This is a genomic window from Janthinobacterium sp. GW822-FHT07H11 (assembly GCF_058798615.1).
Map to the genome: position 1 here is coordinate 5,460,606 of NZ_CM179507.1, position 230,686 is coordinate 5,691,291.

Here is a 230,686-nt window from a genome sequence, read left to right on the forward strand (position 1 = left end):
AGGCTGGCCTTGGTGGCGCCCTGCGGATAGAAATTGCCCGCTTCCGGCTTGTGCGCGGGAATGGCGATGCCCGCATAGCTGGCCGGCATGAACGAGGCGTGCGCGTCGAGCACCGACCATGGGCCCTTGTTGATCCAGAAATAGTTCAGGCGGGCCTGGCCCAGCTTGGATTTGTCCTTCTTCAAGGCCGCCCACAGCGCTTCATTGCCGGACCAGCGCTGGCGCAGCTGCAGCACGTCGACCAGCTTGGCCGCTTCGACCAGCTTGGCGATGGCCTGGCGGTCGCCCTTGGACAGGTGGGTGACATCGGCCGTCAGCGCGACGGGCGCGTAGCGGGCGCTCATGGCCGTCAGTTGCTGCGCGGTGGCCGGGGTGGCTGGCGCGGCGGCTGGCGTTGTGGCGCAGGCGCTGCCGACGGCGGCGGCCATCAGCAGGGGAATCAAGAGTTTTTTCATGGAGGTCTCGGTTGGATTTTTCTCAGACGCGGCGGGCGCGGATGGCGCGCTACCGCTTTCTTGCTCAGCCTGCGATTGTCCCACCTGCCCCCATGGCATGGCAAGCGGCTTACCAGACCTTGTACACCTGCCCCGTCTGCGCCCCTTCCACGCTGCGGCTGTAGGCCAGGGCCACGCGGCTGGCGGCGGCCGGCTCGAAGCCGTAGAAGAAGGGGCCGTACGATTCCAGCGATTCGGCCAGCACCGTCGGGCTGACGACATTGATGCGCACGCCGCGCGCCAGCTCGATGGCGGCGCCCCTGACAAAACCTTCCACGGCCGCGTTGGTCATGCTGGCGGCCGCGCCGAAGCGGATAGGCTGCTCGGCCACGATGCCGCTGGTGAGGGTGATCGAACCGCCGTCGTTCAGGTATTCCTGTGCCACCAGCGCCACATTGACCTGGCCCATCAGCTTGCTTTCCAGGCCCAGTTGGAATTGCTCGGGGGTAAATTCGGCCAGGGGGCCGAAATGCAGCTTGCCGGCCGTCACGACGACGGCATCGACCTTGCCGATGCGCTTGAACAGGGCGCGCACTTGCGCGATGTCGCCCATGTCGGCCTGGTGCGTGCCGCTGCGGCTGCCCACTGCGATGATTTCATGGCGCTGCGCCAGTTGGGCGGCGACGGCCGTGCCGATGGTGCCGCTGGCGCCGATGATGACGATTTTCATGCTGCTTCCTTGTGTGGGTTGAACGATGGAGCCAGTATGCGCCGCTTACGAAAAGGAATAAATACGCTAGAATTTACAAGATTACTAATCTGTAGTTTGCAATCGGGATGCCATGGATAAATTGCGCAGCATGGAGATTTTCGTCGCCGTCGTCGATGCGGGCAGTTTCACGGCCGCCGCCGAGGCGTTCCAGATTTCGCCCGTGATGGTGGGCAAGCACATCAAATACCTGGAAGAGCGGCTGGGCGCGCGGCTGCTGGCGCGCACCACGCGGCGGCAAAGCCTGACGGAAATCGGCCAGCAGTATGCGGAACAGTGCCGCCAGATCCTGGCCAGCATCCATGCGGCGGAACGGGGCGCGGAAGCCATGCGCGCGGCGCCGCGCGGCAAGCTGAAGATCACGGCGCCCGTGTCCTTCGGCAGCGAGTGCATCGCGCCGCTGATGGCCGATTACCTCGATGCGTATCCGGAAGTGAGCCTGGAACTGAACCTGAACGACAGGACGGTGGACCTGGTGGAGGAAGGGTTCGATGCGGCCATCCGCATCGGCAAGCTGGAAGATTCCGCCATGGTGGCGCGCGTGCTGCGGCCGTATGCGATGGTGATCTGCGCCGCGCCCGCCTATTTGGCCAGGCACGGCACGCCGCGCACGCCGGCCGACCTGGCGCGCCACGAATGCCTGGACTTCATGCAATGGACGCGCCACGTGCGCTGGCGCCTGGCCAGGAGCGGCGACGACGACGGCAGCCCCGTGCGCGAGAGCCGCTTCCGCTCGAACAACGGGCAGGCGCTGCGCGTGGCGGCCCTGCACGGCTTCGGCATCGTCATGCAGGCGGAGATCCTGATGGCCGGCGACATCGCCGCCGGCAGGCTGGTGCCGCTGCTGGCCGACTACGTACCGGCGCCGCGCCCCATGCACCTCGTGTACGCGCGCGACCGCCAGCCCACGCCGAAGCTGACGACCTTCATCGACTTTCTGCTGGAACGCTACGGGCCGGCGGCGACACCGCCACCGGCCACGCTCACGTAACTAGTTGGATAGCCTTGTCATTTGTTGCTCATGGTTGACCTTGCGACACCGGAGAAAACCGTAGCGAGCGGCAGTGATTTGTGGCCGAGAAGCGCAACCGTACTTTAGTACGGTGAGCATCGCCGGCCGCAAAGCGCGACGCGCAGTAGGTTTTATCTGGTGTCCTTCAATGCTGCCAGCCGGCGCCGAGAGACCTCGCTACGGCGACCGTCGCCAGCAGGCGCTGGGTCTTGATCTGCGCGGCGGCGCGGTCCGCCGCCAGCGAACTGCGCTGGGCATCGGTGACGTCCAGGTAGGTCGAGATGCCGCGCTCGTAGCGCGTGCGCGCCACCAGGTAGGCGCGCGCCGCCGCTGCCTGCGACAAGGCCTGGGCATCGCCCTGCAACTGGCGCTGCTCCACGTCGGACAAGGCATCTTCCACTTCGCGCAAGGCCGTCAGCAGCTTCGTTTCGTGGTTCGCCACGGCTTCCGCATAGCGCGCCTTGCTCAAATCCAGGTTGGCCTGGTTGCGGCCGCCGTCGAAGATGGGCAGGGACAGGGCCAGCGGGCCAAAGCTGAACTGGCGCGAACCGCCCTGCGCCAGGTCGCGCAGCTTTTCGGAGGCATAGCCGAAATTGCCCGTCAATTGCAGCGACGGGTAAAACGCGCCTTCGGCCACGCCCACTTGCGCGTTCGCCGCGCGCAGGCCCGCCACGCTGGACACGAGATCCGGGCGGTGCGCCAGCAGGCTGGCCGGCAGGCCGACGGGAATGGCGGGCGGCAGCGGCAAGATCGACGGATCGGCGGCCACCGGCAATGGCAGCGCCGACGGCGGCTTGCCCGTCAGGGTGGCCAGGCTGTTTTCCAGCTGGTTGCGCTGGCGCTTGACTTCATGCAGGTCGGCCTGGGCGTTCGACAGTTCAACTTTCGCGCGCGCCAGGTCCAGCTCATTCGTCAAGCCCGCATTGAAGCGCGCCTCGACCAGCTGCGCCGACTCGCGGCGCGTGTCCAGGGCGCCATTCAGGATGGCCATTTCCGCGTCCAGCCCGCGCAGCTGCCAGTAATTGCTGGCCACTTGCGCCGACAGCATCAGCAGCACGCCGTCGCGGTCCGCCTGCGCCGCCAGCGCCTGCGCGTCGGCCGCTTCGACCAGGCGTTTCACGCGGCCCAGCAGATCGACTTCATACGACAGCGAGCCGCCGACGGAGAAGTTATTCCCGCTGATCGAGCGGTTGCCCAGGGCCAGGCCCTGCGAAGTGTTGGCCGAGGTGCGCGAGTTCGAGATGCCCGTGCTGACGTTCACGCTCGGGCCCTGGTTGGCGCGCGCCGTGCCGCTTTGCGCCAGCGCCTGCAGCAATCGCTCGCCGGCCGCCTTGACGCTCGGATTGTCCTGCAATGCGCTCTGTTCGAGGCGGTTCAGGGTCGCGTCGCCGTAGATGCTCCACCACTCTTTGGGCAGCTGCGCGGCGTCCGCCGCGGCCGCGCCGTGGCGGAAGGTGTCAATGCCGGCCACGTTTGCCGGGGCGGTGAAATCCTGGCCCACGGTGCCGCAGGCGGTCAGCGCCACGGCAAGGGAAGCGGCCAGCGCGATTTTCGTCATTACTGTTTGCATGATGATTACCTTCTTGTTCTTGAGGGGCTGCTGTGCGCGGTCAATGACCGCCGCCACCGCCACCGGGAGCTTTGAGTTTGTCGGCCAGCCACAGGGGCACGATGCAGGCCAGCAGGATGGCGCCGACGAGGAAAAAGCCGTCGTTGTAAGCCATCACGTAGGCTTCGCGGCGCACGATGCCGTCGATCGCCTGCAAGGCCTGGTTGCCGGCCGTGACGGCGTCATAGCCCTTGGCCATGAACGAGGACGTCAGCTGGTCAATGCGCAGCTGCGTGGCGCTCGAATACGCGTTGATCGCCTCGCCCAGGCGCTGCGAGTGGAAATGCTCGCGCGTGCTCAGGGCCGTGGCCAGCAGGGCGATGCCGATCGAGCCGCCCAGGTTGCGCGTCATGTTGAACAGGCTCGAGGCGGACGCCATGTCCTTCGGCGCGATGCCCTTCATGGCGAAGTTCGACAGGGTCAGCATGACGAAGGGCTGGCCCAGCGCGCGCACCACCTGCGACCACAGCAGCTGGTCATAGCCGGTGGAGGCGTCCATGTAGGCATTCATCATGCACGAGCCGCCAAACAGCAAGAGGCCGAACGAGCACAGGATGCGGTTGTCCACCTTCGATGACAACTTGGCAACGAAAGGCATGATGAACAGCTGCGGCAAGCCCACCCACATGATGACTTCGCCGATCTGCATCGGCGAATAGCCGGCGATCTGGCCCAGGAACAGGGGCAGCAAAAAGGCCGAGCCATACAGGCCCATGCCCGTCACGGCCGACAGCACGGTAGCCACTAAAAAGTTGCGCTGGCCGTACAGAGCCAGGTTGACGAACGGCTCGGCGCGCGTGGCGCTGGTGACGACCCAGCCCAGGATGCCCGTCAGGGCCAGCGCGGCGAAGGCGATGATGAAGCCGGAGTCGAACCAGTCCTTCGAATTGCCCTCTTCCAGGAAGATGGTCAGGCAGCCCAGGCCCAGGGCCATGAAGAAGATGCCCAGCCAGTCGGCCTTCCAGAACAATTTGAGCTGCATCGGCTCCTTGTCCAGGCCATAGATCATGCCGGCGATCAGCAGCACGCCGGGCACCCAGTTGATGTAGAAGATCGAAGGCCAGCCATACAGCTCGGAGAGATAGCCGCCGAGGGTCGGGCCCATGGCCGGCGCCAGGGTCGCCGTCAGGCCGAAAATCGCCATGCCGACGGCGCGCTTCGAGGCGGGCAGCTTGAGCATCACCAGCGTGAACGCCATCGGTATCAGCGCGCCGCCCGTAAACCCCTGCAGCATGCGGAAGACGATCATGCTTTCCAGGTTCCAGGCCGCCCCGCACAGGGTGGAGAACAGCAGGAAGAAAGCGGTGGTGCCTATCATGTAGGCGCGCAGTCCGAACACGCGCGCCAGCAGCGCGGTGAGGGGAATGACGATGATTTCCGCCACCAGGTAGGCCGTGGAAATCCACGAGCCCTCTTCCTGGGTGGCCGACAGCGAGCCAAGGATGTCCCTGAGCGAGGAATTGGTGATCTGGATGTCGAGCACAGCCATGAAGGCGCCCAGCATGCCGGCGCCGACCGCCAGCCAGGTGCGTCCGGAGACTTTCTCGTCGATCACGGGAAACGCCGGCGGCTTCGCCAGCGTGGTGGAAGGGCTGCTCATGGAAGCTTAGCGGGCGGCGGTCTGGGCGGCAGGAGCGGCTGGCGCGGCGGCGTGGCGCGGAGCCTCGGCCTTGTCCGACGCTGGCTGGTTCACTTCCACTTCGGCGATCACCGACATGCCCGGCACCAGGCGGCCATTCATGGCCTTGATGTCTTCCGGCTGGAAGACGATTTTGACCGGTACGCGCTGCACGATCTTGGTGAAGTTGCCGGTGGCGTTATCGGCCGGCAGCAGGGCGAACTGCGCGCCCGAAGCCGGGGCGAAGCTGTCCACCGTGCCCACGAGCTTCTTGCCCGGCATGGCGTCGATGCTCACGTGCACGCTCTGGCCGCGGTGCAGGTCGACCAGCTGCGTTTCCTTGAAGTTGGCGGTGACCCAGACGTTGTCCTGCACGATGGCCGTCAGTTGCTGGCCAGGCTGCACGCGCATGCCCGTTTCCACGTTGCGCTTGCCGATGCGGCCGGCGACGGGCGCCAGGATGCGGTTGTATTGCAGCTGCTGTTCCGCGTCCTTCAGTTGCACGCGCAGCACGGCCACTTGCGCCTTGGCCACGTCGCGCGCAGCTTGCGCCGCGCCGATCTGCGCCTTCGCGGCCGCAGCGCTGTCGCGGCGGGCGGCCAGGTCGGCCACGGCGCTCGAGCGGGCCGCATTGGCGGCGTCGAGCTCCGCTTTCGACACGGCTTTCATCTGGCTCGTGTACAGCTGGCCATAACGCTCCGCATCCTGTTTGGCGCGCAGCAGCTGCGCATCGGCTTGCGCCACTTGCGCCTGGGCCGAGCTCGCTTGCGCCTGCACTTGCGCGATCTGCGCGTCGGCTTGCAGCACTTGCTGCTCGGCGCTGGCGATCTGCGCGGCGATCTGCTCGGTTTTCACGCGCTGGTCGAAGGGATCGAGTTCGGCAATCACGTCGCCCTCTTTCACGATTTGATTGTCGTCAATAAAAACCTTGGTGACGACACCGGAAATACGCGCCGACACGGGATGCACATGGCCGGCCACGTAGGCGTTTTCCGTTTCCACGAAATAGTGGCTGCGGTACCACATGCGCGCGCCGGCGCCCAGCGCGACGAGGACGATCAGGCCGGCGATGATTTTGACGCGCTTGTTCGGTGGTGCGGAGCTGGCGGAAGCGGCGGGCGTGGAAGGCGCGGCGGGGGCTGCGGGTGGGACGGCGCTCAGCACCTTGTGCTCTGCCTGGCCTGGCTGGTTGGACATACTCGCTCCGAAAATGAAATGATATAGGTTCATTATTGGGCAAAGAAAAGCCAAAGTCAAGAAATGAAACGATTGCATTTCATTTTAATTTGCACTACAGTGTGAGCCATCACTTACCCTCCAACTTATAAAGAGACCCCGAGCATGTCCGATCCCGGCCTCAGCGATACCTTGCCTACCGATAAAGAATCCGACAACACCACCGTCGAGCTGACGTGCTGCGGCAAGTCCGCCGGCCGCCCGCGCGCGGCCGACATGGAAGCGCGCATGGAAAACCTGCTGCACGCGGCCGGCTGCCTGTTCCTGGAAAAAGGCTATGGCAAAGTCAGTCTGGAAATGATTGCGCGCGAGGCGCATGTGGCCGTGCGTACGATCTACGTGAAGTTTGGCGGCAAGTCGGGCTTGTTCAACGCCGTGGTGGAACAGCGCCGCGCCGCGTATTTCTCGACCATGCCGGCGCTGGAAACGGATATGCGGCCCCTGCCCGCCATCCTCGGCGAATTCGGCCTGCTGTTCCTGCAACTGGTGACGATGCCGGCGGCGATCCGCCTCAATCGCATGGTGGTGGCCGAAGCGGCCACGCACCCGGAACTGGCGGAAACCTTCTACAAGGTGGGACCGGGACGCACGCGCGACATGCTGATGCGCTTCTTCAGCCGCCCCGACATCGCGCCGCTGTTTCGCGCCGAATTGCTGCCCGAGCAGTTGGCCATGCATTTGCTGATATGCCTGCTGGGCGACCAGATGTCGCGCCTGCTGTTCCCGCCACAGGCCCAACCCGACGTGGAGCGCTTGCGCGCCAGGGTGGCGCTCAGCCTCGACCTGTTCTTGCGCGGCACCTTGCGCGCGCCACTACCGGCCTGATCCGGTATCAGCCAGGGCGGCTGCAGTCTTCGGACACGCTGGACGGCGGCGCGGCTGCCTCGATGGGTTCGCCGTTCAGGCCCAGCGCGCGCAGGAAAGGCTGGGCCGCCGAAACACCATCAAGGCTGAGCGAAGGCTCGCTGCCGTCATGCCGTTCCGGACCGTAGCGCATCAGGTCGAACGAGGTTTCGAAGCGCAGTGCCAGGAAGTAGGTGCGGAAATAATCGAAAGCAAACGCCACCTGGCCATCGGCGCGCAACAGCAAGCCATGGCCGAACAGCGACGCCAGCCAGGTGCCGGCCGGCACGCCCCAGCCCTTCACGCCACAATAATCATTGGCAAAGCGTTCCAGCTCCGCCTCGTCCAGGAACAGGGTCTTGGCCTCGAACATCACGAAGGCCAGTTCGACGAGGAATTCGCGCACGTCCACGGCATCGTCCGCCGCCCCCTGCTGCGGCAGGCCCGTCTTGCCCAGCAAGCCATCGAGGTAGGCACGCTTGCCTGCCAATTGCGGCAGCAAGGTGCTAAACACGTACTCGGCATCCATCTGGCCCATTTCCTGGCCAGTCGGCGTATACAGCACCGACAGGGCAAAACCCTTGCTCACCTCATCGAATTCGCGCAGGGACACCGTCCACTGCGTGCCCGGCTCTCCCGTATCGACCGTTTCCGCGCCAAATTCCAGCACGGCGTAGGCTGCCATCTGGCCCTGCGGGCCGTACAGGCTGCCAGGATTGCTTTTGAACAAAATTCCCAGCGACTTCATCAGTGAACTGGCATCGCCCGTGTGCTGGTGGCCGTGGAACACGGCATGAATATTCTTGTAGCGCGCGCGCTGTTCCGCACTGGCATGCTCGTCGGCAGAGAAGAAGCTGAAACCGGCGCTGCCCAGCGCCGCCGCGGCGACACCCTGCTGGCGGCTGCCCGGTACCAGGTAAAAGCGCGCGCCAGGCTGGCTGGCCGCTTGCAGCAGGGGGCGCAGGAAATACTCGTACACATAGATGGGCGTCGTCTCGGCGCAGGCGTCCGGCGCCACCAGCTGGCCCGTGAAGAAAATGGCATCGATCTGCTTGCCCACCGCCAAAATGGCGGCCACATCCTGATACAAGGCATGCAGCATCACGGCTTGCTCTTGCTCATCAGCTCGGCGCAATCGGACGTCGGCAATATGGAGGGCGATAAATTTTTTCATTGTTGCAAAACTTTCTCAGTACAGCGGAACTTGACCGAACCCTACGCTGGCAACGTTCATGGAAAAATCACACGACCCTGGTCAAGCTTGAGCGAAACATAGTTACAGACCTCCATTCTGCCATTTTTTCCCTACGGCAATACTCACCAATTTTCACATGGCATGCATCCGCCACAGACAAACACGTTTTATCATACAGAGATCAACAGAACCACAAAAAGCCGGAAACTGATTCCGGTTTTTTTGTACTGAAAGTTAATTTCCTAATAAAAACCCGCAATCGCTTGCGGGTTTTTGATGGCCTGGCCGATGTCGCTGCCGTCGCGGCCCGTGTCGATGGCCAGGGCGATGTCGCCGCTTCCTCCACCTGTCGCCCGCATGCGTAATCGTATCTGGGCAATAAAAAACCCCGCAATCGCTTGCGGGGTTTTTAGTGTTACGGCATGGCGCTACAACATCAGCGCTTGCGCGGTGGCGGCAAGTCCGTGCACACGCCTTCGTACACTTCGGCCGCCATGCCGATCGACTCGCCCAGGGTCGGGTGCGGGTGGATGGTCTTGCCGATGTCGGTGCCGTCGCAGCCCATTTCGATGGCCAGCGCGATTTCGCCTATCATGTCGCCCGCATGCGTGCCGACGATGGTGCCGCCGATGATACGGTGCGTTTCCGCGTCGAACAGCAGCTTGGTGAAGCCTTCGGCGCGGCCGTTGGCCACGGCGCGGCCCGAGGCGGCCCACGGGAAGTGGCCCTTCTCGACCTTGATGCCCTTGGCTTTCGCTTCGTCTTCCGTGATGCCGGCCCATGCCACTTCCGGGTCCGTGTAGGCGACCGACGGGATCACCTTGACGTCGAAGTGCGACTTCTGGCCGGCAGCCGCTTCGGCGGCCACGTGGGCTTCATGCACGGCCTTGTGCGCCAGCATCGGCTGGCCCACCAGGTCGCCGATGGCGAAGATGTTCGGCACGTTGGTGCGCATCTGGCTGTCGACGTTGATGAAACCGCGGTCCGTCACCTGCACGCCGGCCTTGTCGGCCGCCAGCTTCTTGCCGTTCGGGCTGCGGCCCACGGCGACGAGCACCAGGTCGTAGACTTGCGGCGCTGGCGCCGTGGCACCCGCTTCGGCCGCTTCGAACGTGACCTTGATGCCTTCCGGCAACGCCTCGACGGCCACCGTCTTGGTCTTGGTCATGATGTTGTCGAAGCGCTTTTCGTTGAACTTCTGCCACACCTTGACGGCGTCGCGGTCCGCGCCCTGCATCAGGCCATCCATCATTTCGACCACGTCGATGCGCGCGCCAAACGTGGAATAGACGGTCGCCATTTCCAGGCCGATGATGCCGCCGCCGATGACCAGCATGCGTTTCGGGATCTGGCGCAGTTCCAGCGCACCCGTCGAATCGACGATGCGCGGGTCTTCCGGCACGAAAGGCAGTTTCACCACGGACGAACCGGCAGCGATGATGGCCTGCTTGAACTGCACGACTTTTTTCGAACCGTCGCCGGCCGTCACTTCGATGTGGTTCGCCGAGAGGAACTGGCCCACGCCCGTGACCACTTGCGTCTTGCGCGCCTTGGCCATGCCGGCCAGGCCGCCCGTCATGTTCGAAATGACACCTTCCTTGTACTTGCGTACCTGGTCGATGTCGATCGTCGGCTTGGCGAACGTCACGCCCGTGTTCGACATGTGCGCCGTTTCGTCGATGACGGAAGCGACGTGCAGCAGCGCCTTGGACGGGATGCAGCCCACGTTCAGGCACACGCCGCCCAGGGTGGCATAGCGCTCGACGATGACCGTCGACATGCCCAGGTCGGCCGCGCGGAACGCCGCCGAATAACCGCCAGGACCGCCGCCCAAGACCATCATGTCGACGTCGATGTCGACCTGGCCGCTGTAATTGCCGGCCGGGATGGCGGCAACGGCAGCAGGGGCCGCAGCGGCTGCCGGAGCGGCTGCAGCAGGCGCAGGAGCGGCCGCTGGCGCAGCGGCAGCCGCGCCTTCAGCAGCTTCCACCACCAGCAGCGCGCTGCCTTCGGCGATCTTGTCGCCGACCTTGACCTTGACTTCCTTGACGACGCCCGCGTGGGTCGATGGAATCTCCATGCTGGCCTTGTCCGATTCGACCGTGATCAGGGACTGGTCCACCTTGATGGTGTCGCCCACCTTGACCATCAGTTCGATGACTTCGACTTCCTTGAAGTCGCCGATATTCGGTACTTTTACCTCTACTGTGCTCATCAATCGCTCCTTACAGCAGAATTTTGCGCATGTCGGCCAGGACTTCGCCGAGGTACACGGAGAATCGCGCGCCCATCGCGCCATCGACCACGCGGTGGTCGTAGGACAGCGAGGTGCCCATCATCAAACGCGGCTGGAAGGCCTTGCCATCCCATACCGGCTTGATCGAGGCTTTCGACAGACCCAGGATCGCCACTTCCGGCGCATTGACGATAGGCGTGAAGTGCGTGCCGCCGATGCCGCCCAGGGACGAGATCGTGAAGCTGGCGCCCTGCATGTCGGCCGGTTTCAGCTTGCCTTCGCGCGCCTGCAGCGACAATTCCGTCATTTCGCGGGCAATCTGCGAAACCGACTTCTGGTCCGCGCCCTTGATCACGGGTACCACCAGGCCATTCGGCGTGTCGGCCGCGAAGCCGATGTTGTAGTACTGCTTGAGGATCAGGTTTTCGCCCTTGGCGTCCAGCGAGGCGTTAAACGCGGGGAATTTCTTCAGCGCGGCGACGGACGCCTTGATCACGAATGCCAGCATGGTCAGCTTGGCCGCATCCTTGTTCTTCGCATTGGCGGCGTTGGTATCGACGCGGAACGCTTCCAGGTCCGTCACGTCCGCTTCGTCGAACTGCGTGACGTGCGGGATCATGACCCAGTTGCGGTGCAAATTCGGACCCGAGATTTTCTTGATGCGCGACAGCGGCAGCAATTCGGTCGTGCCGAACTTGCTGAAGTCCAGCGACGGCCATGGCAGCAGGTCCAGGCCCACGCCGGAACCGCCTTTGGCAGCGACTGGCGCATTTGGCGCGGCAACGGCGCCCGACATCACGCCCTTGACGAAGTTCTGCACGTCTTCCTGGGTGATGCGGCCCTTCGGACCGGAGCCGCCGACCAGCGCCAGTTCCACGCCCAGTTCGCGCGCGAACTTGCGGATCGATGGCGACGCGTGCGCCAGCTTGCCATTCGCTGCAGGTGCGGCGGCAGGCGCTGGTGCGGCAGCGGCTGCAACCGGCGCCGAAGCGACGGCGGCGGCTGGCGCGGCGGCAGCTTGCGCCGGTGCCGCAGCAGGAGCGGCTGCAGGAGCGGCAGCGCCACCGGTCGTTTCCACAACCAGCACCAGACTACCCTTGGCGACCTTGTCGCCGACCTTGACTTTCAATTCCTTGACGACACCGGCGTGGCTCGATGGGATTTCCATGCTGGCCTTGTCCGATTCGACCGTCAGCAGCGACTGGTCGACGGCGATCGTGTCGCCGACCTTGACCATCAGTTCGATGACTTCGACTTCCTTGAAGTCGCCGATATCGGGCACGGTCACGTCGACCAGGGCCGGCGCGCCGGCTGGGGCGGCAGGCGCTGGCGCGGCCGCAGGAGCGGCGGCGGGGGCGGCGTCGGCGGCCGGTGCGGGTGCGGCAGCAGCGGCGGCAGGCGCAGGGGCCGAGGCGTCGTCCGCCACTTCCAGCAGCAGGACCAGCGAACCTTCGGCGATCTTGTCGCCCACGTTGACTTTCAATTCCTTGACGACACCGGCGTGGCTCGATGGGATTTCCATGCTGGCCTTGTCCGATTCGACGGTGATGAGGGACTGGTCGACCTTGACCGTGTCGCCTGGCTTGACCATCAGTTCAATGATCTCGACTTCCTTGAAATCGCCGATATCCGGGACTTTGACTTCCACAATGCTCATAGCTTGCTCCGTTATTTTATTTGTCAGATGGACCCGCACACACGCCAGGGCGGCACTTTCGCACCGCCCTGGCATCATCGGGTCCGCACAACGATTACTGGGTCACCGGATTCGGTTTGTTCGCGTCGATGCCGTACTTGGCGATCGCCTGCTCCACCACCGACACGTCGATCTTGCCTTCGTCAGCCAGCGATTTGAGCGCAGCCACGGTGACATAATAACGGTTCACTTCGAAGAACTCGCGCAGCTTGGCGCGGCTGTCCGAGCGGCCAAAGCCATCGGTGCCGAGCACTTTATAAGTGCGGCCCTTCGGCATGAAGGCGCGGATCTGTTCTGCAAACGCGCGCATGTAGTCGGTCGTGGCGACGATCGGGCCGTCCGTGTCCTGCATCAGCGACGTCACGTACGGCACGCGCTGCTGTTTCGACGGGTTGACCATGTTCCAGCGTTCGGCATCCTGGCCATCGCGGGCCACCAGGGTCAGCGACGGCGCCGACCACACGTCCGCGGCCACGCCCCAGTCGTTTTCCAGCAATTCGGCGGCGAAGATCGATTCGCGCAGGATGGTGCCGCAACCGATCAGCTGTACGCGCAGCTTGGCGTCAGCCTTGCCTTCTTGCAACTTATACATGCCTTTCAGGATGCCTTCTTCCTGGCCCGGCTTGATGCCTGGCTGGGCGTAGTTCTCGTTCATGATCGTGATGTAGTAGAACACATCTTCCTGGTTGGCGATCATGCGGCGCAGGCCGTCCTGGATGATGACGGCGACTTCATGGCTGAAGGTCGGGTCGTACGGCATGCAGGTCGGGATGGTCGCGGCGAAGATATGGCTGTGGCCATCTTCATGCTGCAAGCCTTCGCCGTTCAAGGTCGTGCGGCCAGCCGTGCCGCCCATCAGGAAGCCACGGGCGCGCATGTCGGCCGAAGCCCATACCTGGTCGCCGATGCGCTGGAAGCCGAACATCGAGTAGAAGGTGTAGAACGGGATCATGATGCGGTCGTTGGTCGAGTACGACGTCGCCGCGGCGATCCACGAGCTCATGCCGCCCGCTTCGTTGATGCCCTCTTGCAGGATCTGGCCGGCCTTGTCTTCGCGGTAGTACATGACCTGGTCTTTGTCGACCGGCTCGTACAACTGGCCTTTCGGGTTGTAGATGCCGATCTGGCGGAACAGGCCTTCCATGCCGAAGGTACGCGATTCATCGACCAGGATAGGCACCACGCGCTGGCCCAGGTTCGGGTCTTTCAGCAGGGTCGAAATGACGCGCACGAACGCTTGCGTGGTGGAGATTTCGCGGCCTTCAGGCGTCGCTTCGAGCACGTTCTTGAACGCGTCCAGGCCGGGCACGGGCAGGGTTTCTTCCGACTTCTGGCGGCGCTGCGGCAGGTAGCCGCCCAGGGCCTTGCGGCGCTCGTGCAGGTAGACCATTTCCGGCGCGTCGTCGGCAGGCTTGAAGAACGGGATGTCGGCCAGCTTGTCGTCAGGGATAGGCAGCGAGAAGCGGTCGCGCATTTCGCGGATGGCTTCGTCGTCGAGTTTTTTCGTCTGGTGCGCCGTGTTGCGCGCTTCGCCGGACTTGCCCATGCCGTAGCCCTTGATGGTTTTCACCAGCAGGACGGTCGGCTGGCCCTTGTGTTCCTGGGCGATCTTGAAGGCCGCGTAGATCTTGTGCGGATCGTGGCCGCCACGGGTCAGGCGCCAGATGTCGTCGTCGGTCATGTTGGCAACCATTTCCAGCAGCTTCGGATGCTTGCCGAAGAAGTGCTTGCGCACGTAGGCGCCGTCCTTGGCCTTGTAGTTCTGGTATTCGCCGTCGACGGTTTCCATCATGACGCGCTGCAGGATGCCTTCTTTATCTTGCGCCAGCAGGGCGTCCCAGCCCGGACCCCAGATGACCTTGACGACGTTCCAGCCGGCGCCACGGAATTCGCCTTCCAGTTCCTGGATGATCTTGGTGTTGCCGCGCACAGGGCCGTCCAGGCGCTGCAGGTTGCAGTTGACCACGATGACCAGGTTGTCGAGCATGTCGCGCGCGGCCAGGCCGATCGCGCCCAAGGACTCTGGCTCGTCCATCTCGCCGTCGCCGCAGAAAGCCCAGATCTTGCGGTTATCGGTCTTGGCGATGCCGCGTGCGTGCAGGTACTTCAGGAAGCGCGCCTGGTAGATCGCCATGTGCGGGCCCAGGCCCATCGACACGGTCGGGAACTGCCAGAAGTCCGGCATCAGCTTCGGATGCGGGTACGAGGACAGGCCCTTGCCGTCGACTTCCTTGCGGAAGTTCAACATTTGCTCTTCGCTCAAGCGGCCTTCGAGGAAGGCGCGCGCGTAGACGCCGGGCGAGGAGTGGCCCTGGATGTACAGCAGGTCGCCGCCGTGGTCGGCCGTTGGCGCATGCCAGAAGTGGTTGAAGCCGATGCCCAGCATGTTCGCCAGCGAGGCGAACGAGGACAGGTGGCCGCCCAGGTCGCCGTCGGCGCGGTTGGCCTTGACCACCATGGCCATGGCGTTCCAGCGCATCCACGAGCGCAGGCGCTCTTCGTATTCCAGGTTGCCGGGGCAGTGTGCTTCTTGCTTGGTGGGGATGGTATTGACGTAGGCGGTGGTGCTGGAGAACGGGATCTGGGCGCCGCGGCGGCGGGCCAGGTCGACCATGCGCTCCATCAGGTAATGCGCGCGTTCCGGACCTTCATTTTCCAGCACGGCTTCGAGCGCGTCCAGCCACTCCTTGGTTTCCTGCATATCCGGGTCGGTGCCGATCTGTGTCGTTACCTGGTTCAGTTGAGCTGACATCTGTTGAGTCTCCTTTGTGAGCGCCCCACCCCGATTTTCCGGATCGCTGTCGGACGGTATTTCGCTGATTATTTACTATTAAGTCGGTTTAGTGTGGGGATTCTAACAGCGTATTTGGTATTTTTCAAATTACGATATAGCATTTCATATCATGAAATCACACTATGAAATTTATGCTGCACTGCCGCAAATTCTGTGCGGAAATTAGGATGATCAAAGTGCCAAAAACGGCGCCAAAAGAACCGCAGGCCCTTGCGCTTCCTAGGCCACCAGCCCACCAGCAAAACGCATTAACGCCCCAGTCGTCCGCACAGGCTCCCCGGGCCAAGCGGGCCTGAAAAATGTCGAGGGCAAGGCGCGGCGACGCAGACAGTACGCCAGTACGGCAAGGAGCCGCAACGCCGCCATCGGCATTTTCTCAGGCCCGCGTCTCCGGCCCGCTTTTATGCCGGGCCAAGCGGGACTGAAAAACGTCGAGGGCAAGGCGCGGCGACGCAACAGTACGCCAGTACGGCAAGGAGCTGTAACGCCGCCATCGGCATTTTCTCAGGCCCGCGTCTCTGGCCCGCTGCTGCTACGCCTTTGCATAGCCAAAACCGCCCCTTTGCGCCGCCCGGCTTTATAATCTGTCTTTTCCTTCCCACACAGCCTCCTACCATGCCAGCACAACTGATCGACGGAATCGCCCTCTCCCAAAAACTGCGCAGCGAAATCGCCACGCGCGCCGCCGCCCTCACCGCCAAGGGCACCCAGCCCGGCCTGGCCGTGATCCTCGTCGGCGAAGACCCGGCCAGCCAGGTATATGTACGCAACAAGGTCAAGGCGTGCGGCGACGTGGGTTTCCACTCGGTGCTGGAAAAATATGAAGCGGACCTGTCGGAATCGGACTTGCTGGCACGCATCGCCAGCCTGAACGCCGACCCCGCCATCCACGGCATCCTCGTGCAAATGCCCTTGCCCAAGCACATCAACCCGCACAAGGTCATCGAAGCGATCGCCACCACGAAAGACGTGGACGGCTATTCCGTGCTGAGCGCCGGCGAACTGATGACGGGCTTGCCCGGCTTCCGTCCGTGCACGCCGTATGGCTGCATGAAACTGATCGAAAGCACGGGCGTGGACCTGCGCGGCAAGCACGCCGTCGTCATCGGCCGCAGCAACACGGTCGGCAAGCCGATGGCCCTGCTGCTCTTGCAAGCGAACGCTACCGTCACCATCTGCCATAGTGCGACCCCGGACCTGGGCCTGTACACGCGCCAGGCCGACGTGGTCGTGGCCGCCGTCGGCCGCCGTAACACCCTGACGGCCGACATGATCAAACCGGGCGCCATCGTCATCGACGTGGGCATGAACCGCGACGATGACGGCAAGCTGTGCGGTGACGTGGATTTTGCCGGCGTGAAAGAAATCGCCTCCCACATCACGCCCGTACCCGGCGGCGTGGGTCCGATGACGATCACCATGCTGCTGATGAATACGGTAGAGGCCGCCGAGCGCATTTAAGAGGAGCACCTAAGACAATGCTCATGGCGGCGTTGCCCGGCCTTGAACATTTTTCAGGTGCTCCATATATGAAGACAGAATGGACGAACCGACGATGAACACCAATCCCCTGCTTGATTTTTCCGGCCTGCCACGCTTCGATGCGATCACGCACGAGCATGTCACGCCTGCCATCGATACCCTCCTGGAACAGGCACGCGCCACGGTGGCGCGGCTGGAAGCGCCCATGGAAGAAGTGAGCTGGGAAAACTTCGTCGCGCCCCAGGACCAGATCGCCGAAACCCTGGGCCGCGCCTGGAGCATCGTCAACCATTTAAATAGCGTGATCGATACGCCGGAACTGCGCGCCGCCTACAATGCGAACCTGCCCAAGGTGACGGAGTTCTTGACCGAGTTGGGCCAGAACGAAATCCTCTTTGGTAAATACAAGCAATTGCAGGCCCGCGCCGATTTCGCCGGCCTGTCGCCGGCGCGCCGGCGCATCGTCGAGAATGCCGTGCGCGACTTCCGCCTGGGCGGCGCCGAGTTGCCCGAGGACAAGAAAGAGCGTTTCGGCGCCATCCAGGAAGAACATGCGGCCGTCGGTACGCGTTTTTCCGAAAACGTGCTCGACGCCACGAATGACTACAAGTTGCTGGTCGAGAACGAAAGCGACCTGGCCGGCTTGCCCGACGACGTGAAGGCCGCCGCGCGCGCCGCCGCCGACAAGGCCGGCAAGCAAGGCTATGAATTCTCGCTGCACTTCCCGTCCTATTACCCGATCCTGCAATTTGCCGACAACCGCGCGCTGCGCGAAACCATCTACCGCGCCAACGCCACCAAGGCGTCGGACCAGGGCGAGGTCTTCAGCAAGAAAGAGGACTGGGACAACACGCACAACATCGTCACATTGTTGCGACTGCGCAACGAAGAGGCACAACTGCTCGGCTACGCCAATTTCGCCGAAGTGTCGCTAGTCTCCAAGATGGCCACCTCGCCGGCGCAAGTCGTCACTTTCCTGGAAGACCTGGCCAAGCGCGCGCGTCCGTTCGCCGAGAAGGACTTATCAGAACTGAAACAATTCGCCAAGGAAGAGCTGGGCCTGGACGAGCTGCAGGCATGGGACGTGCCGTACGCTTCCGAAAAACTGCAGGAACGCCGTTACGCGTTCTCGGCCCAGGAAGTCAAACAGTATTTCCCTGAACACAAGGTGATCGACGGCTTGTTCCGCCAGATCCAGAACCTGTTCGCCGTCAAGATCAAACTGGATACGGCGCCCGTCTGGCACCCGGACGTGCGTTTTTACCGCATCGAGCGCGACGGCCAGCTGGTGGGCCAGTTCTACCTGGACCTGTATGCGCGCGCGGGAAAAAGCGGCGGCGCCTGGATGGATGACGCGCGCGGCCGCCGTGCCGACGCACAGCACGTGCAAACGCCGATCGCCTACCTGACCTGCAATTTCACGGAACCGGCCGTGGTCGCTGGCCAGGCCCAGCCAGCGCTGTTCACCCACGATGAAGTGATCACCCTGTTCCACGAGTTCGGCCATGGCCTGCACCATATGCTGACCGTCGTCGACGAGCTGGGCGTGTCGGGCATCGCCGGCGTCGAATGGGATGCCGTGGAACTGCCGTCGCAATTCATGGAAAATTTCTGCTGGGAATGGGAAGTGCTCGAACACATGACGGCGCATGCCGTCACGGGCGAGCCGCTGCCGCGCGCCCTGTACGACAAGATGCTGGCGGCCAAGAATTTCCAGTCCGGCCTGCAAACCCTGCGCCAGGTGGAATTCTCCCTGCTCGACATGCATCTGCACTATGACTACGATGCCAGCACGGGCCAGAGCGTGCAGCAGCTGATCGACGGCGTGCGCGCCAAGTTCGCGCTGATCATCCCGCCCGCCTTCAACCGCTTCCAGAATTCCTTCGGGCATATCTTCTCCGGCGGCTACGCGGCTGGCTACTACAGCTACAAATGGGCCGAGGTGCTGTCCGCCGACGCCTATGCGGCCTTCGAGGAAGCGAAGGCGCTGGGACCGGCCGCCACCACGGCGGCGGGCAAGCGTTATCTGCAGGAAATCCTGTCCGTCGGCGGCTCGCGCCCCGCGCTCGAATCGTTCACGGCCTTCCGCGGCCGCGAACCCTCGATCGACGCCCTGCTGCGCCACAGCGGCATGGCCGCCTGAGGACGACATGACGCGCGTCGATTTTCATACGAATGTGCCCGACAAGCTGGCCTACGCCTGCCGCCTGGCGCGCAAGGCGTATATGGCCGGCAACAAGGTCGTCGTGCTGGCGCAAGATGGCGCCCAGCTCGACGCCCTGAACGGGGCCATGTGGACCATTTCCGCCACGGATTTCCTGCCCCACGTGCTGGCCGGCGACCCGCTGGCCCCGCAAACGCCCATCATCCTGACCGATGACGCGGCGGCCGCGCTGCCGCACCACGACATCCTCGTCAACCTGTCGCCGCTGCCGCCCGCCAATTACGCCGATTTCCAGCGCGTGTTCGAGATCGTCTCCATGGATGAACAGGATGCGCAGGCGGGGCGCCAGCGCTTCCTGCACTACCGCCAGCAGGACGTGCAGCCGACGCACTTTGTGGCGGGCAAGCCATGAATCCGCCCGCATTCGACCAGGGCATTCCCGTGCTGACGGAGGTGCTGCTGGGGCCGGATATGCCGGAGGCGGCGTCCCCCGCACCTGCTGCGCCGGCTGTCGAGGAAGCACCAGCATTGCCGCCCAGCATGCCGCAACCGGACTGGGACGCCATCGAACAGCGGCTAACGCAGCGCATCCTGCATCAAGTGCAAGGCAAGATCGACCATCTGCTGGAAGAGCGCATCGCCCACGTCCTGCAGACGGCCCTGCAAAACGCCCTGATCGGCATGCGCGGCGCCTTGCGCGCAGACTTGCAGCAGTCGCTGGAACAGATCGTCGCGCATGCGGTGAGCCACGAGCTCGGGCATCTGCATCCGCCGGCACAGTAATCAAGCCACTTTTACCCCTGACAGCGAATTGCCGGGGTCGGCCCCTGAGGGTCCGCCCCCAGTCCTTGCCTCCGGGTGATGAGCATGCTGCGCAATGTCGGGTTACGCACTGCGCGCTAACCCGACCTACCCCGACCTGCCCGACCTACCCTATTCCTTCTCCCAACGCCATTCTTTGGTGCACTCGCGCCCATAAAGTCGGTGCATCGCGCCTCACTTTGGTGATTGTTGCGACAAAATGCAAAAAGCCCGAAATGCGGCTTTGCGCGGCCTGTTTTTTGTTGTACCTTTCCTCACACGTACCGCCATTCGAAGCGGTTTCACGAGACGCCGCCGTATCTTTATCCATTGGAGAATGTTTATGCTGCTCAAGACCAAAATCCTTCCACTCGCCATCGCCCTCGCCTTTGCCGGCCATGCGGGCGCGCAGGAAATCATCAAGATAGGCCACGTCGCCCCGGTCTCTGGCGCCAGCTCCCACCTGGGCAAGGATAATGAAAACGCGGCCAAGATGGCGATCGAGGATTTGAACGCCAAAGGCTTCAAGATCGACGGCAAAGTCGTGAAATTCGTGCTGGTGCCCGAAGATGACGCGGCCGACCCCAAGCAGGGCACGGCCGTGGCGCAAAAGCTGGTCGATGCCAAGGTCAACGGCGTGGTCGGCCACCTGAACTCGGGCACGACGATACCCGCCTCGCGCATTTACTTCAATGCCGGCATCCCGCAGATTTCGCCTGCCGCCACCAACCCGACCTACACCCAGCAAAAATTCAACACGGCCTTCCGCGTCGTCGCCAATGACAACAAGCTGGGGGGAACGTTGGGCGCGTATGCCGTCGGCAAGCTGCAGGCGAAGAAAATTGCCGTCATCGACGACCGCACGGCCTACGGCCAGGGCGTGGCGGAACAGTTCGTCAAGGGCGCCAAGAAGGCGGCACCCGGCGTGCAAATCGTCGGCAAGGAATTTACCAATGCCAACGCCACCGACTTCAATGCCATCCTGACCAGCATCAAGTCGAAAAATCCCGACCTGATCTTCTTTGGCGGCATGGATTCCGTGGGCGGCCCCATGCTGCGCCAGATGAAGGCGCTGGGCATCAAGGCCAAGTTCATGGGCGGCGACGGCCTGTGCACGGAACCGCTGGGCAAGCTGGCGGGCGACGCCGTGGGCGAAGACATGGTCACCTGCGCGGAAGCGGGCGGCGTGACGGGCGCCCAGCAAAAAGGCATGGACGATTTCCGCGCCCGCTACAAGCAGAAATACAATATGGAAGTGCAGCTGTACGCGCCCTACGTCTACGATGCCGTGATGACCATGGCCACCGCCATGCAGGATGCCAAATCGTCGAAACCGTCCGTCTACCTGCCGTATCTGGCCAAGGTGCACTACCAGGGCGTGACGGGGCCGATCTCGTTCGACGCCAACGGCGACATCAAGGATGGCGCGCTGACCCTGTTCACGTATCGGGATGGCAAGAAAACCAAGATGGAAGTGGTCAAGTAGGCGCTTGGCTGGCCACGTAATCGCGTAAACCTTCGACCAGCGCGTCGAAGGTGGCGCGGCAGCGCAGGCTGCCGCGCAAGTCTTCATGCATGGTGACCCAGGTTTCCATCGGCAGCGAAAACGCCTGCGGCAGCACGCGGCGCAGGGCCGGATCGCGCGCCGCCAGCCCGGCTTGGCACACGCCGATGCCGGCGCCCGCGCGTATCCATGCCAGTTGCGCCAGGTCGCTGTCGCTGCGCCAGGCAAAGTTTTCCCGCGTAAATCCCTGGAAGGCCGCGCCCGCGTTGCGCACGAAGGGACTCGCCTCGTCGTAGCCGATGATGGCGTGTTGCGCCAGGTCAAGCAACCCCGCCGGCGTACCATGGCGCGCCAGGTAATCCGCATGCGCATGCAGGCCCAGCTCGATCTCACCCACCTTGCGCGCCACCAGTTGCTCCTGGCGCGGACGCAGCATGCGCACGGCGATGTCCGCCTCGCGGCGCAGCAAATCCTGCACCTTGTTGCTCAATACCAATTCAATGACCAGGCCCGGATGGCGTGCGCGCAAGCGGGCCAGGATGGGCGGCAGCACTTCCACGCCCACCACTTCGCTGGCCGCGATGCGCACGACGCCGGCCACGCCCTGCCCCTGGCTGCTGGCGGCGCGCTGCATCAAGGCGGCAGTGTGCTCCATGGTTTCCGCATGGGGCCGCAGCGCCAGCGCCACTTCCGTGGGCAGCAAGCCCTGCTGCGAGCGCGTAAACAGGGTCGCGCCCAGCGCCTGCTCCAGGGCGGCGATGTGCCGGCCGACGGTGGGTTGCGTGATGGCCAGCGCGCGGGCGGCGCCGGACAGCGAGCCGTGCTTCAGCACGGCCAGTAGCGAACGGTAATATTCCCAGGGAATGGATGGGTTCATGGTGTCAACTTGGTCATACATAAATGTATAGCTTGTATTCGGTGTTCGTCAATTCCCAATTAGCCTTGCGCGGCAGATACTGGTGCCATCAAGCACACGGAGGCCATGATGGAAAACACGAAAACGGTTTTGGTACTGGGCGCGACGGGCGGCATTGGCGGCGAGATGCTGCGCCAGCTATTGGCGGCGGGCTGGCAGGTGCGCGCCCTGACGCGGGGAGCCGCGCCATCGCCACGCGGCGACGGCATTGAATGGCTGCGCGGTGACGCGCTGTCGCGCGCGGACGTGCTGGCGGCCGCCAAAGGCTGCGCCGTCATCGTGCACGCCGTCAATCCGCCCGGCTACCGCCACTGGGGCCGGCTGGTGCTGCCCATGCTCGACAATACCATCGCCGCGGCGATCGCCGAAGGCGCCACCATCGTGCTGCCCGGCACCGTCTACAACTTCGGCCCCGATGCCTTCCCCTTGCTGGCGGAAGACGCGCCGCAACGTCCGCTCACGCGCAAGGGCGCCATCCGCGTGGAACTGGAAGCACGGCTGGAACGGGCCAGCACGCAGGGCGCCAAGGTCATCATCGTGCGCGCGGGCGACTTCTTCGGCCCCCGCGCCGGCAACAACTGGTTCTCGCAGGGGCTCGTCAAGCCGGGCCAACCCGTGCGCAGCGTGCTGTATCCGGGTGCGCCCGGCGTCGGCCACCAGTGGTCCTACCTGCCCGACGTGGCGCGCACGATGCTGCAGTTGCTGGCCGTACGCTCCACCTTGCCCGCGTTTGCGCGCTTTCACATGGCCGGCCACTGGGACCACGACGGCCGGCAAATGACGGCGGCGATTGTCCGCGTGGTGGCACAGGCGACAGGAGCTGCGCCCGCCATCCGGCGCTTTCCGTGGTGGCTGGTGGCGCTGGCGTCGCCGTTCGTGGCGACCCTGCGCGAAATGCGCGAGATGCGCTATCTGTGGCAAACGCCCTTGTCCATGGACAATGCACGGCTGCTGGCCGTGCTGGGCCAGGAGCCGCATACGCCGCTCGACGAGGCCGTGCGGGCGACCTTGGCGGGCATGGGGAAGGTGCAGGCGGCGGGCAAAAAAAACGCGCCGGGATTGCCGGCGCGCTGATTACGGGGTACAGGGCACAGATTATTTCTGTGCCAGCACCCATTTGACCAGGGTGTGGGCTTCCGCCTCGCTCACTTGCGGGTTGGCTGGCATCGGGATCGCGCCCCAGGTGCCGGAACCGCCCTTCATGACTTTCGCCACGAGCTTGGCTTCCGCGTCTTTTTGACCGGCATACTTGGCCGCCACGTCTTTATACGCGGGACCCACCAGTTTCGTGCTCACCGCATGGCAAGCCATGCAGTTTTTTGCTTTCGCCAGGTCCGGATTGGCCAACGCCGCTTGCGATGCCAGAGCCGATACGGCCAATACACTCACCAACATAAAACGTTTCATTGTCTTTTCTCCAAAGTTACTTCCTGCGGCATTTTACTGTGTTTCCGCAGATGCACCACGAGCCCAGATCAAGCGTTTCAATGTAGTAACGCAATGTAGTAGCGATTAGGCACTCATATTCTGCCCCATCTGCGCGCGCCTGACCATGTTGTTTGTAAGGCGATGTAACGACAAGCGGCCCCGCACGGTCAAACGGAGCCGGCCGTCGCACTTATGCAACAAATCAACGCTTTTTCAGCTGCGACAGATCGCGCACGGCGCCGCGGTCAGCCGACGTCGTCAGCGCCGCATACGCCTGCAGCGCCTGCGACACGTAGCGCTCGCGGTTGACGGGCAGCCAGGCCGCGTCGCCCTTCGCTTCCATGGCGGCGCGGCGCGCGGCCAGATCAAAGTCCGTGATGCGCAGGTTGATGCGGCGCTCGGGGATGTCGATGTCGATGAAGTCGCCCTCTTCCACCAGGCCGATGGCGCCGCCTTCGGCCGCTTCCGGCGAGGCGTGGCCGATCACCAGGCCCGAGGAGCCGCCCGAGAAGCGCCCGTCCGTGAACAGCGCGCACGCCTTGCCCAGGCCCTTCGATTTGATGTACGAAGTCGGATACAGCATTTCCTGCATGCCGGGACCGCCTTTCGGGCCTTCGTAGCGGATGATGACGACGTCGCCTTCGTGCACGGTGTCTTCCAGGATGGCAGCGACGGCCGCATCCTGACTTTCGAACACGCGCGCCTTGCCCGAGAATTTCAAGATGCTTTCATCCACGCCCGCCGTCTTGACGATGCAGCCCTTCTCGGCCAGGTTGCCGTACAAGACGGCCAGGCCGCCATCCTGCGAATACGCGTGAGCCTTGTCGCGGATGCAGCCCGTGCTGCGGTCCGTGTCGACGGCAGCGAAGCGCTCCGACTGCGAAAACGCCGTCTGCGTCGGCACGCCGCCCGGCGCGGCACGGAACAGCTGGTGCACGGCCGGATCGTCCGTGCACTTGATGTCGTTTTGCGCGATGGCGTCGGCCATCGTGGGCGCGTGGATGGTCGGCAGGGTCGTGTCGAGCAGGCCGGCGCGCGCCAGTTCGCCCAGGATGCCCACGATGCCGCCGGCGCGGTGCACGTCTTCGATATGGTATTTGTCCGTCATCGGCGCGACCTTGCACAGGCACGGCACCTTGCGCGAAATGCGGTCGATGTCGGCCATCGTGAATTCCACTTCCGCCTCGTGCGCGGCGGCCAGCAGGTGCAGCACGGTGTTGGTCGAGCCGCCCATGGAGACGTCGAGCGCCATGGCGTTTTCAAACGCGGCCTTGGTGGCAATCGAGCGTGGCAGCACGGTGTAATCGTCCTGCTCGTAGTGGCGCTTGGCCAGTTCGACGATCAGGCGGCCCGCGCGCAGGAACAGCTGCTGGCGGTCCGAGTGCGTGGCCAGAATCGTGCCGTTGCCGGGCAGGGCCAGGCCCAGCGCCTCGGTCAGGCAGTTCATCGAGTTGGCCGTAAACATGCCGGAGCAGGAACCGCAGGTGGGGCAGGCCGAACGTTCGATTTCCGCCACGTCGGCGTCGGACACCGTGCTGTCGCCGGCCTTGATCATGGCGTCGACCAGGTCCAGCTTGATGATCTTTTGCGTGCCGTTGACCACCTTGACGACCTTGCCCGCTTCCATCGGCCCGCCGGAAATAAACACGACGGGGATATTGATGCGCATGGCGGCCATCAGCATGCCCGGCGTGATCTTGTCGCAGTTCGAGATGCAGACCATGGCGTCGGCGCAGTGGGCGTTGACCATGTATTCGACGGAGTCGGCGATCAGGTCGCGCGAGGGCAGCGAATACAGCATGCCGCCGTGGCCCATGGCGATGCCGTCATCGACGGCGATGGTGTTGAATTCCTTGGCCACGCCGCCGGCCGCCTCGATCTCGCGCGCCACCATCTGTCCCAGGTCTTTCAGGTGCACGTGGCCGGGCACGAACTGGGTGAACGAGTTGACGACGGCGATGATCGGCTTGTCGAAATCGCCGTCCTTCATGCCGGTGGCGCGCCACAGGGCGCGGGCGCCAGCCATGTTGCGGCCGTGGGTGGTGGTGCGGGAGCGGTATTGCGGCATGATGGACCTTCCAAAAGTGTTGGTGCCTGACTGTGCGGGTTTGCAGTAAAACCCTGCATGCAGTGGGGGTACGTCAGATTGCCTTGCGCACGCCCTACTGTCAAATATATGATGCGCGTGTCTGTGAGTCGTTTTGCATATCACAGCAATCAATCTGCATGGAAACGCATATGAACCTTGAACTGCGCCAGCTGCGCTATTTCGTCACCGTGGCCGAGGAGCTGCACTTCGGCCGCGCCGCCGTGCGCCTGCACATGACGCAGCCGCCGCTGTCGCAGACCATCATGGCCCTGGAAGAACTGCTGGGCGCGCCCCTGTTCGTGCGCACGCGCCGCGAAGTGCAGCTGACGCCGGCCGGCAGCGCCCTGCTGCCCGAGGCGCGCCGGCTGCTGGCGCAGGCGCAGGAGCTGCCCGCGCTGGTACGCCGCGCCGCGCAGGGCGAGGCGGGACGTTTGAGCCTGGCGTTTGTCTCGTCGGCCGACTACAGCGTGCTGCCGCCCCTGCTGCGCGCGTATCAGACTGCCTATCCGCAGGTGCAGATCGCCCTGCAGGAAGCGACGTCCGACCTGCAGCTCGAGGAACTGCTGGCCGGGCGCACCGATGCGGGCCTGTTGATCCCGCCCCTGCCCGAGAAGGCGAAAGAGGCGCTCGACTACCTGCCCGTGCTGGCCGAGCCGCTGGTGCTGGCCGCGCCGTCCGGCCTCGGCCTGTTGAATACGCCGGGTCCGGTGCGCCTGCAGGACTTGCCGCCCCTGCCCCTGATCATTTTTCCGCGCGCCATTTCTCCCGCCCTGCACGACGCGATCCTCGGCGTGTTCCGCGCCGCCAGCATCACGCCGCAGATCGGCCAGCAAGCGATCCAGATGCAGACCATCGTCAGCCTCGTCTCGGCTGGCATGGGCATCGCGCTTGTGCCACAATCGGTATCGAACCTGATGCGCCCCGGCGTAGAATACAGGCCGCTGCAGGACGCCACGCCGCTGGTGGAAACGGGCCTGGCCTGGCGCCGCGACAATCCGTCAGCCGTGCTGCAAGGCTTCCTGGCGCTGCTGCGCACGCAAATATTAAATATTGGTAACTAAATTAAGTGGCCGCTAAGACATAAAACCGCCGCTGCGGCCATACTACGCAACCTTGGCTTTACACAAAGAAAGAAACCCGATGCTGATACACCCGATGCCCGACCCGATCGCCATACAAATCGGCCCGCTCGCCGTGCACTGGTACGGCCTGATGTACGTGCTGGCCTTTGCCCTGTTCATTGCCCTGGGCCGTGTGCGCATCCGGCAGCCGCACATCGCCGCGCTGGGCTGGCAAAAGGAAGACCTCGACGACATGCTGTTCTATGGCATGCTGGGCGTGGTGATCGGCGGACGCCTGGGCGAAGTGCTGTTCTACCGCCCCGAATACTTCCTGCACAATCCGCTGGAAATCTTCATGGTCTGGCATGGCGGCATGTCCTTCCACGGCGGCTTCCTCGGCGTCATCGTCGCCATGTACCTGTGGAGCCGCAAGGCGGGCCGCAACCTGTTCGACGTGCTCGACTTCATCGCGCCGCTGGTGCCGCTCGGCTACGCGGCCGGCCGCATGGGCAACTTCATCAATGCCGAACTGCCGGGCCGGATCGCCCCCGAAGGCTTGCCATGGGCCATGCAATGGCCGGGCATTCCGTATCCCGTGCACCCGTCGCCGCTGTACCAGATGCTGGTGGACGGCATTTTGGTCTTCATCATCCTGTGGCTGTTTGCGCGCAAGCCCCATCCGCGCATCGCCGTGGGCGCCATGTTCACGCTGCTGTATGGCTGCGCGCGCTTCTTCACGGAATACTTCCGCACGCCGGACTGGGAAGTCGTGTGGCTGGGCGTGCCGATCACGTCGGGCCAGATGCTGTCGCTGCCGATGATCGTGGGCGCCATCGCGCTGCTGGCGTGGTCGTACAAGAGCCGCATCATGGCCACGCCGCCCACCAAGGCGCGCGCAGCCTGAAGCACCGTCAAGCCTGTAGCTTGCTTGTAATCACCGTCCATTGCGCCGGCGTCACCGGCGTGATGGACAGCCGGCTGCCCTTCTTGAGCAGCAGCATGTCTTCCAGCTCCGGCATCTGGCGCATGGCGGACAGCGGCAGCAGCGCCGTCTTCTTCAGGCCGCGCACGTCGACGCTGATCCAGCGCGGCTGCTCTTGTGTAGCCTTCGGATCGAAGTACTTGCCGCCCTCTTCAAACTGGCTGTGATCGGGATAGGCGCCGCTGGCCACTTCGGCCACGCCCGCCACGCCCGGCTGCGCGCAGCTCGAATGATAAAACAGTACGCCATCGCCCTCCCGCATGCCGTCGCGCATGAAGTTGCGCGCCTGGTAGTTGCGCACGCCAAACCAGGGCAAGGTGTGCCCGGGCGCCGCCATCAGGTCGTCGATGCTTACTTCATCGGGTTCCGATTTCATCAGCCAGTATTGTTTCATGCAGACTCCGTATCAAAGCGACAGACGTAAAAAAACGGTTGCGCATGATGCGGCAACCGTTTTCAGTTGGTACTACAAGGTACTGCAAATTGGGCCCCGCCTGTGCCGCTATGCCGGCATCCCGAACCAAACGGTTCAAGGTGGTCACGTTAGTTCAATTTCGGGTTCGTCGAACGAGCGACGCTCACTCCCATCAAACAAAATTCGCAACCGATGCGCATAAATGGTTCAAGGAATATATGGCAATCGCGAACACCGCAGGGTAGACCCAAGTTTACTCCTTTGATCGCGCATCGCAAAGACAAATCGTACCGTGTCCGCTTAAAATCCAATTAATAACACTGAACAAAACCGTAGCGAGCGGCGATGAATTGTGGTCGAGAAGCGCAACTGTGCGAATGCACAGAGAGCATCGCAGGCCGCAAGGCGCGACGCGTAGTAGGTTTGGTTCGGTGTTTAAAAAAGGTTTTCCTGGGGCGTCAATGCGCTATCCAATACCGTGTGCATGGCCGAGATTTTCTGCTTCACTTCCAGGATCGTCAATTCCGACAGCGGACCTTGCGGCGACTTCACGGAAAGGAACTCGGCGGCCACGCCCAGGGCGGCCAGCACGGCGATGCGGTCGTTGCCCTTGACCTTGCCCGCGTCGCGGATGGCCTTCATCTTGCTATCGAGATAGATCGCCGCTTCGCGCAGCGCGCGCTCCTCGCCGTCGCGGCACACCATGCTGTAGGACTGGCCCATGATATTGACATCGACACGCGGCATTACGCTTCCTTCTCGTTCTCGGCAATATAGGCGCCCGCTTCCGAAGCGGCTTGCTCCAGGCCAGCCTGCACCAGTTCCGGGATTTTTTCCAGCAAGGCCTCCACGCGTTCCTGCGCCTCGCGCATGCGCTGCACATACAGGGCGTTCTCGGCGGACAGGGCGGCATTGTCCTTGCGCAATTGCGCGTTTTCACGGCGCAGCGCATGGGTCATTTCGGCCAGCAGGCCTATTTTGTCGGATAATTCATTGAATTCGGAAATCATCCCGCCACTATAGGGCGGACGCTCCATGGGCGTCAATCGAATCACGCCGCTGTCACACATATTTACATCAATGCACGGCAGTTGGCGGACAATACACGCTTTTTCCGGCGCTTTTCGCCATCTGCACGCATCCGCCGGCGCCGCGATGGCAGCGTTTTACTCGTCGACGTAATCAGGTTCGATATCGAGTCCGCCATAGCGGTTTTCGCAAGAGCGGCGCACCAGCGTCTGTTGCCCGCCCTTGCCGTCAAGCACCATCGTCAAGTCGCGGCAAGTACGGTGGTAGCTGCCAGGTTTGGCGTCCGTCCGCGAAGGCGTCAAAGTGACGCGCAAGGGCACGGCATTGCCCAGTGCCTTGTTGCTCCATTCACGGCTCTTGCCATCCTCTTCATCTTTCAAGGTACGCACGGCGGCCGTCAGCAAGGCTTGCTGTTCCTTCGCATTCAGCTTGGCGATGGTGACGTCGGACAGGAAAGGCGGATACACGACGGGCGCCGGGTCCTTGCCCTGCACATCCCAGTTGCCGCTGTTCTGCGAACAGGTGCGGCGGCTCAGGTCTTGCGACTTGTCGCCCGCCGTGACGACGAATTTCAGGTCGCGGCAGAGGTGCGCCTTCAGGCTGTGCTCCGTCATGCCGGAATTGCTGAAGTTATACGTGACCTTCACCAGCACGCCACGGTCGCCGCCGTTGTCCCACACATGCGCTTCCTGGTCGTCGTCATCCTTGTTGAGGTCGTTGAACAGTTCATTGAGCAGCATGTCCTTTTCCAGCGGCGTCAGGGTGGCCACGGTGATTTCGTCGACGATGGTCGGCGTTTGCGCGGTGGCATTGCCCAGGCAGGCGAGGCCGATGACACTAGCGCCCAGCAGGCGCAGCACGGGACGGGAAACAGGAAATGGCATGGTGTTCTTTCGGCGCAAGTGGTGATAATGATATGCAATTGCAATCATCTTATCAAATTCCATAGTAAAACTCTGTTTCCTGCGCGTACAGGAACGCCCCCCATTCGTACGGCATGCTAGAGTCGCTGCTGTTGCTGACGCCCGGGAACAAGGCTTGCGCCAGCGCAAACCCTGTGCAAATGCAGGCTGCGCATAACAAGTATCAATATGTTCCCCTTGAATAAGCCCTTGAAGTTGACCCATACCGTCCCTATAATTAGCACTCGTTAGTAGAGAGTGCTAACAAACTCTTTCGTAGCTATCCTCAGGACTGATGGTGCTTGCCAGACCACTGCAGGGAACGCTACGCGGCGGGCGACGCCGCGATGCACCACTGCCGCAGACAGGCAAGGACAGGATGACCTGGGGTTTGCTTGACCGTTGCGGGCTGCTTTCAACGGCGGTCACTGAAAGCACGTCTGGCGCTGTGCCCGACATGTATTCATTTAGCAACACCTATCCATTGAACTTTAAGGAGTTTTGTATGAATCTGCGCCCATTGAACGATCGCGTCATCGTCAAACGCCTCGACCAGGAAACCAAGACTGCGTCCGGCCTCATCATTCCTGATGCAGCTGCTGAAAAACCGGATCAAGGCGAAGTCCTTGCCGTAGGCAATGGCAAGATTCTCGACGACGGCAAGGTCCGTCCTCTGGATGTCAAAGTAGGCGACCGCGTCCTGTTCGGCAAGTACGCCGGCCAAACCGTCAAAGTTGACGGCGATGAGCTGCTGGTCATGCGCGAAGAAGACATCATGGCGATCGTCGTCAAGTAATTGTTTCCACGTTGTAGACAGATACATCCCGAAACTCAGGAGAATTGAACATGGCAGCTAAAGAAGTAGTATTCGGCGACGCAGCGCGCGCCAAGATGGTCGAAGGCGTCAACATCCTCGCCAACGCAGTCAAAGTAACGCTGGGCCCGAAAGGCCGCAACGTCGTGCTGGAGCGCTCGTTCGGCGCCCCTACCGTCACCAAGGATGGTGTGTCGGTAGCGAAAGAAGTTGAACTCAAAGACAAGCTCATGAACATGGGCGCGCAAATGGTCAAGGAAGTTGCTTCCCGCACCAGCGACAACGCCGGCGACGGCACCACCACCGCGACCGTGCTGGCACAAGCCATCGTGCGCGAAGGCATGAAGTTCGTTGCCGCCGGCATGAACCCGATGGACCTGAAGCGCGGTATCGACAAAGCGGTTGCCGCGACCGTCGAAGAACTGGCGAAAATCGCCCGTCCTTGCACCACGACCAAGGAAATCGCCCAGGTTGGCGCGATCTCGGCGAACTCGGACTACTCGATCGGCGAGCGTATCGCTGAAGCGATGGAAAAAGTCGGCAAAGAAGGCGTGATCACGGTAGAAGACGGCAAGTCGCTGAACGACGAGCTGGACATCGTTGAAGGCATGCAGTTCGACCGCGGCTACCTGTCGCCATACTTCATCAACAACCCGGAGAAGCAAGTTGCCGTCCTGGACAGCCCATTCGTCCTGCTGTGCGACAAGAAAATCTCGAACATCCGTGACCTGCTGCCGGTACTGGAACAAGTCGCCAAGGCTGGCCGTCCACTGCTGATCATCGCGGAAGACATCGAAGGCGAAGCGCTGGCCACCCTGGTTGTGAACAACATCCGCGGCATCCTGAAAACCTGCGCAGTGAAAGCACCAGGCTTCGGCGACCGCCGCAAAGCCATGCTGGAAGACATCGCTGTCCTGACCGGCGGCCAAGTGATCGCTGAAGAAGTCGGCCTGACCCTGGAAAAAGTGACCCTGGCCGAACTGGGCCAAGCGAAACGCATCGAAGTGGGCAAGGAAAACACCATCGTCATCGATGGCGCCGGCGAAGCTGCCTCGATCGAAGCACGCGTGAAACAAGTGCGTGTACAGATCGAAGAAGCGACCTCGGACTACGACCGTGAAAAACTGCAAGAGCGCGTCGCCAAACTGGCTGGCGGAGTTGCCGTGATCAAGGTTGGCGCAGCCACCGAAGTCGAAATGAAAGAAAAGAAAGCCCGCGTTGAAGATGCACTGCACGCTACCCGCGCTGCCGTGGAAGAAGGCATCGTGCCAGGCGGCGGCGTAGCCCTGCTGCGCGCACGCGCCAACATCACGGTCAAGGGCGACAATCCTGATCAAGATGCCGGTATCAAGATCGTCCTGCGCGCAATGGAAGAGCCACTGCGCATGATCGTGCAAAACGCTGGCGAAGAAGCGTCGGTCGTCGTGGCAGCCGTCCTGGCTGGCACGGGCAACTACGGCTACAACGCTGCCAACGGCACGTATGGCGACATGGTGGAAATGGGCGTTCTGGACCCAGCCAAAGTGACCCGTTCGGCGCTGCAAAACGCCGCTTCGATCGCTTCGCTGATGCTGACGACCGACTGCATGGTCTGCGAAATCGCTGACGACAAGGCAGCCGGCGGCATGGGCGGCGGCATGGGTGGTATGGGCGGCATGGGCGGCATGGACGGCATGATGTAATGTCCCGCGGCCTGTCGCGCAGGCGACGGCGCGACAGGCCGCACACGCCGGGACGGGACAGGCAGACCAAAAGCTGCTTGCGCCTGCCCGGCAGCCCCGAGAGCCATCTTCTACGGAAGGTGGCTTTTTTTCGCCTATCGATTTAGCAAGCCCGTTAGCAAGCCCGTTGGCAAGCCCGGCGATTGCCCGCCTGCACGTTTTGCTTTAGCATGGCCGCCATCGTCCCTCTTTCTCACGCCACCATCATGCCGCCACGCGCCTCTTCTTCCAAAACCACCATCATCGCCGGCATCCTGGCCGGCTTGCTGGCCGCCGGCCTCGGCGCTTTCTACCTGCACCAGCAGTCCGCGCCGCACGGCGATCATGCCCCGGCCGCGAGCAGCCCGGCAGCGGCACAGGAACAGAATGCGCGCGCCGTCGATGCGCTGATGGCTTTGCCGGAAATCAAGGCCTGGTCGGCGCATATCGAAAAGGCTAGCGGCGGCCGCGCCCATGGCGCCGTGATGGAAACGTCGCCCGATGCGCGCCTTATCGATGGCAAGCCCTACTATGACCTGAACTTTGTGGAAAACACGCCGGACGCGGCGCACCGCTGGGAGAGTTTCGTCGTTTCCCAGGATGGCAAGCGCATCCTCGTCGACGACGTCGTCAGCGGTGAGCTGATCAGCCTGGAACAATGGCGCAAGGACAATGCGCCCATGCAGCGCATCGCCACCCAGTAATTCCCTATGCGGGCGCCCCCTGCGGCGCCGCGCCGCGCACGCGCGCCACCCACCACACCGTCCACAGCGACAACGCCGCCGCCAGCCAGCCATTGATGCCATAGCCGCTGATGTGGCCGGCCGCGTCCGTCTGCAGGGTCAGGCCGCCCAGCCAGGCGCCCAGGCCGCTGCCCAGGCTTTGCAGGGCCGAATTGGCGCTGAGAAAGGCGCCCCGCTTGTGCGGCTCGGGGATGGTCGTCAGCAGCGCCTGCAGCGGTATCGTGCGTCCCGAGACGAGGGCCATAAAGAAGGGAAACGCCAGCATCAGCCCCAGCAGCGGCAACTGGGGCAAGTGCGTCATGAACAGCAGCGGCGCGATCGACAGCAAGGACACCCAGCGGTACACCTGCTGCTTGCCGGCCCGGTCCGCCCAGCGCCCGATCAGGCGCGCCGTGAAGATGGTGGCGCAGCCGCCCGCCAGGTAGACCCAGGTGACGTCGGCCGGCGCCAGCCCCATATTGCCTACCAGCACGGGCGAAATGAAGGGGATGACCAGCATGCCCGCCGTCATGTTGACAATGGACAAGGCAAACGCTTGCAGGTGGCGCCGTTCGCGGAACAGCGCCAGCAGATTCGGCAGCACCTGGCGCAGCGGCGTGGCAGCCGCGCCCATGTGCGCCGTCAACGACGGCAGCACGCGCGCCGCGCCCAGCCAGACCAGCAGCGACAGCGCGACCAGCAGGAAAAACGGCGAAGCCCAGCCGAAGTGGGCGGCCAGCACCACGCCGATCGGCACGCCGCCCACGGCCGCCATGGCAAACGAGGTCATGACGACGCCCGTGGCCGCGCCACGCCGCTCGGAAGGAATCACGTCGCCGATGATGGCCATCACGATGGCGCCCAGCACGCCGCCAGTCAGCCCGGCAAAGGCACGCGACCACAGCAGCACATGGAAGTTGGTTGCCAGCGCGCACGCCAGGTTCGACAGGGTGAACAGGCAAAACATCGTCAGCAGCAGTGTCTTGCGGTCCAAGCGGTCGATATACGTGGCCGCCAGCAAGCCGGACAGGCCCGCGCACCAGGCGTAGGCCGAGACGGCGCCGGAGACGGCGGCCGGGCCGATGTGGAAAGCCTGCATCAGCTGGGGTGCCAGCGGCATCATCACCATGAAATCCATGATGACGGTAAATTGCGTCAGCGCAAGCAGCCACAGCATCGCGCGCTCGCGCGCCGGCGTCAGCAGGGGTACGGGCGCGGGCGTCATGCCAGCGCCTCGATATCGGCGCGGGCCTGGCGCAGGATGGCGCGGATGGCGTCCAGGCGGCTAGCCTGCGCATCGCCCGCGCGCCCGCGCGCCAGCACGGCCGCCTTCAGTTCGTGCATCAGGTGGCGCAAGTCGTCCTCCCCTTGCGCGGGCGTCCCTACCTTGGCGGCGATGGCGTCGACATACGCGCGGTTGGCCGCCAGGAAGGCCAGCCCTTCGGGCGTGATGCTGTGCAGTTTCTTGTTGCCATCGAGACTGACGGCCACGTAGCCGTGGCCCACGAGGCCGTGCATGAGCGGATAGATGGCGCCGGGACTCGGGGCATACGCGCCGCCGGCGCGCTGGGCGATGGCCTTGATGATGTCGTAGCCGTGGCGCGGCTTGTCGGCGATCAATTGCAGCACCAGGTAGCGCAAGGTGCCCGCATCAAACATTTTCGGCCCGCGCGCGGCCGGGACCGGGTTGGCTATGCTGGCAGCGGCACCCGGCGCATGGCCGTGGCTATGGGCTGCCGCGCGCAGCGGGTGCGTGCCGCAAAGAACAAGGGACATGGCATTCCTTAAGATATATCGCAATAAGATATATCTTAAGATTGAAGCTACTGCAATGCAAGGTTTACTTTCTGGCATCGAGGCCCGATACTCGCCCACATGCCCGCCACCACCGTCCGCCCCCTCGCGCCTGACGACGCGCCCGCCTACCGCGCCTTGCGCCTGGCCGGCATCGCCGAATTGCCGGCCGCCTTCTGCACCACGCATGCGCTGGAAAGCAGCTTGCCGCTGGCACGGATCGCCGAACGCTTGCGCGTGACGCAAAACCAAATAATATTCGGCGCTTTCGAGAATGAAGCATTGATCGCCATCGCCGGCCTGCGCCGCGAACCGATCGCCGTCGTGCATGACAAAGCCAGCCTGTGGGGCGTGTACGTGGCGCCGCAGGCGCGCGGCCGGGGCGTGGCGCGGCAACTGCTGCGGGCCGCCATCGCGTACGCCTGCGCCATTCCCGAACTGGCCCGCCTGCGCCTGGCCGTGGCGCACGATAACCATGCGGCGCAGTCGCTATACCTGGGCTGCGGCTTTGCCCTGGCCGACGGGGTGCAGGGCGCTATGCTGCAAATGCAATTGCTATTGCCGCGGCCAGCCAGGGCGGGCACGGAAAGTAATGTCTTTATGAAAATCAATACCTTACAAATCCCTGCGAAATAGGGAACAGGCCGTTTTTTCTGTTGCAAGCAAACGCGGCAGGCCTTAGCATCGCGGCTTACAAAAAAAACTTGGGGGAGAGCCAATGTCATCGGCCGAGACACACACCGCCACGGGCAAAATGCCGCGGCAAATACCGTACATCATCGCCAACGAAGGCTGCGAACGCTTCAGCTTTTACGGCATGCGCAACATCCTGACGCCATTCCTCATCAGCACCCTGCTGCTGATGATCCCGATCGACCAGCGCACGGGCGAAGCCAAGCACGTGTTCCACACCTTCGTCATCGGCGTGTATTTCTTCCCGCTGCTGGGCGGCTGGCTGGCCGACCGCTTCTTCGGCAAGTACAACACCATCTTCTGGCTCAGCCTCGTGTATTGCGCGGGCCACGCCTGCCTGGCCCTGTTTGAAAACAGCGTCAACGGCTTTTATTTCGGCCTGTTCCTGATCGCCTTCGGCTCCGGCGGCATCAAGCCCCTGGTGGCCTCGTTCGTCGGCGACCAGTTCGACCAGACCAACAAGCACAAGGCCAAGCTGGTCTTCGACCTGTTCTACTGGATCATCAACTTCGGCTCCTTCTTCGCCTCGCTGCTGATGCCGCTGTTCCTGAAGAAGTATGGTCCGTCGATCGCCTTCGGCATCCCGGGCCTGATGATGCTGGCAGCCACCGTCGTCTTCTGGATGGGCGCCAAGAAATACGTGCACGTGCCGCCGGCACCGCCGAATCCCGATTCCTTCACCCGCGTGGCCCGCACGGCCCTGCTGGCCCGCGTCGACGGCGGCTCGCGCCCTGGCCTGTACGTGGCCTACGTCGGCGTGATCGGCGCCCTGTATGCGTTCTACAGCATTCCCGAATGGGGCTTCGTGATTTCCGCATGTACCGCGCTGGTCTTGCTGCTGGCCTTCGGCAGCATCGGCACGGCCATGCAGCTCGAACGCGCGCGCGGCATCCACCCCGACGAAGCCGTCGAAGGCGTGCGCGCCGTGCTGCGCATCCTCGTCATCTTCGCCCTCGTCACGCCGTTCTTCTCGCTGTTCGACCAGAAGGCCTCGACCTGGATCGTGCAAGCGAACACCATGGAAAAACCAAGCTGGTTCCTGCCGGCGCAGATGCAGGCGCTGAACCCGATGCTGGTGATGCTCTTGATCCCGTTCAACAACCTGGTGCTGTACCCGATGCTCAACCGCTTCGGCCTGGAAGCGACGGCGCTGCGCCGCATGACGGCCGGCATCGGCTTTTCCTCGCTGGCGTGGATCGTCATCGGCTTGCTGCAGCTGGCCCTCGACAGCGGCAACGCCGTCTCCATCATGTGGCAGATCCTGCCATACGCGCTGCTGACGTTCGGCGAGGTGCTGGTCTCGGCCACGGGACTGGAGTTTGCCTACAGCCAGGCGCCCGTGTCGATGAAGGGCGCCATCATGAGCTTCTGGAATCTGTCGACCACGGTGGGCAACCTGTGGGTGCTGATCGTCAACCGCAGCGTCATGAACGAAGGCGTGATCGGCAAGATCGCCGAAAGCGGCATCAGCGTGACGGCCTTCCAGATGTTCTTCTTCGCCGCCTTTGCCGCCGTTGCCATGCTGGCCTTCGGCCTGTATGCGAAGCGCTACAAGATGGTCGACAACTACCGCCACGCGGCTGTCCCGGGCAAGGCGTAATCATACAAGTAGGTCGGATTAGCCCAAAGGGCGTAATCCGACAACGCTGCTGACAATGTCGTCGGATTACGCGTGGCGATGCCACGCTAATCCGACCTACGCGCCCTTTTTTACGTCGTCACGCTCGGCGCGTCGCGCCCCGTGCGCGCGCGTATCTGCGCCACCTGCTCGGCCACGGCGATCAGCCCCGCCAGCGCCTGCTGCGTGGGGATCGCGTGCTGTGACGGATCGGCCTCGTAGCGCTCCAGGTACAGGCGCAGGGTGGCGCCTTCGGTGCCCGTGCCCGACAGGCGCAGCACGATGCGCGCGCCATCCGTCATGATGATGCGGATGCCCTGCTGCGTCGCCACGGAGCCGTCGACCGGGTCCGTGTAGCTGAAATCGTCGGCCAGCGCCACCGTGTAGCCATCGAATACCTGGCCCGGCAAGGCGGCCAGCTGGCCGCGCACGGCCTCGATCAGCTGCCGCGCGCCGGCGCTGTCGATGTCTTCGTAGTCGTGGCGCGAGTAGTAATTGCGGCCGTACGTGGCCCAATGCGCGCGCACGATCTCTTCCACCGACTGCTTTTTCTCCGCCAGCAGGTTGAGCCAGAACAAGACGGCCCACAGGCCATCCTTTTCGCGCACGTGGTTCGATCCCGTGCCGTAGCTTTCCTCGCCGCACAGGGTGGCCAAGCCGGCGTCGAGCAGGGTGCCGAAGAATTTCCAGCCCGTCGGCGTCTCGTGGCAGGGGATGCCCAGCGCGCCAGCGACCCGGTCGGCCGCGCCCGAGGTGGGCATGGAGCGGGCGATGCCCTTCAAGCCGGCGCGGTAGCCGGGCGCCACGCTGGCATTCGCGGCCAGGATGGCCAGGCTGTCCGACGGCGTGACGTCGAAGCGCCGGCCGACGATCATGTTGCGGTCGCCGTCGCCGTCCGAGGCGGCGCCGAAGTCGGGGCCATCGTCGGATGCCATGATGGCGATCAATTCCTGTGCGTTGACGGGATTCGGGTCCGGATGGCCGCCGCCGAAGTCTTCCAGCGGCACGCCGTTGATGACGCTGCCCTTCGGTGCGCCCAGCATGCCTTCCAGGATGGCCGTCGCGTACGGGCCGGAGACGGCGTGCATGCCGTCAAAGCAGATGCGCAGGCCGCCCGCGAACAGGGCGCGAATGGCGTCGAAGTCGAACAGCTGCTGCATCAGTTCCGCGTAATCGAGAACCGGATCGATCACTTCGACCGTCATCTGCTCGATGCGCACGGTGCCCAGGGCGTCGAGGTCGATGTCGGCCGCATCGCTGATGCGGTACTCGGTGATGGTTTGCGTGCGCGCAAACATGGCTTCCGTGACCTTCTCGGGCGCCGGGCCGCCATTGGCGATGTTGTACTTGATGCCAAAGTCGCCATCGGGGCCGCCCGGATTATGGCTGGCCGACAGGATGATGCCGCCGCTGGCGCCATGCTTGCGGATCACGCAGCTGACGGCCGGCGTCGACAAAATGCCGCCCTGGCCCAGCAGCACGCGCGCGTAGCCGTGCGCAGCCGCCATGCGCAGCACCGTCTGGATGGCCGCGCGGTTGTAATAGCGCCCGTCGCCGCCCAGCACCAGGGTCTGTCCGCGGCAGTCGCCCAGCGTGTCGAACACGCTCTGTACGAAGTTTTCCAGGTATTGCGGAGCACTGAAGGCCGCTACCTTCTTGCGCAAGCCCGAGGTGCCAGGCCGCTGGCCCGCAACCGGTGCCGTATTGATGATTTGAATAGCCATGTTGCCTCCCTATTAACTTCCCATGTTAACGCATGCGGGCCGCCAGGCAAAGCGTTGTACGCCTGCCACGGTACGGCAAGCCGCTTAGCGCGACATCCCGGCATGCCATATAATGAGAATCATTCTCATATGCGGCATGCTTGGCTGCTGACTCAACCATCGGACGCCGTGATTGCACGCTATTACCAAGAACTGCTGAATTTCTGCTGGCGCAGCCTGCGCAACCGCGAAGCGGCCTTGGACCTGGTGCAGGAAAGCTATGCGCGCGTGCTGGGCGTGCAGGACAAGGGCAAGGAGGCGGGCGAACAAGCCGTGCGCGAACCGCGCGCGCTGCTGTACCACACGGCGCGCAACCTGATGGTCGACAGTCACCGCCGCGCCGCCCTGCGCCAGCACGAGGAACTGGACGCCCTGCCGGAAGCGGCGCATCCGCCAGGGCCGCTGTATTTGCAGCCAGAACAGGCGCTCGAAAGCAGCCGGGACTGGCAAGCCTGCGTGGCCGCCATCGACGCGCTGCCGCCCCGCTGCCGCGACGCCTTCGTGCTGCACGTGTTCGAAGAATTGCCGCACGCGCAGATCGCCGCGCGCATGGGCATATCCGTGAGCATGGTGGAAAAACATATCGCGCGCGGCATGCTCAGTTGCCAGGCGCAGTTGCAATCTTTGCGGGAAGCCACATAATGGCGCCCATGACCGCCCTCCCGCCACGCCACGCTTTCGGCCCTTCCGCCCAGGACGAGGCGGACTTGCGCGAACATGCCGCTTTTGCCGCCACGCAAGACCCGCTGGCGCTGGCGGCGGCCACCTGGTTCAGCCGGCGCGGCCAGATCGATGCGCAAGGCCAGGCCGAGTTTGCCGTCTGGCTGGCGGCCGATGCGCGTCACGCCCACGCGTATGCGCAGCTAGAAGATACGCACCGCGCGGCGCGGCGGATTCCCGCGCAGCTCGCCGCGCGCTGGACGGTGCCCCCGGCGCCCCCTGCGCCAGTGTCCGCTCCCCGCCGCCACTGGCTGCGCGCGCTGCCGTATGCGGCCGCCGCCATGCTGCTGCTCGGCGTGGGCGCGGGCGGCTACCGGTGGTGGCAGCAGCAAGCCGTGTTCAGCCAGTCGTACGCCACGGCGCGGGGCCAGCGCCTGGCCGTGTCCCTGCCCGACGGCAGCAAGCTGCAGCTCGACACGGCCACGCAGCTGCACGTCACCGTGTACCGCCAGCGGCGCGAAGTGCGCCTGGCGCAGGGCGAGGCGCTGTTCCAGGTGCAAGCGAAGCAGGGCCAGCCATTCAACGTGCTCAGCGGCCCGGTGACAGTCACGGTGGTGGGCACGCAGTTTTCCGTGCGCAACACGCTCGAACACGACGGCCAGCTGCGCGTGGCCGTGCAGCATGGCCATGTGCGCGTGGCGGGCGCGCGGCAAGAGCAGGTCGACCTGACGGCCGGCCAGGGCGTCAGCAGCGATGCCAGCGGCCGCCTGTCCGCCGTCGCCAGCCTGGCCCCCGGCAGCGTGGCGCCGTGGCGCGACGGCAGGATCACCTTCGACAACGTGCCGCTGGGCGCGGCGCTGGCCGAATTCGAGCGCTATGGCGACACGGGTTTCATCGTGCGCGATCCCGCCGTGGCGCGCCTGCGCATCGGCGGCAGCTTCAGCCTGGCCCAGCTGGACCGCTTCGCCGCCGCCCTGCCGCAGCTCTTGCCCGTACACGTCGTACGCGATGGTGCCGCCAGCGAGATCCGCATGGCGGCAAGAATGCCGGCGCAGGCGCCGGCCATGCATCTGCAACAAAATAAATAAAAATAAGTCGCATTCGCAGGTGAGGATTTGATCTGCTGCCGCGTCTACCAGGTGAATCGACAAGCAATTAACCTGGAGAATGCTGCATGTGGTCCCCCCGCTTCAATCTGACACCCGCCCCCCTCGCCCTGGCCGCCATGCTGGCCGTAGGCACCCTGCCACTGGCGCAGGCGCAAGCCTTGCCCACCGTCAAACTGGCCATCGCCGCCCAGCCGCTGGGCCAGGCCCTGAATGAACTGGCGCGGCAAGCCAATCTGCAACTGCTGTTCGCCCCCGAGCTGGTGGCCGGCAAGACGGCGCCCGCCGTCAGCGCCACCTTGAGCGTGCGCGACGGTCTCGACCGCCTGCTGGCGGGCAGCGGCCTGCAGGCCTCGATCGACGGCAGCGCCGTCATCATCAAGGCCGCGCCCAAGGCCACGGGCGAGACGGCCACGCTGTCGGAAATCACCGTGACGGCCAATGGCGAGCGCACGGCCACCAGCGAAGGCACGGCTTCCTATACAACGCGCGCCGTAACCCTGGCGGGCGCCGAGCGCTCGCTGCGCGAGACGCCGCAATCGGTGTCCGTCGTCACGCGCCAGCAGATGGATGACAAGAACCTGTTCACCTTGGACCAGGTGCTGGAGCAAAGCACGGGCCTGACGCGCATGAACCGCAGCTTCGGCTCGCATGAATTCCTGTCGCGCGGCAATGCCTTGTCTTACCTGATCGACGGCATGCCCGGCATTTCCGACAATGCCACGGGCTGGCTGATCCCCGACATGGCCGTGTATGACCGCGTGGAAATCCTGCGCGGCTCGGCCGGCCTGATCGTCGGCGCCGGCACGCCGGGTGGCGTGGCCAACCTGGTGCGCAAGCGCCCCCGCGCCGAAGCCCATGCCGATGTGACGGCCACCGTGGGCAGCTGGCAGCAGCGCCGCGTGGAGCTCGATGCGGGCGCGCCGCTGAACGCGGCCGGCACCGTGCGCGGCCGCGCGCTGCTCGCCTATGAAGACCGCGATTTCTTTTATGATGCGGCGCACAGCCGCATGCCATTGTTCTACGGCATCGTCGAAGCGGACCTTGACGCCGCCACCACCGTGCGCGCCGGCGCGCGCCGCCAGCACACGGTGACGGACGGCTACTGGCTGTTCGGCCTGCCCCGCTACAGCGACGGCGCCACCCTGCCGATCCGTCGCTCGACCTCGCTGGCGCAGGACTGGAACCGCCACGACGCCACCATCGGCGAACTGTTTGCCGACCTCGAACACCGCTTTGGCGGCGACTGGAAGGCCAAAGTTGCCATCAACCGCACGTATGGGGCCTTCGACCAGCAGGCGGCCATCGTGCGCGGCAGCGTCGACCCCGCCACGCAGCAGGGAGCCCGCCTGTACACGGTCAATTACCGCAAGCAAGACATCGTCACCACGGGCCTGGACGCCAACGTGGGCGGCAGCTTCCAGGCCTGGGGCGGCAGGCATGAGGTGCTGCTGGGCATGAACGCCTCGCGCGCCCTCACCGACGACCACGCGGCCTCGACCTCGCCCGGCCTGCCCTTCGACGTCTTTCATCCGAACAATACGCTGCTGCCCCGCCCGACGCGCCCAGCCTGGGACTCGCTGCCGCACCTGAACGAGCAGCATTACGGCGCCTACGCCAGCACGCGCTGGGAACTCAATCCGCAGCTGCATCTGCTGCTGGGCGGACGCCTGAGCTGGTTCGACAAGCAGACCACGGGCAAGCTGGAGACCGACCCCGTCAGCCGCTACAAGGAAAGCCGCGAATTCACGCCGTACGCGGGCCTGGTGCTCGACCTTGACAAGCGCTGGTCCGTGTACGGCAGCTACGCCAGCATCTTCCAGCCGCAAAGCCTGTACTACACGCTGGACGGACAGCCATTGAAACCCGTCGTCGGCGACACCTATGAGGCGGGCGTGAAGGGCGAGCTGTACGACGGGCGCCTGAACGTGGCGCTGGCCGCCTTCCGCATCAACAAGCGCGACACGGCCGTGTACGACGAGGCCAGCAACGACGATTGCCTGAAGTGGGACGTAACGGGCAGCTGCTACCGCAATGGCCGCCCCATCCGCAGCACGGGCATCGACGCGGACGCCAGCGGCGAAGTGCTGCCGGGCTGGCAGCTGTCATCCGGCTACACCTACAATATCGCGCGCGGCGAAGGCGATGAAACGCCGCCCACCGTCACGCCCAAGCACATGCTGCGCCTGTCGACCAGCTACCGCCTGCCCGGCGCGTGGAACCACTGGACCATCGGCGGCGGCGTCTCGGCGCAAAGCGGCTATGTCTATCGGGCCGACGACAATCCCGACGTGCGCTTCCGCAACGGCGGACGCGCGGTGTGGGATGCGCGCGCTTCGTACGTATTCAACCGCAACTGGAGCGCCAATCTCAGCATCGCCAACCTGACGGACAAGGCCTATTGGGCCGCCACCGGAGAATTGCGCCGCGGCAATTACTTCGGCGAACCGCGCAACATCATCCTCACCGTGCGCTACACGCCGACCTTGTAGGCGTAGACCTGGCGCGCAGCCGCCCCGGCCGCCGCATGCCTGCGGCCGGGGCGGCATCATTGCCGCATCGCACTCTTGCATGTCTCGCAACTCCACACTATAATAAGAATAGTTCTCATTCACATTTGGATTCCGTTCGGAGTCCGCATCCCGCATGTCCCGCCTGCCATCGCTGGCCAGGACGGCATGGCTGATGCGCAGCTGGATGACACGCTGCGCCAGCCAGGCATTCCCGCCAAGCAAGCCTCCCATATCAATAACGAAAAAGGTCGTTTCATGGCGCGAGCACGTTCGCCGGCCGGCGCTGTCGGCGCCACTTCCCGCTACTGATGCACCGCTGCGGCAACCACGTTACTCATAACAAAACAAGGGATACACCATGCACATCACTTCCATCGCGCGCCTCGGCGCCCTCGCCACCGCCCTGCTGGGCGCAGCCCTCGTTGCCGGCACGGCCAGCGCGCACCAGATCTGGCTGCAGCAGGACGGCCAGGCGGCCAGCGTGTACTTCGGCGAATTCGGCGACAACCTGCGCGAAGCGTCGCCCGGGCTGCTCGACAAGTTCAGCATCAAGAACGTGACGTGGGTATCGGCCAAGGGCGCGCAGCCGCTGCAGGCAAGCAAGACGGCCGGCGCGTTCGTCCTGAATGGCAAGGTGAGCGCCGGCGAAAGCATCATCGTCGAGGAAGACAACTACCCGTCGTGGGAAGAGAAAAAGGATGGCAAGAGCACGCGCACCGTGTGGGTGCCCGCCGCGCGCCTGGTCGCCGACGGCAAGGCGCAAGCGCCCGCGCTGACCCTGGACCTGGTGCCGACCGGCACGCCGGGCCAGTTCCAGGTCAGCTACCAGGGCAAGCCGCTGGCGCAAGCCAAGGTCAACGCCGTGGTGCAATCGGGCTGGGGCAAGGAAGCGTGGAGCGATGCGCAAGGCCTGGTCAGCTTCCCACTGCCATGGCAGGGCACCTATGTACTGGAAGTGCAGCACACGGACAAAACGGCCGGCCAGCGCGGCACACAAGCCTATGACAAGGCCATGTTCGTGACCACCCTGAGCCTGCTGCAGCCGCAAGGCGTGACGCCGCTGCCGGCCGGCCCGGCCCTGCCACCGAGCAAGGATCACGACTGACCATGCAAGCGCCAGCCCATACTGAAACCGCTGAAAAAATCGCGCGCCTGCGGCTGTCCGCCGGTGCGCTCTACCGCCTCGGCGTGGCCTCGCGCAGCGTGGCCGCCATCGTCGGCGGCTACGTGCTGGCCGCGCTGGTCACCATGCTGCTGTCCGTGAGCCTGCCCATGGCCCGTTCCGAAGCCGTCATGACGGCCACCCTGCTGTCGTTTGCCGTCTACACCTGCGCCGTGATGTGGGTCTTCGCCACCGGCAGCGCCCTGCGCGCGTGGCTGGGCCTGTTGATTCCCGCCGCCGTCATCGCCGCCATCCTGCAGTCGATGGACGCACTATCCTGGAGTCTCGCATGAAAGAAGGTTTCCGCCAGTCGATGGCATGGCTGCACACCTGGTCCGGCCTGCTCGTCTGCTGGATCTTGCTGCTGGTGTTTTGCGCCGGCACGGCCAGCTACTACCGCAATGAAATCACCTTGTGGATGCAGCCCGAATTGCACGGCGCCGCCGCCAGCGACGTGACGACGGAAGTAGCGGCCACCGTCGCGCAACAGGCGATGGAAGAGCGCGCCACAGGCGCCACGCGCTGGTTCATCAGCCTGCCCGGCGAACGCAATCCCGCCACGCAGCTGGGCTGGAGCAAACCGTCGCAACCGGGCGAAAAGAAACGCGGACGGCGCGGCAATTTTCATAGCGAAAAAGCCGACCCGGCCACGGGCGAGGTGCTGTCCAAGCCGCGCGAGACGCGCGGCGGCGAATTCCTCTACCGCCTGCATTTCGACCTGCACTACATGTCGGCCATCTGGGGCCGCTGGATCGTCGGTTTCTGCGCCATGTTCATGTTCGTCTCCATCATCAGCGGCATCGTCACGCACAAGCGCATCTTCAAGGACCTGTTTACCTTCCGGCCGAAGAAGGGCCAGCGCTCGTGGCTGGACGCGCACAACGTGACGGCCGTGCTGGCCCTGCCCTACCACATCATGATCACCTACACGGGCCTGGTCACCTTGATGTTCCTGTACATGCCGTCCGGCGCCACGGCCGCCTACAAGGGCGACCAGGACGCCTTCTTCGCCGAAGCGTTCCCGGGCCGCTCGGGCGACAGCAAGCCGGCCGGCGTGGCCGCGCCCCTGACGCCGATCGCGCCCCTCGTGCGCCAGGCGGAACAGCACTGGGGCGGCAAGGTCGAGCGCATCTCCGTGAACCATCCGGGCGACGCCAACGCCACCATCACCCTGACGCGCGCCGGCGGACGCGACATGTCGTCGAAGCAGCCATCGATGGAATTCGATGGCGTGTCCGGCAAGCTGCTGGCTACCGATGGCGACGCGCAGCCTGGCGCCGCCGCCACGCAAGGCGTGATGGTCGGACTGCACGTCGCGCATTTCGGCGGACCGCTGCTGCGCGCCCTGTTCTTCCTGTCCGGCCTGGCCGGCTGCGCCATGGTCGCCACGGGCGCCCTGCTGTGGGCCGTCAAGACGCGCCAGAAACAGGCCAAGGCGCTGGCCGCCGGCAAGCGTCCCAGCTTCGGCCTGCGCCTGGTGGAGGCGCTCAACATCGGCGCCATCGCCGGCATCCCGATCGCCTTCGGCGCCTACTTCTGGGCCAACCGTTTGCTGCCGGTGGCCATGGAAGACCGGCCGAAAGAGGAAATCGCCTGCTTCTTCGGCGCCTGGGCCCTGGCCGCCATCATCGCCCAGCTGCGCCCCTCGCGCGCCATGTGGCGCCTGCAGCTGGCCGCCGGCGCCTTCCTGCTGTGCGCCCTGCCCGTGCTGAACGTCTTCACGAGCGATTCGCACCTGGGCGTCACGCTGTTCCTGGGCCGCGGCCCCGTGGCGGTGGCCGCCTTCGACCTGGTGGTGCTGGTGCTGGGCCTGGGCCTGGCGTATGCGGCGTTCAAATTGAAACCGCTGCCGGCGAAAGCGTCCAAGGCTACGCCGGCCGCCAAGCCGTCGCCGGCGCCGGCGACGATGGAGGCCGCGTGATGGAGCTGCTGTCGAACTTCCTCGCGAATTTTCTTGTCTTCGCCTTGTGCTATGCGGGCCTGTCGGCGCTGTGCCTGGCCATGGACCGCCACTACGCCGACCTGCACGGGCGCGGCGCCGAGCCGCCCGCGCCGCTGCGCCGCCGCCTGCGCTGGACGGGGTGGCTGGCGCTGGCGGCCGCCCTGGCCTGGGCCATGCACAGCGCCGGCTATGGCTACGGCCTGGTGGCGTGGGTCGGCTGCCTGACGGGCTGCGGCCTGCTGCTCATCTGGCTGCTGCCGTACGCCCCGCACCACGCCATGCGCCTGGGGCGCGGCGCCGGCGGCGCGGCCATCCTGGCGGTCGTGGCGCTGGTCCTCCTGTGAACTAGGCCGGGGCGCCGCACCTGAGCAGCGCCTCGACGCCATCGGGCGCCATGGCGCGGCCAAGAAAATAGCCGAAGGCCTCGTCGCAGCCCATCTCGGCCAGCAGTTCCAGCTGCTCGCCGCTTTCCACGCCGCTGGCGATGGCACGCAGCCCCAGCGTATGCGCCATCGCCACGATGGCGCGCACCATGGCGCCATCGTGGCCCGGCTTGCCCAGGTCGTCGATAAAGCACTTTTCAATTTTCACGGCATCGGCGGGAAAGCGCTTCAGGTAATTGAGCGAGGCGTCGCCCGTGCCGAAATCGCTGATGGCGATGGCCATGCCCAGCTGGCGGAACTGGTGCAATATCAATTCGCAATTCTGGCTGCGGTCGATCAAAATGGCCGCCGCGATCTCGAGTTCGATGCAGTGGCCAGGCACGCCCGCCGCCTGCAGCGCGGCGGCCACGTTGCGCGCGATGTCGCGCTGGTAGAACTGGCGCGCCGACAGGCTCACGGACACCGTCAGCGGCTGCCCCTGCGCCATCCATCGCCTGGCCTGCTCCACGGCCGTGGCCAGCACCCAGGCGCCCACTGGCAGGATCAGCGCGCTTTCCTCCAGCACGTGCAGGAAATCGAGCGGCATCATCAGGCCCAGTTCCGGATGCTTCCAGCGCAGCAGCGCCTTCACGCCCGTGATGCGGCGCGTCTTCAAGTCCATGCGCGGCTGGTAGTACAGCACGAACTCGTTGCGTTCGAGCGCATGGCGCAACGCCGTCTCCAGGATGGTGCGCGAGTACGATTGCGTCTGCATGCGCGAGGCATAGCGCAAACAGGTGCCGGGCGCATGGCGCTTGGCCGCATACATGGCCAGGTCGGCCTTCTCGATCAGCGCATTGACGTCGTCGTCGTCGTCCGGATACAGGGCCACGCCCACGCTGGCCGCCACCGACAGGCTGTATTCGCCGATGACGAAGGGCGCGGCGATGGCGCCGACGATCTTTTCGGCGACCCGCTCGGCATCCTGCGCCACATGCAGTTCGGTCAGCAGGATGATGAATTCGTCGCCGCCCTGGCGCGCCACGGTGTCGACCTTGCGCACGCATTGCTGCACGCGCCGCGCAAACTCCGCCAGCACCTGGTCGCCCACGTCGTGCCCCAGGCTGTCGTTGATGGACTTGAAGCGGTCGATGTCGACGAACAGCACCGCCAGCAAACCCTGGTGCCGGCGCGCATAGGCGATGCCGTGCTCGAAGCGGATCTGGAAATGCAGCCGGTTCGGCAGCCCCGTCAAGCCGTCGTGGTGGGCGATGAATTCCAGCTGCTGCTCGGCGCGCCGGCGCGCCGACACGTCATGCAGCAGCAGCACGGCACCGCCCTGCCCCAGCGGCGCGCAGCTGTACTGCACGTCGATGCGCTTGCCGTCGAGCTGGCGCAGCAGCACCGTGCCGCGCGCCACTTCCAGCACTTCCTGCTGCGCCACGCAATCGCGTACCTGGCGCGCCGCATCGATGGGCGCGCCATCGTGGAACAAGGGCAGCAACTGCGTCACGGGCACGCCCAGGCCTTCATCCGGCAACAGGCCGCCCAACGCGGCGGCACGGGGATTGAGGTAATGCACGATGCCCTCGTGGTCCGTGCCGATCACGGCCGCCGGCAGCGCATGCAGCAATGCCAGGCTGCGCACCTGCGCCGCGCGCAGTACTTCGCCAGCCGCATGCCGCATGCGCCACGCGCGCGCCGCCTGCCACTGGCAAGCCAGCAGCACGCTGAGCAGCAAGGCCAGGCACAGGCATAGCGCCAGCAGCAGCGCCGTCATGCTTCACCAGGCAGGCAGGACGAGAAAGGCATGGTTTTCCTTTGCAACGCGCGCCATGCGGCCGGGCGCAGATACATACGGAAAGGAAATAGTATAAGAATTGCGGCCGACTTGTTGCCTGATCGGATGCCGCTTGACTGGTGTCAAGCCCGACCCGGACGGGCACGCTGTTGCAAACGCCCCACAGCCAATCTCGCCAATTATTGCGCCGTCTGCTGCACCGCACTAAAATGAGAATGCTTCTCATTCATAAACCAACTCCATCCACCTGAACTTCCTGCCCCAGGCCAGGACAGCAGCGGCATGGCCAGGCAAGCCAGGCGCAGCACTCCCCAGCGACGCAGCATTTTCGATACAGGCAACGGCCTGCATCGCCAACCATCGCGACACCGGGAATAGTCATGACAATACACAGCGCACGGCGTAGGGCCGCCACATTGGCCCCCACCCTCATGGCCGCGGCCAGCCTCGCCACCTTCGGCGCGCCAGCCCGGGGGCAGGAACAGCACCTGCCAGAGGTGCGCGTCAGCGCGCAAGCCGCATCCGGCGCCACCACCGAAGGCAGCGCCTCCTATACGAGCGGCAGCATGCATGCGGCCACGCGCCTGGACCTGTCCGTGCGCGAGACGCCGCAATCGGTCAGCGTCGTCACGCGCCAGCAGATGGATGACCTGAACCTGCGCTCCGTGGAAGACATCGCCGCCATCACGCCGGGCCTGAGCCTGAACAAGGGCGCCACCGAGCGCGCCAGCTTCTATTCGCGCGGTTTCTCGATCAGCAATTTCACGGAGGACGGGCTGACCATGTCGGCCGATGGCGACACGCTGGGCTTTGCCACCCTGGCCATGTATGACCGCGTCGAGATACTGCGCGGCGCGGCCGGCATGCTCAATGGCGTGGGCAACCCCTCCGGCACCATGAATTTCGTGCGCAAACGCCCCACGGCCGAAAGAGAAGTCACCCTCACGGGCAGCATCGGGCGCTACAACGATTACCGCGGCGAAGTCGATGCGCGCGGCGCGCTGAACCAGGCGGGCACGCTGCGCGGGCGCGCCGTGGCAGCCTACCAGGACTCGGACAGCTTCATTTCCAACTATGGCCACCAGCGCGCCCTGCTCTACGCCACCGCCGATGCCGACCTGTCGCGCGACACCACCCTGAGCGCGGGCTTCCACGTCAACGACGAGCGCAATCCCGGCTCCACCTGGTACGGCTTGCCGACGGCGCTCGACGGCAGCTTCCTGCCGCTCCAGCGCTCCGCCAGCAATGCGCCCGACTGGACCTTCTGGAACAAGAAAAACACGCGCCTGTTCGCCGAGGTCGAACACCGCCTGGCCAGCGGGTGGAAGGTCAAGCTGGCGGCGCAGGCGCTGGACGATGAACTCGATTCCATCGTCACGGGTATCGCGCGCGTGCCGAAAACGAACCTGTTCCGCCTGAGCGCGGCCAACGCCTTCGTCTACGACCGCCAGCAGCGCATTCTGGACGCCCAGGCATCCGGCCCCTTCAGCCTGCTGGGGCGCCGCCATGAAATCGTCTTCGGCGCCAGCTACCGCACGCGCGACAGCGAGGACAAGGGCTACAAGTCGGTGCCCGACTACAGCTACACCTTCAACCCTGTGAAATGGGATACGCGCGCGCCGGTGAAACCCGACATCAATACCTTCTACTATGGGCAAGATACCAGGACCACGCAAAAAAGCGCCTACGCGACGGCCCGCTTCAGCCTGGCCGATCCGCTGGCACTGCTGGCAGGCGGTCGGATCGACTGGTACGACTACCGCGCCGTCAACACATTCACGGGCGCGCGCTCCGGCTACGCGGTCAGTCAGGAAGTGACGCCCTACGTGGGCCTGGTGTACGACATCGATGCGCAGCACTCGCTGTACGGCAGCTGGACCAGCATCTTCAATCCGCAAAGCGCGGTAGACCGGAACGGCGCCCTGCTCGATCCCGTCACCGGCATCAATCTGGAAGCGGGCGTGAAGGGCGAGTACTTCGGCGGCGCGCTGAACGCGTCGGCAGCCGTGTTCCGCATCGTGCAAAAGAACCTGGCGACCTCGCTGCCGCTGACGCAATGCGCAGCGGGACTGCTATCCTGTTCGGAGGCGGCCGGCGAAGTACGCAGCGAAGGCATCGAGCTGAGTCTCGCCGGCGCGCTGACGCCGCGCTGGCAGATGAGCGCGGGCCTGACCTACAACACGGCCGAATACGCCAAGGCCCAGGGCAGCAACGCCGCCGGCGCGCGCTATGCGGCCGAGCGCCCGAGCCGGCTGCTGCGCCTGTCCACCAGCTATCGCCTGTCCGCTGCGTGGCGCATCGGCGGCGCGCTGCGCGCACAGAACCGGATCTACAAGACCAACAGCGCGATCCGCCAGGGCGGCTACGCCGTGGCCGACCTGAACGCGGGCTGGCAGGTGAACCGGCGGCTCGACGTGCGCCTGAACGTGACGAACCTGTTCGACCGCAGCTACTACCAGGCCATCAGCGGCATCGACAGCGGCAACGCGTTTGGCGAGCCGCGCAGCGCGGCGCTGACGGCAAAGTACGCGTTCTAGGCGAGCGCCGCCACCTGCGCCAGGCGCACGCCTGGCGCCGCCGTCGCCGCCGTTCCATGCAGCTTGAAGATGCTGACGGCATCGGCCAGGCTGGCCGCCTGCTGCTGCAGGGCGTCCGCCGCGGCTGCGGCCTGCTCCACCAGGGCTGCGTTCTGCTGCGTCACGCCGTCCATCTGACTGATGGCAATGCTGATCTGCTCGATGCCATCGCGCTGCTCCACGCTGGCCACGGCGATCTCGCCGATGATGGCATTGACCCTCTGCACGCTGCTCACCACGTCATCCATCGTGCGCCCCGCCTGGCCGGCCAGCACGCTGCCCTCTTCCACCGTGCGCACGGATTCGCCGATCAGCTGCTTGATTTCCATGGCCGCCGCGGCCGAGCGGTGCGCCAGGCTGCGTACTTCCGTCGCCACGACGGCAAAACCGCGCCCCTGCTCGCCCGCGCGCGCCGCTTCCACGGCCGCGTTCAGCGCCAGGATGTTGGTCTGGAAGGCGATGCCGTCGATGACGGCGATGATGTCGACGATGCGCCTGGACGAGGCATTGATATGGCTCATGGTCTGCACCACCTGCGCCACGGCTGCGCCGCCCCGCTGCGCCACGTCGGATGCGCCGCCGGCCAGCTGGCGCGCCTGGTCGGCATTGTCGTTATTCTGCCGCACGGTGGAAGTCAGCTCGATCATCGAGGCGGCCGTTTCTTCGAGCGAACTGGCCTGCTCCTCCGTACGCGAGGACAGGTCCATATTGCCGCTGGCGATTTCGCTCGACGCCGTGGCGATGGCGTCCGTGCCGGCGCGCACCCGGCCGACGATGGCCGCCAGGTTGCCGCTCATGGCTTTCAAGGCCCGCAGCAGGTCGCCGATTTCGTCGCGGCTGCCGTCGGCCACCACGGCACGCAGGTCGCCGGCCGCCACTTGCTGGGCGATGCCCACGGCCGCGCCCAGCGGCACCGTGATGCTGCGGATCAGCCACCACACGGTGACGCTGCCCACGACCAGGGTCACCAGCACCGTGGCCAGCATGGCCAGGGTGGCGCTGCGGTGCGCGGCGACATCCTGCTCCTTCAGCTGCGCCATCAGGCTGTGCGAGTGCTTGCCGATGCTGGCCACGATGGCGTCGATCTGGCGTGTCGGCTCGCGGTCCATGCCCTTGACCAGCCCATCGACCGTGTGGGCGCTGTCGGCGCGCGCAACGTCATACTTCTGCAGCGCCGCCAGGTAGCTCACGCCCAGCGCGTCGTGCGCCTGCAGCGCCTGCTCCACGGGCGCCGTGTCGAGTTTCAGCGCAGCCATCATCGCCTGCAGGCTTTTCAATTCCTTGCGCGTCTGCGCGCCGCTGGCGACGAACGCTTCGCGGTAGCGCTGGAAGGCGGCCGCATCGCCGCCGCGCAGCAGGATGTTTTTCCATTCCTGCACCTGGATCTTGAACTCCACCTGCGCGCTGCGCGCCATGTCGACCGCTTCCGTCAGCGCGACGGAGCGCTGCATGGCATCGGCACCGCGCGCACTGGCCGCATCGAGCGCGCTCCAGCCGCGCGCGCCGACGAATACCAGGGCGAGGAAAAAGAAAGCGCCCAGCAGACCCAGGCGGATGGAGATCTTCAGATTGGCGAGTGGCATGTATTTCTCCCGGCGGCAAGAACAGGATGGCAACAAAGGTGCCGCAAAAACTATCCAATTCTCACCGAATGGAGAAATCATGCAGCGCGCCCCGCGAAAAACCAAGCGGTGCTTTCGCTAGAGAAACGCTTTCAGCATAGAAACAACAAATTACACGGGAAGATTGACTGCCTGGCCATATTGCCGCGCGCGCAGCATGGTCGGGCCGGCAAGCTTGCCTGCAGCGTCAGCGCGCCGCCGCGGCCGCGCCCGCGAATTCCTCGCGCAACAGCGGATACAGGCGCCGGTAGCGGGCCAGCCTGTCGTCCAGCATGCCGGACGCCTGCGGCGCCACCGTCTCCTGCACGGCCGGACGCGTGCAGACGGCGCTGGCGGGCAAGCCCGTGACGGCCATCCGCGCCAGGCGCGCCGCGCCCATGGTGCCACCGGCCACGCCATGGTCGTGGCGCAGCACGTGCAGGCCGGATGCGTTCGCGCACAGCTGTGCCCAGAAGCGGCTGCGCGAGCCGCCACCGACGAACGACGCTTCTTCCAGCTGCGTGCCGGCGCTGCGCAGGGCCGCATTGCCGTCGGCCATGGCAAAGGCCACGCCTTCCATCACGCTGTAGGCCAGTTCCGCGCGTCCGTGCTCGGTGGACAAGCCAAAAAACACGCCGCGCGCCGTGGCGTCGTTGTGCGGCGTGCGCTCGCCGCTCAGGTACGGCAGGAACAGCGGCGCCTTGCGCGCCTCGACGCCTTCGGCCAGCGCCGCCAGGGCGCCGATGTCGCTCGATTGCGTCAGCTGCGCCACCCAGCTCAGGCTGGACGCGGCGCTGAGGATCACGCTCATCTGGTGCCAGCGCTCGGGCAGGCAGTGGCAGAACGCGTGCACGCCCTGGCCCGGGTTCGGCGCATAGCCGTCGCTGCCCGCGAACAGCACGCCGGACGTGCCGAGCGACAGCAGGCCGGCGCCCGGCTCCACCACGCCCAGGCCCACGGCCGCCGCCGCGTTGTCGCCCGCGCCGCCAGCCAGCACCACCGCGTGCGCGATGCCCCATTCCTGGCACAGGGCCGGACGCACCTGCGCGGCAGCATGGCTGCCTTCGACCAGGCGCGGCATGTGCTCGCGCCCCAGGCCTGTCGCCGCCAGCATGCGCTCGGACCAGTCGCGTTTGGCCACGTCCAGCCACAGGGTGCCCGAGGCGTCGGACATGTCGGAAACGCAGTCGCCCGTCAGGCGCAGCGCCACGTAATCCTTGGGCAGAAGAACCTTGCTGATCGCGCGAAACAGCGACGGTTCGTATTTTTGCAGCCACAGCAGCTTGGGTGCCGTGAAGCCGGGCATGGCCTGGTTGCCCGTGATGGCGCGCGACTCGGGCACCAGCGCCTCGAGTTCCACGCATTCGGCAAAGGCGCGCGTGTCGTTCCACAGGATGGCCGCGCGCAGCACGTGTTGCTGCTTGTCGAGCAGGGTGGCGCCATGCATCTGCCCTGACAGGGCAATGCCGCGCAAGCCGGAAAACGCCACCGGCTGGGCGCTGCGAATGGCCGCGATCACGTCCAGCGTGGCATGCCACCAGTCTTCGGGATTCTGCTCCGACCAGCCGGGATGGGGACTCGATACGCGCAGGGCCACGCCGCTGCTGGCGAGGATGGTTTGCGCGTCGTCCGTCAGGATGGCCTTGACTTCGGAGGTGCCGATATCGATACCGAGATATGTCACGATGGTTCCATGTAAGAAAAGTGGTTGAAGCCGGCCGTCAGGGAAACGACTCGGGCATGTTCATGTGCAGGCAGGAGCGGAACTTCGACGGCGACATCTGCTTGTGCGCCAGGAACTGGCGGTTGAAATTGGAGAGATTGTTGAAACCCGTGCGGTAGCAGATGTCGGTCACCTTCATGTCCGTGTTCATCAGCAGCTCGCAGGCCAGCGCGATGCGCTCCTGGTTCACGTATTGAATGAACGAGGTGCCCGTATGCTTGCGGAAGAAGCGCGTGAACTTGAGCGTATTCATCTCCGCCACGTCGGCCACGTCCTGCTCGCAGAAATCAAGCGTGATGTTCTGCTTGATGTAGGCCAGCACCAGGTTGATGGTCGACGACATGTAGCGGCCCGCCTGCGCCAGGTAAGTCACGCTGGCCAGCGCGCGCCGCTCGCGGCAGTCGCACAGTTCACCGAACAGGCGCGCGAACAGTTCCACCCGGCGCGGCCCCTGCGCCGTCGTCAGTTCGGCCATCAGCGGCGCCAGGCGCAGTCCCAGGGTATCGGGAAACTGCAAGCCCCGGCCCGCCTCGCCGAGCAGGGTTTTCAGGGGCGCCATTTCCGGAAACAGCAGTGCGCAGCGGTCGATGAATTCGCTGGAGAACTGCAGCACCAGGTCGCGCGCGGGCAAGGTCACGCCTTCGGCCAGCTCGCTGACCCAGTTGTGCGGCAGATTGGGGCCGGTCAGCACCAGGTTGCCCGGCGCGTAGCTGCCGATATGGTCGCCGACAAAGAACTTCCCCGTCGACGTGGTGATGATGTGCAGTTCGTACTCGGGATGGAAATGCCATTTCGCCACCGCGTGCGGATAGCCGTGCGCCCACGCGCGAAACGATTCGTGGATCGGTTTGTGGATCAGTTCCAGGTCAGGCGTCACGGCAGTTCCCTTGCGCGGTCTCGGTGGCGCTTATTCTAACCACTTACCGCCAGGGCCAGCTCGGTCCCGGCGTCGAACAGGTGGATGTGTTCTTCGTCGAAGGCCAGGGCCAGCATCTGCCCCACCTGTGCCGCGCTGTTGGCCGCATTCGCCGGCAGCAGGGCCGACAGGCTCAGGGCGCCGCACTGGAAGCTGATCAGCGCCTCCGCGCCCAGCAGTTCCACCAGGTCGATCACGCACGCCAGGCCGTGGGTGCCCGCCCGCGGCTCGCGCTGTTCCTGCTGCGTGGCCGCGCGCAAGTGGTTAGGGCGCAGGCCGAACACGACCCGCGTGCCCGACTTGAGCGCCGCGAAACGGGGCGAGGTCAATGTCCAGCGATAGCCGGAGCAGATGAGCAGGGTGCGCGCGCCATCCTTCTCGATCACTCCATCGATGAAATTCATGGCCGGCGTGCCGATGAAACCGGCCGCGAACAGGGTGCGCGGATGGTTGTACAGCTGCGCCGGCGTGCCGATCTGCTCGATGTGCCCGCCCTTCATCAGCACCACGCGGTCGGCCAGGGTCATGGCTTCCAACTGGTCGTGCGTGACGTACAGGGTGGTGGTGCGCAGGCGGCGGTGCAAGCGCTTGATGTCGGCGCGCAGCTGCGCGCGCAGCTTGGCGTCCAGGTTCGACAGCGGTTCGTCGAACAGGAATACCTGCGGCGTCTTGATCATGGCGCGCGCGATGGCCGTGCGCTGCTGCTGGCCGCCCGACATGGCGCGCGGCTTGCGCTCCAACAGGCTGTCCAGGCTGAGGATGGCCGCCACCTCGCGCACGCGGCGCTCGATCTCGTCGGCAGGCACCTTCAGGCGGCGCAAGCCGAAAGCGATATTGTCGTACACCGTCATGTGCGGGTACAGCGCGTAGTTCTGGAACACCATCGCCACATTGCGCGCGCGCGGCGGCAGGTCGTTGACGACGGCGCCGCCGATCAGCAGCTCGCCGCCGCTGATGTCTTCCAGTCCCGCGATCATGCGCAGCAAGGTGGACTTGCCGCAGCCCGATGGCCCCAGCAGGACGATGAATTCGCCGTCGGCGATCTCCAGGTCGAACGGCTGCAGCACGGCCGTCTTCTGGTCATAGGTCTTGTGCAGCTGCCTGCAGGCGATGTTTGCCATGATTAGTCTCCTGCCAATTCGATCTGGATCTTGACGTCGCGCGGGTGGCCCTGGGCCGCTTCCTCGAACGCCTGCACGCCATCGGCAAAGCCGAAAGTGCGCGAAATGAAGGGCTTGACGTCGATCTTGCCCGAGCCCAGCAAGGCGATGGCACGCGGGAAGATGTTCGCATAGCGGAAGACCGACTCGATGCGCACCTCCTTCGCCTGGATGGCGACAATATCGAAAGGGACGGGCCCGGGCGGCATGCCGACCAGCACCAGGCAACCATTCGGGCACAGCAAGTCGATGATGTTGTCGTAGGCGCGCATGCTGCCGCTGGCCTCGAAGACGATATCGGCACCCCAGCCATCCGTCAGCTCGCGCACCGTGTCGGCCAGGCTGGCCTGGCGCACGTCGACCGTGGTGACGGCCGGATTGCCGGCGAACAGGGCCAGCTTTTCCGGCACCAGGTCGGCCAGGATCACGCGCGAGCAGCCGCCGGCCAGCGCGGCCAGCGCATTCATCGCGCCGATGGTACCGGCGCCGATCACCACGGCCACGTCGCCCGGCTTGATGGCGGCCTTCTTTGCCGCCTGCAGGCCGATGGCCAGCGGCTCGACGATGGCGCCCTCGCCGAAGCTGACGTTGTCGGGCAGCTTGAAGGTAAACGCGGCCGGGTGCACCACGTACGGCGTGAGGCAGCCATGGATGGGCGGCGTGGCCCAAAAGCGTACGGCAGGGTCCAGGTTGTACAGGCCGCGCATGGTGGCCGGCGAATCGAACTGCGGCACGCCCGGCTCCATGCAGACGCGGTCGCCCACCTGCAGGTGCGTCACTTCCGCCCCCACTTGCGCCACCACGCCGGAGGCTTCGTGGCCCAGCACCATCGGTGCCTCGACAGCGAAGGGGCCGATCTTGCCATGCTTGAAGTAATGCACGTCGCTGCCGCAGATGCCGACAGTATGAATCTTGATCTTCACGTCGCGCGGGCCGACGACGAGCGGCATGTCGATGTCGCGCAAGGTGATTTTTTCCGCCTGTTCCAAAACGAGTGCTTGCATGATGATGTCCTTTTTATTTGTGTTTGAGCATGGAGTTAAGCAGCCGTCCCAGGATGCCGACGAACAGCAGCGGCGGCAGCGCCAGCAGCACGGTGGAAGCGTTCACCACGCCCCACGGCACTTCCTGGCCCATCGAGGTAAACGCCGACGCCACCACGGGCAGGGTCATGCTTTTCGACGAGGTGAGCGCCAGCGCGATCATCAGTTCATTCCAGACCAGCACGAAGCTGAAGACGATGCCGCCCATCAGGGTCTTCGACGCTACCGGCAGGGCCACGTGCCAGAACACCTGGTAGGGGCCGTAGCCGTCCAGCGCGGCCGCTTCCTCGATCTCCTTGGGAATGCGGGCGAAGGCGGGAATCGACAGCCAGATGATGGTCGACAGGGTCACCAGCAGATACGTCACCACCATCGACAGGCGCGAGTCGTACAGGCCCAGGTCGATCCAGATCGAAATGAGCGGAATGGCGACGGCGACTGGCGGCAAGAAGCGCAGCGACAGCAGGAAGAACTGGATGTCCTTCTTGGCCGGGATCGGATAGCGGGCAATCGCATACGCGGCCGGCACGCCCAGCACGGCGCCCAACAGCACGGCCACGCCGACGATGGCCACGCTGTTGCCCAGTCCCGTCAGCACTTCCGGGCTGGCCAGCACCTGCTGGTAGTTGGCCAGGGTCGGGCTGAAGAAAAAGCGCGGCACGGGCGTGACGATGTCCATCAGCTCCTTGAAGGAATTGAGCACGGCCCACAGGATGGGGAACAGCGCCACCAGGACGATCAGCGTGGTGATGGCGGTGGTGGTCACGGCGCTTGCGCCGCGAGAGAGCGTCAGTTTTCCCATTTGGCGACCCGCTTCCAGAGTAAAGTAAAGATGACCGTCGTCGCCAGCATCATCAGCACGGCCATGCTGGAGGCATACGACACCTTGCCCATCAGGCCGATGCCCTGCGCATACGCATACATGTCCAGCGTTTCGGTGGAGATGCCGGGGCCGCCCTTGGTCATCACGTAGATCAGGTCGAACGAGCGCAGCGACTCGACCATCTTGATGAACACCAGGCTCATGATGGGCACCTTCAGCATCGGCAGCGCGATGTAGGCGTACACCTGCAGGGTGCTGGCGTAATCGAGGCGCGCCGCTTCCAGCGGTTCGCCCGGCAGGGTTTCGAGCAGCTTCAGGATGACGGCGCCGAAGAACAGGCCCCACTGCCAGATGTCGACCAGGGCCACCGCATACAGGGCCGTGGCGGGGTCCGACAGCAAGGCTGTGCCCCCCAGCCCCACGCATTCGAGCAGCCAGTTGAGGATGCCCATCAACGGCGAATACATGAACTTCCAGATGAAGGCGGCCGAGACGCGCGGCAGCAGCACGGGCACGATCAATAGCAGCGCGATGACGTCACGCGTGCGTCCCTTGACTTTCTCGAACAGGAACACGGCCAGCAGCACGCCGACAAGCAGCGAGCCGGCCACGGTGACGACTTCCCAGATGGCCGACACCTGCACCGCATTGAGGAAGCGGCGGTCGCCGAACAGGCGGATGAAATTGGCAAAGCCGACGTAGTCGCTGTCGCTGTAGCGCAGCACGCGGTTTTGCAGGGCCAGGTTGATGGCGGCGATGCTGGGCACCAGGCCCAGTACCAGCAGGACCAGCAACGGCAGCGTCAAAAAGACGGCCGGCAGCCAGGTGTGGCGTTTTTTACGGATGGTGTGCGGCATAAGGATCAGCTTTCAGGCTCGTTGGCGTAAATCCGGGGTCAGACCCGACGGGGGATTGCGCCCCAGTGGGGCGCAATCCGATCGCGAAGCGACCGACCCCGGCATTTCGCCGTTGGGGGTTGCAACGGTACTACCGCCTTATTTGCGTTTCTGCGCCCGCTGCATCACTTCCGTCGCATACTCGTTTGCCTCGTCGAGCGCGCCCTGCACGTCGCCGCGCGTGCCCGTAAACACCTCTTCGAGCACGACGCCCAGGTTGTCGCCGATGTCCGGCCACTCGGGGCTGGGCCAGATGGTGACGCGCGAGACGGGCGTGGTGTCCGTCAGGCCCGCCTGGATCTGCGGCTTGACGTGCTTGCGGAAGTAGTCGCTGGCGATGGTGCTGCTGCGGTTGTAGTCGCTGAAGACGTTGTCCTTCAGGCGCGCCTGTTCCTGCTCCTTGCCCGTGGCCCAGGCGATGAACTTGCCGGCCGCCTGGCGCGTGCACTCATCCTTCGCCCCCGTGGCGGAGATGGCCAGGCCGTGGCCATACGCGGCCGACGGCAGCGGTGACGGCGGGCGTACGTAGCCCACCTTGTCCACCACCGAGGATTTTTTCGGGTCTTCCATCCAGTCGGCGAATGGCGTCGACTCGATCATGAAGGCCACCTTGCCGGACCTGAATGCTTCGAGCGCATTGCTCCAGTCGTAGGTGGCGCCGCCCGGCGGCGAATACTTGAACAGTTCGCGGTACAAGGTGGTCGCCTTCACGGCCTGCGGCGAATTAAAGGTGGGCACGCCATTGTTTTCCCACTTGCCGCCGGCGGCCAGCATGAACGGCGCCCAGCGCCACACATTCATGCCCGAGCCGCGCTGGCCCCGTGCCGCCCAGCCGTACACGTTCGGCGGGCTGTTGAGTTTTTTCACGGCGGCGACCAGTTCGTCAAGCGTCTTCGGCACGGCGATGCCGGCCTTTTCCAGCAGGTCGCGGCGGTAAAACAGGAAATCGCTGCCGCCGATCAGGGGCGCGAAATACGCCACGCCCTTGTATGAGGCGACGGCGCGACGGCCCGGCAGGAAATCGTCGTAGTCGGCCTCCTTGGGCAGGTATTTGAGCAGGGGCACGACCCAGCCGGCCGTGGCGAATTCGGCCACGTTGGCTTCGTCGATGTAATAGATCTGGTAGGAGCCGGCCTTGGTGGAAGCGTCGAGCCTAGCCTTGGAGCGGCGGTCGTTTTCGCCGAAATAGCTGATTTGTACCTTGGTGCCGTTTTTCTTTTCATACTCGGCCAGGGTCTTTTCCATCACGGTCAGGCCCAGGCTTTTTTGCGCCAGCACCTTAAGCACGGGCACCGAGCAGCTTTGCGCCGAAGCGTCTGCAAACCCGGCGGACATGAGGGCGCCCCATGCAACAGCAGTCATGATTTTCATAACACGTCTCCATTTTTATAGTCCGGCGGTCTTCCACCGGTATGCCAACTATAAAAACAAAGGCTGCGCGCCACCACTACAAAAGGCGCGGGTTTCTAAATACTTTTTTTCAGCCATCCCTCACCTGCGGGCAGATCGTCGAGAGCCAAGATGTCCTCATTTTCTCGAGGACTCACACCTCAGGCAAGACACGCCGACAAGGTGCGCCGAGAAATTCTCGTATCGCTTTCGCTACGTTCTCAGGATCACGAAGCTCGCACTCCCACACGACCATGACATCCCATCCACATTGACGCAAGGCATCGACTGCTCGTGCATCGCGTAACTGATTGCCCCTCAATTTTGAGTCCCAAAAATCGATTCGTGACTTAGGCATGCGAGCCAAATCACAACCCTCATGCTGATGCCAAAAACATCCATGTACGAAGATGACTTTTTTCCTGCGAGGAAACGTCAAATCGGGAGATCCCGGCAGATTCTTGGCATGAATTCGATAGCGATATCCAGCTGCGAACACCAGCTTTCGAACCAACAGCTCTGGCCCGGTGTTTTTGCCTTTAACGCGTGCCATCACTCTGCTACGCGACAGCCGATCTATAGTGTCAACCACAATGCACCTCATGAAACCGTGCAAAAATAGTGTCATTCCTGGCATTTTCAATGGGTAGTTTGAGTCACAACAAATCAGCTCATTGAATACTGTACAAAAACACAGTAAAATGAGGCATGCGGAGAGATGGGCATTGAGCCATATGGCGCGCAGCTACCTCCTTCGGTTTGTTCCTCTTGTGTTCATTGCTTTATACTGCTGCACTACTTAAATGTATCCACACAGAAGTTGCTATACACACCATCGCATGCAGACAAGAGTGGCAGTTGCCACCCTGCAATGTCAGGTTACTATCAACCACATCGATTCAATCATGTACCGAAAAAGCAGCAGCGTTGCAGCCACCCCAAATGACCATGTATAACACGCCCGCCCTCTTAGTCCCGTCACACACACTAGTGAGAAATGCTCGTACCATTGAGTCAATTGAACTATTCGCAGGGGCGGGAGGACTGGCGCTTGGTTTTTCCAGCAATGATGTTCAGCATCGCGCAGTTGTCGAATGGAACAGCCATGCGTGCAATACCTTGCGCAATAACAAACTTCAGCAAGTGGAACCGATCAGTCATTGGCCAGATGTCATAGAAGGCGACGTACGTGATTTTAACTATACAAATCATATCAATATCGATCTAATTACCGGAGGTCCACCATGCCAACCTTTTTCCATGGGTGGGAAGCACGGCGGATTTCTCGACGAGAGAGATATGTTCCCGCAAGCGATACGTGCTGTCCGAGAAGCCCGGCCGCGCGCGTTTACCTTTGAAAATGTACAAGGTCTAAAACGTGCGGCATTCGCCGATTACTTCAACTACATCCTTCTGCAACTTGAATTTCCATCAAAAATTTCCAAAACGAAAGAGCTGTGGACAGAACACTTGGCAAGGCTGCAAACCTACAAGGCCAAGGGGGCGCCGAGCGAATATCATGTATATCACCGTCTGGTCAATGCAGCCAATTACGGTGTTCCGCAAAAGCGTATGCGCATCTTTTTCGTTGGTTTCAGGGCTGATGTTCACAAGCCTTGGGACTTTCCAGCAGAAACACATAGTAGTGATGCGCTGGTGCTGACAAAATGGGCAAACGGGAGCTACTGGGAACGTCACCGCGTCGCATCCAAGAAGCGTCCGCCGCGGCCCGAAGGCATAGATAAAAAGATCCAAAAAATTCTAGATGCTGATGACGGCGCAAACATGCTTGCCTGGCAAACCGTCAGAGACGCTATCTCAGATCTCCCCGACCCTGAGAGATCCTCCACAAAGGAATTGGAGTTGGCGCAAGCACATCGGTTTCAGCCGGGCGCAAGAGCTTACGCGGGGCATACAGGAAGCCCAATTGATGAACCAGCAAAGGCACTCAAGGCCGGTGACCATGGGGTTCCTGGAGGTGAAAATATGCTACGCCGCACTGACGGTTCAGTTAGGTATTTTACTGTCAGGGAGTCAGCACGTATTCAGACCTTCCCTGACAATTTCATATTTGAGGGGACATGGTCTGAGACCATGCGCCAACTAGGCAACGCCGTTCCTGTAAAGTTAGCGGCAGTAATGGCACGCGGCGTATGCGCACTTCTGCGAGAATAAAAGTGGATTCCAGCATGGCAGGAAGAGTGCATGAGATGCACCCAAAGCCCCTGCCCTTCCTCCATATTTTAAGGAATAAATCGGAATCAAAAAAATCGCGCCACTACTCTGAAGGGGGCATGACCTCGGCCGCTACCTGATCGAACAAAGCACCACCTTTTGCAGGAGTAAAGAAACGCTCCCGGTTAATCTGACGCATATCGGCCATGATCCGCTCAAAAATTTGATGGACATCTGTGTAAGGCGTATGTACTGACAAGTGAGCAGTAATTTGATCATTGATCACCTCGATCGATTTCTGGTTCTCAAAAGTTCTATCCGCCCATTCTCGTCCTGGATGCAGGGTATCCCATGGTGACCGCTTATTGACACGCGTATCGGAACTGTCTCCATGCTTCCCAAGACCAAAGCAGATCTTCGTCTCCGAGTTCCAGATCGGCTTGAAAAAGTTGATCAAATAATCTTCGGCCGATTTCTGATACCCGCTTTGCACAATCAAAAAACGACATTCAAAATCTTCAATTTTCAGTGTAGTAGTCGCTTTTCGAATACTGCGGGCATGTTCATTAAGTCGTGCCGATAACTTTGTTCCTTGAGTTACAGCATCCTTGGCACCTTGTCGATCAGGGTCAGCTTTTCCCACGTAGATAGGATGATCAGTATCTTTCAATGGTAAGTAAGGTGAAAAATCGCCTCGATAATAGATCGCATACACCCCGGCACCATAGAATTCAGGGATAGCCGCCAGCGAATGCCTTTCCTGCGCAACCATGGTCAAAGCCACTACCCTGCCAGCAGTGTTAGGATCGGAAGGATCGAAAATCGATTCCGGACGCCAAATGGGGTCCAACCTTTCCGTGGTCGCCTTGATCTCAGACACCGCCCGTTCTAGTTCCAAACGAATTTTTTTGACACTACGCGCATCAGTACCTGCGTCAACATTGGCTATTCGACTAGCTAAATCTTGCAATTCAACCAGCATAGTTTCGAGAGGTGGAACGACTTTTTTACTTGTGGCCATCTATTTCCTTACCCTATTCAGTATTTACGTTCACACTACGAAAACTGGCGAAAATCCCTGCGGTAGACATTCGTATCCTTGCCATCGGGCTGTCGGCGCGTAAAACGCTCGAAGCGCAGCCCCAGCTTGTTGAGCAGATTGATCGACGCCTGGTTCTGCAGCGAGGTGATGCCATACAGCGTGCGCAGGCGCAGCACTTGCTGCGCCTGCCGCACGATGGCCGCCGTCGCTTCCCAGGCATAGCCCTGGCCCCAATAGGCGGGACGCACGGCATAGCCGATATCGGGGCCGGGCAGGCTGTCGCGGCGCACCAGGCCGGCCATGCCCACGCACACGCCATCGCTGCGCCGTTCGACGATATACAGCGAATAGCCATGCTCGCGGAACTGCGCCATCGGCCCTGCTTCCAGCGCCGCGCGGGCCGCCTCCAGCGTGTGGATATTGCGCTGCCCGATGTTGGCGATCCACGACGGGTCGTTGACCAGCTCCATGTAGAAGGCCGCATCGTCCGGCGTGGCCGTGCGCAGGCGCAGACGGGACGTCTCGATCACGGTGACGGCGCCGCTCATGCCGGCCACTGCATCGGATCGGTGAGCAGCTGGTACATCACGTAAGCATCGACATACCCCAGGTGCGCGTGGCGGTAGGCCAGCGGCAGGGTGCCGATGACGCTAAAACCCAGCTTTTTCCACAGGGTGACGGCGGCCAGGTTGGTGCTGACGACGAAGTTGAACTGCATCGCCAGGTAGCCCGCGCGGCGCGCCTCGTCCATGCAGTGCACGCCCAGCAGGCGGCCCACGCCCACGCCCTGCGCGGCCGGATCGACCATGAACGAGGCATTGGCCACATGCGCGCCATGGCCCGGCTGGTTCGCCACCAGCTTGTACATGCCCAGCAGGCGCTCATTGCCCATGGTGGCGACGAAACTGCGCACGCCGGGGCCGAACCAGTAGTCATGGCATTGTTCGTGCGTGGTATCGGCCGGCAAGGTGTAGGTATCACCGCTGGCGACCAGGGTATGGAAGATGGACCACATAGCCTCGAAGTCGGATTCCTGGGCGGGGCGGATGTCAATTTCTTTCAAGGGGGGCTGCTCCGAAAATAAGGGGTAGGACGATGGCAGATTGTCGGGGATTTGCGGCGGCCCGTCCAGCACCGCACGCAAGCGCGCGTCAGCGCCCGAGGCGGAAATCGACGCGCTCCGGGCGCCCCGGCAGCGACAGGCGCGCGCCGGCCCGCGGCGCTTCGCTGACCACCTTCCCGCGGCGCAGCACCAGGCGCCGCGCCGCGCGCAGGCGCAGCGCTTCCACGGTACTGCCGCAATCGAGGATCAGCAAGTCCGCATGGCAGCCGGGCGCGATGCCATAACCGTCCAGGCCCAGGATGCGCGCCGGTGTTTCCGTCACGGCCAGGAAGCAGTCGTGCATGGCTTGCTGGCCCGTCATCTGCGCCACGTGCAGTCCCATGTGCGCCACTTCCAGCATGTCGCCCGAACCGAGGCTGTACCACGGGTCCATCACGCAGTCGTGACCGAAGGCGACGGGGATGCCGGCGGCCAGCATCTCGGGCACGCGCGTCATGCCGCGCCGCTTCGGATACGTGTCGTGGCGCGCCTGCAGGGTGATGTTGATGAGGGGGTTGGCAATGGCCGCCACGCCCGCCTCGCGGATCAGGGGCAGCAGCTTGCTCACATAATAATTGTCCATCGAATGCATGGAGGTCAGGTGCGAGCCCGTCACCCTGCCCTGCATGCCAAGGCGCTGGCTGTGGAAGGCCAGGGTTTCGATATGGCGCGACAGCGGGTCGTCCGATTCGTCGCAATGCATGTCGACCATCAGGCCACGCTCGCAGGCAAATTCGCACAGCAGGCGCACGGATTCGGCACCGTCGGCCATGGTGCGCTCGAAATGCGGGATGCCGCCCACCACGTCAACGCCCATGGCAATCGCGCGCTTTAAATTATCGAAGGCGCCGGGACTGCGCAGGATGCCGTCCTGCGGAAAGGCCACCAGCTGCAGGTCGAGATACGGCGCCACTTGCCGCTTGACGTCGAGCAGCGCTTCGACGGCCAGCAGGCGCGGGTCGCAGATATCCACGTGCGAGCGGATGGCCAGCAAGCCGCGCGCCACGGCCCAGTCGCAATACTGCAGGGCGCGCTCGACCAGCGCGTCCTGCGTCAGTTGCGGTTTCAGCTCGCCCCACAAGGCGATGCCTTCGAGCAGGGTGCCGGAGGCGTTGACGCGCGGCAAGCCGTAGCTGAGCGTGGCGTCCATGTGGAAGTGGGCGTCGACGAAGGGCGGCGTGACCAGATCGCCGGCGGCGTCGATCTCTTGCGCGCCCTGCACGGGCAGGGCGGGGCCGACGGCGGCAATGCGGCCATCCTCGATGGCGATATCGATGGCGCGGCGCCCGTCGGGCAGGCTGGCATTGCGGATGACTAGGTCCATGCGGACACTCCTTCGCTTGACGTCTGTATCGGGCGTTTCAGTTAGTTGTTATTTAATATACTTCTCACGGATGCTGCAGTGCAAGAAAGCAGCCACTCGCAAAAGCGTAGCCATAGATTCCCTGGCAACGCTTTGCGCGCGCACAAACTTCCCGCAAATGCTGCCAGGCGCATGAATACGACACACGCACGCCGCACGGCTTGAATAAAATAACTTTCAACCAACTCGAATCACCGCTAGAATATTCATATTGCGTTGCATCATAAAAAGTCTATGATCAGCTGTACAGCACGCTACCCACTTTACAAAACGCGGCCAACTCTGGTTTTCGGGATTTTGCAGAGCGTTTTGCCAGCATTTTAATCCGTACAAAGGAGTAAATATGTTTCCGCTTCCAGAACAATTTTCCAGTGCCGCCAAGTCGCAACTGGAAAACCAGTTGCAAATCTTCAGCCTTCTGACCAGCAAAGTCTTTGAAAGCGCCGAGAAGATCATCGCGCTGAACCTGAACGCCGGCAAGGCCGCCCTTTCGCACACGGCGGAAACGGCCCAGCACCTGCTCGTCACGCAAGACCCGCGCGACTTCTTCAGCTACAGCACCAGCCAGGCGCAGCCGAATATCGAAAGCGTGCTGGCTTATAGCCGACAGCTGTTCGGCATCGCCTCGAGCACCCAGGCCGAATTGCTGGCCTCGGCCAAGGCCCGCCTGGATGCTGCCGCGCCTGCTTCCACCACCACCACGACGACGCCCGCGCCAGTTGCCAAGCTGGCGCCAGCGCCAGCGCCGGCAACGCCGGCCCCGCTGCCGCTGGCCGCCAGCCTGCCGATCGCCGCCTCGGCGCCCGTGGCAGCCAAGGCCACGCCGGCCACGCCGGTGGAAAGCGTCAAGCCGGCCGCCAAACCGGCCGCCGTCCCCGCACCGGCGCCGGCCGTCAAGGCCGCCGTAGCCGACACCAAGCCAGTCGCCGCCAAGCCAGCCCCTGCGCCCGCACCTGTGGCCGCCCCGGTCAAGACCGCCCCGCCCGCAGCGGCGGCCAGCAAGCCGGTCGCGGCAGGCAAACCGGCGGCCAAGCCGGCCAGCGCTGCCGGCAGCAGCGTAGCCAAGGCCCCCGTCAAGGCCCCGGCCGCGCCGGCAGCCAGTCCGGCCGCCAAGGGCACGCCATCGAAACAGCTGGACATGCTGGGCGGCGGCAAAGGCCGCAAACGCAAATAAGCGACGGCGCTGCCCCTCGCGTGGAAAAACAACGGGCTACGGCCCGTTTTTTTACGTCCTCGTCCACAGCGGGGTTTCCTGCCTTGTTGTATCCTACGCGTACTTTCCGTCCGCGTGCCCTTCCTTCCGCCCCGCGACACCCCATTACTGCAAAACAAAAGGTAACCATGAGTTTATCGAGGCTCATCGCCGGCTTCGTGCGCCAGCATTGGCCCGCGTATGCCGCCGCCGCCGTCATGCTGACCGGCGTGGCAACACTGACCGTCTGGATTCCCCGCCGCGTGGGCGCCATCATCGACGCCCTAGCCGCGCACCGCATGACGGCTGCCGAACTGTGGCTTGAGCTGCTGACCCTGCTCGCCGTGGGCGTCGTCATCTACTTCCTGCGCGTGGGCTGGCGCATCACCCTGTTCAAGGCCGCCTACCAGCTGGGCGTGATGCTGCGCACGCGCTTCTACACGCGCATGTCGCAGCAGGGCGCCGCGTTTTACCAGAACCAGCGCACGGGCGACCTGATGGCGCTGGCGACCAACGACATCGACGCCATCGAAATGGCAGCCGGCGAAGCCATGCTGGCCGGCTTCGACGGCACCTTGACCCTGCTGATGGTGCTCGGCATCATGCTGCTGGGCGTGGACTGGCGCCTGGCCTGCATCGCCCTGCTGCCGTTCCCGCTGATGGGCCTGGCCTTCTGGCGCATCTCCAGCCATATCCACACGGCGTCGACGGATTCGCTGCAACGCTTTTCCGCGCTGAACGACCATGTGCAAGAGTCCTTGTCGGGCGTGCGCACCCTGCGCGCGCTGGGCCTGGAAGAGCGCAGCAGCCAGCAGTTTTCCACCCTGGCCGGCCACGCGGCCAACGCCAGCCTGACGGCGCAGCGCTGGGAAGCGGCGTACGAACCGGCCGTCGGCCTGACCCTGACGGCCGCCACGGCGCTGACCCTGGGCCTGGGCGGCTACCTCGTGTGGCAAGACCAGTTGACCATCGGCGCGCTGACGAGCTTTTCCATGTACCTGGGCCAGCTGATCTGGCCCATGTTCGCCGCCGGCTGGGTGCTCTCATTGATCGAACGGGGCCGCGCCGCCTGGCAGCGCTTGCAGCCCATGCTCGATGCGCCGCTGGCCATCGACGACCACGGCACGATCGCCACGCTGACGCCCGGCCCCCTGCAATTGCAGGACGTCGGTTTTGCGTATGCGGGCCAGACGGTGCCCGCGCTGTCCGGCATCGCGCTGCGCTTGCTGCCGGGCCAGACCCTGGGTTTAGTGGGTCCCACGGGCAGCGGCAAGTCGACCCTGCTGCGCGTGCTGCTGCGCCAAGTCACGCCGCAATCGGGCACGGCCACGTGGAATGGCCAGCCGCTGGACGCCTACACCTTACACGCGCTGCGCGCGGCCATCAGCTGGGTGCCGCAGGAGTCGTTTTTATTCTCCGCCAGCATCGCCGACAACATCGCCCTGGCCCGCCCCGGCGCCACGCGCGAGGAAGTGGAGCGGGCGGCGCAGCTGGCCGACATCCACGCCGACATCTTGCAGTTCCCGGACGGTTATCAAACGCATGTGGGCGAAAAAGGCATCACCCTGTCCGGCGGCCAGCGCCAGCGCGTGGCGATTGCCCGCGCCCTCCTGGCCGACAACGGCCTGCTGCTATTGGACGATGCGCTGTCCGCCGTGGACACCGGCACGGAAACGCGCATCCTGCAGCACCTGGAGGAATTGCGCCGCAAGCGCCCCGAGCGCAGCGCCATCATCGCCAGCCACCGCCTGAGCGCCGTCGTCAATGCGGACCTGATCCTCGTGCTGCGCGATGGCCACGTGACGGAAACGGGCAACCACGACGCGCTGATGCAGCGCGACGGCTGGTACGCCAGCCAGTGGCGCTATCAACAACTGGAGGCCAGCCTCGATGCCATCTAAGAACGACCAAGCCACCAGCGCCACGCCATCCGTGCGCCGCCAGGCCGTGCAGGCGATCGGCCTGCTGCGCCGCGCCGCCGCGCCCGACCTGCGCCATTTGTACTGGGCCACGTTCTGGCTGATCCTCGCCGCCGCCCTGGAAGTCACGGGTCCCATTTTAGGCAAGGCCCTGATCGACCAGCACCTGCTGCCGCGCCACCTGGACTGGACGCGCATGTCCCTGCTGCTGGGCGGCTGCCTGCTGACCGGCTGGATCGCTTCCGGCCTGCGCTACTTGCAGCTGGTGCGCCTGTCCGGCCTGGCCATGCGCTCGGTGCAGCGCCTGCGGGAAACCGTGTATCAGCACGTGCTGCGCCTGCCGATGGCCTTCTTCGACCGCGCCATCACGGGGCAGCTGGTCAGCCGCGTCACCAACGACACGGAGGCGGTGAAATCGCTGTACGTGCAGGTGCTGTTCGTCATCCTCGACAGCTCCATCGTCCTCGTCGGCACCATGGCCGCCATGGCCTTCCTCGACTGGCGTTTGATGCTGATCGTGCTGGCGCTGCTGCCGGCCGTGCTGCTCATCGTCTTTTTGTACCAGCGCTGGAGCGCGCCGGCCGTCACGCGGGCGCGCGCGCTGCGCAGCGAAATCAACGGCCAGATCGCCGAATCGATAGGCGGCATGAGCGTGCTGCAGGCGAATAACGCGGAAAAGCGCTTCGGCGCGCGCTTCACGGGCATCAACCAGGACCACTACACGGCGCGCATGCAGGAATTGCGCGCCAACGCCTGGCTGCTGCGCCCCGCGCTCGACATGCTCAACATCGTGCTGCTGGCCGTCGTCATCGTCAGCTTCGGCCGGCGCGAGCTGGGCGCCGTGGAAGTGGGCGTGCTGTATGCGTTCATCAGCTACATCGCGCGCGTGATCGAACCCTTGATCCAGATCACCATGCAATTCAGCCAATTGCAGCAATCGGTGGTGGCCACGGCGCGCGTCTCGGCCCTGCTCGACGAAGCGCAGGCGCTCGAGCACGCGCAGGGACGGGAAACACCGGCCCTGCGGCAGGCAAAAGCGGGCAGCGACGCGCCCGCCGTCGACATCGAACGCCTGACCTTCGCCTACGTGGAAAACCAGCCCGTGCTGCACGAGTTGTCGCTGCAGATCCCGCAGGGCGCGTTTTTCGGCATCGTCGGCCACACGGGCAGCGGCAAGTCGACCCTGCTCTCGCTGCTGCTGCGCTTTTACCCCGTCACGCAGGGCAGCATCGCCATCAACGGCGTCGCCCTCGACAGCATCGACAACGAGCAGTTCCGCGCCGACGTGGGCCTGGTGCCGCAAGATCCCTTCCTGCTGGCCGCCTCGGCGCGCGAAAACATCGACATGGGCCGCGGCTACACGCAGCAGCAGATCGAGACGGCCGCGCGCGCCGCGCATGCGCACGACTTCATCGCCGCGCTCGAGCACGGCTACGACACGCCGCTGGGCGAAGGCGGCTCGCGCCTGTCGTCGGGGCAAAAGCAGCTGATCGCGATTGCCCGCGCGCTGGCCGGCGAGCCGCGCATTTTGCTGCTCGACGAAGCAACGTCGCGCATCGATAGCCAGACGGAGCAGATCGTGCAGACGGCCCTCAACGAATTGCGCGGCAAGGTGACCATCATCGCCATCGCCCACCGCCTGTCGACCATCCGCGAGGCGGACCGCATCATCGTACTCAACCACGGCCGCATCACGGAAGCGGGTCCGCACGACGCCCTGATGCAGATCGACGGCGGCCTGTACCAGCGCCTGTACCTGCTGCAGCAACTGGCAGTTTGATAGGCAGGGGGCGCCGTTGCATGGCGCCACTTTTTTTCTGTACGGCATTAAAAATGCCGTACAGACGGGAGTATATTCATCTGGCGGGCAGCGCCGACGGCCCCAACCACACTTCCGGGGGGTACCATGCGCAGCAAACTGTCGATCAAGAATATCTTCACCGCCATTTTTCTGCTCAGCCTGGCGCTCTCCGTCATCAGCCTGTGGGCGCTGTTCCGGGTGGCGGGCAAGCAGGCCGAGGCTAACCGCGTCACGGAAACGCGCTACCAGTCCTACCTGCTGGCAGACGAACTGCGGCAAAGCTCGGACGACCTGACCCGTCTGGCCCGCACCTATGTCGTCACGGGCGACGCCCGGTACGAACAACAATACCTGGACATCCTCGACATCCGCAACGGCAAGAAGCCGCGTCCCGCCCACTACGAGCGCATCTACTGGGACTTCGTGGCGGCAGGCGTGCCCGTGCCCGCGTCGACGGGGCCCGCCGTGCCGCTGGCCGAGCTGATGCGCAAGGCCGGCTTCAGCGAGCAGGAATTCGCCAAGCTGCGCGAAGCGCAAGCCAATTCGGACGGCCTGGTCAAGACCGAGGTGATCGCCATGAACGCCGTCAAGGGCCGCTTCGACGACGGCAGCGGCAACTTCACCAAAACCGGGCCGCCGGACCTGGAAATGGCGCGCGCCATCATGCACGACGCCCAATACCACAGCAACAAGGCGAAGATCATGCAGCCGGTGAATGAATTCCTCACGCTGCTCGATCAGCGCACGAGCGCCGCCGTGCAGACGGCGATGAGCGGCACCATGGCCGCCTACTCCGTCACGGTCGGCGTGCTGCTGGTGTCGGTCATGGTCTCTCTGCTGTGCCTGTTCCTCGTGTACCGCCACATCAAGCGCAGCCTGGACCAGGCGATCGCCACGGCGCAGCTGATCGCCGGCGGCGACCTGAGCATCGACGCCGTCATCGAACGGGCCGACGAAATCGGCGTGCTGCTGCACGCGATGAACACGATTAACGCCAACCTGACGGGGCTGATCGGCGACATCCGCAGCAGCACCGGCGAAATGTCGGTGGCCACGCACGAAATCGCGCTGGGCAATGCCGACCTGTCGGCGCGTACTGAAGCGCAAGCCAGTTCCCTCGAAGAGACGGCCAGTTCGATGGAAACGCTGACGGCGACGGTGCGGCAAAACGCCAGCAACGCGGGCGAGGCGAACCAGCTGGCCGCCACCGCCTCGGCCGTCGCCGTGCAGGGCGGCGCCGTCGTCGCCCAGGTGGTCAGCACGATGGGGGCCATCAAGGAAAGCTCCAGCCAGATCGCCGACATCATCGGCGTCATCGACGGCATCGCCTTCCAGACCAATATCCTGGCCCTGAACGCGGCCGTGGAGGCGGCGCGGGCCGGGGAACAGGGGCGCGGCTTCGCCGTCGTCGCCAGCGAGGTGCGCAACCTGGCCCACCGCAGCGCGGCCGCCGCCAAGGAAATCAAGACGCTGATCGGCGCGTCCGTGGAGCGCGTCGATGCCGGCAGCAAGCTCGTCGACGAGGCGGGGCGCACCATGGCGCTGGTGGTGGACTCCATCCAGAAGGTGGCCGCCATCATGAGCGAGATCACCAGCGCCAGCCACGAGCAGAGCGCGGGCATCACCGAGGTCAACCAGGCGGTCACGCAGATGGACAACATCACGCAGCAGAACGCGGCCCTGGTCGAACAGGCGGCAGCGGCCGCCGAAAGCCTGCAGGAACAGGCGCAGGCCCTGATCACGGCCGTCGCCATCTTCCGCCTGAAGGGCAGCCCGCCGGCCACCTCGGCCCTGTCCCTGCGCTGACGCGCAGCCAAAGTGTGCACTTTCGTAAAATTCTGCACCGGCCGTGATATTTCTTGATTGCAACAGAATATAATCTTTGCAGACAAGCTTGGTTATTGCGGGGGCGGTACGTTGGCAGGCAGACAGAAACGGGCATCATGGCGGAGAGCACACTGGCTGCTGGCATTGGCCTGCCTGTCGCCGCTTGCCGCCAGCGCCCAGGAGGACTTGCTGCGGCACATAGCCGACGTGCGCGAAGACGGCCGCTTCGTGCCCGAGCGCGCCCTGGCCCGCCTGCAAGAGGTGGAAACGGAAGCGCGCGCCGCGCCGCTGGCCGTGCGCGCCGAATTCCTCACCCAGCTGAGCAATGCACGCATGCGCCTGGGGCAGAACGACGTCGCCATGCAGCTGGCCGAGGAACTGATCGCCTACGCGCGCATGAACAACAATGACGTGGCGCTGGCCAAGGGCATGCTCAGCAAGGCCTACATCACGTTTGCCATGAATGAGCGCCGCGCCTCGCACTTGCTGGCGTTCGAGGCGGAAAAGATCGCCAACCGGACGGATGACCTGCCCGTACGCGTGCAGGCGACCATCAGCGCGGGCCAGTCATGGGCCGAGGAAGGCAATTTCCCGTTCGCCCTGGCCAAGCTGCAAGCGGCCGTCGACCTGGCCCGCCTCAGCGATTCTCCCTCCAACCTGGCCGCCGCCCTGAATGCGCTCACCTTGCTGTACACGCAGATGCGCGAATACGACAAGGGATTCCAGGTACTCGAGGAATTGCTGGCCGTCTCGGGCACCCTGGAATCGCCGGGCCGCATGGCGCAGGCAAAAAATACGGAATACGGCCTGGCACTCGATGCGCAGCAGCCCCAGCGGGGCCAGCGCGCGTTGCTCGATGCGCTGGCGCTGGAACGCAAGCTGGGCGCCAGGGGCATGGTGGCCACCACCCTGGTCAATCTGTCGGACAGCTATCTGAAACAGGGCGACCATGTGCAGGCGCTGCGCTACGCGAATGAAGCGATCGCGGCGGCGCGCCTGATCAACAACGAGCAGGTCGAGGCGACGGCGCGGCTGAACATCGGCCAGGCGCTGATCGGTCTCGGACGCGTACTGGAAGGCAAGCAAAGCGTGGAGACGGGCCTCGTGTACTACGAGCGCACGGCCAACCAGCCGGATATGCAGGCCGTGCTGCTGGAATACGGCATGGCGCTGGAAAAGGCGGGCGACATGCGCGGCGCCGTGACGGCATACCACCGCGAGCGCGGTATTTCCAACCAGCTGTTCGAGAAGCAGCGGCAAAAATCCGTGTATGAATTGCAAGAAAAATATGAGGCGGAAAAGAAGCAGCGCCAGATCGAGCTGCTGAGCCGCGAAAATCAGCTCAAGAGCACCGAGATCGACAACCGGCGCCTGCAGCAGCGCGTCTGGTGGCTGCTGGCGCTGGTGCTGGCCATGGCGTCCGTCATCGTCGGCATGCTGTACCGCAAGGTGCGCCATGCGAATGTCCAGCTGAAGGTAAAGAACCAGGAGCTCAAGCGCCAGAGCGCGCGCGACCCGCTGACGGCCCTGTATAACCGCCGCCACTTCCAGGAATTCATGCGCAGCCACGCGGGCAGGCCGCTGTCGCCGCATGCGGGCAACGAGGTGGGCGCGCTGTTCCTGCTCGATGTCGACCATTTCAAGCATATCAACGACCGCTACGGCCATGCGGCGGGCGACCTGGTGCTGACGACGATCGCCGAAACGCTGCATGAGGTGCTGCGCGAAACGGACATGATCGTGCGCTGGGGCGGCGAGGAATTCCTCGCCTTCCTGCCATCCGTCGCGCGCGACGGGCTCGACGATATCGCGCTGCGCATCCTCAACGGCGTGGCCGCGCAAGCCATCCACTACCAGGGACAGGCCATCACCGTGCATGTTTCCGTGGGTTATGCACCATATCCGCTGGCACCGCTGGGCCAGCCGCTGCCATGGGAACGCAGCGTCAACCTGATCGACATGGCGCTATACCTGGCCAAGGCGCACGGACGCAACCGCGCGTATGGCTTGCGCGGCTTTCATCATGTGGAACGCACTAGCCTGGAAGCGGTCGAGCAAGACCTGGAACGGGCATGGCGCGACGGTTATGTCGACCTGAGCGTGGTGCTGGGCGGGATGGAAGCAAGGAATACGGCGGAAACGGCAGCCGATCGCGCAGCCGGTGCGGCTGGCGGCACGGATGCGTGCAGTACGACCGCTGCCGGCTAGGAAACGGCACTGGCGGCAGCGGGGCCAGGCTGGCGGGACCAGCCTGCGCGGACATTACTTGTGTGCGGCGTCCTGCATCTTTTCGCCCGCTTTTTCCACTTTTTTACCGACCGCATCGGCCGCTTCGCTCATTTTCTTGTCGGCGTCGGCGGCGACCTGGTCGATCTTGGCGCCCGTTTCGGAAGCGGCCTGGCTCATGGTGGCATCGGCCTTGGCGGCAGCGGCCTTGATGTCGGCTTCAGCCTTGGCTGCAGCGGCATCGATCTTCTGGCCAGCTTGCTCCGCAGGGCCGGCGGCGACATCTTCCTTCTTCTGGCAGGCAGCCAGTGCCACGACGATCAGGCCGGCGGCGCACACGGTCATCCAATTTTTGCTTACTTTCATGATATTCCCTTTCATTGTTATCAAAACAAACAGATCAGTCTTCAATATACACGGGGAAATTCTTTTCTAGCGTTCGCTAACGCACATAAAAACACGGTTTTGTAGCGTATTTGTAAGCAATGGTATCTTGGCATTTTCACAGTCAAGCCCCTTTCCGCCGCATGGCGCCGCTCACGGCGCCTGGTAGCCGTCGGTCAAGGTTTTCAGGAACACGATCACGTCGGCAATCTCCTTCTCGTTCATGGCCGGAGGCTGGCCCGGCTGGCGGTCGAACGGCGCGTCCACGTTGACATTGGCTGCCATGCCGGGTGGCAAATCGTCGTATTTGCGCACCTTGCCGCTGTTATCTCTCGGATACCATTTTTGCGGCGCCGTATCGCGCTGTACGTAAAAACGCAGCACCTGTTCCAGGCTGTCAAAGCTGCCATTGTGAAAGAACACCTTGCGCACGGCGACATTGCGCAAGGAAGGGGTCTTGAAGCTGCCGCAGTACTCCTTGTGCTGCATCAAGTCGGTGCGGTCCGGGCCGCACAGTCCCAGGTCAAAGAATGCCGGGTCCGCATTCGCCGGCAGCCTGCCATTGCGCGGCACGCCGATATTGATCAAGCCGTAATCGGTAAATTGCGGGAAGGCGCCGCCGGGCGCGATCCGGCTGATATGGCAGGACGCGCAATTGCCCTTGCGCTCATCGTTGAACAGGGCCAGGCCGCGCGCTTCCTGCGGCGTCAGGCTGACCTGCTTGCGCAGGAAGGCGTCGTACTTGCTCGTGTACGGATAGAAATCCGACGGGCTTTCCTGGAACACTTCCAGCGACATCAGCGCCCAGCGCAGCGCCTGGCCCGGCTGTTCAAAGATATCGGCGCCATACGTCCGGCGAAACTGCCCCGCCAGGGGGCCGGCCCGCAGTCTGGCGACGACGGCGGCCGCATCGCGGTTGCCCATCTCGCGCTTTGACAGCAATGGCGCCAGCGCCTGCTCGTGGCCGGACGGGGCGCGGCCATCCCAGTTGCGCCCGCCCGTGGGGCCCGCGTCGACGCTGTCGTCGCCATCGTCGTCGTGATAGTGCTCGGTAAAGGCCGGTGCGGTCTGCAGGTAGCGCAGCGACGGCGCCGCGCGCGTGCCCGCGTCCTGCAATTGCGGGCCGCCCAGCTGCACCGCCAGCCCGTTCGGCGGGCCGTAGGCATGTTCGGGACTGTGGCAGCTGGCGCACGACAGCTTCCCGGACACGGACAGGCTGGGCTCGAAAAACATGGCGCGACCCATGGCCGTCATTGCCGCCACGGAAGGCTGGCGTGGCAGGGTGGGCGCGTAGGCACCGGACAGATAAGCGGGCTTGGCCGCGGCTTCCTTTTGCGCTGCCGGATGGCAGGCGACCAGCAGGCCGGCGGCTACACAGGCGAGCAGCAGTGAGGGGTTCGTTTTCATCATGGGCTGGCAGCCTAGCAAGGGCATGTGACGGCTGCGTGACAAGACCCTGCGCAACGTCATGTATCAAGTCCGTACATTACGTCATGTAACAGGCGCTGACATGTCACGCAGCTGACATATTGCCTGCCTAGCATGCGACGTTTTCCACCCACAAGGCATGAACATGAACTTGCACGCAACAACCTCTTTACGGCCCCTGCCCTTGCTACTGTCGCTGGGCCTGGCGGCCTGCGGCAGCGACTATGCCGTCACGCCGCACGTCACGGGCCAGGTCATCGGCAGCTACTATGAAAACGCCCAGGTCTGCCTAGAAAGCGCCAGCGCCAGGCTGACCTGCGACAGCGGCTCGCCAACGGTGCGCACGGCCGCCGACGGCAGCTACACGCTCGACGGCCAGGGCGCCGTGCTGGTGACGGTCGGCACGGACGCCATCCGCCACGAGGTCATCGGCGACGCAGGCAGCAAGGTGACGCAAAAGCTGCTGCTGCGCGCCCCCGCCGGGCACAGCGCCTTCGTCAGCGCGCTGTCGACGGAACTGGCGCAAATCATGGACGCCAATGGCGGCGACTTTGCGGCCGCCAGCAGCAAGCTGGCCGCGCGCCTGGGCGTGTCGGAAGCGGGCCTGGCGGCCGACTTCAACAAGGCCAGCGGCGACGAATTGACAAAACTCAAGGCGGAAAACGCCAGCGTGACGGACTTGATCGCCAGCGCCAGCACACAGGCGGCGCCGGCCGATGCATTGGCCGCCCTGAACGGCGCGCTGGCGCTGAACAATATCCAGACCATCGTCGTCATCTACGCGGAAAACCGCGGCTTCGACAATCTGTACGGCCTGTTCCCGGGCGCCAACGGCGTACCGGGCGTAAACCCCACGTCGACTGCCGCCTACGTGCCGCAGAAAGACTATGACGGCAGCACCCTGCCCGTGCTGCCGCCCACCTGGGGCGGCATGACGGCGGCCGGCCAGGGCACCGTCATCACGCAGGCGCAATCGGCCAACCTGCCGAACAAGCCGTTCCAGATCGACGATGCCGGCAGCCCGCTGTACCTGCCGCAATCGGTGATCACGCGCGACCTCGTGCACCGCTTCTACAACAACCAGATGCAGATCAATGGCGGCGCCAACGACAGGTTCGCCGCCTATTCGGACGCGGGCGGCCTGTCGATGGGCTATTACGACGGCAGCAAGATGCAGCTGTGGGATATCGCGAAACAATATGCGCTGGCCGACAACCTGTTCATCGGCGCCTTCGGCGGCTCCTTCCTCACGCACCAGTACCTGATCTGCGCCTGCGCGCCCACGTATCCGAACGCCGATACCTCGGTGGCCAAGGGATCGATTGCAAAGATCGACGTCGACGCCAACGGCAACTTCGTGCGCCTGACGCCGTCCGCCACGGCGCCGAGCACCGTCCTGAACGGCGCGCCCGCCTACGCCAACGACGGCGCGCTGACGCCGGCGGACGGCTCCGGCATGTTCTACGCGGTCAACACCATGCAGCCGCCGTTCCAGCCCAGCAGCAACGCCCCGGCATCGGCCGACAGCAGCAAGCTGTATGCGGACACGGGCAAGGCCAACACCCTGCCGCCGCAGACGCAGACGAATATCGGCGACTTGTTATCAGGCAAGAACATCGACTGGGCCTGGTATGCGGGCGCCTGGAAGGATACGACGGCCCTGGCCACGGCCAGCGCGCGCGCCGGCAGCTTCCCGAATCCGCCGAACTTCCAGTTCCACCACCAGCCGTTCAACTATTTTGCCAACATGGACCCGGTGAAGGCGCCCGCCTACCGCGCCGCCCACCTGCGCGACTTCGACAGCCAGTTCCTGGCCGATGCCAGCGCCGGCAAGCTGCCGCCCGTGGCCTTCTACAAGCCGCAGGGCAATTTGAACCAGCATGCGGGCTACGCCAGCGTGGCCGACGGCGACGCGCACATCGCCAGCGTCATCGCCCAGCTGAAGAAAAGTCCGCAGTGGAAGAACATGCTGGTCATCGTCACCTATGATGAAAACGGCGGCTTTTATGATCACGCCGCGCCGCCGAAGGGCGACCGCTGGGGCCCGGGCACGCGCGTGCCGGCCATCCTCGTCTCGCCGTACGTGAAAAAGGGCTTGGTTGATCATACGCAATACGATTCGGCGTCCATCCTGCGCGCCATCACGCACCGCTTCGCCCTGCCCGTGCTCGACGGCCTGACGCAGCGCGACAAGGCGCTGGTGGCCAACGGCGGCAAGCCCATGGGCGACTTCAGCGCGGCGCTGGCCCTGGTGCCGCAAGAGTAGGGCTGAGTAGGTGCGCCCGCCCGGTCCCGCCGCGGCGGGCGTTTTAGCGGTTGGCGCTACTGGCCCGGGGCCGTATCGAGCAGCGAACGTTCGAGCAGTTGCGACAGCGCCGTGCGCAGCGCCTGCGCGCGCGCCGCCAGCTCGGGCCGCTTGTAGCGCTCGGCGGCGATCAGGCTGCTTTCCAGGCAAACCCGGTCCCCCTTGGCCAGGCAGGCGTCGGCCGCATCGAGCTGGGCGCTGGCTTGCGCCACTTTCACCCTGGCGTCGAGTTCCAGGGTGTCGGCATCGTCGCCCCAGCGTTTCACGTAGGCGGCCAGGCGCGTGGCAGCCAGGTCCGGCTTGCCCGCATCGAGCGCCTGCTGGACACTGCCTTGCAGCGCCGTCCACGCCTGCGCCCGCTGCTGTTGCCTGTCGCAGGCGGCGGCGGACTTGCTGATGTCCGCCTGCAAGCGTTTGATCTGCGCGGCGGGCGCCTTGGCGCTTTTCAATACGGCCAGCGCGCTGCGCGCCCCGTCCAGGTCGCACTGCGCCGCCAGCGCAGTGGCGGCCTCGACCTGTTCCGCCACGCTGGCGGGCTTGTCGGCCGGCTTGTTATAAAACCAGATACCGGTCAGCACCACGGCCGCCGCGATCCACGTGCGCAGGCGCACGGGCGGGCGCGGCGGCGGCATCGAGCCCCTGGCGGCCGGCTTGGCGGGCGGCGTCTTGGCCGGCGCCGATGCCGGTGCGGGAGCCGGCTTGAGGGGCGGCGCCGGCGGCGGCGCGGGAACGGGTGAAGCTAGGGGCACGGGCGGCGGCATGCGCGGCACCGGCGGCGGCATCGCAGGCGGCGGCACGGAGGCCGGCGCTGCCACCTTCGTCAAAACAGGCGCCGTTACGGCCTGGCGTACGCCGCAAAACGGGCAATGCGCCACGCGCAGCGGCAAGGTCCGGCCGCAAGCGGCATTGACGCAAACTTCATTCACTTTTTCAGACACGTTCCAACCTTTTCCTGGATTTACTCTGCTGCATTCTGCCGCAATATTACCCCACGCAGCAGCCGCCACGGCGCGCCCGCGCAGTCATCCGTAGGCTTGACGCCGATCAAGAGGCCAACGCCGCCACGGCCTAAGCTACAAGCACAGGCCACGGACAAGGAGATTGCCATGCCAGCCCACCTGATCATTGAAGACGGCCAGCCCTCGTGGTGGGACAGCGCCGATATCTGGGTCGTGCCGGGCAATGATCCGAACGGCGCGCCCGGGGCGCCCATCGCCGGCAGCAGCAACTACCTGTGGGGCCGCGTGCACAACACGGGCAACAGCGCCTCGAACGGCGTGCGCGTGGACTTTTACTGGGCCGATCCCTCGGGCCAGATCGCCGTCGGCGCCGCCACGCTGATCGGTTCCGCGTTCGCCGACCTGGCGCCGGGCGCCACGCAGGAAGTGCTGTGCCTGGTGCCATGGTTTCCCGTCATCGTCAACGGCGGCCATGAATGCCTGCTGGCCGTGGCCCACGGCCCTGGCGACATCAACCCGCTGCCCGATCCGCTGCCCAACGGCTTTCCGTTCCAGCCCAAGCAGCACGAGCAGATTGCCCAGCGTAATGTCACCGTGGTGCTGGCGGCACGGCGCGCGCAATTGCTGGCCATCGCGGTGGCGGCCCTGCCCCGCGCAGCCAGGAAAGTGGAATTGCTCATTGAACAAGGCGGCGAACTGCCGGAGCGTCTGCTGGCCACGCTCGGGCTTGAGCGATGGCAACCGGCCAGGGAAGCGCGCCTGATAGCGGGTCTGGCGCGCACGCCCCACTGCAATGGCGATGCGCCCGGCGAGCAAAAGCTGGCGCTGGAAGTGCCGCGCGGCCAGGCGCAGGCCGTGTACCTGAGCCTGCGCGCCGAAGCCTTGCCGCCACGCCAGTATGCGCTGCTGCGCGTGCTGGAAAGCCAGGATGGCAAGGTACTGGGCGGCGTCACCTATGTCGTCACCGATCTGGAAGAAGAACAAGCTCAAGAACAGGCGCAAGAACAGCACAGCCCCGAGGAGCAAGCATCATGAGCGACACCCCCATGCAGGTGCTGACGCGGCCGTTCGCGATCGAGCCCGTCACCAATATCATGCTGCCCGATGGCATCTTCGACAATGCCATCTATGGCTTGCGCATCGCCGCCCACGTCACGAACACGTCCGGCAGCCCGCTGACGAATGTCACCGTGTACCTGGAAAGCGTGGGCGACCCCGGCATCGTGCCCGTGGCGCGCACCTTCTTCTTTGCCAGCGTGCCCGCCGGCGCGGCCATGCTGGTGATGTGGGATGCCGACTTCCAGCACGCCACGCCCGGCAAGCGCCTCGTCAGCTTTGTCGCCAAGGCCGACGGCTACACGCCGCACCGCTCGATCCAGCAGATCTTCGTCTCGCAGACGCGCTTCGACAGCATGAGCAATACCTATACCTGCACGGTCGAGGAAGGCACGCTGGAACTGTCCAAGCCACAGGGTCACCTGCCGGGCAAGCGCTGGGGCGGCACGGGCACGGATGGGAAGGAGTGCCGCTGCCCTCCGGGCCTGGGCCCGATCGTGCCGACCGGCATGACCCTCGTCTGGACGCCGAATCCCGCCTACGCGGGCACGCATGGAGACTTGCCGTTTTCCGATCCCTGGTGGAAGATCCTCGCCATCATCATCGCCATCATCGCCGCGCTGGTGGCCATCATTGCCGCCGCGCTCGGTTCCGGCAAGGCCAGCTTCAGCGTGGGTGGCAGCTTCGAGGAAACGGAACCCGACGTGCACTGCTGTTCGCTGGAAGGGGCCGGCTCGGGCCAGCCCGAGTTCACGGTCGCCGGCGTGGCCTCGGCCATCGCCTCGGGCGCCATCGCCGTCGCCTGCTCCGACGTGGCCGATCCCTTCTGGCGTGGCCAGGAAGCAACACCACCGGCCGCCGGCGAACTGACGCTGGCCGAGCGCGTAGTGGCGAAATGGGTGTTGCCGGAAGCGCCGAACGCGGGCCTGCCCTACACGGCCGACATCAGCTGGCAGTACGAGCGTTTCACCACGGGCGCCACCTACCAGCACGCCGTCACCGAAACGCAAGTCAACATCCACGTGGCGGGGCCCGTGGAAACGGATACGCCGGCCGTCGTGCAAGCGTACGAACCGTTGTGGCTGCGCGCCAGCTTCAAGCGCGACAATGGCAATGTCTTCCGCGGCACGGAGCTGTACGCCTTCGTGCTGTTCCAGGCGCCGCAAGGCCTGTATTTCGTGGAATCGCTGACCGACGATGGCCTGGGCTTCGACCCGGGCGCCAATGACGGCGTGTACGCAGGCAGCCTGGACTTGAAACGGGCTTACCGCACCCTGCTGCAATACGATCAACAGGTCTTCGGCACCTGGAGAGTCTTCGTCTTCGCCCAGGACGTCAACCTGACCAAGCCGGGCACGCCGCCGGAAATCGCCGCCCAGCACATCGGCGGCATGTTCGTCGCCAGCGCCATCGAAATCACCTTCGACGATACCTTGCCCTGCCCGCTCAAGGCGCAGGCGAATATCATCGTGGTGTAGCAAGGAGCGAGAAGCAAAAAGCGAAGTCAGGCGTAGGTCGCGTAGGTCGGATTAGCGGGGCAACGCCCCGCGTAATCCGACACATTGTTGACTCCAAGCCCACGCGACAGTGGCCGCGCAAGCATGCAGGGCCAAGCTCTGCCCCGAAGACAGTACGCCAGGACCGAGGGAAAGGCTACAAACTGTGGCCTTTCGTACAGCCATTCGTAAGCGCGCCAAGAGCGGCTGAGAAAATGCTCAGGGCTAGGCGCCGCCTCGAAGACAGTACGTCAGTACGGCGAGAGGCAGGCAACAACGCCTTGGGCGTTTTATCAGCCGCTCTTAGACTTTGACAGCGTCAACTTTCGCAATCACCGTGCGCGGAATGATCTCGTTCTCCGGGCACGATTCCATCGCCTCCGAATACGCGAGCCAGCGCTGCAGGCTTTCCATGCGGCGGATGGTGATGCCCTTGCCATTGATGTAGCCGATCTGCTCGAAATTGGCAGGGCTGGTGGTCAGTTTCGACACGGTAGGTGCATTCTCGACCAGGCGGTCATAGGCCTTGCGCGCCTTGTGTTCCCACTTGGCCAGCACGGGATCGTCGAAACGGTTGCTTTCGAAATACACGGTGACGGTGCGGTCGTGGTTGGCAAAGCCGACGATGGCCGCGCCTTTGCGTATGGTCAGCAAGACATCTTCCTTGACGCCCGTGACGGGAACAAACACGGCGGCGCGCCCATCCGCATCGGGCCGCTCCATGGGGATATCTTGTCCAATTATACTCATCGCGTCACACTCTTTCGCATCACACTCTTTCGCATCACACTCTTTATAGCAGTGGTTGACGTCCCGCTGGAACCGCATATTGCCAATCAAAACGGTGGCACCGGGCCAAACCGCTTACAGGCTGTTTTTCAAATAATACATTGCCACAGGGCACTACACAAGATAATCAGGACTCCGCCCCGCCTCCCCCCGATGGCGAATGGCGAGGCGCTCCCCAATCACTTTATAATGCAGCGTTTACTCCAGCCAGACGAAATCCGCACCATGACGCTTCCCGAGAATGACACCAGCCGGCTCGACGCCATCAGCGCCGCCGCCACCGAAGTGGCCGCGCAAAACGTGGCCGACCTGCTGGCCATGGCCATCTGCCACCGCCCGGACGAACCGGCCCTGATCGTCTGCGACAAGCGCAGCTGGCTCAATGTCGTGCTGACGGAAGCGTACCGCCAGGCCTTGCCGGACGCCACCTTCATCGATTTCGACGAGGTCACGCCGGACGCCGTGCTGGCCGCGTTTGCCGACCTGCCGGCAGGCAGCCTCGTCGTGCTGATCCAGTCGACCAGCTTCCGCCTGGAAGCGTTCCGCATCCGCATCGAGCTGTTCAAGCGGGGCCTGAAAGTGATCGAACACGTGCATTTGTCGCGCATGCCCGGCGTGCAGGGACTGCATTACATCGCTTCGCTGGCCTACGACCCCGATTATTATCGTGGCGTCGGCCATGCGTTGAAGGCACGCATCGACGGCGCCCGCCACGGCATGGTCGACAGCGGCGGCGAGCAGCTGGTCTTTGCTTCCCCGTTCGAAGCGGCCAAGCTCAATATCGGCGACTACCGCGGCATGAACAATATCGGCGGCCAGTTCCCGCTCGGCGAAGTGTTTACGGAAGCGCAAGACCTGGAAGCGGTGAACGGCCGCGTGCGCATCTTCGTCTTTGGCGACACGCACTTCATGGTCAACCGCCCCGACACGCCGATCACCCTGATCATCGAGAGGGGCCGCGTGACGGGCACCGAGCACGCCACGCCGGAATTTACCGCCATGCTCGAGATCATCCGCGCGCATGAGGGCGAAGTGTGGGTGCGCGAACTGGGCTTCGGCATGAACCGCGCCTTTTCGCGCGCACAGCTGGTCAACGACATCGGCACCTATGAACGCATGTGCGGCATCCACCTGTCGCTGGGCGCCAAGCACGGCGTCTACACCAAGCCCCAGTTCAAGCGCAAGGATGCGCGCTATCACGTCGATATCTTTGCCGTCACCGAGGCCGTCTTCCTCGACGACGAGCGCGTGTACGCCGATGGCGCGTGGACGGTGGAAGCCGTCGCCTTCAATTGAACGTCAACTGAAAAAACCCGCCGCTGCCAGCTCGCGGTCCCATGGGGGCACGGGCTGGTATTCGGCCACCAGGAAATCGATCAGCGCGCGCACCTTGGGCGACGGCTGCCGACTGGCCGGATACAGGGCGCTCAAGTGATTCAGCGGCAGCTCCCAGCCGGACAGCACGGGCAGCAGGCTGCCATCGAGCAGATTGCGCCAGGCGAGAAAGGTGGTGCTGTAGACGATGCCGAGTCCCCGCTGCGCCGCCTGCTGCAGCACCAGGCCATTATTGGCCGTGAAGCCCGCCTGCACGCGCACGCTCGTCTCCTCCTGCCTGTCACCCGCCCCGCGCCGGAAATGCCAGTGCGTGCCATCGGTCAGGTGGCTGAAATGCAGGCACTGGTGCTGCAACAAGTCTTGCGGCGTCTGCGGCACGCCCCATTGCGCCAGGTAGGCGGGACTGGCGCACAGCACGGCGCGGCACGGCGCCAGCGGGCGCATGGCCAGCGCGCTGCTGTCCGGGATGCCGCCCACGCGGATGGTCAAATCGAAGCCGTGGCGTATCGGATCGAGCAAGGCATCGTCGACAAACAGCTCGGCCCGCACCTGCGGGTGCAGCAGGCTGAAACGGGCGACGGCATCGGCCAGCCACGCGCTGCCGAAACTCGATGGCGCCTGGATGCGCAGCGGCCCTGCCAGCGCGGCGCCCGCCTGCGCCACGTGCGCCACCATGCGCGCCGCTTCCTGCGCCTGGCTGACGGTGGCCATGCACGGCGCCAGGTAGGCGCGGCCCGCATCCGTCAGGCTCACTTCGCGCGTGGAGCGGTGCAGCAGGCGCGCATTGAGGCGCTCTTCCAGCTGCATGATGGTCTTGCTGACCATGGCGCGCGTCAAACCCAGGCGCTGCCCGGCCACCGTGAAGCTGCGCTGGCGCGCCACTTCGACAAAGATTTCCATCGCTTTTAGTTGATCCATGTCAAAGATTGTCTGCGTTTTGGCGACAATCTGTCAACCAGAGGGCGATTGTTTGCGCACTGTCCCCATCCTACAATGGCGCCTTCTACCAATCTCCGGAGCCGCTGCCATGCTGACGATCGAACAACAAGAACAATACCAACGCGACGGCTACCTCATCCTGCCCGATTTCAAGGGTGCGGGCGAAATCGCCGCGCTGCGCGCGCGCGCCGAACAGATTGTCAACGAATTCGATCCCGGCCAGAGTCAATCCATCTTCACCACGCGCGACCAGGCGAAGAACACCAACGATTATTTCCTCGCTTCCGACAACACCATCCGCTGCTTCTTCGAGGAAGAGGCCTTCGGCGCGGACGGCCAGTTAAAACAGGCGAAATCGCTGTCGATCAACAAGATCGGCCACGCCATGCATGACCTGGACCCCGTCTTCCGCGCCTTTTCGGCTGACCCGAAACTGGCCGACGTGGCGCGCGACCTGGGCCTGGCGGACGCGCAGGTCTGGCAATCGATGTACATCTTCAAGCAGCCCGGCATCGGCGGCGAAGTGCGCTGGCACCAGGACGCCACGTATTTCGAGACCACGCCCATCAGCGTGACCACCTTCTGGTTCGCGCTGGAAGACGCGACCCTGGACAACGGCTGCCTGTGGGCCGAGCCGGGCGGCCACCGCGGCCCCCTGCGCGAACGCTTCATCCGCAACGGCGATGCCGTGCGCGTGGAAAAGCTCGACGCGATGCCCTGGCCCGACGACAGCACGGCCGTGCCACTGGAAGTGAAGGCGGGCGCCCTCGTCTGCTTCCACGGCTTGCTGCCCCACTACAGCGCGCCGAACCGCTCGCCCGTCTCGCGCCATGCCTACACCTTGCACGCCACCGACGGCCAGACCGAGTACGCGGCCCACAACTGGATACAGCGCGACGCGGCGTTCCCCGTGCGGGGCTTCGTCTGATGCGCATCGAGTTTTTCGCCGCCCACTGGGGCAATAACGACCTGGCGCCCGAGGTCTTCATCGACAGGGTACTGACGGCCGGCTTCGACGGCATCGAGATGTCGCTGCCGCTGGACGCCGCCCTGCGCGAGGAATGGACAGACCGCATCGCCAAGGCGGGCCTGCAGCTGATCGCCGCGCAGTGGGAAACCGTCTTCCACAGCGATTTCGCGCTGCACCGCGCCGCCCTGGCCGAACTGCTGGAAAACGCCTGCCTGGCGCGCCCCGTGCTGGTCAACACCCACACGGGCAAGGATTACTACAGCCAGGCGCAGAACGGGGAACTGCTCGACCTGGCCGCCGCCATCTCGGCCAGGCACGGCGTGCCCATCGTGCATGAGCTCCACCGCAGCCGCTTTTCCGGCCACCCGATGCTGCTGCTGCCGTATCTGGCACAGTACCCTGACCTGCCCTTGACGGCCGACCTGTCGCACTGGTGCTGCGCCTGCGAGTCGCTGCTGGAAGACCAGCCGCAGACCCTGGCGCAAGTGCTGCCGCTGGTGCGCCACGTGCATGCGCGCGTGGGCCATGCGCAGGGCCCGCAGGTGGCCGACTTCCGCGCGCCGGAAGCGAAACCAGCGCTGGACGCCCACCTGGCCTGGTGGGACGCCATCGTCGCCCTGCGCCGCGCCGCCGGCGCCGAGCGCATGACGTTTACGCCGGAATTCGGCCCCGCGCCATACACGCAAACCCTGCCCTGGACGCAGCAGCCGGTGACGGATGCGTGGGAACAGAACGTCGCCATGCTCGCCCTGCTGCGCGCGCGCTACGCGCAGTAGTTCGCCGCGACCGCTCCCCATGCCCCGGGCCAGCCGGTCCGGGGCATGGACGCGCGCCAGCCACGCTCGTCACTCGGTTGCAATTAAGTAGTGCACTATATATACTGTGCCCATGGATACCGCCACTTCCCCCAACCCCTTGCACCAGGTGCCGCGCCTGGACAGCCAGCTGTGCTTTGCGCTGTACTCGACTTCGCTCGCCATGAACAAGCTGTACCGCAAGCTGTTGCGCAAGCTCGGTCTCACCTATTCGCAATACCTGGTGATGATGGTGTTGTGGGAACGCGACGGCCTGACGGTGTCGGAAGTGGGCGAGCGCCTGTTCCTCGATTCGGCCACCCTGACGCCCCTGCTCAAACGCATGGAGCAGGCCGGCTTGCTGAACCGCACGCGCGCCGCCAGCGACGAGCGCCAAGTCATCATTTCCCTTACGCAGCAAGGCGACCAGCTGCGCCACGCAGCGGCCCTGCTGCCAGAAGCCATCCTGACGGCCAGCCACTGCAGCGTGGAGCAGGTTGTGGACATGAAACAACAACTGAACCAGTTGCGCGACAGCCTGATGAAAAGTGAGTAAAGGCGCCACTTTTCCGAGCAAAATCAGGTAAAGCATCGCCCTGACGGCGCCCGGCAAAAGCTGGCGCATAATCCGCCTTTCTTTATTACAAATCGATACAAGGCCGGTATCGCCCTGCGTATAGAATAGTTGCCACTATTTCCTTACAACAACATCAGGGTGACCATGCGCATACCTTTCGGCTCCGTAGCCTCGTTGGCTCTGTGCTTTACCGTGTCGGCCTTCGCCGCCGAACCATTCGACGACAAGTTCCGCCAGCTCGAAGAGGTGCTGCCCACCCCGAATACCTACCGCACCGCCTCCGGCGCGCCTGGCCACGCCTACTGGCAGCAGCGCGCCGACTACACGATACGCGCCACCCTGGATGAAGCCAAACGCGAAATCGCCGGCAGCGGCAGCATCACCTACCATAACCGGTCGCCCGACACCCTCGGCTACCTGTGGCTGCAACTGGACCAGAATATCTACAAGCCCGATTCCGACGCGCGCCGCATGGCCACGGCGCCCTCGCGCCAGGCGTGGGCCAAGACGGCGGGCGAAGACACGATGAAATTCGAAGGCTTGCGCGGCATCCTCGCGCGCGGCGACTTCCAGGGCGGCTTCAATATCCGCCGTTTGACAGGCGCCGATGGCCAGCCGCTGAAATACGTCATCAACCGCACCATGATGCGCATCGACCTGCCGCAGCCCCTGAAGCCGGGACAGGATTTCGTCCTCCACATCGACTGGGATTACCGCATCAACGAACAGAAGGTGCTGGGCGGGCGCGCCGGCTACGAAGTCTTCGACGACAAGAACGCCCTGTTCGAAGTGGCGCAGTGGTTCCCGCGCATGGCGGCCTATTACGACGCGGCTGGCTGGCAGCACAAGCAGTTCCTGGGCTCCGGCGAATTCACGCTGGAGTTCGGCGACTACGACGTGCAGCTGACAGTGCCTGCCGACCATATCGTCGCCGCCACTGGCGAGTTGCAAAACCCACAGGACGTGCTGTCTTCCGCGCAGCGCGAGCGTCTTGAAAAGGCCCGCGGCAGCGACAAGCCCGTCGTCATCGTCACGCAGAAGGAAGCGGAAGCGGCCGAAAAATCCGTCAGCCGCGCGCAAAAGACGTGGCACTTCAAGGCGGCCAACGTGCGCGACTTCGCCTGGGCCTCGAGCCGCAAGTTCATCTGGGACGCGCAGGGCTACAAGAAAGGCGGCAGCGATGTGATGGCCATGTCCTACTACCCGAAAGAGGGCAATCCGCTGTGGGAAAAATACAGCACGCAAGCCATCGTGCACACGATCGAACAATACAACAAGTACAGCATCGACTATCCATACCCGACGGCCATCTCCGTCAACGGCCCCGTGGGCGGCATGGAATATCCGATGATCTCGTTCAATGGTCCCCGTCCCGTGAAGGACAAGAAAACGGGCGCGCTCACGTATTCCAAGCGCACCAAATATGGCCTGATCGGCGTGATCATCCACGAGGTGGGCCACAATTACTACCCGATGATCATCAACTCGGACGAGCGCCAGTGGACGTGGATGGATGAGGGCCTCAACACCTTCGTGCAATACCTGGCGCAGCAGGCGTGGGAAGAGAACTACCCGGCGTCGCGCGGCGAACCGCGCGAAATCGTCGACTACATGCGTAGCCGCGAGCAGGTGCCCATCATGACCAATTCCGAATCCCTGCTGCAGTTCGGTAACAACGCCTACGCCAAGCCGGCGGCGGGCCTGAACATCCTGCGCGAGACCATCCTCGGGCGCGAGCTGTTCGACTACGCCTTCAAGGAATATGCGCAGCGCTGGAAATTCAAGCGCCCCACGCCGGCCGACTTTTTCCGCACCATGGAAGACGCTTCCGGCACGGACCTCGACTGGTTCTGGCGCGGCTGGTTTTATACCACCGACCCGGTCGACATCAGCATCGACGGCATCAGCGAATATGGCGTGAGTTCAAAGAATCCGGAAACGGAAAAGGCCTGGAAAAAGGCGCAAAAGGACGCCCAGCCGGAATCCGTCACGAGCCGCGCCAACAAGGGCATGCCGCGCCGCGTCGACGCGCACCCGGAGCTCAAGGATTTCTACAACCAGCACGACGACTTCACGGTGACCAACAAGGACCGCAACGCCTATGCCGAAGCGCTGGCCGCGCTGGAACCGTGGGAAAAGGACTTGCTGAAACAGGGCAAGCACCTGTACCTGGTCGACCTGTCGAACGTGGGCGGCATGGTCATGCCCCTGATTCTCGAGATCGAACTGAAAAGCGGCAAGAAGTACGTCGAGCGCGTGCCGGCCGAAGTGTGGCGCTACTCGCCGAAGAAAATCACCAAGGTCGTCATCACGGATGAACCGATGGTGGGCCTGGTGCAGGACCCGTACTGGGAAACGGCCGACATCGACACCAGCAACAATAGCTGGCCGAGAAAAATCACGCCCTCGCGCCTGGAACTGTTCAAGAGCGAGAAGTCACCGAAGGATAACCTGATGCGCGACTTTCATACGCCGTTGAAAGGCCAGAACGGCGGCTCCGACAAGGGCGACGAGGCGTGAAGCGCTGGCGCCTCCTCGCGGCAACCCTGCTGGCTTGCGCCAGCATGGCGGCCGGCGCCCACAATTTTCACATGGGTATCGCCGACATCAGCTACAACGCGGCCAGCGGCAGCACGGAAGTGGTGCACACCTACACGGGCCACGACGTGGAAGCGCTGCTGACGAATCTGTACCAGCGCCAGTTCGACCTGGGACAGGAAGACAGCGAAGCGGCCCTGCGCCGCTATGTCGAAAAACAGTTTTATCTCGTGGGACCGGACGGCAAGCGATTGCGCCTGAACTGGGTCGGCATGCAGGTCAATGCCGACAACGTGGTGATCTTCCAGGAGATCGAACGCACGCGCCTGGCCCCCGCCACGCGCATCCACAACGGGCTGCTGACCGACTTCCTGCCCAGCCAGCGCAATACCCTCAACGTGCAGGACAGCGGCAGCATCCAGACGCTGATTTTCGACCGCCAGAACACGGAATTGCCGATCAGGTAAGCCCGGGCATACCCATACCCCCATGACGCCACGCTCCCTTCCCCTCCTCCTCGCCGCCCTGTTTACAGCCACCGTTACAGCCACCGCCAGCCACGCCGACGACCTCTTCCAGCGCGTGCTGGTCGACGGTTCGCGCCTGAACCAGCTGGGCGTGGCCGATTCGGCCAACGCGGGCAGCGTCACGCAACAGCAGCTCGACGCGCGCACCAGCTACCGGCCCGGCGAACTGCTCGAAGCCGTGCCGGGGCTGATCGCCAGCCAGCATAGCGGCGAGGGCAAGGCCAACCAGTTCTACCTGCGCGGCTTCAACCTCGACCACGGCACCGACTTGCGCACCACCGTCGACGAGATGCCCGTCAACCAGCGCAGCCATGGCCACGGACAGGGCTGGACGGACCTGAACTTTTTGATCCCCGAACTGGCCATGCGCCTCGATTACAAAAAGGGGCCGTATGCGGCCGCGCAGGGCGATTTTTCCTCGGCGGGAGCGGCGTCCGTCGTCTACGCGAACCGCCTGACGCAGGGCGTCGCCAGCGCGGGCATCGGGCAAAACGGCTTTCGCCGCGCCCTGCTGGCCGACTCCCTCGATGCGGGCAATGGCAGCGTGCTGTACGCGCTCGAAGCGCAGCACAACGACGGCCCGTTCACGCAGCCGGACCGCTACCGCAAGCGCAATGGCGTGCTGCGCTACAGCGAAGGCTATGCCAACAACGGCTTCAACGTCACGGCCATGGCGTATGACGCCAGCTGGAACGCCACCGACCAGATACCGCTGCGCGCCGTGCGGGATGGCAGCTTGGACCGCTTCGATGCCATCGATGCCAGCGACGGCGGCAAGGCGCAGCGCTACAGCCTGTCGGGCGCCTGGCGCCAGACGACGGACGACGTGTCGTCCAGGGTCAACGCGTATGTGATCGCCAACCGCCTGGCCCTGTTTTCGAATTTTACGTATGTAATGGATGACCCGGTTAACGGCGACCAGTTCGCCCAGCCCGACCGGCGCGTGACGGCCGGCGTCAATGCCAGCCACACCTGGCACCGTCACACGGACAGGGGCAGCAGCGACACCACCATCGGCCTGCAGCTACAGAACGACAATATCCACAATGGCCTGTACCACACGCGGCAACGCCAGATCCTGTCGACCACGCGGCAAGACCATATCGTCGAAACGAGCATCGGCGTATATGGCGAAAACAGCACGCGCTGGTCGCGATCGCTGCGCACCGTGGCCGGCCTGCGCGCGGACGCCTACCGCTTCGACGTGCGCGGCGACCGGCCGGAAAATTCGGGCCAGGCCAGTGATCATTTGTTCAGCCCCAGCCTGAGCGTGATCGCGGGGCCGTGGCGCGACACGGAAGCGTATATCAATATTGGCAATGGTTTTCACAGCAACGACGCGCGCGGCACGACCATCACGGTCGATCCGAAGACGGGCGAAGCGGCCGCCAAGGTCACGCCCCTGGTGCGCTCGCGGGGCCTGGAACTGGGCTTGCGCAGCGCCGCCATCGCCGGCCTGCAAACCGCGCTGTCGCTGTACCGCCTGGACTTTGATTCCGAACTGCTGTTCATCGGCGACGCCGGCGCCACCGAGGCGGGCCGCCCAAGCCGTCGCTACGGCATCGAGTTTTCCAGCTACTACAAGGCGGCCAGCTGGCTGTCGCTGGACCTGGACCTGGCGTATGCGCGCGCCCGCTCGCGCGGCAGCGACCCGGCTGGCGACTTCATCCCGGGCGCCATCGAAGGCGTGGCCCAGCTGGCGCTGACGCTGACGCCGCAAGGGCCGTGGTCGGGCTCCTTGCGCCTGCGCTATTTCGGCCCGCGCCCCCTGATCGAGGACAACAGCGTGCGCTCCGCCGCCAGCGTCGGCTTGAACGGGCGCATCGCCTACCGGATCGACAAGACCTTGCGCGTGGAACTCGAAGGCTACAACCTGGCCAACCGGCGCGACTCGGCCATCGACTACTACTATGCCTCGCGCCTGCCCGGCGAGGCGCAGCCGGTCGACGATATTCACTTCCATCCGGTGGAATCGCGCTCGCTGCGCCTGACCCTGGTAAAGAATTTTTAACTCAACAAGAATAATTCGTATCGCACACTGCACAGGAAACGCCGCGAAGTCGTAGAATGCCAGGCTGGACAAACTGATACAGGCCGCGTTCCGGCCCGCACCGCCATGAGCACTTCCGCACCGATCTTTACCGACCCGTCCCGCCTCAAGGACGCCTTGCGCGACGACGGCTATGCCGTCCTGCGCCCGCAGGACGTGGCGGCGCTGGCAGGCTGCCCGCTGGACGCGCTGCGCGCGCTTGAGCCGAGCTGGAATACCCTGGCGCTGGACAACTACCTGAAGGATGGCGGCCGCTATCGGCGCCGCCGCCACTCGTGCTTCGTGCAGGATGGCGCGCGCCTGACGCAGACGGCGCACCGCCCGCACTGGCAGCCGGTCGAATACAACGCCCTGCACGGCGGCATGCACCGCCTGTTCGAGCCGGTCGAATCGTCCGTGGTCGCGCAGGCGGCGTGGCAGCAGCTGATCCGCGCGCTGGGCGATGCCTGCTCCAGCGTGAAAGGCAGCCAGCCCTGGTTCATCGAGGCGCACCAGTTCCGCATCGACACCACCGATGGCATCGGCCGTCCCACGCCGGAAGGCGCGCACCGCGATGGCGTCGATTTCGTCGCCGTGCTGCTGATCGGACGCGAACAGATCAAGGGCGGCGAAACGCGCATCTTCGAGGCCGATGGCCCCAATGGCAAGCGTTTCACCCTCACCGAACCATGGTCGCTGCTGCTGCTCGACGATGCAGCCGTGATCCACGAATCGACACCGGTGCAGCCCGTCGGCGAACATGGCCACCGCGACACGCTGGTGCTGACCTACCGGGCGGGTCAATTCCAGGGCGAAAACTAGCGCGCATCAGGCCGGGCGGGTCGCATGCCTGGCGTCCAAAATAGTTACTTGGAAGTTACTTTTACAGACTTAAATCCGATATAGTCATAGGATGTCGATACTGCGCGCCGACTGCGCCCAGCATCCAATTACTGAATTCTAGGAGAGGTCTGTGGACTCCATCAACCAAATCAAGCCTGACGAAATCGAGATCCTGATCGTCGAGGACAGCCCGACCCAGGCGGAGCGCTTGCGCCGCCTGATCCAGTCGCTGCACTACAACGCGCGCGTGGCGGCGAATGGCCAGCTGGCCCTGGCCGCCATCCGCGAGCGCAAGCCGCACCTGGTGCTGTCCGATATCGTCATGCCTGAAATGAATGGTTACGACCTGTGCCGCGCCATCAAGTCCGACCCCACGCTGCGCGACATTCCCGTGATCCTGGTCACCTCGCTCAACGACCCGAAGGACATCATCCGCGGCATCGAATGCGGCGCCGACAATTTCATCCGCAAGCCGTATGCGGAAGACTACCTGCTCAACCGCATCAGCCACATGCTGATGAACCAGAAGCTGCGCAAGAACCAGAACGTGGAAATCGGCATCGCGCTGTACCTGGGCGACCAGAAGCATTTCATCAACGCGGAGCGCCAGCAAATCCTCGATTTGCTCATTTCCACGTATGAGCAGGCGGTGCAGGTCAATGGCGAACTGCAGGCGCGCGAACGCCAGGTGATCGAGCTGAACATGCGCCTGGCGCACCATGCGGCCGAACTGGAAACCATCAACCGCGAAATCGCCCTGAAAAACCTGGAACTGGCCGAAGCGAGCCGCATGAAATCGGCCTTCATCGCGAATATGTCGCATGAACTGCGCACGCCGCTGAACGCCATCATCGGCTTTACCGGCGCGCTGCTGATGAAACTGCCCGGTCCCCTGACGTCCGACCAGGACAAGCAACTCAATACCATCCGCGCCAGCGCGCGCCACCTGCTCTCGCTGATCAACGACATCCTCGACGTGGCCAAGATCGAGGCGGGCAAGCTGACCCTGTCGATCGAACCGGTGCCCTGCCAGGAACTGATGGCCGAAGTGGCCGACACCCTGCGCCCCCTGGCCCAGCAAAAGGGCCTGGCGCTGGAAATGGCGCTGGGCGAACCGGGCCAGCGCCCCGTGGTCATCGACACGGACCGCCGCGCGCTGACGCAAATCCTCATCAACCTGCTCAACAACGCCATCAAGTTCACGGAACAGGGCACAGTGCGCATCAGCCTGCACCAGCGCGAGGAAGACGGCGTGCTGGTGACGGAAATGAGCATTGCCGACAGCGGCGCCGGCATCAAGGAAGAAGACCAGGCCAAGCTGTTCCAGGCCTTTTCGCAGCTCGACTCCACCTCCACGCGCCACGTGGAAGGGGCAGGACTGGGCCTGTACCTGTGCCAGAACCTGGCCAACGCCATCGGCGGCGCCCTGTTCTTCAACAGCGACTACGGTTCCGGCAGCACGTTTACCCTGGCCCTGCGCAGCAAGGCCTGAATTCTGTGCGGCGCAGCATGGAATACTGTTTTTTTGCCATCAACAAGAGATGAATACAGTAGTTCTACGGTATTGCAGTGCACCATTTTCAGCGCTATAGTAGAACTGTCTCCTCCAATTCGTTCTCCGAACATTGGATTCAGCCCGCGAATACAACCGCGGGCTTTTTTTTGCCCGCGTTTTTCATCATCTTCATCTTTCCTTAACTAAATCAAATGATTTAGTTATACCAAACGTTTGAGATATGTGATTAAATCTCCGGCATGATTGAAAAAAACGCCACCTCCACTTCCCAGGCCGACGACGGACGCAAGCCCCGCTCCGATGGCGAGCAGTCGCGCGAGCGCCTGCTGCATAGCGCCATCCGCCTGTTTGCCGAGCAGGGCTACGCCAAGACGTCCACGCGCGAACTGGCGCAGGCGGCAGGCACGAACGCCGCCGCCATCCGCTACTACTTTGGCGACAAGGCAGGCCTGTACCGCGCCGCCTTTGCGCAGCAGTCGGCCAGCCCGCAAGACAATATCGCCCTGTACGAGCAGCCGCATTTCACCCTGCGCCAAAGCCTGGAAGGCTTCTATGCGCAATTGCTCGCCCCCATGCAGCAAGGCGAGATTGCACGCGACTGCATGCGCCTGTGGTGCCGCGAAATGCTCGAACCGACGGGACTGTGGGCACGCGAGATCGACCAGAACATCCGCCCCGAGCACGAAGCGCTCACGCGCGTGCTGGCGCGCCACCTGGGCGCGCCCGATAACAGCGACGACATGCACCGCCTGGCGTTCTCCATCGCCTCGCTGGCCCTGCAGCACATGGTGGGCGCCGACGTCCTGCAAACCCTGCGCCCGCAACTGCTGGAAACGCCGCACGCCATCGATACCTGGCTGGCGCGCATGACCGACTACGCGCTGGCCATGGCCGACGTGGAGCGCCGCCGCCTAGCCATTCCTCCCTCTCCCCCTAGCGCTCAATGACAAGCAGAAGGACCAGCATGACGACTATTCGATGCACCGTTCAACGCGCCCTGGCCGTCAGCATCGTGCTGGCACTGGGCGGCTGCGCCCTGCAGGGGCCGCCCACGGCGGTGGCCGCCAGCGCGCCCGCACAGTGGCAGGCGCCACTGCCGCATAATGGCAAGCTGACGGACCTGGCCAGCTGGTGGCAGGGCCAGGGCGACCGCCTGCTGGTGGAACTGATCACCGACGCGCAGCAGGTCAGCCCCACCATCGCCGCCGCCGGCACGCGCATCGTGCAGGCGCGCGCGGACAGCATCGCCAGCGGCGCCGCGCTGGCACCCACGCTCGACGCGACAGGCAGCGTGGTGCGCACCAGCCAGCAATCGGCCCAGCCCGGCGGCACCACCTCGCAGGCGGCGTTGCAGGCGTCCTGGGAGATCGATGTATTTGGCGCCAACCGTGCCACGCGCGATGCGGCGCAGGAACGCTACGACAGCGCCCGCGCGCTCTGGCACGAAGCCCGTGTCTCGGTGGCCGCCGAAGTGGCGAACCAGTACTACGCCTTGCGCGCCTGCCAGCAATTGCAGGCCGTGGCCGAACAGGATGCCGTCTCGCGCCGCGACTCGGCGCGCCTGACGGCGCTGAGCGCCGGCGCCGGCTTCCAGCCGCCCGCCAACGCCGCCCTGGCCCGCGCCAGCGCCGCCGAAGGCGCCAGCCGCGCCATCGAACAGCGCGCCGCCTGCGATGTGAACGTCAAGGCGCTGGTGGCCCTGTCGGCCCTGCCGGAAACGTCGTTGCGCCAGAAGCTGGCGGCCAGCCCCTTTGTTGCGCCCTCGCCCGTGGCGATTGCGCAACTGCCGGCGCAAACCCTCGCCCAGCGCCCCGACATCTACAGCGCCGAACGCGATTTGGCAGCGGCGAGCTTCGAAGTGCGCGGCGCGCAGGCGCAGCGCTATCCGCGCCTGAGCCTGGCCGGCTCCATCGGCAAGGGCAATATCCGCGCTGGCGGCACCAGCATCACGGCCAGCACCTGGAGCATCGGCCCGCTGGCCGTCAGCCTGCCCATCTTCGACGGCGGCACCCGCCGCGCCCAGGTCGATGCGGCCAAGGCGCGCTATGACGAAGCGGTGGTGAAATACCGCGCCGGCGTGCGCCAGGCCGTGCGCGAAGTGGAAGAGGCGCTGGTCAACCTGGCCAGCACGGACGAGCGCAGCGGCCACGCAAAGACAGCCCTGGAAGGCTACCGCGTGTCGTTTGTCGCCACCGAGGATCGCTACAAGAATGGCCTGGCCAGCCTGATCGAACTGGAAGACGCGCGTCGCACGCGCCTGGCCGCCGAAAACACGGTGGTCAACCTGGAGCGCGAACGCAGCGCCGCCTGGGTGGCGCTGTACCGCGCCGCCGGCGGCGGCTGGGACAGCAATACCGCCATCGCCAACAACGTACCCTGACGGATAGAACAACATGAAAAAAATGACCTTGAAACCGATGGCGCTCGCGCTGGCCGCCCTTTGCGTGATGCTGGGCGCCGGCGTGGCCCTGTACTCTCCTTCCTCCACGGCGGCCGACGAGGCGAAGGACAAGAACGCGGCGCCGAAACCGGCCCTGACCGTCACCACGGCCAGGCCGCAAAAGGCCAGCCTGCCCATCAAGCTGAACGCCAACGGCAACGTGGCTGCCTGGCAGGAAGCCGTCATCGGCAGCGAATCGAACGGCTTGCGCCTCACCGACGTGCGCGTGAATGTCGGCGACGTGGTGCGCGCCGGCCAGGTGCTGGCCGTGTTCTCGAACGACACGGTCAATGCCGACGTGGCGCAGGCGAAGGCCGCCGTGCTGGAAGCGGAAGCGAATGCGCTTGAGGCGGCAGCGAACGCCCAGCGCGCCCGCTCGCTGCAAAGCACGGGCGCCATCAGCGCACAGCAGATCAGCCAGTACCTGACGGCCGAACAGACGGCCAACGCGCGCATTGCGTCGGCCAAGGCGCAGCTGGCATCGCAGCAGCTGCGCCTGAAATACACGCAGGTGGTCGCGCCCGACAGCGGCATCATCTCCTCGCGCTCGGCCACCGTCGGGTCGGTGGTGGGCGCCGGCACGGAACTGTTCCGCATGATCCGCCAGGGCCGCCTCGAGTGGCGCGCCGAAGTGACGGCCACCGAGCTGCTGAACCTGAAGCCCGGCACCCTGGCGCAAGTGAAGGCGGCCAATGGCAGCGTTTTGACGGGCAAGGTGCGCATGATCGCCCCCACGGTCGATCCGCAGACGCGTTCGGCCCTGGTGTACGTGGACCTGCCGGCCAGCACCGGCAACAACGCGCCGTTCAAGGCGGGCATGTACGCCAGCGGCGAATTTGAACTGGGTACCTCGGGCGCGCTGACGGTGCCGCAGCAGGCCATCGCAGTGCGCGATGGCTTCAGCTATGTCTTCCGCCTCAATCCCGACCAGCGGGTCAGCCAGATCAAGGTACAGGCCGGGCGGCGCCTGAGCGACCGCATCGAAGTCTTGAGCGGCATCACGGCCGACACGACGATCGTCGTCAGCGGCGCAGGCTTCCTCAATGATGGCGACCTGGTACGCAATGTCGCCAACCCGGCGGCGGCGGCCAGGCCGGTGGCAGCGCCGGCAGTGAAAAAATAAGGAGAGACCATGAATTTCTCTTCCCTCTCGATCAAGAATCCGATCCCGGCCATCATGCTGTTCGCGCTGCTGACCCTGGCCGGTCTGCTGGCCTACAAGGCCAATCCGGTGCAGGATTTCCCCGACATCGAACTGCCCATCGTCACCGTCAGCGCGGTGCTGCCCGGCGCCGCACCGGCCCAGCTGGAAACGGAAGTGGCGCGCAAGATCGAAGATTCCGTCGCCACCCTGCAAGGCGTGAAAAACATCTACACCAAGGTGCTTGATGGCGTCGTCACGGTGACCGTCGAATTCATCCTGGAAAAACAGATCGCCGAAGCCGTCAACGACGTGCGCGACGCCGTCGCGCGGGTCAAGGCGGACATGCCGGCCGAGCTGCGCGACCCCACCGTCACCAAGGCGTCCACGGCCGGGCGCGTGGTGCTGACCTTCATCGCCACGGCGAAAGGGGGCGTCGACAACCCGCTCGACTCTCCCGACCTGTCCTGGTTCGTCGACAACACGGTGGCCAAGCGCCTCTTGACCGTGCCCGGCGTGGGCGCCGTCACCCGCGTGGGCGGCGTCTACCGCGAGATCCAGGTGGAGCTCGACGAGGCGCGCATGGCCGCGCTGAAGGTGTCGGCGCTGGACGTCTCGCGCCAGCTGCGCCTGGTGCAGCGCGAAGCGCCGGGCGGACGCGGCGACGTCAGCGGCGCCGAACAATCGGTGCGCACCATCGCCACCGTGAAGACGGCCGATGAACTGTCGCGCGTCGAAGTGCCGCTGCCGGATGGCCGCCACGTGCGCCTGGAGCAGGTGGCCACGGTGCGCGACACGGTGGCCGAGCCACGCGCGCTGGCCGAGCAGGATGGCAAGACCGTGGTCGCCTTCGAGGTATTCCGCACCAAGGGCGCCAGCGAAGTGGCCGTCGCCAGGGGCGCGCGCGCGGCCATCGCCGACCTGCAAAAGGAAAACCCGAATGTGGTGCTGCAGCAGTCGATCGACAACGCCTTCCCCGTCGAGGAAAACTTCGACGGCTCGATGGAACTGCTGTACGAAGGCGCGCTGCTGGCCGTGCTGGTGGTGTGGTGGTTCCTGCGCGACTGGCGCGCCACCCTGGTGGCCGCGGCCGCCCTGCCCCTGTCCGTGATGCCGGCCTTCCTCGGCATCTACTGGTTCGGCTACACGCTCAACACCGTCACCCTGCTGTCGCTGGCCCTGGTCGTCGGCGTGCTGGTCGACGACGCCATCGTGGAAATCGAAAACATCGAGCGCCATCTGCGCATGGGCAAGTCGCCCATGGAAGCGGCCATGGAAGCGGCCGACGAAATCGGCATGGCGGTCATCGCCACCACCTTCGCGCTGGTGGCCGTGTTCCTGCCGACAGCCTTCATGAGCGGCATTCCCGGCCTGTTCTTCAAGCAGTTCGGCTGGACGGCCGTGCTGGCCGTGCTGGCCTCGCTGGTGGTGGCGCGGCTGCTCACGCCGATGATGGCGGCCTACATATTGAAACCGCTGCCGCACAAGGAGGAACAGGATGGCTGGCTGATGACGCGCTACCTGACGGTCATGCGCTGGTGCCTGAACCACCGCGGCATCACGGCCATCGCCGCGGCCCTGTTCTTTGTCGGCGCGATCCTGCTGGTGCCGCTGCTGCCGACGGGCTTCGTGCCGGCCGCCGACCGCGCGCAGACGCAGATCAACCTGGAACTGCCGCCTGGCTCCACTTTGGGTGAAACGCAGGCCGTGGCAGCCATGGCGCGCGATGCGGCCATGCGCACGCCAGGCGTCAAGGGCGTCTTCAGTTCGATCGGCGGCGGCTCCAGCGGCGACGCCTTCGCCCCCGGCGCGGCGGCCGAGGCGCGCCGCGCCGTGCTGACCCTGACCACCGTGCATCGCACGGAGCGCAAGGAATCGATGGCCGACCTGGAAACGCAGTTGCGCCACAAGCTCGATACGATCCCCGGCGCCCGTTTCACGGTCGGGCCGCCCGATACGGGCGTCAAGATGCAGCTGGTGCTGCGCTCGGAAGACCCGGTGGCGCTGATGGCAGCGGCGCAAAAGGTCGAGCGCGAGTTGCGCGGCCTGAAAGGCATCGGCAACGTCAATTCCAGCGCTTCGCTGGTGCGCCCGGAAATCATCGTGCGTCCCGATTTTGCCAAGGCGGCGGACCTGGGCGTGACGGCGGCAGCCATCGGCGAGACCGTGCGCGTGGCCACGGCCGGCGACTACGACACGGACCTGACCAAAATGAACCTGCCCGAGCGGCAGGTGCCGATCCGCGTCAAGCTGCCCGACAGCGTGCGCGCCGACCTGGCCGCCATCGAGCGCCTGAGCGTGCCCGGCAAGAATGGCCCCGTGCGCCTGGCGAACGTGGCCACGGTGACGATGGAAAGCGGCCCGGCGCAGATCGACCGCTTGAACCGCAGCCGCAACGTTACCCTGGACGTGGAACTCGGCTCGCGCACGCTCGGCGAACTGAATGAAGAAGCGCGCGCGCTGCCATCGATGAAGAATCTGCCGCCGTCGGTGAAGATCGCCGAACTGGGCGACGCGCAGGAAATGGCCTCGCTGTTCGCCAGCTTCGGCCTGGCCATGCTGATCGGCGTGCTGTGCATCTACTGCGTGCTGGTGCTGCTGTTCAAGGACTTCATGCAACCGGTGACCATTCTGGCGGCGCTGCCGCTGTCGATCGGCGGCGCCTTCGTGGCCTTGCTGGTCACGGGCAGCGCGCTGTCGATGCCGTCGATGATCGGCCTGATCATGCTGATGGGGATCGTCACCAAGAACTCCATCCTGCTGGTCGACTATGCGATCCTGGCGCGCCAGGCCGGCATGAACCGTTTCGACGCGCTGGTCGACGCCTGCCACAAGCGCAGCCGCCCCATCCTGATGACGACGATTGCCATGGGCGCCGGCATGATGCCGCTGGCGCTGGGCTGGGGCGCCGACCCCAGCTTCCGTTCGCCGATGGCCATTACCGTCATCGGCGGCCTGATCACCTCGACCTTATTGAGCCTGCTGGTGGTGCCGGCCGTGTTCACCTATATCGACGACCTCGAGCACCTGCTCAAGCGCGGCATGGCGAAACTGCGCCGCCAGAAGGCGCCTGCGCGGCGCGACGACAAGGTGGCGCTGGAAAAATAAACGTCACGACCGATGGCGAAATCGCCCCCTGCGGGCAAGGAAGCGAGGGAGCAGCCGCAGGCCGCGCTCCCCCGCTTCCATCTATCTGGCATACTGCGGCCATTCTCCATGAACGCAATCTGCCCTGCCTATGAATTACCGCACTCCGCTGGCCCTGCTCTTGATCTGCTCCCTGCTGGGCGCCTGCTCGGAAAAAACCGCGCCCGCCAAGGCGCAGGAAGCCGCCGACGCACCAGCAGCAGCCGTCGAACCGGCGCCGGCCGACATCGTGCCGCCGCCTGCCGCCACAGCCCCCAAGACCGAAGAGATGAACACGCCGCAGGCGCGCGAGCGCGAAGCAGGCATGATGCGCGCCGTCTTCGGCAAGGCCTACCGCGACGACAGCGACGATGCGCTGGCCGACCTGCCCGATCCGGACAACCACGTCGACAAGCTCAGTTACGTGGTCAGCGCCGTCAGCCACAAGCTGCTGCCCGATGGCAGCGCCATCCTGGTGGCGAATGCGGAAACAGCCAACACGGAAGGCACGGCCGAATCGGCGCATGCCTCGCCGGGGCTGCTGAATGTCTTTTTCCTGGCGCCCAAGGGCCAGCCCGGAGACGGCCAGTGGAGAGTCGTGCAACGCCTGGAAAACATCGCCGCCCTGGGCTCGTCGGGGCAGCTCGGCGAAGTCCACTGGGTCATGCTGGGCGCGAACAAGCCGGGACTGGCGATCCGCTACGGCTATACGGGCCAGGGCTACACCATCACGCAACTGGCCCTGTTTGAAATCGGCGACGGCAAGGTCGCCTCGCTCGATGGCGCCATCGACCTGTACTCGGACAATATGGGCGCCTGCGGGCCTGAAACGGACGAGTGCTGGATGGTCAAGGGGAACTGGCGCTTCGCCCCGGCGCGCAATGGCGGCGCCTATGATGACTTGCTGATCGATTTCAAGGGCGCCACCGAAAAGATCAAGCCGGGCGTCACGGTCAAGCCGGACGAAGATCCGCCGCGCATCGCCACGCCCCTGAACAGCCACGCGCGCTATGGCTTCGATGGCAAGGGCTATCAATTAGTTGAAGGAAAAAACCCGGTACCTGGAATTTAATGCGGGCAGACCCGCCGGGCCTGACTCCACGCAAGCGAGCTACCTGCGCGCCGCGTCCAGGCGCGCCAGCAGCGGCGCATACATAGCCCGCGTATGGCTGCTCCAGCGGGCCATGGCACTGTCGATATCGAGCAGCAACCGCTCGGCCAGCACCTTGTCGCCCTGCTGCAGCGCCCAGATCGCGCACTCGGCGCGGCACTCGAAGCTGTTGTAGCGCGTCAGCGCATCGTCGAATTGCGCCTTCGCCTCCGCCTGGCGCCCGGCCTGCGCCAGCGCGCGCGCCGTCAGCAGGGACACCATCTCGGGACGGAAATGGATATCCGTGCGGCGGATGAATTCCAGGTGCGTCAGGGCTTCGGCGCCGCGCGCGCACTCCAGATAGGCGCGCGCCGCGCCCAGGCGAATTTCCAGGTCCGATGAAAACGCGCCCCGCAGGCAGGCCTCATACGTCGCTGCCGCTTCCTGCGCATCGCCCGCTTCCAGCTGCGCGCTGGCCAGGCGCATCTGGTTTTGCGCCGTCGGCGTGTACTCGAAGGCGGCCTTCGCCTCGCGCAGTTCGCGGTTCGGGTCCAGCACCTGGACGGCCACCGAAGCGACCTTGCGCGCGCCTTGCGGCAGGCGCGAATTGGGCAGGTAGATGGCGAAGAAATACACCACGCTGCCCAGCAGCGGGAACATGAATAAAATGAGCAGCCAGTACAGCTGCTGCCCGTTGCGCACCACGTGGATCGCAAAAAATACCGCGATCAAAATGTGGATGCCTATGCCAAAAATCGTCATGCCGCGACCTCGTTCGTAATGGGAGCGGCTGGCACCATGCCGCCGCTTTCCCTGGTCAGAATATTACACTGGCCGCGCCAGGCACACGCGCCTATTGCGCCTGGGCCGACCAGCCGCCGCCCATGGCGCGATACAGGTCGACCGAGGCGACAAGGAGGCGCGTCTTCAGCTGCAGCAAGCCCACGTCGGCGCTGTACAGGGTGCGCTGGGCATCGAGTTCTTCCAGGTACGAGGCATAGCCATTGCGGTAGCGGTTATGCGCGATGCGCAGGGTGTCCGCCGCCGCGGCGCGGCGCGCGTCGTTTTCCACGGCTTGCTGCTGCAGCCGGTAGAGGGCGCCCAGGCTGTTCTCCGTTTCGGCGAAAGCGTTGCGCACCACGTTTTCATACGCGTACACGAGCTGGTCGCGCTGCGCGCCGGCCGCATCCGTCTGCGCCTGCACGCGACCGCCGTCGAACAGGGGGCCGGCCGCCAAGGCCGTCAGGCGCCACAGCGCGGCGGGCGCATGCAGGAAATCGGTGAGCGTGGTCGCTTGCCCGCCGCCGACGGCCGTCAGCTTGAACGAGGGCAGCAGCTGGTCGCGCGTGGCGGCCAGGCTGGCGTTGGCGGCCGCCAGGTTGTGTTCCGCGCGCGCGATGTCGGGCCGCCGACGCAGCAGTTCGGATGGCAGGCCGGCCGGCACGCCAGGCGCGGCCAGCGCGGCCAGCGGCAAGCCGCGCGCGATGGGGCCGGGATTGCCGCCGACGAGGACGGCCAGCGCGTTTTCCTGCTCGAAGATCTGCCGCTGCAGCTGCGGCACCTGCTCGGCCGCCGCATGGTATTCCGATTGCGCCTGCAGCCATTCCAGGCGCGAGCTGTAGCCTACCTCGAACTGCTTGCGCGCCAGCTCGCGCGACTGTTCGCGCAGCTGCAGGGTCGATTGCGTGAGCGCCAGCTGCGCGTCGAGTCCGCGCAGATTCAAATACGCCGTGGCCACGCTGGCGGCGATCGACAGGGCCGCCGCGTCAAGGCTGGCCTGCTCGGCGCGGTAACTCTCGGCGGCCGCGTCGCTCAGACTGGCCAGCCGGCCCCACACATCGATTTCATAGCTGGCCTGCAGTTCCGCCTGGAAGACGTTCGTCACATACGGCTTGCCGCTGGAGGCCAGGGTGCGCGTGCGCGTGGGCGAACCGTCGAAGGCCAGGTTGGGCGCGCGGTTCGCATCGGCCTGCGCCAGGCGCGCCCGGTATTCCTGCACGCGGGCGCGCGCCACGCGCAAATCGCCATTGCGCGCCAGCGCCTCGCCCACCAGATCACTTAAAACGGGATCGCCGAAAGCCTGCCACCACAGCTGCTCAACTTGGGCCTCAGTCGCCGCCGGTGCGCCGATGGCTTGCGCGCGCCAGCCCGACGGCAGTTGCAGGACCGAGGCGGGCTGCGGCGGCGCCTTGGCGGCGCAGCCGGCCAGCGCCAGCGCAGCGGCCATCAGCAGGTGACGGCGCTTCATGGCTTGGCCTTCTTCGGCGCAGGCGGCGGCGCGGGATTTTCCGCCGAGTCGTTCAGCACGGCCGACGTGTCGACGCTGACCACCACCGACATGCCGGGCAACAGCCGGCGCGCATTCGCCTGGCCCGGATCGATGCGGATGCGCACGGGGATGCGCTGGGCAATTTTGAGGTAATTGCCCGTCGCATTATCGGCTGGCAGCACGGAAAACTCGGAACCCGTGGCCGGCGAGATGCGCTCGACCTGGCCCGTCAGCACGGCGCCGTCGAGCGCGTCGACGTGGAAGGTGGCACTCTGCCCTTCCTGCACGCCGTTCATCTGCGTTTCCTTGAAATTGGCGATCACCCACATCTGGCGCGGCACCAGCGCCATCAGCTGCGCGCCCGAATTCACGTAGGCGCCCTGGCGCACCGTCACCTGGCCCAATTGTCCATCGGAGGGCGCCACGATACGCGTGTTATCGAGGTCTATCCTGGCCGCCTTGACGGCCGCCTGCGCGTTCGCCACGGCAGCCTCCAGCGCCTGCTTGTTGACCACCACGGAATGCACGCTTTGCTGCGCGATGTCGAGATTGGCGCGCGCTTGGGCCAGCGCGGCCGCCATCTGCGCCTGCGTGGCGCGCGACTGGTCGTGTTCGCGCTGCGACAGCGAACCATCGGCCACCAGCTGCTCCACCCGGCTCAAGTCGGCGCTGGCCTTGCGCGCCTGCGCTTCCGCATTGGCCAGCGCTGCCTCGCTGACGGAAATGCCAGCCTGCGCGCTGGCCTTTTGCTGCGCCCAGTTCGACAAGGCCGCCTGCTGCGCGGCCAGCTGGGCCTGTGCCTGCTCGTAGCGCTGCTGATAGATGCGGTCGTCGATGCGCACCAGCAGCTGCCCTTCCTTCACATCCATGAAATCCTGCACCGTCACTTCCACCACATAGCCGGACAGCTGGGTGCCGATGATGGTCACCTGCCCGCGCACGGTGGCGTTTTCCGTCGTCACGATGGGACTGGTGAACGGCGGCAAACGCCACGCATACAGCACGATCAGCACGCCCACCAGGGCCACGGCCGCAAAGGCCAGCGCGGACAGCCATTGGTGGCGCCGGTCCGGCTGCGCCGTGGAAGAGGCGGCCGGCGCCGGCGTGGGCGCGGCTGCGGGCGTTGCCGGTGCTGGCGGTGGATTCGTCTTATCTTCTGTCATTGCTCGGTTCCGAATTGGTAATGGGGACGATGGCCATGGCCGTTTGCGCATCGCGCACGGGGCCGACCAGGCGCCGCGCGCCGGTGGTGATGCGGGTCCAGGACTGGCTGACCAGCATCCACAACAGGGTGGCGATGGCGACGCCGGCGATCATCAGGAAAACGTCGTTATAGGCGAGTACATTCGCTTCGCGCGTGGCGATGGCGCCCAGCCGCGCCACGCCCTGGGCATTGCGCAAGGCCGGATCCATCAGCACGCCGCCATAGCTTGCGGCGCCCGACTGCACGCGCGCGGCCACCTGCGGGTCGAGCATGGTCAGGTGTTCGACCAGATAGCTGGAATGGTATTTTTCGCGCGCCGTCTGGATGGTGCCGACGATGGCCGAACCGAGCAGGCCGCCCAGGTTCTGCGTCATCGTAAACATCACGGAAAAACTCACCAGGTTGCGCGGTTCGGCGATCACCGCGCCCATGCCGGCCACCATGGTGGGACCGAGGAAATACGTGCCGCCAAAGGCCAGCAGAAACTGGCTCACATACATGTTGACGGGGCGCGTCTGGCTGGTGGCATGCGCATCGATCAGGGCGCCTGCGGCGATCAGCAGCAGCGCCAACATCAATGAACGGTGGATGCTGGCCGGATTGATCGTCAGTGCGCTGACCAGCAGGCCGGCCACGCTGCCCAGGAGCACCACGACAAACAGGTTCTGCATCTGGTCCGTGTTCAGGCCCAGCGCCTGCAAAAAGCCCACGGCGCCCGTCGACTCGGACAGCACGATGCGGAACAGCAGCACCGATAAAAACAGCTTGGCGATCTTGCCCGTGGTGAGCCAGCGCGTATTGAGCAGCGGGCGCGCGCGGTTATGCTCGATGGCCAGCGCGGCGGCGATCAGCACGATGGAGCATGCCAGGCACACGCCGACCCACTCTGCCTCCATCCACCAGGCCGTGCGCCCCTGCGCCAGCACGGCGCACAGCAGGGCCACGCCGGGCGCGAACAGGATGAAGGTGAGGAAGTCGAGCGGCTCGAAGGTCTGCACGCGGTCGCCCGGCGGCAATTTGAGGGCCAGTACGCAGCCCAGGGCCAGCAAGGCCAGGCCCAGCTCGAACAGGTACAGGCCGTGCCACTCGCCGATCTGCAGCAGTTCGGACGTGAAGATGCGCGCCAGGGGCAGCGCCAGTTGGGCAAAGCCCAGGCCCAGCACCACGCCCTTCAGGCGGTGCCGCGCGGGAAACGCCTGCAGGGTGTAGTACAGGCCCAAGACCCCCAGCGCGCCGCCCACCATGCCATGCGCGGCGCGCACGGCGATGGCCGACGGCAGGGTATTCGCATACAGGTGGGCGAAGGTGACGAGCGCATACAGCACGAGGAAGAATTCGGTAAACAGGCGCAGGCCGAACTGCTGGCGGAATTTCACCAGCAGCAAATTCATGGAAACAATGGTCATCACGTAGGCGGCCGGCAGCCACTGCATCTGGTAGGCATAGGCGCCCAGCGAACCTTGCAGGTTCAGCAGATTGGCCGTCACCAGGCCGTTACCGAGCCCCCCCGTCAGCGCGACGATCAGGCCGACGATGAAGTACGCGACGCGCCTGGGCGTCGAATGTTCGGGCGTCGATGGCGACCCGGGCAGGTTCGGGCGTTCGCCCGGCCTCCAGGTGCGCGGTGTGTACTTGTCCATGCGGTAATCGCGATCCGGTTTGCTGAAGCCGTTCTTTGCTGCAGTAATAGAAATAGTTGCAAATGAACAGTTCTAGCCAGCAGCATATCATCGCAGGACGTTTTTATTGTTTACATTGTTGGATGCTGTTGTGCAGCTGCTCAGGTCTGCGTTTTCGCGACGCCGCTCCGGTCACGCCTGCGCGAAAAATACCAGTCGGCAATGTAACGGATAACGCAGGCAAACAGTGTCATCTGCAGGCTGGCCACGGCCAGGCTGCGCGGCGCGGCGCTGAAGCTGGCAAACAGCAGGGCCAAAGCGCCAAAGACAAAGCCGAATTGCACCGTGCGGCGTGCCGGCGTGGCCAGCGCCGCCTGTCCGGAGAAATACCAGCCCAGGCCTGCATACAGTGTGGCGGCGATGGCCAGCATGCACGCCGCAGGCAAGACTGCCGGCGGCAGCAAGCCCGAGGCGGACAACAGCGTGGCGCACGCCGCCAGCAGCGCCAGCACGCCCGCAACGCGATAGCGCACGAAAGCAGCACTGGCTACCGCCACCGCTGGCAATGGGCTGTCTTGCGGCGCCGGCTCACGCAGCGACAGCGCACGCACGTCAATGCCGAAAACGGCAGCGAGCGCCATGCGCGTTTCATTGGATGCGCTGCCGTCGGCTTCCACCCGCTGTATCGTGCGCAGACTCACGTCGGCGCTGGCCGCTAGTTGCTCTTGCGACCAGGCGCGCTCCGTACGCAGCCGCCGGACAGTGCTTGCATCAATTTTCATGTCGTCATCCATGGTAAGGCTCCACCAGAAAAGAATGGAGGCCAAGGATGCCGAGTTTACAACAAAAATACGACGACACTCTGCCGCCACCCCGGCATCCAACAAGCTGGCGCCCTGCCTCACACCCGCGGCGGGTCCGTCTCGCGCGCGAATGAACGGTGGGCGGCCAGCAGCTTCTTGAAGGCGGCCACGCCTTTCACCACCTCGCCTGCCGGCACGACGATGATGGCGGGATCGGGCTTGCCATCAGGCAGAGTCGTCGGCACGCCGGCCTTGTCCAGCAAGCCCTTGCCCGCGCCGATGGCCAGTATCGGCTTGCAGTGGCGGTACTGCAGGCGCAGGAAGTCGAGCGCATTGGCGTCGCTGCCCAGCTGCTGCACGGCGCCCTGCCCATCCGGGACCACGACGGCGTCGAACAGCACGGATGGTCCCGTTTCCAGCGAGATTTCCACGGCCAGCGGCGCGCCGCCACTCGTGTCGACTTTCCCCAGGTGGCTGCCCACCAGGCGCGGCACGGCGCCGTCGGCCAGCAAGGATGCATAGATGCTGCGCACCTGCGCACCGTCGCTGCCCGGCCCCACGAGGATGGCCACGCGCAGGGTGTGGATGCCTGTCTTGCCGGGACGGAAGAAGAGCGACAGCTCCGGCGATGGCGGATACGTGGGCATGGGCAGCATGGAGGCGAGCGGCATGGCCGGCGGCAAGGCCAGCCCCAGGCCGTCAGCCAGCCGCTGTGCCAGGGTTTCATCGACATTGCGCAGCATGGCGACGATGCGCTTGCGGATGGCCACCGTCTGCACCTTGCTCAGTTCAAAGCGGAAGGCATGCACGATATGGTCTTGCTCGACCGGCGTCTGGCTGATCCAGAACAAACGTGCCTGGGCATAGTGCTCGGCGAATTTCTCGGGCTTGCCGCGCACCTTGTCGCCCTCGGTGGGCGCGGGAAAGCTGTTGAAACCCTTCGCGCCCGCCTGGAACGGACAGCCGCCCGCCAGCGAATTGGGTTCGTAGGCGACACGGCCCCGGTTGATGGCCTGGCGATGGATGCCGTCGCGCTGGTTGTTGTGCAGCGGCGCCAGCGGCGAGTTGATGGGAATTTCATGGAAGTTGGCGCCGCCCAGGCGCGTGAGCTGCGTGTCGACGTACGAATGGATGCGCCCCTGCAGCAGCGGGTCGTTGGAAAAATCGATGCCGGGAATGATGTGCGCGGTGCAGAAAGCCACCTGCTCCGTCTCGGCAAAGAAGTTATCGGGATTGCGGTTCAAGACCATTTTCCCCACCGGGATCAGGGGCACCAGTTCTTCGGGAATCAGCTTGGTGGGATCGAGCACGTCGAAGGGGAACGCCTCGGCCTGTTCTTCCGTGAAGACCTGGAAGGACAGCTCGTATTCGGGATACTCGCCGCACTCGATGGCTTCCCACAGGTCGCGCCGGTGGAAGTCGGAATCGGCGCCACTGATCTTGACGGCTTCATCCCACACGAGCGAATGCGTGCCGGCCATGGGCGACCAGTGGAATTTGCAGAAGACCGACTGTCCCTTGGCATTGACGAGGCGGAAGGTATGCACGCCAAAGCCCTGCATCATGCGGTAGCTGCGCGGGATGGCGCGGTCGGACATGACCCACATCAGCATGTGCGTGATTTCCGGCGACAGCGAGGCGAAATCCCAGAAGGTGTCATGCGCGCTGGCCGCCTGCGGGATGCCGTTGTTCGGCTCGGGCTTGACGGCGTGGATGAGGTCAGGGAACTTCATCGCATCCTGGATGAAGAAGACGGGGATGTTATTGCCGACCAAATCCCAGTTACCTTCATCCGTATAAAACTTCACGGCAAAGCCGCGCACGTCGCGCGCCGTGTCGGTCGAGCCGCGTTCACCGGCCACCGTGGAAAAGCGCACGAAGACGGGGGTCCGCTTGCCCGCCTTGGCGAACGGCGTCGCACGCGTATGCTTGCTTTGCTCCTTGTAGCACTCAAAGTAACCGTGGGCGGCCGAACCGCGCGCATGCACGACGCGCTCGGGAATGCGCTCATGGTCGAAGTGCGTGAGTTTTTCACGCAGGATAAAATCTTCCATCAGGGTGGGGCCGCGCAAGCCCGCCTTCAGCGAGTTCTGGTTGTCGCCCACCGGCACGCCCTGGTTGGTCGTCAGCACGCAGCCGCTGTCGTCCGCGCGCGCGCGGTCCAGCGAGGCATTCGCCGCATTCTCGCCGAGGACGGGCTGGCCCGCGCCCACCTTGGGCGAGGGCGTCGTTTCGCCCGTGGTACTGGCCGTGGCCAGCGCTTCCTTGCTGTCCACGTGCACGCCCTCTTCCGGCGCGCGCGCCGCCTCGCCGTACTGGCCGGCGACATTCGGATTGTCCGGCATGTCGGCCGACAGCGCCTGGCTGGCGGCGGCTTTTGTCAGCAGCGCCTGGGCCGCGGCATGGTCGCTGCCCACGCTTTGCGGCGGATCGGTTTCGGAAGGACCTGACATGCTGCTCAATACGGAACCCGCACCGTCCGTGGACGGCGTTTTCTTGTTGCTGGCCATGACATCTCCTGTGTGTATCGTGCCCCGTGCCGGCGCGACGATGGCGCACCGGCACGGAGCAACTCAATGAATGATGGGAACAAGTACACCGATCGTGGAGCGCATCATCCACACTCCTTGCTACTGCATGCACGTGGGCGCTGGCCCGGCCCGCCTCAAGGCGGGCTGGACCAGCGCCCACGACCAATACTCAGCAGGAATGCGTCAACGCCGACTTGACAGCGCTTACTTGGCGTTGCGCGACCCCAGCAGTTTCGACAATCCATAGCCGGCGGCCAGGGCCACGAGCAGCGACACGGCCGGGCGCTCGCGCACATAGCCGCGGCCCGTTTCGCCGGCGCGCTGGCAGGCGGCGCCCAGTTGCTTGCCGCGCGCCATCAGGCGCTCGGACGCTTTCGATACGGTGTCGCTGACCTGCTCGATCTTGTCGCCCACCTGGTCCACGCTGTCATGCGCGCGCGTGGCCACCTTGTCGATCAGGGGCTGGGCCTGTTCTGCCACCTTGTCGATGGTGCTATGCAAATCCTTGCGGGTATCCTGGGTATTGCCGTTCAGGTCGGAGCTGGCTTTTTCAATCGCGTTCATGATGGTTTCCTTTAATGGTAAATAAAAATCCAACCATGCTCGATGCCGTGACCGAATCATGATTTTCCTCGCTTCCGGGAGAAAGAAGCGACTAAACGCCGCCGGGCTGAGCCATATCAAACTCTGGATCAGCAGCAAGCTGTTGTCACCACCTTAACCGTGCCGCCAGCCACTTACCGTGCGCTGTTTCACCTTGAAGAGCAGACTTAAATTCCTGGCAGAAATAACAATCCCCGCCGGCCTGGTGAGGCGGGCGGGGATTGCTTGAAAGATGGCAAGTCAGGCCAGTTGCCGCCGGACTTCTCCGCAGGCGCGCCTGCTCCTGCAAGATGGCGTCATCGAGACGCAATGCACTGAGCTGTTGCCGCGGCGGTGCGTTTTCCTCCTGCCATTGCAGGAGTTGCTGGGGCACTGGCTGCCCACGGCGCTGCCGCAGGCGCGCCATGACGTGAGCCGCACCATCCTGGCGGGCGCCGGCCACCCGCGCAGCGACGGGTATCCATGTGGCTCTCGCTGCGCAGCTGCCGGACCTCGCGCGAACTGGCCGCCAGCGCAGGTTGATGGAGCATCAAGCAGCAGGCGAAAAAAAACCCACCGTTTGAGCGGTGGGTTTTTTTCTGCTACGAATACTTGGTGCCGTTGGCCGGAATCGAACTGGCGACCTTCACATTACGAATGTGCTGCTCTACCAACTGAGCTACAACGGCGAAGACCCACATTCTACAAACAATGCACAAAATTTGCTAGTGTCAACGCGAACTTTTTTGCATTTTTTTAAGCGACCCGGCTGCAGGCCGCTGAAAATCGTGGAAAAGCGCGGCTTTTCACTCCGCGTGATAGGCGGTCACGCGGGCCACTTCGTCTTTCGAGCCAAGGAAGACCGGCACGCGCTGGTGCAGCTTGTGCGGGGCGATGTCCATGATGCGCTGCTGGCCGTCGGTGGCGGCGCCGCCGGCTTGCTCGACGATGAAGGCCATCGGGTTCGCTTCGTACATCAGGCGCAGCTTGCCCGGCATCGAGGTGTCGCGCAGGTCGGCCGGGTACATGAAGATGCCGCCGCGGTTCAGGATGCGGTGCACGTCGGCCACCATCGAGGCGATCCAGCGCATGTTGAAATTGGTGCCGCGCGGGCCAGTGTCGCCGGCCAGCAGTTCGTCGACATAGCGCTTCACGGGCGGATGCCAGTGGCGCACGTTCGACATGTTGATGGCAAATTCCTTGGTCGTCGGCGGAATCTGCATATTGCTTTGCGTGAGGACCCACGAACCCATTTCGCGGTCCAGGGTGAAGCAGTTCACGCCATTGCCGAAGGTCAGCACCAGCATGGTTTGCGGGCCGTACACGGCGTAGCCGGCCGCCACCTGCTTGCTGCCCGCCTGCATGAAGTCCTGCTCCGTCGGCTGCCCCATGCCGTCCGGCGCCTTCAGTACCGAGAAGATGGTGCCGATCGAAACGTTGACGTCGATGTTAGACGAGCCATCGAGCGGGTCGAACAGCAGCATGTATTCGCCCTTCGGATAGCGGTTCGGAATCGGATGGATCGATTCCATTTCTTCCGACGCCATGGCCGCCAGGTGACCGCCCCATTCATTCGCTTCCAGCAAAATCTCGTTGGAGATGATGTCGAGCTTTTTCTGCACTTCGCCCTGCACGTTTTCCGTGTCGGCCGTGCCCAGCACTTCACCGAGGGCACCCTTGCCGACGGCGTGGCTGATGGTTTTACAAGCGCGCGCGACGACTTCGATCAGCAGGCGCAGTTCGGCCGGAATGCTGTTGTTCGAGCGCTGCTCTTCAACCAGGTATTGCGTAAGACTGATACGTTTCATGAAACCCCTTCGTTAGTTTTAAATACGTCTCGTTCGGTACCTGTCGGCTTACGCGCCCCTGGCGCTAAGCCGACCTACAAATAATGAATCCCGTTGCATACGTAGGTCGGATTAGCCCGCAGGGCGTCATCCGACAGCCGTCAATTTGCCAATGCCTTGGAAACGACTTCCATCACGTCATTCGACAAACTGGGCTGGCCGGCGACCTGCTCAAGCGCGTCGCGCATATGGCCTTGCAGCGCCGGCACGTAACGGCGCCAGCGGTCCATCGAGCGCGCCAGGCGCGCAGCCACTTGCGGGTTCAGGGCATCGAGCGCGATCACCTGCTCGGCCCAGAAGGCGTAGCCGCTGCCGTCAGCCGCATGGAATTGCGACGGATTGCCGTTGGTGAAATTGAAGATCAGGCTGCGCGCGCGGTTCGGGTTCTTCAAGGTGAAAGCCGGATGCGTCATCAACTGGCGCACGGCTTGCACATCGGTCGTTGGCGCGGCGGCCTGCATGGCGAACCACTTGTCGACCACCAGCGCCTCGTTCTCGAAGTCGGCATAGAAGCTGGTCAAGGCCGCTTGCGCATGCGGCTGCGAGCCGGAATGAGTCAGCGCCGCCAGCGCCGCGGCGCGGTCCGTCATGTTGCCGGCATTATCGAACTGCAGCCGCGCCAGGTCCAGCTCCGCTGCTTCGGGCGCAATCAGCAGATACGCGAGGGCCAGGTTTTTCAGCGCGCGCTTGCCGGCCGACAGGGCGTCGGGGCTGTAGTCGCCCGGCGTCTGATTGGCGTGGTACTGCGCCAGCAATTCAGGTTTCAGGGCCGCCGCGATGGTTGCGCGCATGAACTGGCGCGCCGCGTGGATCGCCTGCGGATCGACTTGCGCCATGCGCTCGGCGATGATGGTTTCCGACGGCAGGATCAGGGCCAGTTCGCGGAAGGCGGGATCGAGGGTGTCGTCGGCCAGCAGGGCGCGCTGCGCTGCGATGAAGGTGTCGTCCAGCGCCAGGGGCTCGCCGGCGGCGACGGCCGCGGCCAGCTTGAGCAGGCGCGCCATCGCCAGGCGCTGGCCCGCTTCCCAGCGGTTGACGGGATCGCTGTCGTGGCGGAACAGGTGCAGCAGCTCCGCATCGGTATAGTCGTACTCGAGCACCACGGGGGCGGAAAAGTCGCGCAGCAGCGATGGCACGGGGGCTTCAGGCACCTGGGTGAAGCGGAAGGTCTGCGACGCCTGCGTCAATTCCAGCACGACGCTGGCAGCGCCGTTCGACGCCACGCCCTCCACGTGCAGCGGCAGGTCGCCGCCATCGGCAGCCAGCAAGCCGACGGTGACGGGAATGTGGAAGGGCAGCTTTTCCGCCTGGCCCGGCGTGGCGGGGCAGCTTTGCGCCAGCGTCAGCTCAAACGTCCGGCTGGCGGCGTCATAGCGCGTGGAAGCGGTGACGACGGGCGTGCCGGCCTGGCTGTACCAGCGCTCGAACTGGCTAAAGTCGCGGCCATTCGCGTCCGCCATGGCGGCGCGGAAGTCGTCGCACTGCACGGCCTGGCCATCGTGGCGCTCGAAATACAGGTCCATGCCCTTGCGGAAACCGTCACGGCCGACCAGGGTCTGGTACATGCGCACCACTTCGGCGCCCTTCTCGTAGATGGTGACCGTATAAAAGTTATTGATCTCGACAAAGGAATCTGGACGCACGGGATGGGCCATCGGGCCCGCGTCTTCGGGGAACTGCGCCTGGCGCAGGGTGCGCACCTGGTCGATGCGCGTGACGGCGCGGCCCGTGTCCGTGCCTATCATGTCGGCCGAAAATTCCTGGTCGCGGAATACCGTCAAGCCTTCTTTCAAGGACAGCTGGAACCAGTCGCGGCACGTCACGCGATTGCCAGTCCAGTTATGGAAATACTCGTGGCCCACCACCGCCTCAATGCCGGCGTAATCAACGTCGGTCGCCACGCGCGGATTGGCCAGCACATACTTGGTATTGAAGATGTTCAGGCCCTTGTTTTCCATGGCGCCCATATTAAAATCGCCCACGGCCACGATCATGAAGCGGTCCAGGTCCAGTTCCAGGCCGAAGCGCTCCTCGTCCCAGCGGATGGAGTTTTTCAGCGACTGCATGGCATAGTCGGTTTTATCAAGGTTGCCCTCTTCCACCCATACCTGCAGCAGCACTTCGCGGCCCGATTTCAAGGTGTAGTGCTCTTCCTGGCATACCAGGCGCGCCGCCACCAGCGCGAACAGATAGGACGGCTTCTTGAACGGGTCTTCCCACTTGGCGTAATGGCGGCCATCACCGAGGTCGCCCTCCTCGATCAGGTTGCCGTTCGACAACAGCACCGGATAGCGTTCCTTGTCGGCGCGCAGCATGACCGTGTACTTGGCCATCACGTCCGGACGGTCAGGGAAGAAGGTGATGCGGCGGAAGCCCTCTGCCTCGCACTGGGTGAAGAAATTATGGTTCGACACATACAGGCCGGACAGCGAGGTATTGTCCTGCGGCGCCAGCACGGTCTCGATATCGAGCAGCACCTCGTCCGGCGCCTTGGGGATGGTCAGCATGCCTGCCGTCAGCTGGTACTGCGACGGCTTCAGTACCTTGCCGTTCAGGCGCACCATCACCAGTTCGATATGTTCGCCGTGCAATTCGATGCTGCGGCTGCGGCTGGCCGGGTTGTGGCGCATGCGGATCCGGCTCGCCACCACCGTGCGGGCGGGATCGAGATCGAAACCAAGTTCAACGCTATCGACCAGGAAGCTGGGCGGCGTGTAATCTTTGCGGTAAATCGTCTGAGGGCTGTCTGTGCGCATAGGGATTTGGGTGGGAGCGGAGGCAAAAGCCTATTTTACCAACACCAGCCCCCGATAGTCGCGATTCAGCTCAGGAATGTTGGATTCCCTTGCACGCCGACATGCCAGGTAACATTCTGTAATAATGAATGGAAACAAATAGAACTATTCTTATAATACTAGGCGATGAATTGCGTCTACTAATCAGGAGGTCATGCAATGAAACGTTATCTCACCATCATGATGGCCGCATTGACCGTGTTGCTGACCGGTTGCGCCACCACCATCCGCAGCGACGTGACGGCCTTCCACGAGTGGCCGGCAGAACTGCACGACAAATCGTACGTCTTCGAAGCGCCAGCGGCGGAAAACGACACGCTCGAATACCGCAGCTACCAGAACCTGGTGCGCGCCGAACTGGCCAAGCACGGCTTTGGCGAAGCATCCGGCCCCGCGGCCGCAAACCTGCGCGTAGCCATGCATTTTTCCACCGTCGACTTTCCTGAACGGGTGCTGCAAGCCACCGATCCATTCTGGTATGGCCCTGGCTACTGGCCTGGCCGCTATGGCTATCGCTACGGCGCCTGGCCAGGCTATGGCCGCTTCGGCTATAACCCGTACTGGTATGGTCCGATGGACGTGGAAGAAAGCGTGCGCCATAAATACGAACGCGAATTGCGCGTGACGATCAATGACCGTAACGGCAAGAAACTGTACGACGTGACCGTGCAATCGACCAGCAACAAGCGCGCCACGTCGCAGGTGATGCCCGCCATGGTAGCGAGCGCCTTTGCCGACTTCCCCGGCCAAAGCGGCGTACCCCGGAAGGTCGAAGTCAAGATAGACTGAGAGCGCCAGCCAAAACCTACTGCGCGTCGCGCTTTGCGGCCGGCGATGCTCACCGTACTAAAGTACGGTTGCGCTTCTCGGCCACAAATCACTGCCGCTCGCTACGGTTTTGTCAGGCGCGAGAAGTCTGGAGTACTTTAAAAAACCGGCTGGTGCAGCAATGCGCCAGCCGGTTTTTTCATGTCTGTTTTATGCCTATGAGTAATACGCCTCGGCCGCAAAGGTGAGCGCGCCGATCAGGGCCACGGCCAACAATAGCACGATCAGCAGGCGGCCGAATTTCGGCGTGCCGTCATGTGGGCCGCTCATGGCACGATGATGGTCGAACCGGTGGTCTTGCGCGCTTCCAGGTCCGCATGCGCCTGCGCGATGTTGGCCAGGCTGTAGCGCTGGTTGATCTCGATCTGCACTTCGCCGCTGCTGACGACGCCGAACAGCGAGGCGGCCATCTCTTCCAGGTTGGCGCGGTTCGAGGCATAGCTGAACAGGGCCGGGCGCGTGATGAACAACGAGCCGCGCGAGGCCAGCTCGGACAGCGTAAACGCCGGCACGGGACCGGAGGCATTGCCGAAGCTGACCATCATGCCCAGCGGCGCCAGGCAGTCGAGCGAACCAATGAAGGTGTCCTTGCCGATGGAATCGTAGACCACGGAGACGCCCTTGCCGCCCGTGATTTCCTTCACGCGCTCGACGAAGTTTTCCGTGTTGTAGTTGATGACGTGGGCCGCCCCATGCGCCTTGGCCAGCGCCGCCTTTTCATTGGAACCGGCCGTGCCGATCAGGTTCACGCCCAGCACCTTGGCCCACTGGCAGGCGATCAGGCCCACGCCACCCGCCGCCGCGTGGAACAGCACCGTGTCGCCCGCCTTCAGCGCCACCGTGCGGTGGAACAGGTATTGCACCGTCAAGCCTTGCAGCATCATGGCGGCGGCCGTATCGAAACCGATACGCTCGGGCAGCGCCAGCAGCAGGGCCGCCGGCAGGTTGCGCTGCTGCGCATACGCGCCATTGATGCGCGCCGCATACGCCACGCGGTCGCCCACCTTGACTTCCGTGACACCCTCGCCCACCGCCTCGACGATGCCGGCACCCTCGACACCGAGACCGGACGGCAGCGGCTGCGGATACAAGCCCGTGCGGAAATACACGTCGATGAAATTGAGGCCGATGGCCTCGTGTTTCACGCGCGCCTCGCCGGGGCCGGGCGGCGGCAGTTCCACATCCACGTATTCCATCACTTCCGGCCCGCCCGTGCGCTGCATGCGGATCGCCTTGGTACTGATTGTTGCGCTCATCATCTTGCTCCTTCTTCGAAAGAATGGGGTCAGGCGGCCTTGGCCCGCGCCTGCAACTGCGACAGTACCAGATGCGCGGTCGACAGATTCGTCGCGCACGCCACGTTATGCACGTCACAGGCACGCACCAGCGCGTTGATATCCGGCTCGTGCGGCTGCGGCGTCATCGGGTCGCGCAGGAAGATCACGCAATCGATCAAGCCTTCCACCAACAGCGAGCCGATCTGCAAGTCGCCGCCAAACGGGCCGGAATGCTTGCGCTCGACCGCCAGGCCCAGTTCGCTAATCAGGCGGCCGCCCGTGGTGCCGGTGGCCGACAGTTCACAACCCTTCAGAAAGTCCAGGTATTCGCCCGCCAGGGTAATCATGTCATCTTTTTTCTTGTCGTGGGCAATCAGGGCGATGCGTGTTTTCATGGTGAAGACCATTTCAGTGGGTGGAGGAATCATTTCTTCTTAGATAACAGATAGATGCCGGCCAATACCAGGCTGGTGCCGGCCAGCTGCCAGTTGGTGATCGGCTCATCGAGGATCATGGCGCCCAGGAACAGGGTCGACACGGGGCCGATCATGCCTGCCTGCGAGGCGACGGGCGCGCCGATGCGCTCGACGGCGATCATCGTCATGAAGACGGGCATCACCGTGCAAAAAATGCCATTGAGCAAGGACAAGCCATACACGGGCATGGGCTGTATCAGCAGCTCCACGGGGCGCAGGATGAAGAATTGGGCAATGCAGGCGACACTGGCCACGCACATCGCGTAGCTGACCAGGCGCATGGAGCCGATACGCTTGACCAGTTCGCCGGAACCGAGCAGGTACACGGCATACGAGCAGGCCGAGCCCAGCACCAGAGTCGAGCCAAGCGCCACATTGCTGGCGCCGCCCTGCAAATCGTGCACGAACACCAGCACGATGCCGCAATACGAGGTGAACAGGGCCAGCCACTGCAGGCGGCTGATGCGCTGCTTGAAGTACACGGTGGTAATCAAGAGCACGAAGGTAGGCGTGAGGAACAAAATCAGCCGCTCCAGCCCCACGGAAATATATTGCAGTCCGAGAAAATCCAGATAGCTGGACAGGTAGTAGCCGACCAGGCCCAGCCCGACCAGGCGCCAGCGGTCGCTGTTTGATAACGGCGGCTCCGTGCGCATCTTCCACCAGGCGATGACGGCGAACACGGGCAGCGAAAAGATCATCCTGAAGGCGATCAGGGTGACGGCATCGATCTGGTAGCGGTACAGCAGCTTGGCGACGATGGCCTTGGTGGAAAACAGCACCGCCCCGCCCACGGCGATGGCCAGGCCACCGAGGTAGACGGAACGGGGAAGAGATGGAGGGGTTGCTTGCGGGGAACTGGAGCTCATGCCCAGATTGTAATGGCAAAAGCGAAAGGCGGCGTGGGTGGGGCGTAGGTCGGGCGTAGGTCGGGTTAGCCCAAAGGGCGTAACCCGACACCACCGCAACGTACCCCCCCCGCCCCGCCAACCATGTTGTCGGATTACGCGCGGCATGGCCGCGCTAATCCGACCTACCCTTTACACCACCACCACCGCCGCCGTGCCCGCCGTGACCGTCGCCGTCGTCACGCGCGCAATCACGTTCGACGGCGCCGCCGTGCCGATCAGTTTATTCACCTGCTTGAACTGCGCCACCAGCTTGCCCGGCGTCAAGGTCACCACCGTATAGCCCTGCGCATCCGTATTCAGATGCTTGATCCACGGATTGTTGCCCAGGCCGGACAATTGCTGCGCCAGGCCCAGCAGGGTCGTATTGAAGTCAGTACTCGCTTTCAAGCCTGCCTGCACGGCCACCACCGTGCCGTCCAGCTGCGCCTCGGGCATGCCCTTGGCGGCCAGGGCACCGCGCAATTGCACGCGCAATTGCTCCAGCAGGCTGTCGACGGTGGGCGCGGCCTTGCCCATGGTGTAGTCGAGCAGGTTGACATCGACGCGAATGCTGCCCACGCCCGCCACGGGAATGTCCAGCGGATACGTGACGAGCGTGCCGATATCGCCCAGTTCGGCCGCCGCCGATTTCAGGTAGCTGAAGAAGGAGTCGGAACTGACGCCGGCCGACACCAGGTCCACCATGACGGGCGTGCCGCCACCGGCAGCGTCGAAATCATCGCTGACCGTGCCGGCAAAGAAGGAGTGGATATCGCCGGTGATGGCCACCACGTTGCCGATGGCATTCGTTTTCAGGTGCGCCATCAGGTTCTTGCGCTCGCTGTTGTAGCCATCCCACTGGTCGCAATTGAGCAGGAAGCGCGTGAAGAACGGCGCCAGCGCAGCCTGCTTGCCCGATGCCACGACAAAGCTCGATGCCGCCTTGTTCGCCTGCACGTCGGGCTTGATCCAGCCGAAAGCGATCACTTGCGCGGCAGCAACTGGCGTGCCGCTGTTGTAAGCCGCCACCGTAATGCCGGCCTGGGCCGCGCTCAAGCCGGCGCCCACGGCAGCGGCGCCCTGCGCGCCGGCGTTCGCCGCCGCACCGGCGATGGCCATGGCGGCCGCCTGCGCCACGGTCGGCGAGGCACCCGCTGTCGAGGCGGCCACGATGCCTGAGGCCAGCGGCACGCTGCCGCCCACCAGCGGCAAGGTCGTGGCGATGGCCTGCGCCACGGTGGAGAGCGAACCCAGCGCTACCAGGGTGGCGATCGCATCCGTGCCATTCAATCCCATGCGCAACAGCGATACTTCATTGCCCCACAGCTTCCAGGTCGAGGTTGCCGCCTTCATCTTGCCCTTCCACCAGTCGCGCTGCGTGCTGCCCAGCATGGCAACAAAGGCCAGCGGGTCGGCGCCGGCCTTGGTGGCGGCGGCCATTTTCTGCCCTTCCACGCTGTCGAACAGCGCTTGCGGCACCAGGTAGCGGCTGCCGATGCTGCCCAGCGGCTTGCCCGTGGCGGGATTGATGGTCGATTCGGCGATCGCATGGTCGGCGCGGTACAGGCGCTCGTCCGTCATCACCAGCTGCATCAGTTTGCCGAACTGGAAATCGCGGTAGATCTGGATGTTCTGGAAGGTTGTCGCGGCGGCATCGAAGGTGACGTCGGCCGGCATGTATTCGAACCAGGCCTGGTTGGCGCTGCGGCGGCGCGCCGGCTGGTGCAGATCGCTGCCATCAGGCGCCACGATGCCTTCATACGTGGAAGCGTCCTGCCAGGCGTCGTCCGTGAATTCATGGTCATCCCAGATGGCGATGAAGGCGAAGCGCTCATGCACGGCTTGCAGGCGCGTATCGGTGCGGTATTTCTTGTACAGGTAGCGGTAATCGGCCACGGTGGTCGCGTATTTCGCACCGGACGTGCCGCTTTTATACGTGCCGTCCGGCAATTTCAACTGGTCGTGACGGCTTTCCACGGCGCCGCTCTGGAAGGCTTCGCCCACTGTTTCATAGATGTAATCGCCGAGGTGGACGATGAAATCGAGCGACTCGTTGGCGGCGATGTGCGACAGCGCGCCCCAGTGGTTGATGCTCCAGTCCTGGCACGTCAGGTAGGCGAACTGCAGCTGCGACACGTCGCTGGTCGCGGCGGGCGCCGTCTTGAAGCGGCCCACGTTGGAGCGCACGTCGCCGGCGATGAATTGGTAAAAATATACCTGGCCTGGCTGCAGGCCCGTCACCTTGTGGCGCAGGGTGTTGTCGAAATCGGCCTTCAGCGGCAGCTTGGCGTCGACGATGGGCGTGCCGGCCAGGGCCGTATTGCCGCCCAGGGCGGCCGTATTGTCGCTGGCGCTGACGATCAGGCGCACGGCCACGTCCGACTTGCCGGCCACGGCGGGCGCGACGGCGTCGAAACTGGCCGGCACGACGCGCGTCCACAGCATGGCGCTATCGGCGCGCGGATCGCCCGAAGCCACGCTTTGCGGGAATTTCCAGTCGCCGCCCGAGGCCAGCGGCACGCCAGGATCGCTGTAATCGGTGCTGCCGCAGGCGGCAAGGCCAACGGTGGCCACCGACACGGTGATAAAGCCGCCCAATTTCAGAAATTGCCGCCGGTCCATTTGACTTGCCATGATGTCGCGCCCTCGATATGGTGAAAGCGCGTCACTTTAGCAACAGATTGTGTCCGCTTGATGACGGGGCCATGCCGCTTTGCAGGGGGCCGATATGCTAAAATGTCGGCCACAATTGAACACCCGTCTAAGGAAGATTCGACATGGCAGGACATAGCAAATGGGCCAACATCAAGCATAAAAAGGCTGCCACCGATGCCAAGCGCGGCAAAATCTGGACGCGCCTGATCAAGGAAATCACCGTCGCGGCCCGCATGGGTGGCGCCGATATCGCAGCCAATCCGCGCCTGCGCCTGGCCGTCGACAAGGCTGCCGACGCGAATATGCCAAAAGACAACGTCCAGCGCGCGATCAACCGCGGCAGCGGCGGCGTCGATGGCGCCAACTACGAGGAAGTGCGCTATGAAGGCTACGGCGTGGGCGGCGCGGCCGTCATCGTCGAATGCATGACGGACAACCGCGTGCGCACGGTGGCCGAGGTACGCAACGCCTTCAACAAGAACGGCGGCAACATGGGCAACGAAGGCTCCGTGGCCTTCATGTTCCAGCACTGCGGCCAGCTGCTGTTCGCGCCGGGCACCGATGAAGACAAGCTGATGGAAGCGGCCCTGGAAGCGGGCGCCGAAGACGTCATCGCCGACGACGAAGGCGGCTTCGAGGTGCTCACTCCCGTGCACGATTTCGCTGCCGTCAAGGAAGCGCTGGAAGCGGCAGGCTTCAAGGCCGAAGTGGCCGAAGTCATCATGAAACCGGCGACGGAAACCGTCTACGCGGGCGACGACGCCATCAAGATGCAAAAGCTGATCGATGCGCTGGAACTGCTGGACGATGTCCAGGAAGTGTTCACCAACGCCCTCATCGAAAACTAGGCACGGGGTAAAAAAGTCCATGGCGGCGTTGCATGGCCTCGCCGTACTAGCCGTACTGTCTGCGGCCATGCGCCTTGCCCTGAACATTTTTACCGCGTGCCAGGCAATATGTTAAACAAGGGCGGCACCGCCGCCCCGCAACCCACACTGAACGAACGGTCCCTATGAAAATTCTGGTAGTCGGCTCTGGCGGCCGCGAACACGCCCTGGCCTGGAAACTGGCCCAGTCCGAACGCATACAGATGGTGTATGTCGCGCCGGGCAACGGCGGCACCGCGCGCGATGCGCGCCTGGTCAATCTCGACATCAGCGATCCGCAATTGCTGGCCGACTTCGTTCAGCAGGAGCACATCGGCCTGACGGTGGTCGGTCCGGAAGTGCCGCTGGCAGCGGGCATCGTCAACCTGTTCCGCTCGCGCGGCCTGAAAATCTTCGGCCCGACGAAGGAAGCGGCGCAGCTGGAATCGTCGAAGGACTTCGCCAAGGCCTTCATGCAGCGCCACGGCATCCCGACGGCGGCCTACCAGACGTTTTCCGACGTCGCCCCCGCGCACGCCTATGTCGACGCCATGGGCGCACCGATCGTCATCAAGGCCGACGGCCTGGCCGCCGGCAAGGGCGTGGTCGTTGCCATGACCCTGGAAGAAGCGCACCAGGCGGTCGACATGATGCTGTCCGATAACCAGTTCGGCGACGCCGGCGCGCGCATCGTCATCGAGGAATTCCTCGCCGGCGAAGAAGCGAGCTTCATCGTCATGTGCGACGGCAAGAACATCCTGCCGCTGGCCACCAGCCAGGACCATAAACGCCTGAAGGACCATGACCAGGGTCCGAACACGGGCGGCATGGGCGCCTATTCGCCGGCGCCGATCGTCACGCCGGCCATGCATGCGCGCGTCATGCGCGAGATCATCGTGCCGACCATCCAGGGCATGGCCAAGGACGGCATCACGTTCACGGGCTTCCTGTACGCCGGCCTGATGATCGACGACAAGGGCACGCCGAAGACGCTGGAATTCAACTGCCGCATGGGCGACCCGGAAACGCAGCCCATCATGGCGCGCCTGAAGACCGACCTGGTCACCGTCATGGAACACGCCGTCAACGGCACCCTGGACGCCGTGGAGCTGGAATGGGATCGCCGCACGGCCGTTGGCGTGGTGATGGCCGCCGCCGGCTATCCGGACGATCCCGTCAAGGGCACGCCGATTGGCGACATCCCTGCCGAAACGCCGGATGCCGTCACCTTCCATGCGGGCACCCGCATCGAGGGCGAACGCCTGGTCACCAACGGCGGGCGCGTGCTGTGCGTGGTCGGCCTGGGCGACAGCATCAAGATGGCGCAGAAGCAGGCATATGAAACCGTGGAGAAAATCCATTTCGACGGCGCGCAATATCGTCGCGATATCGGCTGGCGCGGCCTGAAGCACTAAGCACCAGGCACGCCCCTTGGCGGCAAACGGCGGGGCCGGCGCGGAAATCATCCGCCCCGGCCCCGTTTGCATGAGCGCGCCGGAAAACCGGGCTTTGCGCTAGGATTTTGCCTTCCTGACAAAGTTACAGCCCATGACCAGCCACCTCCATCCCGCCCTCGCCGAACTGCGCCAACGGCGCCTGATCACGGACAATGAACTCGACGACGCCATCGCCGAACTGGAGATCCTCGCCCTGGACGAGGAAGACGACGTCGACATGCCACGACTGGCCGCCGGCGCGACCGCCGCCGACGCGCTGGCATGGCTGCTGCGCACCGACCTGCTGCCGCAGGACGACTTCCTGCGGCGCGTGCAGGATCTGCCGCGCCGGCATGGCGGCGCGGCCCTGCTCGAACGCCAGCGACTGGCCGCCGACGCGCTCACGCTGGTCAATCGCCAGGCCATCGACACCCTGTACGACGAAGACCTGATCAACCAGTGGCAGCGCGACGCCGCCTACGCCGGCTTGCCGGCGGACCGCCTGCTCGCCTCGCCTATTGCCGCCCTGCGCGAGATGCTGCGGCAAGGCACCTTGACGGCGCAGCAATTGGAGCTGCTGCGCGCGCGCCAGCACGGCTCGGAGCTGGGCCGCATCATCGTCGACGGTGCCGCGCGTCAGGCGCGCCGGGACCGCCCCGCCTATGCGCGCCTGGGAACCTGGGTGATGGCGGCGCTGCTGGTGCTGGTACTGGCCTTGGCGGGCCGCGCCATCGTCTCCAGGCAGGCGCCCTCTTCCACCGCCGCCGCCGTCACCGGGCAGGGCGTCGAGCGGCCTGACTTGCAGCGGCGCGCCGCGCAGGCAGTGGAGAATGCGCGCGTGCCCGGCGCCGGGGCGAACCTGTCCATCACGGTGGTGCAGGACGGCGCCACGCCAGCGGCGCGCTGAATCACTATAACAAACGCACAGCGCCAGCGCCGCGCTATCACAAAAACGCGTAACAGGGTACAATCCGTCCTTACTTTTTTATTTCGGCCTCGTCGGCCCACGCGATGTCGTCAACTCCCTCTCCTTCGGCCGTCAAGGCCTACTTGCTCGATTTGCAAAGCCGTATCGTGCAGGCGCTCGAAGCGCAGGACGGCAAGCCCTTCCTGACCGATGCCTGGCAGCGCCCCGAGGGCGGCGGCGGCATTTCGCGGCTGATCGAGGAAGGCAATGTGTTCGAACGGGGCGGCGTGAATTTTTCGCACGTCACCGGCGCCGCATTGCCGCCATCGGCCGCGGCCGCGCGCCCTGAACTCGGTGGCAAGGCATGGGAAGCGATGGGCGTGTCGCTGGTGCTGCATCCGCGTAACCCGTATGCGCCGACGGTGCACATGAATGTGCGCTTTTTCAGTACCGTGAATGCGAACGGCGAACCCGTATGGTGGTTCGGCGGCGGCATGGACTTGACGCCGTATTATGGCGACGCGGGCGACGTGAAGCACTTCCACCAGGTGTGCCATGATGCGCTGGCGCCGTTTGGCGCGGAACTGCATCCGAAGTTCAAGCAGTGGTGCGACGATTATTTCTACCTCAAGCACCGGCGCGAAGCACGCGGTGCTGGTGGCATCTTCTTCGACGATTTCAACGCCCTGGGCTTTGACGACAGCTTTGCCATGCTGCGCAGCGTGGGCGACGCCTTCATCGACGCGTACGTGCCTATCCTGGCGCGGCGCAAGGACACGCCTTACGGCGAACGCGAACGCGATTTCCAGTGCTACCGGCGCGGGCGCTATGTCGAGTTCAACCTGGTATTTGACCGCGGCACCCTGTTTGGCCTGCAGTCGGGCGGACGCACCGAGGCGATCCTGATGTCGATGCCGCCCGTGGTCAAATGGCGCTACGACTGGCACCCGGAAACGGGCAGTGCCGAAGCGGCGTTGTATACTGACTACCTCGTGCATCGCGACTGGCTGCAGGCGTGACGGAAGTTGGCACGGCGGGTAGTACTGCCAGCAGTACGGCATGCGTGACGCTGCTCGGCGGCAGCTACGATCCGGTTCACATGGGCCATGTCGCGCTGGGCACGCATTTTTCCAGCCTGCTGCACGCCGATGAGCTGCGCGTGATACCGGCGGGCGCGCCCTGGCAAAAAGGCCAGCTGGGCGCCACCGGTGCGCAGCGCGCCGAGATGGCCGGGCTGGCCTTCGCGGACCTGCCCGTGCCCGTCGTGATCGACCGCCAGGAAATCGAGCGCAGCGAGCATGGCCAGGCCAGCTACACCATCGATACCTTGCGCCAGGTGCGCGCCGAACTGGGAGCGCGCGCCTCCCTCGTATTCCTGATGGGCGCCGACCAGCTGCAGCGGCTCGCGACATGGCGCGAATGGCAGCAATTATTTGAATACGCGCATATCTGCGTCGCGGCCCGCCCCGGCTTCGCGCTGAATGACACCGCAGTGCCGCAAGTGGTCGCCGATGCATTTTCGCGCCGCCTGGGGTCGCTGGACAGCATCCGCAACACGCCGCACGGTCTGACTTATCTGGCACAGGACTTCGCGGTGGATATCTCCGCCACCGAAATACGTGCGGCATTACAACGGGGGGATCGGGCAAACCCGCTTGTTTCCCCGCTAGTGCTAGACTATATTGAACAACATAATTTATACAAAAGCTAAATGGACATCAAAAAACTGCAAACCCTCGTCGTTGACGCCCTTGAAGACGTCAAAGGCCAAGACATCGCCGTCTTCGAAACGAGTCACCTGACCAGCCTGTTCGACCGCATCGCGATCGTCTCCGGCACCTCGAACCGTCAAACCAAGGCGCTGGCCGCCTCGGTGCGCGACAAGGTGAAGGACGCCGGCGGCCAAATCATCGGCATGGAAGGCGAGGAAACCGGTGAATGGGTGCTGGTCGATCTGGGCGACATGATCGTGCACATCATGCAAGCACCTATCCGCGCCTACTACCGCCTGGAAGAAATCTGGGGCGACACCCCGGTCAAGCTCGGTGCCGCCAAGCGCGCGCCGAAAAAAGCCGCCGGCGACGAGCCGAAAAAGGTCAGCGGCCATCTGGCGGCAAGCAAGGCCAATGTGGAAGCTGCGCCCGTGATCGAGAAGAAAGCGCCAGCGAAGAAAGCCACGGCTGCCACCGCCGCCAAGAAAGCCCCGGCGAAAAAAGCCACCGCTTCCAAGGCCGTCGGCAAGACCGTGAAAGTCGCACCGACCAAGACCGAAGCGGCTGCCGTGAAAGCGCTGAAAGCGCTGCCGGAGAAAAAAGTGCGTGCTCCACGCGCGGCCAAACCGGCAGCCGATGCTGCACCGGCAAAAACCGTGATCAAGCGTATCAAAAAAGTCGAAGCGTAAGCCTCGATGCAGCTCATCATCGCTGCGGTCGGCCATAAAATGCCGGCCTGGATAGAGACGGGCTTCGCGGAATACGCGAAGCGCATGCCGCCGGAACTGCGCATCGTGCTGAAAGAAATCAAGCCGGTGGAACGTTCCGGCAGCAAGACCGCCGCCACGGCGATGGCGCTGGAACGCGAACGCATCGAAGCCGTCCTGCCCAAGGGCGTGCGCATCATCGCCCTCGACGAACGCGGCAAGGACCTGACCAGCGTCGGCCTGTCGCAGCAATTGATGGCGTGGCAGCAGGATGGCCGCGACACCGCCTTTTTGATCGGCGGCGCCGACGGTCTCGATCCGCAACTCAAGGCGCGTGCCGAAGGCATGCTGCGCATTTCCAGCATGACCCTGCCGCACGGCGTGGTGCGCGTGATCCTCGCCGAGCAGCTCTATCGTGCCTGGTCGATCACGCAAAACCACCCCTACCACCGCGTCTGAACTCCCCCATGAAAACGGCTGATCACAAGATCTACCTCGCCTCCAAAAGCCCGCGCCGGCGCGAACTGCTGCGCCAGATCGGCATCGATTTCGAATTGCTGCTGCTGCGCAGCGACGGCCCGCGCGGCGCCGACGTCACCGAGGAAGTCCTGCCCGGCGAATCGGCGCTCGACTATGTCGCCCGCGTGTCGAATGAAAAAGCCGCCTTCGCCTGGGACCTGGTGCGCCGCCGCCACCTGACCCCGCGCCCCGTGCTGGCGGCCGACACCACCGTCACCATCGATGGCGTCATCCTCGGCAAACCGGCCGACCGCCTCGAGGCCGTGGCCATGCTGCAGCAGCTGTCGGGCCGCACGCACGAGGTGCTGACCTCGATCGCCGTGCACTACAAGGATTTCGCCGAACAGCGCACGCAGGTGTCGCAAGTGCGCTTCGGCGTGCTCTCGCCCGCCTCGATCGCCGCCTATTGCGCCACGCCGGAACCGTACGACAAGGCCGGCGGCTACGGCATCCAGGGCAGCGCCGCGCTGTTCGTCGAGCATATCGACGGCAGCCATTCCGGCATCATGGGCCTGCCCCTGTACGAAACCGCACAGTTGCTACGGCTGGCAGGTTTGCCCCTGCCCTGATCCCGGGTATGATGTCATTCGTTGCCTCCACTCCCGCGCCCCCATGAACGAAGACATCCTGATCAATATCACGCCGCAAGAAACCCGCGTCGCCCTCATCCTGCAGGGCGCCGTGCAGGAATTGCACATCGAGCGCACGCTCACGCGCGGCCTGGCCGGCAATGTGTATTCCGGCAAGGTGGTGCGGGTGTTGCCGGGCATGCAGTCGGCCTTCATCGACATCGGCCTCGAGCGCGCCGCCTTCCTGCACGTGGCCGACATCTGGGAAGCGCGCGGCCACGACGGCCAGAACGCCACGCCGGCGCCGATAGAAAAAATCCTCTTCGACGGCCAGGTGCTGACGGTACAGGTGATCAAGGACCCGATCGGCACCAAGGGCGCGCGCCTGTCGACGCAGATTTCCATCGCCGGGCGCATGCTGGTCTATCTGCCGCAAGACAAGCACATCGGCATCTCGCAGAAAATCGAAAAGGAAGCGGAACGCGAACTGCTGCGCACGCGCCTGCAAAGCCTGCTGCCAGCCGACGAAAAAGGCGGCTACATCGTGCGCACCATGGCCGAGGACGCGTCCGACGCGGACCTGAAAGCCGACGTCGACTACCTGCGCAAGACCTGGAGCACGATCACGCACGGCGCGCGCACGCGTCCCGCCACCAGCCTGCTGCACCAGGACTTGAGCCTGGCGCAGCGCGTGCTGCGCGACTTCGTCGGCGATGAAACGGCCACCATCCAGGTCGACTCGCGCGAAAACTACGTGAAACTGCGCGAATTCGCCGAAATCTACACGCCCAGCGAATTGACGCGATTGCAGCACTACACGGGCGAGCGCCCCCTGTTCGATTTATATGGCGTGGAAGAGGAAATCCTGCGCGCGCTGGGGCGCCGGGTCGACCTGAAATCAGGCGGCTACCTGATCGTCGACCAGACGGAAGCGATGACCACCATCGACGTCAACACGGGCGGCTTTGTCGGCGGGCGCAATTTCGCCGACACCATCTTCAAGACCAACCTGGAAGCGGCGCACGCCATCGCGCGCCAGCTGCGCCTGCGCAACCTGGGCGGCATCATCATCCTCGACTTCATCGACATGGACAACGCCGAGCACCGCAACGCCGTGCTGGCCGAACTGAAACGCACCCTGTCGCGCGACCGCACCAAGGTGTCGGTGAGCAATTTCTCGCCGCTGGGCCTGGTGGAAATGACGCGCAAGCGCACGCGCGAATCGCTGGCCCACATCCTGTGCGAACCGTGCCCCGCCTGCGCCGGCAAGGGACAAGTCAAGACGTCGCGCACGATCTGCTATGAAATCCTGCGCGAACTGCTGCGCGAGGCAAAACAGTTCAACCCGCGCGAATTCCGCATTCTCGCCTCGCAGGAAGTCGTTGATCTTTTCCTCGAAGAGGAGTCGCAGCACCTGGCCATGCTCGGTGACTTCATCGGCAAGAAAATCTCGCTGCAGGTGGAGAATGCTTACCACCAGGAGCAGTACGACGTGATTCTGATGTAGCCATGCCGGGCAGCACCGCCTTCTGGCGCGACCCGCTTCTCCCTCACGTGGAGAGCCGGCGCGCCTGTCACAGCCGGGCTTGCTACAAGCCCCATAGCCATCCCACGTTTTCCATCGGCGCCGTCGATGCGGGCAGCAGCGTGTTTACGGGCAGCCATGGACGCCAGAGCGCGCTGCGCCCAGGCAGCCTGGTGCTGGTGCCGGCCGGCTGCGTGCACGCCTGCAATCCCCTGCCTGAGGCGACCTGGAGCTATCAGATGCTGCATCTCGATGCGCAATGGCTACGGACGAATATCCCCCCGCTTTGCACAGACAGCGCCAGCGTGCTGCACGATCCTGCCCTGTACGCGCAGTTCTGCGCCATGAATGCGCGGCTGTTCTCGCCCGCGCTCCCGGCCGAGAAGCAAGCCGCGCTGCTGGCCTTCCTGCATGCCTGCGCCGGCGCTGGCGGAGCGACCTCCTTGCCCTCGCGCGCGGCCCGCATCCCCGCGCAGCTGCGCCCGGCGCTGGACGCCCTGCAAGGACAGCCGCTGGCCAGCCTTGAACACCTGGCACGACTGGCTGGCATGAGCCGCTACCAATTGATCCGCGCCTTCCGCGCCGCCACCGGCATGACGCCGCATGCCTACCAGCTGAATCTGAGCGTCAATCGCGCGCGCGACGGCGTGCAGGCAGGTAACGCACTGGCGGACATCGCTTGCGAACTGGGTTTTGCCGACCAGAGCCATCTGCAGCGCGTCTTCAAGGCGCATACGGCCATCACGCCGGGGCGCTATCGCGGCCAAGGCGGCTAGAACGCCTGCAATTTTCTTCAATACAGGCTGCCGCCAAGCCCTGCATACTCGCGCATCGCCATTGCCGGAGCCGACTTACATGCAGGATTTTCTCTTCATCGCCGCCGCCCACTTTCTTTCCCTGCTGTCGCCCGGTCCCGATTTTTTCCTGATCGCGCGCACCTCGCTGGCCCACGGCTGGCGCGGCGCCGCCGGCACATGCGTGGGCATCACCATGGCCAATGCGGTGTTCATCGGCGCGGCGTTTGGCGGACTATCGGTGCTGCGGGCGGACAGTACGGCATTCATGGTGGTGCGGCTGGCAGGCTGTGCCTATCTGCTGTATCTGGGCTGGCTGTTCCTGCGCCATGCCGGCAGGAGCAGCCTGGAAGCGGTGCCCGCCACCGGCAAGGCGCGCTGGCGCGGCGGTATCGTGATGGGGTTTGCCTCCGCCATCCTGAACCCGAAGAATGCGCTGTTCTATGTCAGCCTGGCCGCCGTGCTGGCCAGCAGGCAGACGAGTCCCGCTGCGATGGCGGCGTATGGCGCGTGGATGGTCTTTGCCGTGCTGGCGTGGGATATGACGGTGGCGCTGGCCATCGGCAGCAGCGCCCTGCGGCAACGCTTTGCGCGCGCGCTGCCGTCACTGGAACGGCTGTCGGGCGTGGTGCTGATCGTGCTGGCGCTGGTGCTGCTGGTTCAGGCCGGCAGCGGATCCAGGTAAAACACGGCATACACTTTCAGCGGCGTGGTTTCCGTGGCTTTTTCCGAGCGCACGACGGAGCAGTCGTCTGCCGCCAGGCTGCGCCAGTTCTGGATACCGGCCTTGGCGAACATGGCGTGCGCGGGCGCGTTGGCGGCCAGGTCCAGCACCAGGCAGGCGTTGCGCGGGCCGGCGCCGTAGTTGACGGCGCGGATCTCGATGCCGAAGGTCGTCATCCATGGTTCCCACAGGCCTTTTTCCTTGCCGGCGGCCATGCGCTCGAGCATTTCGCCAAAGGTCAAACCTTTCTTGACGGTGCTGCGCAGGGCGTCCAGCGACGGCGCCAGGCGCGGATCAGGCTGCTTGTTGCCGGCGCGGATCTCGGCGATCGCCTTCAGTTCCTTGATGATGGCCGCATCGCGCTCCGTGTAGTCGCGCATGCGCGCATAAAACTCGGCGTCGAGGAAGGGATTGACGGTCAGCTTGGCGACGCCCTCTTCGCGGCGTTTGGGGGATGGCGTGTTGGTTTTGGTCATGGCGATAGAGGGCAAGAGAACGATGAGGGGCGCCAGTTTAACACCTTGCGACAGCGCCGGCATGCCTTGCCGGCGCTTTCCTGCTATGTCGGGCGGGAACGCGATGGCGCAAGGGCCGCGGCGCGCGCGCCGGGTGGCATGAAAGCGCGCCGCGGCCCGAACAGGAACACGGCGCCCGCATACAGGCCCGCCAACGGGAAGCGCACCTCCTGCATCAATTGACGGAAGATGGCGATCGACTGGGCGCGGGTAACGGGAATTTGGGCACGCCACTGGCACAGCACGTCATGCACGAGGCTGGCATGATAGGTCGCAGGCAAGCCCAGGTGCTGCGCGCCATCGGGCGTGCCCACATAAAACAGGCCAAAAATGCTGACACACGGCGAACAGCCGTCCCAGGCGTAGCCGGCGCGGATGCGGATGGCCGACTCGCGGATGATGACCCAGTCATTTTCAAAGTCTATGCCCTCGAGCAACGGCGAACAATAGCCATAGTCGCTGCCCAGCGCATAGCGCCAGGCATTGCCGGGCATGCCGAAGTTCTTCGGCATCAGCTGCCCCACCGGGGCGAACGCCGCCCTCGTTGCTTGCCTGTCATCTGCATGGCATTGTCTTGATTATTATCAATATCAAGATTTAAACATACTCCAACAAAAGAAGGGCAATCAGCGGCAAGCACGCGGTGGCGCCGTCGATTCGCGCACCACCAGTTCCGGTTTCAGGCGCACGTCCAGCACGGAGGCATCGGGCGATTCGATGGTTTGCAGGATCAGGCGCGCCGCCTCCGCGCCGATGCCATGGTGGCGGATGCGGATGGTGGTCAGCGGCGGGCGGATCATGTCCATATACGGCATGTCGTTGTGGCCGACCACCGAAATATCTTCGGGGCAGCTCAGGCCCAGTTCGCGGATGGCGTCATAGCAGCCGATGGCCACCAGGTCGCTGCCGGCCACCACGGCCGTCGTCCGCGGCGACTGGCGCAGCAATTCCAGCAGGGCCGCCTTGCCGCATTCGCGCGAGTAGCCGCTGCTTTCGAAGACGAACGCCTGCGAGGGATCGAGTTCGCTGGCCTGGATGGCGGCCAGGAAACCGAGACGGCGCACGTGGCCCGTGGACAGGTTTTCCGGGCCGGCGATGTGCGCGATATGACGGTGGCCCTGGGCCAGCAGGTGTTCGACGGCCAGGCGCATGCCGACCACGTCGTCGCTGACGACGCAGGAAGCCACGCCCGTCTCGTCGCTGCGGTTGACGGTCACCACGGGCACGTTCTGGTCGATGCACATCTTGATGACGGGATCGTGGCGCCGCGCCGTGGCCAGGATCAGGCCATCGACCTGCTGCCCCAGCAGGCGGTTGATGACGAACAGCTGCTCTTCCTCGTCGGCCCCCACGTTGGCGACGATGGCCAGGTAGCCATGCTTGCGCAAGCCTTCCTCGATGCCCAGCAGGATGGGCGGGAAGACGGCATTGGTAATGTCGGGCAAGACCACGCCGATGATGCGCGACTTGCGCGTGACAAGCGTGGAGGCGGCCCGGTTCGGCCGGTAGCCGAGCCGGCCCGCCTCGGCCAGCACGCGCGCGGCCACCTCGGCGCTGACCATCTGCCGCGTTTGCGGATTCATCACGCGCGATACGGTAGAAAAATGCACGCCGCTGGCCCGCGCAACGTCGCTTAAGGTGGGGTTCTTGTTTGTCATGGGCTTCCCGGATCGCAATACAGTGATTTTATCGCAAAAATTCCCCCTGCCGTCAAAAACCGAGCAAACGCTTGCATTGAAATAAAGCCGTTGCCCAAAGCGGTTTTGATCGACTTCCCTTCAAACGAGCCTTGACAGCGTGCAAACGCTTGCATAACATGGCCCGGATTGACCACTCGGGCCATGCCGGCCCTCCCTCAAGAATTCCTATGTCTACTTCCCACAGCAAGCACGCCGAACAGAACGGCGAAACCTTCAACCTGAAAGAAGCCGCCCTCGCCTATCACGCGCAACCGCGCGCAGGCAAGATTTCCGTCACGCCAACAAAACCGCTGGGCGACGCCCGCGCCCTGACCCTGGCGTACTCGCCGGGCGTGGCCTTCGCCTGTGAAGCCATCGTGGAAGATCCGCGCACGGCCGGCACCTACACCTCGCGCAGCAACCTGGTGGCCGTGATCACCAATGGCACGGCCGTGCTGGGCCTGGGCGACATCGGCCCGCTGGCCAGCAAGCCCGTGATGGAAGGCAAGGCTTGCCTGTTCAAGCAATTCGCCGACGTCGACGTGTTCGACATCGAACTGGCCGAGAACGATCCCGACCTGTTCATCGACACCGTGGTGCGCATGGAGCCGACCTTTGGCGGCATCAACCTGGAAGACATCAAGGCGCCCGACTGCTTCTATATCGAACAGCAATTGCGCAAGCGCATGAATATTCCCGTCTTCCATGACGACCAGCATGGCACCGCCATCATCGTCGCGGCCGGCATCCTGAATGGCCTGGAGCTGGTGGGCAAGGACATCGGCAAGGTCAAGGTCGCCGTCTCGGGCGCAGGCGCGGCCTCGATCGCCTGCCTGGACCTGCTCGTCTCGCTGGGCCTCGACAAGTCGCTGCTGAAAGTGTGCGACAGCCAGGGCGTGATCTACCCGGGCCGCGATGCCAACATGGAAGAGAACAAGGCGCGCTACGCCAACGACACCAGCGACCGCGACCTGGCCGACGCCATGCTCGGCGCCGACATCTTCATCGGCGTGTCGAAGGGCGGCGTGGTCAGCGCGCAGATGGTCGAATCGATGGCCGCCAAGCCGCTGATCTTTGCCCTGGCCAATCCGCACCCGGAAATCGCCCCGGAAAAAGTGCATGCCGTGCGCGACGACGCCATCGTCGCCACCGGCCGCTCGGACTACCCGAACCAGATCAACAACGTGCTGTGCTTCCCCTACATCTTCCGCGGCGCGCTCGACGTGGGCGCCACCACGATCAATGAGGAAATGAAGCTGGCCTGCGTGCGCGCCATCGCCGCGCTGGCCAAGGAGCCATTGCCAGGCCACGAAACCAGCGCGCTGACGCCGCTGCAACTGATCCCATCGCCATTCGACGAACGCCTGCGCAGCTGGGTCGCTCCCGCCGTCGCCCAGGCAGCCATCGCTACCGGCGTGGCCACGCGCATCCCGGCCGCCTGATGCCCCGGGCAAGCAGGCGCTTGCCCTAGCAAACGTCGGCAAGTTACCATTGCTTACAAAAAAACCATGGCTAAAAACCATGGTTTTTTCTTTCCAGCCCTTGAGCGCGGCCATTGCGTTGCATAAATATCAATTCCAGGAGGGCTTTTTTACGCTAGCCTTCGATTACAATGGCGCTACTTTATGTTGCTGCCATGATGGCGACGACACGCGTTCGCAAGGATATTCATGCTCGGCTTGACCTCGGTTTGTGTTTTTCTTTTTTCAGCATTGGCATTGGCCGTCAACAGCGGCTATTCGCTCGGTGCCCTGACACTCCTGCTCGCCAGCACCTGTTTGCTCTGGAAACGCCCGCGCCTGGACCTGCGGCGCCAGGACTATCTGCTCATCGCTACCTTGCTGCTGTATTTCATCGTGTACACCGCCAATATGCTGTACCACGCCGACCCCATGCGCGAACTCGACATGCCGCTGCGCGCGCTGCTGGCCGTGCCGGTACTGCTGCTGCTGCTCGCCTACCCGCCACGCGCGGCTGCCTGGTGGGCCGGCTTGCCCATCGGCGCCATCAGCGGTGCCGCTCTGGCCATGTGGCAACTCCACGTGCTGCAGATGGAACGTCCGCAGGCGGCCACCAGCAATGCCATTCACTATGGCAATGTCAGCATCTTGCTCGGCATGTTGGCCCTGTGCGGCCTGGGCTGGGCACGCGAGCAACGCCACCCCCGCGCATGGACGCTGCTGCTGCTGGCTGGCGCCGTGGCCGGCGTGCTGGGCTCCGTCATCAGCGGCAGCCGCGGCGGCTGGGTGGTGCTGCCCGTCTGCGGCTGCCTGCTGGCCTGCCACTACTCGTCGCAGGGACGCACCAGGCATCTGCTGGCCGCCGTGCTGGCGGCATTCGTGGCCGTCTCCGCGCTGGCCTACACCTTGCCCGACTCCCCCGTGCGCGAACGGGTGGAAATCGCCGTCGACGACCTGCAGAAATTTAACGACAGCGAGAATGTCACCACCTCCATCGGCCAGCGCATCGAAATGTGGCGTACGGCCTTGACCTTGTCCACGCGGCACATCTGGCTGGGTCTGGGGCGCGAAGGCTATATGGCGGCCAAACAAGAGCTGGCGGACGAAGGCAAGATGAACAAAATGATTCAAAAACACACCAATGCCCATAACGACTACCTCGATGCCCTGGTCAAGCGGGGCCTGATCGGACTGGCCATGCTGCTGGCACTGTTCTTCGTGCCGCTGCGCCTGTTTGCCCGGGCCCTGCGCAACGGCACCGCCGCCAGCCGTCCATACGCGCTGGGCGGCGTGGTGCTTTGCACCTGCTATCCGATCTTCGGCCTGACGACCAGTTCGCTGACCCTGAATATCGGCATCATCATGCTGGTCTTTCCGATGATCATGCTGTGGGCCATGCTGCGCCACCAGCAACGCATGGGCTGAGCCGGGCCGCCGCCCGCGCCGCCTGACGCACCCGCCTGCCCGCTGCTGCCTGCCCCGTCCCGCTCCAGGGCCGCGGCCGCCGCAGGAATGCCATTTATTTATTGCTCATTGGCTATCAGCAATTGAGCAGGCAGACCGTATCGTGGTATTGTCACAGGGGAAAATTATGCGAACCGCCAGTCACCGGCAATTGGTGCTGTGCACGGCGCGCGCAACGCTGCGCCGCCCGTCATTTTCCCGACATCTGGTTTGACACCATCGAATGAATACCTGAAACCGTACTGATACATGACGCCCTTGATTCCCGCCGATCTCCTTCAAAAATCGGACAAAATTCTCTTCATCGCCCATCTGGCGCTCGGTGATTTCACCTACATGCAAAACGGTTTCCGCGCCTTTGCCGCGGCCTATCCGCATCTTGAAATCCACCTGTGGGTCGATGAAGTCCGGCGCACTGCCGACGCCACCCAATGGGAAGGCCTGCGCACCTATTCGCTGTATGACTGGGTCGAGCAATCGGGCCTGTTTGCCAAGGTCTACCGCAAGACCTACAGTCCGGCGCTATACCAGGAGTCACTGCGCGAAGCACAGGCACAGCATTATCCGGTCGTCGTCTCGCTCGCGCATATCCGCCCGCACCGCTATGCCAGCCTGGCCCGCGAGATCAGCCAGGACGGGCTGGTGATCGGTACGCGCAAACCCTTCAGTCCGCTGCGTCCCTGGCATTCGCTGGCCTACCGCAAGCTCGATGCCCTGCTGCTCGATTATGCGGGCAACGATGTGGGCGAACATCACATCAGCAGCGTGTATGCGGACTGGTTCCATCAACTGACGGGACTCGACATTCCCGTCGCCGAGCGCTACCCGTTCGTGCACATTCCCGAGGCCGCCCTGGCGCAGGCCCAGGCGCAATTGGCGGCCTGGGGCTTCGCCGCGCGCCAGGGTCCCCTCGTGCTGTTGAATCCGTTTGCCAAGTCGCACAAGCGCGGCTGGCCCCTGGAGCGCATTGCCGAGCTGATTGCGCGCATGCAAAAGCAACCGCAATGGGCACACGCCTGTTTCCTGATCAATGCCATGCCGCAGGAGCTGGCGAAGGTGAATGCCGTGGTACAGGCGCATGGCGTACCCCGCACGCAGGCGTTCAGTGCCGTCGACAACTTTTTCCAGCTGCCGGCCATGCTGGCGCAATGCGACCTGATTATTTCGGTGGAAACGTCGATCATGCACCTGGCGAACGCCGTGCATGTGCCCGTGGTCGCGCTGATGCGCAAGAAAAACCCGGAATGGGCACCGTTCGACAGCGCCAACAGCACCGTCATCACGGTGGCGCGGCGCAACGACTGGGTGAAGGCGATTTCAGTCGGGCAGGTATTGCAGGCAATCCAATAAATTGCCAACTTCACAATAAATTTCGAGGCTTGCTTAACCAGCGCCCTGCATGCTGATACGCACCAGGTCGGCAACGTTATCGACACCCAGCTTGTCCATCAGGCGGGCCTTGTGCACTTCCACCGTGCGCACGGAAATACCCAGCGCCGGCGCGATGTCGCGGTTGTGCTGGCCCGTGACCACCAGTTGCATCACTTCCCGCTCGCGTGGCGTCAGCGCGCGCAGCAGGGTTTGCCCTTCTTGCTGCCGGCGTAACTGGCCGCGCGTGGCCGTTTCACGCGAAAACGCTTCATCGATGGCCGCCAGCAGCTTGTCATGGTCGAACGGTTTTTCCAGGAAATCGCTGGCCTGGGCCTTGAATGCCTGGCGCGCCAGCGCCACGTCGCCATGGCCCGTGATGATAATGACGGGCAGCATGCACTCCAGTTCCAGCAGGCGGCGCTGCAGGCTCAAGCCGTCCATGCCCGACATGCGGATATCGATCAGCAGGCAGCCGGACCACTCGCGCCGCCAGCTGTGCAGGAAATCTTCGCCACAGGAAAACAGCGCCGTACGATATCCGCGCACGCCCAACAGCAAGCCCAGCGCATCGCGCACGGCAGGGTCGTCGTCGACGATAAACACGGTCAGGTTACTGGTCACCATTGGCTCCTGAGGATGGCGCGCCGGCGCGCGCCAGCGGCAAGACAAAACGAAAAATACCATGCGTGCCGACCTCGGCCCACAGCTGGCCGCCGTGCGCTTCGACGATGGCACGGCTCAGCACCAGCCCCAGTCCCAGGCCGCTGGCCTTGGACGAGACGAAGGGCTCGAACAGGCGCGCCGCCAGGCTATTCGAAATGCCCGGCCCGCTATCTTCGACTGACAGGCGCAGGCGGCCGCCCTCCAGCCGTTCGGCCGACAGCGTAATGCGGCGCTGCCCGCGCGGCTGCACCAGCACCGCATCCTGCGCATTGGCCAGCAGGTTGCGCAGCACCAGTTCGATTTGCAGCCGGTCCGCGTTCACGGCCAGCGGCAACGGCGGCGCCAGCACCAGCTCGATGCCATGTTCATGAAACAGCGGCGCGAACTGACGGGCCATGCCCGCGATCAAGGCACCGGCCTCCACCGCTTCCAGCTGCATCGCGCCGGTACGGAAAAAGTCGCGCAAGCGGCGCACGACCTCCGCCGCGCGTCCCGATTCGACGATCATATGGCCGACGGCGCTTTGCAGCAAGGCACCATTCTCGCCCCGCTCGAGCAGGTATTCGCACGCCTTGCCGTAGGTCGACAGGGCCGTCAGCGGCTGGTTCAGCTCATGCGCCAGCGCGGCGGCCATCTCGCCGGCCGCCGCCAGGCGCATCGTATGCTTGAGTTCATTGGCGACCTGACGCATTTCATCGACGACGATGCCGATGAAAAATCCCACCAGCGCCAGCACGGCATCGAGCATCTGCAATTCATAAAACTGGATATTCACCGCGTGCGACCATTTCACCAAGGTAATGATACACAACTGCAAAACGAACACCGCTACCACGGCGCCATGCAGGCCCTGGCGCGATGCCGCCCAGATCACGGGAAGGAACAGGAAGTAAAAGTGCTTGTATTCCGAACGCACGATGGAACCGAACACGCTCCACAAGACAAAGCTGGCCAGCGCCAGATAGGCCAGAGTTTCCCAGCGCCAGACGGCAAGGCGCAGGCGTTCACGCCCTTGCGGACTGACCAGCACCCAGATCAGCGGCATCGACACCACCATGCCCACCGTGTCGCCGATGCCGAAACGCAATACCGCCGTGGCCCATTCGCCGGCCGGTATGCGGCCCGTCAGCGACAGCAGCGAAATGTAGCCGAGTGCATTGAACATGGTGCCAAACAGTACGATCGCCGCCCAGGTGATCAGGCGCTGCCGGTTGTCGAAAATATTGTTGCTGGTAAAGCCGCGCTGCAGCGCGGCGCCGATGCAGCCATAACCGAACACCAGCCATGCCGAGCACAGCAAGGTCAAGGGCAGGCCGGCCGGCATGCCGCGCACCAGCACTTCGCCCGCCAGCAGCGCGATAAACCAGGGCAGGAGCGCCTTGCGGCCATAGATCAGCCAAAAAACCAGGCCCAGCGCGGGGTCCGGATTCCAGGGCGTAATGTTCAAGCCATACATGGGATCGATGTACGTCGCCCAGTCGAACAGCAGGTACAGGCTGACGAAGAGGGGATATTGCTGATAGCGGGACAGGATAGGGCGCATGGACGGTGTTTTCTGACTGTCTCGCATTATGCATCGCCAACGTGCTCCACGCCATGGTCTATTGCTTTACAGCCACGCGTTACCCTCATGCAACAGCCGCTTGAAAACCTATCCCGGCGGGGAGGCCGCCAGCGGCAGGCGCACTTCCACCAGCAAGCCCTGGCCGCCACTGGCACGGTGCAGCTGGATCGTGCCGCCATGCTGGCGCACCACGGAAGCGACGATGGACAAGCCCAGGCCGCTACCGGGCTGCGCCTGCTGCGGCGCGCGGAAAAAGCGGTCAAACACGCGCTCGTACAGGGCCGGCGCGATGCCGGGCCCCTGGTCCGCCACGTGCAGCACGGCCTGGCCCCGTTCCGCATGCAGCGACACCGTCACGCTGGCGCCGCGCGGACTGTATTTGATGGCGTTTTCCACCAGGTTATCGATCAGCGACACCAGGCTCTCGCGCTGGCCCGGCACGCGCAGCGACACGCTGGCCTGCAATTCCAGCTCGATCCCGCCGGCCTGCGCCAGGCCCGACAATGCGGCCAGCCGGTCTTGCAACAAGGCATCAAGTGCCTGCGGATGCGGCGACTCACCCGCCTCGGCCTGCACTTCGCTGCGCGTCAGTTGCAGCAGCTGCCCGACCAGGCGCGCCGCGCGGTTGCCGCTATTCAATATGCCATCGAGCAACTCCTGCTGCAGCGGATCGCTGGCCTGGCCCTGCAACGCTTCCACATTCACGCGCATGGCTGCCAGCGGCGTGCGCAACTCATGCGTGGCGTCGGCGATGAAGCTGCGTTCGCGCGCGGCGCTGGCGCCCACGCGCTGCAGCAAGGCATTGATATTGTCGACCAGCGCGGCCAGCTCGCCATGGGGCGGCTTGAAAGTCAGCGGGCGCAAGTCCTGCGGACCGCGCGAGGACACTTCCTGTGCCACCTTGCGCCACGGCCGCATCGCCAATCGGATCGACAGCCAGGCGGGCAACAGCAGGAAAGGCAGGCTGATCAACAGTGGCAGCAGGTAATAGCCGCGTGAATTGATCGTGATGAAGAACTGCCAGGCACCACCCGCCTCGAGCACGGTCACGCGCGTGCCGCCTTCGGTCAGGCTGCGGCTGCGCCAGGCCTGGCCCTTGATATACACCACCTCCATCTGCTCCGGGCCGGCGCTGCGGATGCCGCTGGGCGCATCGGGCGACTTGTACACCAGCGTGCCCTGGCGCCAGACCAGGATGCGCGGCGCCAGCTCCGGCAATTGTCCCGTTTCAAACTCCTCGCGCAAGGCTTCGTCGATCGCGCGCAAGCTTGCCTGCTGGCGCTGCGGCTCGTCGGCCAGGTTGTCGGCCACGCTGATAATCGCCCGCAACGCGCTGCGGCTGACATTGCTGGCCTCGCCCGCGCCTTCGACCAGCACATAGGCGACAGCCAGGCTCCACAGCACCGTCAGCATCAGCATTTGCGCCATCATCAGGCGCCGCACCAGCGTGGGCCGGCGCAGCATGGCCCAGAAACGGCCCATCATGCGCCAGCACCGGGCGCAGCCGGTCCATCGCCCTGCTGGTCGATCACATAGCCGACCCCGCGCACGGTGCGGATATAGCCTTCGCCTATCTTGCGGCGCAAATTACCCATGTGGACATCGAGCGTATTGCTGGCATTGGCCAAGCCGCCTGGCAGGATATGCTCTTCCAGCACGCGGCGCGTGATGACGCGGTTGGCGCGCATCAGCAAGGTTTTCAGCAATGCATATTCGCTGGCCGTCAACTCCACCGCCCGGCCATGCACGCTGACGCGGCGCGTGGGTACCTGCAACAGCAGGCCGCGCAGTTCGATGGTATCGCCGTCGAAGCCATAGCTGCGGCGGGCCAGCGCCCGCACGCGTGACAGCAGCTCGGCCAGCATGAATGGTTTGACCAGGTAGTCATCGGCGCCGCCGTCGAGGCCGCGCAAGCGCTGCTCGAGCGTATCGCGGGCACTGAGGATAAGTACCGGCAAGCGTGCCGCACGCAGGCGTGCCAGCAAGTCCAGGCCGTCGCCATCGGGCAGGCCCAGGTCCAGCAGGACCAGCTCGCAACTGTCATGTTCGACGCTGCGCGCCGCATCTTCCAGGCTGCGCACCCAGACCACCTGCATGCCCTGGTCGCGCAGCGCGATGCGCACGCCGTTGCCCAGGTCCATGTCGTCTTCAATCAGCAGTATCTTCATGCAGCGTATTAAACCACCGCTAGCTGAAGAATAGGTAAAGAACGATTCTTCATGCAATCTTCATGAATGGCTCATTTTTCCTTCATGGCACGCGCCGATACTAGGCACTGTCAATCGAGCCACTCCGGACTCGGTTCTCCACCTGACGGACACCCTCATGCATGCACCTACCTTTCTGTTGACTTCGCTGGCCATCGCCAGCGGCCTGCTCCTGAACCCGCTGGCGGCGGCCGCCGCCGAACCGGCCGCCGACAATGTCTTCACCATCGGCGGCGGCGTCGCCGCCGTGTCCAGCTACTCCGGGTCCGACAAGCTGTCGGCCTCGCCATTGATCATCCTCGATTACGCCATGGCCAACGGCTTCTTTGTCAGCACGTCGCGCGGTCTCGGCTATGGCGGCCAGGCCGGCCCCTTCAGCTACAGCGCCGCGCTGGGCTACCGCGGCAACCGCGAAGACCACAAGCGCAAGGGCGTCAACGGCTGGGGCGGCAGCGATTACCTGAAGGGCATGGGCGAAGTCAAGGGCAATGCCAGCGCCCTGCTGAGCGCCGCCTATGCACCGCTGCCGGGCCTGTCGCTGAGCGTGTCGAGCGATATTCCCCTGTCGAATCGCGAGAATGGCGCGAATGTGCATTTCGGCGCCACCGGCCAGGTCTATGGCCGGGCCGACGCCAGGGGCGTGCAGCAGGACAGCGTGAGCATCGGCGGACAGCTGGGCTGGGGCGAACGCAAGTACGTACAGACCATGTATGGCGTCACGGCCACGCAGGCGGCCAATACCTCGTTCAAGCAGTACACGCCCAAGGGCGGCTTTTATGAAGCGCAGGCAACCGTCAACTGGGAACACCGCATCGATGCGCGCTGGGGCGTCAATACCCTGCTGGGCGTCGAACACCGGCTCGGCGACGCGGCCAAGAGCCCCATCGTGCGGCGCAAGACGGCCCCGATCGGCGCCATCTACGTCACCTACCGCTATTAAGCAAGCTTGAAGCGCGCGCTGGCATAAGGGAAACCCGTACGCTGTTTCGCCAATTTACAGGGGGAAAGGGCACCGATAAGATGGCACCGTTTCCCCTTCCCTTGACGTCCCTCCCATGCATGCTTCGCGCCTTGCTCCGCAACGCCATGACCGCGCCCCAGACAGCGCCGCGGCCACCCACGGCACCGGGAGCCAGGATACGCTGCTGCTCCTGCTGCCGGTCAAGCGGGCCAGCGACATCGTCTTCGGTGCGCGCTACGCCAAACGGCTGCAGGAATGGGGGATATGCGTGAGTGTCAGCCTGCTGCATGTGACGCCAGCGCAGGCACGCCCTGCCGCTGGCCTGCCGCAGCAAGATGCAGCGGAAGACGCCGGCAATACGCTCACGCTGGCAGCCGAGCAAATCATGCACGAGGCCGGCTTGTACCTGAGCCGTTCGCATATTGCCTTCACCACCCACATTTTTTCCGGCGAAATCATTTTTACGATACTCGACACGGCCGAAATGCTGGGATGCCATGAAATTGTCTTACCTGCCATTAAAAACAGTTCCTGGCGAAGCCGATTCTCGGACGCCCTGGCGCGCAAGCTGGCCCGCGCCAGCCGTAGCGCCACCGTGCTGCTGGCCAATACCGATGGCATGAGCTGCCCGCCGCTGCCCTGAAGCACGGCCCGCAGCCACCACCGTTCTCACTCACCAAGGAAAATGCCTGATGACACAAGCAATTACTCTGCATGCTGGTCTCACCAATATGCCCCCTGGCATTGCCCGCCTGCGCGAGCTGTTCAAACTGCAATTGCGGGCCCGCCTGCAGCAGCGGCAGACGCGCATCTGGCTCAAGTTGCTCAATTCCCACCCCGTCTTCGGCGACCTGTTGCAAGCCTACCCGCGCCTGGTCCACAAGGTCTACCGGCACTACCTGAGCAAAAGCCTGTCCTGCCAGCAACGCGTGTCCATGCTGGTCGACCACTATCATTTCATCCTGCAGCAAGGCTGGGGCAAGCTGATGGTACAGGCTGCGCACCAGCCGGTCATACTCGCCACGGTACCGGGAAAATCCGGTTCGCCCTACCATCTGCGCCTGTCATCGCTGTTCCGCATGGACCGCGAAGGCGAGATGGTCTTGCAATTGATCCATGATGACGATGTGCTCTACACGGTGGTCTTCACCTTCTTCGGCTGCCGTACGCGCGCGCCCAGGGAGGCCGGCGTGGGCATCGGCTGCATCCAGGGTCCGCAGGGCGAGGAAGGCTTGCGCCGCGTGCGCGAAGCCACGCGCGACCTGCATGGCATGCGCCCCAAGTTCCTGATGATACGCTTGGTACGCCAGCTGGCTTACGAGCACGGTTGCCGCACCATGCTTCTGGTCGGCAATGACAACCGGGCCGGCCACCATTCGGCAAAGAAGAATGGTCGGCTGCTCGCGGACTACAATGCATTGTGGCAAGAACTTGGCGCCACGGCCCGCAGCGATGGCGACTTTGAATTGCCGTGCGAAACTCTTCCTGCGCTCGTCCTCGACGAGATCGCTTCCAAAAAACGTTCGGAAGCCCGCAAGCGCCATGAACTGACCTTGAACATGATCGACAGCCTGCGCGACGGCCTGGCATCCCATCGCAGCCATGTCCACGTCGCCGTGCACGGCATCGCCATGGCCGCCAATGATGCCCAGCATCCGGCCGAATTCGATGACGAGCACTTTTCCGCCGTAGCCTGACCGTCTCCCTGGTATTGACCAGGCGCCCCGCCCCCGCGCCGCAGTCATTCCGCCACGCCATTCCCCCATTCTCCGCCCGCACGCGCGCAAAAACCATGCGCCGCACATTCCTGTTACGCTAGCAAGATCGGCGTGCATTCCTGGCGCGCCGGTTCCCCCAACGCTTACTAGGAGGCATTCATGCGCGTAGACATCTACCGCCGGGCCGAACACGACGGCATTTTTTCCTACCTCGCCGTGCCGGAAGGAAAGATCATTCCTGAAGAAGTGACCAATACCGACTGGCAACTGGAAGTGCAGGCCAGCGAAGTGGCCGACGATGCCCAGGCCTTGCCCGACTACCATATCGAAAAGCCGCATCAGCAAATCGCCGCCAAGGGCTATGCGATCACGGGCCTGAAAGATATGTAAACGTAAAAAAGCCAAACCAGACTGTTCCGGTTTGGCTTTGTCAGCGGCGCGGCGCCTAGTATTCGACCGCCACCTCTTGCGCGCCCAGCAGCTGTTCCAGCGCCGTCTGCAATTCATCGGACGGCGCCACCTTCCACTCGTCGCCAAATTGCAGCACGCAGCTGATGCCTTGCGGGCTGACGCGCGCGGCGATCGGCAAGCCTTCCGCAGCCCGGTGCGGCAGGAGCACGTCGCTGATGCGTTTCATGTCCAGCGTCGTGGGCAAAGTCAAACCCAGCTGGCGGCCATACTGCACGCGCGCGGCGATGATGTCGAAGGCGCTCTCGGCCGTGATGCGCAAGCCGCCCGAGAAGCGGTCTTCCGACACCTTGCCCACGACGGCGAGGAATTCGTCTTCCTTGAAGATTTTCCGGTTGGAATCAAACAATTCGCCGTACACCGTCACCTCGACGGTACCGCTCTTGTCGTCCAGGGTGACGATGAGAATCTTGCCGCGCTGTGTCATCTGCGTGCGCAAGCCCGTGATGACGCCGGCCATCATGCGCGGCTCGCGCGACGGCGACAATTCAGACAGTTTCGTGCGGGCAAAACGGCGGGCCTCGGGCGCATACGAATCGAACAAATGGCCGGACAGATAGAAACCCAGCGCGATCTTTTCTTCCGTCAATCGCTGCTTGTCCGTCCACACGGGCACCTTGACGTACTCGGGCGGCGCCACCATGTCGCTGTCGTCGCCGCCGAACAGGCTCACCTGATTCGCCGCCTTGGCAGCCTGGTCGGCGCACTCCATGGCGAACGCCACGGATGCGAGCAGGATGGCGCGGTCGACCTTCAGGCAATCGAAGGCGCCGCTGCGTATCAATGACTCGATGGTGCGGCGATTAATTTGCTTTTTATCAACGCGCTTGCAGAAATCGAACAGGCTCGTAAACGGCCCGCCGGCCTCGCGCGCGGCGATGATGGCTTCGATGGCATTCTGGCCCGAGCCCTTCACGGCACCGAGGCCGTAGCGGATCTGCGTGACCTTCTTGCCGCTGACGGACGGCGCCTCGCCACTTGGCGTGAAGCGGTAATCGGATTCGTTGATGTCTGGCGGCAACAAGGTCAGCTTGCAGATTTCCAGCGCATCTTCCACCAGGATCTTGATCTTGTCCGTGTCGTCCATGGCCAGCGACAAGTTGGCGGCCATGAAGGCGGCCGTGTGATGCGCCTTTAAATACGCCGTGTGGTACGACAGCAGGGCGTAGGCGGCGGCGTGCGATTTGTTGAAACCGTAGCCGGCGAACTTTTCCATCAAGTCGAAGATCTCGTCGGCCTTTTCCGCCGTCAAGCCATCCTTTGCCGCACCGGCGCGGAAGATCTCGCGGTGCTCGGCCATCTCTTCGGCCTTCTTTTTACCCATGGCGCGGCGCAGCATGTCGGCGCCGCCCAGCGAGTAGCCGCCGACGATCTGCGCCATCTGCATCACCTGCTCCTGATACACCATGATGCCGTAGGTTTCGGACAGAATCGATTCCGTGCGCGGATCGGGATAATCGAAGCGTTCGCCGTGCTTGCGCTTGCAAAAATCCGGAATCAGGTCCATCGGACCGGGACGGTACAAGGCCACCAGCGCGATAATGTCTTCGAAGCGGTCGGGACGCGCGTCTTTCAGCATGCCCTGCATGCCGCGCGACTCCAGCTGGAACACGGCCACGGTCTTGGCCTTGGTCAGCAAGTCATACGATGGCTTGTCATTCAGCGGCAAGGTCGCCAGGTCGAAGTCCGCCTGCGCGGGATCGAGCTGCTTGATGTAGCGCACGGCGCGGTCGAGAATCGTCAGCGTGGTCAAGCCCAAAAAGTCGAACTTCACGAGGCCGACGGCTTCCACGTCATCCTTGTCGTACTGCGACACGACGCCCGAGTCGCCGCCCTGCGTGTACAGCGGGCAGAAATCCGTCAGCTTGCCCGGGGCGATCAGCACGCCCCCCGCATGCATGCCGATATTGCGCGTGATGCCTTCGACTTGCTGGGCCAGGTCCAGCAACTGCTTGACCTCTTCCTCGTTTTCCTGGCGCTCCTTGAGCAATGGCTCTTCCTCGATGGCATCGGCGATCGACACGGGCTTGCCGGGCTTGAACGGAATCAGCTTCGAGATGCCGTCGCAGAAGTTATAGCCGAAGTCCATCACGCGGCCCACGTCGCGGATCGCGCCCTTGGCCGCCATGGTACCGAAGGTGGCGATCTGCGAGACCGCCTCCTTGCCGTACAAATCCTTGACGTGCTGGATGACGCGGTCGCGCCCTTCCTGGCAAAAGTCGATATCGAAGTCGGGCATCGAGACGCGTTCGGGATTCAAAAAGCGCTCGAACAGCAGGTTGTACTGCAATGGATCCAGATCGGTAATGAGCAGCGAATACGCGACCAGCGAACCGGCCCCCGAACCGCGGCCCGGGCCGACGGGCACGCCGTTTTCCTTGGCCCACTGGATAAACTCGGCCACGATGAGGAAGTAGCCGGGGAATTTCATGTTGCAGATCGTGTCCGTCTCGAATTTCAAGCGCGATTCATAGCGCGGACGCTCCTTTTCGCGCCGCTCGGGATCGGGATACAGCTGTAATAGCCGTTTTTCCAGGCCCGCCTGCGATTCGGCGACGAGGAACTGGTCGATCGTCATGCCCGGCGGCGTGGGGAAGTTCGGCAGTTGCGGCTTGCCCAGGGTCAAGGTCAGGTTGCAGCGCTTGGCGATTTCCACGGAATTGGCCAGCGCGGCCGGCAAGTCGGCGAACAATTCGGCCATGTCGGCCTGCGACAGGAAGCGCTGGCTGTCATTGAAGCGTTTGACGCGCTTGGCGTTGGCCAGCATTTCGCCTTCGGCGATACAGGTGCGGGCTTCGTGGGCAATAAATTCCTCGGGGGAAATGAATTGCACGGGATGCGTGGCCACCACGGGCAAGCCCAGCTTGGCCGCCAGGGCCACCGCATGGCGCACCTGCGCTTCCTGATTGGCCTGGCCGCCGCGCTGGATTTCAATATAAAAATGCCCGGGGAAAATCTCGGCCCAGCGCTGGGCATGGCGTTCGGCCAGCGCCAGGTTGCCATTCTCGATGGCGATGCCGACATCGCCGAAATGCGCGCCCGACAGCACGATCAAGCCATTCGCCGCACTGTCGTCCGGGTACAGCTCGTAGGTATTCGTCGCCAGCGCCTGCAGCCACTCGATGCGCAGCTCGGCGCGGCCCTTGTACTGGTTCGTCAGCCAGGCCGTCGACAGCAGTTCGCACAGCTGCAGATAGCCCATGCGGTTCTTCGCCAGCAACAGCAGGCGCGACGGTTTTTCGCGGTTGTCGTCATTCGTGATCCACACGTCGACACCGACGATGGGCTTGATGCCCTTGCCACGCGCTTCCTTGTAGAACTTCACCATGCCAAACAGGTTCGACAGGTCGGTGACGGCCAGCGCCACCTGCTTGTCCTTCGCCGCCGCCTTGACCACGTCGTCGATGCGTACCAGGCCGTCGACGATCGAATACTCCGAGTGCACGCGCAAGTGGACAAATGCGGGCCCTTGCGGGGCTTGCGGTGAACCTGCCGGAGCGCCGGCCTCTTGCATTACCATTTCCATCCTGTGTACCATTTCGTGCAAAATTCAATGGGGTCTATTCTACCGCGTCGCGCGTACGGACCGGGTATCCCGCCCGGCCTGTCGGGCTTATAATATCGGCTGTTCAGTCTAAGCCGATCGCCATCATGCAAGCCATCACCCAAGCAACATCCGCCGTTTCCGCCGCTGCCAGCCCGCTGGCCGCCACGTTTGTCAACATCGCCGCGTATAAATTCATTACGCTGGCCGATACGGAAGCCATGCGCCCCTTGTATCAGGAGCAATGCCTGGCGCTGGGCCTGAAAGGCACGATCCTGCTGACGCCGGAAGGCATCAACATGTTCCTGTCGGGCACGCGTGCGCATATCGACAGCTTCCTCGCCTGGGTGCGCGGCGACGAGCGTCTGGCGGACCTGGAATGGAAGGAAAGCTTATCGAACGAGCAATCGCACAAGCGCATGCTGGTCAAGCTGAAAAAAGAAATCATTACCATGCGCATGCCGCTGATCAAGCCGGAACTGGGCCGCGCCCCGTCCGTCGACGCGCACACGCTCAAGCGCTGGCTGGACGCCGGCGTCGACGACGCAGGCAAGCCCGTGGTCATGATGGAAACGCGCAACGCCTTTGAAGTGGACGTGGGCACGTTCAACAACACGCTTGATTATCGTATCGACAAGTTTACGGAATTCCCGGCCGTGGCCGCCGCGCACAAGGACGAACTGGAAGGCAAGACCGTCGTCACCTTCTGCACCGGCGGCATCCGCTGCGAAAAGGCCGCCATCCACATGAAGGAAATCGGCTACGACAGCGTGTACCAGCTCGACGGCGGTATTTTGAAGTATTTCGAGGAAGTGGGCGGCGAGCACTACACGGGCGACTGCTTCGTCTTCGACTACCGCACGGCCCTGAACCCGAAACTGGAACCGACGGAAACCGTGCAATGCTTCGTCTGCCGCGCCGTCGTTACGCCACGCCAGCAACTGGCGCCGGAATACGTGTATGAGGTGTCTTGCCCGCATTGCTTTGGCAAGAAGCAAGCCTGATCGACGAGGCAGGCGTTCCTGGATTTGCGCAGGAATGGCTGCCGATGGACCATACTAAAGCTTGCCATACATCTCGTTGCTATCGCGGCGGCCAGGCATACGAAAAGTCTTCGTGGTAGGCCGTCAGATTCGGGCTATAGGCTGGATCGCGCTGTAGTTGGGCGCCCCAGCGCTGTTGCACAAACGCAATCTCGGCTGAAAAACGCGCCAGCTTATCCGGGGCATTGTCGTCGCCACGCGTGGCAGATTCATGATGAATCATTTCGGCATACGGCGTCCATACATTGCGGTACCCGGCGGCACGTACTTTCAAGCAAAAATCGACATCATTGAAGGCTACGCCCAACTGCTCCTCCATTCCCCCGACCTGCTCGAACACATCCCGTCGAACGACCAGGCAAGCGGCAGTTACCGCGCTAAACGATTGGTGCGTCAGGGCGCGTCCAAAATAACCGGCATAACCCCGCTTGAGATATTTATGCGCATGGCCAGCCACCCCGCCCACGCCCAGGATACAACCCGCATGCTGCAGGCGTCCGTCGGGATACCACAGGCGCGCACCGACACAGCCGACCTCGTCACGAACGGCAAACGCCACCATCTCCTCAAGCCAGTCCGGGGTCAAAATCTCAATATCATTATTCATCAGGCAAAGTATGCTTCCCTGTGCAAGCCGCGCCGCGCGATTATTGAGCAGGGAAAAATTGAATGGTGAATCATCGCGAAGGATTTTGAAGCGATCTTTCGGTAACCGCGCAAACAACTGCTGAGTGGACTCCTCCATACTGCCGTTATCAACAATAATCACCTCATAATTGGTGTAAGTGCTACGCGCGAGCAGTGAGTCGAGACACATGCCCAGAAGATCAGCACGGTCGCGCGTTGGAATCAGAATACTGACCAGTGGCAAGGGTGAGGGCCGCGCAAAGCGTACCCTGTTCATGCTCGGCACCTCCGGCGCTTCCAGTACCTCCGCCACAATTCCCTTGCGGAGCAAATGCTCCCTGACCGCCCTGCGCCCGGCCTCCGCGGCATAGTTCTTTTCACCGGCATCGAGTGCGGTGCTGCCGCGAATGGCGCGCCAGTGATACAACACCCGCGGCACGTGCACCACCTGCTCGGGCATAAGCTGCTCGATAACGCGCAGCACCAGATCATGGTCTTGGGCACCGTTGAATCCCTCCCGAAATCCACCGACCTGACGCACCAGCGCAGTACGATATACACCTAGATGGCAGACCATATTCTGTGCCAACAGCAATTCGTAATTGAGATCCGGCTTGAAATTCGGATCAAAACGGTGATTACTGGCGTCAACCTTATCTTCATCTGAGTAAATCAGACCGGCATCGGGACGCCGGTTAAGCGCCTCGGCAATCCAGAACAGTGCATGCTCAGTCAGCAAATCGTCATGGTCGAACAGTGCGACAAACTCTCCAGAGGCCAGCGCCAGCGCTGAATTAGTTGACGCCGAGATATGCCCGTTCTGTTCCCGATAGACAATCTTGATGCGACTATCCTGGCTGCGGTGATGCTCCAGCATCATGCGCACGTTCGTATCAGTCGAGGCATCATCGGCAATGCACAATTCCCAGTGCGGATAAATCTGTCCGCGCACCGAGTTTATCGCTTGGTCGAGGAACTTCAGTGGAGGATTAAATACAGGCAAGATGATCGATATCAACGGCTGGTCCGCAAAACCCTCCATGTCAACGCGCATTTGCGAACGGGCTGCATCATCCACGGTGTCATAGCGGCGGACCCAGTCAAAATAATCATTGCGGTCATACTGCGCAGCAGTAGCAACTTTGCCAAAACCAAGCCTCAACCCCGCCAGACCTTCTCGTCGATACAGTCTGTACGCCTTTCGAACGACCCCGCCGACGCCTCCACCACGTTGCAATGCCAAGCGCACCATGGCGCCAGCATGTGCTGGACGGACCAGCCAGGAAAAAGCGCGCCGCAAGCGGCCGTACGAGGGCTGGCCATTCAAGCGAGCATGAGATTGCTGTGGAGATTCTTTAGGCATGATATTAAACGATGGATGGTCATCCCGGCACGCACCGGCGAGCACTTATTCGGATGACAATATGATGAGCGTCAAATGATACGCGATACGCGGCAAGGTACGCTGTTTTTCCAGAGTGATGCCGCCAAGTTGCTCATAAATTCTGCTGATGTTCAAGTACCCCCAACAAATTATGGTGATTTCTGATTTCCATAACCGGAGCGATGCAAGGTGTCCGACAAGGCTTGCCAGTTGCCAACATTGCCATCACTGCGTCGCCGCGAGCGCCTTTGCCGGTGTACGCGCCCGTCAGAGGACCGTACTGTTACGCAGGCGCAGGCCATATCCCGCGCCCCCCCCCTTGCGGCACCCTCCGGTTCTATTGTTCATGAATCCACCATCATTTCCGATGATTACTTAGAGCCTATTCCAGTAAGGAGCGTCTTCTGCTGGCAGCACATCAGGAACCCGGACAAGGCGTGAGGAGGACGCGTGGCAAGCCACGCGACGACGATCAACGCAGTCACCGCTCCTGAAGCGCGCCAGCGGCAGATGTTTTCATCTACCGGGATAGGCTCTGGGCATTGGCACCAGACCAGCAATGACGCACCATGCGACTGGGTAATAGAGAGTTTCCGCCACCAATCGGCCAGCATGCCTATTGAAATGACCAGCGCTTATGTCCGAGATAGCTGGTAAAGACGGGTACGGCAACCCCGACAGCATGCGCAACCTCCTTGACATAGGTCGTCAAGCCCAGCGCAGGTAGCAGATAATAGGCAAGGCCCATGCTGATGGCCCAAGTTTGTATAATGGCAACCAGGTTAACCAGCGTAAAGAACAGCGCAGAGCGTCGCGTGGATTGCCTGCTTTCTTTAAATACAAATAACTTGGCCAGTACAAATGCGGTCACCATGCCCGTCATGTAAGCGAGGACCACGGCGCCAGAAAACGGCAGCCACAGGTTATACAAAATACGCGAGCCGAAATTGACTGCGGCGGCGGTGCCGCCAGTCACCAGGAAGACAACAAACTGGCGCGAGGCAAAGTGCCCGATCATGCGGCGGCATCCTTGGCCATTTGGCGGCCAAAACCGATGCTTTCGGAAATGCCACGGTCTTCCGGATAATAGTAAGAAGTATCGGCTACCCACAAGCCCTGCACCGGCAAGGCAACGGGCGGCAGGCGCGACAGGTACCCCGGCTCACAAATCGGCTGGGCGTAGCGGTAGCGGCTCGCTCGCATGTCCAAGAAGTCGGCGTCGCTTAATGCCGGATTGATCTTCTTGAAATAGCGACGCACCTTGTCGAGGAATACCTGATCCGGTTCGGCAAACTTCGCATGCTCACCCGGCATATAAAACGGTACATAAACAATGTGCTCGTCGAGTGGGCGCAAGTTGGAATATTCCACCAGGCCAGGAATATCCATCTCGGGATCATTCGTATTGAGCCAGAAATTTTCAGTCAGTTTCTGGCGCAATTTGACGATCACGCAAACCACCGCGATATTATTGAGGGCGCGAAATTGCGACAACACGCTTGCCGGCAAATCGGGCATCAAGCGCGGTACATAAGGCAGCGGCACTGTGCTGATGACCTTGTCGAAGGCTTCGAAGCAGCCCCCCACATTCACACCTCGTACCTGGCCATTCTCGATCACCACCTTGCTGACGGCAGAACTCAGGCGCACCACGCCACCATGCCGCTCGATATCGGTATGCATCCCCTGTAGCAATGTGGCAGAGCCGCCCTCCAGATAACCAAGCTTTTCCTTGAACAGGCTATAGCGCGAACGGCCTATGCGACGGATGCGGCTCCATATCCAGGCTGCGGACAGATTGTTCGTGAAATCATAAAATTTGTAGTCGAACAGGCGACGCCACAACACCTCATACGCCTCTTTCCCCACCCATCGCCGTATCCAGTCAACAGCGTCGACATTATCCAACGGCTTCCAGTCATCGCGCTTGGTGGACAGGAACGCATGCAGGCCGTAGCGGAACTTGGCGACGAAACCGAGTCCCTTGAACTTCAACAGCGCGACCGGATTCCCCCACTCTTGCAAGCGATCCTGATACCAATAGCCCATTTTGGTGGCGACCCAATGCATCTTGCCAGCCAGTCCCAACTCGTCCAGCACGTTCAGGAAGGCATGGTCTGAAATGGCATGAAAATGATAATAACGTTCGATCGACAAGCCGGAAAAATCGAAGGCGGCGGTCATGCCGCCAACCCGGTCATCCGCCTCGAATACCACTGGCGTATGTCCATCGCGCGCCAATTGATAGGCCACAGCCAAACCCATCGGACCAGCCCCGAGTACTGCAATACGTTGACCCATGTTGAAAACTCCACTATGTTTTTGATTTACCGAAGGCATGACGCCTCCTATTCCGCATTCACCGCGATAGCGGACCACTCGCCCCAGCCGCTGCCGCTGTCGATAAACTTGACCACCAGGTCCCCCAATGGCACAACGGCGGTGTTAAAGTCCATCCGCGTCCATTGCGTCATCACCGGCATAATCATTCTCAATTCCGGTTGCCCCTCTATTTCTATTATCTGGCGTCCCGATCTGGGACCAGAGCGATAAAATAGCCGGTCACCGCGTTTGAGACGTAATGAGATAGCGCCCGTATCACCGTCGCCATGAATCAAACTTCCATATACCTGCATGCCATCGATGTGCGATTTTTCGTAATCGAAGCCTTGCCATTGATTTCCGACCAAAACGCTGTGGCGCCCCACGCTGGCAAACTGCGGTGCTGGCGCCATGGCGGTCAAAGAAAACAATGGCTGTGACAAATGGGCACGCAAAAAACAGGCAGGATTTTCACCCTGCAAAAACAGTTCTCCCTTTAAGGCATCAGCAGCCACGTAACCAGTAAATCCAGCCTTGCTTGCAGGCATATCACCAGACTCGACATTTCCGCCCATCATCGCGTAACCAATCACTTTTCCTCCGGCGACAAACCGCAAGAAGCTGGAGTTTTCCTTGCTGCCAGGCATGTGCAGTTCACCGTGTACACGCAGATACCTGGCCTCTCCGTTGATAGGCACAGCTTCCGTCAGTGTTCCCTCGCAACGCACACCTGCCATCGGCCACGGTTGCCCTATTCCTGCCCGCACTTGTCGCAATGGATAGTTGCCAAACACGGACAATTCCCGTGCCATGGCTTTCGCGGCAAGGTCCAGTGCACGCGGCGCGGAAGGGTAAATATGGGCAATTTGCGCTTCGTCGTGTACGCCCATTGCCAATGCCAAAGCAGCGACATTTTTATTGAAAACGGCATCAATCTGCGGTTTCAACGCATGCGACTGCAGGACGAGCATGAACGTACCCAGCAGGCACAATGCGGCGACGGACAAACGTTGCCAACATTGTTCTTTCGCGCGCAAGACGGGAAAATATTGTACGCCCAATGCCGCCCAGGCCATGACCGCTGGCGTCGAATAACGGCCAGCGAAGGCCTGATCGGCGCCGATAAACATGCGCCCGGCTGCGGTAATGAAGCCTGACAGCACGATATAAGCGATAAAAAACGTCAAGGCCAACGCAGGGCTTCGCTGCGGAGAAACCAGCAAACGGTAAGCCTGATAGATGCTGCATGTCATCATAAGCAGGCCGGCGGCGAGCGCAACATGCCGCGCCCAAGGAGTACCACCTGCGAGAAAATAAAACGGACTACCAAGGTAATGCAAGGTGTATGTCAGCATCTGCAGCGGATACTCCAGCATCACCTGATGAATAGGCATATGGCTGACAAGCATGCTGTACTGGTAAAAGAATGCTGTCAAACCAATTACCGAAAGCCCCGCCAAACATGCTATTTTCAAACGTCCCAAGCGGGCCACAATGGCATAGGCAACCATCATCGGCAATACAAAAATACCATTCGCCATGGTGCCGATACAACTGAGGCCAAATACTGCTGCACATACAAATTGGCGTCCCGGCTCCGCTTCATCAGTTGACTGATACAGCCAGTAAAAGGCACAAAGTGGCAGCAACTGGACCAGAAAGAACTGACTCTGGAAGGCCCAGGTCAAATTTTCCTGTTGCGTCCAGAGGAATAACCAGCCCGTCAGGAACAGCATCGCCGACCATTCCGCAGCCGTCGCACGGACGGTACCGGCAAGTTGTCGAAAAATCTTGCAGAACAACAACGCGGCACAGCTGACCAGAATGTAATTGAGGGCAATCAGGAATGCACCGGTCCCACCAAACCATTTCAAATCCATCCAGAACAGGATTTTTGTCAATAGAATGCGATGGTCATTGTGCTGCAACCACCAAATACGGTTTTCGCCATCCTGAAGACGCAGGAAAAAATCCAGGTAGCCGTCCCACATATCCCAGAAAGGTACGGGCGACCAAGCTAGCAGCCCGCCTAGCAGGGACAAGCCCACCATGCACGCGGCGAACAAACCAGCAGCCAGCAAGAATAAGTCACGACCAGATAAGTAAAGCAATCGTTTCATCGGGCAACGTACCGCAAAACAGACCTGCCATGCGGTACAGCATGCAAACACTTTTTTTCAACCATGCTCAGAATTCCAGGATAACTTTGTTGTAACGAGGATCATTGAAAGTCTCGTCGATTGCACGGACAAATGGCGTATATGGCACGTCGAACATGCCTGGCCAGTCGATCACTTCGAACTCATCCTTCGCACTCAAGGCAGCCAGTTGCTGGGTAGTAAACGGCGGATTTTTATCAAACAATGCCCACAGCCAGATCAATCCATAAAACAGGTGATAAGGGATCTTGACGATAGGCGTACGCGCACCGGTGGCGCGCTTGATGATGCGAATAATATCGATATAGTCGACCTTTTCATGGCCGGAAATGTTATAGATGCCAGAAGCACGTCGGTTTTCGATGCAGCTGATAATCACATTGGAAAAATCACCGACATACAGCGGTTGACGCATATAGCGTCCATGCCCCGGAATGGGAAATACCGGCACCTTTTTCATGAAACGGGAAAGCCAGCCCAGATGCTTGCGGTCAAACCAGCCAAACATCAGCGTAGGACGCAGCACCGGACATTCAATGCCGCTGGCCAAAACCATATGCTCTTGTTCCTTCTTGCTGCGCGTATAGAAATCATCCGCCACCGACACCACCACGGAAGAACTGATATGCACCAGATAGGGTTTGTGCGCACTGGACTTGATCTGCTCCAGTATCAACCGCGTCGCGTCGACATTATTTCGCACGAAGTCCTGATAATCAATGCCGCCAATCTGTGCCTGCAGCATGATGACAACATCGGCATCATCGAAGTGCCTCTGCCAGTCACCAGCTTCTGCCAGATCCGCATATTCGCACACGATATCAGGCTGGACTTTACGTAAGATTTCCAAATTGCTGCGGTGCTTGTCCAACACAACTATATTGGTGTAGCCTTTGGCCTTCAGACGCGCCACCAGATTTTGCCCTACCAGACCGGCACCGCCAGGCAAAATGATTTTTTGATTTTTCGAGTTCATACCTTGAAAGAATTCCTATCGTTATTTTTCAATCCAATTTTTTAAGTCAATTAATTGAGTACGCCATCAAGCGCAAATTGCGAACACATTTTCATGCCTTCACCATTGTCGAAACCCAAACCGAGTTTGTAATTTCCCCTGAGCCCGGAGATATCGATATTCACCATATAGCCTGCGCCTTCCAGTTTGCGGTTATTAAATGCGCTCGCCACGTCAGGGCGATCAACGGACTGCGCTGGTACCAGATGCCGCCGGTCTTGTGCATCGGTCAATATCACATATACCTGTCGCGCAACCGTTTGATGCGCAGCACTCGGCGTCAGCCAACCTTGTACATTAAGCATGCCCTGTGCCCGGAAAGGAAGATGACCGACAGGGGTATGATTGATGACATCAATGGCACCGCCGCATACGACGCCTGCTTCCGTACCTGCGGCAAGTAACTGTCCCTCACGATGCTCCGATGAATAGAATCCTGCGTCGGCGGCGGCACTGACCGGCGGCAACGGCGTCAAACTCAAGGTATAACTATCCTGCCAAAGCCAACGCGCACGCTTGTTTGTATCAATACTGACAGACTCAACCACCTTGCCATCAAGCAACTCACCCTTCCCAAACATATATGAAAATTCATTGCTATCTTCAATCAAAGGCGAGAGCAAAAATCCAGCTTTCGCCATGCCAGAGACAAGCCGAAATTTTTTTGTGCTGCCATTGACCAGATTCACGGTTATCGACAATTGACTTGGGCGCAGCAGCAAGGAGGCTATTCGCCCAAAAAAACTGGGCTTGATATCGAATTGAGCAAACAGTAATTGATCGCCTTTTGGCAAACGTATGGCTTCGCTAAAACGATGGGTTCTGATGGGAAAACTGGGTAATGGGGCAAATACCTCGGCCGTGTTCCTCGTGAAAACCAAGGTCTGGTCATAGCGATGAAAAGGCTGGTAATAGGCCAACAAGATCGGCCAGCTTGGACCATCGTCAAGCGATGGAAAGCGATTATCTATGCTTTGCACCTTGAAAAATACATTGCGAGGGGCGTCCTTACCAAGCAAATACCGCCTGTTGACATTTGCCAGTGCGGGCGTATACGCGGAATAACTCTGCAACACGGGCCGGGGCGTCCAATGATTACCAGAAGCAATCAATGCGGATTGATCGTACGCATAAATGTCGCTGCTCCCCGCCAAGACGGGCAAAGCCGCCTTCTGGCGCAAGACAAGCACCGTCGCGTCGAACTGGCTACGGGGCCAGTCGTGCTGCAAACGCAGGCGCGCACCGGACCACGACGAGGCAAACGTGGCCTTGACATCCCTCGCAAGGCTTGCCGGCGTACTATGCTGATAGTGATAATTGACGACCAACCACGAGAACATGCTCAATAAAACACAATACAAGACGCGACGCGAATATAGCACCAATGGCAAAGCCATGACAGCCATCAATAAAGTAGTGCTCGCTATGACGGCATGACCATCATGACGGACAAAACCGGCTTTGAACGCGATAAAGAGCACGGCAGCAAACAGTAACAACAAAAAATACCGCCGCGCTTTCGAGATGCCGGGATGTCTTGCAATGGTGAACAGGATTGCGACACTGGCGAGTACCACCAGAATGATTTCATGCAGTTCACCTGAATACGCCATCGCCTCCGAGTAGCCCGAAACAATCAGCAACATCCCGGCAAAATAAGAGGGTAATGTGGTCAACTGTTGACCTGCCGCCACCCAAAAGAGAGCCATCGCCAATAGGGGCGCCAAGAGGCAAATGACAGCCAGATACCGACGACGCTGGACGAACAAAAAAATGGCGCACAACACGGTAACGGCCGCGCAGAGCATAAGCAGGGTACCCTTGATCAAAGGCAAGAACCCCAAAGGTGCAAGCAACAACATCAACAACCAGGGATAGTCATCTTTTACTTTCGGCTGCATGCCTATCGTAGCTGGCCAACGCCGATAGACCTGCAAAGCTATCAGCAGTGGCATGATGAACAGCAAGGAATCGGGAATAAAAACAAGGCCGGCCATAATCACCACGAGGGCAAATATCCAGCGCCTGCCGCCACCGGAAATAAAGAGTCCCAGAATGCCCGCATAAGAAAGGGCGAGATAGGTACTCGACAACAAGGCCAGGGAATCGGTAGCCGGATGATAATTGCGCGTGTAAACAGAGGAATACGGACCAAAAGTAAATATAATATCGCGACCGATGGCAAGTCCTTGCGCCATGGCCTGTTCCAGGCCAAAGCGCCATGACCCATCCAGGCCGTCAGTGGGCATATCGGGAGAGAACGGCACAATCCTGGCGACGCAAGTGAGTACCACCAGACACCACAGCAGCGCATCTCCCAGTCGGCGCAAGCGACGCTCAGTGAAGTAAGTCGGCATCACCGCAAGCTCGGCCAAGCGTCAAGAGTGTGTCCAAAGCGGCATCCGTAAAAAATAATCGACATACACACCTTTCTCAATCATCCATCTACTATGTAAAAACAAGCGCCCGGCCAGCCACTCCGGCATGCGTGACGTATTCACCCAACAATAGAAACCTTGCACCGATGAATCCAAGGCCCTGCATCGCCAGTCCCAAATGCAAAGGAAACGCGTGCATTGCCGTCCTCTCCGGTTCACGATACCAAGCCTCGCCAAGCGCTTTCGCCCGGAACCTGCAAGGCAATGTGCCGGGCATTGCCATCCATGGTTGCAATGCCCGATATGATTTACCTGGTGTTCTTATTAATCTCGTCCCTATATATCCATTTTATTGAAGACAAAACGTGGCAAGTGCCGGATCACTTGCATGATCACGGCCCATTTGCGCGGTGCATAAATAGTCTGGACTCCCTTGGCAATACCGGCCACGATTTCACGTGCCACCTGGTCGACAGGGGCCATCTTGCCTCCCTGCCCCTGAAGGTGTGCGGTCATCGGGGTGGCCGTCGGTCCCGGCTTGATCAGTACCACATTGACGCCGCTCGAAGCAAGACGATGCTGAAGGCCCTGCGTATAACGCGTGACGAGGCCCTTTGCAGCACCGTAGACATAATTGGATTTCCGGCCGCGGTCCCCTGCCACCGACCCGATGATCGCCAAGGTGCCCCGTTCGCCGCGTTGCATATGTTCAACAAATGCTTCTGCAAACAACACAGGTGAAATGCCGTTCACTTCAAGCGCCTCGCGGCACTGCGCCAGACTATGCTGGCACCCAGCCTGATCAGGTAAAGATCCGTGGGCGATCAGCACCAGGTCCAGCTGGCCCTGAGCGGCAAGCTCTGCCGCAAGTCGCGCAATACCATCAGCATCCATGAAATCGGCATCGCGCACGGTGATGCGCGATTGCGGACTACGTACCAGCAGGTCGTCCGCGACCTTCTGCGTGCGTTCCGCATTGCGTCCCACCAGCGTCAGATCGACCGCTGTTTCGCGTACCCACAGCCTGGCGCAATGCTCGGCAATCGCCGATGTTGCTCCAATAATGACGATACGTTGTGGCTTATTCGGCGGCATGCGCATTTCCTTGTTTAACAATAACTGGGGTTTGAGATTAGCAACGATTCAGCTTGCCATGATTAATTTGTACAACAACGCGGCCAAGTAATTCCCCATACATTATTATGATTTCCGACTCCCATCAGCGGCGCCCGTGGTGTTGCCCGCGGTTAACAACGCGTGCCTTGCAGGAGGGACTGCCCATCACCGGCCAGTACCGTTACGCTGGCGCGGGACTCGTTCCGCAAACCCCCTGCGCGCCATCCGGTTGCGGTTCTTCATCCGCTCACAATAATTTCCCGAAGATTATTTAACTGCCCATCAGGCGTCGAGACATCGAAGAACTGATACCAGGATCGCGGTACTGCAAAAATTCCGCAAGGCGTGGATAACCGGCCTCGAACAAGGCGCGCGGCATGCGTGCATCCTTGGCCGGATAAATCCTGCCACCGGCCTCGCTCACAATCTGGTCAAGACGCGCGAATAACTGCAAAGTCCGCGCGCCCTTGTTTGGAAAGTCCAGCGCCAGCGTCACGCCAGGCTGGGGGAAGCTCAACATGCCAGCGGATTGACGATCGCCGAAAGTTTTAAGTACGGCCAAAAAAGAGCCATCGCCTGCACGTGCGATGGCATCGAGCATCTCCCGCACGGCATCCTGGCCAACCGCGCGCGGTACCACGCTCTGATATTGATAAAAACCACGTGGACCATACATCCGGTTCCAATCGAGCAAATTGTCCAGGGGATAATTGAACGCCTCGTAATGGACCGTCCGTCTGGAAGATTTCCATTTATTCAGATTGAAATAGGCAGTATTAAAGGCCGGCAGCGACACGCGATTCACCAATGAAACAGGAGGGACAAACGGAATGCGACGTTTACGCTCGGAAGGCTGGGCAGACAAACCCACTGCGCCAAGATTCCCCCGCATGAACAGCCCTCGTCCGCCGCTACCGGCCATGCAGTCGATCCAGGAAACCGTATGCTCCCATGCCGCTTCCGATGCGTCGGACAGGGCAAAAAACTGTTCCAGGTTATCGTAGGGCAGCGTTTCCGTTTGCAGCCAAGGACCAGCAACACGCCGCAACTGCAACTCCACCCGTACCACCACACCAGTCAAGCCCATCCCCCCGACTGTCGCGGCAAACCATTGCGGCAACGATTGCGGACCACAGTCAATCACGCTGCCATCGGTGCGCAGCAATTGCAGCGCAAGAACATGATCGCCAAATGAGCCGTGCACATGGTGATTTTTTCCATGCACGTCATTGGCGATGGCTCCACCAACAGTGATCAATTGCGTGCCTGGGGTAACGGCCAGCATCCACCCTCGCGGCACCGTCATTTTCTGTATGTCGCGCAGCAATACGCCACTCTCGCAGACCAGGCGGCCTGTCAGCGTATCAAAACTGATAAAGCGGTCCAGCTCAGTCGTGCGCCAGAGCGCGCCACCCGGGTTCAGGCACACATCGCCATAGCTGCGTCCCATCCCGTGGGCCACCCCTGGCAATGTACCTGGCAAGCCCTGTAATGTCCGGACACGCTCCGCCAGCGCGAACACATCATGCTCGTCAGCCGTCAAGCGCCCCCAGGACGACACTCTCACCATGGCCATCCCAATGTTCCGATCGCCAGGACAACGGCGAACGCCAAGCCAGCCACCAGGCTGACCTTGTCTTTCACGGCGAATACCAGCGGGTCGTCATGCATATCCCCCCGATGTGCCTGCATCCAGATCCAACTCACCCAGAAAAGCATCACCGGGACCGCCCCCCATACACATTCGGGTGTACGGTACAGTTGTAACACTGCATCGCTGTTCAAATACAGTGCCAACACGACCACGGAAGCATAGCCTGACGTAATACCAAGCATTTGAATCAAGGGGGCATCAGAGGTGAAATAACCGCGACCATGCACTTTTTTCTTACCGTTGAGCATTTGGACCTGCAGTTCGGCGTAACGCTTCACAAATGCCAGCGACAGGAACAAGAATACCGAGAAGGCCAGCAGCCAGAAAGACAGGGGAATCCCGGCCGCCGCCGCACCGGCAATAATGCGCAGTGTATACAGCACAGCCAAGGTCAAGCAGTCGACCAGGATCAAGCGCTTCAGTCCCCAGGAATATGCGCAGGTGAGCAAGAAATAGACCAGCAGGCAGGTCAGAAAATTGCTTCCCACATGATTTGCCAGCAACAGACTGGCAAGCAAGAGCACAGGCGCGAGCATCACGCCCATCCATGCGGGGACCACGCCGGAGGCAAACGGCCGCGTGCATTTACGAGGATGCTGCCGGTCGCTTTCCAGATCGAGAAGATCGTTGGCGATGTAAACGGAAGAAGCGCAAAGGCTGAAGGCAAAAAAAGCCACGATCAGCGAGAACACAGTATCGACGTCAGTAATCAGATGGGCCGCCACCAATGGCACGAATAACAGCAGATTCTTCATCCATTGATGCACACGCAATACGCGACGCCAGGCGCTCAAGCCAGCGGCAGGCGCGGCAAAAACCCGCTCCACTTCACATTGCATCGCAGCCTTCGCAGCCAAATCAGCCGATGCATTCACCACCACGGCACGTCGCGCGCGCGCCCATACCGCCAGGTCGGCATTGGAATTACCGGCATAATCAAAGCCGGCCCGGCCAAAGCGCTGCTCCAGCGCATCAGCCTTGTGCCTGCCGGCCAGATTGGTGACGCCATCGCTGGCCATGACAGCATCAAACAGGCCAAGGTGGCTTGCAATTGCCGTGGCAATCGAGATATCCGATGCCGTGCACAAGATTAACGACCGTCCTGCATCCTTTTGCAATTTCAACCAGGCCAACAATTCCACATCATAAGGAAGAGAAGTGGCATCGAAACTGCCGTTCTGTGCCAACTGCTGCTTGAGCACCGCCTTGCCTTGAGAAAGCCAATATGGAATGCGCAAGGCATCCCACGGCCTGTCGCGCATGGCCCGCAACGCAGACTCGTGCAACATGTCAGTCCGGATCAATGTTCCGTCGAGATCGACAACAAGTGGAAGCAAACTCAAAATAATCCTTCAAATAAAAACCACGACAGTCGCTTGTAACGGTCAAGCGTCGCGCACACAATTGCCGGCCGTGTAATGCAAGAGAGGCAAGCCACTTCTTTCAATAAATGCCCATTCAATGGCAACTTTATTAAAATGTATTCACACGCGGAGGCCAGGCATAAGAAAAATCCTCCATGTCCAGCGTCAGGTTAAAACTATAGGCTGGATCTTGCAGCAAGCTATCCCCCCAACGCGCTTTCACGTAGGCAATCTCATTACCAAAACGCGCCACTTTTTCAGGCGTATCTTCATCGCCGCGCGATGCCGATTCGTGATGAATCATTTCGGCATACGGCGTCCATACATTGCGGAAACCGGCTTCGCGCACGCGCAGACAGAAATCCACGTCGTTGAATGCGACGACCAATTTTTCATCCAGCCCGTCCACCTGCTCGAACACCTCACGACGCAACAGCAGGCAAGCGGCGGTCACCGCACTGAACGATTGATGCAAAACAGCCCGGCGGAAATATCCAGGATCGCCTTTGGGAAAATACTTATGCGAGTGGCCAGCAACACCACCTAAGCCGACTATGCAACCGCCATGCTGCAGGCGCCCATCCGGATACCACAGGCGCGCACCGACACACCCTACATCGCCACGCGCCGCAAACGACACCATCTCCTCCAGCCAATCGGGCGTGAGAATTTCGATATCATTATTCATCAGACACAGAAAACTGCCGCGGGCAATGCGTGCCGCATGGTTGTTGAGCGCAGAGAAGTTGAACGGCGAATCATCGCGCAATACCCGGAAACGTTCGGCCGGCAGCCGTGCGAACAATTTTTGCGTCGCCGGTTCGACGCTGCCATTATCAACAATAATGACTTCGTAATTGAGGTAAGTCGTACGCTCAAGCAGCGAATCGAGACACATACCCAGCAAATCGGCACGATCCTTGGTCGGGATGATAATACTGACCAGCGGTTGCGGCACCGGACACGCAAAGCGTACCCGGTTCAGCGCCGGCGCCTCGGGTGCTGGCAACACTTCGGCCTCCAGCCCGACACGCGCCAAGTGTTCGACGACAGCGCGTCGGCCCGCATCGGCCGCATAATTCTTCTCTCCAGCCGCCAATGCCGTGCTGCCCGCAATTGCACGCCAGTGGTAAAGCACATGCGGCACATGAACGACTTGCGACGGATCAAGTTGTTCGATCACACGTAATGCCAGGTCATAGTCCTGGCCACCTTCGAAGCCAGCACGAAAGCCTCCAAGGCGACGCACCAGTTCGGTACGGTAGACACCCAAATGGCAGATCATGTTTTGCGCCAGCAGCAACTCATAATTGAGTTGCGACTTGAAGTAGGGATCATAACGGTGATTTTGCTCGTTGACCTTGTCTTCATCCGAATACAACAGGCCCGCGTCAGGAGAGCGATTCAGCGCCTCCACCATCCAGTACAACGCATCCTCAGCGAGCATATCGTCATGATCGAACAGCGCAACAAACTCGCCCTCCGCCAACGCCAGTGCCGAGTTACTGGCACATGATATATGCCCGTTCTGTTCACGATACACAATTTTGATACGGCTATCCTTGTCGCGCGCGGCATCTAACACCTTTCGCACGGCCGAATTGGTAGAGGCATCGTCAGCAATGCATAATTCCCAATTCGGGTACAACTGCGCGCACACCGAATCGATCGCCTGCTGAAGAAATTCCGGCGGCGTGTTGTAAACTGGCATCAAAACAGATATCAAGGGACGTAGCGCAAAGCTCTCGACTTTCCCTCGCATGGCATCACGCCGGCTATCATCCAGCGTACTGTAACGCCGTACCCATTCCGTATAATCACGCGAATCATGGGTGGCCACAGGGGTGGACAACTCAGATTGTTGAACAACAGCAAGGCCGCGACGGAGTCCGGCCACACCCTCGCGGGCATACAGGCGGGCGGCCAATGACAGGGCGGGTATCCAGCCGCCATAACGCTGCCTTGCCATGCCTGCCAGACGCAAAACACGCTTCACGCGCAATACCTGGCGCAGGATGGCCCGCAAGGGGCGCGTCACGCGCCAGCTGCGCGTAGCGTAGATGGCATGAATTTGCATGTCCCGCTGTGCCACCAGATGGCTCAAATGGGCTATTTGCGCATCGCGCTCTGCCAATGCACTATTATTATCGTATGGTTCTTCTTTATGCATGCCCTGATTCCTTTTTCATCCACACCATGGTCTTGACTACACCATTTTCTAGTTGTCGCCGAGGTATCCAACAAGTTTCTGTCGCCCCGGATATTGCAAATATATTGGCAGGCAGGTCAAGCAATGGCCACAAAGCTTCCGCCTACCGTACACTTGAGCATCTTCGTCCGTTCACCGGCTGATGTACCGCACCTTCCGCATGAACGAATACAGGATTTGGTTGATGTTCTTGCTTCTGCCTTCAATCTGTGTAGCCGGCACGTGCCCGCTTACCCGCGCAGCAAAATAGACAGCTTGCGCAGTGGTGCCGTCAGGCGCCAGCTCCAAGTGGCCATCAACTGCTTGTTCTGTTCACTCAAGAATGCTGCCTGGGCTGTTTGCGAGTCCAGGAGACTCCGCACTCCGGCCAACTCGTTCTGCAACTCTTGCTGGCGCACTTGCGCCAGGTGCCTGTCACGCTCGCTATCCGACAACAGCGTACGCTGCCGCACTAATTCAGCAGCTAACCCCTGGCATTCCGCCTGCTGGCCACTCAATGCAACTTCAAGCTCCTGATTCTGTGCCTGGTGCTCAAGAATAATGACAAAATCGTCGGTCAATTCGCTGAATTTAGCATCAATGCCACCATCATCACAATAACCATGTGCATATGACGGTAATGCATGCAGTATCCGTTTCGCATACTGCGATTGAAATGCCTTGTCTTTTACAAATACGGCAACATAATCGTTCCAGGCATCCGCTTCCATCGATTGACAATTTTTATCACCGATAAAAGACTCCAGCAGGGCCGGCGCATAACCATTTCGCTCGCCCCATGCCACCAACGCATGGCCTGCATCCGGATAAAATCGCCAACAATCGACTGGATAACGGTGAATATAACCGTTGCTTGGCGCATTCAAATAGAAAAGGCCATTCGGCTTTAGTATCCGCAAGACTTCCAGATATAGCAGCCAAAAAAACTGGGAGTGCTCAAATACCGAACTACACACCACCACGTCGGCACTGGCGTCTTCCATGGGCAAATGATAGGGATCGCTCAGGACCACATCGACACCACGCCCCTCGACAAAATCGATTCCGATATATTTTGCGGCAGACGGACTGACATCGCGCAACGAGCCATTTACATCCTGAGCGCCCACATCCATGATGACGATATTTTTCTCATCTTCACAATATGTCTTGAAAAACAGCCCACCAAACTCTAACGCCGAAGGATGCATTCTATTTCCTTAATAAGTAACTCTCACATCTCCCAATACGCACAAGCAATTGCGGTACTTAAGAAACTGCCTCTTCAATATTTTTCAACTTTACTTGCAGCATCGGAATGCCGATCAGGCCCGAGGCGACACTGCTCGATTCGGACTTAAATACGACAGCATCATGAATCCAGTGATGCTGTTCATGTATTTCCTGGCTACCATTGGCGACAGCAGTACTGATGCTATATTCGCCAGCCGGCAACAAGGGCATATAGAAAGTGAACTCCGCTTGTAGCTCGTTGCCTTCGTGGCTGAACACCAAGTTATCGCGATAAGACAAGAAAGTATTGTCTCCAAACAATTCCTGGCCCAAACGGTCCTTGACATGAAAACCGATAATAGGCGAATCGAGATCCTGAAATACGCTCACGACTATGCGCAGGGTCACCAGTTCGCCGCCGACGATCCATGCCAGTGCATTGCCTGCGGCATCAAGCAGATGCACATTCGCTATCCGTGCCCCTCCCTTGCCAAACGATGCAGCATCGGGATCAAACTTAAAAACCTGCAAGTCGTTACGTAAATTGCTGGAATTGATGAATTCAAGGCGTTGATCCTTGATGGGAATTGATTCATCCGGCTTCTTGAACGCTTTCAATTTGGTCGTACTGCTCTTGCCTTGCATGGCCTCATAAAAGGCCTCAAGATACAACTCGCAGACGTCCTTGGGAGTTCCTTCCTGCAATACCTGCCCTTTTTCAAGCCATACCGCGTAGTTACACAAATTCTTGATGCTGCCCGTATCGTGGCTGACAAACAGTACGGTGCCAGTCTTGATGAATGCACGCAGGAAACGCATGCATTTCTGAGTAAAGAAGGCATCGCCCACCGCCAGCGCCTCGTCGACCACCAGGATGTCAGCGTCAACGTGCGCAATGACGGCAAAAGCCAGCCGTACCATCATGCCGCTCGAATATGTCTTGACGGGCTGTTCGATGAAATCGCCAATATCGGCAAACGCAACGATATCGTCGAAGCGTTGGTCAATCTCGGTGTTGGTCAAACCCAATACCGAAGCGTTCATATAGACATTTTCACGCCCGGTAAACTCGGGATTGAAACCGGAACCCAGCTCCAGCAAGGCGGCAATACGCCCATTGGTTTCTATGCTGCCACTGCTTGGACTCAAGGTTCCACATATCATTTGTAGCAAGGTGGACTTGCCGCTACCGTTACGACCGATGATCCCGACTGTTTCACCGCGCTTGATTTCAAACGAGACGTCTTTGACAGCCCAGAATTCACGGTAATAGCGCTGTGCCTGCATGCCCACCTTCCGCTGCACACGAGGCAAGACAAATTGCTTCAAGCGGTCGCGTGGGGTGGCATAGATCTCGTAGCATTTACTAATATTGCTAACGCGAATGGCAATCTCATTAGAGGACATCGGCAAATCCCTTTCTGGTCTTTTGAAACCAGACATAGCCGGCCCAAGCAATGGCGGCTGCCGCCAGCGAATACAGTCCCAGGCCAAGCCAGTCCGGAGCGTGTCCAAATATCAACACCTCGCGCGCTTGTTCGATAATGAATGTCAACGGATTAGCCAACATAAATGGACGAAAACGCTCTGGCACGGCCGTCACAGGGTAAAACACCGGGGACAGAAAGGTCAGCACACTGACAACGATAACGACACTCTGCCCTACATCACGCAAAAATACGCCCAACGAGGCCAGCATCCAGCCTATTCCCGTGGTTAACACCACCAACGGCAATAGCACGCACGGCAGGAAAATCACCGTCCAATGCAGATAACCATTAAACAGAGTAAATGCCGCCAACAGTACCACCAGGCTTATCATGCTGTGAAACAGGGCTGCGCTCATCACGACCACCGGCAATATCTCGATGGGAAAAACAACTTTCTTGACATAATTCATATTGGCAAGAATCAGATTCGGTGCGCGCGTGACCACCTCGCTGAATAAATTCAGCATGATCAAGCCGACAAACAGCACTACGGCATATTCCGTTTTGCTGCCATCGCCGCCTATCCCGCCCCAGCGCGACTTGAAAATCTCGGAAAAGACAAAGGTGTACACGACCAGCATGAAGATCGGATTGAAGAACGACCAAGCCAACCCCATCGCAGACCCCTTGTAGCGCCCCGCGACTTCACGCTTGGCCATTTGCATGATCAATTGCTTGTTCCGCCACAAGCTGCGCATCAAGGACGCCATCGAGGTCGGTTGCGCGGCATGCGGATTCACATTCGCCAATGCCCCCGTCATACGAAAACCTCAGCATCGGACAGTAATTTTCCCAACTGGTCTTTTCCAGACAACATGGGCTGACCTTCGACCTGCCAGTCAATGCCAAGGGCGGGATCATTCCACGCCAGGCTGCGCTCATGTTCCGGCGCCCAGTAATCCGTGGTCTTGTAGAGGAACTCCGCCGTGTCCGACAACACGACAAAACCATGCGCAAACCCTTCCGGAATCCAGAACATCCGCTTATTTTCAGCGGACAGCTCGACGCCGACATGCCGTCCAAAAGTGGACGAGTTGCGCCGAATGTCGACCGCCACATCATAAACGCGTCCCTGCGTTACGCGTACCAGCTTTCCCTGCGGATGCTGGATTTGATAGTGCAGACCACGCAGGACATTTTTCGCCGAGCGGCTGTGATTATCCTGAACAAATTGCACTGCATGTCCAACCGCCTCATCAAATTGACGCTGATTGAAACTCTCATAAAAAAACCCACGCTCATCGCCAAAGACTTTCGGTTCAATGATCAACAGATCCGTGATATCGGTAGGAATCACTTTCATGATTGAACCCTTTCTTTCAATAAGCGCTGCAAGTATTGGCCATAGCCATTCTTCGCAAGAGGTACGGCAAGCCGCTCCAACTGCGCCGCATCGATAAAACCCTGGCGAAAAGCGATTTCTTCAGGACATGCCACTTTCAAACCTTGGCGATGCTCGATCGTCTGGATGAAGTTACTGGCTTCATTAAGGCTTTCATGGGTTCCCGTATCAAGCCAAGCATAGCCACGCCCGAGAATCTCCACATTCAGCTGATCACGCTGCAGATAGATACGATTAACATCGGTAATCTCGAGCTCGCCCCTCGGCGAAGGCGCCAAAGTACTAGCAATGTCAACGACCTGTTCGTCATAAAAGTACAAGCCGGTGACGGCATAATTACTTTTTGGCACAACCGGCTTTTCCTCTAGGCTGGTGGCCCGTCCGACATCGTCAAAATCAACCACGCCATAACGCTCGGGATCCTGCACATGGTAAGCAAACACCGTAGCGCCATGCGGTTGCGCACAAGCACGCTCTAGCTGCACCTGCAGATCATGGCCATAAAAGATATTGTCACCGAGCACGAGTGCACTCGGTGCCCCATCCAGGAATTGCTTGCCAATGATAAAAGCCTGAGCAAGACCATCCGGGCTGTTCTGCACCGCATATTGCAAATTCAAGCCCCATGCGCTGCCGTCTCCCAACAACTGTGCAAAACGTGGCGTATCTTGCGGAGTAGAAATAATCAAAATGTCTCGTATGCCCGCCAGCATCAATGTGCTGAGCGGATAATAGATCATGGGCTTGTCGTATATGGGCAGAAGTTGCTTGGAGACAGCTTTGGTCACCGGATATAAGCGCGTGCCGGATCCGCCAGCGAGAATAATACCTTTACGTTCTGTCATGGTTACTTTTCAATAATTTCGCTGAGCATTCTTGCTACGCCGCACTGCCATTCTGGCAGTGTGAGGGAGAATACCGATTGTAATTTTTGCGTATTGAGCCGGGAATTTTTGGGCCGTACGGCTGGCGTCGGAAATGATGCGCTGCCAACCGCAACGATTTCAGCGTTTGCGACCTTGATGTCAATGCCGGCCTTGCGCGCAAATTCGATTACATAACTGGCATAGCCATGCCATGACGTTTCACCTGCCGCCGCCAGGTGATAAATACCACCGAGTTCAGGGCGCGCCTGGACGGTGCGGATAGCGTGCGCAGTAACATCGGCAATCAGATCAGCTCCCGTGGGAGCGCCGATCTGGTCGGCAACCACCGACAGGCGTTCGCGTTCACCGGCCAGGCGCAGCATGGTTTTGGCAAAATTGCCACCACGCGCAGCATAGACCCAGCTAGTGCGAAAAATCAGATGCTGGCAGCCACTGGCCACGATGGCCTGCTCGCCTTCCAGCTTGGTGCTCCCATACACGCTCAAGGGTCCGGTCGCCGCCAACTCGTCGCGCGACGCGTTACCGCTGCCATCGAACACATAATCAGTCGAGTAATGAATCAGCAATGCTCCAATACTTGCAGCCACAGCAGCAAGCACGGCAGGTGCAGAGGCGTTCACAGTACGGCACGTCGCCATATCTGTTTCTGCCTGGTCGACGGCCGTGTAGGCGGCGGCATTGACAATCACATCGGGGGCAATCGCCCGCACCGTGGCTTCGATGCCTGCCAGGTCACGAAAATCGCCACACCACTGCGCGCTATCGCTTCCCAGTGCTATGAGGTTGCCAAGTGGCGCCAGGCTGCGCTGCAATTCCCATCCCACCTGCCCGTTCTTACCTAACAGTAGTATTTTCATGTATTACGTTCGATATAGTTTTTCGAGACCCAATCGCGATATGCTCCCGACTGGACACTGGCCACCCACTCCTGATTGTCCAGATACCACTGCACAGTCTTCCGGATCCCCGTTTCGAACGTCTCGGCAGGTTTCCAGCCCAGTTCACGCTGCAGTTTGCTGGCGTCGATCGCGTAACGGCGGTCATGTCCGGGCCGGTCGGTGACGTAGCTGATCTGGGTGCTGTAGCTGACGCCGTCGGTACGCGGACGCAATTCATCGAGCAAGGCACAGATGGTGTGCACGATCTCGATGTTCGGTTTTTCATTCCAGCCACCGACGTTATACACATCACCCAGTTTGCCTGCCGCCAAGACACGACGTATTGCGCTGCAATGGTCCTTCACATACAGCCAGTCACGAATCTGCTGGCCATCGCCATACACGGGCAAGGGTTTGCCTGCCAGGGCATTGACGATCATCAGCGGAATCAGCTTCTCAGGAAAGTGATAGGGCCCGTAATTATTGGAACAATTGGTCGTCAGGACCGGCAAGCCATAGGTGTGGTGATAGGCGCGCACCAAATGGTCGCTGGCGGCCTTGCTGGCCGAATACGGACTGTTCGGCTCATAACGGTGAGTCTCGGTAAAGGCGGCATCATCCTTGGCAAGGGAACCATATACTTCGTCGGTGGAAACATGCAGCATGCGGAAAGCCTGCCGTGCTTCGCCTTCCAGCCCGCCCCAGTAGGCACGTACGGCTTCGAGCAAATGAAAAGTACCAACGATATTGGTTTGAATGAAATCTTCCGGGCCATGGATGGAACGATCCACATGACTCTCCGCAGCGAAGTTGACCACGGCGCGTGGCTGATGTTCGGCAAGCAATTTTGCTACCAGCGCAGCATCACCGATATCTCCGCGCACAAACAGATGGCGCTGGTCGCCATCGAGCGATCGCAAGGTATCAAGGTTACCTGCGTAGGTGAGGATATCCAGATTGACCAGCGCTTCGTCCGATTGCGCAAGCCAGTCCAAAACAAAATTTGCGCCAATAAATCCGGCGCCGCCCGTTACCAGTATCATCAGAAACTCCCTAAATATTACTTTCAATCACATTCAACTGAGGATACAGAAAACGGCTTGCATGCAAATCGCCCACACAGAATATTACCACTTTGACATCCCAACATAAGTGAGATTGTACTCCAAACAAGCGTCATTTAGCCATTTGGTATTATGGTAAGGAAGTGCAGATCACGCCTAATGTGCCTATCGACCACGCAGTTGCACCACAAACATAATTTCACGAAAAGCAACACATTTGAAGCGTTAACGTTTCGTAAAAACGCGGCCAAACTGGATTTTCAAGTACGCCTCAGAAGCAAAAAATTTTATTGCGCTTGTCAAATGCCAGATTAAAAATTGCAGCTTGCGGTGACTATCTCGCTGGGCTTCATGAATAACCCGTATTTCCTTATTTACCAGGATATCGAATCCCGCAAGACGGGCGCGGGCACAAAAATCGACATCCTCAAAATACAAGAAATATCGTTCATTGAATCCACGCAGTGACGCATATATATGACGTGGAATCACTAAAAACATGCCTGCGGCCCAGTCCGGCATCAACATTTTTTCATTTTGCGGCACAATTTCACGCGGCAAGCGCAGGTTAAACAACCTGCATATCAGCTTGCGCACAAGAAGATACGGCGAGGGGAAATTACGCGCGCTATCTTCGACATCACCGTTATTACCGACTATCAATGGAGCGCAGATACTCCCTGCCGAGCATTCCAGCATCGCCGACAAGGCGGGAAATGGATTATCAATCAACCGTATATCAGGATTCAATACGACAAAATGATCACCATTAGACAACATGAAGGCAGCATTATGATTGGCAGCAAAACCCTGCGGTGACGGATTTACAATCAGATACACTTTGAACGGCAACGTCTCCAACTCGACAGGCAGTTCCTCCGGGACGTTCAGCGTAAGCACGACTTCAAACTCGCCCTGTCCCAGGGAGGCCAACTGATGCAATAAAGGCACGATATACGCCTGATGGCCATGACTGACGATCGACAGCGAAAATTTCTTAGTCATCTACAAAAATCCAATGATGGGATACGGACAAAAGGCCATCGTCCTCCACCGATCACGGTGGCGACCAAGCCAGGCCCGCAGGGCATGCTAGCCAAGGAGCCGATCCAGGCGAGTCACGTTCACTCAAGCGCCTTGAAGGCATCCCGCACGCCACGCAAAAAGTATTTCAGCTGCATTTTCTTATTTTTCTGCGTCAAGATCAGGATAAGCTGATGGATGCTATTTATTAACACCTCGCGCATTGCCAGCAATTTTGGCACATGGCTTAACCGCAGCATGAAAAAACCGTTGCGGATACGATAATAACGTCGCCATTCCGCATGAATGACCAGGCGCCATTTCAGAAAAGGTATCGAGCGGTCACCTATCGAATGGATCATGCATACCGAGGGAATCGCAAACATGGAGTAGCCATCACGCACAGCGCGCAAACACCATTCAATATCCACATAATCGATGAAGAAGTCGCCACGCATGCGACCCACGGCATCCATCACCTCAATGCTGGTAAATGTCCCTGACGAGATGGCAATGGAAATGGGAATGGGGGAAGTTTCATTGCCAGTAGGAACGATTTTTCGGCGCAAGCCAAACTTATTCAGCAATATCAGCGGATAGAAAAATCCCGCACGTTCATCCTTGAAGATGGGTGCAACCAGGGCAATCTTATGTTTTTCAGAAAGGTCAAAAAAGGCATGTTGCAATATTTGAACAAACTGTTGCGTGACCAGGCTATCCTGATCAAAGAAGATAAGATACTGCGCCCCGGCTTTTTTTGCAAAGTCAATTCCGACATTTTGAGCAAATGCGATACCCATATTTTGCGCCAGATCAAGTAACTGAATGCGCTCATCGCCACGGGACAACGCGGACAGCTCTGCAATGTTGGCACTGCCATTGTCCACCACAAGAATTTTATTGACCTGGGTTGCAAGTGCGGACGTCAGGCGCCGCAAATCCGCCACCTGCGGATTATAGGTGACGACAATAGCAAAGACAGCGGCTTCTTTCACACCAATATTACTCATTAGACAATCTCTGGTGCAAGCGATGCAGGTACGCTACATAACACACCGGCATCCGCCGATAATCGCGCCTGCCGCTGGCAAGGAAGATGGACACGGCAGGCCAAGCTGCCGCCCCCAGGAAATGTGCGTTGCCCCGGCTACCATCCGTAGCGATCTTTATTGCAACGCCGGTGTCACTGGCAAGCTATGCCGGGTTGTCAGTGACTTGCGGAAACTACTTGCTTAAGCCACCCAGCAAGGCCGCCAGCTTCTGCTTGGGCTTGCTGGCGGGCGGGTTCACGGCCGCCACGGGCGCCGCCTTGGTCGGCTCGTACGGCTTGAGGAACCAGGGGTCGACCTTGTCGCGGCGCGGGCCGGGGGAAAACGGGCGGCTGGCGCGGTCGGCCGGGCGGCTCGACGAACGCGTGTCGGCATCGCCGCCATGGCGGCTGTCGGACGAGCGCGCCGGGCGCACATCGCCGCTTTCGGCGCGGCGCGGCGGACGGCGTTCGCTGTCGCTGGCGCGCGCAGGCGCGGGATTGAAGCCCGTCAATTCGCCGCGCTTGATGCTTTGCTTGATGAGTTTTTCGATATCGGCCAGCAGGCGCTCATCCTTGTCCGAATAGATGGAAATGGCGTCGCCCGAGGCGCCGGCGCGGCCGGTGCGGCCGATGCGGTGCACATAATCTTCCGCGTTGTACGGCAAGTCGAAGTTGATCACGCATGGCAAGTCGGAGATATCGAGGCCGCGCGCGGCCACGTCGGTGGCGACCAGCACATCGATCTCGCCCTTCTTGAACGCTTCCAGCGCGGCCATGCGTTCCTGCTGGCTCTTGTCGCCGTGAATCGCCGTGGCGCTCATGCCTTCCTGTTCCAGCACGCGGGCCAGGCGCGAGGCGCCGATCTTGGTGTTCGAAAACACGATGACCTGCTTCAGGTCGCGCTGGCGCAACAGATGGGCCACCAGCGCATGCTTCTGGTCGTCCGTCACCTTGTAGACCACCTGCGTGACCTTGTCGGCCGTCTGGTTGCTGCGCGCCACTTCGATCGTCAGCGGATCGTTGAGGAAGGTCGCGGCCAGCTTCTTGATTTCTGGCGAGAACGTGGCCGAGAACATCAGGTTCTGGCGTTGTTTCGGCAACAAGTTGATGATGCGCTGCAGGTCCGGCAGGAAGCCCATGTCCAGCATGCGGTCCGCTTCATCCATGACCAGCATCTGCACCTGGCCCAGGCTGATGTTCTTTTGCTCGATATGGTCGAGCAGGCGGCCCGGCGTGGCGATGACGATTTCCACGCCGCCGCGCAGGGTCACCGTTTGCGGCTTCATGTCCATGCCGCCGAAGACGACGGTCGAACGCAATGGCGTGTGCTTGGCGTACGCCTTGACGTTTTCGGCCACCTGCACCGCCAGTTCGCGCGTCGGCGTGAGGATCAGCGCGCGCACCGGGTGACGGGCGGGCGACATGCTGCTGCTGGCATGCGCCAGCAGCAACTGAATGATCGGCAGGGAAAAGCCGGCCGTCTTGCCGGTACCCGTTTGCGCGGCCCCCATCACGTCACGCCCTTGCAGCACCACGGGTATGGCTTGCTCCTGGATCGGTGTCGGATGGGTGTAGCCCTGCTCGGTCAAGGCGCGCAGGATCTCGGGGGCGAGGCCAAAATCGGCAAAACTCACGGTAGGGGCAGCGATGGAAGCGGCAGGTGCAGCAGGGGCGGCGACTGGCGCCGCGTCAGGGGCGATCGCCGGGCTAGGCGTAGGAGTCGATTCAGTTTCAGACATAAATTTTCTGGTGTGCCTCCGCACTGCGGAAGCCATGCTTTCTCAATAAACAACATTTCGGGACGCAGACAGCTTCGTTTTACAAGCCATAGATCATTGTTCTTATGACACCTCTGTGCTCCGGGACATGCTGTATGGCGAGTGCGGGAGCGTTGGGGAGGTGTGCTGCGATGGCGGCGGAGATCGCGCCGGCGGAACATCGCGCGCAGAAGATACAATATCAGTGCTGTAAACGATACCCTAATTCACCGCAACTGTACACGGAAACCGTGATTTTTGAGCAAAAAGCGTTCCAGCAACAGCCCGGCCGAATGCCGTATCATGCCTGCTCCGACGCCCCTTGCCTCCGCTCACGCCCCATGTCCACCGCTTCCCGTTCGCCCGATCCGCAGCCGCAGCCGCCCGTCAAGCCGGGCAATGACGAATGCTGCCGCAGCGGCTGCACGTTTTGCGTGCTGGAGATGTACCAGGAAGACCTGGCCGCCTACGAAGCGGCGTTGCGGGCGTGGCAGCAACGCCAGCAGGCATCGGCCACGCCTGCGTCCAAGCGCGCCGGACCTCCGCGCAAGGCCCCTTAAAAGCTCTCCCACTCATCGGCCACCGCTGGCACCGGCTTGCGCGGCGCCTGCGGGCGCACCACGACGGCAGCCGCCCTTGCCGTGGCTGGCGCACGCGGCTGGCACACGACGGCACTGCCGGCATCAAGCTTGAAGACGCTGACCACCTCGCTCAGGCTGGCGGCCTGCTCCTGCATCGATTCCGCCGCCGCGGCCGCCTCTTCCACCAGCGCCGCATTCTGCTGCGTCACCTGGTCCATCTGGGCGATCGCCTGGTTGACTTGCTCGATACCGGCGCTCTGCTCATTGCTGGCGGCCGTGATTTCGCTCATGATGTCCGTCACGCGCGTGATGCTGGCAACGATTTCGTCCATCGTGCGGCCCGCCTGGTCCACCAGCTTGGAACCGGCCTCGACCTTCTCGACCGAATCACCGATCAAGACCTTGATATCCTTGGCCGCTGCGGCCGAGCGTTGCGCCAGGTTGCGCACTTCCGTCGCCACGACGGCAAAGCCGCGCCCCTGCTCGCCTGCGCGCGCCGCCTCGACGGCCGCATTCAAGGCCAGGATATTGGTCTGGAAAGCGATGCCGTCGATGACGGCGATGATGTCGACGATCTTGCGCGACGAGGCATTGATCGATGCCATCGTGCCCACCACTTCGCTCACCACCTTGCCGCCTTCGCTGGCGATGCTCGACGAGGTCAGCGCCATGGTATTGGCCTGGCGCGCATTGTCGGCATTCTGCTTCACGGTCGACGTCAGCTCCTCCATCGACGACGCCGTTTCTTCCAGCGAACTGGCCTGCTCTTCCGTGCGCGACGACAGGTCCTGGTTGCCGGCCGCGATCTGGCTCGATGCCGTGGCAATGGTGTCGGTACCGCTGCGCACCTGGCCCACCAGGCTTTGCAGGCTGCCATTCATGTCTTTCAAGGCTTGCATCAATTGCCCCGTTTCATCTTGCGATTGCACAACAATATGTGCCGTCAAGTCGCCGGCCGCCACCTGGCGCGCCACGCCAACGGCGGCGATCAATGGACGCGCCACGCTGCGCGCCACCCAGACGGCCAGCAACATGCCCAAGGCCACGATCCCCACCAGCAAGCCGATCAGGGTGGCGCGCGAGGACGCATAGGTCGCGTCGGCGCTGGCGCTCGAACGCACGCCGCCTTCCGAATTGATCGACACCAGCTTATCCAGGGCCAGCATCATGTCCGCCATGACCTTCGCCGACGGCCCCACGGCCAGCACGCGCGCCTCTTCCTTTTTCATCTCGCGCGACAGGCTCAGCATGGTCGCGTGCAAGCGCATGAACTCCGCATTCAACGCCTGGAAGCGCTCGAAGACTTCCAATTCGCCCGGTTCCGAAATGAGCGCGCGATACTTGTCGCCGTCCGCCTTCAGCTTGGCCTGGGTTTCCGTCATGCGCGTTTCATTGAGCGCCATGTCGTTGTCTTGCGCGGCCAGCATGTGCGCCAGTTCCCAGCGACGGAAATCGCTGACATCGCTGCGCATGGACATCGCCGCCAGCACGCTGGGCATCCAGTTGGTCGACAGGTCGGTCGACGCCACGTTGATGCGCGCCATGGACAGGATGGCCGAGACGCCCAGAAAGGCGGTCAGCAGCAGCACGGCCCCAAACGAGACGATCAGCTTGGTGGCGATTTTCAGATCATAGAACCATTTCATGCATTGCTTCCTTCATTATCAGCGGGGCGGGACGGCGCGCGTGGGACAGGGGGAGGAGGCCGCGCGACACATGGAGCGTGCGGTGACGAGCCTGGCAGCATGGGCGGCCGGGCCATATCCGGGCCGGTGCACACTGGAAGCAAGTCGACTTTCCGCATTGCAACATTTTATCATCGCCCCATCCGACTCGCGGTCCGGTTTGATTGCCACGCAACGCCAAAGTTCGCCTTTGCCCGCTTCCTGTCGCATTTTTGCCAAACCGTGGTTATTTCTTGACGGAAAAACATATCAGCAAGGCAAAAGCAGGCGTAGGAGTTGGATGACACGAGGCAATGTTCCTAGCCTACATAAGCGCGTCGGCTCATCCGATGCCTGCGGCCGCGGGGTCGGCCTATAGTGGATACATCAACTAAGTACCGCTAGCAAGCCAGATAGCAGCGCCATCCAACAAGATCAGAATACGAGGCCATACCATGTACAAAGCTTATAGCAACCTGACCCCGGCAACGACCAGCCACACCACAGCCCAGCATCCATGGCAAGCCGCCCCGGCCAAGGCGCCGGCCACGCCCATGATCAGCATCACGGGTGCCCAGCAGAATGAATTGCTGCGCGCCTTGTCGCGCACGGATCTGGAGCGCCTGTTTTGCCAACTGGAACTGGTCGCCCTGCCGGCCGGCAAACACCTGTTCGATTGCGGCGGCAAGATCGAGTACACGTATTTCCCCACCAATGCCATCGTCTCGCTGCTGTACGTCATGGAAGACGGCGCCACCACCGAAATCGCCGTGATCGGCCGCGAAGGCGTGGCCGGCGTGGTGCTGTATGAAGCCGAACGCGCCACCTGCACCGCCATCGTGCAAAGCGCCGGCTATGGTTACCGCCTGAAAACAGCCTTCCTGCGCGAAGTGTTCAATGAAGGCGGCGCCCTCGCGCAATTGCTGATGCGCTACACCAGCGCCATGTTTGCGCAGATGGCGCAGAACGTGGTGGGCGGCCGTCATTGCAGCATCGAACAAAAACTGTGCCGCTGGCTGCTGGACCGCCTCGACCGTTCCCTGTCGAACGAGCTGAAGGTCACGCAAGACACGATGGCCAACATGCTGGGCGTGCGTCGCGAAAGCGTCACCGTCACGGCGCGCAAACTGCAGGACGAAGGCTTGATCCAGTACCGCCGCGGCACCGTCGAGGTGCTCGACCGTGAAGGCCTGGAAGCGGCCGCCGGCAATTGTTACAAGGCAGCCCGCGCCGGCTTCGAACAGTTCCGCAGCGGCATCAGCGCACACAATTAAGCACGGCGCTGGCAAACGGCCAGGCAAGCGGGTATCGTAGGCATTCCCCCGACTACCCGGAGACTGGCCATGAAACTGATCGGCATGCTCGACTCGCCCTATGTGCGCAGGGTCGCCATTTGTTTGCAACTGCAGGGCATTCGCTACGAGCACTTGTCGCTGTCCGTGTTCCGCCACATCGATGCCGTGCGCGAGATCAACCCCGTCATCAAGGTGCCGACCCTGGTCCTCGATGACGGGCAAGTGCTGATGGATTCCACCCTGATCCTGCAATATCTGTCGCTGCTGCACCCGGACACGTCCACCCCCACCATCACCGATAGCGTGCGCGCGCTGCGCCTGACAGGCCTGGCGCTGGCCGCCTGTGAAAAAGCCGTGCAGATCGTCTATGAACGCAAGCTGCGGCCGCTCGACAAGCAACACGCGCCGTGGCTGGAGCGGGTCAGCATGCAACTGCATGCCGCATGGAATGCGCTGGAGCAGGAATGCGCGCAGCTGCCCCTGCCGGGCGAGACGGGCAATATCGACCAGGCGGGCGTGACCATCGCCGTCGGCTGGAGCTTCGCCCAGCTGGAAACGCCCGACATCGTCAAGCCGGCCGACTACCCGGCCGTGCACGCCTACACACGCTCGGCAGAGACGCTGCCCGCCTTCCTCGCCACGCCGCCAGTCTGACGCGCCCGGCTAACTGCCTGCGACAGGCGCCATGACGGCCGGAGCAAAATGCCACCAGCCGGGCCTGACGTCGTCAAACGAGTGATATTCGGGCGCAAACGCGGCCTGGCCAGGATCATCAAAACTGCCCACCAGCAAGGCTACCGTCGGCGCATCGTCGATGGCGCCGATGGAACTGCCGCAGGCGCCACAAAAGGCCCGGCTGGAATACTCGGAAGAACGGTAAGTGGCCGGCGCGCCGGCCGTGCCTGTCCAGCGCACTTGATCGCGCGCAAACTCCACCCAGGCTGCCGTCGGCGCGCCCGTATGCTGCTGGCAATTGCGGCAGGAACAGCTGTGCGGATTGCTGCCCGCGCCCCGCACTTCGAAGCGCACCGCGCCACATAAGCAGCCGCCTGCCTGCACCGCATTCTCCATTGCCTCTCCTCGTTTGCACCGTTGCGTACCCCGCCAGCTGGCACGGTCCCGGTACAATATTGCCATAAATCCCTCCCTGGCGCGCCCCATGCCGCATGGCGCCGGCACTATGAAAGAAAAAATGGAAGACATCAATTGCGAAGGCTTGCCACACATCCGCGTACTGGCAGGCGAAAACTCCGACGGTCCCGTGTATGAAACCCTGCCGGCGCGCCAGATTGACGAGCACGTCTACGAACTGCTGGCCTCGCCTGGCCTGACCCTGAATCTGGCGCGCGGCGACATCGTCAGCATCGCCGACCCGCTGGCCCCCGCCGAAGTTTTAAAACGCGGCGGCAACTTCTGCATCCAGATCTATGCCGACGACGTGCCGCAAGCAGCAGTGGAGCGGCTCGAACGCGACGTGCAAAGCCAGCTGGGCGGCACCATGGACGGCCAGTACAAGGGCAATCTCACCTTCAGCGTGCCGGGCCACCATGGCATCTACAATGTCAACGGCCCCTTCGACGCCTTCCGCGAGGCGACGGGCGTGGAATGGTATTTCGCCAACATCTACGTCAACCTCGATGACGACGATGATGAAACCTTGCTGAACTGGTGGGTGGATATGTAAGGTTGCTGACGTGACACACGGGGACCTGACCTGCGTCAATGCTCCGTATTGCTCTGGCTCACATCAAGATGCTGACCCACGCCTTGCGTACGCTCTCTCTATCGTCAACCACAGAGAGCAACGCTATGCCCTACATTGCGCGTGCCGATTATGCGAAGCAAAAAGAGTTCGTGGGAAATGGCGAGTGCGTTACCCTGGTCAGGCACCTCACCGGCGCCCGTGCCTCATCGCTTTGGCGCGAAGGAGACAAGGTGCCGGATCTGCTGGAACAAGGCGGTATCGCGAAAGGTACAGTGATTGCCACCTTCTTCAACGGCCGCTATCAGAATCTGCGGCAGGGCAATCATGCGGCGCTGTTCATCCGCCAGGTGCCTGGCGGCATAGAAATTTTCGACCAGTGGCGTCACCACAAGCCCAGCGCCCGCGTGATCTACTTCGGCCGTTCGGCGGCGGGGGCATCGAATCGCCCCGAACGCTATTCGGTAGTGGAATGAAGCCGCTCGCACTGGCGACATTGGTCATCGCTGCCGCGGCGATGCGGCCAGCTGCCGCGGCCCCGATTGCGTCCGTTTCTTGCCCGCAAGCGCCTCCCTCAAGCTGGAACCTGCCGGCCAGCAAACTCGATGGCGTACGCGTGCTGTCCTATCCGGCGGATCAGCCGCCGACAGACAGTGAAGCCTTGCCTATCCTGGCCCCGGACAAGGAATGGACACGCAACGGCACCTTGCATCAACACTGGGACATCAATTTTGATGCGCCCGAGTATCTGTTTCAGGTGGACTGCCTGTATGCGGGTACCAAACGCTACCTGCGCATGGCTTTGCCAGGCGTCAAACAGTGCGTTGCAGCCATTACACAGCAAACGAAAATAGTCAGTTTTCAGTGCAAATAGGCAACTCGGCAAGCATGCAATGAAGCGGCTATCGCCACCAGATGGGCCCATCCCGTTAAACGGACTGCAGTCCGTCCTCACCTCCCGCCAGCGTCCCCTGTGGTGAGAAAAACTGGAAACGGCATCGAAGAAGGGCCAATCCTGCTCAGGCTGCAGCGGCCGGCCAGCGTCGCCGCCCAAGTCTCCTACGATTGACATATCTCAAGGTAGCGGCCCAGTACCTTGTCCATGCCCTGCTCGATACACTCGACCACCAGCGCGTGGCCGATCGACACTTCCAGGATGCCGGGTATGTCCAGGAAGCGCGCCAGGTTGTGCAGATCGAGGTCGTGCCCCGCATTCACGCCCAGCCCCAGCGCCTGCGCCCGCTGCGCCGCCTGCCGATACGTGTCAAACACGGCATCGGCCTGCGCGCCGCCATAACTCTCGGCAAACCGTTCCGTGTACAGCTCGACCCGCGCCGCGCCCACCTCGCGCGCCCATTCCAGCGCCCGGTAATCGGCATCGACAAACAGGCTGACGCGGATGCCCAGGTCGTTCAATTGTGCAATGGCGGGACGCAGCAGCGCCGCATGCCGTTCGATGTCCCAGCCGTGATCGGACGTCAGCTGGCCCGGCATATCGGGCACCAGGGTACATTGCGCCGGGCGCGCGCTTTTCACCACCTCCAGAAAATCCGCCGCCGGATAGCCTTCCACATTCAGCTCGCGTCCCCGTTCCGCGCACAGGCGCTGCAACGGAGCAACATCATCGTAGCGCGCATGGCGCTGGTCCGGACGCGGGTGCACGGTGATGCCGGCGGCGCCCAGGTCGAGAAAGCGCGCGGAAAACGCGAGCAGGTCCGGGAAATTGCGGCCGCGCGAATTGCGCAGCAGGGCGATTTTATTGACGTTGACGGAAAGCTGGGTCATGGCAGGAATGAAGTGAAAGTGACGGGTCTGGCAGCGATTGTAGCGGATCGCCCGCGCAGGGCACGGCCAACCGAACTCGGCGCTACGTGCTACGATGCAAGACAAGTTCCTTTCAACAACATGCCATGAAATACAAATTATTCCTGTTTGACCTCGACGATACCCTGCTCGACTTCCGGGCGTCCGAAAAACGCTCGTTCCTGCACACCATGCACGAACTGGGCTTGCGCCACGGCATCGACGGGCTGTTTTCCCGGTACCAGGCGATCAACGTCGACCTGTGGCATCGTTTCGAAACGGGTGAGGTGAGCAAGGATTTCCTGAAGGTCGAGCGCTTCCGCAAGACGTTTGCGCTGAACGGCATCGCCATCGACCCGGAACTGGCCAGCCGTTTGTATCTGGAATCGCTGCCGGACACGGTCGTGCTCATCGATGGCGCCAAACAGGTGTGCGACACGCTGTCGCGCATCGGCGAAGTGGGCATCATCACCAACGGCGTCGAGTCCATCCAGAACCGCCGCATCGCCGCCTCCGGCCTGGGCGACTACATTTCCTTCGTCGCCACCTCCGAAGCGTGCGGCCACGCCAAGCCGGACGTGCGCTTCTTCGACTACGCGGCCAACATGGCGCGCGCATTCAGCAAGGAAACAACCATCATCATCGGCGACCGCCTGGACGCCGACATCCTGGGCGCGAACCGCTACGGCATCGCCAGCTGCTGGTTCAACCCGGACGGCATGGCCAATACCTCGGCCGCCATCCCAACCTGTGAGGTCGCAAGCCTGCACGACATCGTGCCGGCGCTGGACATGATGCAAGTCAAGCTGAAACAGGCTTGATCTGCAACAAGCGCACCATGTGAAATGCGCGGGAAGACGCCAAAATGGCCAGTTTCTCGCGTACCATCAGGACTCCGCACCTTGAAGCGAGTCCATGCCGAATTTCACTTTCCTGATTATCATCGCGGCGCTCGTCTTGCTTTACGTCATGCGGGCCAAGCGCCAGACGGCCAGGTCCCGTGCGCCGCTGCGGCTGCACAGGAAACCCGTCATGACGGCGCGCGAACAGCAGATGTACCGCCTGCTGCAGACGGCCTTGCCGGAATGCACGGTGCTGGCGCAAGTGGCGTTTTCCGCGCTGGTGACGGCAAAAGGATGGGCAAACAGAAACCGTTTCGACCGCAAGGTGGCCGATTTTGTGCTGTGCAGCCAGCAACTGAACGTCATCGCCATCATCGAACTCGACGACAGCAGTCACGCCGGGCGCGAACGCCAGGACCAGGAGCGCGACGCCATGCTCAGGCTGGCCGGTTACGTGACCTTGCGCTATGCCAACTTCCCCACCCAGCAGGCGCTGCGCGCCGACATCGAGCAACTGCTCACGCAACAAGCCGGAGCGAAGGCAAGCGCCCTGCCCGCCTGATTGCGCGTCAAGCGATCAATCGCGTGTCAGCACTTCCAGCAATTCGATCTCGAAGATCAAATTGGAATGCGGCGGTATCAAGCCCACCTGCCGCTCGCCATACGCCAGATGCGCCGGCACCCACAGCTTGCGCGTGCCGCCCACCTGCATGCCGTTCAATCCCACAATCCAGCCCTGGATGACCTTGTTATTGCTCAACACACAGCGAAAAGGCTCGCCCCGCTTGTGCGACGAGTCAAACTCCGTCCCATCTTCCAGCCAGCCCCGGTAATGCGCCGTGATCAGCGCACCACGCGCCGCCGCCTTGCCGTCACCCACCAAGATATCGTCAATCTTCACTTCAGCCGTCATCTCGTTTCATCCTCGATAAATCGCAATGCCGCGATTGTACGACAGCATGAAAAAGCCCCGGCAGTGGCCCGCCGGGGCTTGTTCTGATATTGCTAAATTCTGGTGGGCCTCACGTGAGTCGAACATGGCACCAATGGATTATGAGACACATGCTCTACTTAATACAATGCCTCACATCGAGCAATATATATCAAAAAATTTACAGCTCAGCGTAAATTTTCAACATGTGACGATCCCCGCGTTTGTATCCAGGCGGATCAACCGCAAAATTCGCCCCGGTTCCAGCCAAGCCAAATATTTTACTCAAGTCACACAAATCCCAAGTGTGATTAGCAACCACATGCCCACCTTGAGTTTGATAACACCTAAGAACATCATTCCCTGCACGTGAAACACCAACTGCAGCAGGCTGCACAACCCTTGCTATGCCACTGTAGGTAAACGCTAACTCTTCACGGTTATTAATTGCATTTTTAATTTTTTCCAGCATATGCCCCCCATTTTTAAATATAAAATTAATGACGAAAAATTTCGCCTGATTAATAGTACATCATTAAAATATTGGCCACATAAAAATTGATATTTTTCGCATTAAGCAATTACTCACTACCAAAATACAATTTACCGTATAAATGTAGGTAACTTATTTGCATACGCAGTTAGATGATCTGCTGAAAAATGCGCATACCGTCGAACCATCTGGGGACTCTCCCACCCAACTCCTGCAGTACGTTCAAGGGCGTGCCGGACTGCACATGCCAACTTACCCATGTATGTCGCAAATCATGCCATCGAAAATCGTCAATCCCTGAACGTTTGAGTTCTTTATACCATGCAGCAGTAGTCACTTCCCTGACAGGTTCACCGTTATAGCTAAAAACCCGTATAGGATGCTTCCCAATTTGCAACACTATGACACGCAATGCATCGACATTTAACGGTACGGCAATCGCCTTACGCGTTTTAGACTGATCAGGATGAATCCAAGCTAAACGCCTAGCAATGTCAACCTGCGACCAGCACAATCCCGTGACATTACTTTTACGAAGACCGGTTGCTAACAAAAACGCGGTCATTTCCGCGAGGTGAACATCTGGCAGGGTCAGTTCCGCAATTCAGACACAAGCACAACCATAACCGTATTGAAAAACGATGATGACCTGCGGCGTACTCAATTGCAAATACAAGATTGAACGGCAGGCAAAGTACGCAACGCCTCTTATGTACTCCGTACCGACATAAAGATGAAATTAGTGACGAAGCCAGCTAGTCTGTCCGAATAGCAAACCTTGCGGTGATTGTCGCGCATAAAAAAATCCCCGGCAGTCACCCGCCGGGGATTTTTTTGCTGCTAAATTCTGGTGGGCCTCCCGTGAGTCGAACACGGCACCAACGGATTATGAGTCCGCTGCTCTAACCAAGCATGAGCTAGAGGCCCAGGGGGACTGCGGCGTGGCGGCGCTGTTGATGCCCGCCTCGCGCGGCCGTTTTGGAAACGGACACGCGAGGATAGGGGTATCAGGGGCGCACGTCAAGCCCTATTGGCTTCTAGTTGCCTTCCAAGAAGCTTTTCAGCTTGTCGGAGCGCGATGGGTGGCGCAGCTTGCGCAGCGCCTTGGCTTCGATCTGGCGGATGCGCTCGCGCGTCACGTCAAATTGCTTGCCCACTTCTTCCAGCGTGTGGTCGGTGGACATTTCGATGCCGAAACGCATGCGCAGCACTTTCGCTTCGCGTGGCGTCAGGGAATCAAGCACGTCCTTGACCACGCCCCGCATGGACGCGTGCAGCGCTGCGTCGGCAGGGGCCAGGGTGTTGTTGTCCTCGATGAAGTCGCCCAGGTGCGAATCGTCGTCGTCGCCGATCGGCGTTTCCATCGAGATCGGTTCCTTGGCGATTTTCATGATCTTGCGGATCTTGTCCTCGGGCATCTCCATCTTGATCGCCAGGGTGGCCGGATCGGGTTCCGCGCCCGTTTCCTGCAGGATCTGGCGGGAAATCCGGTTCATCTTGTTGATCGTCTCGATCATGTGCACGGGTATGCGGATCGTGCGCGCCTGGTCGGCGATCGAGCGGGTAATCGCCTGGCGGATCCACCAGGTGGCATAGGTCGAGAACTTGTAGCCGCGGCGGTACTCGAACTTGTCGACGGCCTTCATCAGGCCGATATTGCCTTCCTGAATCAGGTCGAGGAACTGCAGGCCACGGTTCGTATATTTCTTGGCAATCGAAATGACCAGGCGCAAGTTGGCCTCCGTCATTTCACGCTTGGCCTTGCGCGCCTTCATTTCACCGGCCGCCATCTGGCGGTTGATGTTGCGCAAGTCCGGCAGCGGCAGCACGACACGCGCCTGCAGGTCGATCAGGCGCTGCTGCAGTTCCTTGACGGTCGGAATGTTGCGGCCCAGGATGGCGCTGTACGCGTGTCCTGCGTTGACTTCGCCATCGACCCAGTCCAGGTTGGTTTCATTGCCCGGGAAGACCTTGATGAAGTGGGCGCGCGGCATGCCGCAGCGGTTCACGGCCACGTCGAGGATCTGTTTCTCGATATGGCGCACTTCGTCGACCTGGCCGCGCAGGGTGTCGCACAGTTTTTCCACGACCTTGGCCGTGAAGCGGATGCCCAGCAACTCTTGCGAAATGGCTTCCTGCGCCTTGGCGTAGGGCTTGGAGTTATAGCCTTCCTTTTCGAAGGCGCGGCGCATCTTGTCGAATTGCTGCGAAATGATGGCGAATTTCTCCAGCGCCGTGCGCTTCAGCGTTTCCAGCTGCTCGGCGGAGAAGCCGGCTGCGCCGGACGCGCTCGCCTCTTCCTCTTCTTCCTCTTCTTCCTCTTCCGCTTCGCCCTCTTCCTCGTCTTCTTCGACGGGCGCGGCCACGACAGGGGCGGCGACCGGCTCGTTTTCATCGACGAGGCCGTCGACGATCTCATCGATCTTGGTCTCTTCGTTGGCGATGCGGTCGGCGGCGGCGATGATCTCGGCGATCGTCACGGGGCAGGCGGAAATGGCCTGGATCATGTCTTTCAAGCCATCTTCGATGCGCTTGGCAATCTCGATCTCGCCTTCGCGCGTCAGCAGCTCGACCGAGCCCATTTCGCGCATGTACATGCGCACGGGGTCGGTGGTGCGGCCGAAGTCGGAATCGACGGTCGACAAGGCGGCCTCGGCCGCCGCTTCCGCCTCGTCATCGCTGGTGACGACGGCAACGTTATCGGACAGCAACAACGTTTCCGCATCGGGCGCGTGTTCGTAGACGGCGATGCCCATGTCATTGAAGGTACCGATGATGCCTTCGATGGCTTCCGGATCGACGATGTTCTCGGGCAAGTGATCGTTGATTTCAGCATACGTCAGGAAGCCGCGTTCCTTGCCGAACTTGATCAGGGTCTTGAGTTTCTGGCGCCGGCGCTCGAGTTCTTCCTCGCTCGCTTCCGTGTCGGACGAGAACGCGTCCTTCAGCAGTGCGCGCTCCTTGGCCTTGCGGTCCTTGGCCTTGGCCTTGTCGACGGCCTTCAGTTCGGCCCGTTCGACGGCGTTCAGGGCGGCGACTTCATCATTTTCTGGCTGGAATTCTTTTGGCTTGCGGCCACGGCGGCCCGGCACTTTTACCGACGGCAAGACATACCCGGACGTATCGATCGCGGCCAGGGTGGCGGCGTCGGTGGTCTGGCTGACCACGGGCGCGCTGGTCACGCGCGCTTCGGGCCGGTCGAGCGCCTTTTCGGCTTTCGTGGTAACTTTAGTGGGCTTCACAGCCGCTTTGGATTCGGGTTTCTTGATTGGCACAGGCGCTTTCGATTACACAACGACTTGCTTTACGGTGGATTAGGATAAAGTTTGCTGCCAGTTCCCTGTCTACCTGCGGGAACCACCATCTTCGAACCTGCCGACTACGCAAATTCGACACTGTTACGTTACTTACACCTCATCGGCCACGATCCGCGGGAACCGCAGCCATTCCTGTCCACCGACTGTCGCCAGCCGTTCTCGGCAGAAATGTCTGCATCCGACCGCGTTGGGAGCGAGAGCCTGGCGCGGCTTGCCAGCGTTTGCGCACCTTGCCGCAACGCTGAAACCGCCAGTTGGCCCTGGCTGCCGACGCGTTCTTCCGCGCCGATCAAGAGCCTAACTTACTGAAAACAAATACTATTTACGAAACAGAACTAGCTTGCCAAAGCACACAATACTTAGCATTTAATTATAGCACGCGAAAAATGTTTTTCCAGTCCACGACATACCCTCAGGGCAAGATTAGCGATTCACCAATTCGGCGTCGCGCTGGCGCTCCAGCTCCCCCTGCTCCTGCATGATTTCGCGGTAGCGTACACCAATTTTCTCGGATGGCAAACCCGACGCAAACAATTGCTGCAATTCCGCCTTCAAGGCGTTCAATTTAATCTCGCGGATGGTGCTCACCAGCCAAGACAATTCACTGTCGTAATCGGATTCCGTGCCGGCCGCGATCTCGCCGATAATCTCGTCGTATTCGCTGCCCAGCTCCTTCAATTGCTGCGCCAGTGCGGCAAAGCTGCCGTGCTCGCCTAGCGCCTGGCCCACGGCCACCAGCTGCCCCAGGCTGTGCGCCGCATCCGGCCCCAGGTGCTGGAAGGCGGTCAGCGCCGCCTCGTCAATGCGCAGGGTCAGCGGCGGATGCGCGACCAGCATGCGCATGATCTTCAATTCCAGGCCGACAGGCACGGGGCGGCCCGATTTCGGCGGCGCGCGGCGCGCCACGGCAACGGGTTTCGCCAGTTCGAACAGGGCTTCGATCTCGGCCGGCGTAGACTGCGTCAGCTGCGCCAGGCCGCGCACGATCTGCAGGCGCAAAGACGACGGCGCCATCAGCTGCAGCAGCGGCTTGGCGTCGAACTGCACGCGGGCGCGCCCTTCGGGTTCCGACAAATCATGCTCGCCCGACACTTCTTTCAGCAGGAACTGCGACAGCGGCATCGCTTCATGCACTTGCTGCTCGAAACCTTCGGCGCCGAACTCGCGGATATAGCTGTCCGGATCGTGTTCCGACGGCAGGAACAGGAATTTGATCGTCTTATTGTCCGACACGTGGGCCAGGCTCGCCTCGAGCGCGCGGCGGGCGGCGCGGCGGCCGGCCTTGTCGCCGTCGAAGCTGAAGATCACGTTATCGGTCTGGCGCAGCAGTTTTTGCACGTGGGTGGGCGTGCACGCCGTACCCAGGGTCGCCACCGCCTGCGGGAAACCCATCTGCGCCAGCGCCACCACGTCCATATACCCCTCCGTCACCAGCACGTAGCCGGCATCGCGGATGGCCTGGCGCGCCTCGAACAGCCCATATAGTTCGAAACCCTTGGAAAACAAGGGGGTTTCGGGCGAATTCAGGTATTTCGGTTCGCCATGGTCGAGCACGCGGCCGCCAAAGGCGATGACCTGGCCCTTGGTATTGCGAATCGGAAACATGATGCGTTCGCGGAAACGGTCATAGCGCTTGCGGTTATTGCCCTCTTCATCGACCTTGTCGATCACGAGACCGGCCTCGGCCAGGGCCACCACGTCGTAGTCGGGAAAGACGGAACGCAGATTATCCCAGCCGCCGGGCGCGAAACCCATGCCGAAGCGAGCGGCCACTTCGCCCGTCAAGCCCCGGTTCTTCAGGTAGGCGATGGCTTCGGGCGCGTGGCGCAATTGCCCGCGGTAATAGTCGCAAGCCTGCGTCATGGCATCGGACAGGGCCAGGCTTTGCGCCTGGATCTGCGCGCGCTGGGCTGGCGGGATCTTGTCATCGGCTTCCGGCACGACCATGCCCACGTTCTGCGCCAGGTCCTTGACGGCATCGACAAAGCCCATGCCCGAGTACTCGATCAGGAAGCCGATCGAGGTGCCATGCGCGCCGCAGCCGAAGCAGTGATAGAACTGCTTGGTGGGGCTGACGGTAAAGCTCGGCGACTTTTCACTGTGGAACGGGCACAAGCCCATGAAATTGGCGCCACCTTTTTTCAGTTGCACATAGCGGCCCACGACATCGACGATATCGACGCGGTTGAGCAAATCGGAAATGAAGGATTGAGGTATCACTGGCTGGGGCGGTCTTGTTATAGGTCAGACTATACTACCGCACGCGGCCTGAGGTTGAGCCAGGTCAACGTGTGGGCTGTTTAACAGGCTGCCAGCGCGACGGCTGGCAGCCCTTGCTACTATTGTTGCTTACGCGGCCGGCGTCAAGGCTTTCTTGACCAGCGCGGACACCACGGTCATGTCGGCGCGGCCAGCCAGCTTCGGCTTGACGATGGCCATGACCTTGCCCATGTCTTGCGGACCGGCGGCGCCCGAGGCGGCCACGGCGGCAGCCACTTCGGCCGCCACTTCTTCCTCCGACAGGCCGGCAGGCATGTAGCCGATCAAATGCACCAGCTCGGCTTTTTCGATGTCGGCCAGGTCGGCGCGGCCACCGGCCTCGAACTGGGTGATCGAATCCTTGCGCTGCTTGATCATCTTTTCCACGATGGCCGTCACGTGAGCGTCCGTCAATTCGATGCGCTCGTCGACTTCCTTGCGCTTGATTTCCGCCAGCAACAGGCGAATCGTGCCCAGCTTGCCCGCTTCCTTGGCGCGCATGGCGTTTTTCATGTCTTCGGTAATTTGTTCTTTCAAGCTCATGGCAATCCTCGTGTTGGTAAGTGGGGGTTCGATACTCGTGTGTGCACTCCAAGCAGGCAGCCACAAAAGCGAAAACCCGCTGCGGCGAACCGGAGCGGGTATGCGACTCATCTGAAGTATCACTCCAGGCGAATCAAAACAAAACCCGTGGCGAACAATGCGCCGTGCTACCCGGGTTGGTTCTGACTGGACAGTCTTAGAATAATTTTTTCGGCAGTTGTTGGCTGCGGATGCGTTTGTAATGACGCTTGACAGCAGCTGCCAGCTTGCGCTTGCGCTCAGCTGTTGGCTTTTCGTAGAATTCGCGTGCGCGCAATTCGGTCAGCAGACCCGTTTTTTCGATGGTGCGTTTGAAGCGACGCATTGCGACTTCGAACGGCTCGTTTTCTTTAAGGCGAATAGTGGTCATGTAAAATTCAAACCGTTGAGGTGGTGTATAGGAAGAGATAGATAGTAGCAGCTTTTATTCGGAAAGGGAAGCCCCTCCCCCACTTGCGTGCGGCATGCAGCCTGCGGTCGCTGCCGGAATGTGGCGTAAACCACGCACCGGGGTCGGCGCACCGGGCGCCAGAACCCCATCCTACAGACTTGCTTACTGCAAGGCAATACCTGCCGCCACGCCGGAAGCCCAGGCCCACTGGAAGTTGTAGCCGCCCAGCCAGCCCGTCACGTCGACCGATTCACCGATGAAATACAGGCCCGGCACCTTATTGGCCATCATGGTCTGCTGCGACAGCTCGCGCGTGTCGATGCCGCCGCGCGTCACTTCCGCCTTGCGGTAGCCTTCGGAACCGTTGGGCACGATGGACCAGGCATTGATGGCCTGGCCCAGCTTGCGCAGCTGCGCGTCGGGCATGTCGGCGATGCGCGCGTCCGGCGCCAGGCCGTTCGTGGCCAGCAGGCAGTCGGCCAGGCGCTGCGGCAGCCATTGCGCGACGATATTACCCAGCTGCTTCTTCAGGGTGCCCTTGCCTTCGATGAGGGTCTGCGCCACGTCGACTTCCGGCAACAGGTTGATGACGATGGGCTCGCCCGGCAGCCAGTAGCTGGAAATCTGCAAAATCGCCGGACCGGACAGGCCGCGATGCGTGAACAGCAAATCTTCGCGGAAACGTGCACCCGTGGCCTTGCGGCCTTTCAGGCTGCCCGTCTCCACATCCACTTCCAGCGCGATGCCGGACAATTCGGCAAATGGCGCCCAGCTGGCCGGGTCGAACGTCAGCGGCACCAGGGCCGGACGCGGCTCGACCATCGCCAGGTCGAATTGTTTGGCGATGCGGTAGGCAAAGTCGGTGGCGCCGATCTTCGGGATCGACAGGCCGCCCGTGGCGATGACGATGCTGGCCGTCTCGATGTCGCCGCTGTCCGTCTGCAGCACGAAGCCGCCGTCATCTTGCCGGACAACATTATCGATCTTGCACGGCATGCGCCAATGCACGCCGCCAGCGGCGCACTCGTCCTTGAGCATGTCGATGATCTGCTCGGCCGATTCATTGCAGAATTGCTGGCCCTTGTGCTTTTCGTGGTAACCGATCCGGTATTTTTTCACCAGCGCGAGGAAATCCTGCGGCGTGTACCGCGACAGCGCGCTCTTGCAGAAATGCGGGTTTTCCGAGAGGAAATTTTGTGGGGTGGCGTTGATATTAGTGAAATTACACCGTCCGCCACCCGAGATGCGGATCTTTTCGGCCAGCTTGGCCGCGTGATCGATCAACACCACGCGCTTGCCTTGCTGGGCGGCAACAGCCGCACACATCATGCCGGCCGCGCCCGCGCCGATCACTGCCACATCAAATTGTTTTGCCATAAAAATTCCGCTCACCGCTGATTACAAAGACGCCATTGTAAACTGCGGCGGCGCGGCTAGCGCGGCCGTGCTGCAATCTGCCGCGATGCCATCAGGCATTGTTCCACCTGCTCCGCGATCGATGGCGGCACGGGCACCTCGCCGCGCAGCACGGCGGCGATCCAGGTCGCCGTGGTGGCCGCGTCGCGCTCGGCCGGCAAATGCGGCAACTCTTCGACCAGCAATTGCTTTTCCACCAACACCTTGCGTTCGCCGTCGTGAAACCAGTCGATCTGCTGCGCCTTGTTGGCGTTGGCCACCGTTTCGCCCTCCGTGCCGCGCATGAGGAAGGCGTCGCCGCGCGCGGGATCACAGGCGGTCAGGAAATATTCACCGAGCATTTCCAGGTATTCGGGGTGCGTGTACGACACCAGGCGCAGGGCCGGCCCCGCGAACGGCTGCATGATTTTCACCAAGGTGTGCGTGGAATTGCGCACGCCTAGCACGCGCCGCAGCGACAGCATCCAGGCCAGGCGCGGCGCCAGTGATGCTATGGGCAGGAAGGCGATCTGCCCGCGCGCCATGGCGGCCTCGGCTTGCGCATGGTCGGGCGAGGCGGGTAGGCCCAGCGCGGCCAGCACCTCGGCCGTCGTGACGCGGCCCGGGTCGCTGGTCACGCCATGCACGAGCACAGGTGCGCCCGCGCGCGCCAGCAGCAGCGCCAGCAAGGCCGTCAGGTTCGCCATCTTGCGCGCGCCGTTGTAGCTGGGAATGATGATGGGCGCGAACTCGCCCGCCGGCGCGGCCAGCGGTGCAAACGACGCCTCGGCAGAGTCGAGGAAGCCGGCGATCTCGTCCACGGACTCGCCCTTGATGCGCATGGACAATAAAATGCCGCCCAGTTCCAGGTCCGACACGCGGCCCTCGAGCATGGCGCGGTACAGGGCGCGGGCGTCATCGCGCGTCATGCTGCGCGCGCCGTTCTTGCCGCGTCCTATTTCTTTGATGAAACGTGCAGCGGGAAATGGCTCACCGGCCACGTCGGTATGGGGGATGGATACAGTCGTCATGGCGCCAGCTTACACGGATTTCCCCCCGCATCGGGCAGCGGATGTCGTGATGGGCGCCGATGCAACACAGGCACGCGCATGCCCATCCCCTTGGCCGCCAGAAAAGACCCGCGCGGGCGGACGGCGCTATCACAAAAACAACTGAGCAATAAGCGTTTTCCCCCACCCGCCCGCCGCCAGGCCGCATTTCCGCTACACTATTGCCTCTTAAAGAACGCAATAGCGAAAGCCGAGCCAGAATCATGAATACGCCAGACATCGAAAATATCAACGTCACTTCCTTCGCGCCCATGCCGACACCGGCCGAACTGCACGCCAAACTGCCGCTGTCGGAGAGCGCCTTCGACACCGTCAGCCGCGGCCGCGAAGCGCTGCGCAACATCATCGACCGCAAAGACCAGCGCCTGTTCGTCGTCGTCGGCCCCTGCTCGATCCACGACCCCGTGGCCGGCCTCGATTACGCGCGCCGCCTGAAAGCGCTGCAAGAGGAAGTCAAGGATACGATGCTGCTGGTGATGCGCGTGTATTTCGAAAAACCGCGTACCACCACGGGCTGGAAGGGCTATATCAACGACCCGTACATGGACGATTCGTTCAAGGTCAACGAAGGCATGGAAAAGGCGCGCCAGTTCCTGCTCGACGTGTGCGAACTGGGCTTGCCCACCGCCACCGAAGCGCTGGACCCCATCTCGCCGCAATACCTGGGCGATCTGATCGCCTGGACCGCCATTGGCGCGCGCACGACGGAATCGCAGACGCACCGCGAAATGTCGTCGGGCCTGTCGACACCGGTCGGCTTCAAGAACGGCACCGATGGCGACATCAGCATCGCGGTGAACGCGATTTTGTCGTCGGCGCACCCGCACTCCTTCCTGGGCATTAACGCCGAAGGCAACGTGGCCATCGTGCGCACGCGCGGCAACGCGTACGGCCACGTGGTGCTGCGCGGCGGCGACGGCCGTCCGAACTACGATTCGGTCTCGATCGCCATCGCCGAACAGGCGCTGGCCAAGGCCAAGCTGCCGGCCAACCTGGTGGTCGACTGCTCGCACGCGAACAGCTATAAAAAGCCGGAACTGCAACCGCTGGTGATGGGCGACGTGGTCAACCAGATTCGCCAGGGCAACCGCTCGCTGGTGGGCGTGATGATCGAATCGAATATCGTCAGCGGCAACCAGAAGATCCCGCAAGACCTGTCGCAACTGACCTACGGCTGCTCCGTCACGGACGGCTGCATCGACTGGGACACGACGGCGACCATGCTGCGCGACGCGCATGCGCACTTGCTCAATCGCCCTGCGTAAAATATACCGCCAACAATGTTGTCGGATTACGGCCCTGTGGGCCTAATCCGACCTACCCGGCCGGCCGCGTCAATATGTAGGTCGGCTTAGCGCGCAGCGCGTAAGCCGACAACATCACTGCAGACAAAGAACGGCGCCCTGTGCGCCGTTCTTGCTTTTCCCTTCATCACGCCATCTGCACATGCGGCAGCACGGCGAACGAACCGGCCAGCGCCTGCTCCGCCTTGCTGGCCGGGATATTGAGTTCATTGACGTCCAGGTAGACGCGTCCATCCAGGATGCGCACGGCGTACATGCGCGCCATGCCCTGCACGGGCGCCACCAGGCGGCCCGAATCGAGCTCGATGATCCAGCCGTTCTTCGGCCCCATCAGGTTTTTCTCCATCAGCACCCCGTGCGCCAGCGGGCCGCCCAGGCAGGGCACCGTGTCGAGCAGCGCGTACACCGTATCGTCCACCGCGCGAAACAGCGCCACGCCCGGCAAGTCCTGCCACGCCAGCCCCCGCTGCACCATGCGCGCACCGGCCTGCGGCATGTCCTTCAGGCGGCAAATCATTTTCCATTGTTCCGGCATCGCTAGCTCCCTCGAGAAAGGCACACGCTTGCCTAAGCAAGAGCGGTGCCAGTGCCGGCACAGGCGCAAAGCAGCCGGAATCGCGGGCAAAACCGGCCCGCGCCGCACTGCGCAAGTGCACACTGCCGCCGAAATGGTGCGCCGGCCGCACGGTGGACTGCCCGGCTTTCCTTTACAATGGCGGATTACTCCTCCCTATTCAGTACCTTCATGATTGTTCTTGGCGTCGAATCCTCCTGTGACGAAACCGGCCTGGCCTTGTATGACACGCAACGCGGCCTGCTGTCCCACGCCCTCTATTCGCAAGTCGCCATGCACGAGCAGTACGGCGGCGTGGTGCCGGAACTGGCGTCGCGCGACCATATCCGCCGCGCCATCCCGCTGCTCGAAGAGACCCTGACGAAGGCCGGCATCACCCTGCCCGAGATCGACGCCATCGCCTACACGCAAGGGCCGGGACTGGCCGGCGCGCTGCTGGTCGGTTCGTCCGTCGCCTGCAGCCTGGGCCTGGCCATCAACAAGCCGGTGCTGGGCATCCACCACCTGGAAGGCCATCTGCTCTCCCCGTTGCTGGCGTCCGAACCGCCGGAATTTCCCTTCATCGCGCTGCTGGTGTCGGGCGGCCACACGCAGCTGATGCGCGTCGACGGCGTGGGCCAGTACACGATGCTGGGCGAAACCCTGGACGATGCGGCTGGCGAAGCGTTCGACAAGTCGGCCAAGCTGCTGGGCCTCGGTTACCCGGGCGGCCCCGCCATCTCGCGCCTGGCCGAATTCGGCGACCCGCTGGCGTATAAACTGCCGCGCCCCATGCTGCATTCGAAGGATTTCAATTTCAGTTTCTCCGGTTTGAAGACGGCCGTGCTGACGGTGGTCAAGAACCATGAAGAAAAAGTCATCGCCAATATCTGCGAACAGGACAAGGCGAATATCGCGCGCGGCTTCGTCGACGCCATCGTCGACGTGCTGACGGCCAAATGCGTGTCGGCCCTCAAGCACACGGGCTTGAAACGCCTGGTGATCGCCGGCGGCGTGGGCGCCAACGCGCAGCTGCGCGCCTCGCTCAACGCGGCCGCCGCCAAGAAGCGTTTTAAAGTGTATTACCCGGAGCTGGAATTCTGTACCGATAACGGCGCCATGATCGCCTTTGCCGGCGCCATGCGCCTGCAAATCAACCCGCAGGCCGCCAAGCACGATTACTCGTTCAATGTGCGCCCGCGCTGGCCGCTGGACGAAATCCGCGAAGTCTGATCACACCAGCAGGAAATTGCGCGCGCCCGCCAGGGCCGCGCCCTCTCCCACCGTTTCATCCTTCAAGTCCACGCCCGACAACTGCCTGGTAAATGCCTGCGACAGCAAATAATGCAGCCGGTAGGCGGCCGGCGCATATGCCAGCCCCTCGGGGCGCACATTCGAGATGCAGTTGCGGCGCTCGTCCAGCAGCCCCACTTTGGGCGCCCACGTCAGGTACAGGCCCAGGCTGTCCGGGGAGCTCAAGCCCGGCCGCTCGCCGATCAACACCAGCACGGCCCGCGCTTTGATCAATTCCCCCACCTCGTCGCCGACGGCCACCCGTCCCTGTGCCACGATGTGCAGCGGCGACAGCGTCCACGCCTCCGGCGCCAGCCGTGCGCGCAGGGCGGCCAGGAACGGCGCTGCGTGGCGTTGTAGCGCCAGCGCCGACAGGCCATCGGCCGCCACCAGCGCCAGGTCCAGGCCCTTGGCGCCAGCGGCCAGGCGCGCGCGTGAAACGCCATCGAGCCGGCGCCCCAGGTCGGGCCGCTGCAGGTAGTCGGCGCGCGTGGCGGCCGCGCTGTGCAGCGGCACGCAGTCTTGCCCTTGCGCCGCCAAGTCGCGCGCCAGGGCCTCGCCATCGAGTTCCAGGTGCACGGCGTCGCGCGCCTGCGCGTGGGCCAGCTGGAACGCCAGCTGCGCGCGGGTCGGCACGCTCACGCCGCGGCGCCCCAGCGCGATGCGCGCCGCCGTATGCGCGCGCAGCGTTTGCCACAGATGGTTTTCGTCCATGTTCCTCCCTAGTCGTCCAGGCGCAGCAGGGCCGCCTGGAAGGCCGGCGCCAGCGCCACGTTCAGGTTTCCCTGCGCATCCGTGATCCGCATGCGCGCCAGCCAGGCGTCGAATTCGGGCGCGGGACGCAGGCCCAGCACCCGGCGCGCATACAGCGCGTCGTGGAACGAGGTGCTCTGGTAGCCGAGCATGATGTCGTCCGCGCCCGGCACGCCCATGATGAAATTGCAGCCGGCCACGCCCAGCATGGTCAGCAAGGCGTCCATGTCATCCTGGTCCGCCTCCGCGTGGTTGGTGTAGCACACGTCGCAGCCCATGGGCAGTCCCAATAGCTTGGCGCAGAAATGGTCTTCCAGCCCCGCGCGCATGATCTGCTTGCCGTCGTACAGGTATTCGGGGCCGATGAAACCCACCACGGAATTGACCAGCAGCGGGGAATACGCGCGCGCCACCGCATACGCGCGCGCCTCGCACGTCTGCTGGTCCATGCCGTGGTGCGCGCCGGCCGACAGGGCGCTGCCCTGCCCGGTCTCGAAATACATGACGTTGTTGCCCACCGTGCCGCGCCCCAGCGACAGGGCCGCAGCCTGTCCCTCGGCCAGCAGCGACAAGTCGATGCCGAAGCTGCGGTTGGCCGCCTGCGTGCCTGCCACCGACTGGAACACCAGGTCGACGGGCGCGCCGCGGCGTATCGCCTCGAGCGTATTGGTGATGTGCGTGAGCACGCACGACTGCGTGGGAATCTGATATTGAGCGATGACGGCGTCGAGCAGGTGCAGCAGCGCGACCACTTGCGCCACATTGTCGGTGGCGGGATTGATGCCGATCACGGCGTCGCCGCTGCCCAGCAGCAGGCCATCGAGCATCGACGCCGCGATGCCCGTGGCGTCGTCCGTCGGGTGGTTCGGCTGCAGCCGCGCGGACAGACGCCCTTCCAGGCCCAGGGTATTGCGCAAAGCCGTGACGACACGGCACTTGCGGGCCACCAGCACCAGGTCCTGCAGGCGCATGATTTTTGACACGGCCGCCGCCATTTCCGGCGTGATGCCGGCGGCGACGCGTGCCAGCGTTGGCGTATCCGTCGCGTCATCGAGCAGCCAGTCGCGGAAATCCCCCACGCACAGATGGGAAATCGGTGCGAACGCGGCGCGCGCGTGGGTATCGACGATCAGGCGCGTGACCTCATCGTCTTCATACGGCACCAGCGCCTCATTGAGAAAGGTCAACAACGGCACCTCGGCCAGCGCCAGTTGCGCCGCCACGCGCTCGCGCGCGCTCGATGCCGCCACACCGGCCAGCACGTCGCCCGAACGCAGTGGCGTGGCCTTGGCCAGCAGCTCCTTCAGGCTGGCGAACCGGTAAACATGGCTGTCTATCGTATGGCTGAAGCGGGGCATGGTTCGGTTCCTCCAAGGCCCCATCTTACGCCAACTTATAAACTGCGCAGCGCCCCTTCCAGCTGCGGATAGCGGAAGACAAAGCCGTCGTCCAGCAGGCGGCGCGGGGCGACCCGTTGGCCTTCCACCAGCAAGTCGGCCTGCTCGCCCAGCAAGGCGCGCATGAGGAAAGCCGGCGTGGGCACGACGCTGGGGCGGTGCAGCACGGCGCCCGCCACCCGGGCGAAGCGGCGCTGCTCGATGGCTTCCGGCGCGCAGACGTTATACGCGCCCTTCACGGCGCCCTGTTCGCTGCGGCGCGCCACGTGGGCGATGGCGCGGATGACGTCGCGCACGTGCACCCACGAAATCCACTGCTTGCCGCTGCCGAGCGGGCCGCCCGCGCCGAAGCGTATCGGCAGCAGCATCTGCGGCAGCGAACCCTGGTGGCCGAAGACGAGGCCGAAGCGCAGGCAGCCCACCTGCACGCCATAGCGTTCCGCCTGGCGCGCGGCCGCTTCCCATTCCTGGCACAGCTGCGACATGAAGATGGCTTGCGGCGCGCTCTCCTCCGTCAACGCCGTCGCGTCGCCCTGCGGCTGCACGCCGTAATAGCCGATGGCGGACGCCGACAGCAGCACCCTCGGCTTGTGCTGCGCGCGGGCGATCCACGCCAGCAGTTCCTGCGTCAGCGCCACGCGGCTGCGGCGCAGGGCCGCCTTGCGCGCGTCCGTCCAGCGCTTGCCGACGATGCGCGCGCCGGCCAGGTTGACCACCATGTCGATGCGCTGCGCATCCGACAATTCCTCGAACGACCGGATGCAGCGCACCTGGCCGTCGAAGGTCCATGCGGCCTGCTTGGGCTGGCGCGTCAGCACCGTCACCGCATGGCCGTCGGCCAGCAGGGCGCTGACCAGTTGCTGGCCGATGAACCCCGTGGCGCCCGTCACCAGCACGGACTGCGGCGCGGCGGCAAAGCGCAGATGCTCCTCTTGCTCTGCAATCTCTTGCACCTTGCGCCGGCCCAGCTGCCACACGGCGTAGGCGTCGCGCAGGCCGGACAGGCCCACGCCCACGCCGCACAGGGCGAGGAAGACGCTGAGCCAGCCATACGGCTGCCATACGAGGGCCGTCGGCAAGGTCGCCCACTCGCTGCTGTTCAGGGCCAGCAGGGCGATGAAGGCGCCCGCGTTAATCGCCAGCACCGTGTGCGTGACCCGCTCCGTGGCGGGCAAGAGGCGGGTTTGATCTTCCACAACGAAGTCCCACAGGGTCAGCACGATTTCCACGCCAAACACGATCACCAATACCCAGGCCCAGGCGCCGTGCCACTCCCAGGCCGCCAGGCCGACAAACAGCAGGCTGTAGATCAGCGCGCGCGTGGCATGGATGGTCAATTCCAGGCGCGCCGAGGCCTTTTGCGGCAGCGCTTCCGTGATTTCGTGGTGGTAGATGGTGTCGAAGGCGCCCAGGCAGCCTTGCGCCGCCATCAGTTGCAGGGCCAGCAGATGCGTATTCATGGTGTTTCCTTCATTTCCGGTGCGGCCGATTCGCGGAACACGCCGACCTGGGTGAATGTGGTGCCGAACAGGGCGTGGCGGATCTCGATGCGGATGTTGAACTGCTGCGGCGTATCGTTGCGGTGGCACAGATAGGTCTTGCCGGGCGTAAGCACGCCGGGCAGCGGCAGGCGCCAGCCGAACAGATCCCAAAAATAGCCGTCGCTGGTGAAATGCAGATTGCCATCCTCGACGTGCAGCACCAGCTTCATGCCCAGCCCCATGCCCACGTATTCGAGCACTTCGCCTTTCTCGCTTTCGGCCATGTAGGACGTGAAGCGGATCGGCGCGCGCCCGTGCAGGCGGTAGGTGCGCTGCTTGAAGATGAAGGGGCAGCCGGGGCGCGAATAGACCTCGATATCGACAGGGAAGTCGTGGTCGTCATGCGGGATCAGGGCGCCATCGATGAAGGGGCGCGTCAGCCAGCCCAGCACCTTGCCCAGGCGCGAACTGGTGAGCTCACTGAGTTCGCCCCGGTAATACAGGGGCTGGCCCGGCGCCGGGTTTTTCTCGAAGCGGCGGCGGATGTCCGGGTGCAGGGTCAGCCACCGCTCGCCCATGACCTTCTTGAACAGCTCTCCTTCGGACGGGCCGTTCATGCTTTTCCCGGCTTGCCAGGCTTGTCTTCCGGGCTGAGGAACTTGGCCACCTTGCCGCCCATCGACAGCATGCGCTGCAGGGTGGCCGGCGGCAGGTTTTTATAGTCGCTGTAGGTGGAACTGAGCATTTCCAGGAAGGCCAGCACTTCGCCCATGCGCGCCAGCGTTTCCGGCGGTATCGCCGCATCGTGTTCGCCCTCGATCGCGCATTCGCGCAGCACCGTCAGGGTGGGGTCGATCTCGCGCCGCTTGCGCTCTTCCATGATGACGCGGAAGATTTCCCACACATCCTGCAGGGCGACGAAGTGGTCGCGCCGGTCCCCCATCACGTGCGTGATGCGCGCCAGGCCCCAGCTTTGCAATTCCTTCAGGCTGTTGCTGACGTTGGACCTGGCCACGTTCAGGCTGGCCGCGATGTCTTCCGCCGTCAGCGGTTCGTTGGCCAGGAACAGCAGCGCGTGGATCTGCGCCACCGTGCGGTTGACGCCCCAGCGGGTGCCCATTTCACCCCAGTGGAGAATGTATTTCTGCGTCGTTGGGCTTAATTCCATGATTTTCTCTTATTTCTGTCGTTACAGAAATGTAAGATGAAACAGAAAACCAGTCAAGCGCGATTCGTCAGGACTGTGCCGGCGGCTGGCCCATGGCGCGCAGGAACGCCTGCTGCGAGGCGTGCAACTGGCCGTAACCGAGTTCGCGGTAGACGAGGCCGTGGCGCGGCGCCAGTTCGGCCAGGATGCGCGCCAGCGCCGGATAGTGGCGGTGGCTCCAGGTGGGGAACACATGGTGCGTCAGGTGCAGATTCAGGCCGCCCAGCCAGTAACCGAGCCAGCGCAGCGCGCGCGGTTGCGGCGTCCAGTCGCAGGCCGTGTAAAACGTGTGCTGGTACCAGTCGTGCGGCAAGGTGCCGTCCTGGCCCGGCTGGAAGAACTCCACTTCGGCCCAGTGCGTGCCGAGGATCAGCGCCACCAGCGCGCACGAGGCGAGCATCTGGCCCAGGAAATACGCGCCCAGCACCACGTTCCAGGCTATGCCGTGCTGCTGCAGCACCCACATGGGCAGCGCCAGCACCAGCGCCACGTGGCCCAGCTTCCAGCCCAGGAACGACAGCCAGCCGCGCCAGCCCTGCAGGCGGCTGTGCGCGGCCACGGGGGTCTTGCCGAAGCGGTCCAGCCAGTCGCCATACCAGTTCAGGTATGGCAGCGACAGGGCCGCCACCACGGGCCAGTACAGGTATTGATAGCGGTACTGGGGCGACCAGCGTTGGAACGGCGTCTGGCGCAGGAAGGGATTCGGTTCCGTGTCGAGGTCATAGCCTTCCACGTTCGCATACGTATGGTGAAAATGCACGTGGCGGATGGTCCAGAAATCCGTGTCCACGCCCACGGGCAAGCCCACCAGGCGGATCAGGATGCGGTTCAGGCGCCCGTGGCGGAAGACGGTGCTGTGGGCCGCATCGTGCAGGGTATTCATGGCCAGCGCCATGGCCGCGACCAGGCAGGCCACATAGCTGGCGACAAACGGCCAGGTGCTGCGGGCATCCAGCGCCAGCGCATACAGCCCCACTGTCAGCGCGGCCAGGAAGACGGTTTTCGCGTGCAGGCGCGCGTCGCCAAAGCGGTGTTTTCCCTCGCTGGCGAGGTAGGCATCGGCACGGGCGCGCAGTTCGCGGCGGAAGGCGGAATCGCGGGCGGGCTGGAAGCGCAGCGGGGGAAGCGATGGTACAGGCGACATCACGCGCGCGTCCCCGCCGCCGGCCACCACAGGCGGCGCGCGCCATCGAGGCCGTGCGCCAGCAGCGCGGCCAGGAACACCATGCCCCACGCATCGCGCGCGCCATACCAGCCCAGGTACAGGGCCGGCATGGCCAGCGCGATGGCCACCCAGGCGATGGCGCCCCAGCGCCGCGCGTCCGACAGGCCGCCCAGCGCCAGGGTGCCGCCAAAAATCAGCGCGAACAGCATGGCCTGCTGCGCGCCGGCCAGCACCGCCTCGTGGTTGACGTAATAGATCACCAGGCCAAACAGGATCACGCCGCCGATGCCGATGAACGGTTCCGGCACCTCGAAAGTGCCGCGCGACTGCCAGTGGGGAAAGCGCGCGCGCAGCCACTTGAACAGTTTGCCGTTGCTGGCCAGGAGCGGATTATGCGTGGGTGTCATGCCTTTCACGCCATAGCGCATTTCCACGCCCTCGAGTTCGGGCTGGAAGCTGCCGAAGAGTTTGTCCCACATCAACAGCGTGCCGCCAAAATTGCGGTTGATATAGCGCTTATCGGTGCCATGGTGCACGCGGTGGTGCGAGGGCGTGACCATGAATTTATCGAGAATGCCGGACTTGTTCACCAGCGCATTGTGATTATAGAACTGCACCGTGTAATGCAGCGACGAGACGACGAGGAAGATTTCCAGCGGCACGCCCAGCACGGCCAGGATGGCAATAAACGGGAAATTCGTCAGCGACGAATACCAGGAATTGCGCACGCCCAGCGACAGGTTGAAATGCTCGCCCTGGTGGTGCACCACGTGCACGGCCCACAGCAAGGGGATCTTATGGTGCAGCCGGTGCATCCAGTAAAAGCACAGATCCCAGGCAAAGAAGGCGAAGACCCACTGCGCCGCCACGGGCCACCGGTCGACGAGGTGCAGGTTCGCATGGCGCAGCAGCAGGGCGAACGCCGCCACTTCCACGCCGCGGAACACCCACATCAATATGTGGCCGGAATTGAGGTTGAAGATGACGTCTTTCCACGGCACCGGCGTCTGACGCACCCATTTGAGGATCAGCAGTTCGGCCAGCACGAAGGCCAGCATGACAAGGAAAGAGAGGGCAAAGGGGTTCATCATGGTGCGGCTTTTATGGAAACGGCGCGGCGGGCGGCCAAGGATACCTGTATTTTCGCCAGCATGCCGCTCGCCACGCCCACGGCCAGGCCGGCGGCCAGGTCGATGCTCACGTGCCGGCGCAGGGCGATGATGGCGTAGCAGATGGCCACGCCCAGCGCCACGACCAGCGCGGAGCGCAGCAGGTGGCGTTTGTCGCACAAGGCCCACACGCACAGCAGGGTCAGGGCGCCATGCAGCGAGGGCAGGCAGTTTTGCGTGGAGTCCGCCGACTGCAGCAGGCGCAGCGCCTGCGTGCTCCAGGCGCTGCCGTCACCCACGGGTGGATACGCGAGCGTGGTCGGGTACAGCAGGAAGACCACGCCGCAGGCCAGGGCGGAAAACGCCATGGCGCGCGCCAGCCAGCGCACGCGGGCCGCATCGGCCGCCAGGTAGGCGTACGGGATCAGGATGAAGAAGGACAGATACAGCCAGATGGCAGAGTCGCTATAGGCAATGGCGCGATCGAGCGCCGTTTCCGGCAAGAGTACCCCCTGCCCTTGCAGCACATCGCTGGAAAAATACACGAGACCGACACTGCCCCAGCCGGCCAGCAAATGCAGCAGGCGGGAAGTCAAAGTCATGGAAGAGTGGTTCATGCGCTGGCAAGGCGCCGGATGCGGCGCCGTTTCATGGTGGGGTCAAAGGCAGGCAGTTCGCCGCTCGTCGTCCAGGCCAGGGCATCGACGGCCACGCCCAGGCCGCGCAGCACCGCGTCAAGATGGGCACGCAGGGCGGCCAGGCCGGCCGCGTCCAACGCCGCATGCAGCTGCAGGGCGTTGTCGCCCGACTGCAGCAGGCGGTAGTCGGCGTCCGCCGGCAAGGCTTGCGCGAAGGCGCGCGTCAGCACGTCGGCAAACACGGCGACGGGTGCACCGCCGCGCGCACACGGCAGCAGCAGGAGATCGTCGCAACGCCCTTCGATGCCGTCGATGGCGCGCGTGGCGCGGCCGCAAGGGCATGGCGTGGTACGCGCGATCAAAATATCGTCGAGGCGGTAGCGCACGATGGGCTGCGTCATGCGCGTAAAGTCCGTAATCACGGGCACGAAGCGACGTTGTTCAGGATCAAGCCACTGCGGCTCGATGTGCACGTATTCCTCGTTCAGGTGCAGCACGCCGTGCTCGCAGCTGCTGGCAAGAAAACCCTCGGTGGCCTGGTAGATTTCATGCACGGCGCCGAATGCCTGCACGATCAGCGCGCGGTCCTGCGCCTCGAGCACTTCGGCGACCGAAATGACTTTTTTCGGCGCCAGCGCCAGGCTGCCATCGATGACGCGCAAGGCCAGCTGGCGCAGCACCTGGGCCGGCGCGACGATGACGGAAGGTTGATAGCGCGCCAGCTGCGCGCACAGGCTGTCGAACGGTGCGAACAGGTCATAGAAGGCAAAGGTGAGCCACGGCGAGCGCACGGCCGTGTACAGATTGCTGTTCGCGCGCAGGAACAGCGCCACCTTTTCGCCGGAAAACAGGCCGTCGGGCAGCGCCTTGGCCAGCATCACGCCCGCCCATTGGGCCTTTTCGCGGGGGCTGACGGTAAACACGGCGCGCCGCGACGAGGTGCCCGACGACAGGCCCACGGTGATGTCGCCCACGGCCGGCGTGAAGTCGCGGCTGCGTTCGGCCGCCATGGCCGCCTCCATCGCCTGCGCCAACGTCACGCCCTCGGTATTCATGGCGTCGAAATGCTCGAGCATCAGCGCCTTGTTCATCGTCGGCCACTGCGCCAGCGGCAACGCCCGGTACGGTGCAAAATACGTGCTGCGCGCGCACAGCACGTCGATGAAACGCGCCAGCTGCTTGCGCTGGTAGGCGTCGAGCTGCGCGCGGCTTGCGAAACGCAGGCGGCGCGTGCGCCAGTACGACAGCAACAGCCAGACAATACGCATCACGAGCGGCCCGCCACTGGCAAATAATCGTTGCTGTCTTCATGCGTGATGCGGATCTGCGCCTGGCCCGACCGGTGCAGCTGGTGCAGCCGGTTCAGCGTTTCATAGTACGGCGCGCGCTTGTGCTGGATGAGGAACGACAGTTCCGACGGTCCGCGCAGCTGCTGGAAGCTTTCCGGCACCCAGGCCGCGTCCGACGCCAGCAAGGTCCAGCCGCCGTCCTGCAGCACAAAGGCGCCCAGATGGCCGATGGCGTGGCCGGGCAGGTCGACGATGTAGATCTCGCCCGTGCCGCTGACGTCGCGCCCGTGCGTGAACGGCAGCAGGGCGGCCGGCAAGGCCGTCTCGGGCACGCTGTCGACGAAAGTCAGGCGATCCGCGATGTCGTTCGGCAGCAGCTCGGGCACGAAGGCCTGGCGCACGGCGGCCACGCCGGACAGGCCGCGCACGGCGTCCCAGCCCGTTTTCGAGGCCATCAGCCGCGCGCCGGGAAAGTCGCGCAGGCCGGCGATATGGTCGGCGTGGAAGTGCGACAGCAGCAGGGTGTGGATGTCGCCGGGCGACACGCCATGCGCGTGCAGCTGGCCGTGCAGCGATTCATTGTCGTCAAACGAAATCGGCGTCACCCACGCATACATGCGGTACACGCCTTTCGACGTGGCGGCGCGGAAGTGTTCGGCGTAACCGGTGTCCCACAGGTACAGGCCCGCGCGCGTCTCGATCAGGTAGGCGCGCGAAGGGAAGCAGCGGCTGGCCAGCCCGCTGCCTTTCAAGACCATGCAGGACGGATGGGTGCAGTGGCCGACGCGAAACGCGGTGATGCTAGCCATTGCGCTCCTTGCCCACCTTGTGCGCCGCCTCTTCCTGGCGCATCCACTTGGCAGTGAGCGCGATGCCTTCCTGCAGGCTGACGATGGGACGGTAGCCGAGCACCTTGCGCGCCTTGGCGATATCGAGCGTCATGTCGAAACTGAGGGCGCCGATGCTGTAGGGCGTGAGCGCAGGTTCGCGGCGCGTGAAGCGCGAGGCGAACTGCATCAGGCGAGCAACCACCGCCAGCACGCGGTAGGGCACGCTGACGATCTCGAACGGCTGCTGCAGATGGTCGCAAAACAGGCTGCGCAGGATGTCGCACAGGCGCGCCGGTTCGCCGTTGGTGATGTTGAAGGCGGCGCCCGACTGCACCGTCTTGTGCACGGTGGCCAGCCACATCGCGTGCACGACGTTGTCGACATAGGTGACGTCGATGCTGGCCGCGCCGCCTTTGGGCAGCGGCAGCTTGCCGCCGCGCTGCTGCAGCACGCGCGCCAGGCGCGGGATCAGCACCTGGTCGTGCGGGCCGAAGATGGCGCGCGGGCGCAGGATCACGCACGTCATGCCGCGGTGGCGGTCGACACACTCCTGCACCAGCTTTTCCGCCATCGCCTTGGAACGCGCGTAGGCGTTGACGAGGGTATCGGGGCGGAAGGTTTCCGGCACCTCGTAGCGGTCGTGGTAATCGAAATAGATGGCCGGCGTGGAAATGTGCACGAAGCGCGCCACGTGCAGGCTGGCGGCGGCGCGCAGCAGCTGGGCCGTGGCCGTCACGTTGGCGGCGATGAAGTCGCGCTCCGGCCCCCAGGGCGAAGACAGCGCGGCGCAGTGCCAGACGGTGTCCATGCCGCGCACCAGCTCATCGACCTGGCGCGGCGTCGCTTGCGCCAGGTCAAGCGCCACGAATTGCGCGCCCAGGCGCTCCAGTTCGCGCCCCACGGCCAGGTTGCGGCCGGTGGCGCGCACTTCCACGCCTTGCGCCAGCAAGGTGCGCACGGCATTGCGCCCCAGGCCGCCCGTCGCTCCCGTGACCAGTATCCGCTTCATTGCACCTTCCTCATAGATCGACGATCATGCCGCCGATGGTCAGGCCGGCGGCCGTGCCCATCATCAGCAAACGCTGGCCCGCCACGGCCCGCCCCGTCATCACCGCCTCGTGCAGGGCCGTGGGCAGGGACGCGGCCACCTGGTTGCCATGGTTTTCAAAGATCTTGATGATTTTAGCATCGGGGACGTCGAGGATGCGCGCCGCATGCGCGAGGCCCAGCGGGCTGGCCTGGTGCGGCACGACCACGTCGACTTTTTCCAGCCCGGCGCCCGATTCCTGCATGAGTTCCGCCAGGAAATCCGGCATCACCTTGACGGCCAGGCGGAACACGGCCTTGCCATCCATGCGGAACAGGTAGTCGCCCGGTTCGCAGCCGTTGCGCGGGTTGCGCTCGGTGCCGCCGCCACGGATTTCGCAATAGCGCCGCCCCTCCGGGTAGGTACCCATCTTGTAGGCACGGATGCCCGCGCTGCCATCGCCGCGCTCGACGATGACGGCGGCGGCGCCGTCGCCGAAGATCATCGACGCTTCCGGCTCGCGCCAGTCGACCCCGCGCGAAGCGAGATCGGATGAGACGATGGCGATGCGCCGGTAGGCGCCGCCCGCCAGCAGCGACGCGGCCACGCGGAAGGCGGCCATGAAGCTGAGGCAGCTGGCATTGATGTCGAACGCTTGCGTGCCTGGCGGCAAGCCTGCGTGTTCGGCGATGAAGCAGGCCGTGTTCGGCAAGGCCTGCTCGGGCACGCCGCAGGCGCCGATCAGCAAATCGATATCGGACGGGCGCAGGCTGGCGTTCTTCAGCGCGTCCAGCAGCGCGGCGGCGCCCAGCTGGCTTTGCGACTCATCGGGCGCGGCGACAAAGCGCGACAGCACGCCGCTCTTGCGCAAGGTATAGCCGGGCGGATGACCCAGTTTCAGGTCCAGGCTGTCGGAGGTGACACTGTGCGCAGGTACGGCTTTACCCGTCGCAATCAGGCGAACTGGAATCATGTTGGCTTTTATAAGTTAGTGCGCTAACGCGCAAATGTCGCCTGATACCACCTGCTGCGCGGCGCGATTGGCGGCCTCCGATGCCCGCTGTGCATGCGCACAGCTGCGCGTCTCGGCCACAAGCCACATCCGCTCGCTACGATGGCATCAGGCGAGGTTAATCGAGTGCCAGCGGCGGCAGCTTGACGCCGCAGTTCTTGCAGAAACTGGCGTCGTCATCGAGCCCTTCTTTCAGGCACGTGGGGCAGGTACGCGTGGTCACCAGCTTGGAGCTGCGCTGTACCGTCATTTCGGCACTGATAATGCCGGTTGGCACTGCCAGGATGCCCCAGCCCAGCAACATCATCAGCGAAGCGATCGTGCGCCCGATGTCGGTCCTCGGCGTGATATCGCCAAAACCCACGGTGGTCATGGTGCTGATGGCCCAGTATATCGACGTGGGGATGCTGCTGTAACCATTTTCCGGCCCTTCCACCACATACATGACAGTACCCAACAGAAAGACCACCATCATGACAAAAGACAAGAAAATGAGGATCTTGCGCCGGCTGGCCAGCAGGGCGCGGCCCAGCACCGTGTATTCATGCACATACGACGTGAGCTTGAGAATGCGAAACATGCGCAGCAGGCGCAAAATGCGCACATCGATCAGCACGTGCGCGCCCGGCAGCAGCAAGCCGATGTAGGTCGGCACGATGGCCAGCAAGTCGATCACGCCGAAAAAACTCTTGGCGTAGCGCACCGGATGCTGCAGGCACGACAGGCGGGCAAAATATTCGATGGTAAATAAAATGGTGAAAAACCATTCGAGCGCCGTCAGCCAGGTGCCATAGCGCTCGGCCACGGAAGCGACGCTGCTCAGCACCACCACCGTCACGCTGATCAGGATGGCGGCGATCAGCAGCAGGTCGAAGGCGCGGCCCGTGCGCGTTTCCGCCTCGAAGATGACGGTGTACACCTGCTCGCGCCAGCCCCGCTCGGGCTTGCCAAATTTTTGCTGCGTTTCCTGCGCCGCCAGTTGCTGCGGCGTCAGGGGCGCCGCGCCGCTCTTCGTCGCGGCTTTCATGTGGATAGTGTGCTCATATACTATTATTGTATAGATAATTGACGAAGCACGGCGACACGCACGATTGCACTACGACAATTTTTTCGCCAGCAACACGGCATTGCGCCGGTCGCGCTCGGCCTGCACGATGTCAAACGCGCGCGTTTCGCTCAAGCCCGCCGTCTGCAACACGGTGGCCGTCAGCTGCAGCGCCGATTCCAGCGCCTCGGGCACGACCAGGGTGGCGCCCGCGTGCATCAGCGCCACCGCATGCGCCTCGTCGCGCGCGCGCGCATACACGGGCAGCAGCGGATATTCGCGGCGTATCGATTTGACGGCATGCAGCACGGAGGCCGCATGGTCCATCGTCAGCACCACCGCGGCGGCGCGGTCCGCATTGACCTTCTGCAACAGTTCCGCGCGCGATGCATCACCGAAATACACGGGAAAGCCGCGCGGATGCAGGGTCGTCACCAGCCGCGCATCATTCTCGATAGCTACATACGCGATATCCTGTTCCGTCAGCACCTTGGCCAGCAACTGCCCTACCCGGCCGAAACCGGCAATGATGACGGTGCTGCCCTGCGGCGGCGGCGCGCCGTGCGCCAGGTCGGCCAGCTGATGGTGGTGGCGCCGTTCCCACCAGTTGCCGAAGGCGCGCGCCGCCTTGGCCAGCGCCGGCGTGGCGAACAGGCTCAGGCCCACCACCAGCATGACGAACTGCGCCACCTGCGGGCCGATCAATTTCGTGCCCAGCGCATACGCGACGACGATGAAGGCAAATTCGCCGCCCTGCCCCAGCAGCACGCCCGTTTCCACGGCACGCCCCCAGTGAAAGCCGCCGAGGCGGAAAATCACGCTGATGACCAGGGTCTTTAATGCAAACAGGCTCAGCACGGCCAGCGGAATCAGCACGGGCGACTTGAGGATTTCGCGCACGTCGATCTGCATGCCCACCGACATGAAGAACAGGCCCATCAACAAGCCCTTGAACGGCTCGATCGTCACTTCCACTTCATGGCGGAATTCCGTTTCCGCCAGCAGCAGACCGGCCAGCAAGGCGCCCAGCGCCATCGACAGGCCCGCCAGATACGTCAGGCCCGCGATACCGAGGGTGCTGAGCAAGGTCAAGGCCATGAACACGTCGGGCTGGCGTTTCTTGACGAAAAACTGGAACAGCGGGCGAATCACGCGGCGTCCCAGCAGATAGATCAGCAGGATGGCGCCCGCCGATTTCACGGCCGCAAAGCTGAGCAGATACGCCAGGTCGTCGCTGCGCCCGCTGGCGAACACGTCGATCAGGATGAACAGCGGCACCACCATCAGATCCTGGAACATCAGAATGGAAAAGCCCGCCTGGCCGGCCGGCGTCTGCAAGGAGCGCTGGTCGGTGAGCAACTGCATCACCACGGCCGTCGACGACAGCGACAGCACCAGGCCCAGCACGATGGACGCTTCCAGCGACAGGCCGAAGTAATACGCGACGCCGCCGATCAGGCAGGCGCTGACGGCCACCTGCCCCACGCCCGCGCCGAATACCCAGCGCCGCAGCGCCCACAGCCGCTCCGTCGACAGTTCCAGGCCGATCATGAACATCAAAAACATCACGCCCAGCTCGGCCAGGCCGCTGACCTGCTCGGCGCGCACGAACGAGAAATACGTCAGCCACGTGAAGTCGCCGGCCCACAGGCCGAAGCCGAAGGGGCCGAACAGGGCGCCGACGGCCAGGAAACCGAGCACCTGATTGACCTTCAGGCGTTGCAATAGCGGAATAAAAATCCCGGCCAGGGCGAGAAACAGCAGGGTTTCGCGCAAATACGGTAAGGCGTGTTGCTCTTCCAAGATAATCCTAACTTAATGACATCTATGCTGAATTAACAATTGTCGCATGCACAGCCACGGCGAAATGCGTGTACACACGATATTTTTTGCCGAAAGGCAATATATTCACTCGCACCGCCCTATTTCGGCGGTGCCAGCATGTCCGCGCGCGGGCGGTCCCAGCCCGGCACGTAGGCAGGACAGGGCCGGCTGTGGAACTGCTGCAGTTCCACGGTAGTGAAATTGGGCAGCATACCCGGGTTGAACCGCACGTCCGTCAGCTTGTCCGCATGCAAGCGGGGCATGCGGGCAAAACGGAACCAGGCGTCCACATAGCAATTGTCTTCCTGCAAGGCGCGCAGGGCGGCCAGGCTGCCCGCCGCCTGGGCCGAGACGGCAATGCCGGGCGCCAATTGCCGGCCTTGCTTGCCCGTTTCGGCCAGGCCGGCCGGACAGGCGGCGGGCGCCAGCGATCCGGGCAGCAGGCTCAGGGTGCCGCGCCGCAGGGTGTAGACGTCCGTCTTGCTGTCGAGCGAAACATAGATCCAGCACAGCGGGTTGCTGGGGAACGCCGTCATCGCCACGTCCCACACGCGCGTGCCCGGGTCCAGACGCTGCACGGCCGCCTCGATGCGCGCACGGCCGATGGCCGACGCCACGCCCTGCGTGCCGATGAAGGTGGCGGCCAGCGCGAAGGCCAGCAGCAGCGCTCCCCGCCCCCGCTCGCCGGCCCGTCCTTGCAGCACGGCCAGCACCACGCCCAGCCCCAGCAAGACGGCCAGCGAGGCCGGCGCCAGATAGGTTTGATAGGTGAAGAAGCACAGGGCCGCCGCCAACCCCGCCAGCAGCACGCTTTTGACGATGGCGTAACGCAAGGACATGATCACGGGCACGCCCAGCAGTACCCAGAACATGGGCTCGACAATGAAGACCATGTCACCGTACAGCCAGCGGCTGTCGAACGGATAGAACGGGTGCAAGCCATAGGAGTTGAGGAAATCCATGCCCATATGCAAGCAAAATCCCAGCAGCAGACAGGCCGCCAGCCCGATACGGGCGGGCACGCTTGCCTTGAGCAAGCGCCGCGCGCCGGGCCATAGCAGCCACAGCAAGGCCAGCAACAGCAGCGCCTGCGGCAAGGCCAGCAGCAAGGTATGCGTATGGCCCCGGTGGTGCAGCATGTAGCCGAACGGACGCGGCAGCAGTTTCGTGAGGACCAGGTCCAGGTCCGGCGCATTGCTGGCAAACCAGGCCGAAAATAAGAACAGCGCACGCCGGGTGCGCTGCGCGGGTGCCTGCGGCTCGGGCGGCAGGCTGCGGTGTACCAGTTCGCCGACCCCGAGGCCGATGACCGAATGCGTAATATTATCCATCGGGCAATTTTACAGGATACGGCCCCCCCAAGAACAAAGGCTGGGGTCGTCCCCTCAGGGTACGCCCCCGGATTCTGCCATTGGCTTGGTTCAATCAAGCGGCTACAGCGCCTGTAAATCTTCCCCACGCATGCCCACCAGCAAGGCGCGGCCATCGGGCAGCACGCGGAACTCGCCGTAACGGGCCTTTTCCCAGCGCGCCGCCTCGCCTTCCTTGAAGAACCAGGCATCGCTGACCAGCACCCAGTTGCCATCCTTCGGCGTCAGTTCGAGCAGGAATTCCCCGGGCGCCAGCGCCTCCCTGGTGTACGGGCGCAGCAGTTCGGCCACGCCGCGCGCATCGCGCCGGGCCACCACGAGGGGCCGGCCCGGCGCCCTGTCCACGCTGGCCAGGGTGCTCAGGACGCCGAGGCCCTGGAAATTGAGGCGCATGTAATCGCCCTGCATCAGCGAACGGGGATCGACGGGCGCCAGTTCCACGAAGACAGGTTCGCCCTTGGCGATCAGCTGCTCCTTCTGCCAGATGCCGACATTGGCGACCAGCAGCACCAGCAGCAAGCCGCCCAGCACGCCGAGACGGACATGGCGGCTCTGGACCGCCACGGCCGATGGTTTACTTTCCACCAGGTGCAGCACGGCGCCGCGCGTGGCCAGCCACGACAGCGCGCACAGCAGCGCGCCGGCGACGGCCAGCAGCGCCGCCTTGCTGGCCAGCGGCCAGGCCAGCTGGTAATAAAAGCTGCCGATGATCCACGCCGCCGCCAGCGCGGCCGCCACGGCCACGCGCGCGCGCCCGCTCGTCAGGCAATACGCGAGGACCAGCAGCACGGGTCCCAGCGCCGGCATGAACCACGCCAGCACGATCAGCACCAGGGCCACGCCGATGGCGGGCAGCTGGCGCAGCGCCGGCCAGCGCCAGCCCATCCAGACGGCCGCCGCCACGGCCAGCACCAGCGACACCGCGTTCAATGCCTGCGCATACCAGCTGCCCGCCCGCTGCCGGGTCAATTCGCGCGTCACTTCGCCGACGAAACCGCCGCCCGCGCTGGCGCCCAGCATGAAGGTCATGCCCGACCAGAAGGCCAGTCCCAGCAGGATCGCCAGCACCCAGCCCGTCGACAGCGATTCCAGGAAGGCGGCGATGGGCGCGCCGCGGCCATCATTGAAGGCCTGCTTCTGCAGCCAGTGGGCGGCCAGCCACAGGGCCAGGGCCAGCATCCAGGCCAGGTACAGCTGCGTGGGATCGTTCTCGAAAATCCAGTCGCGCCCGCTGTCGATGGTGCCCAGCGCCAGCAAGCCGCAGGCGACCACGCCCAGCAGCACGCGCAGCCAGTCGCGCGGCAAGGCGGCGGCCACCAGCAGGCAAGCCAGACACAGCAGCAAGGAAGCCATCTGCGCCGACCAGTCGCGGAACAGCGCATAACCGAGCAAGCCGCCGCCCACCAGCAGGCAGGGCACGGCCAGCTGCTCGACGAACAGGGCAACCCCGCGCATGCGGATCAGCAACACGGCTGCCACCAGCACGATGGCGGCCACGACGTACGCGCCGGGACCGTGGCGCACCACGCTTTCCAGGCCCACGCCCAGCGCCACGACCAGGGGGATGGCGGCCAGCCAGGCGCCGAAAGCCGTCATCAGCACCAGCGGCCACGGCCGCACATCCTGCTCGGGCCGGCTGGCACCAGACGGCAGCAGACCCGTGCGCGTGGCGTCGGCGATCAGGGTATCGAGCGCATCGTTGCGCTGCGTATGCATGCCGCTCATGCCGCCTCCTGGCGCGCGCGCCACAAGATGCCTTGCACGGTCAGCGCCAGCAGCACGGCGGCGACCAGGCCCAGCATGATCAGCTTGCCCACCTCGCTGCCGCCGCCACCGTTGAACAGCACGTACGCCAGCCCCCCCACCAGCAGGGTGTTGAGGCCCAGCGCCACGGCGCTCAGGCCGAACACGTCAAAGAACTGACGCGTGGCCAGCACCGCCCCGGCGATGGCCAGCAAGACCAGCCCCGCCCAGTACGGAGACCCGACCTCGCTGCCGAACAGGGCGCTGACAGCCGCGCCCGTGATGAGGATGGTGGCCAGCACCAGGCCGAGGCGCAAGGCCCAGCTGCCCGCGCCCGTCCAGCGCGCCAGCAAAGGCGACACGAACGCGCACGCCAGCAGCACGGCCAGCCAGCCGCTGACGAAAATGCCCAGATCGGCCGAATCGATGCGCCAGCTGTGGTGCGCATGCGCCTGCATCCACAGGGCGGCGGCCGTCGAGAAGATCAGCATCCACGGCGTCCACAGCACGTCGCTGCGCGCGACCAGGCACAGCGGCAGCGCCAGCACGGCCCATAGCGCGAACAATTGCCACGGATCGGCCCCAGTCTGGTAGGTCTGGCCGAAATACGCGAACAGGCCGCCGATGGCCAGCAAGGCCAGCAGCAGCAAGGGCACGCGCGCCTTGGGCACGGCAAACGCGCCCACGCAGGCGGCGGCGAACACGCCTTGCAGCAGCGCAAAACGGCCCATGCGGCCCAGGTCTTCCCAGTTGGCGGCGACCCAGAAAATCAGTCCCATGCCCAGCAAGGCGGCGCCCAGCACGGCCACGCCGCGCGGCAGCCAGTGGGCCAGGCGCGCCGGTGCGCGCTGGAAGCCGGCCACGTCCTGCAACTGCCGGGTTTGTTGGGCATCGAGCGCATGGGCCGAGGCGAGCTGGTACACGGCGAGGCGTAGATCCATCGTCTGCTTTCTGTGTGAATGGTCGGAAAATCGGGGGGAGTCGGCTCAGGGCTCGACGCTGACGCCGCGCCAGAAGGCGACGTGGCCGGCAATTTGCTTGGCGGCATCCTTGGGCTGGGGGTAGTACCAGGCGGCGTTGGCGTTCGTCTGGCCATCGACGACGAGGTCGTAGTAGCTGGCCGTGCCCTTCCACGGGCAGATGCTGGTGTGGCTGCTGGGACGCAGGTAGTCCTGCTTCACCGCCGACAAAGGAAAATATACATTGTTTTCAACGACTTGCACCTGCGCATCGGTGGCTTGCGCGATGACGGCGCCATTCCAGCTGGCTGTTGGCATTTGACTATCCTCCCTCTGCGCCGAGTGTAGCGCAAAAAGTCTGCCATGGCGCGCGCCATTGGCACCCGACCTAAGCGCCGCTGATGATCTGGCGCAAGGCTTGTTCAAACACTTCGGGAGGCTGGCCGCCGGAAATCAGGTGGCGCTCGTTGATGATGACGGCGGGCACGGAATTGATGCCGTTCTGCTGGTAGAACTGCTCCTGCGCGCGCACCTCGTCGGCGTAGGCGTTCGATGCCAGCACTTCGGCCGCTTGCACGGTATCCAACCCCACGTCGCCCGCGACTTGCAGCAACACTTCATGCGAGGACGGATTTTTCCCCTGCGTGAAATACGCATCGAACAGCGCCATCTTGAGTTCCTTCTGGCGCCCTTGCAGGGCGGCCCAATGCAGCAGACGGTGCGCATCGAAGGTGTTATAGATGCGCCCGCGCTTGTCCATCGCGAAGGTAAAGCCCAGCTGCTCGCCGCGCGCGCGGATCGCTTCGCGCGACTGCGCCATCTGTTCCGGCGTGGAGCCGTATTTGCGGGCGATGTGTTCGCCGATATCCTCGCCTTCGGGCGGCATGTTGGCGTTCAGCTCGAAGGGCTGGAAGTGGATCTCGGCCTGGACGGTGCCGTCCAGCTTGTCCAGCGCCTGTTCCAGCGATTTCAGGCCGATCACGCACCAGGGGCAGGAAACGTCGGAAACGAAATCGATACGGATAGGGGTGGGTGTGACGGGAGAGGAACTCATGGTGGGCAGCCTTTGCGCGGGTCGGTGGCGGCCGCACCGCGCGGCGCCGCAAGCACAGCATATGCGTGCGGGCCGCGGGAAATCAAGCGCTTACTTTTTCTTGACGGGCGCCTTGGCCGCATCCTTCTTGCCGCCGATCTTGCTTTCCTTGCCAGAGAGCAAATTCGCGATGTTCTGGCTGTGGCGGTAGGCCAGCAGCACGCTCATGACGATGACGGCCAGCAAGATGGGATCGACGCCGAACAGCAAGCCATAGTAAAACGGGGCGAACAGGGCCGCCACCAGGGCCGCCAGCGAGGAATAGCGGAACGCGTAGGCGATGATCAGCCAGGTGGCCAGGGTCGCCAGGCCCAGCCAGGGATTGATCCCCAGCAACACACCGAGGGCCGTGGCCACGCCCTTGCCGCCGACGAAGCGGAAGAACACGGGCCACAGATGGCCGAGGAAGACGGCGATGGCGACCAGGGCCACGGCCGTGTCGCCCACGCCCAGGGCACCGGCAAAATGGTCGGCCAGGAATACGGCCAGCCAGCCCTTGGCGCCATCGCCCAGCAGGGTCATGATGGCCGCGCCCTTGTTGCCGCTGCGCAGCACGTTGGTGGCGCCCGGATTCTTCGAGCCATAGGTGCGCGGATCGGCAATGCCGTAGACCTTGCTCATCACCACGGCAAACGATATCGAGCCGAGCAAGTAAGCGGCCACTGTCATTGCCACGGTTGTGATTACTGGATTCATTTCTTCCCTTTATTGTGTTTATGACACCAGCGTCGAGGCTGGCGCAGCAGAATATACACCAGCGCCCTGTCCTGGGACAGGGCGGCGTCCGGTTTTCTTAATCCTGCAGCGCGCACTGCACCGGCTTGGCCTTGAGCAAGTCGAGCAAGACCTGCGGCGCCAGCGAGACGAGGAAACCGCGCCGTCCGCCATTGATGTAGATGCGTGGCAACTCCAGGATCGATTGCTCCACATACACGGGCATGGCCTTCCTGGTGCCGAACGGCGAGGTGCCGCCGATCAGGTAGCCGGAATGGCGCTGCGCCACCTCGGGCTTGCACGGTTCGACGGACTTGCAGCCGATGCCGCGCGCCAAATTCTTGGTCGACACCTTGCAATCGCCATGCATGAGCACGATCAGCGGCTTGGCCGCCTCGTCCTGCATCACCAGGGTCTTGATCACCGCATGTTCCGGCACGTTCAATTCGCGCGCCGAGACGCTGGTGCCACCGTGCTCCTCGTACGGATACGGGTGTTCATCGAAGGACACTTGATGCTTGCGCAGCAGCTGCGTCGCCTGGGTTTCGGAAATATGCTCTTTTTTAGCCATGCGTGATACGCTGATCGTTCAGTGAGGAGTGCTAATTATGCAGGAAGAAATCCGCTTTGCCACATTCAATGTCTGCAACCTGGCGCCCGCCGGGGCGAAATTGTATGACAACCTGGAACCGTTGAGCCCGGCGCAATACGAGGCCAAGGCGGAATGGACGGCGCGGCAGATCGACCTGCTCGACGCCGACGTGATCGGTTTCCAGGAAATTTTCTCGCAGGCGGCCCTGCGCGACGTGCTGGCGCGCACGCGCCATTACCGCGAAGCCACGCAGGCCGGCTACGATGCGATCGATGCCGGCGGACGCATGCTGCCCACGGTGGCGCTGGTGTCGCGCCTGCCGCTGGCCGGCCCCGGCGTGGCCCATGCCAGCTTTCCCGCCGGCGTCAGCGTGCCCGCCGACGACCATCCGTGCCGCTTTGCGCGCGCGCCCCTGCACGTACAGGTGATGTTGCCCGGAGGACAACTGACCGACGTGGTGGTGGTGCACCTGAAATCGCGCCGCCCCGACTACCGCCATGGCGATGGCGGCGATGCGCTGGCGTACGCGCTGGCCAATCTGCGCTCGCTGCAGCGGCGCGGGGCGGAAGCGGTGGCCCTGCGCGTGCTGGTGAGCGAACTGGGCCGCAACGGCCGTCCGCGCATCGTGCTGGGCGACTTCAACGATATCGCCAATGCCGTGACGACTTCCATCGTCATGGGGGCGGGCGCACCGTGCGCGCCGCACGGCGACATGCCGGAGATGCGCGAGCGCCTGTACGACGGCAATGCCATCCAGCTGCGCCAGGACTATTTGCGCCATGTGGGCTACACGAATATCCACGACAGCAGCTACATGACGATCGACCACATCCTCGTCTCCGAGCACTTCCACCCGGCCTCGCCGCGTGCCATCGGCATGGTGCTTGACGTCATTTATCTCAACGATCACTTGCTGCAAGCCTTGCCGCAGGCATCGGACCATGGCCAGGTACTGGCACGCATCAAACTCCTGGGCAACATCAACTAGGCTGCCCTTGGCCGGGCAAGCGGACCGCCCGCTCCTGCCCCCCATTTTTTGCATTCCATCCCCGTTTTTGTGCACTCTGTCGCATGACGATGGCTGCCGCCCTTGAAACTTCATAAAGTAGCAACATGCGTATCGCCGTGAACGACCGCAGCGGCAGGCGTGCCGCCTGTGGCCGCCACGGCGCTACGCTACCCGAATTCCCCCGGCCAGACAGTGGCCGGGTCCGCACCGAGACCTGGCGCCGAACCCCTGCGCCGCTCCTGACTAAAAAACCTATGAAAAACGAGACCCTGCCCCCCGCCTCCCCTCTTGCCGCCAAGCGTAGCCGGCGCTGGCGCACCCCCGTACTGATCCTGGTCGTGCTGGGCCTGGCGGGCGGCGGCTGGACCGTGATGCAATCCAGGCAACAGGCGGCCAAGGCCGCCGCCGTCCAGGCCAGCACGAAGAAGGAGCAGGAAAAAACGCCGGTGCATGAGCTGGCGCAGGGCGACGTGGCTGCCATCGATGCGCGCGCCCTCAGCATCAGCCTGCCCCTGTCCGGTTCGCTCGCGCCGCTGACCCAGGCCACCATCAAGGCCAAGGTCTCGGGCGTGATCCATGAAACGACCTTGCAGGAAGGCCAGCAAGTAGCCAACGGGCAAATCCTCGTGCGCCTCGACGCGGCCGACCAGCGCGCCCGCCTGACGCAGCAGCAAGCCATGCTCGACGAAGCGCAGGCGCGCCTGGCGATGGCCGCCAAGAATGAAGCCAACAGCCAGGCCCTGCTCAAGCAAAAGTACATTTCGCAGACGGCCTATGACACGACGCAAAACTCGGTGGACCTGGCGCGCGCCAGCGTCAAGTCGAACGCCGCCCTGCTCGACATCGCCCGCATCGCGCTGGCCGATACCGTCATCCGTGCCCCCATGTCGGGCATCGTCAGCAAGCGCCACCTGCAGGCGGGCGAAAAAGTCTCGCCCGACATGCCCGTGTATACCATCGTCAACCTGGCCCAGCTGACCCTGGAAGCGCCCGTGCCCAGCGCGGAGATCCCGCGCATCAAGATCGGCCAGGACGTGCACTTCAAGGTCGACGGCTTTGGCGCGCGCGACTTCGCCGGCAAGGTCACGCGCATCAACCCCACCACCGAGAACGGCTCGCGCGCCATGCTCGTGTATATCGCCGTCGACAACAACGACGGCGCGCTGCGCGGCGGCATGTTCGCCAAGGGCAGCATCGTCACCGAGCGCTCGCCCGTGGCGCCGCTGGTGCCCTTGAGCGCCGTGCGCAATGAAAAGCAGGGACCCGTCGTGTATGCGCTGGTGGACAACAAGGTCGTCGCGCAGCCCGTCACGCTGGGCTTGCGCAACGAGGACGAAGGCTACGCCGAGGTCAAGTCCGGCCTGGTGCCGGGCGCAAAAGTCATCGTCGCCAAACTCGATGGCGTCAAGCCGGGACACGGCGTGAGCTTCGCGGCGCAGCCAGGTACGCCCGCCGCCCCTGCCGCAGCAGCGGCCGTGCTGGCACGGAAGGATTAAGCCATGTGGATGACCAAAGTCAGCATACAGAATCCCGTCTTCGCCACCATGGTCATGGTGGCGCTGATGGTGCTGGGCATCTTTTCCTACCGGGGCCTGGGCGTGGAAAGCATGCCCAGCGTGCAGTTCCCGTTCGCCGCCATCGAAGTAAACTACCCGGGCGCCTCGCCCGAGGCGGTGGAAAACGACATCACGCGCCCCATCGAGGACGCCGTCAACACCGTCAGCGGCATCAAGACCATCCGCGCCAACTCGTGGGAAGGACGCGCCGGCGTGTACCTGGAATTCGAGCTGTCGACGAACATGGACAAGGCCATGCAGGACCTGCGCGACAAGGTGGCGCTGGTGCGCCCACGCTTCCCGAAAGAGGCCAAGGATCCGTTCATCGCCCGCGCCGAAGGCGACAACGAGCGCCCCATCGCCACCATCGTGCTCACATCCACCGGGCATGACCTGCGCTCGCTGTCGACCATGACGGAGCAGATCATCAGCAAGCGCTTCCAGGGCGTGGCCGGCGTGGGGCAGGTCAAGCTGCGCGGCCTGCGCGCGCGCCAGATCCTCATCAGCATGAAACCGGTCGAACTCAATGCCCAGGGCATCGGCGTCGATGAGGTCATCCGCGCCATCCAGGCGACGAATACCAATTTGCCGGCCGGCTCCATCAGCCATGGCGCGGCCGAACAGCTGGTGCGCGTGGAAGGCAAGATCAAGGATGCGCGCGAATTCGGCAAGATCATCGTGGCGCGCCGCGCCATCGGCCCCGTCTACCTGGACCAGGTGGCCACCGTCGTCGATGGCGAGCAGGAGGAACTGTCGATCTCGCGCATGAACGGCCAGCAGGCCGTGACCATGGAAATCACCAAGGTGCAGGACGCCAACGTGGTCGAAGTGGGCACCGGCATCCTGAAAGTGGCGGCGGACCTGCAAAAGACGCTGCCGCCCGATATTACCCTGCGCGTGCTGGACGACGAATCGGAGCGCGTGCAAAGCCAGCTCAATAACGTCAAGCGCACCATCATCGAAGGCGCCGTGCTGACCATGGTGATCGTCTTCCTGTTCCTGCACTCGTGGCGCTCGACCATCATCACGGGCCTGACCCTGCCGATTTCCGTGCTGGCCAGCTTCATCGCCATGAAGGCCTTCGGCTTCACCCTGAACTTCCTGACCCTGATGGCGCTGTCCTTGTGCATCGGCCTGTTGATCGATGACGCCATCGTGGTGCGCGAAAACATCGTGCGCCACCTGGGCATGGGCAAGAACCACTACAAGGCGGCCAACGACGGCACCAACGAAATCGGCCTGGCCGTGATGGCCACCACGTTCGCCATCGTCGCCGTGTTCGTGCCCGTGGCCTTCATGGACGGCATCATCGGCCGCTTCTTCCTGCAGTTCGGCATCACCGTGGCCGTCGCCGTGCTCGTCTCCCTGTTCGTCAGCTTCACGCTCGACCCCATGCTGTCGTCCGTCTGGCGCGACCCCGTCAAGGACCGCTTCAAGTACGCGCCGTGGCTGGGCCGCTTCATGGCCTGGATCGAAACGGGCATCGACCGTCTGCACGTCTGGTACGGCAGGGTGCTGGCCATGGCCCTGCGCTGGCGCAAGACCACACTGGCCACGGCCGTGGCGCTGTTCGTGGGCAGCCTGATGCTCGTGCCCATGATAGGCGGCGAAATGTTCCCGGAGACGGACCAGGGCTGGGTCAACCTGCGCTTCAAGACGCCCGTCGGCTCCAGCCTCGAATACACGGATACCAAGGTACGCCAGATCGAGGCGGCCCTGAAGGAATTTCCCGAGATCGACAGCCTGGTGGCCAACGTGGGCACGCAGGACGGCCGCAACACGGCCGAAGTGAACCTGAAGCTGACGGACATCAAGACGCACAAGCGCCGCTCGCAGCAGGAACTGGAAAAACTGATCCGCGAACGCCTGGCGCCGATCGCCGGCATCACCCTGTCCGTCGGCCAGCGTCCCATCTTCATCGCCATCCTCGGCACCGACGAAGGCAAGCTCGATGCCGTGGCGCACACCCTGATGGACAAGATGCGCACCATCAAGGGCCTGGCCGACATGGAGTACAGCCAGGAAGGCGCCAATCCGTCGACCACCGTGAAGATCAACAACGAACTGGCCAGCGACCTGGGGTTGTCGGTGCAGCAGATCGGCGCCGCGCTGCGCCCCTTCGTGGCGGGCGACACGGTCAGCCACTGGCTGGCGTCCGACGGACAGAACTACGACGTCAACGTGCAGTTGCCCAAATCGGGCCGGCAGAAAGTGGCCGACCTGGCCGACCTGGCGCTGGCCTCGAGCAAGCTTGACGCGAACGGCAAGCCGATCATGATACCGCTGCGCCAGGTGGTCGAATTCGTGCCCTCGTCCAGTCCGCAGGTACTGAAACGCCAGGCCTTGCAGCGCCGCGTCGCCATCTATGCGGGCGTGCAGGGCCGTCCCGCGGGCGACGTGGACGCCGACGTGCAGAAGGCCATCAAGTCCATCGACCTGCCGCCCGGCGTGCGCTTCGACGTGGCCGGCAATGCGCAGCAGATGGCCGAGACCATGGGCGGCGCGATGATGGCACTCGGCATCGCGGTGATCTTCATCTACCTGGTGCTGGCCTCGCAGTTCGGCAGCTTCTTGCAGCCGATCGCCATCATGGTGTCGCTGCCGCTGTCCCTGATCGGCGTGCTGCTGGCCCTTTTGATCACGGGCAGCACCCTGAACATCTTCTCCGTGATCGGCTTCATCATGCTCATGGGGCTGGTGACCAAGAACGCCATCCTGCTGGTGGACTTCACCAACCAGCGCCAGCGCGAAGGGCTGGGGCAGTTCGAGGCGCTGATGGAAGCGGGACAGGTACGCCTGCGCCCCATCCTGATGACGACCCTGGCGATGGTCTTCGGCATGCTGCCGATGGCCATCGGCATGGGCGACGGCGGCGAGTCGCAGGCGCCGATGGGCCGCGCCGTCATCGGCGGCGTCATCACCTCGACCTTGTTGACGCTGGTGGTGGTGCCCGTCGCCTACACCTATCTCGACAGCCTGGGCAAGCGCGCCGCGCGCTTCTTCGGCGGCGGCGACGATGCGCATGCGCACGCTGCATCCGCCGACGATGGCAAGGCACACGCCCACTGATTGACCGGTCGCCTTCACCGTCCCCGCATTGGCGGGGACGACGCGGCGGCTTCCTGAAGAGAGCTTCAGTTGACCAAAGCGGCCCCACTGGCTAGACTGTCTCCCGTTATCAATGATATGGAGTGACTCGTGGGTGCTTGTTCCAGTGACAGTAGTCGATTGACCATCGGCGATCGGCCTTAGGCAAGACGCGCGCATTCCGCCCGCCCTGCCCTCGGCAAGGTGCGGTTTTACCAGCGGCGATGTCCATTCGCCGCCACTTCCCTCCTCATCGTTCCACCGTTATCGTCTGCTGCCCCCTTGCGGGCGGATTTTCTTCGCCCTTGCACTCGCCTGTTCCTCCCCAGCCGGGAGAAACTGATGGTGGTATTTGATTTTGCGCTGCGCGTTGCCGCGGCATTGACCCTGGGCGCCATGATCGGCGCCGAACGCCAGCTGCGCCAGCGCATGGCGGGCTTGCGCACGAACGCGCTGGTGTCCGTCGGCGCCTCGCTGTTCGTGATGGTCTCCGTGCTCGAAGGCGATCCCGATGGCCACCTGCGCATCGCCGCGCAAGTGGTGTCGGGCATCGGCTTTCTGGGCGCCGGCGTCATCATGCGCGAAGGGATGACGGTGCGCGGCCTGAACACGGCCGCCACGCTGTGGTGCTCGGCCGCCATCGGCGTGCTGTGCGGCCTGGGCTTTGCCCTGGAGGCGGCCATCGGCACGGCTTTTGTCCTGGTCGCCAACCTGGTGCTGCGCCATCTGGCGCAGCGCATCAACGCCCACGGCGGCGAAGCGGGCATCGAGACGGAAAGCATCTACCGGGTCACGGCCGTGTGCGAGGCGGAGCAGGAAGTGCAAGTGCGCAAGCTGATGCTGGGCCTGATCAGCGGCATGCCGGCGCTGATGCTGCAGTCCTTGCACAGCGAGGATGCGCCGCAGGCCGGGCGCATCGAAGTGCGGGCCGACCTGCTCACGCCCGCCTCCAGCCTGGGATTGCTGGAGCAGATCGTCAGCCAGGTGAGCCTGGAAGGCAGCGTCTCGGCCGTGCGCTGGGCGCTGGTCAACAACGCGGAATTTGTCGCCGAGCGGGGGGTATGATGAAATTTTTCAAATGGCTCGTCCAGCCTGCCGCGCCGCGCCAGGCTGCCGTGACCACCTACCGCCTGACCGTCACCTGTCCCGCCGCGCAGGCCGATCACGTGGTGCGCCTGCTGCTGGCCGAACTGCGCAGCGCCGGCCTGGCGCCGTCGCAGATGCTGCGCACCTGGGATGCGGCGCGGCAGGTGGTGCAGCTGATCGCCATGGTGCTTTGCCCGGCCGTACAGCGCGCCGTGCTGGGCCGCTTCGTCAACCGCGCGGGCGCCTGGCCGCAGGTGCGGCAGGTGCGCTGGGAGGGCGTCGCGCCCTCACTCTGAGGCGGGCAGGCGGATGGTAAACAGGGCCCCGCCGCCGGGCCGGTTCAGCGCCTCGATGCGCCCTCCATATGCGTGCACGATCGCCTGCGACAGGGCCAGCCCCAGTCCGAAGCCGGGCGCCTCGCCCGCGCGCGCCCTGGCGCCGCGATAAAAGCGTTCGAACAGGTGCGGCAAGTCCTCGACGCCGATGCCGGCTCCTGCATCGGCCACGCCAAGCAAGGCATCGCCGCCATCACGCGACAAGTACACGGTGATGATGCTGTCGGGCGGAGAGAATTTCACGGCATTGTCAAGCAGGTTGGCCAGCACCAGGCCCACCGGGCCGGCCGCCACCCTGGCGCTGACGGACGCGGCATCGTCAAGCACGATGCGGATGCCGCGTTCCGCCGCCACGCCTTGCAGGCGCTGCGCGGCCGCACGCACCAGCGGATTGAGCTCGACCGTCTCCACGGCATTGCGCTCCTGCCCCACGTCCAGGCGCGTGAGCATCAGCAATTCCTCCACCAGCGTGGTCAGGCGCTGCACTTCATCGAGGCAGGATCCCAGCGCAGCGACATACTCGGGCGCCTCGCGCGGGCGCCGCAGCGTGATCTCGATCTCGGTGCGCAGGCGCGACAGGGGCGAGCGCAACTCGTGCGAAGCATCGGCCGTGAAGCGGCGCTGCGCATCGTAGCCATGTTCCAGGCGGTCCAGCATGGCGTTCAGGGTATCGACCAGGCGCCCGATCTCGTCGGGCGTGCCCGGATGCGGCAGGCGCTGGTGCAGGCTGGCCTCGCCGATCGAGTGGGCCTGCCGCACCACGTCGTCGATCGCGCCGAGCACGCGGCGCGCAAGCATTTCGCCGGCCAGCCCCACGGCCGCCAGCAACGCCAGCGCCATCGCCGCGAACAGCAGGGTGGCCGACGCCAGCACGTGATTGACGTCGTCGAGCGAACCGGCCACCTGCACCGCCAGCCGGCCGCCGGATGACGGTACGGGAACCGATACCATGCGCAGCGGTTCCTCGCCGAACTTGGGCAGGGTTTCAAACACGGTGTCGCCGGCGGCCAGGTGCGCCAGCAGGGTCGGCGGCGCCGGCAGCTGTGCCGCCTCCAGGTTGCGGCTGCGCGCCAGCACACGTCCCTCGCCATCGATGATCTGCACCAGGCGGTCGAGGCGCGTCAGCGATGGCGGCGCCTGCCCCGGTGCCACCTCATGCACGCTCACCGGCTGGCGCGGCGCGGCCGGCAGCATGGCCATTTCCGTTTCGGCCAGCGCCAGCAGGGCCGCGTCGAGCTGGCCGCGCACGGCGCGCGACAGGCCCCAATAGCCGGCCAGCGCCGTGCAGGCGACGATGGCGAGTATCACGGCCAGGTGCACCCGCAGCAGGCGCTTGCGAAAGCTAGCCACCGTTGTTTTCCGCCAGGCGGAAACCGCGTCCGCGCACCGTATGGATCAGCTGGGGCAGCCCCGCCGCATCGACCTTGCCGCGCAGGTTGCGCACATGGACGTCGATCAGGTTATCGATGCCGATCAGGTCCGCCTGCCAGATCTGCTCGGCCAGGCGCGCGCGGCTCACCACTTCGCCCGCCTGGCGCAGCAGGATCAACAGAATCGCATATTCCTTGGGCGTGAGCACCAGCGGCGCACCGCCCCGCGTGACCTGGTGGCTGACGGGATCGAGCGACAGGTCGGCCAGCGCCAGCACCAGCGGGCGGCTGATGTCGGAGCGGCGCAGCAGGGCACGGATGCGCGCCAGCAGTTCCTCGAATTCGAACGGTTTTGTGAGGTAATCATCGGCGCCCGTGTTCAGGCCCGCCACCCTGTCGGCCGTGGCGTCGCGCGCCGTGAGCATCAGGATCGGCGTCTGGATGGCGCGCGCGCGCAGATCGCGGCAAAAATCGATGCCCTGCTTGCCCGGCAACA

General features: G+C 62.9%; 195 protein-coding genes, 2 tRNA genes, 1 other RNA gene and 2 pseudogenes (2 of these 200 only partly in view). 82 read left to right on the forward strand and 118 right to left on the reverse strand.

Annotation, left to right across the window (positions count from 1 at the left end; translation table 11 throughout):
- Together AC3RCJ_RS24115 and AC3RCJ_RS24120 are read right to left on the reverse strand one after the other, a co-directional pair.
- On the reverse strand, positions 1–455 hold the 5' end (the start) of the coding sequence (locus tag AC3RCJ_RS24115; RefSeq protein ID WP_492963588.1) for a dipeptidyl-peptidase 3 family protein. 1,279 nt of this gene lie to the left of the window's left edge; 455 of the gene's 1,734 nt are visible here — the first part of the coding sequence; its start codon is at positions 453–455; its stop codon lies off the left edge, out of view.
- A 109-nt stretch (positions 456–564) separates the two neighbouring features.
- Entirely contained in the window at positions 565–1,164 is a 600-nt protein-coding gene (locus AC3RCJ_RS24120) for a short chain dehydrogenase (protein WP_492963586.1), read from the reverse strand.
- Between the two features lie 112 nt (positions 1,165–1,276).
- Between AC3RCJ_RS24120 and AC3RCJ_RS24125 the strand changes: the two genes are divergently transcribed.
- Positions 1,277–2,194: a LysR family transcriptional regulator gene (locus tag AC3RCJ_RS24125; RefSeq protein WP_230539778.1), complete on the forward strand. Its 918-nt coding sequence runs from the start codon at positions 1,277–1,279 to the stop codon at positions 2,192–2,194.
- Positions 2,195–2,360: 166 nt separating this feature from the next.
- On the opposite strand, the gene AC3RCJ_RS24130 is transcribed toward AC3RCJ_RS24125, so the two are convergent.
- From AC3RCJ_RS24130 to AC3RCJ_RS24140, 3 genes are read right to left on the reverse strand one after another with little or no spacing between them, the layout of a single operon-like run.
- Entirely contained in the window at positions 2,361–3,785 is a 1,425-nt protein-coding gene (locus AC3RCJ_RS24130) for an efflux transporter outer membrane subunit (RefSeq protein ID WP_492963584.1), read from the reverse strand.
- A 40-nt stretch (positions 3,786–3,825) separates the two neighbouring features.
- Positions 3,826–5,424 (reverse strand): DHA2 family efflux MFS transporter permease subunit, encoded by a 1,599-nt coding sequence (locus AC3RCJ_RS24135; protein WP_492963582.1) that lies wholly within the window; start codon positions 5,422–5,424, stop codon positions 3,826–3,828.
- A 6-nt stretch (positions 5,425–5,430) separates the two neighbouring features.
- Positions 5,431–6,639 carry an HlyD family secretion protein gene (locus AC3RCJ_RS24140; protein ID WP_492963580.1) on the reverse strand — a complete coding sequence of 403 codons (1,209 nt, stop codon included), beginning with the start codon at positions 6,637–6,639 and terminating at the stop codon, positions 5,431–5,433.
- Between the two features lie 144 nt (positions 6,640–6,783).
- Here AC3RCJ_RS24140 and AC3RCJ_RS24145 point away from each other — a divergent pair, with 144 nt between their 5' ends.
- Entirely contained in the window at positions 6,784–7,503 is a 720-nt protein-coding gene (locus AC3RCJ_RS24145; RefSeq protein ID WP_492963578.1) for a TetR/AcrR family transcriptional regulator, read from the forward strand.
- 7 nt (positions 7,504–7,510) lie between these two features.
- Here AC3RCJ_RS24145 and AC3RCJ_RS24150 read toward each other — a convergent pair whose 3' ends face one another.
- From AC3RCJ_RS24150 to aceE, 4 genes are all read right to left on the reverse strand, one after another.
- On the reverse strand, positions 7,511–8,623 hold the full coding sequence (locus AC3RCJ_RS24150; RefSeq protein ID WP_492963576.1) for a hypothetical protein: 1,113 nt from the start codon (positions 8,621–8,623) through the stop codon (positions 7,511–7,513).
- 529 nt (positions 8,624–9,152) lie between these two features.
- Positions 9,153–10,931, reverse strand: coding sequence for a dihydrolipoyl dehydrogenase (gene lpdA / locus AC3RCJ_RS24155; protein WP_492963574.1), 1,779 nt, complete (start codon positions 10,929–10,931; stop codon positions 9,153–9,155).
- Between the two features lie 10 nt (positions 10,932–10,941).
- Positions 10,942–12,609, reverse strand: a complete 1,668-nt coding sequence (gene aceF, locus AC3RCJ_RS24160) for a dihydrolipoyllysine-residue acetyltransferase (protein ID WP_492965245.1) — start codon at positions 12,607–12,609, stop codon at positions 10,942–10,944.
- 94 nt (positions 12,610–12,703) lie between these two features.
- Positions 12,704–15,400 (reverse strand): pyruvate dehydrogenase (acetyl-transferring), homodimeric type, encoded by a 2,697-nt coding sequence (gene aceE / locus AC3RCJ_RS24165; RefSeq protein ID WP_492963562.1) that lies wholly within the window; start codon positions 15,398–15,400, stop codon positions 12,704–12,706.
- 657 nt (positions 15,401–16,057) lie between these two features.
- Here aceE and folD point away from each other — a divergent pair.
- The 5 genes from folD to AC3RCJ_RS24190 all read left to right on the forward strand — a co-directional run bounded on the left by folD (position 16,058) and on the right by AC3RCJ_RS24190 (position 21,375).
- The gene (folD, locus tag AC3RCJ_RS24170; protein ID WP_492963560.1) at positions 16,058–16,903 is read left to right on the forward strand and encodes a bifunctional methylenetetrahydrofolate dehydrogenase/methenyltetrahydrofolate cyclohydrolase FolD; all 846 of its coding nucleotides are present in this window, start codon (positions 16,058–16,060) and stop codon (positions 16,901–16,903) included.
- 79 nt (positions 16,904–16,982) lie between these two features.
- Positions 16,983–19,067, forward strand: a complete 2,085-nt coding sequence (locus AC3RCJ_RS24175; RefSeq protein WP_492963558.1) for a M3 family metallopeptidase — start codon at positions 16,983–16,985, stop codon at positions 19,065–19,067.
- Positions 19,068–19,074: 7 nt separating this feature from the next.
- Positions 19,075–19,500, forward strand: coding sequence for a DNA polymerase III subunit chi (locus tag AC3RCJ_RS24180; RefSeq protein WP_492963556.1), 426 nt, complete (start codon positions 19,075–19,077; stop codon positions 19,498–19,500).
- Entirely contained in the window at positions 19,497–19,871 is a 375-nt protein-coding gene (locus tag AC3RCJ_RS24185; RefSeq protein WP_492963554.1) for a DUF2486 family protein, read from the forward strand. Before AC3RCJ_RS24180 ends, AC3RCJ_RS24185 begins: the two co-directional genes overlap by 4 nt.
- Positions 19,872–20,232: 361 nt before the next feature.
- Entirely contained in the window at positions 20,233–21,375 is a 1,143-nt protein-coding gene (locus tag AC3RCJ_RS24190; RefSeq protein ID WP_492963552.1) for a branched-chain amino acid ABC transporter substrate-binding protein, read from the forward strand.
- Here the strand turns inward: AC3RCJ_RS24190 and AC3RCJ_RS24195 are convergent.
- Positions 21,368–22,270: a LysR family transcriptional regulator gene (locus AC3RCJ_RS24195; protein WP_492963550.1), complete on the reverse strand. Its 903-nt coding sequence runs from the start codon at positions 22,268–22,270 to the stop codon at positions 21,368–21,370. The two genes, AC3RCJ_RS24190 and AC3RCJ_RS24195, sit on opposite strands and share 8 nt — an antisense overlap.
- 108 nt (positions 22,271–22,378) lie before the next feature.
- Here AC3RCJ_RS24195 and AC3RCJ_RS24200 point away from each other — a divergent pair, with 108 nt between their 5' ends.
- Positions 22,379–23,383 (forward strand): NAD(P)H-binding protein, encoded by a 1,005-nt coding sequence (locus tag AC3RCJ_RS24200; protein WP_492963548.1) that lies wholly within the window; start codon positions 22,379–22,381, stop codon positions 23,381–23,383.
- 21 nt (positions 23,384–23,404) lie between these two features.
- Here the strand turns inward: AC3RCJ_RS24200 and AC3RCJ_RS24205 are convergent, their stop codons facing one another.
- Positions 23,405–23,716, reverse strand: a complete 312-nt coding sequence (locus tag AC3RCJ_RS24205) for a c-type cytochrome (RefSeq protein WP_219114622.1) — start codon at positions 23,714–23,716, stop codon at positions 23,405–23,407.
- A 223-nt stretch (positions 23,717–23,939) separates the two neighbouring features.
- Complete coding sequence (ilvD, locus tag AC3RCJ_RS24210; RefSeq protein WP_492963545.1) at positions 23,940–25,805, reverse strand: dihydroxy-acid dehydratase; 1,866 nt, start codon at positions 25,803–25,805, stop codon at positions 23,940–23,942.
- A gap of 170 nt (positions 25,806–25,975) precedes the next feature.
- Between ilvD and AC3RCJ_RS24215 the strand changes: the two genes are divergently transcribed.
- The gene (locus tag AC3RCJ_RS24215) at positions 25,976–26,887 is read left to right on the forward strand and encodes a LysR family transcriptional regulator (protein ID WP_492963543.1); all 912 of its coding nucleotides are present in this window, start codon (positions 25,976–25,978) and stop codon (positions 26,885–26,887) included.
- 79 nt (positions 26,888–26,966) lie between these two features.
- Positions 26,967–27,791 (forward strand): prolipoprotein diacylglyceryl transferase, encoded by an 825-nt coding sequence (gene lgt / locus AC3RCJ_RS24220; protein WP_492963541.1) that lies wholly within the window; start codon positions 26,967–26,969, stop codon positions 27,789–27,791.
- A 7-nt stretch (positions 27,792–27,798) separates the two neighbouring features.
- Here lgt and AC3RCJ_RS24225 read toward each other — a convergent pair whose 3' ends face one another.
- From AC3RCJ_RS24225 to AC3RCJ_RS24245, 5 genes are all read right to left on the reverse strand, one after another.
- A complete protein-coding gene (locus AC3RCJ_RS24225; protein WP_492963539.1) occupies positions 27,799–28,263 on the reverse strand; it encodes an EVE domain-containing protein in 465 nt (154 codons plus the stop codon).
- Between the two features lie 89 nt (positions 28,264–28,352).
- Positions 28,353–28,530, reverse strand: a non-coding RNA gene (gene ssrS, locus AC3RCJ_RS24230) — 6S RNA.
- Between the two features lie 189 nt (positions 28,531–28,719).
- A complete protein-coding gene (locus AC3RCJ_RS24235) occupies positions 28,720–29,031 on the reverse strand; it encodes a cell division protein ZapA (RefSeq protein WP_034747344.1) in 312 nt (103 codons plus the stop codon).
- Positions 29,031–29,321, reverse strand: coding sequence for a DUF904 domain-containing protein (locus AC3RCJ_RS24240; RefSeq protein WP_332870889.1), 291 nt, complete (start codon positions 29,319–29,321; stop codon positions 29,031–29,033). Before AC3RCJ_RS24240 ends, AC3RCJ_RS24235 begins: the two co-directional genes overlap by 1 nt.
- A 129-nt stretch (positions 29,322–29,450) precedes the next feature.
- Positions 29,451–30,197, reverse strand: coding sequence for a hypothetical protein (locus tag AC3RCJ_RS24245; protein WP_492963536.1), 747 nt, complete (start codon positions 30,195–30,197; stop codon positions 29,451–29,453).
- A gap of 523 nt (positions 30,198–30,720) precedes the next feature.
- On the opposite strand from AC3RCJ_RS24245, the gene groES reads away from it, so the two are divergent.
- The 3 genes from groES (at position 30,721) to AC3RCJ_RS24260 (ending at position 33,433) form a co-directional block, all read left to right on the forward strand.
- On the forward strand, positions 30,721–31,011 hold the full coding sequence (groES, locus tag AC3RCJ_RS24250; RefSeq protein WP_010400979.1) for a co-chaperone GroES: 291 nt from the start codon (positions 30,721–30,723) through the stop codon (positions 31,009–31,011).
- A 50-nt stretch (positions 31,012–31,061) separates the two neighbouring features.
- Entirely contained in the window at positions 31,062–32,711 is a 1,650-nt protein-coding gene (groL, locus tag AC3RCJ_RS24255) for a chaperonin GroEL (RefSeq protein WP_128142111.1), read from the forward strand.
- A 209-nt stretch (positions 32,712–32,920) separates the two neighbouring features.
- Positions 32,921–33,433: a hypothetical protein gene (locus AC3RCJ_RS24260; protein WP_492963533.1), complete on the forward strand. Its 513-nt coding sequence runs from the start codon at positions 32,921–32,923 to the stop codon at positions 33,431–33,433.
- A gap of 4 nt (positions 33,434–33,437) precedes the next feature.
- Here the strand turns inward: AC3RCJ_RS24260 and AC3RCJ_RS24265 are convergent, their stop codons facing one another.
- Positions 33,438–34,676, reverse strand: a complete 1,239-nt coding sequence (locus tag AC3RCJ_RS24265; protein ID WP_492963531.1) for an MFS transporter — start codon at positions 34,674–34,676, stop codon at positions 33,438–33,440.
- Positions 34,673–35,227 (reverse strand): PadR family transcriptional regulator, encoded by a 555-nt coding sequence (locus AC3RCJ_RS24270; protein ID WP_492963529.1) that lies wholly within the window; start codon positions 35,225–35,227, stop codon positions 34,673–34,675. Before AC3RCJ_RS24270 ends, AC3RCJ_RS24265 begins: the two co-directional genes overlap by 4 nt.
- 99 nt (positions 35,228–35,326) lie before the next feature.
- Here AC3RCJ_RS24270 and AC3RCJ_RS24275 point away from each other — a divergent pair, with 99 nt between their 5' ends.
- Positions 35,327–35,881 (forward strand): GNAT family N-acetyltransferase, encoded by a 555-nt coding sequence (locus AC3RCJ_RS24275; protein WP_492963527.1) that lies wholly within the window; start codon positions 35,327–35,329, stop codon positions 35,879–35,881.
- 118 nt (positions 35,882–35,999) lie between these two features.
- The gene (locus AC3RCJ_RS24280; protein ID WP_492963525.1) at positions 36,000–37,538 is read left to right on the forward strand and encodes a POT-type proton-dependent oligopeptide transporter; all 1,539 of its coding nucleotides are present in this window, start codon (positions 36,000–36,002) and stop codon (positions 37,536–37,538) included.
- A 110-nt stretch (positions 37,539–37,648) separates the two neighbouring features.
- Here AC3RCJ_RS24280 and AC3RCJ_RS24285 read toward each other — a convergent pair whose 3' ends face one another.
- Complete coding sequence (locus AC3RCJ_RS24285; RefSeq protein WP_492963523.1) at positions 37,649–39,280, reverse strand: alpha-D-glucose phosphate-specific phosphoglucomutase; 1,632 nt, start codon at positions 39,278–39,280, stop codon at positions 37,649–37,651.
- Between the two features lie 129 nt (positions 39,281–39,409).
- Here AC3RCJ_RS24285 and AC3RCJ_RS24290 point away from each other — a divergent pair, with 129 nt between their 5' ends.
- The 8 genes from AC3RCJ_RS24290 to AC3RCJ_RS24325 all read left to right on the forward strand — a co-directional run bounded on the left by AC3RCJ_RS24290 (position 39,410) and on the right by AC3RCJ_RS24325 (position 47,046).
- A complete protein-coding gene (locus AC3RCJ_RS24290; protein WP_492963521.1) occupies positions 39,410–39,961 on the forward strand; it encodes a sigma-70 family RNA polymerase sigma factor in 552 nt (183 codons plus the stop codon).
- 8 nt (positions 39,962–39,969) lie between these two features.
- Entirely contained in the window at positions 39,970–41,067 is a 1,098-nt protein-coding gene (locus AC3RCJ_RS24295) for a FecR family protein (protein ID WP_492963519.1), read from the forward strand.
- Between the two features lie 86 nt (positions 41,068–41,153).
- A complete protein-coding gene (locus tag AC3RCJ_RS24300; RefSeq protein ID WP_492963517.1) occupies positions 41,154–43,577 on the forward strand; it encodes a TonB-dependent siderophore receptor in 2,424 nt (807 codons plus the stop codon).
- Positions 43,578–43,763: 186 nt separating this feature from the next.
- Complete coding sequence (locus tag AC3RCJ_RS24305; protein WP_492963515.1) at positions 43,764–43,907, forward strand: hypothetical protein; 144 nt, start codon at positions 43,764–43,766, stop codon at positions 43,905–43,907.
- Between the two features lie 49 nt (positions 43,908–43,956).
- Entirely contained in the window at positions 43,957–44,703 is a 747-nt protein-coding gene (locus AC3RCJ_RS24310) for a DUF4198 domain-containing protein (protein ID WP_492963513.1), read from the forward strand.
- 2 nt (positions 44,704–44,705) lie between these two features.
- Positions 44,706–45,053: a DUF3649 domain-containing protein gene (locus tag AC3RCJ_RS24315; RefSeq protein ID WP_492963511.1), complete on the forward strand. Its 348-nt coding sequence runs from the start codon at positions 44,706–44,708 to the stop codon at positions 45,051–45,053.
- On the forward strand, positions 45,050–46,681 hold the full coding sequence (locus tag AC3RCJ_RS24320; RefSeq protein WP_492963509.1) for a PepSY-associated TM helix domain-containing protein: 1,632 nt from the start codon (positions 45,050–45,052) through the stop codon (positions 46,679–46,681). Before AC3RCJ_RS24315 ends, AC3RCJ_RS24320 begins: the two co-directional genes overlap by 4 nt.
- On the forward strand, positions 46,681–47,046 hold the full coding sequence (locus AC3RCJ_RS24325) for a DUF3325 domain-containing protein (RefSeq protein ID WP_492963569.1): 366 nt from the start codon (positions 46,681–46,683) through the stop codon (positions 47,044–47,046). Before AC3RCJ_RS24320 ends, AC3RCJ_RS24325 begins: the two co-directional genes overlap by 1 nt.
- Position 47,047: 1 nt before the next feature.
- Here AC3RCJ_RS24325 and AC3RCJ_RS24330 read toward each other — a convergent pair whose 3' ends face one another.
- Positions 47,048–48,844, reverse strand: a complete 1,797-nt coding sequence (locus AC3RCJ_RS24330; RefSeq protein ID WP_492963507.1) for a putative bifunctional diguanylate cyclase/phosphodiesterase — start codon at positions 48,842–48,844, stop codon at positions 47,048–47,050.
- 401 nt (positions 48,845–49,245) lie between these two features.
- Between AC3RCJ_RS24330 and AC3RCJ_RS24335 the strand changes: the two genes are divergently transcribed.
- Positions 49,246–51,402, forward strand: coding sequence for a TonB-dependent siderophore receptor (locus tag AC3RCJ_RS24335; RefSeq protein ID WP_492965246.1), 2,157 nt, complete (start codon positions 49,246–49,248; stop codon positions 51,400–51,402).
- Here the strand turns inward: AC3RCJ_RS24335 and AC3RCJ_RS24340 are convergent.
- The 9 genes from AC3RCJ_RS24340 to AC3RCJ_RS24380 form a co-directional block, all read right to left on the reverse strand.
- Positions 51,399–53,024 (reverse strand): methyl-accepting chemotaxis protein, encoded by a 1,626-nt coding sequence (locus AC3RCJ_RS24340; protein ID WP_492963503.1) that lies wholly within the window; start codon positions 53,022–53,024, stop codon positions 51,399–51,401. The two genes, AC3RCJ_RS24335 and AC3RCJ_RS24340, sit on opposite strands and share 4 nt — an antisense overlap.
- 226 nt (positions 53,025–53,250) lie before the next feature.
- Positions 53,251–54,726 (reverse strand): xylulokinase, encoded by a 1,476-nt coding sequence (gene xylB / locus AC3RCJ_RS24345; RefSeq protein WP_492963501.1) that lies wholly within the window; start codon positions 54,724–54,726, stop codon positions 53,251–53,253.
- A 37-nt stretch (positions 54,727–54,763) separates the two neighbouring features.
- Complete coding sequence (locus AC3RCJ_RS24350; protein WP_492963499.1) at positions 54,764–55,642, reverse strand: AraC family transcriptional regulator; 879 nt, start codon at positions 55,640–55,642, stop codon at positions 54,764–54,766.
- A gap of 35 nt (positions 55,643–55,677) precedes the next feature.
- Positions 55,678–56,802 (reverse strand): ABC transporter ATP-binding protein, encoded by a 1,125-nt coding sequence (locus AC3RCJ_RS24355; protein WP_492963497.1) that lies wholly within the window; start codon positions 56,800–56,802, stop codon positions 55,678–55,680.
- Positions 56,803–56,804: 2 nt separating this feature from the next.
- Positions 56,805–57,845 carry an NAD(P)-dependent alcohol dehydrogenase gene (locus AC3RCJ_RS24360; RefSeq protein WP_492963495.1) on the reverse strand — a complete coding sequence of 347 codons (1,041 nt, stop codon included), beginning with the start codon at positions 57,843–57,845 and terminating at the stop codon, positions 56,805–56,807.
- Positions 57,846–57,858: 13 nt separating this feature from the next.
- Positions 57,859–58,686, reverse strand: coding sequence for a carbohydrate ABC transporter permease (locus AC3RCJ_RS24365; RefSeq protein ID WP_492963493.1), 828 nt, complete (start codon positions 58,684–58,686; stop codon positions 57,859–57,861).
- Positions 58,674–59,564, reverse strand: a complete 891-nt coding sequence (locus AC3RCJ_RS24370) for a carbohydrate ABC transporter permease (protein WP_492963491.1) — start codon at positions 59,562–59,564, stop codon at positions 58,674–58,676. The genes AC3RCJ_RS24365 and AC3RCJ_RS24370 overlap by 13 nt, the downstream gene beginning before the upstream one ends.
- A gap of 138 nt (positions 59,565–59,702) precedes the next feature.
- Entirely contained in the window at positions 59,703–60,974 is a 1,272-nt protein-coding gene (locus tag AC3RCJ_RS24375; RefSeq protein ID WP_492963489.1) for an ABC transporter substrate-binding protein, read from the reverse strand.
- A 172-nt stretch (positions 60,975–61,146) separates the two neighbouring features.
- Entirely contained in the window at positions 61,147–61,629 is a 483-nt protein-coding gene (locus AC3RCJ_RS24380) for a very short patch repair endonuclease (protein WP_492965247.1), read from the reverse strand.
- Positions 61,630–61,934: 305 nt separating this feature from the next.
- Here AC3RCJ_RS24380 and AC3RCJ_RS24385 point away from each other — a divergent pair, with 305 nt between their 5' ends.
- Positions 61,935–63,167: a DNA cytosine methyltransferase gene (locus AC3RCJ_RS24385; RefSeq protein ID WP_492963487.1), complete on the forward strand. Its 1,233-nt coding sequence runs from the start codon at positions 61,935–61,937 to the stop codon at positions 63,165–63,167.
- A 103-nt stretch (positions 63,168–63,270) separates the two neighbouring features.
- Here the strand turns inward: AC3RCJ_RS24385 and AC3RCJ_RS24390 are convergent, their stop codons facing one another.
- The 4 genes from AC3RCJ_RS24390 to AC3RCJ_RS24405 all read right to left on the reverse strand — a co-directional run bounded on the left by AC3RCJ_RS24390 (position 63,271) and on the right by AC3RCJ_RS24405 (position 66,635).
- Positions 63,271–64,188, reverse strand: a complete 918-nt coding sequence (locus tag AC3RCJ_RS24390; RefSeq protein WP_492963485.1) for an Eco29kI family restriction endonuclease — start codon at positions 64,186–64,188, stop codon at positions 63,271–63,273.
- Between the two features lie 35 nt (positions 64,189–64,223).
- On the reverse strand, positions 64,224–64,757 hold the full coding sequence (locus tag AC3RCJ_RS24395; protein ID WP_492963483.1) for a GNAT family N-acetyltransferase: 534 nt from the start codon (positions 64,755–64,757) through the stop codon (positions 64,224–64,226).
- Positions 64,754–65,272 carry a GNAT family N-acetyltransferase gene (locus tag AC3RCJ_RS24400; RefSeq protein ID WP_492963481.1) on the reverse strand — a complete coding sequence of 173 codons (519 nt, stop codon included), beginning with the start codon at positions 65,270–65,272 and terminating at the stop codon, positions 64,754–64,756. Before AC3RCJ_RS24400 ends, AC3RCJ_RS24395 begins: the two co-directional genes overlap by 4 nt.
- 88 nt (positions 65,273–65,360) lie before the next feature.
- Positions 65,361–66,635: an amidohydrolase family protein gene (locus AC3RCJ_RS24405; protein WP_492963479.1), complete on the reverse strand. Its 1,275-nt coding sequence runs from the start codon at positions 66,633–66,635 to the stop codon at positions 65,361–65,363.
- A 382-nt stretch (positions 66,636–67,017) separates the two neighbouring features.
- Between AC3RCJ_RS24405 and AC3RCJ_RS24410 the strand changes: the two genes are divergently transcribed.
- The 5 genes from AC3RCJ_RS24410 (at position 67,018) to AC3RCJ_RS24430 (ending at position 75,621) form a co-directional block, all read left to right on the forward strand.
- The gene (locus AC3RCJ_RS24410) at positions 67,018–67,848 is read left to right on the forward strand and encodes a phasin family protein (protein WP_492963477.1); all 831 of its coding nucleotides are present in this window, start codon (positions 67,018–67,020) and stop codon (positions 67,846–67,848) included.
- 167 nt (positions 67,849–68,015) lie between these two features.
- Positions 68,016–69,767, forward strand: coding sequence for an ABC transporter ATP-binding protein (locus tag AC3RCJ_RS24415; RefSeq protein WP_492963475.1), 1,752 nt, complete (start codon positions 68,016–68,018; stop codon positions 69,765–69,767).
- Positions 69,757–71,565: an ABC transporter ATP-binding protein gene (locus AC3RCJ_RS24420; protein ID WP_492963473.1), complete on the forward strand. Its 1,809-nt coding sequence runs from the start codon at positions 69,757–69,759 to the stop codon at positions 71,563–71,565. The genes AC3RCJ_RS24415 and AC3RCJ_RS24420 overlap by 11 nt, the downstream gene beginning before the upstream one ends.
- A gap of 126 nt (positions 71,566–71,691) precedes the next feature.
- Positions 71,692–73,392, forward strand: coding sequence for a methyl-accepting chemotaxis protein (locus tag AC3RCJ_RS24425; RefSeq protein ID WP_492963471.1), 1,701 nt, complete (start codon positions 71,692–71,694; stop codon positions 73,390–73,392).
- 381 nt (positions 73,393–73,773) lie between these two features.
- Positions 73,774–75,621, forward strand: a complete 1,848-nt coding sequence (locus AC3RCJ_RS24430; RefSeq protein WP_492965803.1) for a GGDEF domain-containing protein — start codon at positions 73,774–73,776, stop codon at positions 75,619–75,621.
- Positions 75,622–75,675: 54 nt separating this feature from the next.
- Here AC3RCJ_RS24430 and AC3RCJ_RS24435 read toward each other — a convergent pair whose 3' ends face one another.
- On the reverse strand, positions 75,676–76,005 hold the full coding sequence (locus AC3RCJ_RS24435; RefSeq protein WP_492963468.1) for a hypothetical protein: 330 nt from the start codon (positions 76,003–76,005) through the stop codon (positions 75,676–75,678).
- Between the two features lie 171 nt (positions 76,006–76,176).
- Positions 76,177–77,433 (reverse strand): cytochrome-c peroxidase, encoded by a 1,257-nt coding sequence (locus tag AC3RCJ_RS24440; protein WP_492963467.1) that lies wholly within the window; start codon positions 77,431–77,433, stop codon positions 76,177–76,179.
- Positions 77,434–77,596: 163 nt separating this feature from the next.
- On the opposite strand from AC3RCJ_RS24440, the gene acpA reads away from it, so the two are divergent.
- Entirely contained in the window at positions 77,597–79,717 is a 2,121-nt protein-coding gene (gene acpA / locus AC3RCJ_RS24445) for an acid phosphatase (protein ID WP_492963466.1), read from the forward strand.
- 56 nt (positions 79,718–79,773) lie between these two features.
- Here acpA and AC3RCJ_RS24450 read toward each other — a convergent pair whose 3' ends face one another.
- Positions 79,774–80,580, reverse strand: a complete 807-nt coding sequence (locus AC3RCJ_RS24450) for a hypothetical protein (RefSeq protein ID WP_492965248.1) — start codon at positions 80,578–80,580, stop codon at positions 79,774–79,776.
- 282 nt (positions 80,581–80,862) lie between these two features.
- Here AC3RCJ_RS24450 and AC3RCJ_RS24455 point away from each other — a divergent pair, with 282 nt between their 5' ends.
- Together AC3RCJ_RS24455 and AC3RCJ_RS24460 are read left to right on the forward strand one after the other, a co-directional pair.
- Positions 80,863–81,750 (forward strand): hypothetical protein, encoded by an 888-nt coding sequence (locus AC3RCJ_RS24455; RefSeq protein WP_492964991.1) that lies wholly within the window; start codon positions 80,863–80,865, stop codon positions 81,748–81,750.
- Positions 81,747–83,249 (forward strand): hypothetical protein, encoded by a 1,503-nt coding sequence (locus AC3RCJ_RS24460; protein WP_492964992.1) that lies wholly within the window; start codon positions 81,747–81,749, stop codon positions 83,247–83,249. Before AC3RCJ_RS24455 ends, AC3RCJ_RS24460 begins: the two co-directional genes overlap by 4 nt.
- Positions 83,250–83,570: 321 nt before the next feature.
- On the opposite strand, the gene AC3RCJ_RS24465 is transcribed toward AC3RCJ_RS24460, so the two are convergent.
- Complete coding sequence (locus AC3RCJ_RS24465; protein ID WP_492965005.1) at positions 83,571–83,990, reverse strand: hypothetical protein; 420 nt, start codon at positions 83,988–83,990, stop codon at positions 83,571–83,573.
- 291 nt (positions 83,991–84,281) lie between these two features.
- Here AC3RCJ_RS24465 and AC3RCJ_RS24470 point away from each other — a divergent pair, with 291 nt between their 5' ends.
- Entirely contained in the window at positions 84,282–85,352 is a 1,071-nt protein-coding gene (locus AC3RCJ_RS24470) for a M29 family metallopeptidase (protein ID WP_492964993.1), read from the forward strand.
- A 3-nt stretch (positions 85,353–85,355) separates the two neighbouring features.
- Here AC3RCJ_RS24470 and AC3RCJ_RS24475 read toward each other — a convergent pair whose 3' ends face one another.
- Entirely contained in the window at positions 85,356–86,309 is a 954-nt protein-coding gene (locus AC3RCJ_RS24475; protein WP_492964994.1) for a LysR family transcriptional regulator, read from the reverse strand.
- Between the two features lie 109 nt (positions 86,310–86,418).
- Here AC3RCJ_RS24475 and AC3RCJ_RS24480 point away from each other — a divergent pair, with 109 nt between their 5' ends.
- From AC3RCJ_RS24480 to AC3RCJ_RS24540, 13 genes are all read left to right on the forward strand, one after another.
- Positions 86,419–87,258 (forward strand): phytanoyl-CoA dioxygenase family protein, encoded by an 840-nt coding sequence (locus AC3RCJ_RS24480; protein ID WP_492964995.1) that lies wholly within the window; start codon positions 86,419–86,421, stop codon positions 87,256–87,258.
- Positions 87,258–88,076 (forward strand): sugar phosphate isomerase/epimerase family protein, encoded by an 819-nt coding sequence (locus AC3RCJ_RS24485; protein WP_492964996.1) that lies wholly within the window; start codon positions 87,258–87,260, stop codon positions 88,074–88,076. The genes AC3RCJ_RS24480 and AC3RCJ_RS24485 overlap by 1 nt, the downstream gene beginning before the upstream one ends.
- 112 nt (positions 88,077–88,188) lie before the next feature.
- Positions 88,189–88,650, forward strand: a complete 462-nt coding sequence (locus AC3RCJ_RS24490; RefSeq protein WP_492964997.1) for a MarR family winged helix-turn-helix transcriptional regulator — start codon at positions 88,189–88,191, stop codon at positions 88,648–88,650.
- 165 nt (positions 88,651–88,815) lie between these two features.
- Positions 88,816–91,191 carry a M1 family metallopeptidase gene (locus AC3RCJ_RS24495; RefSeq protein ID WP_492964998.1) on the forward strand — a complete coding sequence of 792 codons (2,376 nt, stop codon included), beginning with the start codon at positions 88,816–88,818 and terminating at the stop codon, positions 91,189–91,191.
- Positions 91,188–91,676 carry a DUF6702 family protein gene (locus AC3RCJ_RS24500; RefSeq protein ID WP_492964999.1) on the forward strand — a complete coding sequence of 163 codons (489 nt, stop codon included), beginning with the start codon at positions 91,188–91,190 and terminating at the stop codon, positions 91,674–91,676. Before AC3RCJ_RS24495 ends, AC3RCJ_RS24500 begins: the two co-directional genes overlap by 4 nt.
- 22 nt (positions 91,677–91,698) lie before the next feature.
- On the forward strand, positions 91,699–93,747 hold the full coding sequence (locus tag AC3RCJ_RS24505) for a TonB-dependent receptor (RefSeq protein ID WP_492965000.1): 2,049 nt from the start codon (positions 91,699–91,701) through the stop codon (positions 93,745–93,747).
- A gap of 105 nt (positions 93,748–93,852) precedes the next feature.
- Entirely contained in the window at positions 93,853–94,587 is a 735-nt protein-coding gene (locus AC3RCJ_RS24510; protein WP_492965001.1) for a 2OG-Fe dioxygenase family protein, read from the forward strand.
- Between the two features lie 151 nt (positions 94,588–94,738).
- Positions 94,739–96,100 carry a hybrid sensor histidine kinase/response regulator gene (locus tag AC3RCJ_RS24515; RefSeq protein WP_492965002.1) on the forward strand — a complete coding sequence of 454 codons (1,362 nt, stop codon included), beginning with the start codon at positions 94,739–94,741 and terminating at the stop codon, positions 96,098–96,100.
- Between the two features lie 263 nt (positions 96,101–96,363).
- Positions 96,364–97,071, forward strand: coding sequence for a CerR family C-terminal domain-containing protein (locus AC3RCJ_RS24520; RefSeq protein WP_492965003.1), 708 nt, complete (start codon positions 96,364–96,366; stop codon positions 97,069–97,071).
- A gap of 17 nt (positions 97,072–97,088) precedes the next feature.
- Positions 97,089–98,504: an efflux transporter outer membrane subunit gene (locus AC3RCJ_RS24525; RefSeq protein WP_492965249.1), complete on the forward strand. Its 1,416-nt coding sequence runs from the start codon at positions 97,089–97,091 to the stop codon at positions 98,502–98,504.
- A gap of 13 nt (positions 98,505–98,517) precedes the next feature.
- Complete coding sequence (locus AC3RCJ_RS24530) at positions 98,518–99,687, forward strand: efflux RND transporter periplasmic adaptor subunit (RefSeq protein ID WP_492965250.1); 1,170 nt, start codon at positions 98,518–98,520, stop codon at positions 99,685–99,687.
- Positions 99,688–99,696: 9 nt separating this feature from the next.
- Positions 99,697–102,813, forward strand: coding sequence for an efflux RND transporter permease subunit (locus AC3RCJ_RS24535; protein WP_492959443.1), 3,117 nt, complete (start codon positions 99,697–99,699; stop codon positions 102,811–102,813).
- 130 nt (positions 102,814–102,943) lie between these two features.
- Positions 102,944–103,903 carry a hypothetical protein gene (locus AC3RCJ_RS24540; protein WP_492959445.1) on the forward strand — a complete coding sequence of 320 codons (960 nt, stop codon included), beginning with the start codon at positions 102,944–102,946 and terminating at the stop codon, positions 103,901–103,903.
- A gap of 39 nt (positions 103,904–103,942) precedes the next feature.
- Here AC3RCJ_RS24540 and AC3RCJ_RS24545 read toward each other — a convergent pair whose 3' ends face one another.
- The 10 genes from AC3RCJ_RS24545 to pepN form a co-directional block, all read right to left on the reverse strand.
- Entirely contained in the window at positions 103,943–104,683 is a 741-nt protein-coding gene (locus AC3RCJ_RS24545; protein ID WP_492959447.1) for a hypothetical protein, read from the reverse strand.
- A gap of 91 nt (positions 104,684–104,774) precedes the next feature.
- The gene (locus AC3RCJ_RS24550; RefSeq protein WP_492959449.1) at positions 104,775–106,169 is read right to left on the reverse strand and encodes an efflux transporter outer membrane subunit; all 1,395 of its coding nucleotides are present in this window, start codon (positions 106,167–106,169) and stop codon (positions 104,775–104,777) included.
- Positions 106,166–107,353, reverse strand: coding sequence for an HlyD family secretion protein (locus tag AC3RCJ_RS24555; RefSeq protein WP_492959451.1), 1,188 nt, complete (start codon positions 107,351–107,353; stop codon positions 106,166–106,168). Before AC3RCJ_RS24555 ends, AC3RCJ_RS24550 begins: the two co-directional genes overlap by 4 nt.
- Entirely contained in the window at positions 107,340–109,034 is a 1,695-nt protein-coding gene (locus AC3RCJ_RS24560) for an MFS transporter (RefSeq protein ID WP_492959453.1), read from the reverse strand. The genes AC3RCJ_RS24555 and AC3RCJ_RS24560 overlap by 14 nt, the downstream gene beginning before the upstream one ends.
- Before the next feature lie 140 nt (positions 109,035–109,174).
- Positions 109,175–109,900, reverse strand: coding sequence for a helix-turn-helix domain-containing protein (locus tag AC3RCJ_RS24565; protein ID WP_492959455.1), 726 nt, complete (start codon positions 109,898–109,900; stop codon positions 109,175–109,177).
- Between the two features lie 14 nt (positions 109,901–109,914).
- Positions 109,915–112,326 carry a catalase gene (locus AC3RCJ_RS24570; RefSeq protein WP_492959456.1) on the reverse strand — a complete coding sequence of 804 codons (2,412 nt, stop codon included), beginning with the start codon at positions 112,324–112,326 and terminating at the stop codon, positions 109,915–109,917.
- Between the two features lie 225 nt (positions 112,327–112,551).
- On the reverse strand, positions 112,552–112,911 hold the full coding sequence (locus AC3RCJ_RS24575; RefSeq protein WP_492959458.1) for a hypothetical protein: 360 nt from the start codon (positions 112,909–112,911) through the stop codon (positions 112,552–112,554).
- 631 nt (positions 112,912–113,542) lie between these two features.
- Positions 113,543–113,618, reverse strand: a tRNA-Thr gene (locus tag AC3RCJ_RS24580).
- 117 nt (positions 113,619–113,735) lie between these two features.
- Positions 113,736–114,737 (reverse strand): class 1 fructose-bisphosphatase, encoded by a 1,002-nt coding sequence (locus tag AC3RCJ_RS24585; RefSeq protein WP_492959460.1) that lies wholly within the window; start codon positions 114,735–114,737, stop codon positions 113,736–113,738.
- A 140-nt stretch (positions 114,738–114,877) separates the two neighbouring features.
- Positions 114,878–117,532, reverse strand: coding sequence for an aminopeptidase N (gene pepN, locus AC3RCJ_RS24590; protein ID WP_492959462.1), 2,655 nt, complete (start codon positions 117,530–117,532; stop codon positions 114,878–114,880).
- Positions 117,533–117,730: 198 nt separating this feature from the next.
- Here pepN and AC3RCJ_RS24595 point away from each other — a divergent pair, with 198 nt between their 5' ends.
- Positions 117,731–118,360 carry a DUF4136 domain-containing protein gene (locus AC3RCJ_RS24595; protein ID WP_492959464.1) on the forward strand — a complete coding sequence of 210 codons (630 nt, stop codon included), beginning with the start codon at positions 117,731–117,733 and terminating at the stop codon, positions 118,358–118,360.
- Positions 118,361–118,665: 305 nt separating this feature from the next.
- Here AC3RCJ_RS24595 and AC3RCJ_RS24600 read toward each other — a convergent pair whose 3' ends face one another.
- The 4 genes from AC3RCJ_RS24600 to AC3RCJ_RS24615 form a co-directional block, all read right to left on the reverse strand.
- A complete protein-coding gene (locus AC3RCJ_RS24600; RefSeq protein ID WP_492959707.1) occupies positions 118,666–119,655 on the reverse strand; it encodes a quinone oxidoreductase family protein in 990 nt (329 codons plus the stop codon).
- Positions 119,656–119,684: 29 nt separating this feature from the next.
- A complete protein-coding gene (locus tag AC3RCJ_RS24605; RefSeq protein ID WP_492959466.1) occupies positions 119,685–120,071 on the reverse strand; it encodes a methylglyoxal synthase in 387 nt (128 codons plus the stop codon).
- Positions 120,072–120,100: 29 nt separating this feature from the next.
- Positions 120,101–121,021, reverse strand: a complete 921-nt coding sequence (locus AC3RCJ_RS24610) for a DMT family transporter (protein WP_492959468.1) — start codon at positions 121,019–121,021, stop codon at positions 120,101–120,103.
- A gap of 171 nt (positions 121,022–121,192) precedes the next feature.
- Positions 121,193–123,676 (reverse strand): alkaline phosphatase D family protein, encoded by a 2,484-nt coding sequence (locus AC3RCJ_RS24615; RefSeq protein WP_492959470.1) that lies wholly within the window; start codon positions 123,674–123,676, stop codon positions 121,193–121,195.
- Positions 123,677–123,819: 143 nt separating this feature from the next.
- Here AC3RCJ_RS24615 and AC3RCJ_RS24620 point away from each other — a divergent pair, with 143 nt between their 5' ends.
- The 11 genes from AC3RCJ_RS24620 (at position 123,820) to AC3RCJ_RS24670 (ending at position 133,417) form a co-directional block, all read left to right on the forward strand.
- Positions 123,820–124,545, forward strand: coding sequence for a YebC/PmpR family DNA-binding transcriptional regulator (locus AC3RCJ_RS24620; RefSeq protein WP_492959472.1), 726 nt, complete (start codon positions 123,820–123,822; stop codon positions 124,543–124,545).
- Positions 124,546–124,709: 164 nt separating this feature from the next.
- The gene (purD, locus tag AC3RCJ_RS24625) at positions 124,710–125,978 is read left to right on the forward strand and encodes a phosphoribosylamine--glycine ligase (RefSeq protein WP_492959474.1); all 1,269 of its coding nucleotides are present in this window, start codon (positions 124,710–124,712) and stop codon (positions 125,976–125,978) included.
- A 133-nt stretch (positions 125,979–126,111) separates the two neighbouring features.
- Positions 126,112–126,906 carry a hypothetical protein gene (locus AC3RCJ_RS24630; RefSeq protein ID WP_492959476.1) on the forward strand — a complete coding sequence of 265 codons (795 nt, stop codon included), beginning with the start codon at positions 126,112–126,114 and terminating at the stop codon, positions 126,904–126,906.
- A gap of 104 nt (positions 126,907–127,010) precedes the next feature.
- On the forward strand, positions 127,011–127,925 hold the full coding sequence (gene hemF, locus AC3RCJ_RS24635; protein ID WP_492959478.1) for an oxygen-dependent coproporphyrinogen oxidase: 915 nt from the start codon (positions 127,011–127,013) through the stop codon (positions 127,923–127,925).
- Between the two features lie 44 nt (positions 127,926–127,969).
- Positions 127,970–128,617 (forward strand): nicotinate (nicotinamide) nucleotide adenylyltransferase, encoded by a 648-nt coding sequence (gene nadD / locus AC3RCJ_RS24640; RefSeq protein WP_492959480.1) that lies wholly within the window; start codon positions 127,970–127,972, stop codon positions 128,615–128,617.
- Positions 128,618–129,307, forward strand: a complete 690-nt coding sequence (gene rsfS / locus AC3RCJ_RS24645) for a ribosome silencing factor (RefSeq protein WP_492959482.1) — start codon at positions 128,618–128,620, stop codon at positions 129,305–129,307.
- 6 nt (positions 129,308–129,313) lie between these two features.
- Complete coding sequence (gene rlmH, locus AC3RCJ_RS24650; RefSeq protein ID WP_034747108.1) at positions 129,314–129,784, forward strand: 23S rRNA (pseudouridine(1915)-N(3))-methyltransferase RlmH; 471 nt, start codon at positions 129,314–129,316, stop codon at positions 129,782–129,784.
- Between the two features lie 8 nt (positions 129,785–129,792).
- Complete coding sequence (locus tag AC3RCJ_RS24655; protein ID WP_492959484.1) at positions 129,793–130,413, forward strand: Maf family protein; 621 nt, start codon at positions 129,793–129,795, stop codon at positions 130,411–130,413.
- Positions 130,414–130,456: 43 nt separating this feature from the next.
- Complete coding sequence (rng, locus tag AC3RCJ_RS24660) at positions 130,457–131,920, forward strand: ribonuclease G (protein WP_492959486.1); 1,464 nt, start codon at positions 130,457–130,459, stop codon at positions 131,918–131,920.
- Between the two features lie 2 nt (positions 131,921–131,922).
- Positions 131,923–132,714: a helix-turn-helix transcriptional regulator gene (locus AC3RCJ_RS24665; protein ID WP_492959488.1), complete on the forward strand. Its 792-nt coding sequence runs from the start codon at positions 131,923–131,925 to the stop codon at positions 132,712–132,714.
- Between the two features lie 79 nt (positions 132,715–132,793).
- On the forward strand, positions 132,794–133,417 hold the full coding sequence (locus AC3RCJ_RS24670; protein ID WP_492959489.1) for a LysE family translocator: 624 nt from the start codon (positions 132,794–132,796) through the stop codon (positions 133,415–133,417).
- Here AC3RCJ_RS24670 and AC3RCJ_RS24675 read toward each other — a convergent pair.
- The 3 genes from AC3RCJ_RS24675 to AC3RCJ_RS24685 all read right to left on the reverse strand — a co-directional run bounded on the left by AC3RCJ_RS24675 (position 133,393) and on the right by AC3RCJ_RS24685 (position 135,629).
- Positions 133,393–133,932, reverse strand: a complete 540-nt coding sequence (locus tag AC3RCJ_RS24675) for a hypothetical protein (protein ID WP_492959491.1) — start codon at positions 133,930–133,932, stop codon at positions 133,393–133,395. The two genes, AC3RCJ_RS24670 and AC3RCJ_RS24675, sit on opposite strands and share 25 nt — an antisense overlap.
- Positions 133,933–134,015: 83 nt before the next feature.
- The gene (locus tag AC3RCJ_RS24680) at positions 134,016–134,483 is read right to left on the reverse strand and encodes a hypothetical protein (RefSeq protein ID WP_492959493.1); all 468 of its coding nucleotides are present in this window, start codon (positions 134,481–134,483) and stop codon (positions 134,016–134,018) included.
- Between the two features lie 114 nt (positions 134,484–134,597).
- Positions 134,598–135,629 carry a LacI family DNA-binding transcriptional regulator gene (locus tag AC3RCJ_RS24685; RefSeq protein WP_492959495.1) on the reverse strand — a complete coding sequence of 344 codons (1,032 nt, stop codon included), beginning with the start codon at positions 135,627–135,629 and terminating at the stop codon, positions 134,598–134,600.
- Positions 135,630–135,838: 209 nt separating this feature from the next.
- Between AC3RCJ_RS24685 and AC3RCJ_RS24690 the strand changes: the two are divergent.
- The 3 genes and pseudogenes from AC3RCJ_RS24690 to AC3RCJ_RS24700 all read left to right on the forward strand — a co-directional run.
- Positions 135,839–137,077: pseudogene (locus AC3RCJ_RS24690) on the forward strand (malic enzyme-like NAD(P)-binding protein); the annotation flags it as partial.
- Between the two features lie 243 nt (positions 137,078–137,320).
- Entirely contained in the window at positions 137,321–138,535 is a 1,215-nt protein-coding gene (locus tag AC3RCJ_RS24695; protein WP_492959497.1) for an O-antigen ligase family protein, read from the forward strand.
- A 288-nt stretch (positions 138,536–138,823) separates the two neighbouring features.
- Positions 138,824–139,924: a glycosyltransferase family 9 protein gene (locus tag AC3RCJ_RS24700; protein WP_492959499.1), complete on the forward strand. Its 1,101-nt coding sequence runs from the start codon at positions 138,824–138,826 to the stop codon at positions 139,922–139,924.
- 33 nt (positions 139,925–139,957) lie between these two features.
- On the opposite strand, the gene AC3RCJ_RS24705 is transcribed toward AC3RCJ_RS24700, so the two are convergent.
- The 4 genes from AC3RCJ_RS24705 to AC3RCJ_RS24720 all read right to left on the reverse strand — a co-directional run bounded on the left by AC3RCJ_RS24705 (position 139,958) and on the right by AC3RCJ_RS24720 (position 144,340).
- Positions 139,958–140,569 (reverse strand): response regulator transcription factor, encoded by a 612-nt coding sequence (locus AC3RCJ_RS24705; protein WP_492959501.1) that lies wholly within the window; start codon positions 140,567–140,569, stop codon positions 139,958–139,960.
- Complete coding sequence (locus AC3RCJ_RS24710; protein WP_492959503.1) at positions 140,556–142,151, reverse strand: ATP-binding protein; 1,596 nt, start codon at positions 142,149–142,151, stop codon at positions 140,556–140,558. The genes AC3RCJ_RS24705 and AC3RCJ_RS24710 overlap by 14 nt, the downstream gene beginning before the upstream one ends.
- A gap of 108 nt (positions 142,152–142,259) precedes the next feature.
- On the reverse strand, positions 142,260–143,657 hold the full coding sequence (locus AC3RCJ_RS24715; RefSeq protein WP_492959505.1) for a sensor histidine kinase: 1,398 nt from the start codon (positions 143,655–143,657) through the stop codon (positions 142,260–142,262).
- Positions 143,654–144,340 carry a response regulator gene (locus AC3RCJ_RS24720; protein ID WP_492959507.1) on the reverse strand — a complete coding sequence of 229 codons (687 nt, stop codon included), beginning with the start codon at positions 144,338–144,340 and terminating at the stop codon, positions 143,654–143,656. The genes AC3RCJ_RS24715 and AC3RCJ_RS24720 overlap by 4 nt, the downstream gene beginning before the upstream one ends.
- 157 nt (positions 144,341–144,497) lie before the next feature.
- Between AC3RCJ_RS24720 and AC3RCJ_RS24725 the strand changes: the two genes are divergently transcribed.
- The 4 genes from AC3RCJ_RS24725 (at position 144,498) to AC3RCJ_RS24740 (ending at position 147,448) form a co-directional block, all read left to right on the forward strand.
- A complete protein-coding gene (locus tag AC3RCJ_RS24725; protein WP_492959509.1) occupies positions 144,498–145,319 on the forward strand; it encodes a MipA/OmpV family protein in 822 nt (273 codons plus the stop codon).
- A gap of 115 nt (positions 145,320–145,434) precedes the next feature.
- A complete protein-coding gene (locus AC3RCJ_RS24730) occupies positions 145,435–145,983 on the forward strand; it encodes an adenine nucleotide alpha hydrolase family protein (RefSeq protein WP_492959511.1) in 549 nt (182 codons plus the stop codon).
- Positions 145,984–146,032: 49 nt separating this feature from the next.
- On the forward strand, positions 146,033–147,037 hold the full coding sequence (locus AC3RCJ_RS24735) for a VirK/YbjX family protein (RefSeq protein ID WP_492959513.1): 1,005 nt from the start codon (positions 146,033–146,035) through the stop codon (positions 147,035–147,037).
- Positions 147,038–147,217: 180 nt separating this feature from the next.
- On the forward strand, positions 147,218–147,448 hold the full coding sequence (locus AC3RCJ_RS24740; protein WP_492959515.1) for a DUF6139 family protein: 231 nt from the start codon (positions 147,218–147,220) through the stop codon (positions 147,446–147,448).
- Between the two features lie 55 nt (positions 147,449–147,503).
- Here AC3RCJ_RS24740 and dnaE read toward each other — a convergent pair whose 3' ends face one another.
- The gene (dnaE, locus tag AC3RCJ_RS24745) at positions 147,504–151,052 is read right to left on the reverse strand and encodes a DNA polymerase III subunit alpha (RefSeq protein ID WP_492959517.1); all 3,549 of its coding nucleotides are present in this window, start codon (positions 151,050–151,052) and stop codon (positions 147,504–147,506) included.
- Between the two features lie 125 nt (positions 151,053–151,177).
- Here dnaE and AC3RCJ_RS24750 point away from each other — a divergent pair, with 125 nt between their 5' ends.
- The gene (locus AC3RCJ_RS24750) at positions 151,178–152,074 is read left to right on the forward strand and encodes a sulfurtransferase (protein ID WP_492959519.1); all 897 of its coding nucleotides are present in this window, start codon (positions 151,178–151,180) and stop codon (positions 152,072–152,074) included.
- A 79-nt stretch (positions 152,075–152,153) separates the two neighbouring features.
- On the opposite strand, the gene AC3RCJ_RS24755 is transcribed toward AC3RCJ_RS24750, so the two are convergent.
- The 20 genes from AC3RCJ_RS24755 to AC3RCJ_RS24850 all read right to left on the reverse strand — a co-directional run bounded on the left by AC3RCJ_RS24755 (position 152,154) and on the right by AC3RCJ_RS24850 (position 179,006).
- Positions 152,154–154,103: a glycosyltransferase family 2 protein gene (locus AC3RCJ_RS24755; RefSeq protein ID WP_492959521.1), complete on the reverse strand. Its 1,950-nt coding sequence runs from the start codon at positions 154,101–154,103 to the stop codon at positions 152,154–152,156.
- 637 nt (positions 154,104–154,740) lie between these two features.
- The gene (locus AC3RCJ_RS24760) at positions 154,741–155,142 is read right to left on the reverse strand and encodes a GtrA family protein (protein ID WP_492959523.1); all 402 of its coding nucleotides are present in this window, start codon (positions 155,140–155,142) and stop codon (positions 154,741–154,743) included.
- The gene (locus AC3RCJ_RS24765) at positions 155,139–156,425 is read right to left on the reverse strand and encodes an NAD(P)/FAD-dependent oxidoreductase (protein ID WP_492959525.1); all 1,287 of its coding nucleotides are present in this window, start codon (positions 156,423–156,425) and stop codon (positions 155,139–155,141) included. Before AC3RCJ_RS24765 ends, AC3RCJ_RS24760 begins: the two co-directional genes overlap by 4 nt.
- Positions 156,426–156,472: 47 nt before the next feature.
- Positions 156,473–158,566, reverse strand: a complete 2,094-nt coding sequence (locus AC3RCJ_RS24770) for a hypothetical protein (RefSeq protein WP_492959527.1) — start codon at positions 158,564–158,566, stop codon at positions 156,473–156,475.
- A gap of 67 nt (positions 158,567–158,633) precedes the next feature.
- Positions 158,634–159,581: an NAD-dependent epimerase/dehydratase family protein gene (locus AC3RCJ_RS24775; protein ID WP_492959529.1), complete on the reverse strand. Its 948-nt coding sequence runs from the start codon at positions 159,579–159,581 to the stop codon at positions 158,634–158,636.
- 50 nt (positions 159,582–159,631) lie between these two features.
- Entirely contained in the window at positions 159,632–161,995 is a 2,364-nt protein-coding gene (locus AC3RCJ_RS24780; RefSeq protein ID WP_492959531.1) for a hypothetical protein, read from the reverse strand.
- 339 nt (positions 161,996–162,334) lie between these two features.
- Entirely contained in the window at positions 162,335–163,093 is a 759-nt protein-coding gene (locus AC3RCJ_RS24785) for an SDR family NAD(P)-dependent oxidoreductase (protein ID WP_492959532.1), read from the reverse strand.
- Between the two features lie 292 nt (positions 163,094–163,385).
- Positions 163,386–164,657: an FAD-binding protein gene (locus tag AC3RCJ_RS24790; RefSeq protein ID WP_492959534.1), complete on the reverse strand. Its 1,272-nt coding sequence runs from the start codon at positions 164,655–164,657 to the stop codon at positions 163,386–163,388.
- A gap of 20 nt (positions 164,658–164,677) precedes the next feature.
- The gene (locus tag AC3RCJ_RS24795) at positions 164,678–166,111 is read right to left on the reverse strand and encodes a UbiA family prenyltransferase (protein ID WP_492959536.1); all 1,434 of its coding nucleotides are present in this window, start codon (positions 166,109–166,111) and stop codon (positions 164,678–164,680) included.
- A gap of 130 nt (positions 166,112–166,241) precedes the next feature.
- Entirely contained in the window at positions 166,242–168,302 is a 2,061-nt protein-coding gene (locus AC3RCJ_RS24800) for a glycosyltransferase family 2 protein (RefSeq protein WP_492959538.1), read from the reverse strand.
- 269 nt (positions 168,303–168,571) lie between these two features.
- Entirely contained in the window at positions 168,572–169,531 is a 960-nt protein-coding gene (locus AC3RCJ_RS24805; protein ID WP_492959540.1) for a class I SAM-dependent methyltransferase, read from the reverse strand.
- Positions 169,532–169,589: 58 nt separating this feature from the next.
- The gene (locus AC3RCJ_RS24810) at positions 169,590–170,960 is read right to left on the reverse strand and encodes an ABC transporter ATP-binding protein (RefSeq protein ID WP_492959542.1); all 1,371 of its coding nucleotides are present in this window, start codon (positions 170,958–170,960) and stop codon (positions 169,590–169,592) included.
- Complete coding sequence (locus tag AC3RCJ_RS24815; RefSeq protein ID WP_492959544.1) at positions 170,950–171,804, reverse strand: ABC transporter permease; 855 nt, start codon at positions 171,802–171,804, stop codon at positions 170,950–170,952. Before AC3RCJ_RS24815 ends, AC3RCJ_RS24810 begins: the two co-directional genes overlap by 11 nt.
- Positions 171,801–172,346 (reverse strand): dTDP-4-dehydrorhamnose 3,5-epimerase, encoded by a 546-nt coding sequence (gene rfbC, locus AC3RCJ_RS24820; RefSeq protein ID WP_492959546.1) that lies wholly within the window; start codon positions 172,344–172,346, stop codon positions 171,801–171,803. The genes AC3RCJ_RS24815 and rfbC overlap by 4 nt, the downstream gene beginning before the upstream one ends.
- Positions 172,343–173,230, reverse strand: a complete 888-nt coding sequence (rfbA, locus tag AC3RCJ_RS24825; RefSeq protein ID WP_492959548.1) for a glucose-1-phosphate thymidylyltransferase RfbA — start codon at positions 173,228–173,230, stop codon at positions 172,343–172,345. The genes rfbC and rfbA overlap by 4 nt, the downstream gene beginning before the upstream one ends.
- 2 nt (positions 173,231–173,232) lie before the next feature.
- Entirely contained in the window at positions 173,233–174,129 is an 897-nt protein-coding gene (gene rfbD / locus AC3RCJ_RS24830) for a dTDP-4-dehydrorhamnose reductase (protein ID WP_492959550.1), read from the reverse strand.
- On the reverse strand, positions 174,126–175,193 hold the full coding sequence (gene rfbB / locus AC3RCJ_RS24835) for a dTDP-glucose 4,6-dehydratase (protein WP_492959552.1): 1,068 nt from the start codon (positions 175,191–175,193) through the stop codon (positions 174,126–174,128). The genes rfbD and rfbB overlap by 4 nt, the downstream gene beginning before the upstream one ends.
- Before the next feature lie 246 nt (positions 175,194–175,439).
- Complete coding sequence (locus tag AC3RCJ_RS24840) at positions 175,440–176,219, reverse strand: glycosyltransferase family protein (RefSeq protein WP_492959554.1); 780 nt, start codon at positions 176,217–176,219, stop codon at positions 175,440–175,442.
- A gap of 119 nt (positions 176,220–176,338) precedes the next feature.
- Positions 176,339–177,247 (reverse strand): glycosyltransferase family 2 protein, encoded by a 909-nt coding sequence (locus tag AC3RCJ_RS24845; RefSeq protein WP_492959556.1) that lies wholly within the window; start codon positions 177,245–177,247, stop codon positions 176,339–176,341.
- Between the two features lie 214 nt (positions 177,248–177,461).
- Complete coding sequence (locus tag AC3RCJ_RS24850; RefSeq protein WP_492959558.1) at positions 177,462–179,006, reverse strand: DEAD/DEAH box helicase; 1,545 nt, start codon at positions 179,004–179,006, stop codon at positions 177,462–177,464.
- A gap of 359 nt (positions 179,007–179,365) precedes the next feature.
- Here AC3RCJ_RS24850 and AC3RCJ_RS24855 point away from each other — a divergent pair, with 359 nt between their 5' ends.
- On the forward strand, positions 179,366–179,584 hold the full coding sequence (locus AC3RCJ_RS24855) for an oxidoreductase-like domain-containing protein (RefSeq protein WP_492959560.1): 219 nt from the start codon (positions 179,366–179,368) through the stop codon (positions 179,582–179,584).
- On the opposite strand, the gene AC3RCJ_RS24860 is transcribed toward AC3RCJ_RS24855, so the two are convergent.
- Positions 179,581–181,251 (reverse strand): methyl-accepting chemotaxis protein, encoded by a 1,671-nt coding sequence (locus AC3RCJ_RS24860; RefSeq protein ID WP_492959562.1) that lies wholly within the window; start codon positions 181,249–181,251, stop codon positions 179,581–179,583. The two genes, AC3RCJ_RS24855 and AC3RCJ_RS24860, sit on opposite strands and share 4 nt — an antisense overlap.
- A 572-nt stretch (positions 181,252–181,823) precedes the next feature.
- Between AC3RCJ_RS24860 and AC3RCJ_RS24865 the strand changes: the two genes are divergently transcribed.
- The gene (locus AC3RCJ_RS24865) at positions 181,824–182,543 is read left to right on the forward strand and encodes a Crp/Fnr family transcriptional regulator (RefSeq protein ID WP_492959709.1); all 720 of its coding nucleotides are present in this window, start codon (positions 181,824–181,826) and stop codon (positions 182,541–182,543) included.
- Between the two features lie 69 nt (positions 182,544–182,612).
- Positions 182,613–183,218 (forward strand): glutathione S-transferase, encoded by a 606-nt coding sequence (locus tag AC3RCJ_RS24870; RefSeq protein ID WP_492959564.1) that lies wholly within the window; start codon positions 182,613–182,615, stop codon positions 183,216–183,218.
- A gap of 9 nt (positions 183,219–183,227) precedes the next feature.
- Here AC3RCJ_RS24870 and AC3RCJ_RS24875 read toward each other — a convergent pair whose 3' ends face one another.
- Positions 183,228–183,635, reverse strand: coding sequence for a GFA family protein (locus tag AC3RCJ_RS24875; protein ID WP_492959566.1), 408 nt, complete (start codon positions 183,633–183,635; stop codon positions 183,228–183,230).
- A 121-nt stretch (positions 183,636–183,756) separates the two neighbouring features.
- Between AC3RCJ_RS24875 and AC3RCJ_RS24880 the strand changes: the two genes are divergently transcribed.
- From AC3RCJ_RS24880 to AC3RCJ_RS24890, 3 genes are all read left to right on the forward strand, one after another.
- Positions 183,757–184,248 (forward strand): DUF4265 domain-containing protein, encoded by a 492-nt coding sequence (locus AC3RCJ_RS24880; protein WP_492965251.1) that lies wholly within the window; start codon positions 183,757–183,759, stop codon positions 184,246–184,248.
- Between the two features lie 68 nt (positions 184,249–184,316).
- Complete coding sequence (locus AC3RCJ_RS24885; RefSeq protein WP_492959570.1) at positions 184,317–184,742, forward strand: BPSL0067 family protein; 426 nt, start codon at positions 184,317–184,319, stop codon at positions 184,740–184,742.
- A complete protein-coding gene (locus tag AC3RCJ_RS24890) occupies positions 184,739–185,140 on the forward strand; it encodes an STY0301 family protein (RefSeq protein ID WP_492959572.1) in 402 nt (133 codons plus the stop codon). Before AC3RCJ_RS24885 ends, AC3RCJ_RS24890 begins: the two co-directional genes overlap by 4 nt.
- A 185-nt stretch (positions 185,141–185,325) precedes the next feature.
- Here the strand turns inward: AC3RCJ_RS24890 and AC3RCJ_RS24895 are convergent, their stop codons facing one another.
- The gene (locus AC3RCJ_RS24895; RefSeq protein WP_492959574.1) at positions 185,326–186,051 is read right to left on the reverse strand and encodes a pyridoxine 5'-phosphate synthase; all 726 of its coding nucleotides are present in this window, start codon (positions 186,049–186,051) and stop codon (positions 185,326–185,328) included.
- Between the two features lie 125 nt (positions 186,052–186,176).
- On the opposite strand from AC3RCJ_RS24895, the gene AC3RCJ_RS24900 reads away from it, so the two are divergent.
- Positions 186,177–186,890, forward strand: coding sequence for a YjjG family noncanonical pyrimidine nucleotidase (locus AC3RCJ_RS24900; RefSeq protein WP_492959576.1), 714 nt, complete (start codon positions 186,177–186,179; stop codon positions 186,888–186,890).
- A gap of 94 nt (positions 186,891–186,984) precedes the next feature.
- Positions 186,985–187,473, forward strand: a complete 489-nt coding sequence (locus tag AC3RCJ_RS24905) for a DUF2726 domain-containing protein (RefSeq protein ID WP_492959578.1) — start codon at positions 186,985–186,987, stop codon at positions 187,471–187,473.
- Positions 187,474–187,488: 15 nt separating this feature from the next.
- On the opposite strand, the gene AC3RCJ_RS24910 is transcribed toward AC3RCJ_RS24905, so the two are convergent.
- The 10 genes and pseudogenes from AC3RCJ_RS24910 to ybiB all read right to left on the reverse strand — a co-directional run bounded on the left by AC3RCJ_RS24910 (position 187,489) and on the right by ybiB (position 197,310).
- Complete coding sequence (locus AC3RCJ_RS24910; protein ID WP_492959580.1) at positions 187,489–187,824, reverse strand: FKBP-type peptidyl-prolyl cis-trans isomerase; 336 nt, start codon at positions 187,822–187,824, stop codon at positions 187,489–187,491.
- Between the two features lie 199 nt (positions 187,825–188,023).
- Positions 188,024–188,314, reverse strand: a complete 291-nt coding sequence (locus AC3RCJ_RS24915) for a hypothetical protein (RefSeq protein WP_492959582.1) — start codon at positions 188,312–188,314, stop codon at positions 188,024–188,026.
- Positions 188,315–188,445: 131 nt separating this feature from the next.
- A pseudogene (locus AC3RCJ_RS24920) lies at positions 188,446–188,924 on the reverse strand (site-specific integrase); the annotation flags it as partial.
- Positions 188,925–189,183: 259 nt separating this feature from the next.
- Positions 189,184–189,262 (reverse strand) — tRNA-Ile (locus AC3RCJ_RS24925).
- 110 nt (positions 189,263–189,372) lie between these two features.
- Positions 189,373–191,577 (reverse strand): RNA polymerase sigma factor RpoD, encoded by a 2,205-nt coding sequence (gene rpoD / locus AC3RCJ_RS24930; RefSeq protein ID WP_492959584.1) that lies wholly within the window; start codon positions 191,575–191,577, stop codon positions 189,373–189,375.
- A 498-nt stretch (positions 191,578–192,075) separates the two neighbouring features.
- Positions 192,076–193,872, reverse strand: a complete 1,797-nt coding sequence (dnaG, locus tag AC3RCJ_RS24935; RefSeq protein ID WP_492959586.1) for a DNA primase — start codon at positions 193,870–193,872, stop codon at positions 192,076–192,078.
- A 129-nt stretch (positions 193,873–194,001) separates the two neighbouring features.
- Complete coding sequence (locus AC3RCJ_RS24940) at positions 194,002–194,454, reverse strand: GatB/YqeY domain-containing protein (RefSeq protein ID WP_076567823.1); 453 nt, start codon at positions 194,452–194,454, stop codon at positions 194,002–194,004.
- Positions 194,455–194,650: 196 nt separating this feature from the next.
- Complete coding sequence (gene rpsU, locus AC3RCJ_RS24945; RefSeq protein WP_008451879.1) at positions 194,651–194,863, reverse strand: 30S ribosomal protein S21; 213 nt, start codon at positions 194,861–194,863, stop codon at positions 194,651–194,653.
- A gap of 183 nt (positions 194,864–195,046) precedes the next feature.
- Entirely contained in the window at positions 195,047–196,261 is a 1,215-nt protein-coding gene (locus AC3RCJ_RS24950; RefSeq protein ID WP_492959589.1) for a BaiN/RdsA family NAD(P)/FAD-dependent oxidoreductase, read from the reverse strand.
- A 56-nt stretch (positions 196,262–196,317) separates the two neighbouring features.
- Positions 196,318–197,310 (reverse strand): DNA-binding protein YbiB, encoded by a 993-nt coding sequence (gene ybiB, locus AC3RCJ_RS24955; protein WP_492959591.1) that lies wholly within the window; start codon positions 197,308–197,310, stop codon positions 196,318–196,320.
- 242 nt (positions 197,311–197,552) lie between these two features.
- On the opposite strand from ybiB, the gene AC3RCJ_RS24960 reads away from it, so the two are divergent.
- Positions 197,553–198,614 (forward strand): 3-deoxy-7-phosphoheptulonate synthase, encoded by a 1,062-nt coding sequence (locus tag AC3RCJ_RS24960; protein ID WP_492959593.1) that lies wholly within the window; start codon positions 197,553–197,555, stop codon positions 198,612–198,614.
- 166 nt (positions 198,615–198,780) lie between these two features.
- Here AC3RCJ_RS24960 and AC3RCJ_RS24965 read toward each other — a convergent pair whose 3' ends face one another.
- The gene (locus AC3RCJ_RS24965; RefSeq protein ID WP_492959595.1) at positions 198,781–199,188 is read right to left on the reverse strand and encodes a nitrite reductase (NAD(P)H) small subunit; all 408 of its coding nucleotides are present in this window, start codon (positions 199,186–199,188) and stop codon (positions 198,781–198,783) included.
- A 210-nt stretch (positions 199,189–199,398) separates the two neighbouring features.
- On the opposite strand from AC3RCJ_RS24965, the gene tsaD reads away from it, so the two are divergent.
- Positions 199,399–200,439 (forward strand): tRNA (adenosine(37)-N6)-threonylcarbamoyltransferase complex transferase subunit TsaD, encoded by a 1,041-nt coding sequence (gene tsaD, locus AC3RCJ_RS24970; RefSeq protein ID WP_492959597.1) that lies wholly within the window; start codon positions 199,399–199,401, stop codon positions 200,437–200,439.
- On the opposite strand, the gene eutC is transcribed toward tsaD, so the two are convergent.
- From eutC to ybaK, 21 genes are all read right to left on the reverse strand, one after another.
- Positions 200,440–201,213: an ethanolamine ammonia-lyase subunit EutC gene (gene eutC, locus AC3RCJ_RS24975; protein ID WP_492959599.1), complete on the reverse strand. Its 774-nt coding sequence runs from the start codon at positions 201,211–201,213 to the stop codon at positions 200,440–200,442.
- Positions 201,214–201,221: 8 nt separating this feature from the next.
- On the reverse strand, positions 201,222–202,610 hold the full coding sequence (locus AC3RCJ_RS24980; protein WP_492959602.1) for an ethanolamine ammonia-lyase subunit EutB: 1,389 nt from the start codon (positions 202,608–202,610) through the stop codon (positions 201,222–201,224).
- A gap of 35 nt (positions 202,611–202,645) precedes the next feature.
- A complete protein-coding gene (locus tag AC3RCJ_RS24985; RefSeq protein WP_492959604.1) occupies positions 202,646–204,109 on the reverse strand; it encodes a TIGR01777 family oxidoreductase in 1,464 nt (487 codons plus the stop codon).
- Positions 204,106–204,747 carry a DUF4166 domain-containing protein gene (locus tag AC3RCJ_RS24990; RefSeq protein WP_492959606.1) on the reverse strand — a complete coding sequence of 214 codons (642 nt, stop codon included), beginning with the start codon at positions 204,745–204,747 and terminating at the stop codon, positions 204,106–204,108. The genes AC3RCJ_RS24985 and AC3RCJ_RS24990 overlap by 4 nt, the downstream gene beginning before the upstream one ends.
- The gene (locus tag AC3RCJ_RS24995; RefSeq protein WP_492959608.1) at positions 204,744–205,298 is read right to left on the reverse strand and encodes a GbsR/MarR family transcriptional regulator; all 555 of its coding nucleotides are present in this window, start codon (positions 205,296–205,298) and stop codon (positions 204,744–204,746) included. The genes AC3RCJ_RS24990 and AC3RCJ_RS24995 overlap by 4 nt, the downstream gene beginning before the upstream one ends.
- 67 nt (positions 205,299–205,365) lie before the next feature.
- Positions 205,366–206,481 carry a fatty acid desaturase family protein gene (locus AC3RCJ_RS25000; protein WP_492959610.1) on the reverse strand — a complete coding sequence of 372 codons (1,116 nt, stop codon included), beginning with the start codon at positions 206,479–206,481 and terminating at the stop codon, positions 205,366–205,368.
- The gene (locus tag AC3RCJ_RS25005; protein WP_492959612.1) at positions 206,481–207,593 is read right to left on the reverse strand and encodes a sterol desaturase family protein; all 1,113 of its coding nucleotides are present in this window, start codon (positions 207,591–207,593) and stop codon (positions 206,481–206,483) included. Before AC3RCJ_RS25005 ends, AC3RCJ_RS25000 begins: the two co-directional genes overlap by 1 nt.
- Positions 207,590–208,213, reverse strand: coding sequence for a phosphatase PAP2 family protein (locus AC3RCJ_RS25010; protein WP_492959614.1), 624 nt, complete (start codon positions 208,211–208,213; stop codon positions 207,590–207,592). The genes AC3RCJ_RS25005 and AC3RCJ_RS25010 overlap by 4 nt, the downstream gene beginning before the upstream one ends.
- An 11-nt stretch (positions 208,214–208,224) precedes the next feature.
- A complete protein-coding gene (locus AC3RCJ_RS25015) occupies positions 208,225–209,517 on the reverse strand; it encodes a F390 synthetase-related protein (RefSeq protein WP_492959711.1) in 1,293 nt (430 codons plus the stop codon).
- Positions 209,517–210,347: an MBL fold metallo-hydrolase gene (locus AC3RCJ_RS25020; protein ID WP_492959616.1), complete on the reverse strand. Its 831-nt coding sequence runs from the start codon at positions 210,345–210,347 to the stop codon at positions 209,517–209,519. Before AC3RCJ_RS25020 ends, AC3RCJ_RS25015 begins: the two co-directional genes overlap by 1 nt.
- Positions 210,340–211,377: an NAD-dependent epimerase/dehydratase family protein gene (locus tag AC3RCJ_RS25025; protein WP_492959618.1), complete on the reverse strand. Its 1,038-nt coding sequence runs from the start codon at positions 211,375–211,377 to the stop codon at positions 210,340–210,342. The genes AC3RCJ_RS25020 and AC3RCJ_RS25025 overlap by 8 nt, the downstream gene beginning before the upstream one ends.
- 10 nt (positions 211,378–211,387) lie before the next feature.
- Entirely contained in the window at positions 211,388–212,368 is a 981-nt protein-coding gene (locus AC3RCJ_RS25030; RefSeq protein WP_492959620.1) for a 3-oxoacyl-[acyl-carrier-protein] synthase III C-terminal domain-containing protein, read from the reverse strand.
- Positions 212,369–212,525: 157 nt separating this feature from the next.
- The gene (locus AC3RCJ_RS25035; protein ID WP_492959622.1) at positions 212,526–213,434 is read right to left on the reverse strand and encodes an ion transporter; all 909 of its coding nucleotides are present in this window, start codon (positions 213,432–213,434) and stop codon (positions 212,526–212,528) included.
- A gap of 69 nt (positions 213,435–213,503) precedes the next feature.
- A complete protein-coding gene (locus AC3RCJ_RS25040; RefSeq protein WP_492959624.1) occupies positions 213,504–215,255 on the reverse strand; it encodes a cation:proton antiporter domain-containing protein in 1,752 nt (583 codons plus the stop codon).
- Between the two features lie 119 nt (positions 215,256–215,374).
- Positions 215,375–216,607: a metal-dependent hydrolase gene (locus AC3RCJ_RS25045; protein WP_492959627.1), complete on the reverse strand. Its 1,233-nt coding sequence runs from the start codon at positions 216,605–216,607 to the stop codon at positions 215,375–215,377.
- A gap of 102 nt (positions 216,608–216,709) precedes the next feature.
- The gene (locus AC3RCJ_RS25050; protein ID WP_492959629.1) at positions 216,710–218,371 is read right to left on the reverse strand and encodes a GDYXXLXY domain-containing protein; all 1,662 of its coding nucleotides are present in this window, start codon (positions 218,369–218,371) and stop codon (positions 216,710–216,712) included.
- A complete protein-coding gene (locus AC3RCJ_RS25055; RefSeq protein ID WP_492959631.1) occupies positions 218,368–219,330 on the reverse strand; it encodes a DUF2157 domain-containing protein in 963 nt (320 codons plus the stop codon). Before AC3RCJ_RS25055 ends, AC3RCJ_RS25050 begins: the two co-directional genes overlap by 4 nt.
- 45 nt (positions 219,331–219,375) lie before the next feature.
- Complete coding sequence (locus AC3RCJ_RS25060) at positions 219,376–219,666, reverse strand: DUF427 domain-containing protein (protein ID WP_492959633.1); 291 nt, start codon at positions 219,664–219,666, stop codon at positions 219,376–219,378.
- Between the two features lie 70 nt (positions 219,667–219,736).
- Positions 219,737–220,402: a DsbA family oxidoreductase gene (locus AC3RCJ_RS25065; RefSeq protein WP_492959635.1), complete on the reverse strand. Its 666-nt coding sequence runs from the start codon at positions 220,400–220,402 to the stop codon at positions 219,737–219,739.
- Between the two features lie 90 nt (positions 220,403–220,492).
- Positions 220,493–221,137, reverse strand: coding sequence for a glycerol-3-phosphate 1-O-acyltransferase PlsY (plsY, locus tag AC3RCJ_RS25070; RefSeq protein WP_232731198.1), 645 nt, complete (start codon positions 221,135–221,137; stop codon positions 220,493–220,495).
- Positions 221,138–221,234: 97 nt separating this feature from the next.
- Positions 221,235–221,726, reverse strand: a complete 492-nt coding sequence (gene ybaK, locus AC3RCJ_RS25075; protein WP_492959638.1) for a Cys-tRNA(Pro) deacylase — start codon at positions 221,724–221,726, stop codon at positions 221,235–221,237.
- Between the two features lie 37 nt (positions 221,727–221,763).
- Between ybaK and AC3RCJ_RS25080 the strand changes: the two genes are divergently transcribed.
- The 5 genes from AC3RCJ_RS25080 (at position 221,764) to AC3RCJ_RS25100 (ending at position 228,781) form a co-directional block, all read left to right on the forward strand.
- Positions 221,764–222,735, forward strand: coding sequence for an endonuclease/exonuclease/phosphatase family protein (locus tag AC3RCJ_RS25080; protein ID WP_492959640.1), 972 nt, complete (start codon positions 221,764–221,766; stop codon positions 222,733–222,735).
- Positions 222,736–223,010: 275 nt separating this feature from the next.
- Positions 223,011–224,252, forward strand: coding sequence for an efflux RND transporter periplasmic adaptor subunit (locus tag AC3RCJ_RS25085; RefSeq protein ID WP_492959642.1), 1,242 nt, complete (start codon positions 223,011–223,013; stop codon positions 224,250–224,252).
- 3 nt (positions 224,253–224,255) lie between these two features.
- The gene (locus AC3RCJ_RS25090) at positions 224,256–227,381 is read left to right on the forward strand and encodes an efflux RND transporter permease subunit (protein WP_492959644.1); all 3,126 of its coding nucleotides are present in this window, start codon (positions 224,256–224,258) and stop codon (positions 227,379–227,381) included.
- 363 nt (positions 227,382–227,744) lie between these two features.
- A complete protein-coding gene (locus AC3RCJ_RS25095; RefSeq protein WP_492959713.1) occupies positions 227,745–228,464 on the forward strand; it encodes an MgtC/SapB family protein in 720 nt (239 codons plus the stop codon).
- Positions 228,461–228,781 carry a hypothetical protein gene (locus AC3RCJ_RS25100; RefSeq protein WP_492959646.1) on the forward strand — a complete coding sequence of 107 codons (321 nt, stop codon included), beginning with the start codon at positions 228,461–228,463 and terminating at the stop codon, positions 228,779–228,781. The genes AC3RCJ_RS25095 and AC3RCJ_RS25100 overlap by 4 nt, the downstream gene beginning before the upstream one ends.
- On the opposite strand, the gene AC3RCJ_RS25105 is transcribed toward AC3RCJ_RS25100, so the two are convergent.
- Positions 228,773–230,170 (reverse strand): sensor histidine kinase, encoded by a 1,398-nt coding sequence (locus AC3RCJ_RS25105; protein WP_492959648.1) that lies wholly within the window; start codon positions 230,168–230,170, stop codon positions 228,773–228,775. The genes AC3RCJ_RS25100 and AC3RCJ_RS25105 overlap by 9 nt on opposite strands.
- Positions 230,163–230,686, reverse strand: partial view of a response regulator transcription factor gene (locus AC3RCJ_RS25110; RefSeq protein ID WP_492959650.1) — the 3' portion only. The gene runs 157 nt beyond the window's last position; the window shows 524 of its 681 coding nt (coding positions 158–681); its start codon lies off the right edge, out of view; its stop codon occupies positions 230,163–230,165. The genes AC3RCJ_RS25105 and AC3RCJ_RS25110 overlap by 8 nt, the downstream gene beginning before the upstream one ends.

Coding starts and splice junctions, on each gene's coding strand:
- AC3RCJ_RS24120 (WP_492963586.1), bottom strand. CDS start 1,164: ATGAAAATCGTCATCATCGGCGCCAGCGGCACCATCGGCACGGCCGTC.
- AC3RCJ_RS24125 (WP_230539778.1), top strand. CDS start 1,277: ATGGATAAATTGCGCAGCATGGAGATTTTCGTCGCCGTCGTCGATGCG.
- AC3RCJ_RS24130 (WP_492963584.1), bottom strand. CDS start 3,785: ATGCAAACAGTAATGACGAAAATCGCGCTGGCCGCTTCCCTTGCCGTG.
- AC3RCJ_RS24135 (WP_492963582.1), bottom strand. CDS start 5,424: ATGAGCAGCCCTTCCACCACGCTGGCGAAGCCGCCGGCGTTTCCCGTG.
- AC3RCJ_RS24140 (WP_492963580.1), bottom strand. CDS start 6,639: ATGTCCAACCAGCCAGGCCAGGCAGAGCACAAGGTGCTGAGCGCCGTC.
- AC3RCJ_RS24145 (WP_492963578.1), top strand. CDS start 6,784: ATGTCCGATCCCGGCCTCAGCGATACCTTGCCTACCGATAAAGAATCC.
- AC3RCJ_RS24150 (WP_492963576.1), bottom strand. CDS start 8,623: ATGCTGCATGCCTTGTATCAGGATGTGGCCGCCATTTTGGCGGTGGGC.
- lpdA (WP_492963574.1), bottom strand. CDS start 10,931: ATGAGCACAGTAGAGGTAAAAGTACCGAATATCGGCGACTTCAAGGAA.
- aceF (WP_492965245.1), bottom strand. CDS start 12,609: ATGAGCATTGTGGAAGTCAAAGTCCCGGATATCGGCGATTTCAAGGAA.
- aceE (WP_492963562.1), bottom strand. CDS start 15,400: ATGTCAGCTCAACTGAACCAGGTAACGACACAGATCGGCACCGACCCG.
- folD (WP_492963560.1), top strand. CDS start 16,058: ATGCCAGCACAACTGATCGACGGAATCGCCCTCTCCCAAAAACTGCGC.
- AC3RCJ_RS24175 (WP_492963558.1), top strand. CDS start 16,983: ATGGACGAACCGACGATGAACACCAATCCCCTGCTTGATTTTTCCGGC.
- AC3RCJ_RS24180 (WP_492963556.1), top strand. CDS start 19,075: ATGACGCGCGTCGATTTTCATACGAATGTGCCCGACAAGCTGGCCTAC.
- AC3RCJ_RS24185 (WP_492963554.1), top strand. CDS start 19,497: ATGAATCCGCCCGCATTCGACCAGGGCATTCCCGTGCTGACGGAGGTG.
- AC3RCJ_RS24190 (WP_492963552.1), top strand. CDS start 20,233: ATGCTGCTCAAGACCAAAATCCTTCCACTCGCCATCGCCCTCGCCTTT.
- AC3RCJ_RS24195 (WP_492963550.1), bottom strand. CDS start 22,270: ATGAACCCATCCATTCCCTGGGAATATTACCGTTCGCTACTGGCCGTG.
- AC3RCJ_RS24200 (WP_492963548.1), top strand. CDS start 22,379: ATGGAAAACACGAAAACGGTTTTGGTACTGGGCGCGACGGGCGGCATT.
- AC3RCJ_RS24205 (WP_219114622.1), bottom strand. CDS start 23,716: ATGAAACGTTTTATGTTGGTGAGTGTATTGGCCGTATCGGCTCTGGCA.
- ilvD (WP_492963545.1), bottom strand. CDS start 25,805: ATGCCGCAATACCGCTCCCGCACCACCACCCACGGCCGCAACATGGCT.
- AC3RCJ_RS24215 (WP_492963543.1), top strand. CDS start 25,976: ATGAACCTTGAACTGCGCCAGCTGCGCTATTTCGTCACCGTGGCCGAG.
- lgt (WP_492963541.1), top strand. CDS start 26,967: ATGCTGATACACCCGATGCCCGACCCGATCGCCATACAAATCGGCCCG.
- AC3RCJ_RS24225 (WP_492963539.1), bottom strand. CDS start 28,263: ATGAAACAATACTGGCTGATGAAATCGGAACCCGATGAAGTAAGCATC.
- AC3RCJ_RS24235 (WP_034747344.1), bottom strand. CDS start 29,031: ATGCCGCGTGTCGATGTCAATATCATGGGCCAGTCCTACAGCATGGTG.
- AC3RCJ_RS24240 (WP_332870889.1), bottom strand. CDS start 29,321: ATGGAGCGTCCGCCCTATAGTGGCGGGATGATTTCCGAATTCAATGAA.
- AC3RCJ_RS24245 (WP_492963536.1), bottom strand. CDS start 30,197: ATGCCATTTCCTGTTTCCCGTCCCGTGCTGCGCCTGCTGGGCGCTAGT.
- groES (WP_010400979.1), top strand. CDS start 30,721: ATGAATCTGCGCCCATTGAACGATCGCGTCATCGTCAAACGCCTCGAC.
- groL (WP_128142111.1), top strand. CDS start 31,062: ATGGCAGCTAAAGAAGTAGTATTCGGCGACGCAGCGCGCGCCAAGATG.
- AC3RCJ_RS24260 (WP_492963533.1), top strand. CDS start 32,921: ATGGCCGCCATCGTCCCTCTTTCTCACGCCACCATCATGCCGCCACGC.
- AC3RCJ_RS24265 (WP_492963531.1), bottom strand. CDS start 34,676: ATGACGCCCGCGCCCGTACCCCTGCTGACGCCGGCGCGCGAGCGCGCG.
- AC3RCJ_RS24270 (WP_492963529.1), bottom strand. CDS start 35,227: ATGTCCCTTGTTCTTTGCGGCACGCACCCGCTGCGCGCGGCAGCCCAT.
- AC3RCJ_RS24275 (WP_492963527.1), top strand. CDS start 35,327: ATGCCCGCCACCACCGTCCGCCCCCTCGCGCCTGACGACGCGCCCGCC.
- AC3RCJ_RS24280 (WP_492963525.1), top strand. CDS start 36,000: ATGCCGCGGCAAATACCGTACATCATCGCCAACGAAGGCTGCGAACGC.
- AC3RCJ_RS24285 (WP_492963523.1), bottom strand. CDS start 39,280: ATGGCTATTCAAATCATCAATACGGCACCGGTTGCGGGCCAGCGGCCT.
- AC3RCJ_RS24290 (WP_492963521.1), top strand. CDS start 39,410: ATGCGGCATGCTTGGCTGCTGACTCAACCATCGGACGCCGTGATTGCA.
- AC3RCJ_RS24295 (WP_492963519.1), top strand. CDS start 39,970: ATGACCGCCCTCCCGCCACGCCACGCTTTCGGCCCTTCCGCCCAGGAC.
- AC3RCJ_RS24300 (WP_492963517.1), top strand. CDS start 41,154: ATGTGGTCCCCCCGCTTCAATCTGACACCCGCCCCCCTCGCCCTGGCC.
- AC3RCJ_RS24305 (WP_492963515.1), top strand. CDS start 43,764: ATGGCTGATGCGCAGCTGGATGACACGCTGCGCCAGCCAGGCATTCCC.
- AC3RCJ_RS24310 (WP_492963513.1), top strand. CDS start 43,957: ATGCACATCACTTCCATCGCGCGCCTCGGCGCCCTCGCCACCGCCCTG.
- AC3RCJ_RS24315 (WP_492963511.1), top strand. CDS start 44,706: ATGCAAGCGCCAGCCCATACTGAAACCGCTGAAAAAATCGCGCGCCTG.
- AC3RCJ_RS24320 (WP_492963509.1), top strand. CDS start 45,050: ATGAAAGAAGGTTTCCGCCAGTCGATGGCATGGCTGCACACCTGGTCC.
- AC3RCJ_RS24325 (WP_492963569.1), top strand. CDS start 46,681: ATGGAGCTGCTGTCGAACTTCCTCGCGAATTTTCTTGTCTTCGCCTTG.
- AC3RCJ_RS24330 (WP_492963507.1), bottom strand. CDS start 48,844: ATGACGGCGCTGCTGCTGGCGCTATGCCTGTGCCTGGCCTTGCTGCTC.
- AC3RCJ_RS24335 (WP_492965246.1), top strand. CDS start 49,246: ATGACAATACACAGCGCACGGCGTAGGGCCGCCACATTGGCCCCCACC.
- AC3RCJ_RS24340 (WP_492963503.1), bottom strand. CDS start 53,024: ATGCCACTCGCCAATCTGAAGATCTCCATCCGCCTGGGTCTGCTGGGC.
- AC3RCJ_RS24355 (WP_492963497.1), bottom strand. CDS start 56,802: ATGGCAAACATCGCCTGCAGGCAGCTGCACAAGACCTATGACCAGAAG.
- AC3RCJ_RS24360 (WP_492963495.1), bottom strand. CDS start 57,845: ATGCAAGCACTCGTTTTGGAACAGGCGGAAAAAATCACCTTGCGCGAC.
- AC3RCJ_RS24365 (WP_492963493.1), bottom strand. CDS start 58,686: ATGGGAAAACTGACGCTCTCTCGCGGCGCAAGCGCCGTGACCACCACC.
- AC3RCJ_RS24370 (WP_492963491.1), bottom strand. CDS start 59,564: ATGCCGCACACCATCCGTAAAAAACGCCACACCTGGCTGCCGGCCGTC.
- AC3RCJ_RS24375 (WP_492963489.1), bottom strand. CDS start 60,974: ATGAAAATCATGACTGCTGTTGCATGGGGCGCCCTCATGTCCGCCGGG.
- AC3RCJ_RS24380 (WP_492965247.1), bottom strand. CDS start 61,629: ATGCCAGGAATGACACTATTTTTGCACGGTTTCATGAGGTGCATTGTG.
- AC3RCJ_RS24385 (WP_492963487.1), top strand. CDS start 61,935: ATGACCATGTATAACACGCCCGCCCTCTTAGTCCCGTCACACACACTA.
- AC3RCJ_RS24390 (WP_492963485.1), bottom strand. CDS start 64,188: ATGGCCACAAGTAAAAAAGTCGTTCCACCTCTCGAAACTATGCTGGTT.
- AC3RCJ_RS24395 (WP_492963483.1), bottom strand. CDS start 64,757: ATGAGCGGCGCCGTCACCGTGATCGAGACGTCCCGTCTGCGCCTGCGC.
- AC3RCJ_RS24405 (WP_492963479.1), bottom strand. CDS start 66,635: ATGGACCTAGTCATCCGCAATGCCAGCCTGCCCGACGGGCGCCGCGCC.
- AC3RCJ_RS24410 (WP_492963477.1), top strand. CDS start 67,018: ATGTTTCCGCTTCCAGAACAATTTTCCAGTGCCGCCAAGTCGCAACTG.
- AC3RCJ_RS24415 (WP_492963475.1), top strand. CDS start 68,016: ATGAGTTTATCGAGGCTCATCGCCGGCTTCGTGCGCCAGCATTGGCCC.
- AC3RCJ_RS24420 (WP_492963473.1), top strand. CDS start 69,757: ATGCCATCTAAGAACGACCAAGCCACCAGCGCCACGCCATCCGTGCGC.
- AC3RCJ_RS24425 (WP_492963471.1), top strand. CDS start 71,692: ATGCGCAGCAAACTGTCGATCAAGAATATCTTCACCGCCATTTTTCTG.
- AC3RCJ_RS24430 (WP_492965803.1), top strand. CDS start 73,774: ATGCAGCTGGCCGAGGAACTGATCGCCTACGCGCGCATGAACAACAAT.
- AC3RCJ_RS24435 (WP_492963468.1), bottom strand. CDS start 76,005: ATGAAAGTAAGCAAAAATTGGATGACCGTGTGCGCCGCCGGCCTGATC.
- AC3RCJ_RS24440 (WP_492963467.1), bottom strand. CDS start 77,433: ATGATGAAAACGAACCCCTCACTGCTGCTCGCCTGTGTAGCCGCCGGC.
- acpA (WP_492963466.1), top strand. CDS start 77,597: ATGAACTTGCACGCAACAACCTCTTTACGGCCCCTGCCCTTGCTACTG.
- AC3RCJ_RS24455 (WP_492964991.1), top strand. CDS start 80,863: ATGCCAGCCCACCTGATCATTGAAGACGGCCAGCCCTCGTGGTGGGAC.
- AC3RCJ_RS24460 (WP_492964992.1), top strand. CDS start 81,747: ATGAGCGACACCCCCATGCAGGTGCTGACGCGGCCGTTCGCGATCGAG.
- AC3RCJ_RS24465 (WP_492965005.1), bottom strand. CDS start 83,990: ATGGAGCGGCCCGATGCGGATGGGCGCGCCGCCGTGTTTGTTCCCGTC.
- AC3RCJ_RS24470 (WP_492964993.1), top strand. CDS start 84,282: ATGACGCTTCCCGAGAATGACACCAGCCGGCTCGACGCCATCAGCGCC.
- AC3RCJ_RS24475 (WP_492964994.1), bottom strand. CDS start 86,309: ATGGATCAACTAAAAGCGATGGAAATCTTTGTCGAAGTGGCGCGCCAG.
- AC3RCJ_RS24480 (WP_492964995.1), top strand. CDS start 86,419: ATGCTGACGATCGAACAACAAGAACAATACCAACGCGACGGCTACCTC.
- AC3RCJ_RS24485 (WP_492964996.1), top strand. CDS start 87,258: ATGCGCATCGAGTTTTTCGCCGCCCACTGGGGCAATAACGACCTGGCG.
- AC3RCJ_RS24490 (WP_492964997.1), top strand. CDS start 88,189: ATGGATACCGCCACTTCCCCCAACCCCTTGCACCAGGTGCCGCGCCTG.
- AC3RCJ_RS24495 (WP_492964998.1), top strand. CDS start 88,816: ATGCGCATACCTTTCGGCTCCGTAGCCTCGTTGGCTCTGTGCTTTACC.
- AC3RCJ_RS24505 (WP_492965000.1), top strand. CDS start 91,699: ATGACGCCACGCTCCCTTCCCCTCCTCCTCGCCGCCCTGTTTACAGCC.
- AC3RCJ_RS24510 (WP_492965001.1), top strand. CDS start 93,853: ATGAGCACTTCCGCACCGATCTTTACCGACCCGTCCCGCCTCAAGGAC.
- AC3RCJ_RS24520 (WP_492965003.1), top strand. CDS start 96,364: ATGATTGAAAAAAACGCCACCTCCACTTCCCAGGCCGACGACGGACGC.
- AC3RCJ_RS24525 (WP_492965249.1), top strand. CDS start 97,089: ATGACGACTATTCGATGCACCGTTCAACGCGCCCTGGCCGTCAGCATC.
- AC3RCJ_RS24530 (WP_492965250.1), top strand. CDS start 98,518: ATGAAAAAAATGACCTTGAAACCGATGGCGCTCGCGCTGGCCGCCCTT.
- AC3RCJ_RS24535 (WP_492959443.1), top strand. CDS start 99,697: ATGAATTTCTCTTCCCTCTCGATCAAGAATCCGATCCCGGCCATCATG.
- AC3RCJ_RS24540 (WP_492959445.1), top strand. CDS start 102,944: ATGAATTACCGCACTCCGCTGGCCCTGCTCTTGATCTGCTCCCTGCTG.
- AC3RCJ_RS24545 (WP_492959447.1), bottom strand. CDS start 104,683: ATGACGATTTTTGGCATAGGCATCCACATTTTGATCGCGGTATTTTTT.
- AC3RCJ_RS24550 (WP_492959449.1), bottom strand. CDS start 106,169: ATGAAGCGCCGTCACCTGCTGATGGCCGCTGCGCTGGCGCTGGCCGGC.
- AC3RCJ_RS24555 (WP_492959451.1), bottom strand. CDS start 107,353: ATGACAGAAGATAAGACGAATCCACCGCCAGCACCGGCAACGCCCGCA.
- AC3RCJ_RS24560 (WP_492959453.1), bottom strand. CDS start 109,034: ATGGACAAGTACACACCGCGCACCTGGAGGCCGGGCGAACGCCCGAAC.
- AC3RCJ_RS24570 (WP_492959456.1), bottom strand. CDS start 112,326: ATGGCCAGCAACAAGAAAACGCCGTCCACGGACGGTGCGGGTTCCGTA.
- AC3RCJ_RS24575 (WP_492959458.1), bottom strand. CDS start 112,911: ATGAACGCGATTGAAAAAGCCAGCTCCGACCTGAACGGCAATACCCAG.
- AC3RCJ_RS24585 (WP_492959460.1), bottom strand. CDS start 114,737: ATGAAACGTATCAGTCTTACGCAATACCTGGTTGAAGAGCAGCGCTCG.
- pepN (WP_492959462.1), bottom strand. CDS start 117,532: ATGCGCACAGACAGCCCTCAGACGATTTACCGCAAAGATTACACGCCG.
- AC3RCJ_RS24595 (WP_492959464.1), top strand. CDS start 117,731: ATGAAACGTTATCTCACCATCATGATGGCCGCATTGACCGTGTTGCTG.
- AC3RCJ_RS24600 (WP_492959707.1), bottom strand. CDS start 119,655: ATGAGCGCAACAATCAGTACCAAGGCGATCCGCATGCAGCGCACGGGC.
- AC3RCJ_RS24605 (WP_492959466.1), bottom strand. CDS start 120,071: ATGAAAACACGCATCGCCCTGATTGCCCACGACAAGAAAAAAGATGAC.
- AC3RCJ_RS24610 (WP_492959468.1), bottom strand. CDS start 121,021: ATGAGCTCCAGTTCCCCGCAAGCAACCCCTCCATCTCTTCCCCGTTCC.
- AC3RCJ_RS24615 (WP_492959470.1), bottom strand. CDS start 123,676: ATGGCAAGTCAAATGGACCGGCGGCAATTTCTGAAATTGGGCGGCTTT.
- AC3RCJ_RS24620 (WP_492959472.1), top strand. CDS start 123,820: ATGGCAGGACATAGCAAATGGGCCAACATCAAGCATAAAAAGGCTGCC.
- purD (WP_492959474.1), top strand. CDS start 124,710: ATGAAAATTCTGGTAGTCGGCTCTGGCGGCCGCGAACACGCCCTGGCC.
- AC3RCJ_RS24630 (WP_492959476.1), top strand. CDS start 126,112: ATGACCAGCCACCTCCATCCCGCCCTCGCCGAACTGCGCCAACGGCGC.
- hemF (WP_492959478.1), top strand. CDS start 127,011: ATGTCGTCAACTCCCTCTCCTTCGGCCGTCAAGGCCTACTTGCTCGAT.
- rsfS (WP_492959482.1), top strand. CDS start 128,618: ATGGACATCAAAAAACTGCAAACCCTCGTCGTTGACGCCCTTGAAGAC.
- rlmH (WP_034747108.1), top strand. CDS start 129,314: ATGCAGCTCATCATCGCTGCGGTCGGCCATAAAATGCCGGCCTGGATA.
- AC3RCJ_RS24655 (WP_492959484.1), top strand. CDS start 129,793: ATGAAAACGGCTGATCACAAGATCTACCTCGCCTCCAAAAGCCCGCGC.
- rng (WP_492959486.1), top strand. CDS start 130,457: ATGAACGAAGACATCCTGATCAATATCACGCCGCAAGAAACCCGCGTC.
- AC3RCJ_RS24665 (WP_492959488.1), top strand. CDS start 131,923: ATGCCGGGCAGCACCGCCTTCTGGCGCGACCCGCTTCTCCCTCACGTG.
- AC3RCJ_RS24670 (WP_492959489.1), top strand. CDS start 132,794: ATGCAGGATTTTCTCTTCATCGCCGCCGCCCACTTTCTTTCCCTGCTG.
- AC3RCJ_RS24675 (WP_492959491.1), bottom strand. CDS start 133,932: ATGACCAAAACCAACACGCCATCCCCCAAACGCCGCGAAGAGGGCGTC.
- AC3RCJ_RS24680 (WP_492959493.1), bottom strand. CDS start 134,483: ATGCCGAAGAACTTCGGCATGCCCGGCAATGCCTGGCGCTATGCGCTG.
- AC3RCJ_RS24685 (WP_492959495.1), bottom strand. CDS start 135,629: ATGACAAACAAGAACCCCACCTTAAGCGACGTTGCGCGGGCCAGCGGC.
- AC3RCJ_RS24695 (WP_492959497.1), top strand. CDS start 137,321: ATGCTCGGCTTGACCTCGGTTTGTGTTTTTCTTTTTTCAGCATTGGCA.
- AC3RCJ_RS24700 (WP_492959499.1), top strand. CDS start 138,824: ATGACGCCCTTGATTCCCGCCGATCTCCTTCAAAAATCGGACAAAATT.
- AC3RCJ_RS24705 (WP_492959501.1), bottom strand. CDS start 140,569: ATGGTGACCAGTAACCTGACCGTGTTTATCGTCGACGACGACCCTGCC.
- AC3RCJ_RS24710 (WP_492959503.1), bottom strand. CDS start 142,151: ATGCGCCCTATCCTGTCCCGCTATCAGCAATATCCCCTCTTCGTCAGC.
- AC3RCJ_RS24715 (WP_492959505.1), bottom strand. CDS start 143,657: ATGATGGGCCGTTTCTGGGCCATGCTGCGCCGGCCCACGCTGGTGCGG.
- AC3RCJ_RS24720 (WP_492959507.1), bottom strand. CDS start 144,340: ATGAAGATACTGCTGATTGAAGACGACATGGACCTGGGCAACGGCGTG.
- AC3RCJ_RS24725 (WP_492959509.1), top strand. CDS start 144,498: ATGCATGCACCTACCTTTCTGTTGACTTCGCTGGCCATCGCCAGCGGC.
- AC3RCJ_RS24730 (WP_492959511.1), top strand. CDS start 145,435: ATGCATGCTTCGCGCCTTGCTCCGCAACGCCATGACCGCGCCCCAGAC.
- AC3RCJ_RS24735 (WP_492959513.1), top strand. CDS start 146,033: ATGACACAAGCAATTACTCTGCATGCTGGTCTCACCAATATGCCCCCT.
- AC3RCJ_RS24740 (WP_492959515.1), top strand. CDS start 147,218: ATGCGCGTAGACATCTACCGCCGGGCCGAACACGACGGCATTTTTTCC.
- dnaE (WP_492959517.1), bottom strand. CDS start 151,052: ATGGAAATGGTAATGCAAGAGGCCGGCGCTCCGGCAGGTTCACCGCAA.
- AC3RCJ_RS24750 (WP_492959519.1), top strand. CDS start 151,178: ATGCAAGCCATCACCCAAGCAACATCCGCCGTTTCCGCCGCTGCCAGC.
- AC3RCJ_RS24755 (WP_492959521.1), bottom strand. CDS start 154,103: ATGCCTAAAGAATCTCCACAGCAATCTCATGCTCGCTTGAATGGCCAG.
- AC3RCJ_RS24760 (WP_492959523.1), bottom strand. CDS start 155,142: ATGATCGGGCACTTTGCCTCGCGCCAGTTTGTTGTCTTCCTGGTGACT.
- AC3RCJ_RS24765 (WP_492959525.1), bottom strand. CDS start 156,425: ATGGGTCAACGTATTGCAGTACTCGGGGCTGGTCCGATGGGTTTGGCT.
- AC3RCJ_RS24770 (WP_492959527.1), bottom strand. CDS start 158,566: ATGAAACGATTGCTTTACTTATCTGGTCGTGACTTATTCTTGCTGGCT.
- AC3RCJ_RS24775 (WP_492959529.1), bottom strand. CDS start 159,581: ATGAACTCGAAAAATCAAAAAATCATTTTGCCTGGCGGTGCCGGTCTG.
- AC3RCJ_RS24785 (WP_492959532.1), bottom strand. CDS start 163,093: ATGCCGCCGAATAAGCCACAACGTATCGTCATTATTGGAGCAACATCG.
- AC3RCJ_RS24800 (WP_492959538.1), bottom strand. CDS start 168,302: ATGCATAAAGAAGAACCATACGATAATAATAGTGCATTGGCAGAGCGC.
- AC3RCJ_RS24805 (WP_492959540.1), bottom strand. CDS start 169,531: ATGCATCCTTCGGCGTTAGAGTTTGGTGGGCTGTTTTTCAAGACATAT.
- AC3RCJ_RS24810 (WP_492959542.1), bottom strand. CDS start 170,960: ATGTCCTCTAATGAGATTGCCATTCGCGTTAGCAATATTAGTAAATGC.
- AC3RCJ_RS24815 (WP_492959544.1), bottom strand. CDS start 171,804: ATGACGGGGGCATTGGCGAATGTGAATCCGCATGCCGCGCAACCGACC.
- rfbC (WP_492959546.1), bottom strand. CDS start 172,346: ATGAAAGTGATTCCTACCGATATCACGGATCTGTTGATCATTGAACCG.
- rfbA (WP_492959548.1), bottom strand. CDS start 173,230: ATGACAGAACGTAAAGGTATTATTCTCGCTGGCGGATCCGGCACGCGC.
- rfbD (WP_492959550.1), bottom strand. CDS start 174,129: ATGAAAATACTACTGTTAGGTAAGAACGGGCAGGTGGGATGGGAATTG.
- rfbB (WP_492959552.1), bottom strand. CDS start 175,193: ATGATACTGGTAACGGGCGGCGCCGGATTTATTGGCGCAAATTTTGTT.
- AC3RCJ_RS24840 (WP_492959554.1), bottom strand. CDS start 176,219: ATGACTAAGAAATTTTCGCTGTCGATCGTCAGTCATGGCCATCAGGCG.
- AC3RCJ_RS24845 (WP_492959556.1), bottom strand. CDS start 177,247: ATGAGTAATATTGGTGTGAAAGAAGCCGCTGTCTTTGCTATTGTCGTC.
- AC3RCJ_RS24850 (WP_492959558.1), bottom strand. CDS start 179,006: ATGTCTGAAACTGAATCGACTCCTACGCCTAGCCCGGCGATCGCCCCT.
- AC3RCJ_RS24855 (WP_492959560.1), top strand. CDS start 179,366: ATGTCCACCGCTTCCCGTTCGCCCGATCCGCAGCCGCAGCCGCCCGTC.
- AC3RCJ_RS24860 (WP_492959562.1), bottom strand. CDS start 181,251: ATGAAATGGTTCTATGATCTGAAAATCGCCACCAAGCTGATCGTCTCG.
- AC3RCJ_RS24865 (WP_492959709.1), top strand. CDS start 181,824: ATGATCAGCATCACGGGTGCCCAGCAGAATGAATTGCTGCGCGCCTTG.
- AC3RCJ_RS24870 (WP_492959564.1), top strand. CDS start 182,613: ATGAAACTGATCGGCATGCTCGACTCGCCCTATGTGCGCAGGGTCGCC.
- AC3RCJ_RS24875 (WP_492959566.1), bottom strand. CDS start 183,635: ATGGAGAATGCGGTGCAGGCAGGCGGCTGCTTATGTGGCGCGGTGCGC.
- AC3RCJ_RS24880 (WP_492965251.1), top strand. CDS start 183,757: ATGGAAGACATCAATTGCGAAGGCTTGCCACACATCCGCGTACTGGCA.
- AC3RCJ_RS24885 (WP_492959570.1), top strand. CDS start 184,317: ATGCTGACCCACGCCTTGCGTACGCTCTCTCTATCGTCAACCACAGAG.
- AC3RCJ_RS24890 (WP_492959572.1), top strand. CDS start 184,739: ATGAAGCCGCTCGCACTGGCGACATTGGTCATCGCTGCCGCGGCGATG.
- AC3RCJ_RS24895 (WP_492959574.1), bottom strand. CDS start 186,051: ATGACCCAGCTTTCCGTCAACGTCAATAAAATCGCCCTGCTGCGCAAT.
- AC3RCJ_RS24900 (WP_492959576.1), top strand. CDS start 186,177: ATGAAATACAAATTATTCCTGTTTGACCTCGACGATACCCTGCTCGAC.
- AC3RCJ_RS24905 (WP_492959578.1), top strand. CDS start 186,985: ATGCCGAATTTCACTTTCCTGATTATCATCGCGGCGCTCGTCTTGCTT.
- AC3RCJ_RS24910 (WP_492959580.1), bottom strand. CDS start 187,824: ATGACGGCTGAAGTGAAGATTGACGATATCTTGGTGGGTGACGGCAAG.
- AC3RCJ_RS24915 (WP_492959582.1), bottom strand. CDS start 188,314: ATGCTGGAAAAAATTAAAAATGCAATTAATAACCGTGAAGAGTTAGCG.
- AC3RCJ_RS24940 (WP_076567823.1), bottom strand. CDS start 194,454: ATGAGCTTGAAAGAACAAATTACCGAAGACATGAAAAACGCCATGCGC.
- rpsU (WP_008451879.1), bottom strand. CDS start 194,863: ATGACCACTATTCGCCTTAAAGAAAACGAGCCGTTCGAAGTCGCAATG.
- AC3RCJ_RS24950 (WP_492959589.1), bottom strand. CDS start 196,261: ATGGCAAAACAATTTGATGTGGCAGTGATCGGCGCGGGCGCGGCCGGC.
- ybiB (WP_492959591.1), bottom strand. CDS start 197,310: ATGACGACTGTATCCATCCCCCATACCGACGTGGCCGGTGAGCCATTT.
- AC3RCJ_RS24960 (WP_492959593.1), top strand. CDS start 197,553: ATGAATACGCCAGACATCGAAAATATCAACGTCACTTCCTTCGCGCCC.
- AC3RCJ_RS24965 (WP_492959595.1), bottom strand. CDS start 199,188: ATGCCGGAACAATGGAAAATGATTTGCCGCCTGAAGGACATGCCGCAG.
- tsaD (WP_492959597.1), top strand. CDS start 199,399: ATGATTGTTCTTGGCGTCGAATCCTCCTGTGACGAAACCGGCCTGGCC.
- eutC (WP_492959599.1), bottom strand. CDS start 201,213: ATGGACGAAAACCATCTGTGGCAAACGCTGCGCGCGCATACGGCGGCG.
- AC3RCJ_RS24980 (WP_492959602.1), bottom strand. CDS start 202,610: ATGCCCCGCTTCAGCCATACGATAGACAGCCATGTTTACCGGTTCGCC.
- AC3RCJ_RS24985 (WP_492959604.1), bottom strand. CDS start 204,109: ATGAATACGCATCTGCTGGCCCTGCAACTGATGGCGGCGCAAGGCTGC.
- AC3RCJ_RS24990 (WP_492959606.1), bottom strand. CDS start 204,747: ATGAACGGCCCGTCCGAAGGAGAGCTGTTCAAGAAGGTCATGGGCGAG.
- AC3RCJ_RS24995 (WP_492959608.1), bottom strand. CDS start 205,298: ATGGAATTAAGCCCAACGACGCAGAAATACATTCTCCACTGGGGTGAA.
- AC3RCJ_RS25000 (WP_492959610.1), bottom strand. CDS start 206,481: ATGTCGCCTGTACCATCGCTTCCCCCGCTGCGCTTCCAGCCCGCCCGC.
- AC3RCJ_RS25005 (WP_492959612.1), bottom strand. CDS start 207,593: ATGATGAACCCCTTTGCCCTCTCTTTCCTTGTCATGCTGGCCTTCGTG.
- AC3RCJ_RS25010 (WP_492959614.1), bottom strand. CDS start 208,213: ATGACTTTGACTTCCCGCCTGCTGCATTTGCTGGCCGGCTGGGGCAGT.
- AC3RCJ_RS25015 (WP_492959711.1), bottom strand. CDS start 209,517: ATGCGTATTGTCTGGCTGTTGCTGTCGTACTGGCGCACGCGCCGCCTG.
- AC3RCJ_RS25020 (WP_492959616.1), bottom strand. CDS start 210,347: ATGGCTAGCATCACCGCGTTTCGCGTCGGCCACTGCACCCATCCGTCC.
- AC3RCJ_RS25025 (WP_492959618.1), bottom strand. CDS start 211,377: ATGAAGCGGATACTGGTCACGGGAGCGACGGGCGGCCTGGGGCGCAAT.
- AC3RCJ_RS25030 (WP_492959620.1), bottom strand. CDS start 212,368: ATGATTCCAGTTCGCCTGATTGCGACGGGTAAAGCCGTACCTGCGCAC.
- AC3RCJ_RS25035 (WP_492959622.1), bottom strand. CDS start 213,434: ATGAAAGCCGCGACGAAGAGCGGCGCGGCGCCCCTGACGCCGCAGCAA.
- AC3RCJ_RS25045 (WP_492959627.1), bottom strand. CDS start 216,607: ATGGATAATATTACGCATTCGGTCATCGGCCTCGGGGTCGGCGAACTG.
- AC3RCJ_RS25050 (WP_492959629.1), bottom strand. CDS start 218,371: ATGAGCGGCATGCATACGCAGCGCAACGATGCGCTCGATACCCTGATC.
- AC3RCJ_RS25055 (WP_492959631.1), bottom strand. CDS start 219,330: ATGGATCTACGCCTCGCCGTGTACCAGCTCGCCTCGGCCCATGCGCTC.
- AC3RCJ_RS25060 (WP_492959633.1), bottom strand. CDS start 219,666: ATGCCAACAGCCAGCTGGAATGGCGCCGTCATCGCGCAAGCCACCGAT.
- AC3RCJ_RS25065 (WP_492959635.1), bottom strand. CDS start 220,402: ATGAGTTCCTCTCCCGTCACACCCACCCCTATCCGTATCGATTTCGTT.
- plsY (WP_232731198.1), bottom strand. CDS start 221,137: ATGAATCCAGTAATCACAACCGTGGCAATGACAGTGGCCGCTTACTTG.
- ybaK (WP_492959638.1), bottom strand. CDS start 221,726: ATGGCTAAAAAAGAGCATATTTCCGAAACCCAGGCGACGCAGCTGCTG.
- AC3RCJ_RS25080 (WP_492959640.1), top strand. CDS start 221,764: ATGCAGGAAGAAATCCGCTTTGCCACATTCAATGTCTGCAACCTGGCG.
- AC3RCJ_RS25085 (WP_492959642.1), top strand. CDS start 223,011: ATGAAAAACGAGACCCTGCCCCCCGCCTCCCCTCTTGCCGCCAAGCGT.
- AC3RCJ_RS25090 (WP_492959644.1), top strand. CDS start 224,256: ATGTGGATGACCAAAGTCAGCATACAGAATCCCGTCTTCGCCACCATG.
- AC3RCJ_RS25100 (WP_492959646.1), top strand. CDS start 228,461: ATGATGAAATTTTTCAAATGGCTCGTCCAGCCTGCCGCGCCGCGCCAG.